General features: G+C 62.7%; 197 protein-coding genes and 3 pseudogenes (1 of these 200 cut by a window edge). 114 read left to right on the forward strand and 86 right to left on the reverse strand.

Annotated features, from left to right (window positions below; all coding sequences use genetic code 11):
• Nucleotides 1-378: pseudogene (locus ACI3K3_RS00005) on the reverse strand (DEAD/DEAH box helicase); the annotation flags it as partial.
• Between the two features lie 446 nt (nt 379-824).
• On the opposite strand from ACI3K3_RS00005, the gene ACI3K3_RS00010 reads away from it, so the two are divergent.
• Together ACI3K3_RS00010 and ACI3K3_RS00015 are read left to right on the forward strand one after the other, a co-directional pair.
• Nucleotides 825-1790: a YihY/virulence factor BrkB family protein gene (locus tag ACI3K3_RS00010; protein WP_404911321.1), complete on the forward strand. Its 966-nt coding sequence runs from the start codon at nt 825-827 to the stop codon at nt 1788-1790.
• A 211-nt stretch (nt 1791-2001) separates the two neighbouring features.
• Complete coding sequence (locus ACI3K3_RS00015; protein WP_404911322.1) at nt 2002-2253, forward strand: hypothetical protein; 252 nt, start codon at nt 2002-2004, stop codon at nt 2251-2253.
• Nucleotides 2254-2322: 69 nt separating this feature from the next.
• Here ACI3K3_RS00015 and ACI3K3_RS00020 read toward each other — a convergent pair whose 3' ends face one another.
• The 4 genes from ACI3K3_RS00020 to ACI3K3_RS00035 are packed head-to-tail and all read right to left on the reverse strand — an operon-like array spanning nt 2323 to nt 4803.
• Nucleotides 2323-3222: a glycosyltransferase family 2 protein gene (locus ACI3K3_RS00020; protein WP_404911323.1), complete on the reverse strand. Its 900-nt coding sequence runs from the start codon at nt 3220-3222 to the stop codon at nt 2323-2325.
• Nucleotides 3204-3791, reverse strand: coding sequence for an SAM-dependent methyltransferase (locus ACI3K3_RS00025; protein WP_404911324.1), 588 nt, complete (start codon nt 3789-3791; stop codon nt 3204-3206). The genes ACI3K3_RS00020 and ACI3K3_RS00025 overlap by 19 nt, the downstream gene beginning before the upstream one ends.
• Entirely contained in the window at nt 3788-4453 is a 666-nt protein-coding gene (locus tag ACI3K3_RS00030) for a PIG-L deacetylase family protein (RefSeq protein WP_404911325.1), read from the reverse strand. The genes ACI3K3_RS00025 and ACI3K3_RS00030 overlap by 4 nt, the downstream gene beginning before the upstream one ends.
• A complete protein-coding gene (locus ACI3K3_RS00035; protein WP_404911326.1) occupies nt 4450-4803 on the reverse strand; it encodes a hypothetical protein in 354 nt (117 codons plus the stop codon). Before ACI3K3_RS00035 ends, ACI3K3_RS00030 begins: the two co-directional genes overlap by 4 nt.
• A gap of 927 nt (nt 4804-5730) precedes the next feature.
• Here ACI3K3_RS00035 and ACI3K3_RS00040 point away from each other — a divergent pair.
• Complete coding sequence (locus tag ACI3K3_RS00040; RefSeq protein ID WP_404911327.1) at nt 5731-5889, forward strand: hypothetical protein; 159 nt, start codon at nt 5731-5733, stop codon at nt 5887-5889.
• A gap of 13 nt (nt 5890-5902) precedes the next feature.
• Here ACI3K3_RS00040 and ACI3K3_RS00045 read toward each other — a convergent pair whose 3' ends face one another.
• The 4 genes from ACI3K3_RS00045 to ACI3K3_RS00060 form a co-directional block, all read right to left on the reverse strand.
• Entirely contained in the window at nt 5903-6322 is a 420-nt protein-coding gene (locus ACI3K3_RS00045; protein ID WP_404911328.1) for a DoxX family protein, read from the reverse strand.
• A gap of 21 nt (nt 6323-6343) precedes the next feature.
• Nucleotides 6344-9436, reverse strand: a complete 3093-nt coding sequence (locus ACI3K3_RS00050; protein WP_404911329.1) for a family 78 glycoside hydrolase catalytic domain — start codon at nt 9434-9436, stop codon at nt 6344-6346.
• Between the two features lie 63 nt (nt 9437-9499).
• Nucleotides 9500-10819 carry a glycoside hydrolase family 1 protein gene (locus ACI3K3_RS00055; RefSeq protein WP_404911330.1) on the reverse strand — a complete coding sequence of 440 codons (1320 nt, stop codon included), beginning with the start codon at nt 10817-10819 and terminating at the stop codon, nt 9500-9502.
• Between the two features lie 10 nt (nt 10820-10829).
• A complete protein-coding gene (locus tag ACI3K3_RS00060) occupies nt 10830-13157 on the reverse strand; it encodes a TonB-dependent receptor (RefSeq protein WP_404911331.1) in 2328 nt (775 codons plus the stop codon).
• A 234-nt stretch (nt 13158-13391) separates the two neighbouring features.
• Here ACI3K3_RS00060 and ACI3K3_RS00065 point away from each other — a divergent pair, with 234 nt between their 5' ends.
• The 4 genes from ACI3K3_RS00065 to ACI3K3_RS00080 all read left to right on the forward strand — a co-directional run bounded on the left by ACI3K3_RS00065 (nt 13392) and on the right by ACI3K3_RS00080 (nt 19243).
• Nucleotides 13392-13967 carry a TetR/AcrR family transcriptional regulator gene (locus ACI3K3_RS00065; protein ID WP_404911332.1) on the forward strand — a complete coding sequence of 192 codons (576 nt, stop codon included), beginning with the start codon at nt 13392-13394 and terminating at the stop codon, nt 13965-13967.
• Between the two features lie 473 nt (nt 13968-14440).
• On the forward strand, nt 14441-14842 hold the full coding sequence (locus tag ACI3K3_RS00070; protein ID WP_404911333.1) for a hypothetical protein: 402 nt from the start codon (nt 14441-14443) through the stop codon (nt 14840-14842).
• 623 nt (nt 14843-15465) lie between these two features.
• Nucleotides 15466-17742, forward strand: coding sequence for a TonB-dependent receptor (locus ACI3K3_RS00075; protein ID WP_404911334.1), 2277 nt, complete (start codon nt 15466-15468; stop codon nt 17740-17742).
• A gap of 22 nt (nt 17743-17764) precedes the next feature.
• On the forward strand, nt 17765-19243 hold the full coding sequence (locus tag ACI3K3_RS00080; RefSeq protein WP_404911335.1) for an amidohydrolase: 1479 nt from the start codon (nt 17765-17767) through the stop codon (nt 19241-19243).
• A gap of 67 nt (nt 19244-19310) precedes the next feature.
• Here the strand turns inward: ACI3K3_RS00080 and ACI3K3_RS00085 are convergent, their stop codons facing one another.
• From ACI3K3_RS00085 to ACI3K3_RS00095, 3 genes are all read right to left on the reverse strand, one after another.
• Entirely contained in the window at nt 19311-20390 is a 1080-nt protein-coding gene (locus ACI3K3_RS00085; protein ID WP_404911336.1) for an ABC transporter substrate-binding protein, read from the reverse strand.
• A 17-nt stretch (nt 20391-20407) separates the two neighbouring features.
• Nucleotides 20408-22681 (reverse strand): TonB-dependent receptor, encoded by a 2274-nt coding sequence (locus ACI3K3_RS00090; protein ID WP_404911337.1) that lies wholly within the window; start codon nt 22679-22681, stop codon nt 20408-20410.
• A gap of 173 nt (nt 22682-22854) precedes the next feature.
• Nucleotides 22855-23883: an ABC transporter substrate-binding protein gene (locus ACI3K3_RS00095; protein ID WP_404911338.1), complete on the reverse strand. Its 1029-nt coding sequence runs from the start codon at nt 23881-23883 to the stop codon at nt 22855-22857.
• Nucleotides 23884-24153: 270 nt separating this feature from the next.
• Here ACI3K3_RS00095 and ACI3K3_RS00100 point away from each other — a divergent pair, with 270 nt between their 5' ends.
• Both ACI3K3_RS00100 and ACI3K3_RS00105 read left to right on the forward strand, forming a co-directional pair.
• Complete coding sequence (locus ACI3K3_RS00100) at nt 24154-25095, forward strand: LLM class flavin-dependent oxidoreductase (protein WP_404911339.1); 942 nt, start codon at nt 24154-24156, stop codon at nt 25093-25095.
• Between the two features lie 15 nt (nt 25096-25110).
• Nucleotides 25111-26265, forward strand: a complete 1155-nt coding sequence (locus ACI3K3_RS00105) for an LLM class flavin-dependent oxidoreductase (RefSeq protein WP_404911340.1) — start codon at nt 25111-25113, stop codon at nt 26263-26265.
• Nucleotides 26266-26357: 92 nt separating this feature from the next.
• Here ACI3K3_RS00105 and ACI3K3_RS00110 read toward each other — a convergent pair whose 3' ends face one another.
• From ACI3K3_RS00110 to ACI3K3_RS00125, 4 genes are read right to left on the reverse strand one after another with little or no spacing between them, the layout of a single operon-like run.
• Nucleotides 26358-27428: an ABC transporter substrate-binding protein gene (locus ACI3K3_RS00110; protein ID WP_404911341.1), complete on the reverse strand. Its 1071-nt coding sequence runs from the start codon at nt 27426-27428 to the stop codon at nt 26358-26360.
• Between the two features lie 25 nt (nt 27429-27453).
• Nucleotides 27454-28305, reverse strand: a complete 852-nt coding sequence (locus ACI3K3_RS00115) for an ABC transporter ATP-binding protein (RefSeq protein ID WP_404911342.1) — start codon at nt 28303-28305, stop codon at nt 27454-27456.
• Between the two features lie 8 nt (nt 28306-28313).
• Nucleotides 28314-29108: an ABC transporter permease gene (locus ACI3K3_RS00120; RefSeq protein ID WP_404911343.1), complete on the reverse strand. Its 795-nt coding sequence runs from the start codon at nt 29106-29108 to the stop codon at nt 28314-28316.
• The gene (locus tag ACI3K3_RS00125; protein ID WP_404911551.1) at nt 29105-29842 is read right to left on the reverse strand and encodes an ABC transporter permease; all 738 of its coding nucleotides are present in this window, start codon (nt 29840-29842) and stop codon (nt 29105-29107) included. The genes ACI3K3_RS00120 and ACI3K3_RS00125 overlap by 4 nt, the downstream gene beginning before the upstream one ends.
• Before the next feature lie 353 nt (nt 29843-30195).
• Here ACI3K3_RS00125 and ACI3K3_RS00130 point away from each other — a divergent pair, with 353 nt between their 5' ends.
• Nucleotides 30196-31497 carry a lipase family protein gene (locus ACI3K3_RS00130; protein ID WP_404911344.1) on the forward strand — a complete coding sequence of 434 codons (1302 nt, stop codon included), beginning with the start codon at nt 30196-30198 and terminating at the stop codon, nt 31495-31497.
• Nucleotides 31498-31558: 61 nt separating this feature from the next.
• Here ACI3K3_RS00130 and ACI3K3_RS00135 read toward each other — a convergent pair whose 3' ends face one another.
• Complete coding sequence (locus tag ACI3K3_RS00135) at nt 31559-31879, reverse strand: ArsR/SmtB family transcription factor (protein ID WP_404911345.1); 321 nt, start codon at nt 31877-31879, stop codon at nt 31559-31561.
• Between the two features lie 67 nt (nt 31880-31946).
• Here ACI3K3_RS00135 and ACI3K3_RS00140 point away from each other — a divergent pair, with 67 nt between their 5' ends.
• The gene (locus ACI3K3_RS00140) at nt 31947-32297 is read left to right on the forward strand and encodes a putative quinol monooxygenase (RefSeq protein ID WP_404911346.1); all 351 of its coding nucleotides are present in this window, start codon (nt 31947-31949) and stop codon (nt 32295-32297) included.
• Between the two features lie 94 nt (nt 32298-32391).
• Here ACI3K3_RS00140 and ACI3K3_RS00145 read toward each other — a convergent pair whose 3' ends face one another.
• The gene (locus tag ACI3K3_RS00145) at nt 32392-34998 is read right to left on the reverse strand and encodes a TonB-dependent receptor (RefSeq protein WP_404911347.1); all 2607 of its coding nucleotides are present in this window, start codon (nt 34996-34998) and stop codon (nt 32392-32394) included.
• Nucleotides 34999-35375: 377 nt separating this feature from the next.
• Here ACI3K3_RS00145 and ACI3K3_RS00150 point away from each other — a divergent pair, with 377 nt between their 5' ends.
• Together ACI3K3_RS00150 and ACI3K3_RS00155 are read left to right on the forward strand one after the other, a co-directional pair.
• Nucleotides 35376-36557 (forward strand): LLM class flavin-dependent oxidoreductase, encoded by a 1182-nt coding sequence (locus tag ACI3K3_RS00150; protein WP_404911348.1) that lies wholly within the window; start codon nt 35376-35378, stop codon nt 36555-36557.
• A 13-nt stretch (nt 36558-36570) separates the two neighbouring features.
• Complete coding sequence (locus tag ACI3K3_RS00155) at nt 36571-37158, forward strand: malonic semialdehyde reductase (RefSeq protein ID WP_404911349.1); 588 nt, start codon at nt 36571-36573, stop codon at nt 37156-37158.
• A gap of 65 nt (nt 37159-37223) precedes the next feature.
• On the opposite strand, the gene ACI3K3_RS00160 is transcribed toward ACI3K3_RS00155, so the two are convergent.
• Nucleotides 37224-38240, reverse strand: a complete 1017-nt coding sequence (locus ACI3K3_RS00160; protein WP_404911350.1) for an ABC transporter substrate-binding protein — start codon at nt 38238-38240, stop codon at nt 37224-37226.
• Nucleotides 38241-38265: 25 nt separating this feature from the next.
• Nucleotides 38266-39837, reverse strand: a complete 1572-nt coding sequence (locus ACI3K3_RS00165; RefSeq protein ID WP_404911351.1) for an ABC transporter substrate-binding protein — start codon at nt 39835-39837, stop codon at nt 38266-38268.
• 295 nt (nt 39838-40132) lie between these two features.
• Here ACI3K3_RS00165 and ACI3K3_RS00170 point away from each other — a divergent pair, with 295 nt between their 5' ends.
• The 9 genes from ACI3K3_RS00170 (at nt 40133) to ACI3K3_RS00210 (ending at nt 51187) form a co-directional block, all read left to right on the forward strand.
• A complete protein-coding gene (locus tag ACI3K3_RS00170) occupies nt 40133-41389 on the forward strand; it encodes an LLM class flavin-dependent oxidoreductase (protein ID WP_404911352.1) in 1257 nt (418 codons plus the stop codon).
• A 12-nt stretch (nt 41390-41401) separates the two neighbouring features.
• On the forward strand, nt 41402-42934 hold the full coding sequence (locus ACI3K3_RS00175) for an ABC transporter substrate-binding protein (protein ID WP_404911353.1): 1533 nt from the start codon (nt 41402-41404) through the stop codon (nt 42932-42934).
• Nucleotides 42935-43063: 129 nt separating this feature from the next.
• The gene (locus ACI3K3_RS00180; protein ID WP_404911354.1) at nt 43064-44122 is read left to right on the forward strand and encodes an ABC transporter substrate-binding protein; all 1059 of its coding nucleotides are present in this window, start codon (nt 43064-43066) and stop codon (nt 44120-44122) included.
• Between the two features lie 20 nt (nt 44123-44142).
• Nucleotides 44143-44892 (forward strand): class II aldolase/adducin family protein, encoded by a 750-nt coding sequence (locus ACI3K3_RS00185; RefSeq protein WP_404911355.1) that lies wholly within the window; start codon nt 44143-44145, stop codon nt 44890-44892.
• A gap of 15 nt (nt 44893-44907) precedes the next feature.
• The gene (locus ACI3K3_RS00190; protein WP_404911356.1) at nt 44908-46134 is read left to right on the forward strand and encodes an LLM class flavin-dependent oxidoreductase; all 1227 of its coding nucleotides are present in this window, start codon (nt 44908-44910) and stop codon (nt 46132-46134) included.
• 54 nt (nt 46135-46188) lie between these two features.
• Entirely contained in the window at nt 46189-47310 is a 1122-nt protein-coding gene (locus ACI3K3_RS00195) for an ABC transporter permease (RefSeq protein WP_404911357.1), read from the forward strand.
• Nucleotides 47307-48203, forward strand: coding sequence for an ABC transporter permease (locus ACI3K3_RS00200; RefSeq protein WP_404911358.1), 897 nt, complete (start codon nt 47307-47309; stop codon nt 48201-48203). Before ACI3K3_RS00195 ends, ACI3K3_RS00200 begins: the two co-directional genes overlap by 4 nt.
• Complete coding sequence (locus ACI3K3_RS00205; RefSeq protein WP_404911359.1) at nt 48200-50008, forward strand: dipeptide ABC transporter ATP-binding protein; 1809 nt, start codon at nt 48200-48202, stop codon at nt 50006-50008. The genes ACI3K3_RS00200 and ACI3K3_RS00205 overlap by 4 nt, the downstream gene beginning before the upstream one ends.
• A 141-nt stretch (nt 50009-50149) precedes the next feature.
• Nucleotides 50150-51187: a sigma-54 interaction domain-containing protein gene (locus tag ACI3K3_RS00210; RefSeq protein WP_404911360.1), complete on the forward strand. Its 1038-nt coding sequence runs from the start codon at nt 50150-50152 to the stop codon at nt 51185-51187.
• A gap of 52 nt (nt 51188-51239) precedes the next feature.
• Here the strand turns inward: ACI3K3_RS00210 and ACI3K3_RS00215 are convergent, their stop codons facing one another.
• The 7 genes from ACI3K3_RS00215 to ACI3K3_RS00245 all read right to left on the reverse strand — a co-directional run bounded on the left by ACI3K3_RS00215 (nt 51240) and on the right by ACI3K3_RS00245 (nt 62568).
• Complete coding sequence (locus ACI3K3_RS00215) at nt 51240-52292, reverse strand: ABC transporter substrate-binding protein (protein WP_404911361.1); 1053 nt, start codon at nt 52290-52292, stop codon at nt 51240-51242.
• A gap of 26 nt (nt 52293-52318) precedes the next feature.
• Entirely contained in the window at nt 52319-54874 is a 2556-nt protein-coding gene (locus tag ACI3K3_RS00220; RefSeq protein WP_404911362.1) for a TonB-dependent receptor plug domain-containing protein, read from the reverse strand.
• A gap of 331 nt (nt 54875-55205) precedes the next feature.
• Entirely contained in the window at nt 55206-57092 is a 1887-nt protein-coding gene (locus ACI3K3_RS00225) for an ABC transporter ATP-binding protein (protein ID WP_404911363.1), read from the reverse strand.
• A complete protein-coding gene (locus tag ACI3K3_RS00230) occupies nt 57079-58899 on the reverse strand; it encodes an ABC transporter ATP-binding protein (protein WP_404911364.1) in 1821 nt (606 codons plus the stop codon). Before ACI3K3_RS00230 ends, ACI3K3_RS00225 begins: the two co-directional genes overlap by 14 nt.
• A gap of 28 nt (nt 58900-58927) precedes the next feature.
• Nucleotides 58928-60193: an acyl-CoA dehydrogenase family protein gene (locus ACI3K3_RS00235; RefSeq protein ID WP_404911365.1), complete on the reverse strand. Its 1266-nt coding sequence runs from the start codon at nt 60191-60193 to the stop codon at nt 58928-58930.
• Nucleotides 60190-61452, reverse strand: a complete 1263-nt coding sequence (locus ACI3K3_RS00240; RefSeq protein ID WP_404911366.1) for an acyl-CoA dehydrogenase family protein — start codon at nt 61450-61452, stop codon at nt 60190-60192. The genes ACI3K3_RS00235 and ACI3K3_RS00240 overlap by 4 nt, the downstream gene beginning before the upstream one ends.
• Before the next feature lie 12 nt (nt 61453-61464).
• On the reverse strand, nt 61465-62568 hold the full coding sequence (locus ACI3K3_RS00245) for an LLM class flavin-dependent oxidoreductase (RefSeq protein WP_404911367.1): 1104 nt from the start codon (nt 62566-62568) through the stop codon (nt 61465-61467).
• A gap of 879 nt (nt 62569-63447) precedes the next feature.
• Between ACI3K3_RS00245 and ACI3K3_RS00250 the strand changes: the two genes are divergently transcribed.
• Nucleotides 63448-63723 carry an HU family DNA-binding protein gene (locus ACI3K3_RS00250; protein WP_404911552.1) on the forward strand — a complete coding sequence of 92 codons (276 nt, stop codon included), beginning with the start codon at nt 63448-63450 and terminating at the stop codon, nt 63721-63723.
• A gap of 308 nt (nt 63724-64031) precedes the next feature.
• Here ACI3K3_RS00250 and ACI3K3_RS00255 read toward each other — a convergent pair whose 3' ends face one another.
• From ACI3K3_RS00255 to ACI3K3_RS00265, 3 genes are all read right to left on the reverse strand, one after another.
• On the reverse strand, nt 64032-64718 hold the full coding sequence (locus ACI3K3_RS00255; protein ID WP_404911368.1) for a glutathione binding-like protein: 687 nt from the start codon (nt 64716-64718) through the stop codon (nt 64032-64034).
• Between the two features lie 37 nt (nt 64719-64755).
• A complete protein-coding gene (locus ACI3K3_RS00260; RefSeq protein ID WP_404911369.1) occupies nt 64756-65409 on the reverse strand; it encodes a peroxiredoxin in 654 nt (217 codons plus the stop codon).
• A gap of 450 nt (nt 65410-65859) precedes the next feature.
• A complete protein-coding gene (locus ACI3K3_RS00265; RefSeq protein WP_404911370.1) occupies nt 65860-66567 on the reverse strand; it encodes an SDR family oxidoreductase in 708 nt (235 codons plus the stop codon).
• Nucleotides 66568-66642: 75 nt separating this feature from the next.
• Between ACI3K3_RS00265 and ACI3K3_RS00270 the strand changes: the two genes are divergently transcribed.
• Complete coding sequence (locus tag ACI3K3_RS00270; protein ID WP_404911371.1) at nt 66643-67572, forward strand: LysR family transcriptional regulator; 930 nt, start codon at nt 66643-66645, stop codon at nt 67570-67572.
• Nucleotides 67573-68094: 522 nt separating this feature from the next.
• Here the strand turns inward: ACI3K3_RS00270 and ACI3K3_RS00275 are convergent.
• Genes ACI3K3_RS00275 through ACI3K3_RS00295 form a run of 5 tightly spaced genes read right to left on the reverse strand, consistent with a single transcriptional unit; the run spans nt 68095 to nt 73408 of the window.
• Complete coding sequence (locus tag ACI3K3_RS00275) at nt 68095-68814, reverse strand: alpha/beta fold hydrolase (RefSeq protein ID WP_404911372.1); 720 nt, start codon at nt 68812-68814, stop codon at nt 68095-68097.
• Complete coding sequence (locus tag ACI3K3_RS00280) at nt 68811-69557, reverse strand: SDR family NAD(P)-dependent oxidoreductase (RefSeq protein WP_404911373.1); 747 nt, start codon at nt 69555-69557, stop codon at nt 68811-68813. The genes ACI3K3_RS00275 and ACI3K3_RS00280 overlap by 4 nt, the downstream gene beginning before the upstream one ends.
• A gap of 19 nt (nt 69558-69576) precedes the next feature.
• Entirely contained in the window at nt 69577-70533 is a 957-nt protein-coding gene (locus tag ACI3K3_RS00285) for a LysR family transcriptional regulator (RefSeq protein WP_404911374.1), read from the reverse strand.
• Between the two features lie 8 nt (nt 70534-70541).
• Nucleotides 70542-72020, reverse strand: a complete 1479-nt coding sequence (locus tag ACI3K3_RS00290) for an acyl-CoA reductase (RefSeq protein ID WP_404911375.1) — start codon at nt 72018-72020, stop codon at nt 70542-70544.
• On the reverse strand, nt 72020-73408 hold the full coding sequence (locus ACI3K3_RS00295; protein ID WP_404911376.1) for a hypothetical protein: 1389 nt from the start codon (nt 73406-73408) through the stop codon (nt 72020-72022). Before ACI3K3_RS00295 ends, ACI3K3_RS00290 begins: the two co-directional genes overlap by 1 nt.
• Before the next feature lie 528 nt (nt 73409-73936).
• Between ACI3K3_RS00295 and ACI3K3_RS00300 the strand changes: the two genes are divergently transcribed.
• The 7 genes from ACI3K3_RS00300 (at nt 73937) to ACI3K3_RS00330 (ending at nt 84607) form a co-directional block, all read left to right on the forward strand.
• The gene (locus tag ACI3K3_RS00300; protein WP_404911377.1) at nt 73937-76468 is read left to right on the forward strand and encodes a TonB-dependent receptor; all 2532 of its coding nucleotides are present in this window, start codon (nt 73937-73939) and stop codon (nt 76466-76468) included.
• A gap of 90 nt (nt 76469-76558) precedes the next feature.
• Nucleotides 76559-77839: an MFS transporter gene (locus ACI3K3_RS00305; protein ID WP_404911378.1), complete on the forward strand. Its 1281-nt coding sequence runs from the start codon at nt 76559-76561 to the stop codon at nt 77837-77839.
• Between the two features lie 1029 nt (nt 77840-78868).
• The gene (locus tag ACI3K3_RS00310) at nt 78869-79789 is read left to right on the forward strand and encodes a glycosyltransferase family 2 protein (RefSeq protein ID WP_404911379.1); all 921 of its coding nucleotides are present in this window, start codon (nt 78869-78871) and stop codon (nt 79787-79789) included.
• A 236-nt stretch (nt 79790-80025) separates the two neighbouring features.
• A complete protein-coding gene (locus tag ACI3K3_RS00315) occupies nt 80026-81249 on the forward strand; it encodes a Coenzyme F420 hydrogenase/dehydrogenase, beta subunit C-terminal domain (protein WP_404911553.1) in 1224 nt (407 codons plus the stop codon).
• Nucleotides 81246-82721: a lipopolysaccharide biosynthesis protein gene (locus tag ACI3K3_RS00320; RefSeq protein WP_404911380.1), complete on the forward strand. Its 1476-nt coding sequence runs from the start codon at nt 81246-81248 to the stop codon at nt 82719-82721. The genes ACI3K3_RS00315 and ACI3K3_RS00320 overlap by 4 nt, the downstream gene beginning before the upstream one ends.
• Before the next feature lie 39 nt (nt 82722-82760).
• Nucleotides 82761-83882, forward strand: coding sequence for a polysaccharide pyruvyl transferase family protein (locus ACI3K3_RS00325; protein ID WP_404911381.1), 1122 nt, complete (start codon nt 82761-82763; stop codon nt 83880-83882).
• Nucleotides 83882-84607 (forward strand): heparin lyase I family protein, encoded by a 726-nt coding sequence (locus tag ACI3K3_RS00330; protein WP_404911382.1) that lies wholly within the window; start codon nt 83882-83884, stop codon nt 84605-84607. Before ACI3K3_RS00325 ends, ACI3K3_RS00330 begins: the two co-directional genes overlap by 1 nt.
• Nucleotides 84608-84628: 21 nt before the next feature.
• Here the strand turns inward: ACI3K3_RS00330 and ACI3K3_RS00335 are convergent, their stop codons facing one another.
• The 15 genes from ACI3K3_RS00335 to ACI3K3_RS00405 form a co-directional block, all read right to left on the reverse strand.
• Nucleotides 84629-85162, reverse strand: a complete 534-nt coding sequence (locus ACI3K3_RS00335; protein ID WP_404911383.1) for a response regulator transcription factor — start codon at nt 85160-85162, stop codon at nt 84629-84631.
• Between the two features lie 49 nt (nt 85163-85211).
• Nucleotides 85212-86303 carry a UDP-glucose 4-epimerase GalE gene (galE, locus tag ACI3K3_RS00340; RefSeq protein WP_404911384.1) on the reverse strand — a complete coding sequence of 364 codons (1092 nt, stop codon included), beginning with the start codon at nt 86301-86303 and terminating at the stop codon, nt 85212-85214.
• A gap of 68 nt (nt 86304-86371) precedes the next feature.
• A complete protein-coding gene (locus ACI3K3_RS00345) occupies nt 86372-86884 on the reverse strand; it encodes a helix-turn-helix domain-containing protein (RefSeq protein WP_404911385.1) in 513 nt (170 codons plus the stop codon).
• Nucleotides 86881-87942 (reverse strand): mannose-1-phosphate guanylyltransferase, encoded by a 1062-nt coding sequence (locus ACI3K3_RS00350; RefSeq protein WP_404911386.1) that lies wholly within the window; start codon nt 87940-87942, stop codon nt 86881-86883. Before ACI3K3_RS00350 ends, ACI3K3_RS00345 begins: the two co-directional genes overlap by 4 nt.
• Nucleotides 87943-88044: 102 nt before the next feature.
• Nucleotides 88045-89820 (reverse strand): heparinase II/III family protein, encoded by a 1776-nt coding sequence (locus tag ACI3K3_RS00355; RefSeq protein WP_404911387.1) that lies wholly within the window; start codon nt 89818-89820, stop codon nt 88045-88047.
• Nucleotides 89817-91238 carry an O-antigen ligase family protein gene (locus ACI3K3_RS00360; RefSeq protein WP_404911388.1) on the reverse strand — a complete coding sequence of 474 codons (1422 nt, stop codon included), beginning with the start codon at nt 91236-91238 and terminating at the stop codon, nt 89817-89819. The genes ACI3K3_RS00355 and ACI3K3_RS00360 overlap by 4 nt, the downstream gene beginning before the upstream one ends.
• Nucleotides 91235-92404 carry a hypothetical protein gene (locus ACI3K3_RS00365; protein WP_404911389.1) on the reverse strand — a complete coding sequence of 390 codons (1170 nt, stop codon included), beginning with the start codon at nt 92402-92404 and terminating at the stop codon, nt 91235-91237. The genes ACI3K3_RS00360 and ACI3K3_RS00365 overlap by 4 nt, the downstream gene beginning before the upstream one ends.
• Nucleotides 92401-94611: a GumC family protein gene (locus ACI3K3_RS00370; RefSeq protein WP_404911390.1), complete on the reverse strand. Its 2211-nt coding sequence runs from the start codon at nt 94609-94611 to the stop codon at nt 92401-92403. The genes ACI3K3_RS00365 and ACI3K3_RS00370 overlap by 4 nt, the downstream gene beginning before the upstream one ends.
• 43 nt (nt 94612-94654) lie before the next feature.
• The gene (locus ACI3K3_RS00375; protein ID WP_404911391.1) at nt 94655-95326 is read right to left on the reverse strand and encodes a polysaccharide biosynthesis/export family protein; all 672 of its coding nucleotides are present in this window, start codon (nt 95324-95326) and stop codon (nt 94655-94657) included.
• 38 nt (nt 95327-95364) lie between these two features.
• Nucleotides 95365-96675, reverse strand: coding sequence for a hypothetical protein (locus ACI3K3_RS00380; protein ID WP_404911392.1), 1311 nt, complete (start codon nt 96673-96675; stop codon nt 95365-95367).
• Between the two features lie 151 nt (nt 96676-96826).
• Nucleotides 96827-98179, reverse strand: a complete 1353-nt coding sequence (locus tag ACI3K3_RS00385; protein WP_404911393.1) for a glycosyltransferase family 4 protein — start codon at nt 98177-98179, stop codon at nt 96827-96829.
• Between the two features lie 2 nt (nt 98180-98181).
• On the reverse strand, nt 98182-99480 hold the full coding sequence (locus tag ACI3K3_RS00390; RefSeq protein ID WP_404911394.1) for a nucleotide sugar dehydrogenase: 1299 nt from the start codon (nt 99478-99480) through the stop codon (nt 98182-98184).
• A 28-nt stretch (nt 99481-99508) separates the two neighbouring features.
• On the reverse strand, nt 99509-100822 hold the full coding sequence (locus ACI3K3_RS00395) for a sugar transferase (protein WP_404911395.1): 1314 nt from the start codon (nt 100820-100822) through the stop codon (nt 99509-99511).
• Between the two features lie 217 nt (nt 100823-101039).
• Entirely contained in the window at nt 101040-101546 is a 507-nt protein-coding gene (locus tag ACI3K3_RS00400) for a hypothetical protein (RefSeq protein WP_404911396.1), read from the reverse strand.
• A gap of 97 nt (nt 101547-101643) precedes the next feature.
• Nucleotides 101644-102846, reverse strand: a complete 1203-nt coding sequence (locus tag ACI3K3_RS00405; RefSeq protein ID WP_404911397.1) for an EAL domain-containing protein — start codon at nt 102844-102846, stop codon at nt 101644-101646.
• A 249-nt stretch (nt 102847-103095) separates the two neighbouring features.
• Between ACI3K3_RS00405 and ACI3K3_RS00410 the strand changes: the two genes are divergently transcribed.
• On the forward strand, nt 103096-104136 hold the full coding sequence (locus tag ACI3K3_RS00410; RefSeq protein ID WP_404911398.1) for a tyrosine-type recombinase/integrase: 1041 nt from the start codon (nt 103096-103098) through the stop codon (nt 104134-104136).
• 488 nt (nt 104137-104624) lie between these two features.
• On the opposite strand, the gene ACI3K3_RS00415 is transcribed toward ACI3K3_RS00410, so the two are convergent.
• Nucleotides 104625-104936 carry a LysR substrate-binding domain-containing protein gene (locus tag ACI3K3_RS00415; RefSeq protein WP_404911399.1) on the reverse strand — a complete coding sequence of 104 codons (312 nt, stop codon included), beginning with the start codon at nt 104934-104936 and terminating at the stop codon, nt 104625-104627.
• Nucleotides 104937-105009: 73 nt separating this feature from the next.
• Nucleotides 105010-105138, reverse strand: a pseudogene (locus ACI3K3_RS00420) (LysR family transcriptional regulator); the annotation flags it as partial.
• Between the two features lie 126 nt (nt 105139-105264).
• Between ACI3K3_RS00420 and ACI3K3_RS00425 the strand changes: the two are divergent.
• From ACI3K3_RS00425 to ACI3K3_RS00440, 4 genes and pseudogenes are all read left to right on the forward strand, one after another.
• Nucleotides 105265-105453, forward strand: coding sequence for a hypothetical protein (locus tag ACI3K3_RS00425; protein ID WP_404911400.1), 189 nt, complete (start codon nt 105265-105267; stop codon nt 105451-105453).
• Nucleotides 105454-105508: 55 nt separating this feature from the next.
• Nucleotides 105509-105709 (forward strand): annotated as a pseudogene (locus ACI3K3_RS00430) (Tn3 family transposase); the annotation flags it as partial.
• A 311-nt stretch (nt 105710-106020) separates the two neighbouring features.
• Nucleotides 106021-106695 carry a response regulator transcription factor gene (locus ACI3K3_RS00435; RefSeq protein WP_404911401.1) on the forward strand — a complete coding sequence of 225 codons (675 nt, stop codon included), beginning with the start codon at nt 106021-106023 and terminating at the stop codon, nt 106693-106695.
• Nucleotides 106688-108049 (forward strand): ATP-binding protein, encoded by a 1362-nt coding sequence (locus ACI3K3_RS00440; protein ID WP_404911402.1) that lies wholly within the window; start codon nt 106688-106690, stop codon nt 108047-108049. Before ACI3K3_RS00435 ends, ACI3K3_RS00440 begins: the two co-directional genes overlap by 8 nt.
• Before the next feature lie 14 nt (nt 108050-108063).
• Here ACI3K3_RS00440 and ACI3K3_RS00445 read toward each other — a convergent pair whose 3' ends face one another.
• The 3 genes from ACI3K3_RS00445 to ACI3K3_RS00455 form a co-directional block, all read right to left on the reverse strand.
• Nucleotides 108064-108843, reverse strand: a complete 780-nt coding sequence (locus tag ACI3K3_RS00445; protein ID WP_404911403.1) for a response regulator transcription factor — start codon at nt 108841-108843, stop codon at nt 108064-108066.
• Nucleotides 108844-108847: 4 nt separating this feature from the next.
• Nucleotides 108848-109558, reverse strand: a complete 711-nt coding sequence (locus tag ACI3K3_RS00450) for a hypothetical protein (RefSeq protein WP_404911404.1) — start codon at nt 109556-109558, stop codon at nt 108848-108850.
• Between the two features lie 225 nt (nt 109559-109783).
• Nucleotides 109784-111115: a metallophosphoesterase gene (locus tag ACI3K3_RS00455; protein ID WP_404911405.1), complete on the reverse strand. Its 1332-nt coding sequence runs from the start codon at nt 111113-111115 to the stop codon at nt 109784-109786.
• A 352-nt stretch (nt 111116-111467) separates the two neighbouring features.
• Between ACI3K3_RS00455 and ACI3K3_RS00460 the strand changes: the two genes are divergently transcribed.
• The 7 genes from ACI3K3_RS00460 (at nt 111468) to ACI3K3_RS00490 (ending at nt 121281) form a co-directional block, all read left to right on the forward strand.
• Nucleotides 111468-112565 carry a cation diffusion facilitator family transporter gene (locus ACI3K3_RS00460; RefSeq protein ID WP_404911406.1) on the forward strand — a complete coding sequence of 366 codons (1098 nt, stop codon included), beginning with the start codon at nt 111468-111470 and terminating at the stop codon, nt 112563-112565.
• Between the two features lie 645 nt (nt 112566-113210).
• The gene (locus tag ACI3K3_RS00465; protein ID WP_404911407.1) at nt 113211-114764 is read left to right on the forward strand and encodes a hypothetical protein; all 1554 of its coding nucleotides are present in this window, start codon (nt 113211-113213) and stop codon (nt 114762-114764) included.
• Between the two features lie 50 nt (nt 114765-114814).
• Nucleotides 114815-115513: a response regulator transcription factor gene (locus ACI3K3_RS00470; protein ID WP_404911408.1), complete on the forward strand. Its 699-nt coding sequence runs from the start codon at nt 114815-114817 to the stop codon at nt 115511-115513.
• Nucleotides 115510-116769 (forward strand): ATP-binding protein, encoded by a 1260-nt coding sequence (locus ACI3K3_RS00475; protein WP_404911409.1) that lies wholly within the window; start codon nt 115510-115512, stop codon nt 116767-116769. Before ACI3K3_RS00470 ends, ACI3K3_RS00475 begins: the two co-directional genes overlap by 4 nt.
• A 292-nt stretch (nt 116770-117061) precedes the next feature.
• On the forward strand, nt 117062-119494 hold the full coding sequence (locus ACI3K3_RS00480; protein ID WP_404911410.1) for a TonB-dependent receptor: 2433 nt from the start codon (nt 117062-117064) through the stop codon (nt 119492-119494).
• Between the two features lie 145 nt (nt 119495-119639).
• Complete coding sequence (locus tag ACI3K3_RS00485; protein ID WP_404911411.1) at nt 119640-120197, forward strand: hypothetical protein; 558 nt, start codon at nt 119640-119642, stop codon at nt 120195-120197.
• Nucleotides 120181-121281: a hypothetical protein gene (locus tag ACI3K3_RS00490; protein WP_404911412.1), complete on the forward strand. Its 1101-nt coding sequence runs from the start codon at nt 120181-120183 to the stop codon at nt 121279-121281. The genes ACI3K3_RS00485 and ACI3K3_RS00490 overlap by 17 nt, the downstream gene beginning before the upstream one ends.
• Before the next feature lie 316 nt (nt 121282-121597).
• On the opposite strand, the gene ACI3K3_RS00495 is transcribed toward ACI3K3_RS00490, so the two are convergent.
• On the reverse strand, nt 121598-123682 hold the full coding sequence (locus ACI3K3_RS00495; RefSeq protein ID WP_404911554.1) for a TonB-dependent receptor domain-containing protein: 2085 nt from the start codon (nt 123680-123682) through the stop codon (nt 121598-121600).
• Nucleotides 123683-124221: 539 nt separating this feature from the next.
• Here ACI3K3_RS00495 and ACI3K3_RS00500 point away from each other — a divergent pair.
• The 5 genes from ACI3K3_RS00500 to ACI3K3_RS00520 all read left to right on the forward strand — a co-directional run bounded on the left by ACI3K3_RS00500 (nt 124222) and on the right by ACI3K3_RS00520 (nt 127974).
• Nucleotides 124222-124509 (forward strand): hypothetical protein, encoded by a 288-nt coding sequence (locus tag ACI3K3_RS00500; protein ID WP_404911413.1) that lies wholly within the window; start codon nt 124222-124224, stop codon nt 124507-124509.
• A 317-nt stretch (nt 124510-124826) separates the two neighbouring features.
• Nucleotides 124827-125840 (forward strand): alpha/beta hydrolase, encoded by a 1014-nt coding sequence (locus ACI3K3_RS00505; RefSeq protein ID WP_404911414.1) that lies wholly within the window; start codon nt 124827-124829, stop codon nt 125838-125840.
• A 105-nt stretch (nt 125841-125945) separates the two neighbouring features.
• Nucleotides 125946-126971 carry an alpha/beta hydrolase gene (locus ACI3K3_RS00510; protein WP_404911415.1) on the forward strand — a complete coding sequence of 342 codons (1026 nt, stop codon included), beginning with the start codon at nt 125946-125948 and terminating at the stop codon, nt 126969-126971.
• A gap of 65 nt (nt 126972-127036) precedes the next feature.
• Complete coding sequence (locus tag ACI3K3_RS00515) at nt 127037-127465, forward strand: carboxymuconolactone decarboxylase family protein (protein ID WP_404911416.1); 429 nt, start codon at nt 127037-127039, stop codon at nt 127463-127465.
• Nucleotides 127465-127974, forward strand: coding sequence for a cupin domain-containing protein (locus ACI3K3_RS00520; RefSeq protein ID WP_404911417.1), 510 nt, complete (start codon nt 127465-127467; stop codon nt 127972-127974). The genes ACI3K3_RS00515 and ACI3K3_RS00520 overlap by 1 nt, the downstream gene beginning before the upstream one ends.
• Here ACI3K3_RS00520 and ACI3K3_RS00525 read toward each other — a convergent pair.
• A complete protein-coding gene (locus ACI3K3_RS00525; protein WP_404911418.1) occupies nt 127962-128855 on the reverse strand; it encodes a LysR substrate-binding domain-containing protein in 894 nt (297 codons plus the stop codon). The two genes, ACI3K3_RS00520 and ACI3K3_RS00525, sit on opposite strands and share 13 nt — an antisense overlap.
• Before the next feature lie 206 nt (nt 128856-129061).
• Between ACI3K3_RS00525 and ACI3K3_RS00530 the strand changes: the two genes are divergently transcribed.
• The 8 genes from ACI3K3_RS00530 (at nt 129062) to ACI3K3_RS00565 (ending at nt 135992) form a co-directional block, all read left to right on the forward strand.
• A complete protein-coding gene (locus tag ACI3K3_RS00530) occupies nt 129062-130447 on the forward strand; it encodes an MFS transporter (protein WP_404911419.1) in 1386 nt (461 codons plus the stop codon).
• A gap of 15 nt (nt 130448-130462) precedes the next feature.
• Nucleotides 130463-131446: an aldo/keto reductase gene (locus ACI3K3_RS00535; protein WP_404911420.1), complete on the forward strand. Its 984-nt coding sequence runs from the start codon at nt 130463-130465 to the stop codon at nt 131444-131446.
• 20 nt (nt 131447-131466) lie between these two features.
• A complete protein-coding gene (locus tag ACI3K3_RS00540) occupies nt 131467-132324 on the forward strand; it encodes an aldo/keto reductase (protein WP_404911421.1) in 858 nt (285 codons plus the stop codon).
• Between the two features lie 127 nt (nt 132325-132451).
• Nucleotides 132452-132781 carry an aldo/keto reductase gene (locus tag ACI3K3_RS00545; RefSeq protein ID WP_404911422.1) on the forward strand — a complete coding sequence of 110 codons (330 nt, stop codon included), beginning with the start codon at nt 132452-132454 and terminating at the stop codon, nt 132779-132781.
• Nucleotides 132782-132882: 101 nt separating this feature from the next.
• Nucleotides 132883-133374, forward strand: a complete 492-nt coding sequence (locus ACI3K3_RS00550; RefSeq protein WP_404911555.1) for a flavodoxin — start codon at nt 132883-132885, stop codon at nt 133372-133374.
• On the forward strand, nt 133371-133844 hold the full coding sequence (locus tag ACI3K3_RS00555; protein WP_404911423.1) for a nuclear transport factor 2 family protein: 474 nt from the start codon (nt 133371-133373) through the stop codon (nt 133842-133844). The genes ACI3K3_RS00550 and ACI3K3_RS00555 overlap by 4 nt, the downstream gene beginning before the upstream one ends.
• A 289-nt stretch (nt 133845-134133) precedes the next feature.
• Nucleotides 134134-135183 (forward strand): proline iminopeptidase-family hydrolase, encoded by a 1050-nt coding sequence (locus ACI3K3_RS00560; RefSeq protein WP_404911424.1) that lies wholly within the window; start codon nt 134134-134136, stop codon nt 135181-135183.
• Nucleotides 135184-135389: 206 nt separating this feature from the next.
• The gene (locus tag ACI3K3_RS00565) at nt 135390-135992 is read left to right on the forward strand and encodes a transcriptional regulator (protein WP_404911425.1); all 603 of its coding nucleotides are present in this window, start codon (nt 135390-135392) and stop codon (nt 135990-135992) included.
• Here the strand turns inward: ACI3K3_RS00565 and ACI3K3_RS00570 are convergent.
• Together ACI3K3_RS00570 and ACI3K3_RS00575 are read right to left on the reverse strand one after the other, a co-directional pair.
• Complete coding sequence (locus ACI3K3_RS00570; protein ID WP_404911426.1) at nt 135927-136541, reverse strand: response regulator; 615 nt, start codon at nt 136539-136541, stop codon at nt 135927-135929. The genes ACI3K3_RS00565 and ACI3K3_RS00570 overlap by 66 nt on opposite strands.
• Complete coding sequence (locus ACI3K3_RS00575; protein ID WP_404911427.1) at nt 136538-139624, reverse strand: triple tyrosine motif-containing protein; 3087 nt, start codon at nt 139622-139624, stop codon at nt 136538-136540. The genes ACI3K3_RS00570 and ACI3K3_RS00575 overlap by 4 nt, the downstream gene beginning before the upstream one ends.
• A gap of 265 nt (nt 139625-139889) precedes the next feature.
• Between ACI3K3_RS00575 and ACI3K3_RS00580 the strand changes: the two genes are divergently transcribed.
• Genes ACI3K3_RS00580 through ACI3K3_RS00595 form a run of 4 tightly spaced genes read left to right on the forward strand, consistent with a single transcriptional unit; the run spans nt 139890 to nt 143217 of the window.
• Complete coding sequence (locus ACI3K3_RS00580) at nt 139890-140864, forward strand: alpha/beta fold hydrolase (RefSeq protein ID WP_404911428.1); 975 nt, start codon at nt 139890-139892, stop codon at nt 140862-140864.
• A 52-nt stretch (nt 140865-140916) separates the two neighbouring features.
• Entirely contained in the window at nt 140917-141609 is a 693-nt protein-coding gene (locus ACI3K3_RS00585; RefSeq protein WP_404911429.1) for an alpha/beta fold hydrolase, read from the forward strand.
• 1 nt (nt 141610) lies between these two features.
• The gene (locus tag ACI3K3_RS00590) at nt 141611-142534 is read left to right on the forward strand and encodes an alpha/beta fold hydrolase (protein ID WP_404911430.1); all 924 of its coding nucleotides are present in this window, start codon (nt 141611-141613) and stop codon (nt 142532-142534) included.
• 2 nt (nt 142535-142536) lie between these two features.
• Nucleotides 142537-143217, forward strand: a complete 681-nt coding sequence (locus ACI3K3_RS00595) for an isochorismatase family protein (RefSeq protein ID WP_404911431.1) — start codon at nt 142537-142539, stop codon at nt 143215-143217.
• A 184-nt stretch (nt 143218-143401) separates the two neighbouring features.
• Here the strand turns inward: ACI3K3_RS00595 and ACI3K3_RS00600 are convergent, their stop codons facing one another.
• From ACI3K3_RS00600 to ACI3K3_RS00630, 7 genes are all read right to left on the reverse strand, one after another.
• A complete protein-coding gene (locus ACI3K3_RS00600) occupies nt 143402-143770 on the reverse strand; it encodes a hypothetical protein (protein WP_404911432.1) in 369 nt (122 codons plus the stop codon).
• 208 nt (nt 143771-143978) lie between these two features.
• The gene (locus tag ACI3K3_RS00605; protein ID WP_404911433.1) at nt 143979-145400 is read right to left on the reverse strand and encodes a hypothetical protein; all 1422 of its coding nucleotides are present in this window, start codon (nt 145398-145400) and stop codon (nt 143979-143981) included.
• 225 nt (nt 145401-145625) lie between these two features.
• Nucleotides 145626-146204, reverse strand: coding sequence for a TetR/AcrR family transcriptional regulator (locus ACI3K3_RS00610; RefSeq protein WP_404911434.1), 579 nt, complete (start codon nt 146202-146204; stop codon nt 145626-145628).
• The gene (locus ACI3K3_RS00615; RefSeq protein WP_404911435.1) at nt 146201-146665 is read right to left on the reverse strand and encodes a DUF1348 family protein; all 465 of its coding nucleotides are present in this window, start codon (nt 146663-146665) and stop codon (nt 146201-146203) included. Before ACI3K3_RS00615 ends, ACI3K3_RS00610 begins: the two co-directional genes overlap by 4 nt.
• Before the next feature lie 766 nt (nt 146666-147431).
• A complete protein-coding gene (locus tag ACI3K3_RS00620; RefSeq protein ID WP_404911436.1) occupies nt 147432-148721 on the reverse strand; it encodes an MFS transporter in 1290 nt (429 codons plus the stop codon).
• A gap of 34 nt (nt 148722-148755) precedes the next feature.
• Nucleotides 148756-151041: a TonB-dependent receptor gene (locus ACI3K3_RS00625; RefSeq protein ID WP_404911437.1), complete on the reverse strand. Its 2286-nt coding sequence runs from the start codon at nt 151039-151041 to the stop codon at nt 148756-148758.
• Between the two features lie 209 nt (nt 151042-151250).
• Nucleotides 151251-151919, reverse strand: coding sequence for a TetR/AcrR family transcriptional regulator (locus ACI3K3_RS00630; protein WP_404911438.1), 669 nt, complete (start codon nt 151917-151919; stop codon nt 151251-151253).
• Between the two features lie 336 nt (nt 151920-152255).
• Between ACI3K3_RS00630 and ACI3K3_RS00635 the strand changes: the two genes are divergently transcribed.
• From ACI3K3_RS00635 to ACI3K3_RS00645, 3 genes are all read left to right on the forward strand, one after another.
• A complete protein-coding gene (locus ACI3K3_RS00635; RefSeq protein WP_404911439.1) occupies nt 152256-153164 on the forward strand; it encodes an alpha/beta hydrolase in 909 nt (302 codons plus the stop codon).
• A 215-nt stretch (nt 153165-153379) separates the two neighbouring features.
• Entirely contained in the window at nt 153380-154414 is a 1035-nt protein-coding gene (locus ACI3K3_RS00640) for an aldo/keto reductase (RefSeq protein ID WP_404911440.1), read from the forward strand.
• Between the two features lie 13 nt (nt 154415-154427).
• A complete protein-coding gene (locus tag ACI3K3_RS00645; RefSeq protein WP_404911441.1) occupies nt 154428-155618 on the forward strand; it encodes an MFS transporter in 1191 nt (396 codons plus the stop codon).
• 72 nt (nt 155619-155690) lie between these two features.
• On the opposite strand, the gene ACI3K3_RS00650 is transcribed toward ACI3K3_RS00645, so the two are convergent.
• On the reverse strand, nt 155691-156422 hold the full coding sequence (locus ACI3K3_RS00650; RefSeq protein WP_404911442.1) for an SDR family oxidoreductase: 732 nt from the start codon (nt 156420-156422) through the stop codon (nt 155691-155693).
• Between the two features lie 188 nt (nt 156423-156610).
• On the opposite strand from ACI3K3_RS00650, the gene ACI3K3_RS00655 reads away from it, so the two are divergent.
• Nucleotides 156611-157507, forward strand: coding sequence for an AraC family transcriptional regulator N-terminal domain-containing protein (locus tag ACI3K3_RS00655; RefSeq protein WP_404911443.1), 897 nt, complete (start codon nt 156611-156613; stop codon nt 157505-157507).
• Between the two features lie 117 nt (nt 157508-157624).
• Here ACI3K3_RS00655 and ACI3K3_RS00660 read toward each other — a convergent pair whose 3' ends face one another.
• On the reverse strand, nt 157625-158554 hold the full coding sequence (locus tag ACI3K3_RS00660) for a LysR substrate-binding domain-containing protein (RefSeq protein ID WP_404911444.1): 930 nt from the start codon (nt 158552-158554) through the stop codon (nt 157625-157627).
• 93 nt (nt 158555-158647) lie between these two features.
• Here ACI3K3_RS00660 and ACI3K3_RS00665 point away from each other — a divergent pair, with 93 nt between their 5' ends.
• Nucleotides 158648-160072 (forward strand): aldehyde dehydrogenase family protein, encoded by a 1425-nt coding sequence (locus ACI3K3_RS00665; RefSeq protein ID WP_404911445.1) that lies wholly within the window; start codon nt 158648-158650, stop codon nt 160070-160072.
• 84 nt (nt 160073-160156) lie between these two features.
• Here ACI3K3_RS00665 and ACI3K3_RS00670 read toward each other — a convergent pair whose 3' ends face one another.
• Genes ACI3K3_RS00670 through ACI3K3_RS00680 form a run of 3 tightly spaced genes read right to left on the reverse strand, consistent with a single transcriptional unit; the run spans nt 160157 to nt 162657 of the window.
• Nucleotides 160157-160954, reverse strand: a complete 798-nt coding sequence (locus ACI3K3_RS00670; RefSeq protein ID WP_404911446.1) for an alpha/beta fold hydrolase — start codon at nt 160952-160954, stop codon at nt 160157-160159.
• Between the two features lie 12 nt (nt 160955-160966).
• Complete coding sequence (locus ACI3K3_RS00675; protein WP_404911447.1) at nt 160967-161380, reverse strand: organic hydroperoxide resistance protein; 414 nt, start codon at nt 161378-161380, stop codon at nt 160967-160969.
• A gap of 23 nt (nt 161381-161403) precedes the next feature.
• Nucleotides 161404-162657 carry an epoxide hydrolase family protein gene (locus ACI3K3_RS00680; protein WP_404911556.1) on the reverse strand — a complete coding sequence of 418 codons (1254 nt, stop codon included), beginning with the start codon at nt 162655-162657 and terminating at the stop codon, nt 161404-161406.
• Nucleotides 162658-162881: 224 nt separating this feature from the next.
• Here ACI3K3_RS00680 and ACI3K3_RS00685 point away from each other — a divergent pair, with 224 nt between their 5' ends.
• The gene (locus ACI3K3_RS00685; protein ID WP_404911448.1) at nt 162882-163967 is read left to right on the forward strand and encodes a redoxin domain-containing protein; all 1086 of its coding nucleotides are present in this window, start codon (nt 162882-162884) and stop codon (nt 163965-163967) included.
• On the opposite strand, the gene ACI3K3_RS00690 is transcribed toward ACI3K3_RS00685, so the two are convergent.
• Nucleotides 163964-164113 (reverse strand): hypothetical protein, encoded by a 150-nt coding sequence (locus tag ACI3K3_RS00690; protein WP_404911449.1) that lies wholly within the window; start codon nt 164111-164113, stop codon nt 163964-163966. The genes ACI3K3_RS00685 and ACI3K3_RS00690 overlap by 4 nt on opposite strands.
• A 14-nt stretch (nt 164114-164127) precedes the next feature.
• Nucleotides 164128-164895 carry a creatininase family protein gene (locus tag ACI3K3_RS00695; RefSeq protein ID WP_404911450.1) on the reverse strand — a complete coding sequence of 256 codons (768 nt, stop codon included), beginning with the start codon at nt 164893-164895 and terminating at the stop codon, nt 164128-164130.
• A 194-nt stretch (nt 164896-165089) separates the two neighbouring features.
• Between ACI3K3_RS00695 and ACI3K3_RS00700 the strand changes: the two genes are divergently transcribed.
• From ACI3K3_RS00700 to ACI3K3_RS00720, 5 genes are all read left to right on the forward strand, one after another.
• Entirely contained in the window at nt 165090-165674 is a 585-nt protein-coding gene (locus ACI3K3_RS00700; RefSeq protein WP_404911451.1) for a TetR/AcrR family transcriptional regulator, read from the forward strand.
• A gap of 90 nt (nt 165675-165764) precedes the next feature.
• A complete protein-coding gene (locus ACI3K3_RS00705; RefSeq protein WP_404911452.1) occupies nt 165765-166496 on the forward strand; it encodes an SDR family NAD(P)-dependent oxidoreductase in 732 nt (243 codons plus the stop codon).
• A gap of 57 nt (nt 166497-166553) precedes the next feature.
• Complete coding sequence (locus tag ACI3K3_RS00710; RefSeq protein ID WP_404911453.1) at nt 166554-167516, forward strand: quinone oxidoreductase family protein; 963 nt, start codon at nt 166554-166556, stop codon at nt 167514-167516.
• A 562-nt stretch (nt 167517-168078) separates the two neighbouring features.
• On the forward strand, nt 168079-169281 hold the full coding sequence (locus ACI3K3_RS00715) for an MFS transporter (protein WP_404911557.1): 1203 nt from the start codon (nt 168079-168081) through the stop codon (nt 169279-169281).
• A 10-nt stretch (nt 169282-169291) separates the two neighbouring features.
• Nucleotides 169292-170125, forward strand: a complete 834-nt coding sequence (locus ACI3K3_RS00720; protein WP_404911454.1) for an SDR family oxidoreductase — start codon at nt 169292-169294, stop codon at nt 170123-170125.
• Here the strand turns inward: ACI3K3_RS00720 and ACI3K3_RS00725 are convergent, their stop codons facing one another.
• The gene (locus ACI3K3_RS00725) at nt 170126-170866 is read right to left on the reverse strand and encodes a FadR/GntR family transcriptional regulator (protein WP_404911455.1); all 741 of its coding nucleotides are present in this window, start codon (nt 170864-170866) and stop codon (nt 170126-170128) included.
• Between the two features lie 178 nt (nt 170867-171044).
• Here ACI3K3_RS00725 and ACI3K3_RS00730 point away from each other — a divergent pair, with 178 nt between their 5' ends.
• From ACI3K3_RS00730 to ACI3K3_RS00810, 17 genes are all read left to right on the forward strand, one after another.
• Nucleotides 171045-171863 carry an SDR family NAD(P)-dependent oxidoreductase gene (locus ACI3K3_RS00730; protein ID WP_404911456.1) on the forward strand — a complete coding sequence of 273 codons (819 nt, stop codon included), beginning with the start codon at nt 171045-171047 and terminating at the stop codon, nt 171861-171863.
• Complete coding sequence (locus ACI3K3_RS00735) at nt 171860-173149, forward strand: sulfotransferase family protein (RefSeq protein ID WP_404911457.1); 1290 nt, start codon at nt 171860-171862, stop codon at nt 173147-173149. Before ACI3K3_RS00730 ends, ACI3K3_RS00735 begins: the two co-directional genes overlap by 4 nt.
• On the forward strand, nt 173146-174429 hold the full coding sequence (locus ACI3K3_RS00740) for an MBL fold metallo-hydrolase (protein WP_404911458.1): 1284 nt from the start codon (nt 173146-173148) through the stop codon (nt 174427-174429). The genes ACI3K3_RS00735 and ACI3K3_RS00740 overlap by 4 nt, the downstream gene beginning before the upstream one ends.
• Complete coding sequence (locus ACI3K3_RS00745) at nt 174426-175217, forward strand: sugar phosphate isomerase/epimerase family protein (RefSeq protein WP_404911459.1); 792 nt, start codon at nt 174426-174428, stop codon at nt 175215-175217. Before ACI3K3_RS00740 ends, ACI3K3_RS00745 begins: the two co-directional genes overlap by 4 nt.
• Nucleotides 175218-175261: 44 nt before the next feature.
• Entirely contained in the window at nt 175262-176119 is an 858-nt protein-coding gene (locus ACI3K3_RS00750) for an SDR family NAD(P)-dependent oxidoreductase (RefSeq protein ID WP_404911460.1), read from the forward strand.
• A gap of 17 nt (nt 176120-176136) precedes the next feature.
• Entirely contained in the window at nt 176137-176922 is a 786-nt protein-coding gene (locus ACI3K3_RS00755; RefSeq protein WP_404911461.1) for a carboxymuconolactone decarboxylase family protein, read from the forward strand.
• A gap of 146 nt (nt 176923-177068) precedes the next feature.
• Nucleotides 177069-178055, forward strand: a complete 987-nt coding sequence (locus ACI3K3_RS00760; RefSeq protein ID WP_404911462.1) for an AraC family transcriptional regulator — start codon at nt 177069-177071, stop codon at nt 178053-178055.
• 325 nt (nt 178056-178380) lie between these two features.
• Complete coding sequence (locus ACI3K3_RS00765) at nt 178381-181152, forward strand: TonB-dependent receptor domain-containing protein (RefSeq protein ID WP_404911463.1); 2772 nt, start codon at nt 178381-178383, stop codon at nt 181150-181152.
• Between the two features lie 328 nt (nt 181153-181480).
• Nucleotides 181481-181984: a sigma-70 family RNA polymerase sigma factor gene (locus ACI3K3_RS00770; RefSeq protein WP_404911464.1), complete on the forward strand. Its 504-nt coding sequence runs from the start codon at nt 181481-181483 to the stop codon at nt 181982-181984.
• A gap of 124 nt (nt 181985-182108) precedes the next feature.
• Nucleotides 182109-183128, forward strand: coding sequence for a FecR family protein (locus ACI3K3_RS00775; protein WP_404911465.1), 1020 nt, complete (start codon nt 182109-182111; stop codon nt 183126-183128).
• A gap of 198 nt (nt 183129-183326) precedes the next feature.
• Nucleotides 183327-185825 (forward strand): TonB-dependent siderophore receptor, encoded by a 2499-nt coding sequence (locus ACI3K3_RS00780; protein WP_404911466.1) that lies wholly within the window; start codon nt 183327-183329, stop codon nt 185823-185825.
• A 50-nt stretch (nt 185826-185875) separates the two neighbouring features.
• Nucleotides 185876-186610 carry a TonB family protein gene (locus tag ACI3K3_RS00785; RefSeq protein ID WP_404911467.1) on the forward strand — a complete coding sequence of 245 codons (735 nt, stop codon included), beginning with the start codon at nt 185876-185878 and terminating at the stop codon, nt 186608-186610.
• A gap of 10 nt (nt 186611-186620) precedes the next feature.
• Nucleotides 186621-186977, forward strand: a complete 357-nt coding sequence (locus tag ACI3K3_RS00790; RefSeq protein WP_404911468.1) for a hypothetical protein — start codon at nt 186621-186623, stop codon at nt 186975-186977.
• A gap of 279 nt (nt 186978-187256) precedes the next feature.
• Nucleotides 187257-187799: a nitroreductase family protein gene (locus ACI3K3_RS00795; protein WP_404911469.1), complete on the forward strand. Its 543-nt coding sequence runs from the start codon at nt 187257-187259 to the stop codon at nt 187797-187799.
• A 209-nt stretch (nt 187800-188008) separates the two neighbouring features.
• Nucleotides 188009-190396, forward strand: coding sequence for a TonB-dependent receptor (locus ACI3K3_RS00800; RefSeq protein ID WP_404911470.1), 2388 nt, complete (start codon nt 188009-188011; stop codon nt 190394-190396).
• Nucleotides 190396-191529: an esterase-like activity of phytase family protein gene (locus ACI3K3_RS00805; RefSeq protein ID WP_404911471.1), complete on the forward strand. Its 1134-nt coding sequence runs from the start codon at nt 190396-190398 to the stop codon at nt 191527-191529. Before ACI3K3_RS00800 ends, ACI3K3_RS00805 begins: the two co-directional genes overlap by 1 nt.
• 80 nt (nt 191530-191609) lie before the next feature.
• A complete protein-coding gene (locus ACI3K3_RS00810; protein ID WP_404911472.1) occupies nt 191610-192614 on the forward strand; it encodes a LacI family DNA-binding transcriptional regulator in 1005 nt (334 codons plus the stop codon).
• A gap of 113 nt (nt 192615-192727) precedes the next feature.
• On the opposite strand, the gene ACI3K3_RS00815 is transcribed toward ACI3K3_RS00810, so the two are convergent.
• Entirely contained in the window at nt 192728-193474 is a 747-nt protein-coding gene (locus ACI3K3_RS00815) for an SDR family oxidoreductase (RefSeq protein ID WP_404911473.1), read from the reverse strand.
• A gap of 53 nt (nt 193475-193527) precedes the next feature.
• Nucleotides 193528-193962: a MarR family winged helix-turn-helix transcriptional regulator gene (locus ACI3K3_RS00820; RefSeq protein ID WP_404911474.1), complete on the reverse strand. Its 435-nt coding sequence runs from the start codon at nt 193960-193962 to the stop codon at nt 193528-193530.
• A 438-nt stretch (nt 193963-194400) separates the two neighbouring features.
• Here ACI3K3_RS00820 and ACI3K3_RS00825 point away from each other — a divergent pair, with 438 nt between their 5' ends.
• Nucleotides 194401-195843 (forward strand): NAD(P)/FAD-dependent oxidoreductase, encoded by a 1443-nt coding sequence (locus ACI3K3_RS00825; protein WP_404911475.1) that lies wholly within the window; start codon nt 194401-194403, stop codon nt 195841-195843.
• Between the two features lie 72 nt (nt 195844-195915).
• Here the strand turns inward: ACI3K3_RS00825 and ACI3K3_RS00830 are convergent, their stop codons facing one another.
• Nucleotides 195916-196596 carry a GntR family transcriptional regulator gene (locus tag ACI3K3_RS00830; protein ID WP_404911476.1) on the reverse strand — a complete coding sequence of 227 codons (681 nt, stop codon included), beginning with the start codon at nt 196594-196596 and terminating at the stop codon, nt 195916-195918.
• 145 nt (nt 196597-196741) lie between these two features.
• Between ACI3K3_RS00830 and ACI3K3_RS00835 the strand changes: the two genes are divergently transcribed.
• From ACI3K3_RS00835 to ACI3K3_RS00870, 8 genes are all read left to right on the forward strand, one after another.
• A complete protein-coding gene (locus ACI3K3_RS00835; protein ID WP_404911477.1) occupies nt 196742-197698 on the forward strand; it encodes a DMT family transporter in 957 nt (318 codons plus the stop codon).
• Nucleotides 197699-197728: 30 nt separating this feature from the next.
• A complete protein-coding gene (locus ACI3K3_RS00840; protein ID WP_404911478.1) occupies nt 197729-198622 on the forward strand; it encodes an EamA family transporter in 894 nt (297 codons plus the stop codon).
• Between the two features lie 198 nt (nt 198623-198820).
• Complete coding sequence (locus ACI3K3_RS00845) at nt 198821-200293, forward strand: NAD(P)/FAD-dependent oxidoreductase (protein ID WP_404911479.1); 1473 nt, start codon at nt 198821-198823, stop codon at nt 200291-200293.
• 61 nt (nt 200294-200354) lie between these two features.
• Entirely contained in the window at nt 200355-201695 is a 1341-nt protein-coding gene (locus ACI3K3_RS00850) for an MFS transporter (protein WP_404911480.1), read from the forward strand.
• A 25-nt stretch (nt 201696-201720) separates the two neighbouring features.
• Nucleotides 201721-202632, forward strand: a complete 912-nt coding sequence (locus ACI3K3_RS00855; protein WP_404911481.1) for a dihydrodipicolinate synthase family protein — start codon at nt 201721-201723, stop codon at nt 202630-202632.
• A complete protein-coding gene (locus ACI3K3_RS00860; protein ID WP_404911482.1) occupies nt 202625-204118 on the forward strand; it encodes an aldehyde dehydrogenase in 1494 nt (497 codons plus the stop codon). Before ACI3K3_RS00855 ends, ACI3K3_RS00860 begins: the two co-directional genes overlap by 8 nt.
• A gap of 121 nt (nt 204119-204239) precedes the next feature.
• A complete protein-coding gene (locus ACI3K3_RS00865) occupies nt 204240-205595 on the forward strand; it encodes a hypothetical protein (protein WP_404911483.1) in 1356 nt (451 codons plus the stop codon).
• Between the two features lie 19 nt (nt 205596-205614).
• Entirely contained in the window at nt 205615-206097 is a 483-nt protein-coding gene (locus ACI3K3_RS00870) for a prolyl-tRNA synthetase associated domain-containing protein (RefSeq protein WP_404911484.1), read from the forward strand.
• A 97-nt stretch (nt 206098-206194) separates the two neighbouring features.
• Here ACI3K3_RS00870 and ACI3K3_RS00875 read toward each other — a convergent pair whose 3' ends face one another.
• Nucleotides 206195-206320 carry a hypothetical protein gene (locus ACI3K3_RS00875; protein WP_404911485.1) on the reverse strand — a complete coding sequence of 42 codons (126 nt, stop codon included), beginning with the start codon at nt 206318-206320 and terminating at the stop codon, nt 206195-206197.
• Nucleotides 206317-206763: a MarR family winged helix-turn-helix transcriptional regulator gene (locus ACI3K3_RS00880; RefSeq protein ID WP_404911486.1), complete on the reverse strand. Its 447-nt coding sequence runs from the start codon at nt 206761-206763 to the stop codon at nt 206317-206319. Before ACI3K3_RS00880 ends, ACI3K3_RS00875 begins: the two co-directional genes overlap by 4 nt.
• A gap of 283 nt (nt 206764-207046) precedes the next feature.
• Between ACI3K3_RS00880 and ectA the strand changes: the two genes are divergently transcribed.
• The 10 genes from ectA to ACI3K3_RS00930 all read left to right on the forward strand — a co-directional run bounded on the left by ectA (nt 207047) and on the right by ACI3K3_RS00930 (nt 218618).
• Entirely contained in the window at nt 207047-207538 is a 492-nt protein-coding gene (ectA, locus tag ACI3K3_RS00885) for a diaminobutyrate acetyltransferase (protein ID WP_404911558.1), read from the forward strand.
• 16 nt (nt 207539-207554) lie between these two features.
• Nucleotides 207555-208871, forward strand: coding sequence for a diaminobutyrate--2-oxoglutarate transaminase (gene ectB, locus ACI3K3_RS00890; RefSeq protein WP_404911487.1), 1317 nt, complete (start codon nt 207555-207557; stop codon nt 208869-208871).
• 29 nt (nt 208872-208900) lie between these two features.
• Nucleotides 208901-209287, forward strand: coding sequence for an ectoine synthase (locus tag ACI3K3_RS00895; RefSeq protein WP_404911488.1), 387 nt, complete (start codon nt 208901-208903; stop codon nt 209285-209287).
• 18 nt (nt 209288-209305) lie between these two features.
• Entirely contained in the window at nt 209306-210232 is a 927-nt protein-coding gene (thpD, locus tag ACI3K3_RS00900; RefSeq protein ID WP_404911489.1) for an ectoine hydroxylase, read from the forward strand.
• Nucleotides 210229-211668: an aspartate kinase gene (locus ACI3K3_RS00905; RefSeq protein ID WP_404911490.1), complete on the forward strand. Its 1440-nt coding sequence runs from the start codon at nt 210229-210231 to the stop codon at nt 211666-211668. The genes thpD and ACI3K3_RS00905 overlap by 4 nt, the downstream gene beginning before the upstream one ends.
• A gap of 47 nt (nt 211669-211715) precedes the next feature.
• The gene (locus ACI3K3_RS00910; RefSeq protein WP_404911491.1) at nt 211716-212975 is read left to right on the forward strand and encodes an MFS transporter; all 1260 of its coding nucleotides are present in this window, start codon (nt 211716-211718) and stop codon (nt 212973-212975) included.
• Entirely contained in the window at nt 212972-214291 is a 1320-nt protein-coding gene (locus ACI3K3_RS00915; protein WP_404911492.1) for an MFS transporter, read from the forward strand. The genes ACI3K3_RS00910 and ACI3K3_RS00915 overlap by 4 nt, the downstream gene beginning before the upstream one ends.
• A 105-nt stretch (nt 214292-214396) precedes the next feature.
• Nucleotides 214397-215635, forward strand: a complete 1239-nt coding sequence (locus ACI3K3_RS00920; protein ID WP_404911559.1) for a mechanosensitive ion channel family protein — start codon at nt 214397-214399, stop codon at nt 215633-215635.
• 99 nt (nt 215636-215734) lie between these two features.
• Nucleotides 215735-216475, forward strand: a complete 741-nt coding sequence (locus ACI3K3_RS00925; RefSeq protein WP_404911493.1) for a hypothetical protein — start codon at nt 215735-215737, stop codon at nt 216473-216475.
• A 142-nt stretch (nt 216476-216617) separates the two neighbouring features.
• Entirely contained in the window at nt 216618-218618 is a 2001-nt protein-coding gene (locus tag ACI3K3_RS00930; protein WP_404911494.1) for a BCCT family transporter, read from the forward strand.
• 63 nt (nt 218619-218681) lie between these two features.
• Here ACI3K3_RS00930 and ACI3K3_RS00935 read toward each other — a convergent pair whose 3' ends face one another.
• Nucleotides 218682-219797, reverse strand: coding sequence for an MFS transporter (locus tag ACI3K3_RS00935; protein ID WP_404911495.1), 1116 nt, complete (start codon nt 219795-219797; stop codon nt 218682-218684).
• 362 nt (nt 219798-220159) lie between these two features.
• Here ACI3K3_RS00935 and ACI3K3_RS00940 point away from each other — a divergent pair, with 362 nt between their 5' ends.
• The 4 genes from ACI3K3_RS00940 to ACI3K3_RS00955 all read left to right on the forward strand — a co-directional run bounded on the left by ACI3K3_RS00940 (nt 220160) and on the right by ACI3K3_RS00955 (nt 221813).
• Nucleotides 220160-220327, forward strand: a complete 168-nt coding sequence (locus ACI3K3_RS00940) for a DUF1328 domain-containing protein (RefSeq protein ID WP_404911496.1) — start codon at nt 220160-220162, stop codon at nt 220325-220327.
• Nucleotides 220328-220480: 153 nt separating this feature from the next.
• The gene (locus tag ACI3K3_RS00945) at nt 220481-220723 is read left to right on the forward strand and encodes a hypothetical protein (protein ID WP_404911497.1); all 243 of its coding nucleotides are present in this window, start codon (nt 220481-220483) and stop codon (nt 220721-220723) included.
• Between the two features lie 156 nt (nt 220724-220879).
• The gene (locus tag ACI3K3_RS00950; protein ID WP_404911498.1) at nt 220880-221509 is read left to right on the forward strand and encodes an outer membrane protein; all 630 of its coding nucleotides are present in this window, start codon (nt 220880-220882) and stop codon (nt 221507-221509) included.
• A 136-nt stretch (nt 221510-221645) separates the two neighbouring features.
• On the forward strand, nt 221646-221813 hold the full coding sequence (locus tag ACI3K3_RS00955; RefSeq protein ID WP_404911499.1) for a hypothetical protein: 168 nt from the start codon (nt 221646-221648) through the stop codon (nt 221811-221813).
• A 245-nt stretch (nt 221814-222058) separates the two neighbouring features.
• Here the strand turns inward: ACI3K3_RS00955 and ACI3K3_RS00960 are convergent, their stop codons facing one another.
• The gene (locus tag ACI3K3_RS00960) at nt 222059-222514 is read right to left on the reverse strand and encodes a carboxymuconolactone decarboxylase family protein (protein ID WP_404911500.1); all 456 of its coding nucleotides are present in this window, start codon (nt 222512-222514) and stop codon (nt 222059-222061) included.
• A 167-nt stretch (nt 222515-222681) separates the two neighbouring features.
• Here ACI3K3_RS00960 and ACI3K3_RS00965 point away from each other — a divergent pair, with 167 nt between their 5' ends.
• From ACI3K3_RS00965 to ACI3K3_RS00975, 3 genes are read left to right on the forward strand one after another with little or no spacing between them, the layout of a single operon-like run.
• Nucleotides 222682-223443, forward strand: a complete 762-nt coding sequence (locus ACI3K3_RS00965; protein WP_404911501.1) for an SDR family oxidoreductase — start codon at nt 222682-222684, stop codon at nt 223441-223443.
• Nucleotides 223440-223880 carry a hypothetical protein gene (locus tag ACI3K3_RS00970; RefSeq protein ID WP_404911502.1) on the forward strand — a complete coding sequence of 147 codons (441 nt, stop codon included), beginning with the start codon at nt 223440-223442 and terminating at the stop codon, nt 223878-223880. The genes ACI3K3_RS00965 and ACI3K3_RS00970 overlap by 4 nt, the downstream gene beginning before the upstream one ends.
• Nucleotides 223867-224796: a sigma-70 family RNA polymerase sigma factor gene (locus tag ACI3K3_RS00975; RefSeq protein WP_404911503.1), complete on the forward strand. Its 930-nt coding sequence runs from the start codon at nt 223867-223869 to the stop codon at nt 224794-224796. Before ACI3K3_RS00970 ends, ACI3K3_RS00975 begins: the two co-directional genes overlap by 14 nt.
• 17 nt (nt 224797-224813) lie before the next feature.
• On the opposite strand, the gene ACI3K3_RS00980 is transcribed toward ACI3K3_RS00975, so the two are convergent.
• The 5 genes from ACI3K3_RS00980 to ACI3K3_RS01000 form a co-directional block, all read right to left on the reverse strand.
• On the reverse strand, nt 224814-225626 hold the full coding sequence (locus ACI3K3_RS00980; protein WP_404911504.1) for a hypothetical protein: 813 nt from the start codon (nt 225624-225626) through the stop codon (nt 224814-224816).
• Between the two features lie 56 nt (nt 225627-225682).
• On the reverse strand, nt 225683-227968 hold the full coding sequence (locus tag ACI3K3_RS00985; protein ID WP_404911505.1) for a TonB-dependent receptor: 2286 nt from the start codon (nt 227966-227968) through the stop codon (nt 225683-225685).
• A gap of 108 nt (nt 227969-228076) precedes the next feature.
• Nucleotides 228077-229375 (reverse strand): TetR family transcriptional regulator, encoded by a 1299-nt coding sequence (locus ACI3K3_RS00990; protein WP_404911506.1) that lies wholly within the window; start codon nt 229373-229375, stop codon nt 228077-228079.
• A 6-nt stretch (nt 229376-229381) separates the two neighbouring features.
• Nucleotides 229382-230401, reverse strand: a complete 1020-nt coding sequence (locus tag ACI3K3_RS00995) for a FecR family protein (RefSeq protein ID WP_404911507.1) — start codon at nt 230399-230401, stop codon at nt 229382-229384.
• Nucleotides 230394-230686 carry the 3' portion of a sigma-70 family RNA polymerase sigma factor gene (locus ACI3K3_RS01000; RefSeq protein WP_313438383.1) on the reverse strand. Its footprint extends 235 nt past the window's final position, so only the last 293 of its 528 coding nucleotides appear in the window; its start codon lies beyond the right edge, outside the window; the stop codon is at nt 230394-230396. The genes ACI3K3_RS00995 and ACI3K3_RS01000 overlap by 8 nt, the downstream gene beginning before the upstream one ends.

Consider the following 230686-nt stretch of genomic DNA (forward strand, 5'->3'; position numbering starts at 1 on the left):
TTCCAGTTGTACCGCGAAAGTCTGGGTGTCGGCCTCGTCGCCGGGACGCAGGGTGGGCGGTGCGCTGTCGAACGCATCAGGGCCCGGGTAGCACCGCGCGGCAGCTTCCCCGCTCAGGATGCAGGCGGCGTGGGTGCCCTGGGCCAGCCGAAGCATCCGCAGCGCGGACGCGCGGCGTCCCGCGTTCGCCGGGCTCGCGGGAGCCGCTTCTCCCGGAAGCGCATCGCTGGAGGGCACGTGCACGACCATCGCCTGCGGCGACAGCGCTTTGACGGCGTCGGCCAAAGCCTCGGCCTGCTGCTCGTCGTCCGCGAGGAATGCGATGGACTGGTCGGCAAGGGTCTTTGTGATGCGGACCGCGGTGAAGGCCAGGTTCATGGGGTCACTGGACCGCTGACTTGCCAATGGTTCGCTGCCGGAACCGTTGTCCGTTCACCGGGCTCGCCCCGCCAGGTCATGTTGGTCAGAACGTATTCCTCTCCGTTGGAAGCAAACTACCTGCGCGCTGCGGCGGCCATCGTCACGTCACAACGCACGGAGAGGGCGAAAGGAAAGGCAGCCTGCCAGCTATATTTGATTGATCTATGTTGATGGCCGCACTGCTACGCCGCCGTGCATCGTATCGGAGGTTAGGCAAGGCCGTGAAAAGCAGGTGCCCTTGCTTGGCAGCGGATCGATAATAGCTTGGCCGAACTTTGCCCAGATTGCCGCGAGACGGTTCGTTGCCGCCGGATTTGAAGTCGGATCGGAAAAGCGGATATTCGTCAGGCACTCTGAAACTCTGCTCAATCTTCACTTGTTAGCAACGGCAACAGGAGGATGTGTTGGCTGATCAAAAGACAGATGACCGACGAGGATTGCAGGCGACGAAGCCGACGGCAATCTCGGCGCCGGGCTGGAAGCAAGTTCTGGTCCGCGCTTGGCGTGAGGCAAGCCAGGACAACCTCGGGCTCATCGCTTCAGGCGTTGCTTTCTGCGCGGTTCTGGCGCTCGTGCCTGCACTGGGCGCCATCGTGATGACCTATGGCCTGGTTGCCACGCCCGAGACGGTAGCTTCCAACGTGGCCTCGCTGACTGCGATGATGCCGGACGACGCAGCCCGCCTCATCGGGGAGCAGCTCTCTAATGTCGTTCATACCTCGGACGGCAAGAAGGGTATCGGCCTGTTTGTCGCGCTTGCAATTGCGCTCTACGGGGTAATGAAGGGAGCATCGGCTCTCATTGTCGCTCTCAACATCGCTTACGACGAAGAGGAAGGCCGCGGCTTCTTTCGCCTCAACTTCCTTGCGTTCAGGATCGCGGCTGGCAGCGTCACTGTGGCGATAATCGCCATGGTCGGCATCGCCGGGTTGCCGGCGTTGACCCGAACGTCGAATCCGGCACAAGGGTTCGTTGCTGTTTTGGTCACCATCTTATCGTACACGCTGATCGGTCTGGTCGGCGCGGCGCTTGCTGCCACGATCTACCGCTACGGGCCGGACCGTGCTCACGCCAAATGGCGGTGGCTTACGCCGGGATCGATATTCGCTTCGGTATCATGGATGGTCATGACTTTTGGCTTCGGGCTCTACGTCGCGAATTTCGGCAATTACGACGCCACTTACGGCTCGCTCGGAGCGGCAATGGTATTGCTTACCTGGCTATACCTTTCCGCTTATGTGCCGCTGCTTGGCGCCGAGATTAACTGCGAACTTGAACGACAGACTTCGCGAGACACGACCACTGGCGCCGAGGTGCCGCTTGGGCGGCGGGGTGCTTACGCCGCCGATACGGTCGCAAGTGCGCCGTAAGGCATGACAGTGTTTGATGCCGCACTGATCAGAGCGGGGGCGAGGGCTTGGCTGGACTCTCCCGGGCTCCCCCGGAATGTAGCTTGATCTCCGGTATTGCAGACGCCGCCGGTTACGCTCTGACTTCCAAGACGACGTTCCAGCCGACGTGAGTGTCGGAAACGGAACCAATCACGTCGTGCACCTTTGATACCTGACAAGGAGACGAGACATGATTGGTAAGATTTTTGGAGCGATTGTAGGGAATAAGGCTGCCAAGCATGTGAAGGGCGTTAGTGGCACGAGCGGTACCCTGCTGGGCATTGCTGCGCCTGTGGTGGTGCGGCGTCTCGGTCCCCTTGGAGTGATCGCCGCCGCAGCCGGAGCCTATGCCTACAAGAAGTACAGCGACCGGCGCGAAGTCGAGAAGACGAGAGGCGGCCGTTCTTCCGGTCTTGCCGAGCCTACGCGTACACAGGCCTGACACTCACGATCGAAGATGACGTCGGAGCATGGCCGAATGGCTGGCACCGGCGTCACATGCTTTTTAGCGTCAAGCCGGTGGCCGATGACCCCTCTTGGCCGGCACGGCGAAAGGAACATGCGACAGGCGGGCACTCTCTATCTGCGCTGCATCCGGCTCGCGCAGAACGGTGATCCCGCTTTCACTCCAGGCGATCAGGCCGGCCCGCTCGAAGGCGGCCAGCCAGCCGGGCATCGGCCATTGCTCCCATTTTTGGTGAAATATGCCGGCGTTGCGCAGGATGTCGCGGAAATGCTGGAACGGTGGGTCGAAGGTGTCATGGAACTGATGGAACACTCCAGGACCGCCCATGAACAGCAACGGCAGTTGCGCATCCTTTGCTCGGAAGCCGAAATCGGTATCTTCGGCGCCGTAGCCGGTGAAGGCTTCGTCGAAACCGCCGAGCCTGAAAAATGTATCGCGACGAATGGCGAATACCAGCGACCAGAACAGTCCGGGATTATCTTCCACGCGAAGCCCGGTAGCGGGAAAATCGCGAACCGGATGGCCGGACGAGCGCGAGAACAGATCGGCTTCCTCCCAATCGCCCCGCGCATCCTCGGGGCCGAGGTAACGGACCGGTGCACCGATGAGCGCATCGCGGCCCACGCATGCTCTGCCGATCGCGGCGATCAGACCGCGCATGGGAATGCAATCGACATCCAGAAAAAGAAGGAGTTCCCCTCTGGCAGCGCGCGCGGCGGCGTTCCGTGCCGCGGCGAGGGGAAGACCTGAGGTTTCGGGCCGCACGATTCTTGTGGGAAATGGCGTTTCCATTGCCGCCACCGGAGGATCGCTCGCCATGTCGACGATTATCAGCTCCATCGGAGCGACCTCGCTGCGGCGAAGGCCCTCGATCGTTTGAGCGAGATGCCCGGGGCGGTTTCTTACGAGAGTGAGAACGCTGATATTCATGGCTGCCGTCGCCATAGATCGAGGCGATATTTCGCCATGCGTTCGGCCCTTGTCACTTCGATGCGATCTCCCAGCAATGCCCTCAGCTTGAGCACGGCTTCATCGCCGCTCTGAGGATAGTCGGTTTTCCCGGTCCAGTGGACCAGCAGGAGATCGCCTCCGGAAACGAGATGCGAGAGCAGCCAATCTGCGGCCGCGCCCAGGTCCTGATCGGACCAGTAGTAGGCGACTTCGGAAAGCACCACGAGATCAAATGAATTTGCGGGCGCCAGGCCGGGGAAGGCCATGTTGGCGAAAGAAACATGATCGCTCGCTTCGCAGCGCGTGCGCGCGGCCCGTAGCGCGGTTCCGCTGACGTCTACTGCCAGCAGGCTGCGGCAACTTGGTGCGAGCAGACCGGTGAGAACGCCTTTCGCACATCCGACTTCAAAACCGCTGTCGTACCGGCGATTTTCCAGAGCGCGGATGCTGTGGGCGTACTTCGCTTGCTCATAAGCGCTCGTTTCCAGATCCCACGGATCATCGGCGGACTGGAACATTCTCTCGAAATATTCCGGCGGGAGGCTTGCGGACGGGCGCGTCATCGGGGTTTCCCAAGATACAGAATGTCGGTGGCCGGCATGCGCTGACGGTCGGCGGGCAAACGGAAGCCCGGCCCTCGGGCGGCCGTAAGTTGACTGCGATGAGCCTGCAATGCCCGCCGCCGTTGCCCTACGGGCATTGGCAGCGTTTCGACGGAGCGATAGCCGCGTCCAAACCGCGCCTGTGCCCAGACCTGGTACTCGGCGACCAGCAAACGGCGCCTCGCTACCCTGCGCGCGGCATAGGCGATCCGGGCGGCGGCGCTATGGTCGCAATGAGGCTCGTGCAGGGCGGTCACGGCAATGACATCGACCCGCAGCCGCCGGCACAGGGCGCCCAGCCAGAGCGCGGTTCGGATGAAAGGCAGTGTTTCCGGGGTGGCGGGAGCTGCGTCCTTCCAGCCGAGGTGAACAGGCGCCCGATCGCGGCTGCCGGTAAGACGGAACAGCGCGGTTGCGGCTTCACGGCGGCGCTGCGCGACAAGTCCCGTGGAGACCTGGTGCGAACCCGATCCGTCGGTGAGATAGACGATCCCCGCGAAATGGCCCGTTCGGGCGGTCTGGCGGATGAGCGCGCCGGCGCCCAGTGTCTCGTCGTCGGGATGAGGCGCCAGGACCAGCCATCGCTTGTCGCGCCACGGTCTTTGGGCAAGCGAGAAGTTCACCACAGCGCATCTCCATCGCCCCAGACGTCGCGATCGAGCCAGGCCCGCGCCGCTTCGTCGCGCGCGTGGTCCGGACCCGCCTGGCGCAGGTAAAGAGCCAGGTCGCGGCTGATCTTGTCGATGCGCTCACCATCCATGGCGCTGCGGGTGCCGACGATGCGAGCGCAAAGTTCAAGGACGTCGAATGCCGCGCGCTCGACGACGCCGCGTGCCATACGGACGAATGCGGGAGCGTCCATGTTCCCACTTTCGTCGCCGCTCTCGTCACACCGTGCCGCGCGCCGGGCGCTTTCGCGAACCCAGAGATAGGCCGTGCGGGCGGGGTGATCTGCGCGGGGGAACCGTACCATTCGAAGAGGGCGAGGGCATTCACATGACCTTCGTAGAGACGCCCAAGGCTCAGGTCCGCGCGGCCAAGGATGCGAAGGACGTCCATCAACGCGCGGTATCGGGAAAATGTATCGAGAAAGCTGGTGCCTCCCGCAGCGACGGGGGCAAATTCGCTGTGCAGTCCGGCCGAGGCGAGACAGCGCATGCTTTCGGCGGGAAAGACCGGCGCGGCATCGTATCGTGCGCCAAGATCAGCAAGCCGGGTGGCGATAGCCGCGGCTCTGGCGGCCGGCCCCTGCGATGTGGAGGCGCCCCCGTGCGGCTGCGTCATCCGGCATGCTCCAGTTCGGACGGCAGGCTCTCGGCCATTCGTGCGAGCCATTCTCCTGCCCTGATCGCGCCATCCGGGTGGTGGAGCGCATTTTGGGCGTGCGACGGGAGGTGCTGGACCTCTTCTAGCAGAGCAGGCCAGGACGTTGCCTCAGGCCATTCGGGCAGGGTAAGCGCGGCCTTCGTTGCCGCGAGGCCTGCGGCAGTCGCTCGCTGCTCACCGAAAGGCCGATGCTCGGGAATGCAGATGAAAGGGCGGCTCGCTGCCAGGACGGCCGCGACGAGGCCGTCGCCTGCCGCTCCGACGACGATCTTGGCTCTAGCGATCTCGCGTTCATCGCAAGCTCGAACACTTCGTCCGGGATGCCATCGTACAGGATGTTCGTGGCCATGGACTAGAAATAGTGGGTCGTCGTTGCCGTTTCCGGGGTACCTGGGGCACATCGTCGTCGCCCAGCGCGGCCGCAGCCAGGAGCTGTTCGAAGCGCGATTGCGGGAAATGGGACTGTCCCGTCGGATTCAGCTGCAGTCGCCCCACTTCATGAGCGTCCCGCTGCTGGTCGCCGGGCCCGACCGTCAGTACGGTCCCGGCAGCCGTCGGCGGCATTTTCGCGACTATGGCGCATCTCAAGGTGATCGCGCCGCCATTGCCGTCGCCGATCATCAGCATCCAGCAGTTCTGGCACCGCCGCGCGCAGGACGTTCCTTCGGTGCTGGCGTTGCGCAGATTGATCGCCGAGCTGTTTCTGGGCCGCGACCCGTCTCCGACAGGCTAACCACGCCCGCCGGTTAACTCTTGTCCGCGCTCCGGAGCCCGCCGAGGCTCCACGGCCCGCCGCCAGTGAAGGCGAAGTAGAGGAACACGAAGCAATAGAGCATTGCCGCTTCGCCGCCGTTGGTGGCGGGAAAGAAGCCCTGGGGCGCATGGAACAGGAAGTAGGCCACCGCCATCTCGCCACTGAGGACGAAGGCGACCGGCCGCGTAAACGCGCCGAATAGCAGCAGCGCCCCGCCGAGAAGCTCAAGCAGTCCACCTGCAATGACGAACGGTGGAAGCGGTCCCGGAAAAGGGAGCGCCGGGAAGCCGAAGAACTTGGCGGTGCCGTGCTGGAGGAAGCCAAGGGCCGCGACGATCCGCAGGACGCTCAGCAATCGCGCCGACCATACCGTGCCGGTGCCAGGAAAAACTGCGGAAGCCTTGCTGCTCATCTCATCGGCCCTCTTGAGGAACTACACCGTAAATCTGTGAAAGCCCGAGGAGGCTTCGACCGGCCCGGTGGGAAGGCTCACCACTGCGCGGGAATTGCCGGGTACGGTAATTTCCAGCACACGACTCTGCCCGGTTCTAACCCAGCGCGTTTCGATACGACCGCGCACGGTTTCCAGACGTGCAACGGCCGATGCGATGCGATCGTCCAGGACGGGCGATACCGCAAAGCGGGCGAACCCCGGCTCGATAGGCGCGATACCTGCAACCCGGCGATAGAGGAAACCACAGACCGCACCGAGCGCGTAATGGTTGAACGAATTCATGGCGATGTCGCCGGTATCGCCATTCCAGCGTTCCCAGATCGTCGTCGCCCCATGGTCTGCCATATAGCCCCAGGAAGGGAAGTCGCGGCGCAGCAGGAGATCCCAGACCAGCTTGTCCTCGCCGATGTCCGCCAGGGCGTCGAGCGCCAGAGGCGTGCCGAGAAAGCCGGTCGAAAGGAGGGTTCCGCGCCGGCGGATATCGGCGGCGAGGCGCTGCCCGGCCACGGGCCGCTGCGCGGCGGGAAGCAGGTCCAGGCCCAGCGCAAGGATGAAACCGCACTGGCTGCCGTTGCCGACCTGGCCATCGGCGCCGACGAAGGCCTGCTGAAACGCGCGTCGGGTCCGTTCGAGCTGAGCGTGCCAGCGCCGCGCCTCCCCGGTTCGGCCCGTCCACTGCGCCATCCGGGCGACCTGACCGATCGACCTGGCAAGCATGGCGGTGCCGATCAGGGCCTTTGGCGTGGTTTCGTCCATCGGGCTCTTCGCGTCGAGGGCCAACCAGTCTCCAAGGTCGGCGCCGCGATCCTTCGCCCAGAGACCGTCCGGGTTCGTGGCAAGAATGCCCTCCAGATAACCCGTCATCGCCTGCCAGTTCTCATCGACGATGGTGGCATCGCCGCTGTGCAGATAGCTGACGTAAGGCAGCATCACACCCGCATCGGCCCAACCCGGCGTGGCGCTGGGCGTGCCCCAGCCCAGCCCGGTCGGGTTCGGCGCCCAAAGCGGGAAGGCGCCGTTCCTGCCCTGCGCATCGCGCATGGCCCGGCAGAAGGATCGGGAGAAGGCACCGGTGTTCATGTTGAAGCTGGCGGTATCCCAGAACACCTGGGCATCCCCGGTCCATCCCAGTCGTTCGTCGCGCTGCGGACAATCGGTTGGTATGCCCATGAAGTTCGAGCGTTGGCTCCAGAGGGTATTGAGCCACAGCTTCTGAACGTGCGGCTGGTCGATCCGAAACGTCCCGGTTTCGCCAAGGTCGCTGGAGAGGACAAGGCCGGTGATCATGCTCTTGTCGAGAGCGTCCAGGCCCTCGATCCGAGCATAGCGGAAGCCCTGACAAGTCAGCTGGGGCGAAAGCTCGTGGTTGCCACCACTCAGGACGTAGCGGTCCTGGGCCCGCGCCGCCCGCAAGTTGCGACGATCGAGATCGCCGTCGCGGCCCAGCACTTCGGCATGGCTTACCGTCAACACGGCTCCCGCCCGGCCCCGAACGCGAAGCCGGACGCGCCCGGCAAAGTTCTGTCCGAAATCGACGATGAAGCGTCCTTCGCCCAGCTTCGTTATCGTTTCGGGGGCACGCTCCAGGACGATCCGTATCGGTTCGGAGATGGCAGGCGACAACGGCAAGCGCGGGTCGGGAGCATCCCAGACCCTGTCCCAGCCGGAGTCGTCATACGCGGCCGTGTTCCACCCTTGCGGCCATAGTCTCAGGTCCTGGTCTTCCCCGGCATAGTTTTCCGACATCGTGACATGCGATGCCTGGTGCCGCCAGTCGCCGTCGCTGACGATACGCTGGATTGCGCCGTCCGAACCGGTGATGTCCAGCACGGCCTGAATACGGCGCGGTGCCGGCAGATAGGCGTAACGACCGTCCGGCGCTTGATAGCTCGCGAAGTTGCCATCCCCGACGAGTGCGGCCAGAACGTTGTCATCCTGCCGGATCAGGCGGGTCACGTCATAGGTCTGGACCGGGACGCGCCTGGTGTAGTCGGCAGGTTCGGCTTGCAGGTCGTCATCGCCGACGCGCGTGCCGTTCAGCCAGAAACGATAGCCGCCAAGCGCGGCAACGTGCAGGCGTGCCCGCACGACCTGACCCTTTCTGGGAAACCGCCGGCGCAGGAACCGGGCAGGCTTGGGCGGCCAGGGGAAGTTGGGTTGTGTTTCCGCTTTCGCAGCCTCGGTCCAGTCGTTCTCCGGACGCAGGCGCGTCAGCCAGCCACGCGCGATCCGGGTGGTCGTCCCGTCCCTGGCGGTTACGCGCAGGAGAGCGGCGAGCATGACGGTGGGTTTTACGAAGAAGCCGGGAACCGGTGCGATCCGGGCTTCGAGAACGTGCTTTCCTTCGGCAAGCTCGACTTCGATCTCGGAGGCGGGGGCTCCCCCGAATGCATTGGCGTCGCGCGGCGGCAAGGCCAGCGGCTTGCCGTCGATCGTCAAATCTGACAGCACGCCGTCCGCGACGATCGTGATCGATGCGGCGCCCCGTCCGCTTTCGAACGCCAGGCGGAAGTCGCGGGGCTGGCTTACCGCCGGCGCAGTGCCCACCACCCATTCGGGCCGTGCCGATCGATCGTCGCGTTCATCCGAACCTTCGACCGCAAGCCACCGTCCGGTCCAGTCCGAAGCCGCAAGAAGCCCCATCTCCCAGCTTGCGGGTGCGCTCCAGGCCTGCTGCCCCGCGGGGGTCCAGACGCATACCCGCCAGTGGCAAAGCCTGCCGCTGGCGAGGTCCGCGCCGTCATACCGAATTCCGGTCGAGGCGGTGCCTTCCACGCGGCCGCTGTCCCACAGATCGCCCTGTCCGCGCGCTAGTTTTTCAAGCGACGACGAGACGAGAACCCGCCAAGCCGTCTGCTCGGACCCCGGCGGGGCTTCCATCCGCCAGGAAAAGGCAGGACGGTGGTCGCCGATACCGACCGGGTTTATGCGCCCCGCGACCGTGAGCCCGGTCACCTGCAGGACCCGTGTCGAGAGCGGCGCTCCCAGCGCGGCGCGCGGTCGTGAAACCGCGGCCGCCGTAGCGGCGAGCGCTCCGCTTCCGACAAGCGTGCGGCGATCCATCCTGGGCATCGGTTCCCCCTTCATATGGTCGGTCGGACGGCCACACTGGAGAGCCGCCCGACCGTAGCGCGATCAGATCCTGTTGGTCCTGGCATAAGTGCCAAGATGCGACCCGCTGGGCTTGATCGTGCGTGCAAACGTGTTCCGGTCGACGCTGACGAGGCCGAACCGGGCAGTGTAGGCCCGGTTCCATTCGAAGTTGTCGAGCAAGGACCAGTGTATGTAGCCGCGAACGTCCACTCCGGCGTCGACGGCTCGGCCGAGCCCGGCAAGTGCGCGGTCGATGAAGGCGATGCGCCGGCTGTCATCGCCCGTCGCGACGCCGTTCTCGGTGACGATGATGGGCCGACCGGTCGCCTTTGCGGCCCATTTGACGGTCGCTTCCAGGGCTTCCGGATAGAACTCCATGCCGGTTTGTGTAAGCTCGACGCCGCCAAGAGGAGGCAGGTCCCCGTCCGGGCCGACAACCGCGCGGCCGTATGTCTGCACCCCCACGAAGTCGTCCTTCGCCACGGCTTCGAACCAGGGCGCGTAAACCTCGGCGATCTTGCGCTGCAAGGCACTCTTGCCGGGTCCGGCCTGCTCGTCGGCCATGGACAGGCTCAAGCCCAGTTGCAGGTCGGGCCGGACGGACTTGATGGCTTCCACGGCACGCTGGTGCGCGACGATCTGATGGGGGACGGCGCGCGCCTGGTCTGCCGTCAGGGTCGAGGAGAACCTGTCCGATCCCACTTGCCGGGCAGCCGCGGCGTTGCCCATCGCGAACATCGGCATGGCCTGCCGGAACTCGGGCTGCCACGAAAGCTGCGCCGCCAGATTGGGTTCGTTGAATGTCAGTGCATGACTGTACCCATCGCCCAGTGCGCGCGCTGCCTTCTCGCAGAAGCGGACGAACAGGTCGACATTGCTCGGCTCCTCCCATCCCCCGGCAGCGGCGAACCAGCGCGGGACGGTGAAGTGGGAATAGGTGACCAGCGCGCGCAGGCCGAGCTGCGCGCAATAGTCCAGCATCTGCCGGTAATGCGCGAGCGCGGCCAGCGACCATTCGCCGCGCTCGGGTTCGATCCGCGACCATTCGATGCCGAAACGGTAGGTGTTGAGACCGAGACGCTTGACGATATCGATGTCCTCGCGCCAACGGTTCCAGCTGTCGCAGGCATCGCCGGACGGCTCCGCGAAGGCACTGGGTTTCAGGTGCTCGGAGACCCAGCTGTCGGAATTGACGTTACCCCCTTCGACCTGATGCCCCGCCGTGGCCGCTCCCCACAGGAAATCCGAGCGCAGAACGCGCGGCTTGCGGGTGGCGGCGGCGAAGAGGGGCGTTGCGCCCGCCATCATCGCTGCCGCTCCAGCGACTTGCATCAACCTGCGGCGGGACATGATGTCGACCACGATAATTTCCTCAGAAACGGAACTGGAGGGACGCGCCGATCGTGCGCACGGAGTCGAAGCCGAACTGCTGCTGATAAGTCGCAATGCCCGCAACGGAATCTCCGGCATCGAGGCCGATGAAGTTAGGATTGTAGTCGCTCGTGCAGTTCTTGCAGAACACCGAAATCCGCATGCCGTTGTCCAGCCGGACACCCGCGCTGGCGCCGATGGCGTCGAGCGTGGGAACGCCGGCGCCCGGGGCGCGGTTGATCAGATAGTTGATCGCGGATCGGTGATACCAGTTCGCCTCGATGAACGGATGTACCGAGCCGGACGTCTGGATTTCGTAGATGCCCTGGAGCGACGAGGTGAACTTCGGCGCCGTCGGCGTGCGATAGCCCTTGGCGTTGAACGATCCGGTAAGCGAGCAACTCGCATCGGCCTGGCCGGGATAGCATTCCGCACCCGCGAAGTCCCCGAACTTGGAACTGAGCAGCGTCGCCGCGGCATTGATCGTCAGTCCCGGCAGCGGCGCGGCATTGATCGTCGCCTCGATCCCCTTGCTGGTCACCGAAGCCGCGTTCTGGACCACGAAGGCCTGGAGCGCGGTGTCGAGCGACTGTACCTGGTAGTTCTTGAACTTGGTATGGAAGGCCGAGACGTTGAACACCAGCTTGCGCTGGAACCAGCTTGTCTTGAAGCCGATTTCAGCCGTGTCGGAGGTTTCGCCGCGAACCAGGAGGTCGGCGTCGGGAGTAGCGGCCGTATCGTTGAAGCCCGGCCCCTTGTAGCCTCGCCCATAGGACGCATAGAACATTGCATCCGGCGTTATCTCGAACTGGCCGCCGGCACGCCAGCTGAAGTTCGTGTGGCCGTAATCCTGGGCGAAGGCGCCGGGAACACCGAGCGGAACGAAATAGGCATCCTCGATCTGGACGAGGTCGATCGAAATCTCGTCGCGGGTCACGCGGCCGCCGGCAAATACCTTAAGGGCGTCCGTGACGGAATAGGTCAGCTGTCCGAAAGCCGCGTAGCTGTCGGTCTTCATCCGATAGCGGTTATCGCGCCCGAGAAAGAAGTCGTTGCTGGCGGCACACCCCGTCGCCGCGCTGCCGCCCACGCAGAAGGGAACGTTCGGCAGCAGGAAATCGGGGAGGTAGTTGTTGCCGGCGATCTGGCCTTGCTGGTCGATGGTCGAGTGGAAGTAATAAAGACCCGCCTGCCCGGAGAGCCGGCTTTCAGAGGGCAAGGCGATGCGCAGCTCGTTGGAAAACTGGTCGTAGTCTGCATTCGACCAGTTGCGGCTCGCGCCGTTGCTGTTGGTGAAATCCGTGTCGAGCTGGGCGTCGAAGTCGTAGAACTTCCAGGCCGCGATATTGCTGACCACGATCCCGCCCGGGCTGGTCCATGCCAGCGAGGCCTGCGCGCCGCCCAGTTTCAGGTCCCGCCAGAAGCCGCCGTCGCCCGCGAATGTGAAATTGTCGTCGCCCGGCACGATGCCCGATGCCGCCAGCGGATCGGTATTTACGCTGCCGGCTCCCAGGGATCGATAGGTGCGATCGTAGATCCCGGCGACCCCATGCGCCTCCGCGTATTCCCCGATCACGTAGAGTTCGAGCGATGGCGTGATCTCCTGAAGATACTTCGCGCGGACGCCATATTGCTCGCGATTGAGGTCGTTGCGGACATTGCGCAGGCCGACGAACGTGGTTCCCGGCTCTTCGTAGGAATAGGTGCCGTTGATGCGCAACGCACCGTTCTGGCCGACCGGCACGTTGATCGTCTGACGCGCAATGGCCGACCAGGAGTCCGCGTCGCCGCCCGGCGTTTCCCGGTTGGCAAGCTCGAGATTGGTTTCGCTTTCGAGCAGCCCCAGCTTGGGACGGGTCGAGACGACATTGAGCAGCCCCGCCGAGGCATTTTTGCCGAAGAGAAGGCCTTGCGGGCCATTCAGCACCTCGACGCGCTCCACGTCGTTGAACAGGCCCTGGGCCAGGAAAGGACGGCCGAGATTGACCTCGTCAAGTGAGGTGGCGACGCTGGAATCGATGGTCGTGGCGAAGGCCTGGGTGCCCACGCCGCGCACGGCGAAGGTGTTGTCGTTTCCGACCTGGAGACTGGGGGCAGCCAAGGCGACCTGGGTCAGGTCGTTCACATTGCGCGACTTCAGCGTTTCCGCGCTCAGCGCGGTTACGCTTACCGGCACGTCCTGCAGACGCTCGGTGCGGCGCTGCGCACTGACGACGATTTCGGCGAGACCGCCCACTTCCTGCGTCGAGGCATCGCCCTTGGTCTGAGCCCATGCCGGACTGGCCGTGACGATCAGGCTCGCGCCCATGAATAATGCTGCCCTGCGCATCGAAATCCCTCCCATTTATGTGCCGCTTGCTGGCCCTCGTCTGTTCGGATAAGGATCAACGATACAAACGGTCAAGCATGAATGTTTTTGATGCGCATCTATCGAAATTGTCGCTTGATGCGGACGCCAGGAATGGCCTTGATAGTTGGAGCGGCGGATGAAGGATGGAAGATGGCGGATTTACCGCGACCACGGCGTACGCAAGAAGAAAGAACGGCGCAGACGCGACTGGCCTTGGTTCAAGCCACGATCGCGGTAGTCCACGAGCACGGCTATGCCGGCACGAATACGCAAACCATCGCAAGGCGCGCCGGCGTCAGCCGCGGCGCCATGCTTCACCACTTCGGCACGCGCGCGGCCCTGATGGCCGAGGTCGTGCGCCACGTCTTCGATGGAGAAATGGCGGAGTACGAGGCGACGCGTCTCGCGACCGGGCTTGGCAATCGCCTCGAAGACTGGCCGAAGATCCTTTGGTCGGTTCTGGGCCGTCCTTCGGGCATGGCGGTGCTGGAAATCCTTCAGGCGACGCGCAGCGATGCCGAACTCGCCCAATCGGTTATACCGATGCAGGAAGAGGTCGAGCGTTCGGCGCTGGCGGTCATGCGCAGCGCCTTCGGCGGCGACGAGACGCTGGCCCGAACGGTCATGCGCCTGATGGTGTGGTCGGTGCGAGGCCTGTCGATCGCGGAGCGCTACCTGCCGCATCGCGAGGAGAATGACGCGGCGATCGCGCTCCTGTCGGGTTTGCTGGGATTGGCTGCGCCAGACGGAAAGATGGCGTCGCTCGCCCGGATCGCGAACACGCCGTGAGGGCCATCCCCGTCTCGAAAGGGGCAGCGCGGTATATATTTTTGAGCCTGCGTGCTATCCTATGCGCGGAATGAAGCGTCATCGAAGCCCAACTGCAGTTGGGGAACTCGCAACCCAGGCGCGCTCCTACGGCATAGAGCTGGGAGAAGTCCGGCTGCGCGGATATCTCGATGAACTCAAAAGCATTCAGGATGCTCTCGATCATAAAAGCCATAGGGCCGCCGCCTGATCGATTCTCATCCCTGCTGCGGTGAGCAGCAGCCGGTAATCCAAAAGGCTTTGGTCTGGTTTGTTCGACACAGAACAAGCCGCGAAGGATGATTCTCTCGGTTTGCTCCCGTGCTATTGGAACTGGCTGAAGCTCGTCGGTAGATGTCCACTGTCCACCAATCGCAGTCGGGGCGGCCGTAGTTTCGCGGCCTGATACCGGTCTGGCTGCTTTGCGATAGCGCTCATGCCATTGACCGCTTGGAATGGCTACCTGGGGTGGATTTCAGACTGGCGGTTTTGACACCGGAAAGCATGAAAGCTGCCGCTGTAACGAGCAGTGGCCCGTGGCTATCGACAAAATTACGCTGTTCGAAACCACGAAGGCCCTTTGGCCAGAAACTGTGAATGTGTCTGACAATCCAAGTGCCGCTTACGAGATATACAGAGCCAAAGAGCAGGCGTTCCCGCAAGACGACGAGTGGCGGCAACGCGGCCTTTGGGCCTTTCATCAGGCACTACAAGATCATGAACGGCGCGCGATGGCGAAGGGCTTGCCACTTCGGCCCGGCGAGATCGCCTTTGCTGAGTTCGATACGTGGAGGCGGACAAACCTGAATGGCGATGACTGCTGGTTGGACGAGCAGGCGGAATATGAACGTAGCTGATCCTGCCATTGCATTGCTGCTTCGCTGAACAATTGTCCGCAATCGGGAAGTGTGGTGACAACCGGGAACGGCGAGGATGGGCGCGACCTGCCGGCAAAGCGAAACGTCCACAACTGGGAACGGAAAGCATGGCGCCGAACAGCCGCAAATGGGTCGCCTGCTGCCGGAACAGCTGCCTGTCCGCACCTCGAGACCGAAAATCGGCTCCTGAACGACAGAAAGGAGTCGACCGCCGACGTCCATGCTCACAGCACGCAAGAACAATCTCGGTCAACGGATGTTCGGAAATTGCTCGGACCGGCTCGACGACGTATATTTGCTTTGCTCATAGGCAGTCCACAAGCGCATTGTGTTGGTCTAACGGTCGATCCCAACAATACTCGTATCGATGACGACAACCCCTACGCGACAAATGAACTTCGGCTGCCAAGGCAGCGAGGGCCTTTAAACGCGATCGCCAGACCATCGGGCGACTGCCCAGATAACAGCACCTTCCGATCGGGAATGGATATCGGTGGTTGGGATTGAGCATTCCCGAGTAGGAGGACCGCCGATTTCTACGCGAAATGCGGTCTGGCACGTTTCTTGTTTGGCAGGGCCCCGCACAACCTCGTGGGGGCCCTATGAACAAGTTTCTGAATACCACTGCCACTCTAATGCTAGGCAGCATTCTCAATCCGGCTTTCGCATCTTCCGCTTTCGCGGCCGATGCGGCTGACAGCGCGGCGGCTGAAAGTGGCCCGGCTTCCGAAATCGTCGTCACTTCGCTCAAGCGCGAGATCAGATTGCAGGATGCGCCGGCCAGCATCACCTCGATTTCAAATGATACCCTGCGTTCGGCCAACATCGATTCCGTGAATGACCTCGTCCGCGTTGTCCCAAGTCTCACAATCACCGACGCCGGACCGGGCCAGCGCCGCATTACCCTGCGCGGCATCCGGAGTGCCGGCGATGCCCAAGTCGGTATCTACTACGATGAGACGCCGGTCGCCGGGCCGCCCGGCACCACCAGCGATCCTGGCGGCAGCCAGTCCGATTTCAAGCTTTACGACCTCGAACGCGTGGAGGTGCTTCGCGGTCCGCAAGGCACGCTTTACGGTGCAGGCGCGGTGGGCGGGACGATCCGCCTCGTCACGCGCAAGCCGGATTTCGAGTTCGGCGGCAACATCGACGTCTCGGGCACGACGACTGAGGGGGGTGGGCCGGGCTATCAGCTAAACGCCGCGCTGAACCTGCCGATCGTCAAGGATGTGCTGGCGGTACGCGGCGCCTATTTCCGCCGCGACAACGATGGCTGGGTCGACAATCCGGGACTGGGTCTCAAGGGCATCAACTCGGAGCGCAGTGATGGTGGCCGCGTGCTGGTGCGCTTCATTCCCGCGCCATGGCTGACCATCGACGGCGCGGCGCACTTCCTGTTCACCGAAGGTGGTGCCAGCACCTGGTCGCCGAGCGCGGGCAAGTACAATGCCGTCAACGCCTCGCAGGTACCCTATACCGACAAGCAGCGGCTCTACAGCCTGTCCGCGCGTGCCGAACTCGGTTTCGCGGACCTTGTGGCGACCACGAGCTACCAGGACCGCGATACGCTGGTGACGCGCGATCCGACGCCGCTGTTCCGCAGCTTCAAGACCCGGGCGACCTGCGCCACGCACTTTACCTCGGCGGTCTGCGCCACCAATGCCGGGTTTGCCGCCTACAACGCCTATGTCGACGGCCTGCTGCCGGTCATCTACTACCAGCCGCAGTCCGTGACCGACTGGACCAGCGAACTGCGTCTGCAATCGACCGGGACGTCCTGGTTCCAATGGACTCTTGGCGGCTTCTACGAGGATCGTGACGCCAAGGTGCTTTCCGAGGCGCGCCGCACCAACGCTTCGGACGGATCGCAGATCGCGGGGGCCACGCCGCTGCTCCAGCGCCACGTGGTGGATTATCTCAAGCAAAAGGCGGCCTTTGGTGAGGTGGCCGTCACGCCTCTCCCCGGCCTGACGCTGACTGGGGGCCTGCGCTATTACAGCTATGACAAGACCGTGGGCGGCGACACCACGATCGGGCTGGACATCCTGCGCACCGCAGTCACGCCCTGGGCGCTCTACAAAACGAAAAACAGCGGCTGGCTCTACAAGGGCAACGTGAGCTGGAAGGCGGCGGACAACGTGCTCGTCTACGGCCAAGTCGCTACCGGCTACCGACCGGGGGGCGTCAACCAGGTTCTGGGTCTTGCGCAGGCACTCTCCTACGCGCCGGATAAGCTGACCACCTACGAGGGCGGCATCAAGACTTCTTTCGGCGGCGATGCGCTTATCCTCAACTTCGGCGGCTACATCACCGACTGGTCGGATATGCAGGTGAGCATCAACAGCGGCAGCTTCCTCTATCTCGGGAATGCGGGCGCAGCGCGGATCAAGGGCGTGGAAGCCGAGGCAACCCTCAATCCCACGCGCGGGCTGACCTTCAACATCAACGCCGCCTTCACCGATGCCAAGCTGACCCAGGATCAGGTTCCTGACGGCGTCACTCCGCTGGCTTCGACGGCGCGGCGCGGCGACAAGATCCCGTTCATCGCCCCTCAGACCGTGAGCTTCGCCGGGCAGTACGACTGGGCGCTGGGCTCGGGCGGCTGGAGCGGTCTGCTGCGCGGCGATCTCAGCTATACGGGAGCCTCGCGCGCAGATTTCCGTCCCACTTCGGCCAGCTACCGCAAGGTAGGCGACTATATCCTGGCCAACGCCCGGATCGGCGTCCGTAACGAGCGCTATGGCGTGTTCTTCTACGTCAACAACCTGACGAACACGGTCGCGCGCACGTCCGCCGGCAATACCTTGGGCGGCACCACCGAGACGGTCACCACCCTTCCGCCGCGCACTTACGGCATCAATCTCACCGGCTCGTTCTGACCCGAAGCGAAAGAGCATTTTCATGAAGCACGCTTATCTTGCCCGCGCCGCTTTCGGCGCGCTTGCACTCGCATCGGCGCCCTCGGCCCATGCCGATACCCTGTCGGACAAGGACACAGCCGCCATTCTCGCCGGGATCGACGCCCGCAAACCCCAGCTCGCGGCGAATGCCCGCAAGATCTGGGAACTGGCGGAGATCGGCTTTCACGAGGAGCAGAGTTCGGCGCTGCTCCAGCAGCAGCTCAAAGGCGCCGGCTTCCGGGTCGAGACGGGAACGGACGGTATCCCGACCGCCTTCACCGCCACATACGGAAACGGGGGGCCAGTGATCGCGCTGCTGGCGGAGTACGATGCGCTGCCGGGTCTCTCGCAGACCGATCAGCCGGCGGAACAGTCGCGCGGCGGCGTGGCGGGCCATGCCTGCGGACACAATTTGCTCGGCACCGCCTCGGTCGAGGCGGCGATCGCGCTGGCCAAATGGCTCAAGGCAAGCGGCACGCCCGGCACCGTACGGCTTTACGGGACGCCGGCCGAAGAGGGTGGTTTCGCCAAGGTCTACCTTGTGCGCGACGGCTTCTTCAAGGACGTGGACGCGGTGCTGAGCTGGCACCCCAGCAGTTCCAACGGCGCGTCGCAAGGCCAGCTCCTGTCGATGGTGACGGCCAAATTCCGCTTCACCGGCGTCGCCTCCCACGCCGCTGCCGCACCGGAGCGGGGGCGTTCCGCGCTTGACGGCGTGGAAATCCAGAACGTCGCGGTGAACTACCTGCGCGAGCATGTCCCCTCGGACGCCCGCATTCACTACACGATCACCGACGGCGGCGATCAGCCGAACATCGTGCCTGCCCACGCCGAAAGCTTCTACTATGTGCGGCACTACGATCCGGAAGTCGTGCGGGACGTCTTCGAGCGTGTCGTGAAGGCCGGGGAGGGCGCGGCGCTCGCCACGGGCACGAAGTTCGAATACGAGATCATCGGCGGCAGCTTCAGCACCTTGCCGAACGATGCGCTTGGCCGGGTTGTCGATGCCAGCCTGCGGCAGGTCGGCGGCTACAGCTACACGCCGGACCAGCAAAGCTATGCCGATGCCATTGCCAAGACGCTGCCCAAGGGCGCGGCGAAGGGCGGTCCTTCCGAGATCGGCGCCTACGATTTCGGGCGCAAGGGTTCCGCTTCGTCGGATGTGGGCGATATCAGCTGGGTGGTACCCACCGCCAGCCTCGGCACCGCGACCTGGGTGCCCGGAACTGCACCGCACAGCTGGCAGGCCGCCTCGGCCAGCGGCACCTCGATCGGCGTGGAAGGCGCGGAAGTGGCGGCCAAGACGCTGGCGATCTCCGGCGCGCAGCTGTTCCTGAACCCGGCAAAGCTTCAGGAGGCCAAGGCGGAACTCCAGCGCAGCCAGGGGCCGGACTTCAAGTATGCGCCGCTGCTGGGAAGCCGGAAGCCGCCGCTGGACTATGCTCGCAGCGCGCTGCCGCAGGGGCGCTCGGGGAAGTAGACGCTATTCGGACAGGAAAAAGCCCGCCGCGATCCCAGGATCGCGGCGGGCTTTCCCTTGCGCTTGCTCAGCGGTTGCGTTCGAGCCGCTCGTAAGCGGCCTCCAGCGGGCGAGGATCGACCCAGTCCGCAAGGGCGAAATCGCGTTCAAGAAAGCCGAACAGGCCCAGCGCCTTCTTCTGCTGGTCGAAGAGCGCCAGCCGCTCGGCATCCAGCGTGGGATGCAGGGTCTTGTGGAAGTCCGCCCCATAGGCCTGCGTGACCGCCTCCACGCTGCCGCGCGTCTCGGACTGAAGAATTTCGTGCACCTGGGCGACATTCTGCGCCGCCCAGTCCGCCGCACGCAGCGTGCTTTCCAGGAACCGGACCAGATAGTCGAAGTGATCGTCGATCAGGCTCTGGTGAACTGTGATCGGGCGGGGCGTGCCGTTGTTCACGCGCGAGCTGCGGTTCGGCAGGTCATCGAGATCGATGCCCACGACCACACCTGCCTCGCGCGCGCCATCGAGTGCGGAAGCGCCCTTGACGTAGACCGCATCGACCTCGCCGTCGGCCAGGGCGTCGATCGCCCAGAGCTTGTTGAGGCTTCCCCGTCCCTGCTGGCTGTCTCGGCCCGCCCCACCGATGTTGCGGATGGTGCCGTCTACCTCGATCAGTTCCACATCGTCGAAGGTCAACCCCGCGGTGTGCAGCGCGCCCTTGTAGCCCAGCAGCGACATGCCCCGGCCGATACTGGTGCCGCGAATGTGGCTGGGGATCTCGTGATCGGTCCAGCCGGGCAGGGCTAGCCGCTTGCCCTTGAGATGCGCCGGTTGGGTAATGCCGGAATCGGGACGCACGAGGATGACCTGGCTCTCTTCGATCCAGGTCAGGCCAACCAGTTTGGTCGGCTCGCCTTGCGCGCGCGCCGCGAAGGCGAGGATATTGCCGCCCTCCCGGATCAGCGTGGGCAAGCGATGATCATAGTGCCTTAGGGCGATCTCGGGCGTCGATTCCTGCAAGGTGCGCACGGGAATGCCTTCGGCGGCGAATTCCTCGGTCAGCCAGCCCAGTTTGTAGGCCAGGCCGGTTGCAGTAGGCACGGGGCAGCGGGTGAACCAGATTTCATCCGGTGCCGAAGAAGCGGAAGGGGCAGGTTGGGTAGCCATGCAGGTTATCCTTTCTCTCAGAAATTCACGGAAACGGCACCGCCCCACACGCGGGGCTCGATGATGTACTTGATGTATCCGAAGTTCGCGGAAGGGATGATCGTCGAGGCCGCGTGGCTGTTGGTCACGTTGCGTGCGAAGATCGAGAACTTGATGTCGTTGGGCAGTTTCCAGCTGAGCGCTGCATTGCCCAGCCATTTCGGGCCCTGTTCCAGTGGCGCCGTCTGGGTGCCGGCATTGAAGTAAAGGTGTGAGCGGTAGGACCAGTTGGTTTCCGCGACGATGCGGTGGCCGTTGCCCAGCTCGAACGTGTAGTCTCCGGCCACGCTGGCGGTAACGTGCGGCGCGCGCACGAACTGGTTGCCAGAGCAGTCCACGCCCGCCTTGCAGTTGGGGAATTCGGTATATTTGGTATCGAGCAGGCCTAGCGTGCCGGTCAGGTGAAGGGCATCCACCGGTCGCGCGGTGAGAACGCCTTCGATGCCCTTGGACCAGCCTTTGCCCGCGTTGGATAGCTGGCTGAGCGGCAACTGGATAACCGTCACCTGGATATCGCTGTAGTCGTTGTAGAAGGCGGCGAAGTTCGCGCTCAGGCGGCCGCCGAACCACTCGGACTTGAGGCCGATCTCGTAGCTTTTCACGTACTCCGGATCGACCGTGGCAACCTGGGTCTGGACGGTTGCGCCGGTGTTGAAGCCGCCCGAGCGGAAGCCCTTCGCATAGCGGGCATAGACATTGAGGTCGCGGGTGAAATTGTACTTGGCCGTCGCGTCGTAGGTGAACGCGCGCCAGTTGCGCTTGGTGTCCTGCGCCGAGCGCGTGGCAATGCCGGTGCCGGTCACCGAATTGCGCGACCAGAAAGCCACCGTGTCCAGGTAAGTCAGCGTTCCGGTGCCACCGGTAGCGGTTCCGATGGTGTCGAGGTCAATTGCCTTGTCTTCCCAGGTATAGCGGCCACCAACGATGATTTCCAGGTTGTCCAACGGCTCGTACGTGACATTGGCGAAGAGGCCGTAGCTGTTGTTGGTCTGGGTGAACTGTGTGTTGGTCCAACTGGTGCGCAGGCCGACCGTGTTGGGCAGGACGGCGGTGGCGGCTTCGGAATCCAGCTTTTCGTAATAGTAATGCGCGCCAATGATCCATTTCAGGCGCCCCGCGTCCGGCGAGGCGAGCCGCAGTTCCTGGCTGAAGACATTGGCGTCCAGACTGCTGTACGTGTGGGTGCCTTCGTGGTTGACCTGGGTGCCGAGTTCAGATCGGTGCTTGAACTCATTGTAGCCGCTGATCGAGGTGAGGTGCAGGTCACCCACGTCCCAGTCGAGATTGAGCTGCACCCCGCGCTGGCGCAGATCCTGGCCGCTGTTGCCGAACGAGGAATTGTTCCGGTAACCCTGCGGCACCGCAAATCCAGCGCTGTCCGTTGCATTGACGCCCTGGTAGATGATGTCGCCGACGTTCTTGTAATCGCGGTACTGTACGCGCAGCAGGGCTTCGAAGGTGTCGGTTGGCTTGGCGAGGACCGAGAAGCGGGCTGCCGCCTCGCGGTTCTTGCCCATCGGCGTACCGTCGTGCTGGTTGGTGGCGAACCCGTCGTCATCGCGGAAATGGCCGGCGAACCGCACCGCCACCTTGTCGCTCAACGGCCCGCCCCAGGCACCTTCCAGCAAGGTCGAGCCATAGCTGCCATACTCGGCGCGGGCATAGCCGCTGGCGTCGAACGCCGGCTTGCGCGAGATGAAGTTGACAGCGCCGGCCGTGGTGTTCTTGCCCCAGAGCGTGCCCTGCGGGCCGCTGAGTACTTCGACGCGCTCGAGGTCGTAGATCGGGAAGCCCTGCGCCACCGGGATGCCCAGGTAGACTTCGTCCTGGTAGATGCCGACCGGGCTGGTCTGGCCGTTGCCGGGAACCGAGTTGCCGATGCCGCGCAAGTACCAGCGGGGCGTCAGGTTGCCCACGGACGTGTCGGCGCTGAAGCTCGGCACGAAGCGGGAGATGTCGCTGGCGCGCGTGATGAGGCGATCGCGCAAGGCGTCTCCGCCCAGCGCCACGACCGAGGCGGGCACATCCTGCACGCTCTGGGTTCGTTTTTGCGCGGTGACGAGGATCGCGCTGCCGCCCGCATCGTCGGCGGCATCGGTGGAACCGGCGTCGTCAGCCAGGTTTTCGGCACCGGCTCCGTCGGCTGTGGCTTCCGCATGGGCCGGGGCGCAAAGCGCTAGTGCAAGCGCGAAGACGCTTGTCCCGCCGATGCGGTGCGCGAGAAGAAATGGGGAGGGCTCCCTGAATGCCATGACGTGCCTGATTCCTCGATTGCGAACGTGTTCGCGATCGCAGGAGCAAGGCGCGTGCCACTTGGGAAAACCGTACCAAACCGGCCGGCTGGTTCGTAACTTCGGGGTTTATTGCGCAGAATGAAGCAGCCGGTGTGCGGATATGAACCGTTTTGCAGGCGGCGCGGGAAAGTTCAGGCAGCGCAGTCCTCTGCGCGCAGCGCGAGGGCAGCGGCGAGGGGGCGAGAGTCGACCCAGCCATCGATATCCACTGCGCTTTCCAGGAAGCCATGGAGCCGAAGGAACTGTTCCTGGGCGCGCAGCATGTCTATCCGTTCGGGTGACAGATCTGGATGCAGCGTGCGGTGGAAACCGTCTCGATAGGCTGCGTCCACACCTGCGGGGCCTGAGAACGTCTCGCGCTCGAGAATGTGGCGGAGCTGCGCAGGATGGCGCGCGGCCCAATCTGCCGCACGCAGGCTGCACAGCAGGAAGCGCACAACCACGTCGAAATGCTCCTCGATCATATGGCGATGCGTGACAATCGGGCGCGGGGTGCCATTGTTCACTCGCGTCATCCGGCTGGGATAGGCATCCAGATCGATGCCGACTACCAGTCCCAACTTCTGGGCCGCCCCGGCAGCGGCGGCGCCCTTGACGTAGACCGCATCGACCCGTCCGTCCGCCAGTGCCTGAAGGCCCGACCACATGCGCTGCATCATCTGCGGTTCGGAGAAATCGACTTGCGGTGTCGGAACATCCACGAACTGCACGTCTTCCAGCGTGAGGTCAGCCAGGCGCAGGGCGTTCTTTATCCCGTGTAGCGACATGCCGCGCACGACGGAGGCGCCACGGGTGGAGACATAGCCCGGCAGGGCGAACCGCAGGCCGCGCAATTGTCGCGGGTCGAATATCTCCTCTCCGGGACGGACCATGATCGCCTGACGCTCGTCGATCCAGGTGAGCCCGATGACGCGGGTTTCCGAACCCAGCGCGCGTGCGGCGAGAGCGGGAATATTACCGCCCTCACGAAAGAGGCTACGGACCATCGCGTGATGGTTCTGTTCGGCTAAGCGCATCCTGTCTTCGCGGATCCATTCCACGGCGATGCCGTTGGGCGCAAACTCCTCGTCGAGCCAACCGAGCGACCAGGCGATGGACGAGGCGGCCGGTATAGGCGAACGCACCAGCCAGATCCGATCCAGTTTACCTGCGTCGCCCATTATCATCGAGCACCATCTCCATCCGCCGGTCTTCAAGCCAGGCCGGTAGCTTCTGGCAAGGCCGGTGTAGCAAGGCCTGTGCCAGCGCGGTATCGTGAAAACGCGGCGGTCAGGACGATGCGTGCTGCGCGAAATCCCCCTGTCTGTTGCGCAGAATTGCGCAGCCGGCGAACCTGTCCAACAGGCTAGAGCGGTTTCAAGCCGGATGGTGTTGCATGGCATGATCCATGCTTTCCCTTCTTCGAACGGAATCTTTCGAAGGAGAGCAAAATGGCGCTGAGTTTCTATTGGCATCTGTCAACGGATGCGCCGGCCGATCGTGGGCGCGGCGAGTGGGCCGATGGGGGGCGGCCCTGGGCTCCGACGCGTGACGGTGCCAGTCGCCGCCTCCAGATCAATCACTACGATTATCTGACGCAAGTCGCACGTGCCGCCGAGTTGACCGGCTTTGACGGCATCGTCGTCCCCGATGAGCCACTGGGTGAAGAGCCCTGGATCGTGACCGGCGTGTTGCTGCGCGAAACCCGCCGCGTCGAGATCGCCACAACAGTCGCCTCCGGATCGGCCTCCGGGGTCTATCAGGGGAAGATGGCTGCAAGCGTCCAGCGTTTCTCCGGCGACCGGCAGAGCTGGTTGATCGACAGCGGCGAAGGGCCGGCCGCCGGGGATACCCTTCCGGTGGAAGATCGGGCGGAGCGCACCAGCGAGTTGCTGACCCTGCTGGACGGTATCTGGAGCGATGGGCCCTTCGATCAGGAGGGACGTCATTTCGTGGTCGAGAAAGGCGGGTTCGCGGGGTTGGTGAAGGGACGGAAGCGGCCGCCGATCTGGCTGCGCTGGTCAGATGAGCCCGGCCCCGAACTGATGCGCCATGCAGACGTGCTCCTGATCGATACGGATGTGCCGCTGCGTTCGTTGACCGAGGTTATCGCACCGCTGCGGCAGAGCCATCCCGCGCTCAAGATCGCCGCGCAGCTGCCGCTGTTGGCCCGTGCCGAGGCAGAGGACGTTGCCCTGGAGCATCAACGCCGCAACCTCTCACCTTCTGCCTTGGTGGGTACTTTTGACGAATTGGCCGCGAAACTCGGCGAGTTGGAACAGGCCGGGCTCGATATCGCGGTGCTGTCCGCGCCCGACCAGATACAGGAAGTCCACATCGCGGGCGAGCAGGTCATCGGCCGCTTCCGCGCCTCGGCTGCGCTTGCGGCCTGACGGAGAACCAGACACATGAGCATCGATTTCTACTGGCGCATTCCCACGCACGGATGCAGCAGCTCGCTGCGCGAACGCAGCACCAATCGTGGCGACTGGACGCCGCTGGCACCCGGAAACCAGGCGCCGGGCTGGGTGAACGGAGAACCGGACGGCACCAGCTATCTGGATCACATGGCCGAGATCGCCCGCGCTGCTGAAATTTCCGGGTTCGTCGGCGGATTGCTGCCGTCTTTCCCGATGACCGACGATCCCTGGGTGATTTCCGCCGCGCTGGCGCGGGCGACCAAGGCGTTCCGGTTCATGATCGCGTTCCAGCCCGGATTTCTCAATCCGGTCCGTGCGGCGCGCATGTCGGCAAGCCTCCAGCGCGCGACGAATGGACGGGTAGTCTACAACATCATAACCGGCGGCGGTGGACCCGCCCAGCGCTGGTGGGGCGATCCTTTCGACCATGACGACCGCTATGGCCGGACTACCGAGTTCCTCGACGTTATGAAGGGCGTGTGGAAGAACGGCCCGTTCACGCACAAGGGCCGCTTCTACGAAGTGGAGGATGCCGCGCTGGCGCCGGCGCTCTCGCGTGAGGATCTGCCGACGATCTACTTCTCCGGCTCGTCCGAAGCGGCGCTGCAATCGGCGGCACGTCACGCCGACTATTACCTGTCCTGGCTCGAACCGTTCCAGCAGCTTGCCCAGAAGTTCGATCAGGTGAAATCGCGCACTGCCGAGATCGGCCGGGGGATCAAATGCGCCATCCGCGTCGAAGTCGTGGCCCGCAAGACCGAGGAGGAAGCCTGGCGCGAGATCGAACTCGGCTTCGCCAACGTCAAGGCAGAGAGCCGGGAGGCATTCGGCGAGCGTCGCGGCGATTCCGTGGGCGTCAGCCGCCTTGCGGGGCTGGGCGTGGCCGATGCGCGCGACTACCGCGATCTCATCGTCTCGCCCAATGTCTGGGGCGGCTTCAGCCTGCTGCGTCCCGGCCCGGCACTCGGCATCGTCGGCAGCTACGAGAACGTCGCGGCGCGGCTGGACGAGCTGATCGGCCTTGGCGCGGACTCGTTCATCCTTGCGGCCACCCCGCACCTTGAAGAAGCCTACCGCGTGGGTGAGGAAGTCCTGCCACTACTGGGGCATCAGGCCGTGCAGCGGCTCGAAGCGGCGGAGTAACGCCGAACGATGATACAAAAAGGCCCGGCGCGACCGTCCGTCGCGCCGGGCCTTTTTTGTGTTACCCGCTCTAAGCTTATGGTTTGCGCGCATTAGCGCGCGGTGGGATCGCTCCACCAGCCCTCAAGCTTCAGGTCCTTGATCGCCTGGTCGACATAACGCCGGTCGATCAGGTTGGAGACGTCCACCTTGCTGCGCGTCAGCCCGGTGCGTGAAGCATAGTCCGCCACGAAGTCGAAGTGCTCCTGGATGGCGGGCCCGGGGAGGGGCGAGTAGCGTTGGCGCCAGGGCAACGGGTTGTTGTCGGTATCCTTGATCACGGCGGCCAATGGCGTGCCGCCCAGAGTTCCCCACGACAGCACGGTGTCCCTGTTCTTCTCGTCGCTGGACCACTGCGCCTGCCGTACGAAGGCGGTCACGACGGTCTGCACGATATCGGGATGGGCATCGAGGAAGTCCTTGCGGGCGAAAGTGCCGGCGGTCATCTTCCAGCTTTCCGGGGCATTGCTGGTGGACCAGAGGATGCGCGCCAGCCCCTTGTCCTGGAGCACGTAGGCCTCGGCCTGGATGAGGACGATGCCGTCCACCTTGCCGCTGGTCAGCGCGGCCTGACCCGCCACGGCATTGACGTTGATGATCTTGAAATCGTCGAGCGTCATGCCCTGCGACTGGACGTAACGGGCAAAGCCCGCCTCCCAGGGGCGCCCCCGGTGCAGGGCGATCCGCTTGCCCTTGAGGTCGCGAAGAGTGCGGGCGGTGGAATCCCTGCCAACCGCCAGATAGATGTTCGTGCTGGCGCGGCTGGGCACGACGAGGCGCAGGTCGACGCCGCCGGCCATGGCGATCACCGAGGGCAGGTCGCCGTAAGCGGCAAGGTCGATGGTCTTCGCCGCGAAGCCTTCGTTGACCACCGGGCCGCCGACCGAGGCCGGCACCGGCACCCAGCGCGCCTTCCAGCCCTTCTTGGCGAGTTCGGCATCAAGCCAGCCATCCTCCTGGATGCGGGCGAGACCGCCGATGAATTCGTTCTTGCCGTCCTTGGGCGAGACGATGCCGGCGATGTCGACGATTTTCTCCTCCGCTTCGCCGCCCTTGGGAGAGCAGGCACCGACAAAGGCGAATAGCGGAAGCAGCAGAGCCAGAACGGCACGGCCTTTGATCATGGTGGAACTCCGAAAGTAAAGGCGTTCAGCCGCGCGGGCGGGCCGGGAAAGTGACCAGCGTGCCGTCATCCTCACGCGGTTCGTGGGTAAGTTCGGCAAGGATTTCGTCCTTCAGGCGATGCAGCAGCGACGAGGCGCGGTCACGCGGATGCGGCAGGTCCACATCGACGATCCGCGCGATCCGGCCGGGACGGGACGACATGACGACCACCCGGTCGCCCAGGAAAAGCGCCTCGTCCACGTCGTGCGTAACCATGATCATGGTCGTGCCGGCTTCCATCCAGATGCGCTGGAGTTCCGCCTGTACCTTGACGCGGGTGAGCGCATCGAGAGCGCCGAGGGGTTCGTCGAGAGCGAGTACCTTGGGCTCGTTGACGAGGGCACGGGCGATCGCTGCGCGCTGGGCCATGCCGCCGGAAAGCTGGTGCGGATAGGCGTCACCGAAGTCCGACAGGCCGACGAGCGCGAGGTGCTCCGCGATCAGCCGGTCTCGCCGCTCGCGCGGAAGTTTCTGGTTGAGCAGGGCGACCTCGACGTTTTTCGCCACGGTCATCCACGGGAACAGGCGGTGGTCCTGGAACACCAGCCCGCGCTCCAGCCCGGTTCCGGCGACCCGCGTATTATCCAGCCGTATTTCGCCCTCGTAATCGTTGTCGAGCCCCACGATCAGGCGGAGCAGGGTGGACTTGCCGCAGCCGGATGGCCCGACGATGCTGACGAACTCGCCCGGCCGGATCGCGAGGTCGATGCCGTCGAGTACGGTCATCGCCTTGCCGCCCATCGCATAGTGCTTGGACAGGCCGGAAATCCGGACGGCCCCGGTTCCGTCCTGCGCGGGCCTGGGTGCGGGATCGCGAAGCGTTCGGTGGTCGGTCATGGCCTGTCCTATCTTGCGGCGGCGCCCTGCCAGCGCAGCAGACGCGCGCGCAGGAGAGCGAAAAGCTGGTTGAGGGTGAAACCCATCACGCCGACGCAGGCGACGCAGACGAGCACGACGTCGGTGCGGGCAGCGACCTGGGCGGCCATCATCTCGGTGCCGAGGCCGGCCGTGGCGCTGAACAGCAATTCCACGCCGATGGTGGCGATCCAGGAGAAGGCGAGCGCCTGGGAGATGCCGGTGAAGATCAGGGGCAGGGCACTGGGCCAGGCGATCAGGCGCAAGGCCTGCATCCGCGTGAAACCATAGAGCCGCCCGACTTCGGCATAGCGCTTCTCTATCGCCTGCATGCCCTTCTGGGTGTTCAGTACCGTAGGGTAGAAGGCGGAAAGCGAGACGAGCAGCAGCTTTGCGCCGTCGCCATTGCCGAACCAGAGCGCCACCAGCGGTAGCCACCCGAGGATCGGCACCTGACGCATCGTGGTGATGAGTGGCGAGGCGGTACGGTCCAGCAGGCGGGAGAGCCCGGTCGCGATGCCGGTCGCCACGCCGATCGAACCGCCGATCAGCAGGGCGGTGAGCGCGCGTTGCAGGCTGGCTCCGGCGTGCAACAACAGCGAGCCGTCGGCGAGCATCTCCGCGAAGCTGCGACCGATCTGTTCCAGCGGGGCGAAGGCGTAGGCATGGCCGGCGCTCTGGCGCGATTCCCATTCCCACCAGCCGAGCACCAGCGCGGGGAACAACAGCGCGAGCGCCAGGGAGCGCAGGCGCGAGGTGAAGGGTTGAGAAACCTGCACTGTCATGCCGCCCTCCAGCGGGTCAGGCGGCGTTCGAGGCGGACCATCGAACCGTCGAGCAGAAAGCCGACCAGCCCGGCCACGAAGACTCCCGAGAGCACCACGTCGATCTGGAACAGTTGGCGCCCCATCTCCATCATCTGCCCGAGCCCGCTGTCGGCGGCGAGCAGTTCCGCGGCCACCAGCGAAAGCCAGCCGCGCGTGAGGCCCAGACGCAGTCCGGTCAGCACTTGCGGAACCGTGGCGGGCAGGATCAGCCGGCGCAGGAATGGCAGCAGCGGCATGCGGTAGAGGCGAGCGACTTCGCGGTGGCTCTCCGGGATGTCGCGTACGGCATCGTGCGTGGCGAGCGCCGAAGGAAAGAAGCTCGCCATGGCGACGATCACGATCTTGAAGCTGTCTTCCACATCGAAGAACAGGATCAGCAGCGGAATGAAGGCGATTACCGGCACCTGCCGCACGCATGTGAACGTCGGCCAGAGCAGCCGATGGACGCCGCGCGAGAGGGCCATGGCGGTGCCGATGGTGATACCGAGGATGCTGCCGGCAACAAACCCGTTCGCCAGCCGGTAAAGACTTGCCAGGAGGTGACGTTCCAGTTCGCCGCTGGTGGCAAGCGCCAGCAGAGTGGCGCCGACCTGCTCGAGCGGCACCAGCACTTGCCGGGGCCAGATGCCGCTGAGGGCCGCGATCTCCCACAGTGCAAGCAGCGCGGCGAGGGGGGCGATCCGAAGCAGCACCGCCAAGGGGGCCGATGCCGATCTTCGGGGACTTGTGGCTTGCACTGCGGAGCGACTCCCTGCGCCGATGCGGACTGCGTCGATTTCAGCAAGGTCCGTGCCAGTCGCTCTAAATGGCGGTTTGGAGAGCGGGGGACGGATTTTCAGGGAGTGGACTGTCGAAAATTGCGCAGCGCGTGTTCCGATACGACCAGATCGCCGATTGGCTGTGGAATGCTGGCCCTGCGCTGCGCATATCGGCGCAGCCACGCGGGTTTTCCAAGTGCAGTGCTGCGTCCGGCGGACTGTTTTGGCCGAACGGCACGCATGTTGCTTCTCAAGCGGGACTAACACGCCGAGAAAGGTCCGCGCTCATGTCGATCTCCGATACTTCATTTCCCAAGGCCGGACGCCGTTATGGCGCACGATGCATCGCGCTGCTGCTCATGGCCGCGTCATTGGCACCGCCGCTCGCGATCGCGCAGAGCGCACCGCGCGCCGACCCGGAGCAGGGCGACGGCCGGGTCTCATCGTTCTACGAATGGAGACAGGGGATACCCGAAACGCCGGGCAAACTGCTGCGCAGCGAGCCGCTGCCGGAAACCATCGGCCTGTCCAGCGCGGGGCGGCAACTTCGCATCCTTTATACATCGACCAGCGGGTTCGACAGCAAGACGCCCATCGTCGTATCCGACGCCCTGTTCCTGCCCAAGGGCAAGGCCCCCGCGGGCGGTTGGCCCGTCATTGCCTGGGCGCACGGCACCGTGGGTCTTGCGGATATCTGCGCACCGTCCTGGGCTGGCCGGTCCTATCGCGACACGGCTTATCTCAATCGCTGGCTGGAGCAGGGCTACGCCATCGTCGCCACCGATTACGAAGGGCTCGGCGTGCCGGGGCCGCATCCGCTCATCAATATCCCCGCGGTCTCCTACGGCGTGCTCGATAGTATCCGCGCGGCGGTGAACGGCGTGCCGGAGATCGCCAATAACGCCGTGATCGTCGGCCAGTCGCAGGGCGGCGCCGCCGCTTTCGGGGCGGCGTCCTACGCCCCGACTTACGCGCCCGACATTCACCTCAAAGGCGCCGTCGGCACCGGCGTGATCTACAATCGTTCGCCTAACTTGCCGCCGCTCCCGCCGCCGCCCGTCAAGCCCAACCCCAACGTCTTCGATGGAGCCATCGTCTACAGCCTGTTCGGCTTCGTGGTTTCGCAGCAGTTCGATCCAGCGCTGCAGTTCTCCGATGTGTTCACCGAGAAGGGCACGGCCCTCGCGGAAAAGGCGCGGACGAGTTGCCTTGCGGCGGTTGACGCCGATGCCGAGTTCGGCGGCTTTACCCGCGCCGAGACCTTTCTGGCCACCCCCGGCGAGCGCTACCGCCGCTTCCTTGCGTCTGCCGACGAACGCGCTGCGCGCTACAGTCGTTACCCCACCCTGAAGCTGCAAGTTCCGGTCTTCATCGGCACGGGAGCCTCGGACCTGACGCCGTCCGCGCTCAATCAACTGGCCCTGATGAAGGACGCCTGTGCTGCCGGCTCCGTGGTGGAAGGGCACGTCTATGCGGGGCTGGGACACAGCGCGACGGTCAACGCTTCCTTGCGCGATTCCATACCATTCGTGAAGAAGCTCTTTGCCGGCGAGCGGATCGAGTCGATCTGCGAACCGCACTTGCAATGACGGGAACGGGAGCGCTTCGTCGCGAAGCGCGCCCGCTGGAGCTTGCGATGTCCGATCAGGGCTATTCGTCTGGCTCTTCCGCCATGACGATCGACAACAGGCCCGGGAAGCGGAGGTCAAGGTCATCCCTCCGCAAGGTTGCGGCACGGCTGTTGCCGCGATCGACCTGGCGGATCAGCCCCGCGTGCCGCAGAACCTTGAAATGATGGGTCAGCGAGGCCTTGCTCACCGGAAAGCCGAACGAGGCGCATGTCCGCTCGCTGCCATCCGGCAACCGCGCCAGAGTGGCGACCACATGGCGGCGCAGCGGGTCGGCAATGGCCGAGAGGACGGCACCCAGTTCGATCTCGTGACGATCCGGGTGTCCTTCTTCGTCGCTCATGACAAGGTAAGCCTTTCGTATTACCTAAAGTGCAGGTATGGCCATCTTCATACCAATGGAGGCGAAAATGTCCAAGAATGCACCCGATCTTCCTCAGCCGCAGGCCGGAGAGGTGGGTCCTTACGCTCTCGTGGGAACGGCGCGCGCGCTACCCGGTCGCGCCGATGCACTGGAAGAGCGATTGCTTTCGATGGTGGCGCCCACCCGTCTTGAGGAAGGCGCGCTGGCCTATCACGTTCACCGGAATCGGGACGATCCCTTGCTCTTCGTATTCTACGAGGCATGGCGTTCGCGAGCGGATCTCGAACTGCATCTCGAAATGCCCTACGTCGCCTCGTTTCTTGCGGAGCGCGGCGACTATCTCGACGGAGATCTCGAGATCACCTGGCTGCGCATGGCGAGCCCTTACGCGGACTGACCGTGGGATCTGATGATCAATCTCCTGGGAATCGTCGGCCCCCGATCCGAACGAGCGCGCAGGCCTTGCCCTTGCGCGCTCTTCGTGATCGGTCTCAAAAATTGACGCCGAACTGCGCGACGATCGAGCGGCCACGGGTCGGTTGCAGGAAGGCGTTCGTCGAGCCGGCCAGTCCGCTTACGAAGTTGAGCTGGTCGGTCAGGTTGAGCACCTGGATCGCGGCGTTCCAGCGCGGCTGGCGATAGAACACGCCAAGGTCAAGGTTGTAGCTCGTGGGTATCCGCACCGTCTTGCTCAGGTTGAGATACCAGGGGCTCGTCAGCCAGCCGGAAAGCTCGGCGCCGAAGCCGGAGGGATGACGCCAGTCGATATAGCCGCTGAGGTTGTACTTGGGGATCTGCACGGCATCGTAGCGGCCGGACGGAAGCTGGTTCAGCACATTGCTGTCGCTGAACACGGTGCCGTTGTCGGGCACGAAGCCGCGCGGCGCGAAGCCGGCCTGCGAGGTATATTCGTTATAGGCCGACAGATAGTTGAAATTGACACCTGTGCGCCAGGCCTCGCTCGGCTGGTAGCGCAAGGTGGTTTCGATCCCCTTGACCTTGAGACGTGCGATGTTGTTGAATTGATCGGGGCTCTGGTCGCGCGCTTGCCAGAAACCGGCAAGCGTGAAGAACAGCTGGCCGGCTAGCGGCTCCGCCTTCAAACCGACCTCGTAGAGTTCGCTCAGGCTTTTGAACTGGAGCGGGTTCAGCAGGTTGGCGGCAGCACCGCTGCCCCAGCTTAAACCGTTCGCGAAGCCGCCGGTATTGATGGCGATCGAGCGGTCGTAAGTGAAATAGATCGTCGAATTCGCGGTGGGCTTCACATAAGGGCTGACCTGGACCGAATAGAGCTTGTAAAGCCCGCTGTCGGCGCGGTCGCTGCCGCCGGGAAGTACGAAGGGGTTCTTGATGGAAGCATCGACCCAGCTATGGCTTGCGCCCGCGTTGAGCCCGGCAAACGTGCCGAACTTGAGGTTGTGCTGGGTGAAGATCGTGGTCGTGCTCCACTTGGATTGCGACGTGTAGGACGCCACCGATTCCGCGTAGAGGCCGTTCCCCGCATAATACATCGGCGGCAGGCTCAGCCAGCCTAGCGAACTGGAATATTGCGGTACGCCGGCCGTTCCGATCCATGCGGCGTTTCCGCCATTGGGGTTCGATCCCGTCAGCCCCAGCAGATCACCGGGGTTCTTGGTCGAAGGATCGAGCGTCAGGTCGTAGGCGTAGATGTTGAAGAAGCTGTTGTTCGCGGCGATGGAGCGGTTTGTCTCGCGGCGGTAGATCGCACCGGTATTGCTGTCATCGTCAATATCCAGCCCGAACAGATTTTGGAAACGATGGCGCAGTTCGAGGCGGTTGTCGAAGATGCGGTCGCGCGATTGCACCTGGAACGATCCCACCGCGTCGGTCATGTCGTTGGAGCGCTGATAGAACGTGCTGTTCACCAGGCTGGTGTTCTCGTCGAACTCGTAGTTCAAGCGGAGCTGCGCGGTCAGCCGGCTGGCGGTGTTTTTGTCCTCCGCGCGCTGCGAGCGCTGGCGTGAGAGCTTGACCTGTTCGTTTCCTTGCAGCGAAGGGTCGTAGACCCAGCCGCGAACGGTGCCGGGGCTGGTCTGGGTATTGGGCGAGCCGGCCTGGAACGATCCCGGGACGACTACGTACTGACCATCCGAATTGCGTGCGCGCCTGACCCAGCCCAGCGTCGCGGAATCGGCAGCGCCCGAGGCGAAGACGGGAGACCAGTAGGTCGAGCCGTTCTGAATCACCGGGGTCGCGCGGCCGGCATCGTAGAGGCCGTGGTCGACCAGATCCTGGGTGGCGCGATTCCAGCCGTGTGTGACGTTCCAGTCGTAGTAATTGTCGTAGGACAGGTTCAGGTCGGCGCGGAACTGACTGTCGGGTTTCCAGGCCAGCGCGCCGTAGAAGGCGTAGTAGTTGTTCTTGACGTTATCGTAGTAATCGTCCTGCTTCTGCACCGTCACGCTGGTGCGGTAGGCCAGTGTGTCGCTGATCGGGCCGGTATCGTCGCCGGTGACGGTGAAGGCCAGTTTGCTGTCACCGTCGGGGATCAGCGTTCCGATGCGGGCACTGACGCTGGAGCGGCGCTGCCCGAAGTCGGGCTTCTTCGAGATATAGTTGATATACCCGCCGCTGCCGGTCACCGATCCGAAGATCACCGAGGAAGGCCCGGCCACGATATCCGCGCCTTCATAGGCGTTGAAGTTGGCGGGATGGCGCACGGCATAGCCGCGCTGGCCATCCTGGAACACCTCGGAAGCCTGTCCGCGCAATTGCGGCGCGATCCCCGCGTTCTGACCGCCGCCACGGGTGATGCCCGGTGCATATTTGGCCAGATCGTCGGAACTGGTGATGATGTCCTTGGTAAGCTGCTCTGCATTGATCTCCGTTACCGAGCGCGGGATGTTGAGAATGGGCTCGGCCGTGCCGTAGATCGAGCTGGGTGCGCGTGTCGGCAGAACCGAGGTTTCCCTGTTGATGCGCTCGCCGTTGACGGTGATCGAACCGTTCGCGTTCTCGGCATTATCCTCCGCGTAGGCAGCGGCTTCCTTATCGGCGGCATGTGCTTCCGCATGGGCGCCCCCCGACCAGACGAGCCCGATGATGCTTATGCCGTGAAGGTACTTGGTGACGCGCATGAACTGCTCCTGCTTCGAGCCGATGATTTCGGTGTTTCCCCGGGGGCGGAGCCGAACGCCTTGCTGCGGGCCCCTTATGGATCGCGCCGCCCTTGCAAGCCTTTAAGCAAAGGGCGTGCCAGAGAAGGTATTCGGAGCGGCTTTCATTATGTGGATCGGTAATCGTGGTGATTTGCCAGCAGAGTTGCTGGTCCTTGATCAGTAATCGGCTCGGTTCCGGCACTCCGTGTCGCCGCTTTGACGACGATGACCGCCGATCCCGCAGAATGGCCCGGCTCTTGCTTCGCCTGTGTAATGGCGAGCCTGAGAGCGAAGCGCGGCCTTCATGCCGCTCTCGCGGAGGCCTCGCTTCTGCACGAGCAAGAAGTGGAACGGACATGGCAGTGAAGATCTTGTGGTACCTCACCGCGCCCGATGGCGTTGTGCCCTGGGAGGAAAAGGGCCGCTGGGATACGGGGTTCGATCATCTTCAGCAGCTTGCGGCAACGATCGACAAGCTGGGATACTACGGCGCGCTGCTCGCAACCGGCTATGGCGGCAACGACGTGCTGACCGTGGCAGCGGCAACGCTGTCGGTGACGCGGCGCATGACATTCCTCGGCGCCATTCATCCCGGCCTGCTTTCACCGGCGAAGCTGGCGCAGATCGCGCTGACCATCAACACGTTCTCGGACGGGCGCCTGGCGCTCAACGCGGTGAACGGTAACGACGCCACCCAGCAGGCTTATGGCATGCACCTTGCGCACGACGAGCGCTACGATTTCAGCCTGGAATACTGGCGTGCGTTCAAGCACGCCTATTCGGGATCGCCCGAAGGTTTTCATGGCAAGTACGTGCAACTGGCGCCACCACCGCCCGGAGGTTATCGTCCCGCGCATGCCGGGGCGGAGCGGCCGTCCGTGCCGCTTTGGGGCGCCGGAGCCTCGGCGCCGGGGGTGGCCCATTCGGTGCAGCTTCTCGATACCTATCTGAGCTTTGCGGATACCCCGCAGCGGCTGGGCGACAAGTTCCGCCGGGTCGGCGCGGAAGCGGCGAAGCTGGGGCGGACGCTCGAATTCGGCACCCGTTTCCAGATCATCGTGCGGGAAACCGAGGAAGAAGCCTGGGACTACGCGCAGTGGCTGGTCGACCAGACGTCCCTGGACTACGCGCATCAGTCGCTGCGGCGGCAATTGCCGCCTGGCGAGACGCTCGAAACCTACCGCAGTCCGAACGAACAGATAAACCGCAATCTCGACGCGATCCGCGCCGGACGATTGCCCCGTGCGCGCGACTACGAGATCTATCCGAACATCTGGACCGGCCCGGCACTGCACGGTTTCGGTCTGCTAGGGCCGGGGGCCGGCACCACGCTCGTCGGCAGTGCGGAAAACGTGGCGGCGCGCATCCGCGAGTTCGAGGCGCAAGGGACGCGGGCCTTCATTCTCTCCGGCTGGCCATTGATCGAGGAAGCGCACCGTGTGGCGCATTTGCTGTTCCCGCTGCTCGACCTCGATCATGGCTTCGAAGTGCCGCTGCTCAATGCGAAGCGGGCGCGTCCGCTCGTATCCGCAACGTGAAGGACGGACATTCATGACCGCCATTCTCGCCGCCGAAGCGCTTGACCAGATATTCGGCGCTGCCCGCAGCAACCATCGTTTCCTCGACCGAGCGATCGACGATGCGACCATCCGCAGGCTCTACGAACTGACCAAGCTGGCACCCACCGGCTTCAATTCCCAGCCCGGCCGCTATGTCTTCGTTCGCAGCGAGGAGGGCAAGACAAGGCTGGCTCCAGCCTTGTCTGGCAGCAATCGCGAAAAGACGCTTGCCGCACCGCTCAACGTCGTCGTGGCCCGGGACAGCCGCTTCTTCGAACATCTGCCCGCGCTTCTGCCCGGCCGCGACGTCAGCGCGTTTTTCGTCGAGGAGGAGCGCATCCGATCGGCAGGCGTCTTGAACGCGGCCTTGCAGGCTGCATTCCTGATCGTGGCGGCCCGCGCCGAGGGGCTGGATGCTGGCCCGATGACCGGGTTCGATGCGGCTGCCCTGGACCGGGAGTTCTTTCCGGACGGTCGGCTCCGGTCCCTGCTCGTCCTCAACCTGGGCTATGGCGACCGCCGGGACATCCGGGAACGAGGGCCGAGGCTCGCATTCGAGGAGGCGGCACAGATTCTTTAAGTCCCCGGAAAGGGCCGCGCACCAGTGGCGGCGGCGGCCCGCTCCCAGGGGCCGGTCGCTTCGGGCTACTCGGCTGCCACAGCAGCTTCGGCGGCAACCAGCGCGATGGCTTCTTCCAGTGGGCCGTGGTCGATCCAGTCGCGCACGTCGAAGTCGGCTTCCAGGAAGCCCCAGTCGCGCAGGAAGTCCTTTTGTGCCGAAAGCCCGGCGATGTACGTTTCGGTCAGTTTCGGGTGCAGGCTGGTGGCGTAGCGAGGGAATGTCGCGGCGATGGTGCGACGGTCGGAGCGGCCGTCCTCGCGTGTGAGGGCGTCGAGCGCCTCGCCGGGGTTGGCCTCTGCCCAATCGGCTGCGCGGAGCAGCGCGGCGATGTAGCGTACCACCAGGCCACGGTGCTCGGCGAGAAACCGCCGATGCACGGTCAAAGGGCGGGGCGTGCCGTTGTTGATCCGGCGAAGCGGATCGGGCTGTTCGGTCAGGCGTACCAGTTCGCGCAGGCGCTCGGCATGTTGGTTGAACAGCCGCAGGCCGGAGGATTGGCGGAGGAACACCGCATCCACGCGGCCGTCGAACAGGGCCTGGAGTTCCGCCGAACCCGAGCCGCGTCCGGCGCCGCGATCGGCCGGTACGTCGATGAAAGTCACGTCCGCCGCTCCAAGACCGGCGATCGCGAGGCCATTGGCCAGGCCATGGAAATTGGCGCCGCGCTGGAAGTCGATGGAGATGCCTGCGTAGAGCGGGACTGCCAGCCGTTTCCCGCGCAGTTCGGCCAGCGAGCGTATGCCGCTATCGGCCCGCGCGACGATGGACTGGAATTCATCGACCCAGCTGATCGCCAGCACGGCTGTGTCTGCGCCCCTGGATCGCGCCCATATCGGGGGTATGTTGCCGCCTTCGCGCAGCATCGCCGGGTTCGAGTGGTCGAAATGGCTTTCGCGCAGGCTGGGGTCGCTCGATTCCTGAAGCGAGCGCAGCACCGCGCTGCCGTCCGCGAACTCGTCCTGCAAAAAATTCTGCTGGATCGCGATGGTGGAGGCGGTGGCCCCGCCGCAGCGGGTGAACCAGATTTCGGTATCGCTCATCTGATGGCTCCTTGGTTCAAAAGGTTCAGGTACGGCGCCACAGCGCATCGGTGCGCCAGGCGGAAAAGGCGGTTCGGTCCGGGGTCACGCCGCCAATCAGGCTGGAGGCGGCGTCCTGGTTGTTGGCGAAGCCCCAGATAAGCATTCCGCCGCGCTCGTGCTGGATGCGCTGTGCCTCGCCGACCAGTGCCTTCCGTTTCTCGACATCAGGCTGGGCTGCGGCGGCCGTTACCAGCCGGGAGAATTCGGGGTCGCTGAAATGAGTACGGTTTCCTGCCGAGCGCGGCCCGTCGTGCTGTTGCAGCGTCAGCAGGAACGGGCGCGAAACGCCGACCACGGTGCTGAAGGTCCAGTTGTTCTTGTCCGGACCGTTGAAGATGGAATCGTCTACGAGCTTGATCTTCACGTCCACGCCGGCTTCTCGCGCCTGCTGGGCAAAGACGATCGCTGCGTTCCCGCCCGCACCCGCCGTGGTGACGAGTTCGACGGCAAGGCCGCCACCGTGCCCGGCCGAACGCAAAAGGCTGCGTGCCTCTGCAATGTCGCGTCCGCGTTGGGGGATGTCGTGGTTGAAGGTAGGATCGCTGGGCGCATAGAGATCGTTGGCGACGCGGCCCTGCCCATGCAGCACGCGTTTCACCAGTTCCGGCCGGTCAGCGATCAGGCGGAAAGCCTTCGCCACCCGCGGATCGTCGAATGGCGCTTTCGAAAGGTTCATGGCGAAGCCATGCCACGCATCGGTCTCGGAGGAGACGACCTGGAATTGGGAGGAGTTCCTGAAGAAGGCGAGCTGCTCGAAGCCGATCGACGGTGCAATGTCGACCTGCCCGGTCTGCATCGCCTGAAGCCGGGCAATCGGATCCTTGAAGTCGATGATCTCCACTTCATCGAGATAGGGCTGGCCCTGCTTGTAGTAGTTTTCGAAACGGCTGAACACGGAACGCTGTCCGGGTGTGAAGCTCTTGAGGCGATAGGGACCGGCGCCGACCGGGTTGTTCACCGGGTCATAATCGGTCGGGACGATGCCGCCCCAGCTCATCCACAGCTCCGGCAGCGCGGCGAGGCCGTGGCCCTGCTCGAATGGAATACGGACCGTCAGCGGATCGAGCGCCTTGACGCCATCACGCTGCAACGAGGGCAGGTAGGAGCCGTAGGGCGAAGCAAGCGCGGGATCGGTGAGACGCAGGATCGAGAACACCACATCCTGCGCGGTGATCGACTTGCCATGGTGGAACTCCAGCCCTTTCCTGAGGCGAATGGTCCATTCGGTAGCGTCATCGTTGACTTCGGCAAACTCGGCGAGCGCCAGTCCGGGATTGGCGTCGCGCTTCCATTCCCACAGCTTGCTGTAAAGAGCCCAACCCCGGAACGAGCCGGTGCCGAGCGGCTTGTGGGCGTCGAGGTTGCCGGTCTGCGCGCCGGCGATGATGGCAAGCCGGGCCTTGCCGCCTTGGCTCGGGGCGCTACCGGAAGGAGCCTTGCCCGGCTTGTCCTCGCTGCATCCGGCCAGCAGGCCGGCACCCAACAGGGCCCCGCTGGAAATGGCAGCCCCGCGGGCGAGGAAGGCGCGGCGGGAGTGAGGGGTGGTCCCGGTCATCGCGGTGCATTGCCATGCGTGCCGCGCGCGCGGTCGCCGGTTTGGGGCAGGGTTGGGGACACGGTGCTCTCCTCGGGTAATGTTGCGAGGGGGGAGGAGCAAGGGCCATGCCAACCGTGCGATGGCGAAGGTCCCGTCCGCGCAGGCAGGGATTGCTGCGCCGGGTTGAGCAGCCGGACCGCGAGAGTTGCTGCTTTCTGCGCAAACGGGGAGGAGGGCTGCGGCAAATGGGTGCGGATCGGCGGACTGGCACGGATACTGCTTTGCATGGCTTCACATCTTGTGGAGTGCCGTCATGACCATCGAGTTCTTCGCACGCTTGCCCCTGCACGGCGAGACGCAGTTCATTCCGGGGGACAACCGCAATCGCGGGGATTGGAACCGCCAGCCTCACGCCAGCACCGGCGCGGTTTCCTCCTTCGAGGTGGGCGACGATTTCGCCTATATCGACTATCTCTCGCAAGTCGCCCGAGCGGCCGAGATCAACGGCTTCTCCGGCGCGCTGCTTGTCAATGCGCCGTTTGGTGACGAGCCCTGGATCGTCTCGACAGCCCTGGCGCGTGAAACGAAACGGCTGCGTTTCGTGGATGCCTTTCATCCCGGCCATTTCAGCCCCTGGCAAGCCACGCAGATGGCTGCCAGCTTCCAGCGGATCAGCGGGGGTCGTCTCGTCTGGAACGTGATCCAGGGCGGCTCCGACGGCCTGCTGCGGGCCAACGGTGAACCGTTGCCGCATGATGAGCGCTATGCGCGCGCCATCGAGTTCCTCGATCTCGTGAAGGGCTTCTGGAGCAGCGAGAACTTTCACTACAAGGGCCGCTACTACGAAGCGGATGGCGGCGGCCTGCGCGGCCCGCTGGCGCGCGCCCCGATACCCACGATCTGCTCTGCCGGCACCAGCGAGGGCGCCAAGGAACTCGCGGCCAGGCACGCCGATTACTACCTCCTCCTCGCCGAATCTCCGGAGCATGTCGCGCGCAATATCGCCGATGTGAGGGAGCGGGCGGCGAAGTACGGCCGCGCCGACAAGATCCGTTTCGGCCTCTCGGTCGATGCCATCGCGCGCGAAACCGACGAGCTTGCCTATGTCGAAGCCAAACGCTTCTTCGACGAAGGCGTGCGCGCAGGCACCGTCAAGGCAGCGGCGGAGCGCTCTACCCAGATGTCGGACACCAATCGCGCGCGCTTCGAGCGTTACAACGGGCGCGAGGTGAACGATTTCGACGATCTCTTCGTCGAGCCGCATCTATGGGGCGGGTTCGGCTATATCGGCATCCCGCCGGGTTTCGCCTTCGTCGGCAGCTATGAAAACGTCGCGGCCAAGATCAGGCAATTCGCCGACCTGGGGCTCTCTTGGTTCTTTCTCAACGGCTATCCTCATCTGGAGGAAATCTACCGGCTCGGCGAGCATGTGCTGCCGCGCTTCCGCGCGCCGCGCCTGAGGCTGGCAGGTCAAGGGGCCGGTCAGGGAGCTGAGCAGGCGGTTCCGCTGGTGTCCGGCGGGGGGCTGGCCGCGCGCAGCGATGTGTTGGCCGCAAGCGACGATCGCTGAGGAGCGCGGACGATGGACGGACTTACCAGACGCGGCCTTATCGGTGGAGCCGCAGGCGCAGCGCTGCTGCTGTCCGGATGCGGCCGCCGCAGTGAAAACACGAGCGAAGCACCTGCCGCGCCGCGCCGAGGCGGCAAGCTGCGGCTGGGCATCCTGGACGGCGAACGCTCCGGGAACCTCGATGCGCACAAGCCGCTGGGGCTTGGCAGCACCATTCGCGGTTTCGCCATGTACGCCAAGCTGTGGGAATGGGACGGGGATATGCAGCCCCGCCTCGCCCTTGCGGAATCGGTCGAGCCCAATCGCAACGCCAGCGCCTGGGACATCCGGCTGAAACCGGGGCTGGAGTTTCACAACGGCAAGACGATCACCGCACAGGACGTGCTGTTCTCGATCCGGCGGATCACCGATCCTGGGTTGGCCTCTCCTTACGGTGCGCTCGTCTCGCCGGTCGATAGGGACGGGGTGAAAGTGCTCGACGAGCGCACCGTTCGCATTCCCATCCGGGAGGGGCGCGGCTTCGTGGCCTTGCCGGAAACCTGGACCAACTTCGGCGGCATCGTGCCTGCCGACTACCATTCCGTCACCAATCCCGTCGGGGCGGGGCCTTACCGGATCGACAGGTTCGAGCCCGGTCAGCGCGCCACCTTCAAGCGCTTCGACAACTATTTCAAACCCGGCCGACCCTATCCGGATGAACTCGAAATCATCGAGTTTAAGGACCAGACGGCACGCATTGGCGCGCTTTTGGCAGGACAGATCGACCTTGCGAATGCGATCCTGCCGGAACAGGCCGGGTTGATCCGCCGCGATAGCCGCGCCCGAATTCTCGTGTCACCGACGAACGGTTGGCAGTCTTTCGACATGAACACGAGAGAAGGCCCCTTCGCCGACGTGCGCGTGCGGCAGGCATTTCGCCTTTTGGTGGATCGCGATGAACTGGTGCGCCGCGCGCTGCAAGGGGAGGGGCGGATCGCCAACGACCTCTACGCACCGCAGGATCCAACGTTCGATCAGGCCATCGTCCAGCGGCAGCAAGACCTCGCTCAGGCCCGCAGTCTGCTGCGCCAGGCGGGGCAGGAGGGCCTGCGCACCGAGCTGGTGGTAGGCCCAGCCCATGTCGCATCTGCGCTGGTCTTGGCCGAACAGGCGAAGAAGGCAGGCATCGATCTGCGCCTGCGTCAGGTGGACGCCGCGACTTTCGCGGGGCCTGCGAAGACAAGCTGGGCGATCAGCACGGGCGGAACGCTGGGCGTCCCCTGGCTCTCCACGGCTCTGCACATCGATGCGCCCACATCGGTGTCCAACAAGACCAACTTCCATGACCCGGCGTTTACCCGGTTGTTCGATCAGGCCCTTGCGCAGCCAGATATCCCGGCCCGGTCCCAACTGGTCCACCAGATGCAGCGGATCCAGCATGAACAAGGCGGTCTGTTGATCTGGGGCTTTGCCAATACGCTCGACGGCGTCGGCCCGCGCGTGGGTGGGATTAAAGCGGAACGCTCCCATTTCCCGACCTGGCGTTTCGACCAGATGTGGGTGTGAGCATAACCGCGCAGCAGGAGCGACGCGGGCTGCTCAAATCTGCGCATTGGTTCCGAAACAGCAGGCCAGAGTGGCGGATAAACGCTTCTGGCACGGTGTTTGCTCTGATCCGGAAATGACGGAGTTCTCATGACCGACAATGTTCACAGCTTTGGCGAAGCGGCCGTAGCAGGCCGGCTGGATCGCATCCTCTTCACTCGTTGCCCGGTGCCGACGGCATCGGGTATCGCGCACTCGCTCGGCTGGCTGAGCGAGGAATTCGCGCAGGACGGGCTTCGCGTCGAAGCCTTGCAGGACAAGCCGCGTGCCATGCGCGCCCACCACAACGAACATGACCTTGCCGGCCTGTTCCGCGAAGGCGGCAACATTCCCGCGCTCGCCACCAAGGCCAAGGGCACGCCCACGCGGCTGATCGGCCTGACCTGGATCGACGAATGGCAGGCGATCCTCGTTCGCCGCGAGACCGGCCCGATCGCGCCCGCACAGCTCAAGGGGCTGCGTATCGCGCTCCCCGCGTGGAGCGTCACGCGCGGCAGCAGCATCGCCAGAGGCATGTCGTTGGCGGGCATCAGGGGCGCCCTCGGCATTGCGGGGCTGACGCTTGAGGACGTGACGTTCGTGGATGTGCCGCTGGCGCCGCCTTCGGAAGATTCCTCGCTCAACCTGGCCCGGATGTGGTCGGGCATCGAGGCCCTGGAGGTCGGCACCGTTGATGCCGTCTACGTGAAGGGCGCCTCCGCCGTGGACGCGGCCAAGCGCGCGGGCGTCGTCGTGGGCATCGATCTGGACGGCTATCCAAGCCGCCACACCCGCGTCAACAACGGCACCCCGCGCCCGATCACCGTCAGCCGCGACTTGCTCGACAATCATTTCGATCTGGTCGTGCGGTTCCTCGAACAAACGCTGCGCGCGGCCGACTGGGCAGCGCATAATCTGCCTGCCCTGCGCGGAATCCTTCAGAAGGAAACCTACGCCGGGGCTGCGGGCGTCGAGGCCGCGTATCGCAACAACTTCCATCGCTCGCTGCATCCGGATCTGTCGGAAGAGCGCGTGGAACTGCTCAAGAAGCAGGCCAATTTCCTGTGGCTTCACGGTTTCCTCGAACACGACGTGGACGTCGATGCGTGGATCGACCGCAGGCCGCTCGAAGCCGCTCTCGAACGCCGCGCGGGAAGCCGCGCCGCCTGAATTTACCGAGGAGACCCATAATGGCTACCGCAGTCCAGACCCCCGAAGAAACCAATACGCCTCCCCTGAACTCGACCGTGCTCGACTTTGCGAACGACGTCGTCGTGCAGGCGGCCGAAATCTTCCGGGCCTACCGCGAAACCGGCACGATCACCGCCAACGGCACCGTGGGCTTCATCGAGCGCGTGCCCGGTGAGGACAAGATCGTCAGCGTAAATCTGCCGCACCCGTTCGATCGCAGCACCCACAGCGTGAAGCCGCTTTCGTTCACGGTCACCGGCCTTGACGGAACGGCCTTCAAGGGGCGTGCCAATGGCCGCTACCTGAAGGTGTTCAACCAGAACCCGACGATCACTTCGCTCAGCCACGTGCATTCGCCCAATCTCGGGGCCTGGGCCCAGAGCCACCGGACGCTGCCGATCAGCTATGTGCCGGTCCAGCGCTTCCACCTCGCCCGCGAACTGCCGGTCTACATCGATCGCCGCCAGGACGAGCAGGACTTCATCAACGAAAAGCTGATCGAAAACCCCTTCACCCCTGCGATCCTCGAAGCCAACGGCGGTGCGACGGTCTGGGGATGGAAGGGTCTTCGCGACCTCGCCGAGTTCATTCTCCTGCTTGAGGAAGGCGCGGACATCCAGATCAAGGCCCAGGCGCTCGGCGGATCGCGGACTTACGGCCCCGGCGTGCTGCGTCAGCAATGGAAGATGAGCAAGCGCTACGATGAAGCGCGCGGCCTTGGCCTGCTGCCCGTGACCGACCTCGACTGATCCCGGAGCAGACTCATGACCCGTCCCGTAAAGCTGCTCTGGTATCTGACCGCGCCCGACGGCCCTTATCCCTGGGTGGAGGAAGGGCGCTGGCAGACTGGCTTCGATCATCTCGAACAGCTTGCCAAGACGATCGACAAGCTGGGCTTCTACGGGGCGCTCTTGGGATCGAGCACTTACGAAAGCCTTGCCGTGGCCGCCGCGATGATTCCGGCGACCGAGCGGATGAAATTTCTCGTTGCACAGCATCCCGGCGAGCTGTCGCCGGCGGTGCTGGCGAAGTATGCGCAGACGTTCGACCACTTCTCGAAGGGGCGGCTGCTCTTCAATGTGGTCAATGGCAACGACGCCGGACTGGCAGCGCTGGGCGTGCATTACCCGCACGACGAGCGCTACGATTTCAGTTTCGAATACTGGGATGCCTTCCGGAAGGTCTATGCCGGTGACCGCAGCGGATACGACGGGAACTTCGTGAAACTGGCACCGCGCGCTGAAGGCGGCTCGCCGATGGGAGTCTGGGCGGGGCCTTATCAGCCGGCCGGGGTTCCGCTCTGGGGTGCGGGCACGTCGGCCCCGGGCGTCGCCCATTCGGTGAAACTGCTCGATACTTATCTCAGCTTCGCCAATACGCCGCCGCTGCTGGGCGAGAAGTTCCGGCGCGTCGGCGCGGAAGCCGAGAAGATCGGGCGTACGCTCGAATACGGCACGCGTCTGCAGATCGTGGTGCGCGAAACCGAGGAAGAGGCCTGGGACTACGCTGAGTGGTTGCTCCAGCGCTCCTCGGTGGACCATGCATTGCGCTCGATCCGCATGCGGCTGCCGCCCGGCGAAACGATCGAGACCTATCGCAGTCCCGATCCGCAGGTCCAGCGCAACATCGACATCGTCAAATCGGGCCGCCTGCCGAGTGCCCGCGACCTTGAAGTCTACCCGAACGTCTGGGTCGGACCGGCGTGGTTCGGCTTCGACATCATGGGACCGGCTGCCGGCACAACGCTGGTGGGCAGCGCGCAGAACGTCGCGGCACGCATTCGCGAATATGCGGAGCAGGGGACCAATGCGTTCATCCTCTCGGGCTTCCCCCTGATCTCCGAGGCGCACCGGGTGGCAGAGCTGCTGTTCCCGCTGCTCGATCTCGACCACGGTTTCGAGGTGCCCTCGCTTCGGGTGCCCTCGCTTCGGGTAGTCGAGCCTCGGCCGATCGCTCCCGTGGAAAAGGCGCTGGAGCAGGCGCCGGGCTGACGGGAACCATGCCGAGCAAGCGAAGCGGCGGATACATAACGGCAAGGGCATCGCATGGCGACGATCTACTCCCCCCAACCACCGCAAGCCCATGACGGGGGCGAACCGAAGGACGGCGCAATCGCCCGGACGCCGGAGCGTTCGAACGGCGGCATTTCGTTTCCGGCCTGGCTTCCCTGGCTGGGCGGCCGCGTCCTGTCCGGTCTGGCAACCGCCATCGTCATTTCCCTGCTCGTCTTCGCGGCAACCCAGGCACTGCCGTCCGACCCGGCGCGCGTGATCCTGGGGCCTGATGCCAGCGAGGAGAGCATCCGCGTTCTCCAGCACCAGCTCGGGCTCGATCGGCCGATCCCCGTTCAATATGCGAGGTGGGCGGTGCGCGCCGCATCGGGCGACTTCGGCGTTTCGCTCGATTCCAGCGTTGCGGCCGGCAAGATCGTGACCGACCGGCTCGGCAACTCGGCCGTGCTTATGGCAATCGTGCTTGTTCTTGCGATACCGATAGCCTTCGTAAGCGGAATCGCGCTCGCGATCCGGCGAGACGGCAGGCTCGATCGCTGGACGATGAATACAGTCATCCTGTTCAAGGCTCTTCCTGCCTTCGTCATGGCCATCGGCCTCATTCTCCTCCTCTCGACGACGGTCCTCCCGATTCTTCCGGCTGTTTCCCTGCTCGATCCGGCCATTTCCCCGTGGTTGCAGCCTTCCTATCTGGTGCTGCCGGCCCTGACGCTGATCCTGACGGTTGCACCGTTCCTGCTGCGGCTGGTGCGCTCGGCGATGATCGAGACGCTGGAGGCGGAATATGTGTCCGCCGCCCGGTTGCGCGGCATTCCGGAATGGCGGATCGTCTGGACCCACGCCGTGCCCAATGCCCTGGTTCCAGTGATACAAGGGATTGCCCTGACAAGCCGCCTGCTGCTCGGCGGCGGGCTGATCGTGGAAGTCGTGTTCAGTTATCCCGGCATCGGCAATGCCCTCAACAGCGCCATCGAGATGCGGGACGTCCCGGTGATCCAGGCGATCACGCTGACGATGGCGATCGGCGTGGTGGTCATCAACCTGCTGGCCGATATCGCGACCGTCCTGGTGACCCCAAAATTGCGCACCTCGTCACGGCCGCGCCTGAGGGCGGGCACGCGCGCAAAACTCAAGCTGAAGGCGGGCGGAGTATGAGTAAAGGCCTTTCGAACCTGCACCGGGATCCGCAGTCCCGGCTGGGGCTGGTTCTTGCCGCCACCGTTCTGGTATTCGCGCTGCTGGGGCCTTACGCCGCGCCGCAGTCGCCGCTCGCGCTGGTCGGTCCCACATATGGCCTGCCGGGCGAGGGTTCACCGCTGGGGTACGATTATCTCGGCCGAGACGTCTGGTCGCGGTTGCTAGCGGGCGGTCGGTCCGTGTTGTGGATGAGCTTCGCGGCTTCCGTCATCGCGCTGGCGGCAGGTGCGGTCATCGGCATCGCGGCGGGGCTGTCCCGCCGCAGGATCGATCATGCCGTGGTCTGGGCGACCGACGTCCTGCTCGCGTTTCCGGACCTGATCCTCGTCCTCCTCGTCGTTTCCATGCTGGGCAGGGCGCCCTGGCTTATCGTCCTTACTGTGGCGATATCCTTCGTTCCGGGGGTTATCCGCCTGGCGCGCGGCGTCACGCTGGGTGTGGCGTCCCAGGAGTACGTCGAGGCGGCAAGGCTGATGGGCTATCCTTGGTGGCGCGTGGTGCTGCTGGAAATCCTGCCGAACATTTCCACCCCGCTGCTGGTACACCTGGGGATCATGCTCACCTGGGCGATCGGAATGCTCTCGGGCCTCAGTTTCCTGGGTTACGGCGTGGCGCCGCCGGCAGCGGATTGGGGATTGATGATCAACGAGAACCGCGCCGGGCTGATGATCCAGCCATGGGCGGTGCTCGCGCCGGTGGCTTTGATCGGCCTGTTCGCACTGGGCAGCAATCTCCTGGCCGAGGGCATCGCCAGGACAGGCGCGCGCATCCCCCGGCGGCGCGGGCCGAAATCGCGCGCCCGCACCCTCATGCGCGGGATCAAGCGCCGTGAACGGGAGGAGCGGGCATGAGCGTCGTTCCCTTCGTCAAGAGCCTGCTGCAGGTACGCGATCTGGTGGTATCGCTCGATGACGGCACCGCGGTCGTGGAAGACATCGCCTTTTCCGTCGCACCGGGCGAGATCATCGGCGTCGTCGGCGAAAGCGGCTCGGGAAAGAGCAGCATTGCAAGCGCACTGCTGGGAGATGCGCGCGCTGGGGCGGTGATCTCCGGTGGATCGGTTTTCGTGGAAGGGCGCGATCTGCTCTCGCTCGACGAGCCTGAACGGCGGCAGATGCGCGGACCGGTCATTTCGCACGTCGCGCAGGACCCCGCGCTCGCCCTCAACCCCATGCGCCGCATCGGCTCGCTGCTCGAAGAAGTGCTGCGAGTTCACCAGCCCGGGCTTTCGCGAGGGGAGTGGCGCCAGCGGATCGCGGAGGCAGCAGCCGACGTCGGCCTTCCGGCGGACGCGGAGTTCCTTCGCCGCTTCCCGCACCAGCTTTCGGGAGGGCAGCAGCAGCGAGTCCTGCTGGCGCTGGCGGTCGTGCTTCGCCCGCGCCTGATCGTGCTGGATGAACCGACGACGGCGCTGGACGTGAGCACCCAGGCGAAAGTTCTGGCAACCGTGCGGGAGCTTTGCCGAACGCGAGAGATCGGCGCCGTCTACGTCTCGCACGACCTGGCAGTCGTTCGCGAACTGGTCGACCGGGTGGTCGTACTTTACGCGGGACGGATCGTCGAAAGCGGATCTCGGGACCAGGTCTTCGGGGCACCGACCCATCCCTACACGCGTGGGCTTCTTGACGCGGTGCCGGACATCTCCGGAAGGCACGTGTTGCGCGCCATTTCCGGTCATGCTCCGGCACTGCACGATCGGGGCGAAGGATGTGCCTTCGGGTCTCGCTGCGATCTTCGCAGCGCAAGCTGCAAGGCGCGGCCGCCCTTGCGCGACTTCGGCGAACGGCGCCTCGCCGCTTGCCATCATCCCGTCCGCGGCAATCGCGAGGATGTGACCGCAAACGTGCGGACGCCGGCCGCATTGTCCGAAAGCGGCGCGGAAAGGCCGGAGCGGCGCATGCTTGCCGTTCTCGAAGAGGTTACGGCCAGCTATGGTGCCAATCAGGTGCTGGCCGATGTAAACCTGTCGCTGCGCGAAGGCTATTGCACTGCCCTTGTCGGGGAAAGCGGTTCGGGCAAAACCACGTTTGCCCGGTCGCTGGTCGGCGCCGTGGAGGACGTGGACGGCGTGTTCTTCTATGATGGCCGACCGCTCGATCTGGCTGGAGACCGCGACAAGGACTTGCGCCGACGAATTCAGTACATCTTCCAGAATCCGTTTCGTGCCTTGAATCCCCGTCAGACAGTCGGGCAGATCTTGCGGACAGCCGCTCTGCACTTCTTCCCGATCAGGTCTGCCGATGCCGACAAGGAGGTCGCTGAAGTCTTGCGCCGGGTGGCATTGGCACCGGAACTGGCGCAGCGTCATCCGCGCGATCTCTCCGGTGGCGAGCGACAGCGCGTGGCGATCGCCCGTGCGCTGATCTGCAAGCCGCAACTCCTGATCTGCGATGAAATCACATCTGCGCTCGACGTTTCGGTGCAGGCGGCGATCATCGATCTGCTGCGCTCGCTGCAACGGGAATCGGGATTGACCATCCTGTTCGTCACGCATGACCTGGGCGTCGTGCGCGCTGTCTCGGACTATGTGGCCGTGCTCAGGCAGGGCCGCATCGTGGAGCAGGGGCTGACCGCCCATGTCTTGGATGAGCCGCAACATGATTATACGCGCGGACTGGTCGCCGATTCCCCGCGCCTTCGCGATACCGCAGCCTAGAGCGACTAAAGCCCAGCTTTGTGTCAATCAAGATTTCTCAACTGTTTTGGTAGACAAATGGTGGTAGCCTCGTTCTCGGCAAGTGGAAGCGGACCACCGCACTGGCTTGAGAGCTAGGAGCGACAACTACGGGGCTTCGACATGCGCGATACGATCCTGAAATTCGAGGTTTCCGCCCTGGCCATCCGGGCGCGGACATTCATCTTCTCCGACCCTCGATCGAAAGCGCTTTTGCCTTTGATCGAGAGGACGGCGCCCAGCGACGCAACGATCATGATCACCGGCGAAACCGGGACCGGAAAGGAACTCGTCGCGCGGCACGTGCATCAGCTCAGCGGGCGTGCGGACCGGCCTTTCGTTGCGGTCAACTGCGGGGCCTTTTCCGAAACGCTGGTGGAAAGCGAGCTGTTCGGCCACGAGCGCGGGGCTTTTACCGGTGCTCACAATGCGCGCGAAGGCTGGTTCGAGGCGGCTAACGGTGGAACCCTGTTTCTGGACGAAGTGGGTGATCTGCCGCAGCCGCTTCAGGTCAAGCTGCTGCGCGTACTTCAGGAACGCGAAGTCGTCCGCCTGGGCGCTCGGCGGCCGGTCAGCCTCGACGTGCGGCTTATTGCCGCAACCAATGTTGATCTGCGCGCCGCCGTAGAAGCAGGAAGATTCCGGGAAGATCTCTACTATCGGCTGGGGGTAGTGACCCTGCCGCTGCTGCCGCTGCGCGAACGTCCTGCCGACATCCTGCCGCTCGCGCGTCATTTCCTGGGGGTCTACGGAGAGAAGGCGGGTTCGGCTGCGATCGAACTGAGTCCGGACGCCGAGGATGTAGCTTTCCGATACGCTTGGCCCGGAAACATCCGCGAACTCGAAAACGTGATCCAGCGCGCGACGCTGGTCGCACCGGGCAAGCTGATCGAGCCCGAACACCTTGGCCTGTCGAATGATCGTTACGCGACCGTAACGGAGGCGCGGGGGGATCTGCAGGGGCTGGAACATGTCCGCTCGACGCTCTCCCAGCTGATCGCAGCGGGAGAGCCGGAACTGCTCGATCGGCTGATCGATCTCGCCGTTCGGGAAGCCTACGCGCAGTCGAACGAAAACCAGGTTCGCACGGCGCAGGCATTGGGCGTCACGCGCAATGTGATCCGGACCTATTTGAAAAACGCCGGCCTCATCGGCGACTAGTTTACGCCCTAGGGAGCGGCGGGCAACTCGCCCGCCGCTCCCTTCGCTGCCTTTATACCACTTCCGCCGCAACTTCGCGCAGCCGCTGGCGAGCGGCTTCCAGCGGCGCCGCATCCACCCAGTCCGAAATCGCGAAATCGCGGTCGAGCAGGTTGTGGACGTACATGAACGTCTTCTGTTGTTCGAACAGGGCGAGCCGCTCTTCGGAGAGATCGGGGTGCAGATTGGCCAGCGTCTCGTCGCTGTAGGCGCGGGCGACGCCTTCGGCACCGGCGCGGGTCTCTCCCTCCAGGAGCTCGCGTACTTTCTGCTGGTTGGATCCGGCCCAATCGGCCGCCGCCAGGGTGCGTTCGAGGAAGCGGACGACCAGATCGAAATGATTGTCGAGCAGGGCCTGATGCACCGTGATCGGTCGCGGGGTGCCGTTGTTCACGCGCCAGCGGCGCTCGGGGAGCTTGTCGAGGTCGATGCCGACTTCCAGCCCCAGGCGCTTGGCCGCGTCGATGGCAGAGGCGCCCTTGGCGTAGACCGCATCGACCTGCCCATCGACAAGATCGCCGAGCCCACTCCATAGCGACTGGAGCTGGACTTGAGGATCGCTCTGAGATGCGGCACGCGCCGCCACTTCCACGAAATGAACGTCGTCGAACGTCAGCCCGGCATAGGCCAGCGCGCCCTTGATGCCGTGCAGGCTCATGCCCCGCGCGATGCTGGAACCGCGGACGTGCGCGGCATCCGGTTTCTCCGTCCAACCCGGCAGCGCGATGCGCTTGCCCTTGAGGTCTTCCGGACGGGTGATCCCGGAATCCGGACGGACGAGGATCACTTGTGCCTCGTCGATCCAGGTGAGGCCGATCAGCCGGCTTGGCGCGCCTTGCGCACGCGCCGCAATGGCCAGCAGATTGCCCCCCTCGCGGATGAGCGAGGGAAGCTGGTGGTCATAGTGATGGCGGGCAAGGTCCGATCCGCGATTGTCCTGCAAGGTAGAAACCGCGATCCCGTCAGGCGCGAATTCCGCATCCAGCCAGCCCAGCTTGTAGGCAAGGCCGGTGGCAGTGGGGACGGGGCAGCGGGTGAACCAGATCGTGTCGATGGCTTGCGTCATGATGGCCTCCTTCGGGCGTGTTGAATTTACCAGCGATAGCTGAGGGTGGCGGAATAGAAGCCGCCGAGCGGGTTGACGGGGCTGTCTTGAACGTAGGCGATCGAGGAGAACGGCCAGCGAGAGGTGGCATTCCTCGGCAGCTGCGCCGGCTTGGCATCGAACAGGTTGTTGACGTTGAGGCGCAGGCCAAGCCGGTCGGTGAAATCGTAGCCGGCCTCGAGATCGGTGACGAAGATGTTGCCGACGTTCACGAGTTCGATGGTATTCGGGCCGGTCGTTTGCGTCAGCGTGTAGGAGCGGTTGATCTTGCCGTAGTAGGTGCCGCGCAGCCCAAGCGAGAAGGGGCCGGACTTCCAGTTCACCGAGCCGATCGCCTTGAGGCGGGGCGCCCGGTAGAGGATCTGCGCCTGCGTGGTGGTCGAGATCAGCACGATGTTGAACTGCTGAAGAACATCCGGCGTTTGGGCGACGTCCAGCAGTTTCGTCTTGTTGTAGTTGCCCGCAAGGCTCCAGTGGATCGCGCCGGGACCGGCGTCAAACTCGCCGTCGAGCACCACGTCGACACCGCGCGTGCGCGTGGTGCCTGCATTGATGAGGTAGGAGATGCTGTCGTCCGGCCCGAAAGTGGGCGAGGCAGCCTGGACCAGCACGCCCGAGCCCGGATGGGTGGATTCGCGGAAGGCGCCGATCTGGGAGATACGGTCTTTCACGCGTACCTGATAGAGATCGACGGTCAGGTTCACGTCGCGGACCGGCTGTGCCACGAGCCCGAAACTGAAGTTGGTCGATCGTTCGGGCTTGAGCGGCCTTGCGCCGAGCACCTGTGCCTCGGGTGAAGTGACGGAAAGGATGTGGTTGGTCTGGTTCACCGTCACGTTGGTCTGGCGGAAGGTCAGCGCCGCCAGGGCGGGGGCCTGGAAGCCGGTGCTGGCGGTGCCGCGAAGGGCAAGGCCGGGGACGATCTCGTAACGTCCCGACACCCGGCCCGTCAGCACGTCTCCGGCGCGCTGATAGCGCTCGTAGCGCGCTGCAAGATCGAGCGTGGCCTGTTCGCTTGGACGCAGCGACAGTCCGGCATAGACGGCATAGGAATTGCGGTTGTCCCGCGCTGCATCCTCGGGCCGGACGCCGGTATCCGCCTGGGAGCCTGAATCCGAAAGTGAAATCGGCTTGCCTGCGTTGGGCCCGTCAAGGATGGGTTGGCCGCCATAGCCCCAGGACTGTTCCTCGCCGGCGGTGCGGCGGTAAGTCTCGCGGCGGAACTCGGCGCCGAACGACCAGTCCGTACCGAAGCCGAACAGCCCGTCCTCAGTGCTCTTGCGGATATCGAGGTTCGAGTTCCAAGCCGTATAGCGGTAATTGCCGAGGAAGAAGTCGGTCTCGCTCTGAAGTCCGTAACTGGGGCTGACGGAATCGTAGACGTAGGTGTCGATATCGTCCTGTCCGTAGCCGCTGCTGAGATCCCAGTTCCAGCCGTCGCCAATCTCCCCGCGCAGACCGAGCAGAACGGAGAAGTCGTTTTCGACCACGCCGCTGTAAGGGGTGAAGCCGTCCGGATAGATGGCGCGCACATTCTGGTCGCGCGAGGGGAAGCGGTAGTGCTGCGGAGACCTGCCCTTGCGCCAGGAATAGTCACCGAAGCCGTAGAGTTCGAGGCTGTCTCCAAGCGGAAGCCCAAGGTCGGCGGTGAACGAGGCGAGTTGCGCCCGTGGCACGCCGCCCGCCGCGCCGAAGATCTTGCGGCGATCGACCGACGCTTCGCGCGGGTCGGGTGTGGCACCGGCGGGCAGCGTGGGCGCGGTGGAGGCATTGCCCGCCGGGAGCACGGGATTGCCTGCGGCATTGCGCGGGAAGTAGAACAGGATGTTGTCTGGCACGTCGCCATCGGCGAACAACTGTTTCTGGTCGACATATTGGCCCGACAGATAGAGGTGTCCGCTTTCGCCGAGGCGAACGCCTGCCCCCGCATCGTACTGCTGCAACCAGCCGCCGCCCTGGTAGTATTGCCCGGCGCGGGCGCTGACTTCGCCGCCCTCGGCCGATTTACGGGTGATGATGTTGATGACGCCCGCGATCGCATCCGATCCGTAAAGCGCCGAAGCGCCGTCGCGCAGGACTTCGACCCGGTCGATCGTGTTCAGCGGGATGAGGCCGAGATCGACCGCCGCCACGCCAACATCATTGACTCCGAGCCGCGCGGTAACGTGGCGGCGCTTGCCGTTGATGAGAACCAGGGTGTGACCGCTGCTCAGTCCACGCAACTGGCCCGCGCGGATGAAGGTGTTGATGCCGTAGCCGGGCATATTGGGCACGTTGAATGAGGGCAGGGTATCATTCAGGGTTTGCAGCAGGCTGGCCTGGTTCGCCTGCCGTAGGGTTTCGGCGGGTAGCACGTCGATGGGGGTAGGGCTGTTCTCTACCGTGCGTCCCGCGCTCCGCGCTCCTGTGACGACGATATTGCCGGGCGCCTCCGCGCTTTCCACTTCGGCAATTGCCGTTTCGGCTGCCGCCTGTGCCGTGGTGGAAGAGATCAAGCCGGAAATAGCCGACCCAAGCAGAAAGTACCGTTTTCCAGAATTCATGCCAATCGCTCCAAACCGCAGTTTTCCATCAGTTTCTTGCGGTTTGCGCAGCGATTGAACTCATCTGTCTACTGCGCGGTCCCCCGCAGACTGGAACTCTGCAAGGAGCGGGCCAAATTGGATTGAGGCATTCAAGTATATGATTTAAAGTAATTTCATTTATAATTTTTGTAAAATTCCGATGTTTAGCTGCGCTATTGTAAGCAGTTGCTCTGCGTGGATGTAGCGATATCAGCAGTATAATTTACTGGATATTCCGGGGGGAAGCTGGCTGCCGTGCGTACTATCCACTAGTTGGCAATAGTTCAGCAATAAATTTGCTGAAAATCTCTTATGCCGTGGCGTCTATGGACGAACGTTCGATGATCCGCTCCTGCTCACCGTCGGTGACGATGCCGCTCTGCCGCTCGTAAGCTTCGTAGAGCCGCGCATAAGGGCCTTGCAGCAGCGTCAGCTCCGCATGACTGCCAAGTTCCACGACCTGCCCGTCACGGATCACCGCGATGCGATCGGCATCGCGGATAGTGGCGAGACGATGGGCGATGACGATGGCGGTGCGCCCTTCGCAGAGGCGGCGAAGCGCGCGCTGGATCATGCGTTCGGTGTGAACGTCGACCGCCGAGGTCGCCTCGTCGAGCACGAGCACCGCCGGGTCGGTCAGGTAGGCGCGAACGAGGCAGACGAGCTGGCGCTGACCATGGCTGAGGTTCGCCCCAAGCGGGCCGACTTGCGTCTGATAGCCGAAGGCCAGCCGTCCCAGCACTTCGTCCGCGTCGAGGGCGCGGGCAGCCTCTATCAGGTCTTCATCAGCGGCATCGGGGCGGGCCTGTCGCAGGTTGTCGAGAACGGTGCCGCTGAACAGCACGTTGTCCTGCAGCACCACGCCGACATGGCGGCGCAGGTCCGCCTGCCGCATGTGCTTCACGTCGATCCCGTCGATCAGTACTTGCCCGGTCTGCGCTTCGTAGAAGCGCGTGAGAAGCTGGACGAGCGTGCTCTTGCCGTGTCCGGTCGCGCCGACGACCGCAACGACCTCACCGGCGTGGATGTGCAACGAAAGGTCGTGCAGCACTTGTGGGAGAACGCCGGGCGAATAGGAGAAGCCGACCGAACGGAACTCCACTTCGCCGCGCATGGAGGAAACCTGCACCGGATCGTCTGCATCGAGGATGTCGGGCCGGGTGTCCAGCAGCAGGAAGATGCGCTGCGCCGAGGCGGAACCTGAGGCGTAGCGTTCGAACAGATCGTTCAGATCCTGGAGCGGGCCGAGGAACAGCATGACGTAGAACAGGCTCTGGGCAAGCTGTCCCAGCGTGATCTGGCCTTCCAGCAACCCATAGCTGCCTACCAGCAGGATCATCGCCATGCCGACCGCGTTGAGCAGTCCGCTCAGCGGCGCGAACCACCCCGAGCGCATGTTACCGCGCACCAGCGCTCCGTCGAAGTCCGACAGCAGTTCGCGGTAGCGCTGCCGGTTAGGCTCTTCGCGCACCAACTGCTGGATCATGCGAACGCCCGATACCGTCTCGATGAGATGGGAGGTGAAGCGGCTGCGGTTCTCCGCCACTACGGCCCAGCTTCGCTGCGAAACACGCTTGAACAGCCAGGTGCCTACCACGAGGAACGGCACCACACCTGCCAGCGCGAGCAGCAGCAGCGGAGACATCAGCCACAGCATCAGCGCGGCTCCGCCGAAGCGCAGCACGGCCGAGAGCATGTCGGGCGGCCCCTGCACCAGCAGGGCCTCCAACGCATCCACGTCGCGATCCGCACGCGAGAGTATGCGGCCAGCCTTGGTGCGGTCGAAGTAGCCGACGCTGAGGGCCTGGATGTGTTCGAAAATCCGGATGCGCAGGTCGTTGAGGACACGAAGCGCGGCGGAGCCGGCGAGATAGCTGGAAAGACCGGCGAACAGAAAACGCGCCAACCATGTCGTGGCTAGGCCTATGCTCAGCCATGCCAGCAGGCCTTCATCGAGGGTCCAGCCATCCGGCCCCTTGACCAGTCCGTGGTCGAGCAGTTGCCCGACGAACCAGGGGCGGACAAAGACGATGCCGACGAGCAGCGTTTCGAGCGCGAAGACCGCCGCAACTTGGCGGCGGACAGGTCCAAGCAGGGGGACCAGGCGGCGGAACATGCTACGGTCGAGCGCCTTGCGCGCGAGCATTTCCTCGATTTCGATGTCGCTAAGGACGCGCTTGTTGTCAGGCGGCGGCACGGTCTATTCCCAGAAGGTCGCGGTAGAGCGGATCGAGCAGGAGGTCTTCATGCGTACCCGCAGCGGCGATGCGGCCATTGGCCAGAACCACGGCCCGGTCGGCGAGCAGGACAGAGGACAGCTTGCTCGTGATGAGCAGGACGGTCATTGGTCCGCCATGCGCCGCGCGAAGTTGGCGGATGTTGCGCAGGACGGTGCGTTCGGTCACCGCATCGAGCGCGCTGGTGGCATCGTCGAGCACGAGGATGTCCGGCGCGGCGAGCAGGGCGCGGGCGAGGCACAGGCGCTGGCGCTGGCCGCCGGACAAAGTGACGCCGCGATCGCCGATGCGGGTGTCCAGTCCATCCGGCAGGCGCTCCAGCAGTTCGCCGGCTCCGGCCAGGCGCAGCGCTTCGATCAGGGCACTGTCATCCGCTTCGGGCGAGGCTGCGCGTAAATTGGCGGCCAGAGTGTCCGAGAAGAGGAAGATGTCCTGCGGCACGACATGGACACGGCGCCGCAGACCGGCAAGGTCGAGGTCGCGGACATCATGCCAGCCGAGTGCGTCCGAGCCGATGGAGACCGTCCCCCCATTGACGTCGGACAGGCGCGGCAGGAGTGCGGCCAGCGAACTCTTGCCCGCGCCGGTGGCTCCTACCAGGGCAACGATCCGGCCTGGTTCCAAGGTCATGCTGCAATCGTCGAGAATGGCCGTTTCCCCGCCCGGCGCCAGAAGCCGTACGGCGTCGAGGCGAAAACCCAGCGCTCCCTTTGGAAGGGCCGCAGTGCCGCCGAGGATGGCAGGACGCTGGTCGAGCAAATCCCAGATGCGCGCGGCCGAGGCGCGCGCGTCGGCGAAGATGCGCATGACCCGGCCGACCGTCTCGACCCGGAAGACTAGGGTAGTGGCGATGAGCAGTGCGGAAACCAGCTCGCCCACGCCCAGCTTGCCGGCTGCGACGAGATGCGCGCCGTAAGCCATGATCCAGACGTGACCGAGCGCCACCACCGCCTGCGGGATCGGAATGCGTGAACTGCACCAGGCCAGCGCATGGCGCGACTGGTCGAGGAAGAACCCGACATGGCCCCGAAACTTGGCGATGCGGCCCTGTTCGAGGCGGAACGACTTGATGACGCGTACGCCGCCGATACCCTCGGAGAGATCCTGGTTGACCTGATCGTAGGCGTCGCTGACGTTGCGGTCGAGCACGACGAGAGTGTCGGTCTGTCGGACGAAGATCCAGAAGCCGATCAGGGTGAGAAGAAACGGCACGAGGCCCAGTGCCGGATCGTACCAGAACAGCAGACCCATGGCGGCGGTTACTACGAGGGCCGTTTCCACGGTCTGGCGCCAGAAGGCGACCAGGGCATCGCGCAACTTGTCGGCATCGCGGGTGGTGCGGGTGATCATCTCCCCCATGCCGTGTTGCCAGTGATAGCCGAGGTGAAGCGTCTGCACCTGGACCAGAATGCGTTCGCGCAACGTGGAAAGCAGTGCCTGGCTGGCGCGGATGCTGCACATCCCGGAGATGTATTGAAGCACGCCGCGTCCCGCCGCCAGACCGACCAGAAGCGCGGTCCAGTGCCAGGCGACACTGAAGTCGATCGAGCCATCGGCCAGTCGAGTGGCTGCCTTGCCGCTGTTCACGGCGTCCAGCGCCCGGCCGACAAGCCATTGCTGGAGCGCCAAACTGAGGTGGATGACACAGAAAAGCGCGAAGGTGACGGTGAACAGCACCGGGATCGTCCGGTAGAGAGCAAGGCTGCGCAACAAGGGATAGGTGGCGAGCGGAGACGAGCCGCCGGGCTCCGCCTTTTCGGCAGCCATAGGCTTCAAGTTTGTCATCGGCGCTGCGTCAATCCGGATTCGAGTAGTTCGGGCGGCGGATGGCCGCGGCGGAATACTCATGGGGCGGAACGCCGTTCAGGTAGTAGTCGCCGATGTGATGCAGACGCCAGCGGATCGGATCGTGGGTGGTATGAACGCGAACGTCGGCCCAGAAACGGTCGAGGTTGAACTTGCGGTACGACGAACTGGCGCCGAGCAGGGAGAACATGTCGCTGGAGATCAGCAGTGCCGCCTCGTCCGTCTTGGCACGCGCGGCGGCGACGGCGAGTATCAGTTCGTCGTCCAGTTCGCTCGGGCGCCCCTTGGCGTTGTATTCGTCGTAGAACTCGGCGGCATCGCGAAGTAGCGATTCCGCGGCACGCAGCGCTACGGCGTAATCGCCGATGCGCTTGATGATGAGCGGTTCCTGGGCGGCGCGCTCCACGTCCGCATCGATCCAGACGTTGGAGTTGTTGTTGAGGTAGTGGATCGCCGCCTCGAAGGCGCCGCGCGCGATGCCCGCATCGATCGCGGCATGGTTGATCTGCGCCCAGGTCAGGCCAGTGCGTTCCGGCTTCTGCGGCGTGCCTGCGGTGGGAAGATTGACCTGCCAGTCCTCCAGCACCAGGTCCACGAAGCGTACGCCGCCGCTCACCGAGTGGCGCTGTCCGAACGAATGCCAGTCGTCGTCGAGGATGAGGCCCGGCGTGTCGCGATGGACCATGAAGCCGATCTGGCCGTCCTGGGTTTTTGCGCCCGATGAAATCCATTCTGCCAGATAGCTGCCGGTGGCGTAGAATTTCGCGCCGTTTACCACCCACTTGCCCTCGGCGTTGCGGGTGGCGGTGGTGCGGGTGTCGAACTTGTGCTTGCCGCCCACTTCGGCTGCCGCGTGGCCCAGGCGCTTGCCTGCGGCGACATCTGCTATCACCCGGCGGCGCAGCACATCGTCGGGTCGGCGCAGGACGACGCGCAGCATCATGTTGTGGATCTGTACCAGCTGGCCGACGCCGCCGTCCGCCGCCGAGATGATCCGGGTGATCTCGACGATCGTTGCTACAGATGCGCCGATGCCGCCCTCTTCGGGAGAGAGTGCCACCGTGGTGACGCCGGAACGCTCAAGGATCGCAGCCTGCTCGTGCGGGATGCGGCTGCGCTCTGCCGGGTCGGCGGAGATCGCCGAGATGAGCGCGGCGGCGTCTTGGGCGGCGGCGATCGCAGCGGCCTCGTCGGGAAATTGCGGGGTGAGGGCGTGCTCGCGGTCGAGCAGGTCGTTGGCGGGCTCTACGCTCACAGCGCGTTCTCCTTGGTGGCGCTATTGGTCGCTATGGCGATTTCCTGCTGGCGCAGCCTGGCCGCACGGCCGTACTCGTCGGGCGGCACGCCGTTCAGATAGTAATTGCCGATGTGATAGATGCGCCAGCGGATCGGATCGTGCGTGGTATGGACGCGCGCATCGGCCCAGTACCGTTGCAGGTTCCAGCGATCGAGCGTGGAGTTGGCGCCGGTCAGCGAGAACAGGTCGCTGCCGATGAAGATGGACGCTTCGTCCGACTGCGCGCGGGCAGTGGCGGTGGCGAGGATCAATTCGTCCTCCAGCGCCCGGTTGCCCGGATCGGCTTTGAACCGGTCGAACGTGCGGGCCGCGTACCGCAGGGCCGATTCCGCCGCGCGCACGGCCACGGCGTATTCGCCGATACGTTTGATCGTGTGCTGCTCGTCGGCCGCGCGCTCCAGCCCGGACTCCGGCCAGGCGCGCATGTTGTCGCGAATATAGGCGGTAGCCGCTTCCAACGCGCCGCGCGCTATCCCGGTATCGATGGCGGCGTGCAGGATCTGCGGCCAGGTCAGCCCGGTGCGCGGCATGAAGTCGGGAGAACTGCCGGCCGCTGCAGCTTTGGGGGCGAAGCGAGGATCGATCTCCACATTGTCGAAGCTGATGCTGCCGCTGACCGAATGCTGTTGGCCGTAAGCGTGCCAATCGTCCTCCAGTTTCAGTCCCGGCGCGTCGCGGTGCAACAGCACGCCGACAGGCCCCTGGTCGCTGGTGGCGGAAATGGAGATCCACTCGGCAAGATAGCAGCCGGTGGCGAACGTCTTGAGGCCGTTGAGCCGCCACACGCTGTTCTCGTCGAGCGTCAGGCGGGTGCCGCCGCCCTTGCCCTTGCCTTTGCCCTCGGCCAGCGCATTGCCGAAGCGTTTGCCGGAGAAGATGTCCTTCAGCAGCCGTGTGCGAAAGTCATCGTCGGGACGGGAGAAGACGCCGCGGATCATCACGTTGTGGATTTGCAGGACCTGCCCGACGCCGCCGTCCGCCGCCGAGACGATCCGCACCGTCTCCACCACAGTTTCGATCGAAGCGCCTAGTCCGCCGAATTCGCGCGGAACGTAGATGCTGGTGATGCCCGAGGCGGAAAGAACTTCGGCAGCCTCGTGAGGCACGCTGTCGTTCAGGGTGGCGTCGCGGGCGAGCACGGCGATCTTCGCGGCGGCTTCGTGCGCGGCGGCGATGGCGGCGCTCTCGCTCGCAAGGCGTGGCGGTGTGGTGGTCATCGTAGGCTCCGATCAGGCCGGCTGCAATGTGGAGGAAGCCGCCTTGGCTGCTGCTTCCTCGCGGCGGCGGACTTCTTCGCGCACGGCCGGGATGATCCAGCGGCCGTAGTCCACCGCATCGTAGAGCGGCTCGTAACCGCGGTTGAGGAACGTGGTGACGCCGATGTCGTAATAGTCCAGCAGCGCCTCGACGATCTGGTCCGGCGTACCGACGAGCGAGGTGGAATCGTGTGTCGCGCCGACTGCGGTGGCCGTGCCGAACCACAAGCACTTGTCATGGCGCTCACCGCGCTCGGCAGCGGCCAGAAGACGCTTGGTACCGGTACCCTGAACGCCGTGGAACAGCGGGTTGGGTGCCGCATTGCGGCGGTTGCTGGCGAGTTTCTCGGCGATTTCGTGCGCCTTTTCCCAGGCCTGCGCCTCGGTCTTGCCGATGATGAGGCGAGCCGAGAGGCTGACGCGCGGGGTAGGCTTGCCGATGGCGGCAGCGGCAGCCTTCAGCTTGCCGATCTGCTCCTGCACATCGGACAGCGGTTCGGCCCAGAGCGCGTAGAGATCGCAGTGGCGCGCGGCGACGTGGTAGGCCGCGTCGGACGATCCGCCGAAGGAGACCGGTGGATGCGGCTGTTGATAGGGTTTCAGAGGCGAGAAGACGTTCTTCAACCGGTAGTACTTGCCTTCGTGGTCGAATGGCGTGTCGGAGGTCCAGGCCTGGCGCAGAATGTCGAGGTATTCGCTGGTGCGGGCGTATCGCTCGTCCTTGTCGGTCAGAAAATCGCCGAGGCCCGGCTCGGCGGTGATGCCGGTGATGGCATGGACTCGGATGCGGCCCCTGGCGACATGGTCCAGCGCAGCCAGCGCTTTCGCGCCATGTAGCGGGGAGAGCGGGCCGGGCCGAAACGGAATCATGAAGCCAAGGCGTTCGGTTACCGAGGCGGCAAAGCCGGTGGCCACGATGGACTCGCCACCGCCCAGCATCAGTACCCTGTCGAAGCCCGCATTCTCATGCGCACGGGCGAGGTCGCGCAGGAAGTCGAGGTCCGGGTGGCCGCCGCCACCGGCGGGTCCCTGGAACTGGTTCTGGGCGGCAAGCGCTCCGACGAATTCAACTGGCATAATCACCCCTGCTCTGGCGCGCGGCGCGCATGTGCCGGATGCTAATCAAGAGCCGTGCCAGTTTGCAGTAACCCTGCAATTTGCGAGCGATGAAACGACGTGCGAGGAGCGCCGCTCAGTCGATCGCTTAAAATGCAGCAGTGAACCGATACGCGGATGATCAAAAACGAGCAGCTGTTGAGGGACTGCTTGATCGTGCAGTAGCCATATTTGCCTTACTTCGCGGCACGCCGCGACTTGCGCTCCTCAGGATATCCAGGCACCCTCCGTTATGAGGCCGGCGTTTCTACCAACCGACCCCCGGTAGTGAACGTCGGCCTTTCAGCCGGAAATTATCGCCAGGGGCAACTCCGGTGGGGTGCTGAGCGCGCAGTTCGATGGTCTCGGCAGGGCTTACTCTTTCCCGTAAAAATCTCGCCCGCACCATGAACGCGTTGCGCTGAAAAGGGTGGCGCACTCTGTTCGCCTTCAACCGCTTCCTTGGATTGTTGCCGCGTGTGACTGACAAGCTGGAACATGCCGAAATTCTGCTCAGCGTACAGGCAAACAGGAACCGTGATCGCAGAAAGAACGCTTCAATCCTTTCTGAACCTCACTACTCGGTAGACAGGAGTGATGACGTTGGCGCCCATGATTGCGGTGTTCGCCGGACCCAGGTAGCGCTCGATCTCGTCAACTTTCGGCCGAGGACATCACCCGCAGTGCCTAGCGTGCTTGTTCAAATGCCGACGCCGAGGCTGTGGACAACTGCCCGGAACGAGGTTTTTGCCGAAGTGTGCGGCTTTGAACGTTGATGGGCTTGCGCCATGTTAGCACAGCGCCATGCCGGCCTTTGACGGGCAGCGGTGCCAGAACAGACATCAGCAGGACGAAATTCTTATGAACAACAGCGATCTCGCCGACGCCATCGCTGCCGACCACGGCATCGCCAAGACCGACGCACGCAAGTTCGTCGACGCCGTGTTCGCAGCAATTGGTGATGCGGCTGCCAAGGGTGAGGAAGTCTCGCTTAGCGGTTTCGGCAAGTTCAAGGTCAAGGACAGCCCGGAGCGTGAGGGCCGCAATCCGGCGACGGGTGAAGCCATGACCATCAAGGCTTCGAAGAAGCTCACGTTCACCGTCGCCAAGGCGGTCAAGGACAAGCTTAACGGCTGATCCGGCAAGGGTGGCATCGGCTGAGCCGATGTCGCCCTGCTTACAGTTGCGACGCTGGCTGTGACCGTCGAGTGAGTGGCGGCCCAACTGAGCGCGGCAAGTAGTATGACCGGCATTGCCGGTGCCCCGGTCCGTCTCCAGCGAGATGACGATGTCACGGCAAGATCGCGGCACCACGCACCGACGGCTTCAAACGTCGCTATCGATCTGGGGATCGTCATTTGTCCGAGCGGCAGTTACAGCGGCTCGCACGGCGCTGGAAATCATGGCTGCAAGGGTCTTTTCGGCGCCGCTGCGAAGTTCCGGCTCTAGCGCCCTCCCACTGAAATCAAGGAGCGATCAGAAAGCCACGGCGCGGGATCGGCATTGATCTCGGCCACAAGGTCATACGCCTTCGCGACAGCGGGGCGCTGCGAAATCTCCTCCAGCCAGCGACGGACATTGACGAGATCTTCGAGCGTCTGGCCGAGCCGCTGCCACGGCAATACCCAGGGATAGGATGCTATGTCCGCAATCGAGAAAGTCTCGCCAGCCAGATAGCGACGGTCGGCAAGACGCTTGTCGAGCACCCGGAAAAGGCGGCTCGTTTCCCGGGTGTACCGTTCAACGGCATAAGGCAATTCTTCGGATGCCAAGTTGCGGAAATGGTGATTCTGGCCTGCCATTGGTCCCAGTCCGCCAACCTGCCAGAACAGCCATTGCAAGGCCTCACTGCGCTGGCGCGGCTCGGACGGAAGAAATTGTCCCGTCTTCTCGGCAAGGTAGAGTAAGATTGCGCCGGACTCGAAGACGGCCAAGGGATGGCCACCGTCGGCCGGCTCGTCATCGACGATGGCTGGGATACGGTTGTTGGGCGCTATAGTCAGGAAATAGGGCAGGAACTGCTCGCCCTTGCCGATGTCGACCGGCGTTACGCGATAAGGCAACCCCACCTCTTCCAGGAAGATGCTGACCTTATGACCATTAGGCGTCGTCCAGTAGTAGAGATCGATCATCCGACCTTCCTCGAAAAGACGTGGGAAATGTCGTCATTCAGGCGAGAATCGCGCCATCACCGCGCGGTTGCGACACAATGCGGAGGTAAGGTTTTACGGTTTTCCAACCGTCGGGAAAAAGCAGCCTTGCCGCCGCGTCGTCGATGGACGGGACAATGATGACGTCATCGCCCTCCCGCCAATCGGCGGGCGTGGCGACCTTGTGCTTGTCGGTCAGTTGCAGGCTATCGATTGTACGCAGGATTTCATCGAAATTCCGTCCGGTAGAGGCGGGATAGGTCAGTGTCAGACGAAGTTTTCTGGCCGGGTCGATCACCAGCACTGTGCGCACCGTCGTCGTGTCGGACGCATTGGGATGGATAAGATCCAGCAAGTTCGAGACTTTGCGATCATGGTCGGCGATCAGCGGAAAGTTGATCGCCGTACCTTGCGTTTCTGCAATGTCACGCGCCCAGCCCTGATGGCTGTCTACCGGATCGACCGAAAGCCCAATTACTTTCACGCCCCGCCTATCGAACTCTGGCTTAAGATGCGCGACAGTTCCCAGTTCGGTCGTGCAAACCGGCGTAAAATCCTTGGGATGGGAAAATATCACCACCCAGTCGGTGCCAGCCCAGGTATAGAAATCGATGAGCCCTTCGGTCGAATCCTGCGAAAAATTGGGCACCGTATCGGATAACTTCAGAGACATGTGAGTACCTTCCTCAAGTAGAAAGCAAGGTTACGGCGCCTGGGCAGGTGCCTTGATGCTTATCTCTAATTAAAGTGGAAAGGATATTTGGCGATGTCGCCTGAACATCCGTAAAACCGGGCGATGCAATGGCTGCCTGGATTAGCTAAGGCTAGACATCCACTTTTTCCAGTCAATGGCAAGATTTACTATCTGCTGGTCAAGTATCGTTTTATGGATTGTAGACGGAAACGGGAACCGCTTCGAAAGACCGCCCAGACTGCAACTTCCGCGGGTTGATGGCCGATCAGTTGAGAGCAGCACACTCTCGGCGGCAGGCGCTGTTCCCGGCACCATTATCTTGCCGTAGGACAAAGCGAAGCCAGCGAGAGACCTGCTCAAAAACTGAGCGCTCACGACCGCAGTTGTCGTGTTGCCAAATCAAACCTAACCTAACGACTGAATACGCGCTCACGCAAAGGTATAGCCGCCGTCGCAGAACAATGTGCTGCCGGTCATGTTGCCATTGTCCAGAAGGAAGAGCGCGGCATGCGCCTGTTCTTCCACATGCGCCGGTCGCTGCACGACGCAAAGCCGGCGCCAATGATCGTACGCCGTCTCACGCTGTTCATTTGGCCGGCTGCGCCAGAGTTCGCTGTCGGTCGTACCCGGAGAGAGGCAGTTGACCCTGATCGGCGCCAGCTCAATCGCCAATCCGCGGGTTAGACCTTCGACGGCGGCGTTGCAGGCCGCATAGGCCGGCGCACCGATGGGACGGGCCGAGGCCGCGCCGGACATCAGCACGATACCGGCATCTCCTCGCAAGTGACGCAAGGCTGCGAAGAGGGTCCAGTACTGGCTCCAGAACTTGGCGGCGAACAGCGCCTCGCTCGTTTCCGGATCTCCGTCTCGGAAAGCCCCCGTACGGTAGCTGGCGGCAGATATGAACAGGCCTGACAGCCCCTCGGTGCCGGCGAAGAAGCCTGCAACTGAGGCACGATCGGTGGTATCGACCGGGCGCCCTATGGCCCCGTCTCCCAACTGCCGAACCGCGGCATCGAGCCGTTCGGTCGAGCGCCCCCCGATCACGACACGATCGCCGCGTTCGACGAGCGCTGTCGCAAGGGCCAATCCGATGCCGGACGATCCGCCGATGATGGCGTAAGTTGTGTCTCTCATGGACAGAGGATATTCCGGCCGGTACTTCGGGTAAAATGAAGGATGTTCCCCTGATTCACGAACTCAGTTCCTGAAATGACGGATGCCCGCCATTTTTCCAGCGACGAAGTGCGCGTGTTCCTCGAAGTGTGCGAAGCCGGAAGTTTCGCGGCCACCGCACCTCGACTCGGGTTGACGGCATCCGCGATCGCCAAAGCCGTCGGCCGCCTTGAAGTGAGGCTCGGCGTCAGGCTCTTCCACCGTACCACCCGGCGCCTCGCGCTTACGGCGGAGGCCGAAGTCTATCGCGAGGCTTGCAGTGAGGCGCGGCACCGGATCGAGCGGGTCGAGGCGGAACTTGCCCTGCTGGCATCGGAGCCCGCGGGCCCGCTGCGGATCAGCCTGCCGCCGTTGCTAGGCACCCGGATCATCGCGCCTGCCCTTTACCGGCTTTGCGATGCCTGGCCCCGTCTGCGCCTCGATATCTCGACTTCGACAGCCATGTCTGAGCTGGCGGAGGAAGCCATCGATCTTGCCGTACGGATCGGCGAATTGCCGGAGCTTCCCGGCCTTATGGCCCGGCGTCTCGGGATGCAGCGGGTCGTGCTTTGCGGATCGGCGGAATACTTCGCCACACGCAAGATCCCGCTGATCGTGCAGGATCTGTCCGGACATAACCTGATCGCCGCTGCGCGAGGCGGACGGCCGGCACCCTGGCGCTTCCACAGTCAGACCGGCGATATCATCGCTTTCACACCCAATCCCAGGTTGATGCTGGACGGCAGCCTGCTGACCCATTCCGCGATCAGAGGAGGACAAGGGATAGGCTTGCTGCCTTATTGGCTGGCCCGCGATGAGATTGCAGACGGAAGTCTCGTCTCCGTTCTCGGAGACTTCGTCGCCGATCACCTGCCGATCCATGCCCTCTGGATCGCCTCTCCAATGATAGTTCCGCGCCTGCGGGTAACGATAGATGAGATTGTCGATGCTACCCGCCTCGCGGCGGCGGCCGGCCTGCTCGAATAAGTCTATTGGGCGTTTTCCGCAGCGACGATCGAGAGAAGACCAGGAAACCCTCCCTCGGTATCGGCTCACGAGAACTGCAGCGCGGCTATTGCTGCGATTGATCTGCCTGATCAGCGCCGGAATGGCGCAACGTTCGGCAATGGTGCGTTAACGAGGCCTTACTCCCGCTCAGATCGAAGGACGCGCAGGCTTTTTCGTTGCTGTCAGGCAAGCGTGCAAATCCGCCACACGAGCTGCCATTCGCCAAATCGGATCGAGCACGTGAAATTGGTCTCAGGTTCATCTGATGATGAAGATAACGACCGGGGTTGAGACTTTCCGGTCGTTCCCGGGCATGAGCCGCAATGTCGGGTTTCCCACCAGAACCGGACACGCGGTGGCCTTGAACGATTTTAACCTGGAACCGGCCTTTCCGGATTCGCCCGATTGTCGACGTTCACAACGCTGATTGCTTTTTCCAACTGGGCATTCCTGGTCTGCCTGAGGATTCAGGGAAGTTTTTCAGAGCAACAGAATGATACGTTAGCCGAATTTTCCGGCTTGAAGCAGGATATCGATAACCTTCTGCGGTGCCGTCAGCATCATGTCATGGCCTGTGTCGAGCGACAGTACCAACTCTGCCTGCAACCAGCGATGGCGCATGGCCTCCGGCCGGTTAGTCAGCGAAGCCGGGCAATTTACGACGGTACGCGGGATTCTAGCGAGGCGGACCGGATCGCGCAGGATCAGTTTGTCGGTGACAGTTTTCCAAGGATGCGGCGTAAGGCGTTCCAAGGCCCAATCCTTGAGTGGGCATGTCTCCAGACCGTATATCGCCTGCGCTGCGGCATCGGGCCAGAGTCCCAGCTCGACCCCATCGACGATCCGCGTTGTCCCTGCAAGAAGCAGAAGGCCCGGCGACACGTCGACCAACGCTTCGCCTCCTTCGGGAATAGCTGCGTCGAGATAAACGAGCCGCCCAACCCGATGCGCTTCACGATCTGCGGCGCCGGTGACGACCATGCCGCCGTAGCTATGGCCGACCAGGACGACATCGTGCAGGTCTTCGAACCTGAGGAGAGCTGCGATGTTGGCTACATGGGTTTCAAGACCCAGTTCCGGAGACAGCAGATGGCTGCGGTCCGCCAGCCCGGAGAGCGTTGGCGCAAAGACCTCGTGTCCCGCGTGCTGTAGGGCGCGTCGGACAGGCGCCCAGCACCAACCGCCATGGCCGCCGCCGTGCACGAGGACGAATGTCGTCATGTGCTGGCCGCGCCATTGGCAAGGATATGTGCTCCCGAAACCCAGCTTGCCTCCGGCGAAGCAAGAAAGGCCACCACCGCCGCGACTTCTCCCGCTGTACCGATACGCCCGAACGGAGAGGCTTGCTCGAAGAAGCTACGGGTTTCCTGCGGTGCTCTGTCCATCATCCCCGGAGCCGTCGCCCCGGGGATGACGGTGTTGACCGTCACGCCTCGCCGGCCAAGCTCTTTTGCCCAGCTTTCGGTGAAGCTCTTGATAGCGACTTTCGTCGCCGAATAGATACCCGCTCCCGCCATGGGGAATTCGCCTAGGCTGGACGACAGATTTATGATGCGTCCGCCATCGCGCAATCGGCTTGCCGCTTCTGCCGCGATGTAGAGCGGCCCTCGCAAGTTGACGCCCAGCATCCACTCGAGTTGCTCCTCATCGAGGTCCGCAAGACTTCCGCCGCCGCTGACACCGGCACTGTTCACGACGATGTCGAGGCGTTCGAAGTGCTGGTCGATTGCGTCGAAAAGTCGCTGGACTTCGCACCGCTTGCTAATGTCCGCGCCTATGCTGATCGCCTCGCCGCCAGCCGCAACGATCTCATCCACAGTCGCCGCGGCGCCGGCCTCGCTGCCGCTGAAATGGACGATGATGCTCGCGCCCCCGGCGGCGAGCCGAAGTGCGATCTGCTTGCCGATGCCTCGGCCTGCGCCGGTCACCAGGGCGACCTTCCCGGAGAGGGATATGCTCGTCATCAGGTCCATACCTCGCTCGTCATTCTTCGATGGCCTGGCCCAACCAGGAGCCGCTGCTCGCCATCGATGCCAGCAATTGCCGCAACAACATCTCGATCCGCACCGAAGCATGGGTGAGCACGATCGACGGGTTACGTGCGATGACCATAGTGCGCGCCAGATCATGGGCGCCGATGCGGGCCGCGCTCAACGCGCCGGAAGCCACCTTGTCGCCGATGACGGACCACGGCAGTACGCTGCACATCGCGCCGCTCTCTATCAGGGCCAGCGTGATTTCGAGGGAATCGACTTCCTGCTGCACGGGCAGATCGAGCCCGAGGTGACTGCTTTCCCGATCGAGAAGTTGCCGCAAGCCGTGCTGCACGCCCGGAAGGACCAGCGGTAAGCGGGAAAGCGCCTCGAAAGTCATGGGAGTTTCGTTGAGGTTGGCACCGGGTTGAATTCCGAAACGGGCAAGAATGTCCGGCTTGCCCACGGCAAACAGCGTTTCCCGGCACAGCCGCCGGGTCGAGAGATGCCGCATGCTCTGACTTTCGTAGAGTATCCCGAGATCGATCTTGCCCGATTCCAGCCAGCCTCGGATCGCGCCGCTATAGGCATCGACGATCCTTACGCTGGCGGCGGTCGATTGTTCTCCAAGCGCCGCGATCAGCGGTACTGCAACCAGCCGGCCTATCGACGGCGGCATTGCAAGGACGACCTGGCCGCGCAGGTCTTCGCGCAAGTGTCGCCCATCTGCAATCGCCTCTTCGGCCGCCTGAAGAATGTGGCGGGCCCGTTCCCGGAAGATGTGCCCGGCCTCGGTAAGGATCACGCCCCGTGCGGACCGATCGAACAGGCTGAAGCCCAGTTCGTCCTCAAGTCTCAGCAATTGCTGGCTGAGCGAGGGCTGGGCAATTCCCAGAGATTCCGCGGCTCGCGTGATCGAGCCGTATTCGGAAATCTTTAGGAAGGCCTTTAGGTGCGCGGTTTCCATCCGGTTGGCTACTCGGCCGCGATTTCGAGGGCGGCCCCCTGATGGGTAGGCCGCATGTCGACGACCCAGCGAACCGAGCGCCGCATTGGTTCGATGCCGTCGTGCGGCGAACCTGGCGGCATGTGATGGGAATTGGCGTAGACCGTCATGGGATCCCCTCCCGCGAGCGAGACGAGGCGCTGGATACCGGCCAGGGCAAAGGCATCGAGCAGGCGGGACCGAATGCTCTCGGGATAGATCCCCACGGTCTGGGTGGTATCGTCGCACCACTTGAGCACGTCCGTCAGATTGTCGACCGGCACGAAATTGACTACGCGGTTGTTCAGTTTGTCGAAGAATTCGACGCGGTCGTTGAACTTGGAGACGACGAAGCCGCCTTTCAGCGTATCGCCCTCGACATGGTAGAAATCGTCCTCAAGTGCGACGGCTGCCATCTCGGCCTCCAGCTCACGGTTGGGCACGGAGAACGGGACGGAGAGCAGCGGCGGCAGCAGATCGTAGGCAGCGACCATGCGGCGCCCCAGTTCGGCCACACGCTCCAGCGAGGCCTCATCGGTGTCGCTTTCGACATAGACCAGCCGCGTGTTCGCGCAGGCGGTCTGGTTATAGAAGCCGGCCAGCGTGGCAAGACCTATCGCCGCCTCGTCCATGGCCGCTTCGCTGGCGAAGGTGTCGCGGCCGATCATCGACATCGAGTACTTCGGGTTGAGCGCGGTCAGATCGATACCGGGCTGAAGGAACTTCTGGATATGGCGCACCGAACTCATGCCGCCCCATGCGGTGATCTTGTCGATCCGGCTCGTCCTTACGATCTGCGAGTCCATGAATTCGTCTCCGCCCTTCCAATAGGCGATCGCGATATGCCTCGTCACCGGATGATCGGGTGCGAGGTCGATCAGCGTGCGGGCGATGGCATTGGCCGTAAGCGGATCGTTGGAGGGCGACTTGATCAGGATGTCGGACTTGGTGAGCCCCCCGCGAGCCACGGTCATGGCTGCGACAACCGGCACGTTGCCGGCAGTGATGTGCAACTGACGGGTGCCGACCGCACGTATGCTGACATTGCCGTAAGAGCCGCTGCCGGGAACCCATCCGTCGATGTGATCAAGGCCGATCGTCTTGTCGACGAGGTCGGTCATCATATTCCGCTCGAACATATGCGGGAGGGCATCGTAAACGCCGCGCAGAATGGGTTCCGCAAGGCCGCCAGCCTTGAGAGCAAGCGCGAAGCTTTGCTGGAGCAGTTCATTGTCATCCAGTCGCAGGCGCTTGCCGAGTTCGACGAAGAGATCGATGATCTCCAGCATCGGCGTGTCGTGCAGATCGCGCAGCTTGGCCGTATCGCCCAGCACGAGATCGTGAATGTGCTTGTGCGGGTCCGCCTGGCGAAAATCCGCGCCGCCGCGCCCCTTGAACTGCACGGCGTCGTCGCCGGGCACTATGATCCGGCCACGCGCAATGATCGGTATTTCGAGGATCTGCTCCATCATGCTTCTCCCGCCACGAATTCCATGAACTCGTTGTAGGCCGCTTGCGAACCGGCGCAGGTGATCTTGTCGTCCCCGCCCTCGTTCTCGGCGAAGCGCCGGATCGACTTCGAAGCGCGCGGTCCACCCCAACCACAGGGGCAATCTTCCTCCCAATGCATCGTCACCTCATCGCCGGACGTGAACCCGCCCCAATAGGACGTCGGTATGGGATCGACGAGCACAAGCCGACCCTTCTGCACACCCTCACGCGGCAGCGCCTTCCCTTCCGCATCCATCAGCAATGGTACGGTGTAGGGCAGGAAGTGGAAGAAACCGTGGTCGCAGAGCGGGGCGTTACCGATGCATTCGGAAAAGCCGTATTGGTTGCCAAGGCGCCCTACGCCGAAGAAGGTCTTCACCTGATCCTCCCAATCGGCGGGAGCGTCCTTGTAGCCCTTCATGCCGCCACCGCCCTGGAGGATCGAGCCCGGCGCGAATTCACAGGTCATGCCCTTGTCCAGGCCCGCTCGGGCGACGCGGTAGAGATCCGCGAAGGTGCCGCCGATCTTTACCCGCTGGCCGCGATAGTCGCGAATGAGCTTGCCGAACCATGCTTCCATGTCGCCTTCGCGGCTCCGCCCTTGAGCCAGCATCTGCTGGCGCTGTTCAAGCAAGGCGGGGTCGAGGCCTAAGTTCATCACCTCCCCCTTGTCCTCTGCCGCTTGCAAGCGGCCGGAAAGGGCCATGAGATCGGCGGGAATGTGCGTGTCGTAGAGCGTGTGGTAATTCTCCTCGCCGCCCGCCATCTCGACGTTGAACAGGCTCATCATCTTGAGCATCGTCTGATAGCCGCCGCGGTAGCCCGGGAAGAAGGTCGGCAGCTTGGTGGTCCAGGGATCGACGCCGCTCGATGCGCGGTTCACGCTGAAGAAATGGTACTTCCACGGACCGAGTTCATCATAGGAGCGCGGCACGAAAGAGAGTTTCCCGGTCGTTCCGCTGGAATAGGTGACAAGCATGCCATAAGCTTCAAGCCTGCCAAGCCATTGCTCGATCGTCGTGACGCCTGTGAGGTCCACGCGGGTAAGGTCATGCGCGGTCAGCTTGTCCAGCCAACTGGTGAGCTTCGCAAAATCGCGGTTCTCGATGATCTGGATCGGATAGTTCTTGAGCACGCGGTGATCGAAGCAGACCGGCAACACGTCTTCCAGCTTGTCGATGGCCTCCACGCCCTGGCGGTCAGCCAGCTTTTTGAGGGCCGGGATACGGTTGCGCAGCTTTGCGAAATTGATTCGGACGGCTTCAAGCTGCAGCTTCTCGCGCTCTTCACGAGGGACGGCGTAGAGATCCTCGAAACGCCGATAGGTCCAGGCTGCCGGATTGTCCGGCAGAAGACTGATAGTCATGGCTGCATCCTCTCATCGATCTATTATCGGCAAGGTGGATGCATCCAACGCGTCATAGAAGACGTCATTCTTGTCTCACGGCCATAGGGAAATCCTATTGCTGGGCGGAATGCCGCCTGCGAGGCGGCTGATCTATGGATCGGACTATCGGAGGAGGGGCGCACCAAGCCTTGCATCGCTGCCACGATGTCTCCGACGCTCTCGCCATCGCAATTACGAATTCACGGCCGACTGCTGGTTCAAGAGGCGATGGCTCAGTGAAACCTGCTACCTCGTCTTGCAGCGATCATAAGTACCTGAGACAGCCACTCGTAGGCATTGGTCGCCCGGTAGCCCTTTCCGCCCTCAGACACCTTGCTTCTTCTAGACGCGGGAGCAGCGAGGAAGAGGCATTTCCTCTCGCGGCGAGAACGTATTGCTATCTTCACGCAGCAGCGGACGCCCAACACACTTGGTGCAAATCAAGCGACGCCGGAATCGGCGCACCACGACAGGCAACTCTGTCAGCATCAGGGAGAGAAAAGACCTATGGCAAACCCGGGTCTGAGTTGGAGCATTGCGCTTTCGGCAGCCGCATCATCCGTCATTGCACTCCCTGCATTCGCTCAGGCTGAGGATGCGGTTCCCGAAAGGGGACGAAGCAGCGAGGCGATCGGCGCCGGCGACATTATCGTCACCGCTCGGCGCCAGGAAGAGCGCCTCCAGGACGTTCCCATCTCGATGACCGTCTTCAATCAGGAACAGCTCGACGATCACAATGTGAACAGCGGCCTGGATCTTGCCCGGTACACGCCGTCGCTGTCCGCCAACTCTCGCTTCGGAACGGAAAACACGACGTTTTCAATCCGCGGGTTCTATCAGGAACTGAGGACAACGGCTTCGGTCGCCGTCTACTTCGCGGACGTAGTGGCGCCTCGTGGGGGCGGCTCGACAAGCGGCGGCGACGGTGCCGGCCCGGGAAGTTTCTTCGATCTGCAGAACGTCCAGGTACTCAAGGGCCCGCAAGGAACGCTGTTCGGCCGGAATACGACGGGCGGGGCGATACTGCTGGTGCCCCAGAAGCCCGAAGAGGAATTCGGAGGTTATGTCGAGGGCCGGATCGGCAATTTCGGCATGCGTCGCCTCCAGGCGGTGGTGAATACGCCTCTTGGTGAAAAGGCCCGACTTCGGGTCGGCGTGGATTGGCAGAACCGCGACGGTTATCTGCGGAACCTGGCACCCACGGGGCCCACCCGGTTCGCCGATATCGGCTACATTGCCGGCAGGGCCAGTCTGGTCGTCGATCTTACCCCGGACCTTGAGAATTACACGATCGCGTCCTTTACGCGTTCACGAACCAACGGCCTTGTTCCAAAGGTCACCAACTGCTTCCCGACCCGCAACGGCAGCCCGCTTCCAACCGGAATACTTTCCTGCGGGCAGCTGGCACGCGAGGAAGGCGAAGGGCGGTACGCCGTTGAAAATACGGTCCCGCGAGCGAAGCTAGACCTAGACCAGTGGCAGATCATCAACACGACGACTTTGATGGCCAGCGATCATCTGACCATCAAGAACATCGTCAGCTATGCGCAATTGACCTCGACAAGCCGCAACGAGGGTTTTGGCACGCGGTGGGTCGTTCCTGACAGTTTTCTCGGCCGCCCAACCGGCGACATGGCTGGCCGTGAGCTGTCCTTCGTTACCCTCGAGGCGGCGCCCGGCCTCCATAGTAACGATCAATCGACGTTCAGCGAAGAGCTTCAGTTGCAGGGTAGTGCCTTCAAGGAGCGGCTCAACTGGCAGACCGGGGCCTATTTCGAACGCAGCGCTCCACTGGGCACTTACGGCAACCAAAATCCTTCCAACTTGTCCTGTCTCGATTCAGACGACTTCGAGTGCGTCGATGCACTCGGGCGGCTGACCGGGCGCGAGGGGCTCGTCGGCAGCCTCAGCAGGCAGCTTACCCGTACGAATTTCCGCAATATCGGCCTTTATGCGCAAGGTACTTTCAAGTTCTCCGACGCGTTTTCGGTGACGGGCGGCTTTCGCTACACCTGGGACAAGACGTCGAGCGTAGCGAGCAAACAGATCGTCCGTTTCCCGGCGGAGAACGATCCGCGCTTTTATTGCCTCAACCCGGCACTTGGCCCAAATGGACCGACCCGAAACCCCAACGGTACGTTCGACTTCTCGAATTCCATTCCGGCAACTGAAGTGCCCGGTGCTTGCTGGCAAGCACTTTCCCAGAAGTCGAGCGCGCCGACCTGGACGATCGGCGCCGATTACAAGCCAGTCGCCGATGTGCTGCTCTACGCAAAGTACAGCCGCGGCTACAGGCAAGGAAGCACCAACCCGTTCGGCGCAGATGGCTTCGAGACTTTCGGTCCCGAGAAAGTCGATACTTACGAAATCGGCGCGAAAACGAGTTGGCGCGGTGCTTTGCCCGGCCGCTTCAATGTGGCGGCCTACTACAATGATTTCACGGATCAGCAGGTCCAACTGGGGCTAACCAACCTTCAAGGGGCGGTGGCCCCCAACACGGCCATCGTGAATGCCGGCAGCTCACGCATCTATGGCGTGGAAGTCGAGGCCGCCATTTCACCGTTCGCGGGTTTCGATCTGAGCGCAAGCTATGGCTACCTCAATACCAGGCTCAAGACGCTGGATCCGATAACGATCCCGCCGGGCAGTCTCTACAACTTCGTGCTGTTCACCTCTGTTGCGGGCAAGGCGCTGCCCTATTCGCCCAAACATCAGGTAGCGGCGATGGCGAGCTACACTTTGCCACTCCCGGAGGCGATCGGAAAGGTAACGCTGTCGGGAACCTACTCGTACCGGTCGCAGCTCATCACGACGTACACCTCGGCCGAGGGAACGCTGAAACCTCTGTCGCTCGTCGACCTCAATCTGAATTGGGACGGTATTGCCGGATCGCCGCTCGATCTCGGTCTCTTCGCCACCAATGTGACGAAGCGATACTATTACACCCACGTCAACGAGCAATCTTCGTCGGGCTTCATCTCGCGCTACCTTGGTGAGCCGAGGATGTACGGACTGCGCCTGCGCTACCGGTTCGACTAATCGGAGCGGCTTTTGCCTGTTTAACAGGTGCTCATGAAAGGCGGCCCAAAATCAATTGGGCGCCGCTCAAGAAAAGCAGGAGCCATGATCATGGTACAGTTTTCATCAGCTGCGGCAAGCGAATGGCGAAGTTCTTGGCCGCTGGTGCTGACGGCGATGGTCGGCTTCTCATTTCATTCCATTGCGACCTACTCTTCAGGGCTATTCATCGAACCTCTCCAGAATGAGTTCGGGTGGAGCCGGGCCGAGATAACGGGCGGGCTCGCGATCGCCGCCATCTCTACGGTTCCCCTTTCTCCGATCGTCGGTTCGATCATCGACCGTTGGGGAAGCAGAAGGATCGCCGTGCCCGGGCTTGTGCTGACAGCATGCTGCCTCGCGTCGTTTGGCACGACGGGACCATCAGTGGCTAATTGGATAGGCTTGTGGTGCCTCTACGCCGTCGTAGGATTAACGGTTAAATCAACGGTCTGGACGCATGCGGTCACCGGCGTATTCGATGCCGGTCGAGGGCTGGCCTTGGCCGTAATGCTATCGGGAACTGCCATCGCGCAGTCCCTGGTACCGCCGCTGGCCCAATGGTTGATAGCCAGTTTCGGGTGGCGAGACGCCTGGTTCTGGCTTGGCTTCGGGTGGTGCGCGCCTGCGCTCATACTCGCGCTGTTGTTCCTGCGCGGCCCACCACGGAAAGATGACCCGCAGCCGGCGCGATCGATGGAGGCTCGCGCTCGGGAAGCGATGACGATTGGTCAGGCGCTGAGAAACCCAGCACTCGTCAGACTTGCTCTGGCAACCCTTATCATGATGACGCTCGGCTTGGCCGTAATTGTCCACCAAGTGCCCATTCTGACAAATATGGGCCTCGAACGGCAGACAGCTGCCTGGCTTGCCAGCTTGTCGGGAATCGCAGGCATCTTCGGCAAGCTCATCACCGGCGCCCTGATGGACAGGTTCGATGCCGCCCGCATCGGCGCAATAACCATTGCGGCCTCTGCCGCCGGGTTTGTTCTACTAATAGCCAAACCGAACCTTGCGATGATCATGCTGGGGATCGTCATCATCGGCTATGCCGTTGGGACGAAGCTTCAGGTCACGGCTTATCTCACTAGCAGGCTGACAGGCCTCGCAAGCTTTGGAAAGATTTTTGGCCTCATGAATAGCGTGGTTGCGCTTGGCGCCGGCTTGGGGCCGCTCCTATCGGGCTTACTTTACGATCTAGCTGGAAGCTATGAACCTCTGCTCTTTGCAGGCGTTCCCGGAAGCCTGATCAGCGGGTATCTTATTCTGAGTACGAAGAATGCGAAAAGCCAGAAGGCACGCGGTTCTAATCTGCATCGGATTGACGAGAGCCTACCAGCGGAAGGCGCTTGACCCCGATCCCTTTTTGGGAGGCTAAGCCATCGCTCGGGCATCTGTGGTATGGGCCGCGTCATCAATGAAATTATCCAGTTTGCGCACTGAGGAGACATCTTCGTTTCCGATGGACCGCCGGTCGGCGGCTAAGAGATGGCATAAGCAGGTCGACGATCGGCGGGGGCTGGATTGTTGGAATGGCGGCTGTTCCAAGCCGAGTACCTGAAACCCTTTGTACAGCCTCGCCCCAGTTCCAGTTATCGGAGACTTAGGCGCGTTTGACGCAACCAGACATTTAACGCTTCGATGACTGGTTCCGGCGTGAGCTGACATTCCCATAGCCAGTTCGGAACGACCAAAGCTGGGTCGTCTGCTGCCGAGATAGCTGCCGGTCCGTGCCTAGAGATCGAAAATCGGTTCCTGAACGACAAAAAGGGGTCGTCACCGCCCCCATGTCTCACGGAGTAGATGCCACTTAGGCCGTGGTGCTTGCAAAGCGCCGCAACGATCTTACCCGTCATGGAGTGCAAGAAGCCGCAGTCGCATGCCCTCCCCCAAAGTGCTTGAAGCCGCGCGGGCGTCCGCCGGCGGGCACGCAAAGCGCCCCCGCGACCTGGCGCCAGACTTCCGGTTGTATCGAAGCAAGCTGGCCTGCTCGTTGAAACCTTTCAAAGCCCAGCTCTGTGCGGCGTCGGCAGGAGGGCATGGGTGATATGTCTGATTGGGCGTTGTTATGGAGATTGATGTGGAATCCCGACGCGCTGAGGCGAATAATTGAAACTGTTAGTTTACTTTAACAATAAATATTCAATATCAAACAACGATTGTCTTGCGGTTGTAATCGCTACAGGTTAAGCGCTTTTCGTCTCAGCTGAAGAAACTGTGGCTTTTAGCGGATTTTTCTTCAGCAGCGTCCGGCTGCTGGAGAGCTTAGTTCTGAGGCTGACCTGAGGCTGACCTGTGGCCGCTGCACGCAATTCACGGCAAAGAGCAGATCCGGTGTGGTAATCGGAATTGCGATTGAGCATCCCGTCGAGAGAAAAGTCGATGAAAGTAAGTATAGTAACGCCGACCTTGGTCGTGGATGAGGCGTTGATGGATGCTCGGGTTTCAGTCGCACGGCAATTGCGCGACGTTGAAATTGAGCATCTCATCGTCATCGATGACCGTGCTGCGGTTCTGCCGCTGGGCGTCCGTAACGGAAACGTCGAGACATATTTTCTGCATAATGCCAATGAGAAAGGACCGGGAGGGGCGAGGAACACCGCTCTCGATCGTGTGTCCGGCGACTTTGTCTTCTTTCTGGACGCGGACGATATCTGGCGCGACGATTACCTCGATGGCGTGCTCAGAGTTTTTGCAGAGCAGCCGAATGTTCATTGCGTTTCGGTTGCAGGTCTCAGTTTTGGGGAGCAAATCTCACGCCCGCGAGTGAATATTCCAGTCCTTGCCGATGGCATGATCTCAAGGCACTGCGTGGCCTGGAATCCGGTCGGGTGCCCCAGCGGGTTCAGTTATCGGCGAGACGGCAAGACCATCGATATACGTTTCAAAAACGCCGTCTACTTTCAGGATCTCATTTTCTATCTCGAGTTGATGAGCCTCGGAGCAAGCTTCTGGCGGCACCGGGACATGTTTTTCTGGTACAGGAAATCGCAGGGTCAGCTGACGTCGATCGTCTCTCCCGAGAAAGTTCTCGCTTCCGAGGCCACGGTTCATGAGTGCCTGGACGAGTGGCGAACAAGCGGGCTTTCGGCCCGCGAGGCCTTCGTGGCATCGGTCCAGATCAGGAGGTTGAGTGCGGCAAGGCTTCGGCGTCGGGATCATATCGGGACGCTTCTGCTTTGCATGCTGGCGCCGGCGTGGGTGCTCGGCCAGGCCAGGCGAATGGTGGAGAACATCCGCATCGGCCGGCAGGCGATCGAACGAAGCGCGGTCGCGGGCAATCCCGTTGCCATCGCTCGATAAGGCGAGCCGAGATGCGCACTTTCGAAACTCTACCTGAGCCACAGGAGGCAATGCACGGCGGCTCGCACTCCGGCGACATCCTGGAAAATGTGATCGATGCACGCATGTGCATCGGTTGCGGAGCCTGCGCCTTCGCCGCACCCGATGTCTTTTCGGTTGGGATGACACCGGAAGGGCATTTCCGGGCCTCCAAGGCGCCGGGGGCCGGAAAGGCGATAGATCCCGCGATCTGCCCCATGTCGGGTGCCGGAGCGGACGAGACGGTGTTGGCGGATCAGCTCTATCCGGACCTACCGGTCGACAATGTCCTAGGGCGGCACTTGTCCACTTTCGCGTGTCATGTCGTGGAAGGGGACTATCGCCAGCGGGGCGGGTCCGGTGGGCTGGTGACGTGGCTGGCGGCCGAATTGCTGAAGCAGGGGAAGGTCGATGGCGTTCTCCATGTAAAACCGCTGGATCCTTCGGAAAGCGAAGGGCTGCTGTTTGGCTATGGGTTATCGCGAAGCATCGCGGACGTGCGGGCGGGCGCCAAGTCGCGATACTATCCGGTCGAAATGTCCCAGGTGCTGGACCTGGCTAGCAAGACCGAAGGCCGCTTTGCCGTCATCGGGCTGCCCTGTTTCATCAAGGCGGTCCGTCTGCTGGAGAGAGAGGGCGTCATTCCGGCGGGACGGATAGCCTATTGCATCGGCCTGGTTTGCGGGCACCTCAAGAGCCGCCACTTCGCCAACTACCTTGCCTGGCAAAAGGGCGGAGAGCCTGATCGGATTTCGACGTTCGATTTTCGCTACAAGATTCCCGGACGTGCCGCATCGGATTACGGATTCTCATTCAGGGGTATGGATCGGGAGGATACGCCTCTGCCTCGCTTCTGGCCGATGACGGAGGTCAAGGGGAAGAACTGGGGTGAGGGCCAGTTCAAGAACGTCGCATGCGAATATTGCGAGGACGTTCTTGCCGAGTGTGCAGACATCGTGGTTGGCGATGCCTGGCTGCCGGGTCATGTCGACGACTACCAGGGTACGAACGTCGTCGTCACTCGACACCGGGAAATCGATTCCCTCGTTCGGGATGCTGTTCGCCGAGGCGCGATTCATTATGAAACGATAGGCGTATCCGACGTGATACGCAGTCAGGCTTCCGGCCTTCGCCACCGACGCGAAGGCACGGCGCATCGCCTGCAACGGCGGCGATCGGCAGGGCTGTGGTATCCCCATAAGCGCCAGTCCCCCAAGTTGGCGCCCAGCCTGATGCGGCGCCTGATTTACGATTTGCGCCTTGCCATCGCCGAAAAGTCTTCCCCGATTTTCGCCGAAACTCTGGCCGGCGATGGCCGGATCGAAACTTACGAGCGGCGGATGAAACGCTACCTCGAGCCGTATCGGCTGGCGATCAAGTACTCCAATCTTGCGAAAAAGCTGATGCGAACGGTCCTCGGTCGAGCGCGTCGGCGCGCATGATGAAGCAGAAAGTCGCGCACAGCGCCGCCATTATGGCGATCTTCCAGCTGTCGTCTCGTGTCTTCGATGTCGCGGCGCTGCTCGTTCTGGCCAGGGTGCTGGTGCCGGCCGATTTCGGTCTGGTGGCGATCGCGACCTCGGTGCTCCTGATCCTGACGGCGGTGACGGAAATGCCGGTCATCGACATATTGGTCCAGCGCGGTTCGGTGGAGCCGCGCGACGTCGATGCCGCCTTCACCACCAACCTCATGCGCGGTCTGGGCGTGGCGGCACTGATGATCGCGCTGTCTTTTCCGGTCGCGGAGATTTACGGCGACCCGCGCCTTGTCCCGATTCTCTGCGCGCTCAGTCTGGTGCCTCTCGGCAAGAACCTCGAGAGTCCGGGGCTGGTACACGCCGTCCGTGAACTGAACTATGGTCCGACCGCCCAGATCCTGCTTTTCGGCAAGCTCTGGGGAACCGTTCTGTCGATAGCGCTGGCCTTCGCCACGCATTCGTACTGGGCGCTGATCGCAGGCGTGACGGCGACCGCGATAGCTTCGGCGACGTGGTCCTATGTGCTGGCCCCCTATCGGCCGAGGATCCAGTTCACGGGCGTCTGGTCGCTGATGCACTTTGCCGGCTGGGTCACGCTTTCCCGCATTTTCTTCACGATCAACCAGCAGGGCGACCGCTTTTTCATCGGACATATGTTGGGCACCGCGCGGCTGGGCACCTACACGATGGGCGGCGATATTTCCTCAATCGCGACCAATTCGCTGGCGGCGCCGATATTGAGGCCCATGTTCGCGGCCATGGCCCGTATCCAGGAGGATACCGTAAGGCTGCGCGCGGCCTATATCCGGTGCCAGCAGGTTCTCACGATACTGATCCTGCCGCTGGGCGTCGGTATGGCCGCGGTGGCGGACGTGCTGATTCCGCTGATACTGCGCCCGCAATGGCATGATGCCCGGATCGTGATCTGGTGGATCGCGCCGGTCGTGGCGCTGCAGATGCTCTCGATGCCCGTCCAGGCCGCTTCGATGGCCAGGGGCCGCCCCGTCGCGCTGACCATCAGAGAGGGAGCGGCCCTGGTGATGCGCCTGCCGGCTACCCTGATCGCGACCTATTTCTACGGGTTCGAAGGCGCAGTGATCAGCCGGTCGGTCACGGGCTTGCTTATCATCCTTTTCAACATGAACATTGCCCGGAAGCTGGTCGGCGCGTCGGTCACAGCGCAGATCGTTGGGGTATGGCGAAGCCTCGCGAGTTCCTCGCTGATGGTAATCGCGATCCTGGCGGTCAGGCTCGTGCTTCCTCCTCCGGCCGGAACCGAACTGCAGGTCGCGGAGCTGACGATCCTCGTCCTGCTGGGCGGCGCGACATACGGCGCGGCGCACCTGCTTCTCTGGAAACTGGCCGGATTCCCCAAAGGGGCTGAGGCGTTTCTGCTGGAGATGGTGCGCACGCGAGGCAAGGCCCGTGTCGCATGATCATTCGTTCGAAAACGATCAAATCCTAAGGAAATCCACGTGGTGAAGCGCATCGGCATCCTGACCTTGCCCTTGTCCATCAATTTCGGCGGCATCATTCAGGCCGTCGCGTTGAGCCAGTTCCTTGCTGGCAAGGGGTACGAGGTCATCCTGCTGGACAAGCGACGTCCGGCGAGCCTGGCCCAGCGGCTGGCGCTTCTTGCCCTGGAGAGGATCCCCTTCCAGAACATCAAGGGCATCCGGCGAACGCACCAGACGCGCAAGCTGCACAGCGAATTCATCGACCGGCACATTCCCGACCGTTCGCCGATCATGCGCACCGAGCGAGCGCTGTCCCGCGCGGTCGAGCGTTATGGCCTCGATGCGGTCATCGTGGGCAGCGATCAGGTCTGGCGAATGGATTACCTCCAGGATGATGGATACCGCGAATTCTTCCTGAGCTTCGTGAAATCGCCGGCGGTCCGGCGCGTTGCCTATGCGGCCTCCTTCGGAACAGGCGAATGGCCCCACATAGACAGGGTGCCCGTGGTTTCGGAACTGCTTCAGCGGTTCCATGCGATATCCGTGCGCGAAGAATCCGGTGTCGCGCTTTGCAGGTCCACGTTCGGCGTCGATCATTCTGAGCATGTTCTGGATCCTACCTTGCTGATCGGCCAGGAGTTCTACAGAACGGTCGTGGCCGAGAGCAGGGAGCGCGGCGGCAGGACATTCCTGACCTATCTGCTGGACGCACCCGATCGTCGTCCGCTGGTAGAGGCGGTCGCGAGCGCGCTTCCTCCCGGCTACGAGCGTCGTTCGCTCGTACTGAACGAGGACCGTCCGCCGGATCTGCCGAACTGGCTGCGATCCTTCATGGATGCGGACTTCGTGATGACCGATTCCTATCACGGAACCATATTCTCGCTGGTATTCGAAAAGCCCTTCATAGCCATAGCCAATACCGGCCGTGGCGCGGATCGATTCGTGTCGCTGTTGAAGCAACTGGGTCTCGAGCATCGGCTTATCTCCGCCCATGAAGGGCACAGGCTCGCCGGGTTGGTTTCCGATCCGGTCGACTATGCGGCCGTAAGGCAGAAGATCGAGGTCAGGAGGCAGGCATCGGCGGCCTTCCTGGATCGCGCACTCGGCGTGGATGGCGCCCTTTCCGAGGTCACGGACTAGTGGAGAAGGGCCCGGATCAGCCCACCGTCATGGTCGGGCAGGCCGAATATGCGGTTTCGGCCCCTTCGTCCGAGAACATCCGGTTGGCGCCAGGCGGCGGATGTGCCGTGTTCACGGTGCGTCCGGGTGATGTGGCGCCCTATGATCGCATGCGCGGGCGTCCCCACGAAAGGGCGGAACTCATCGGCCTGAAGCCGTTCACCTTCGGCAAGGTGCAGGTCATCTCGTTCATGCAGTACATCGCGCCGGGAAGCGCGGCTTCGCGCGATCGGCCCGCAGTGATTGGGCAGATACACAATACCGGAGGGCAGACGAAGCTGCCTCAACCTTTCGTTGCGATGCAGATGGTGGGAAAGAGGCTGCGTATCGTAACTTTTTCGGGAGGGAAAACCCTTGCCGCTCCCAAATCCGTCGCGCGATGGGAAGTTCCGGTCGAAGTAGGGCGCTGGATTCGCTGGACCTGGGAATTCGCGCCGGACAGGACAGAGACGAAGTTGCAGGTCTGGCGGGACGGTGTGCCGCTGTTTCCCGCTGCGCTCAACCTTGGTGGTTATGAGGGGCCTCGCGGTCCCTATTGGCAGTTCGGCATCTATCGGCCCAAAGATACGACGGCAATGCGTGTGGGATATGCCGACATGACCGTGCGCGAGGGGCTTTTGAATTCGTCGGCATTGGGCCGGAGCCGCAATATCGCCCGCAAGTGCGCGGTAAAGCCCATCGGCTGAGGCCGAAGCCTCGTCGCCGGATTACGCGGCCCCGGCATCTATCGCGATCCGAATTGCCTCGGAGGTGTTCTTGGCGCCGAGCTTGAACATCAAATTGGCCCTATGCGCCTCCACGGTGCGCGGACTGATCGCAAGCTCGGCGCCGATCAGCCGATTGGACTGGCCCGTCGCGACGCGAAGCAGCACTTCGCGTTCGCGCCTGGTGAGCCGCTCGATGCGTTCGACAGCGCGAGTGACGCGGTGCTGCGCGGGTATCGCCCGGTCCACGCGCTTGCGCGCCTTTGCCAATACCGCCCTGAATTCAGCCGGCGTCGCAGGGACAAGAAGATAGTCCACGGCTCCCCGCGAGATCACATTCACGATCTTCCTGATATCGACCTGCTCCGCGTAGACGATGAGCGAAACTCCGGGATCGCTGGCGACGAGGGGGAGCAGGTCGTCCAGAATCCGGTCTTCATCTTCGGCAATCAGGATGAGCGAACACCCAGGATCCAACGTGCCTCGATAATCGGCGAATTCCATCCGGATGCCCGTCTCTTCAAGAAGCATCGCCATCGAGGAATGCCGTTCGGGAATGCCATCTATCAGCATGACGGTGAGAGGGTCAGGCATGGCGGAATTCCCCTTGTCCTTCTTCCTCGTTCGAGTTGAACGTCGGACTTTCAGACCGTTCCGAAAGGCGGTGCTCCCATGCGAGGGCGTGTCGTACGATCGTATCGAGGTCGTCGTATCGCGGCTTCCAGGGGAGCAATGCCCTGATGTTCCCGGTCTGCGCGACGAGCATGGCAGGATCGCCTGCTCGTCTGCCCTCGAGCTTCCGCTGGATCGGAAGGTTCGTCACCCGATCGACGGCATCGAGCACTTCGAGGACCGAGAATCCGCGCCCGTAACCGCAGTTCAGGACGTGGCTTTGCGTTGGGGCGGAAATCAGCCGTTCCAGCGCCAGAACGTGCGCAAGGGCAAGATCCGAGACATGGATGTAGTCGCGTATGCCGGTTCCGTCGTGCGTATCGAAATCGGTCCCGAATACCGCGACTTCATCGCGCTTGCCGAGCGCGGCTTCCACGGCCACCTTGATCAGGTGGGTGGCCCCGAGGGTGGCCTGTCCGGCGCGACATGCGGGATCGGCCCCGGCCACGTTGAAATAACGCAGCGCGCAATAGTTCATGGCATGCGCTGCCGCGACGTCGCGGAGCATCATTTCGGTCATCAGCTTGGACATGCCGTAGGGATTGATCGGCTCGAGCGCGGAGGCCTCGCAGATCAGCGGCGTTTGCGGGCTGCCGTAGACCGCTGCGGTCGACGAAAAGATGAAATGCGCGACATTGGCGGCCAGCGCGGCTTCGATCAGGGAGCGGCTCTGCACGGTGTTGTTCGCGTAATACTTGAGAGGATTCTGAACGGATTCGGGGACAATGATCGAACCTGCAAAATGCATCACGGCGATCGCCTGGTGATCGCGGATCGTCCTGACGACGAGGGGCACGTCGCCCACGTCGCCTTCCACGAAAGGCACGTCTTCGGGAACGGCCCACCTGAAGCCCGTCGTCAGATTGTCTATCACCACGACGCGCCATCCGGCGTCCCGCAGTGCGAGAACGGCGTGACTGCCGATATAGCCGGCACCCCCCGTGACCAGCACCGTGCGTGTCTTCGCCGTTCCACCCATTGCTGCTTCGGTATTCTGAATCGTCATGCTCGTTTGTCCTGCGTATCCGTGAGGGGAACACCGCGTTTGGTCAGGTCAGGGGAACCTGACTTCGCTCAGCCCACCAGCTTCATGATCCTCTCGGCGTCGTCGCTCTGGATGTAGTAGCCTTTTCCGCGCCGGCATTTGACGACGCCGATGAGGCCGACGCGGGACAGGGCCGCCCGCAGGTCATGTATGTATACGCGCAAGGCCTGAACGCTCGGCTTGCGCACGCACACGAGGTCCGCCAGTTCTTCGTCCTTGCGCGGAAGGTCGGGGGTCGCCAGCAATTCCACGAGGAGCCGGGCGCTTCTGCGGAAGCGCATATCCAGATTGACGTAGACGCTATCCGCCTCGAGGGTGTCGGTGCGGCACTCGTCCTGGCCGAGCCTTTTCAGCAGTTCGATCGCAATCGATCGGATGATCCGCGCGTTTTTCAGGTTTTCCTCTGCAATGGCCAGGAGATGATCGACAGCCGAGCGATCGCTTGAAAAGAGCGCGGGTTCGAGATCCAGCGGCGGAACGTGTATCTCCCCGATCTTGCCCAGGAAAACCGTGCTCGGGTGGTTTGAGGTTCCCAGCATCATGTCCGCTGCATTTCCGCGCTTAGTTCGCGGACTTCCTGGGAGCGCCCCCGTGCCATGACGAGAATGTCGGTGCCGGTCGCAACCACGATGAGGTCTTCGACACCGAGCAGGGCGACGCGAGGGCCTTCGCTATGGACGAGGCAGCCGCGACTGTCGTGGCGCACCGAGGGGCCCTGCACGCAATTGTCGTCATCGTCCCGCTCGCGCGCATCGTAGAGGGCATCCCAATTGCCGATATCCGACCAGCCCATTGAAACGGGTACGACGGCGATCTTGTCGTGGTGCTCGAGGACGCCGTGATCGATGGAAATGGCAGTAGCGACCGCAAAAGCCTTCGCGTCAGGCAGGATCGTGCCGTCGAGCCGCACGTTGGCCGCAGCCATGGCTTCGGCGGCGGCGGTGGCCACTGCCGGTTGATGGAGGGCGAGGGCCGCCAAGAAGGCGTCGGCCCGCAAAAGGAATATGCCCGCGTTCCACAGGTGGCCGCCGGCATCGAGCATGTCTTGTGCCCGTCCCGCGTTTGGCTTCTCTATGAAGCTGGCGATGCCGTGGACGCCGGGCGCAAGGGCATCGCCCATGCGGATATAGCCGTATCCGGTGTTCGGCGTCTCCGGTTCGATTCCGAACGTGCAGAGCCATCCCTCGCGGGCGAGGGGGGCGGCAAGGTCGATGGCGTGGCGAAGGGCGTCGGGGACCAGGATCGAATGATCGCTGGGAAGGATCAGCAGCAGGTCGTCCGGCCTTGCCGCGATCAATGCGGCGAGAGCGATGGCCGGCGCCGTGTTGCGTGCATGTGGCTCGAGAATGACGCGGAAACCGCCGATTTCGGCATCGTCCATCTGACGGCGTATCTCGCCGCCGAAATCTGCCCCGCCGATGATGAGGGGTGGCGCGAACCGGCTGCGATCGGCCACGTAGAGCGCAGTCGTCTGCAGCATTGTTCGCGAGGAAAGCAACCGGTGGAACTGCTTGGGACGCTCTGGCCGGGAAAGCGGCCAAAGGCGCGTGCCGGAGCCTCCGGAGAGTATGACCGGCAAGATTTTGGGGGTCTCGATCATTGTGTCAGGCTTTCCATTGATTCGATGCGATCACGAAGGAGGAGCGGCGGCGAGCCGGACCTGACAGGTCGGCTGGCGGGGTGCGGGGTACACAAAGCCGGATCATCGCCGGTCCTCGCCGGAAGAGACGGGAATCCGATCGTCCTGCGTCGCAGGCATCGTCACGGGCGGAATGCGGACGACGCGGAGCGTCGCGTAATGGCCGGCGTCACTTCGTTCGGGGATGAGGCTCAGGACATGAGCGGGCTCCGGAGCCATGTAGCGACGGGACCACATATCCGTGCCGTCCAGAACGATCCGGCCGCAAACGGCTTCAAGGTGAGCCTCGGCCGCGCCCTTGGACAGTCGGATTCCGCCTGCCTTATCGATCTTCACGTCCCAGTCGGCGGGCACGAGAAACCGCGATACGCAGTCATCATCGAGGCCGATCCAGTTGTCGGAAACGAGAAGCGTGCCCTTGCCTGGCGAGGAGATCGATCTGCGGAGTGTGCCGTGACGGGTCGCAAGACGGCCGCCGACCGCGCGTTCGAACGGCTCGAGTTGAACGATCTCGGCTGCCGCGATCCGGCCAACCTTGAAGCATCCGAAATATTCGACCGGTTCGAGCCTGGCAAAGCAGGGTCCGTTGTGCGCCGCTGCGGATCTTTCCCATGCCCTGCGCGGGCCGGTGGAGTACTGCGAAGTCCCCGGATCGACGATGAGCCGTTCGCCGGCGACATCGACCTCGATCCCCAGGAAGTCGGCATGTCCATGGCCCGGATTCCACTCGGGGCCGATAGCGCCCGCATCCATCCAGACGTCGATCTCGCCCGATTCCAGCCTAATGTATCCGGCATCGGGGAGGATCGATTGTTCACGGCGCGGGTGCGTCTGCTCCAGGACGTCGCAGGCGCGAGGCGTTTCGCCGATCCAGCTGTCGTTGAAAAGCGCGATGTCGCCATCGCGGTGAGACATCAGCAGCCAAGCGCTTTCGGCGGCGGCCCCGCGCTCCCTGGCAAGCGCGCGCGTTGCCGGGCTCAGGAAATCCGCGGCGGCGAAAATCCTGAGCGCCATTACGCTGAAGCCCTGGTACATCGCCGATCGTTCGATCTGCATGCCATCGGGCAGGATCGTCTGCTCGATGATGGTGCGCACTTCTCGGTCCAGTTTTCTGGACTGACGCGCGCTGAACGGAACGCATGCCATGCCATAGAGGCACAGTGCGGCTAGGTTGCGCTCCGTGTGGTTGTTGCAAAGGTCATGCTCGACGTTCGCCCGCACGAAAGCGGCGTCCCGGTGAAGAAGGCGGGCAATCCTGTCCCCGAGTTCGGGCCCCAGCGTGCCGCGCGATCGTGCGAGCGCAAACCCGCTGAGCGTGGCCAGAATTCGATGGGAAGCACCGTAGGGCGACCAGATCGTGCGGAACGGGTCCGGCAGGTCGAACCCGATTGCGCGCTCGAAGCTCTCGATCAGCGCAAGAGCGGTGGATGCGTCCGCCGCGCGGCCATCGGCAAGCAGGCTGTGCACGATTTCGAGCTGGCACAGCTTCATGCGCCACAAGTTGTGATCGTGTTCGGAAGGCAGGCGATGCCGCCAGTCGATTGCGGAAACGCTGCCAAAGTCGACGGTCGTGCCCATCAGATCGAACTTGCCGTGCGCAGCCTCCTGGCAGTCGTGTAGAGACGAGCGGTAGTAGCGCGCGACGAAGTCGGCGAGATCGGCAGGAACGCAGCGGCTTTCGCTGATTTCCGGGAAGCGGTCGGCTGCGCTTTCCATTCGCCGCCGATAGGCGCCCGCCGTCAACGGCACGATAGTATCGCGGGCTTTTCGACGTACCTGATGGGCAAGAACGGTAACGGGAATGCGGCGCACCGCCGTAAGAAGCTGATAGGCGTTCATTGCGTCTTTCCGTCATCGCGCGCGTTTGGCGCTCTTTTCGCGTAGGCCTTGGAGATGCGGCGGCGGCGCTGCTTCGTTCCGAAGGAGAGGGATTCCAACCGTCCAGACCCCGCCACGCGGGTGGCAGGTGGCAGAAGAAAGCCGATCAGAATTGCGGCCATCACTGCTATCGGCAGCATACGCGCCGGATAGTCGACCAGCGAATGGAGCATGAGCAGCAACAGGCCGGTCCAGGCGGCAGCGCCGAGGCGCGACGATGAATCCGGAGCCTGCCAGAAGACCGATGCTTTCGTCAGCCACCAGCCAAACCCGGCAAGCAGGAGAACGAGCGCAGGCAGGCCTCCTTCCACCATGACCTCCAGAAACTCGTTATGGGCATGATTGACGTAGTGCTGGCCGACATGTTCAAGCGGCTCGCTGACGCGAAACACTGTCGCGAAGGTCCCGAAGCCGGTGCCGGCAGGCCAGTAGCGCGAGATGATCGTCCAGCTGTCCTGCCAGAAGGTCAAACGCCCCATATTGCCGTTCCAGAGGCGGTCGACCGCGATCTGGGTAACCTGATTGGTTGCAATCAGACTCCAGAGGCCAGCGGCGCCCACAAGGACAGTCACGAGCACGACCCGCCATTCCAGGCGTAGGCGCCCCTGGAGCAGCGGCAACAGGGCGACCGGGAACAGGAGCAGTGCCGCGCGCGATCGGGTCGCGAGCGCTCCCGCCAGAAGGCTCGCTATGACGAGGATGAGGAGGAGGGAGCGGGCAGTCGCCGTATTCCGCTTCGAAGCAAACCCGCAGGTAAGCGCCGCGCCGATCAGCAGGAGGCTGGCCTGGTGGTTGCGGTTGGCGAAAAACCCGGTCGCATACCCCAGATGGCCTTCGTGATAGAGAGTACCCCAGTGGCCCGGGGTGATCAGCTGTAAAAGACCCAGCATCAGGCTTGCAAAGGCGCAGCCGGTTGCCGTTACCGCAAGGGCGGAACGCTGGAACCGGTCCATGTGCAGCACGAGCAGGAGCATGGACATCGCAGGCAGGAGTGCGGCGAGGGCGCGTCGGGTCGCCGAAGGGGCGAGGCTGAGGGGGTGAGGCTGCGTACCCGTTCCGATCTGATCGGCGATGGCGCCGGCCAACTCGCGGCCGGGCAATGCGCGCCAGATCGAGGGTGGCAGCGGCACCAGCTGAACGAGAATGAGCAAGGCCCAAAGGCACAGCAGGATGAGCGGGAATTGCAACAGGCGCGCGGCTTTCGTCGGCAGTGGCCAGGCGAACGTCAGCGCCATGACGAGGATTGCCGTCATTTCGACCATGAGTTCAGCGATGCGGTGCGCGCTTCCCCCTCCGCCGAGGCAAAGAGAGACGACGAGCAGCACGATCGCCGCCACGAGCGGGCGCTGGTCCGCAGCGATCCTTCCAGGCGGCATCATGTCAACGGCCCTTCGTTGCCGGCGAGCGGAACGGCCTGTACCTTCTCCAACCGGGCTTCGCCGGCGGCGTGTCCGTCGGCGCGGCGCGCCTGAAGGGAAAGCAGCTGGGCGGAGCATCCCGATGGCGGTATAGCAAAGTCCGCTTGCCAGCCCGCAGATGCGGCGCTGCCCTGCGTGGAGACGGTCCTGCTGCCCGGAAGGCATCGCACCATCCATTTGAGGCCCCCTGCGGCCAGAACCGATGCAGATGGCATCTTCACGAAAAGGCGATAGCGGCCAGGGCCCAGGACCAGCGTCTGTGTCAGGACCGTACCGTGTGCCGTGCCGTCGGTAGCGATTACGAGATTGCGAGCAGAAGGTTTGTCGGCGTCTGCAGCGACCTTCAATGCAATGCCTGGCAGGCGATGTGCGGTCCACTCGAACGGGTTGGGAACCGGCGCGGATCGGCCGGGCTCGAAACGGCCGAACTGCGGATCCAGCACCGGCCCGGCCCCCGCATTCTTGTTAACAGTGATCCAAAGCTTGTGCGCCTGCGCGATCTCGCCCTCCTGCGCGAGCGCGCCGACATAGGGGGTGATTTCGTCAGGTCTTGCTGGCTTGCCGGCCTCCGCAAGCGCGATCAACAATGCCTCGTGGGCGTTCCGCGACGGGGCCGCAATGAAGTCGAACCGCGTGAAGAATTCCTTCCTCCACGGCGGTGAAGTATCCAAGCGTTCAATCAGGGCGTTTCGGCCGATCGTATCCGTCGCGGCGGCGTGAAGAGCCGGCATGAGCCTCGGCGCAAGCTCGGGTTTGCGCCGCAGCAAGGCATCGATGTGGCGCATGGCCGCGGAAGCATCTCCACGTCGCACGGCATCGTCCAGCAGCATCAGCCCGGTTGGGCTGTCACGCCATCCCAGGCGCCCGGCGAGCGAGATCAACGCCTGTGCCGGCGCGTCGTTTCCTCGCAGCGCCTCGGCGGAAGCGAGACGACGAAGGGCCACCTGATCGTAGAGCGACTGTGCCAGGCGGCCCCGCAGCGCGGCGGGCTCCGTCGTCCGTTCGTTGCGCTGTCCGGCCAGAAGGTCGGCATTGATCGTCGCCACTTGCGACATTGCCGCAAGAGCGAGAATGCCCACGACGACCGGGCGGACGAATGCCGGAACGGATGCGATCTTCGTGCTCATCGTCGCCACAACCAGCGACGCGACTGCCGCTTCTCGTTCTCGTAGCTGTAGTACTGGTCGTAGCCATAGCCCAAGGTCCTCAGCTCGACGCGGTTCAGCACGATGCCCAGCAGGCGGGCGCGGCTGAGCCGCAGACGCCGGAGTGCCGCGAGAATGGTGGCCCGCCGCGTCTGGCTGGCGTCGACTACGAAGACCGTCGCTTCCACATGCGTGGCGATGCTTGGTGCATCGGCAAGGCCGAGCATGGGTGGACCATCGATGATGACGAGGTCGTACTGATCGCCCAGCACCGAGATTATCCAGGGCATGATTTCGGTGCCCAGCAGTTCGGCTGGATTGGGAACCGAGGCTCCGGCGGGAATGAAATCTAGGTTCGCGATCGAGGTGGCGCGCACGGCGTCGTCGATCTGAATCGTACGGCCGAGGAGCTGGACCAGGCCGTTCGTATTCTCCAGCGACAGCAGCTTGTGCATCGCCGGGCGGCGCATGTCCGCATCGAGGAGCAGCACCCGCTTGCCGACGCGGGCGAAATCGCGCGCCAGTGCATAGGCGGAGGTCGTCTTGCCTTCACCCTTGCCGCAGCTGGTGATGAACAGCGACTGAGGCAACCCGTCGGCGCCGGAAAGCTCGATGGCGGAGCGAACCGTATGGAAGGCTTCGGAGACGCTCGAAGTCTGGATTTCCAGTTCTTCCGAAAGCACCGCGCTGTCTTCGATGCGAGGCACCATCCCGAGCGCCGTGATGTGCAGCTTGCGTTCGACTTCGCTCATCGACCGCACGGCATCGTCGATGTTTTCGCGCAAGTAGACGATCGCGAGGGCGACGAAGAATGCGCCGAGCAGCGACAGGCCGAGGTTGACCGGAGCATTCGGAGAGACGGGGGAGGTCGGCATCGATGCGACGTCGACGATCGAGATATTGTTCGAAGAGACGCCCGCCGCGGCGCTGATTTCCTTGAAACGCTGGAGAAGGCCGTCGTAGAGTTCGCGATTGGTGCGAACTTCTCGTCTCAGAATCGTGTATCGGATGGAACGATCCTGTTCGGACAGTGTCGCTCCGGTCAGGCGGGTGACTTCGCCCTGCATCTGCCGTTCCTGGAGTTCGGCGGTTACGAAGCGGTTATGGATCGATTCCCGGATATCCCTGGCAAGGCGCGCTATGCGTTGATCGATCGCCGCAATCTCGCTGCGCAGGCGAACCAGCGCAGGGTGGCGGTCCTGCCGGCCCTGGCTCTGTTCCGCATAAGTCGCTTCAAGCTGGGAGCGGCGGTCCATCATGGTCTGGATGGCGGAACTGGAGAGAACTTCCGGCAGGCTCATGATCGGTGCCGCCTGGGTCGATACCCAAAGCTGCTGGGCATCGATCCTGCGCGCCCGAGCCTGGGAAAGCGCTTCGTTCGCCTCTATGAGGCTCGTTGCCACCAGAGAGGGGGCCGAGCCGGTGCCGGGGCTGGCCTCCCGGATTGCGTCGGTGTCGATGATGCCGTTCGAGCGTGCGTAGGCCACCATGCTCTGTTCGGATACTTCCAGCCTTTCCTTCGCCTGCTCAAGCTGTTCGCGCAGGAACTGGCGGGCGTAGACGGACGTGTCGTAGCGGCGGTTGAGGTTGCTCGCGATCATGGCCTCCGCAAAGGCGTTGGCCACTTTCGCCGCAGTGCGCGGATCCGGGCTGTCGAAGGCCACATGTGCGACGCGCGACCCTTCCGGAAGCGTCACCGTCAGATTGTCCCGCAGGACGGCAATGACCTGCTCGCGATGGGCCTGATCGGCATCGAGCGAGCCCACGGGCCCTTGGCCTGGGCGAACATGCATCGCTTCGAGAAAGCGATCGCCGGAGAACAGTCCCAGGCTGTCCGCCACGCGGATGGCGAGGGCGCGGCTCCGCAGGATCTCGATCTGGGTCTGGAGAAACCGATCGGCGTCCTGCACGGCCTGAACTGGTTCGATATCCGGGGCATCGAGTACGCGCGACGCCTGTTGGTCTATCTGCAGGCTGGCTTCGGCGCGATAGGTCGGGACCGTGAGGAACGTCACGGTCACGCCGAGAAGGAGACCGGCCGCGCAGATCGCGGCAACGATCCACTTGTTGCGCAGCAGCGCGGCACGAAGGCCTTCAAGATCGATTTGCGAGCTGGAAAAGAGCCAGGAATCCTGGCTCGCTCCAGAAGGACTGGCGGCAGTCTGGGGAGAAATGGGAGGATTCAGCATCGGAAAGCTTTTCCAGGCAAGTCGCGGAGCACGGGACTATCGTTCATCGGTAGGCTCGGAACACGGTTATGAGGGGGGCGGTGGTGAGGATGTCGCGCCAGGTCGATTTCAGCGCGGAGAAGCCGACGACAACGGTATCTCCGCCGACAAGTTCGGGATCGGGCAGTTCACCTCGCCGGATCATGCCGATGTCGAATACGGCCCCCATCGGTTTTCCGTCGATGGTGCGCAGGATGACCACTTCCCGCAGGGCGGAGACACGGGTCGTACCCTCGGCCATCGCGATCGCACCGAGCAGGGTCGTCTTGCCCTGAAGCGGATAGATCCCGGGCTTGGCCACGGAGCCCTCCACCACGACCCTCTGCGAAACCGCGGTGGTGAGATTGACGGTCACATCGGGATTGCGCAGCATCTGTTCGCTGAGCCGGGCGGCAATGGCCCGGGCAAGGCCATCGGGCGTGAGCCCGCTTGCCTTGACCTGACCGATCAGGGGAAGCGAGATGTTGCCGCCGGTGGTAATTTGAACTTCCTTGAGGCTGAGATCCGGCTCGCTCAGAACCGTCAGGCTGATGACGTCCGCAGGACCAAGGACATAGTCGCCATCGTCGCTTTCATTGTCGGAGATCGCGGGGATCACCTCATAAGCCGAGAGGTTGCGCGGAAGGTCGGCACGGGCGCACCCCGCAAGGCAAAGGGCCGTCAAAATACAGGACATTCCGGCCCGGATACGGCGGTGTGACAATGACAGGGATTTCACGAATTCAAGTCCTGGATTGATGGAACCGATGATCGGACCCGTGTTGGGGACGACGGTGTTCTCACAGGTGGACGGTTCGGCTCGCTTTCACGCGGTTTGCGGAACCGCGGGTTCAGGGCGAGCCCGATGAGGAGCCAGAAAGGGGGATAGGCCGGGGGGAAGCTCTGCACCCAGGTCATGAACATCATTGCCAGGGCAAGCGGCGTGAATAGCAGGGCCGAGCGTGCGACCGTGCGAAACAGGAGGACCACGAACAGCAGGCCGGCCAGGCCGTACTCGAGGAACAGCACGGGAAAATAGGCGAGCGGTGAGCCGGCCAGGCTGAGCGGCACGGCAGTGGCATAATAGCCTACCAATCCGAAGACCTTGCCCAGTTCATACGTGAGGTAGATGTCGCCGCCGACCTTGAGGAACGATCCGGCACCGTAACCCAGAAGATTGGAATCGATCATTCCAAGAACGCCGACCACGTTGTGAACGATGCGATAGGAAAGGGTGGTGTTGAGCAACGCGGCCGGCGATCGCAGCGAGAGAATGACGAGATCGAGACCGCGCACGCCGGTTTCGGGTGCAGAGCCGACGGTGAGCAGCAATGCAGCGGCGAGGACCGTGCCGACCAGCACGCGCACAAGCATGGCGCCGTTCTGCCTGCCGGTCTGGGTCAGATGGTGGATCCCGGCAAGCACGAGAACGGCGAAGAAGCCGGATCCGGATTTCGACAGGACGACGTTGAACACGGCGACAGCAATAGGCCAGACCGGCGGCCGATGGCCCTCGTTCACCAGGGCCTTGCGCGTAATTACCGCTAGGAGAACCATGAAGGCCATCGTGAAACCGAAATCGGTGGCTTCCGGCGCGAGGCTGGTGGCGCCGCGCCCGCCGGCGACGCCGATTGCCGTCGGGACGAGCGGCCGCGTAATCGCGAGATAGGCGCCCTTGCTCACGAACCCGAGCAGCGCAAACGCTGTCCACAGCGGCAGACTGAGCCGCAGAACGCGCCAGAGAAGGAATGGCGAGACGTAAGGCGTCGCGAGCAGGATCGACCAGCAGATCAGGAAGCTTGCCGATTTTCTGAGGTAATAGTCGATCCCGACATCGCCGGGAGCGTAGATGTAGAGCAGGAACCAAACCGCGAAGATGAGAACGAGGATCTGGAACCCGTCGATCCGCAACGTCGTAGTGAGAAGCCGATGGAGCGCGAAGGCCCAGCACAGCAAGGCGGCCCAGGGCTGAACCTGTGACGGCGCGGCGATCGGGCCGAACGCGATATAAGGCAGGCAGCACATCGTGACCGCCGCAAACAGCAATGTTGCGCCGATCGCATCGACTGATACCGATGGCCATTGATGCCGTTCGCGTAGAGGAAAAGCGTGGGGCAATGCAGTCAAGGTACTGCTCCAGGCCCGCAATAGCGATTTTCCGGCGTCGGGCGCCGGCCGCGACACACCGATTGCAGGATCATGCCGGGACGGCCTCGGGCTCTGCTTCAGGATGACCGGAGGCTGCGGGACGCTTACGCGAAGCCGCGTCGATGGTTTCGAAGAAGGCCTGCTCCAGCTTCAGGAAATGCGATTCCCAGGTCCAGTTATCCTCGACGTATCGGCGGGCTGCTTTTCCGAGCGTGTCTCTGCGCTCGGGATTGGCAAGCAGTCCGACGACGCAATCCGCAAAGGAGGCCGCGTCGTCGGCCAAGCAAAAGGTATCGGTCGGCGCGATGATGCCTTCGTTGGCCACCGAAGTCGCGACGATGGCCTTGCCGCATGCCATGTATTCGATGAGCTTGTTCTGCATGCCGCCGGCGGCGAGCATGGGGTTTATGCAGACGCTGGCCGAGCGGATGTTCACGCCGACGTCTTCCACGGTGCCGGTTACGACGATCCCGTTGGTGCCATCGAGTTCCCTGATCTCGGCAACCGGGTCGCGCCCCTGGATGATCAGTTCGGCATCGGGTATCGCGGCGCGGACGCGGGGCCAGCACTGTTCGACGAACCACAGGGCGGCCTGGACATTGGGCTGGTAGAGCATCGATCCCGAAAAGACGACGCGACCGGGGACGATCTCTTCAGGCGTGGCGGCCTGATAGCGCGAGATATCCGTGCCGTGCGCACCATAGACCCAGTTGTCGATTTCCGGCTGGCCCTGGGCTTTGCAGACGGCCTTTACCTTGGCGACATCAGCGGGCCCGATCAGTACCGATCGGGAAAAGCGCTGCCAGACCCTCGCTTCGAAGCGCTCGCACAAGGCCGTTTCCAGCCTGTAGAACAGACGGCGAAGCGGATTGCGCTCGTTCTCGAAAATGCGCCTCGAATTGAGCGACTGCGAAAGCTGCATGGCAAGGAACGAAACCGGAGATCGCGTTTGGCCATCGCCACCGGCCTGTGCCAGGCGCGGGGGCACCGCATGAGCGCTGCGGATGTAATAGCTGTAGACGAGGTCGTACTGACCCGCGTCGATGGCGGTTGCAAGGTCGCGTTGCAGGGCGCGGTTGCGGAACATCGCCACCTGGGCGGGCTCGCCCCGGCACAGGCCGGCCGCGAGCCCTGAAAGAATCCCGCCGAACCCCTGGCGATAGATGCGCAGCGTCCGGCAGGTGCTGGCAAGCCAGTCGCGTTGCAGGGCGGTCAGTTCGCCCTGCATATCCAGCGTGTAAAGGTCGATGGAATGCCCGCGGGCCGCGAGAAAGGCCATCAGATGCGCGACGGTAAGCTGATCGCCGCGCATCATCGGAAACGGCAGCCGGCTGTAGACGAAGGCTATCCGCAGAGGCCGCCCGCTGGGCGAGCAGTCCATGACTTTTGGAAGCTGGCTCACGATCAGGGCAGCCGGTTGGTGCTGACGTGTCTGCGTGCGTTGATCTTGAGATCGGCAATCATGCCGATACTGTCGATAGCCAGGTCCCATTCCTCGCTCTCGGCGGCTTCGCGCGGCACGAAGAGGCGATTGAGTGCAGGCAACTGGCTATAGGCGTAGCCCAGATTCTGCCCGATCAGTTTCGAGGGAACGAGCGTCGGGTCGTAGACCGACAGTTCGTATCCGGCTTCGAGCAGTTTGCGGGCGAGATCGAGATTGGCGCTTTCGCGAAGATCGTCGCTGTCGGCCTTGAACGAGAGACCCGCGAGCAAAACCTTGCCGCCGGGAGCGACGTTGTCCCGCACGTACTGGAACAGGAAATACTTGTGGTTCTCGTTCGAGCGCAGGACGGCGTCGATCATCACGGTATGCGCGCCGACATCGGCTGCAATGTATTGAAGCGCTCTCACGTCCTTGGGCAGGCATGATCCGCCAAAGGCACCGCCGGGCCGCATGTAATAGGACGAGATGTTGAGCTTGGTATCGGCCACGAAGATCTCGTGGACCTTGCGCGCGCTGATCCCGAGCTTGAGCGCGGTCCGTCCGATTTCATTGGCGAAGGCGACCTTGACGGCGTGCCAGGTGTTGTCGACGAACTTGGTGAATTCCGCTTCGCGAAAGCCCGTGACGAAGGTCGGCGCTTCGATACCCTCGTAAAGGGCGGTCATGTTCGTCGAAGGATGCCCGTCGGCGGTTCCGATCACGATCTTGGGAGGATGGAAGTAATCCTCGATAGCGGTGGCTTCGCGCAGGAATTCCGGATTGTAGACAAGCTCGATCGTCTGCGGCAGCCGATTGCCAAGCTCCGCCTCGAAGATCGGCATGACCAGACTGTCGAGCGTGCCCGGACGTATCGTCGAACGGTAGACGACGGTGAGCGGGCGAGGGCGATTGCTCGTGACAGCAGCAGCGATCTGGCGGCTGACCTCGGCGATATAGTTCATGTTGTGCGCGCCGTCAGGACCGCTGGGCGTGCCGACGCAGATGATCGCCATATCGCAATCGTTGACGAGATCCCCGGCTTGCTGCGTATAGCTGAGGAGCCCGAGTTCGCGGCCCTCGCGAAGCAGGTCGTGAAGACCGGGCTCGGCGATCGGGCACCCTCCGGCGTTGAGCTCGGCGACTTTGGCTTCGTTGACTTCGACACCGCTCACCATGTGACCGGATCGTGCGAGACAGGCTGCTGCTGTTAAACCAACGTAACCCATTCCGAAAACGGCGATATGCATCTGAAAATGTTCCTGTGGGAGCAATCGGCGCATCGATCTGCGCTCGAAGAAGTGGGGAGAACTAGAAAACCGACTTGCCGGTGAGGGCCATCACGGTTCTGAAAACGATTCCGACATCGCCGGTCAGCGACCAGCGCCGGAGATATTCGAGGTCTGCGTTCAGCCGATTGGTCAGGTCCGCATCGGCGAATGTCGTGCCGCGGAAACCCCTGACCTGGGCGAGGCCGGTCAGACCGGGCTTGACCGCGTGGCGCTGCCAATAGGCCGTATCGACTTCCCAATAGAGCTTGTTACCCGCCTTGGCGCCCAGGGCATGGGGACGAGGCCCGACAATGCTCATGTCGCCGCGCAGGACGTTCACGATCTGGGGCAGTTCGTCGATACTCGTGGCGCGGATGAAACGTCCGACCCGCGTCACCCGATCGTCGTTGCGACCTTTGGTCAGCTGCGCGCCGTGCAGGTCCTGAACTTCGGTGCGCATGCTCCTGAACTTGTACATCTCGAAGAGCTTGTTGCTCCTGCCGATCCGGGGCTGACGGAACAGGACCGGGCCGGGACTGTCGAGTTTGACTGCCAGCGCCGTGGCGAGCAGGAGAGGCAGCAGGAAGATCAGGGCCATGGTGGCAATCGCGATGTCGAACAGCCGCTTGGTGAGGCGTTGGCCGTGCGTGAGCGGTTCGAACGCTACCTTGAGCGTGCTGCGGCCGACGAGGTTGCCTGCTCCGATGGGCGCGAGGTGGTTGACCTCCTCGACGAGTAGCTCGACGGGCACGTTGGCGCCCCGCAGAGCGGCGATCCATGCCGTCCGTCGTTCGATGGGACAGGCCACGACAACCCGCTCCGCATCCCGCGTAAGCGCGCCGAGGCGGGCGAGCGCCGCCGGATCATGGGCATCGGGATGAAGATCGTGAGCACGGGTATCGAAGACCAGCCCCGCGAATTTCGGCAGTGTGACGACCTGCTCGTCGAGCAGGACGATGGTTCGGGAGCGACCCCGGTCCTGCCACCAGTCCGATGACAGCAGCCGTCCCAGGGCCAGACGGGCAACCCCGAGTGTCAAGGCGCTGCAGGCTATCGCCCGGACAAGCGTCGTGCCGATGGGAGCATCCATGGATCCCAGCAGAACTGTAAGCGCCGCGATGGTGGCAATCGCCAGCAGGGCCAGCCATGCCCGCTGCGCGCTCCTTACCGCGTCGGCGGCGAGTACTGGGGCATAGCAACCTCCGTACAATGCGATGGAAACGTATGTGGCCGATAGCACCAGCATCAGGTTTCGGCGCGGCTCGAAGCTGCCTTCCGGCCAGATTGCCGACATCAGCGCATAGGCGCCGAGAAGCGCCAAACCATCGAGTGCCAGCACCTGGCATCCGCTCAACAGAAACCGCAGCGGCTTTCCGACCGATGCAGCAGGTTTGAACGGTTGATAGTTCTCGAGTGTCGGATACTGATTTTCAGTGCCTGTCGCAAAAAGCTTCGAGGAACTGGGAACTGAACTGAGCACATGCCCCCCTTTCGCCGAACCGCAAGATTCGGCTGAGCCGGTACCTATTGAATTGCCGGGGTCCGCCGCCCCGCCCGGCGGACGCCGAGGTTTACGAGGCGGGGCTTACCGGCCGGTCGTCATCGTCGGAGAGAGCCACCGCGGTAATGCCTCCTGCGGCGATCACGCCTGCAAGCGCCCACATCCAGCTGCTTTGAAGAATACTGCCGCCCGCGGCTGCGCCGGCGGCACTTCCACCCGCCGCACCCGTCTGGGCTGCTACACTCTTTACGCGCTTCGCGCGGCTTTGGCCCGGAGGGGCAGCAGCAATCAGCGAGGCTGCTGCAAAGATGGCGATGGCGTTTCGATAACGATTCAAGGACATAAGTTGCTCCATCTCGCTTTTAATTGCGATGGTCGTGGAGGTTAGGAACGTCTCTCCCAGGAACGCTCCTAACCAGGCACGGGGTGTTTCCTCGTCCTTGGGGGCGAGGCTTGGGCGGCTCACTTTCAGGCTATGGCGCCACGACGGTTTTGGAGAACTGTGATGTGTTCTCTCGACAGCCGTTTCTGGGTGACGGAAGGAGGGAATGGCATGCCCAGGATTGGAAAATCCCACCCTCTCCCTCGGCTTCTTCGGTTGCGACCCGAAGGATCATGGATCCAGGCCCCGCTTGCCGTTTCGGCTCCGAAAGCGCTGGCGTGCGACGGTTTGCTCACAACGCCGCACTCATGGAATGGGCCTCGCTTGCGGCGATGTTGCAGGAACGGGGGTGGCCTCCCGTGGCATGCCCCCACAGATAGCCTTGCTGCCAATCGACCCCGGCTTCGAGCGCAATCTGCTTCTGCTGCCGGGTTTCGACGCCTTCGGCAACGACGGTTGCGCCGGTAGAGCCGGCGAGTTGTGCAAGCCTGAGAAAGATCTCGCGATCCCGATCGGAAAGTGTAGCCCGGCGCAGGAACAGCCGATCGATCTTCACGATTTCGGGCGAGAGGGCGAAAAGCTGGCGGATGGATGCGTGCCCCGTGCCGAAATCGTCGAGAACGATACGGCATCCCAGTTTGCGCATGCCATCCACGAACCGGACGGCATCGGAGACACTGGCAAATGCGGCGGTTTCGGTGATTTCGAGGAAAAGCCGTTCCGCGATATCGCGGCGCTTGGCCAGGGTGGCCTTTACGTCATCCCACCATGGGTCGGCCCGGAGGCTGAGCGCAGACAGATTGACGGCTGCCTGGATTTCGCTCGAGCGGTCGAGTTCAGCGATCACCTGCCTGACCATATGCAGGTCGAGCAGGCGTACGAAGCCGGTCCTTTCAAGGGAAAGGACATTACTCGCGATCGAAACTGAATTTCCGCGGTCATCGGGAATACGGGCGAATGCTTCGAAGAACTGGGTCGTACCCAGGCTTACACTATGCACTTTTTGCCAGAAGGGCCGCATGACGCCCCCTGAATCCGTATCTCCGCCTGGCACGCCGACACCGATCAGTGCTCGAGAGGCATTGGCCATGTCCTTGCGGTATTGCTGAGCCCAATTCGGCTGTCTCTGATCCGGAATGGCATAGGGAAACTGCCACTCCGGAGTAGAGAAACCGTCCGGATCTCCTCCAAGGGTCCAGTACCCGGACAGCCAAAGGTGAACTTTATCCGGCCCACACTCGAACGGAACGAGCGGAACGGTTTCGCAGACGAGGCGCATCCACGCATGGCATCTTTCGGTGTCGAAATTGTCGCCCAAGGTCGGTCCAGACTTGAGCCGAACGCCCAGAACGTCGTGCCTGCACGTGCGAACGGAGCCATCGAGCCCGAGCATTCCGGAAAGACGTTCAGATGCTGCGGCTACGGCTTGCTTTGCTACCCGGTCGCCAAATGCTGCCAGTATGTAACGATAGTTTGCAACTCGGAACAGGAACATCGCTTCCTGAGTAACTGGCTGCTGGTCGATGGGCGCCGAGCCGACGGGGACATGCCCATCAGTGTGTGTCCACCCTGCTTTCGTGCCTAGATACATAGCCCGCCCTCGCTTCGGTGCGACCGGCGTTCGAGCTGCCGAGTCTGAGACTCTTTAGCCAAAAGTGTATCAATTCACGCTGGACCGCCGCAAAGGATTGCCGTTAGTGATGTTAACTTATTCAATGGGTTAGCGTCGCAAGGACATGATCAAATGCCATGGACCGTCTACAACCGTTTTGGACACAGAAAATACCTCACCAGTAAAGAGATAGACGCTTTCGTTCAGCAGGCAGGATTACGAAGTGCCGATGTAAAAACGTTCTGTAGGATGATTGCATTCACCGGATGTAGAATTTCAGAAGCCTTGTCTCTAACGCAAGAAAGTATAGATTTTGAAGCAAGGCAGGTAATTATTCGTTGTTTGAAAAAGCGTGGGCGGCGCATATTCAGGGCGGTTCCGCTTCCGTCTAGTTTCTTAAAAGATCTTCAGAACTGGTTGCGATCCCGCAAAGATAGATCCATCGCCTTGTGGCCTTGGTCGCGCATGACAGGTTATCGCAGAGTGTGTGAAGTGATGGAGAGCGCGGGCGTCAGGGGGGATTACGCCAGTCCAAAGGGTTTACGGCATGGCTTCGGTGTTCGGGCGATCCAGGCGGGGGTGCCGCTAACGTTAGTCCAGAGGTGGCTGGGACATGCCGATATCAAGACCACGGCGATTTATACGAGTGCGGTGGGGCCCGAGGAACGGGAGATCGCGTCGCGTATGTGGCGGAAGCAGGCCGCGATAGAGCCGATCCGTCCAACCCAAGCCGCCTATGAAAATGAAGGCGATTTCGTAGTCGACATCCCGCCTGCCGAGAGGCTTGAGCGGGTAGCGAAAGAAGAAGGCGATCGCGTAAGTCTTGAAAGTCGTGATAAAACTGAAGCGGATTCGTTGCTTCAGAAACCGAGCGCCGACTTTCCGGCTAACACGGAAAAACCCTCTCCGGCTTTGTCGAATTTAATCGGCTATTGCTCGTTGATACACTTTTGGCTATATTGTCGCTTATATTGTCATTCAAAAACAAAGACATATGATCCTCCTCTCACGGATTTCCCTGAACGCTGGCAATTGGCGCAGAAGGCCCTGGAAGGGCCAGCGCCGAGCTCTCGGATGCTCGAAAAGAAGGGGCGATCCGCCTCCAAACCGGGCGGTCCCATTTCCAAAACACTCGCTGCATTTCCTCTGCCGCGTCTCTTTCATTGGCGGTGACGGACGGTGCCTCTAACGGCGATCCTTCCAGCCCGGGGAAGGTAACGCCTCCTGCGACACTGGCGAGTTAACGTTTCGTATTCTTTCGCACACATGGCGCAATATTGATGCAGCGCCTGATCGCAGCCCCGTTCCCGTCGACCTGCCGTTGAGCTGCATCGTTACAGCATCGGAAGGCTATCACCGGCGCTATCTTTGGAATGCCTATCTTTCAGGATTAACTCGTTGGAGCACCCGAAGGATCTGATTTCGATGGGCTTCGCTTTGCCGATCGCCGGACCTTCCTCGATCCGACAAATTCGCGGCTTTCTTTTCGCGCGGGCGCAGCCAATCAAGCAAACTGTGGCACGGCGATACGTCTCTTTAAAAAGTCATCGCCATCGTTCGCATGTATCCAATGGCGCGTATCGGAAACGGGGCAGCTTGCGACACGGCGCGGCAGTTGAGATCGTCGCCACTGATAGACGCATTACTAGCCCGCCGGATAATTACGCCGACGTTACGTGGAGCCGCAGCGCCAACGGCTGACGCAACGTCAAATCACTTATCTCGATCGCGCTCGACAGCACGCCGATTTCGGCGAAGCCTGCGCCGATGCTTCCGGCAATATCGGCGCTCTGCCGCTCCTTCAGGTCGATGTCGATCTGCGGGTGGGTTGCCATCCAGGGCGCTAGTCGCCTGGGTAAAAACTCCGCAATGGCGGCGGTGTTCGCGAAGATGCGGACCGAAGCGCGCAGCCCTTTGGCATATTGGTCTATATCGCCGCATCTGCGCCATTTGGTGCAGTATCGTGTGGGCATGGTGTGCCAGCATTTCTCCGGTTTGCGTTGGTGCTATGCCGCGGCCCCTGCGATTGAGCAGGGTCACTTCCTCCGCTGCTTCCATGTCGCGGAGCCGTTCACTGGCCGCTGGAAGGGACAAGCCTATTTCAGCACCATGGGTGATGCTCCCGGCATCCACCACCGCGAGAAACAGGCGAAAGTCAGTCAGGTCGAAGCGCATGCTAGTCTCCTAACGTGTTTCCTGCCTTCGCTCCAGCCGTAGCCACAACTCGGTCCTTCCGCATTGTCAGGCGCAGAGCGGTCGCTACCTCTGGCGCATGTCTGACCATTCATTCCCGATATCGCCGTGATCATCACGACCTTCTTTGCCGCCGGCATCGTCAAGGACGTGACCGGCATGGGGTTGCCCACAGTTGCCATGGGCGTGCTTGGATCGCTGCTATCGCCGCTGGTGGCCGCCGCGCTGCTGCTGGTGCCATCGTTCGGGCCTCCGGTTCCGCTTCGCTCCACCTCTATCCGGATATGGAGGCGATGAGCTTTGATGCACTAATAGACCAATCGGTCCCCTCGGTGGGGGCAGATCACCCTTCTGGAGCACGGGCTATCTCGACCGCGCGGTCCGGCATTTGGGCGGCAGTGGCGTCGAGGTGCTGGACGAACTGCTCGCGCACGTCGCGCCATTGGGCTGGGAGCATATTGGACTCACAGGCGACTATCTGTGAAGTGAAATGGACAAACCCGGCGTGCGGTCCACGCCTCTCCGTCTCCATCAGAACGAATGGGATGCTTAGTGTACATTTTCGAACATCCTCTCACCGGTTCCCCAAGGGAACTGCCGTGTGAAATCGTGCTGATCTCTATAATGTGGTTTTTATTGGTTCTGTCAGATTACTCTTTAAAACTAACTTCTGTAAAATTTTGATTTCGGATTTTCTTGGCGCAGAAAGCTATTCATGAGGGGGCACCTGTCACGAAGGCATGAGATGAGCGTGGAGATGGTCCGCAAAGTTTCAGCCTTAGATTGACGGAAGCAGGGCGGATCTGAGGGGGAGAAGGGGCAGGGCGGTTGGGCGTCGCGCAGCTTTGCGCTAGAGACCTGTCGATGCGGATACTACTTATAGAAGATGATGCGGAAGTGGCTGGGTTCATAGCCGAAGGCCTCGCGGCGAACGGCCATCTAACGCAAACTGCAACGGAAGGACGCCAAGGCCTGCGTCGTGCGCAGAGCGAGAATTTCGATGCTCTGATCGTGGACCGCATGTTGCCGGATATTGAGGGGGCTGACCTCGTCTCGCAGATGCGCGCCCTGGGATTATCAGTTCCGATCCTGATCCTCACGTCTCTTGGGGCGATCGAGGATCGGGTTAAGGGGCTCGGCAGCGGCGCGGACGATTACCTGGTGAAGCCTTTCGCCATGGCGGAGCTGTCAGCGCGGATCGATGCGCTCGGCCGCAGGGGGCGGAGCGGCCTAAGCGATACCGCGGCCTGTGGGACGATCAAGATCGACCGCATTCGCCGCGAAGTATGGCGCGAAGGGCAGCGGATCGTCCTCCAGCCTCGCGAATTCGAGTTGCTGGAGCAACTGATCCGCCAGCAGGACCAGGTCGTTTCGCGTGCGATGCTGCTGGAGCAGGTCTGGCACTTCCATTTCGATCCGCAGACCAACATCGTGGAAACGCACATGAGCCGCCTGCGGCAAAAACTGAATGCCGGTTTCAGCCGCGATCCGATCCAGACCGTAAGGGGTGTCGGTTACAGGCTGAGCAGTGATGCCTGAGCTGCGATTGGGGCGCCTCGGGGCAATCACACGGATCGCCGGCTGGTTCGTGGTCTTCTATACGATAGCTACGCTGGGCCTTGGCGCGACCATATACGTCATCGGGGAAAGGGCCCTTCGCGAACAACTGGACGATCGCATCCTGACGGAGAGCGATTATCTGGTGCAGGTTTATCGCTACGGGGGCATGGATAGCCTGCGAGACACCTTGCAGCGCCGCGATGACCGCGGTGTCAATACGTTGGGCTACCTGCTGACAAACCATGCAGGCCAGCGGATCGGCGGCGAACTGACGACCGATCATCCGCCAATCGGTTGGGCGCAGATCGAATTCAGCGACCAGGACGGGACGCGCAACGTTGCCCGTTCGTTGACCGTCCGGTTGACGGACGACAGCAATCTCACAGTGGCAATGGAACTGGCGTCGGAGCGCGCCTTGCGTCGCACGACGGGACATCTTCTTCTGGCGGGCCTGGGCACGACCCTGCTGGGCGGCATCGCGGGCGGCGTGTGGCTGACGCGGGCTATCCGGGTACGGCTGAAAGCGATAAATGCCACCGCACAGGGCATCATCTCGGGCGACATGAGCCTGCGAATGCCGGTGCCGCAGCCGGATGACGAGTTCGGCCAGCTTTCGGCAACGCTCAACACCATGCTGGACCGCAACAGCGCACTGATCGAGAACCTGCGGCAGGTTTCGAGCGGCATAGCCCATGACCTGCGTACACCGCTTGCCAAGGTGCGCCAGCGACTGGAGCGTATGATCGTGCTGGCGCCGCAGGACGGCCTCCTGAGCGATGAGGTCGAACGCGCGATCGCGGAGATAGACGGCGCTCTTTCCCTGTTCAGCGCGCTTCTGCGTATCGCCGAGGTGGAAGCGGGCGCTCTTCGGCAATACTTCCGTGCTTTCGATCTGGGCGAGGTCGTGGCCAATGTCTGTGAAAGCTACATGGCAGTGGCGGAAGACAGCGCGAAGTCTTTGACATGCGAGTTGACCGCGGGCGTGGAGGTACTCGGAGACGGCGAACTTGTCTCGCAAGCCCTCGTCAATCTGCTTGAGAATGCTATACGCTATACCCCGCCGGGTTCGTCCATTCGCGTGGCCCTAAGCCATGATCGAGATCGGGCGGTGCTAAGCGTCACGGACGATGGTCCCGGCATTCCTGCCGACCAGCACGATCTACTGACACAGCGTTTCGCGCGAGGGGACCAATCGCGGGCAAGCCCCGGCTATGGCCTGGGCCTTAACCTCGCCCGGGCCGTCGCCGAAGTCCATGGAGGGCAACTTCGGCTGACTGACGCGAAGCCCGGGCTCAGGGTCGATTTCGAGATACCTGCCAGGGCAGCCGCCTAACCGACCGCCGGCTATCACTTTCGGACCGTGTATCCGGCGCCGCGAACCGTAACGATCGGATCGCTTCCGACCTGCTCCACTATGCGGCGCCTAAGCCGGCTGATCGAAGTATCCACGCGCTTGAGATTGGCGGCAGGCATGCCGACATTCTTCCAAACGGCGGTGAAGAGCCTCTGGCGCGACAGAATAGAGCCGGCATTGCATACGAGCTGCGCGAAAAGCCTGAACTCTGGAACCGAAAGCGCCAGATCGGCCCCGCGATAGCAAACCCGCAATCGTTCGGGGTCGATCTTGTAATCTCCGGCTTCGACAAAGCCGTTATGCGCCGAAGTCCATTCGCACCGGCGCATGAGGGCGTCGATCCGGACATGAAGCTCGTCGGTATCGAGTGGTTTGGCCATGTAGTCGTCGGCACCGCTCATCAAACCGTCGATCCGCTCCGCAGGATCAGCGAAAGCCGATATCATGATGACGGGTGTTCTCACACCGTTCTCGCGCAGGCCGCGCACCACGCTCAGCCCGTCCAATCCGCGCAGCATCAGGCCCAACACGATGATATCGAAGCGGCCGTCCGACACTGCGCGCATGGCTTCTTCGCCGTCTCTCAAAATCGTGACGCCGTGCCCGCTTCCGCGCAGGCGCTTGCACAGCCTTGCTGCGAAGAGGGTGTCGTCCTCAACGATGAGGACATCGTGAAGGCGCCCGCTCTCCCCCAGGTGCTCGCCTGGCGGGCGACCCGCGTCCTTGCCTGCGCGGGCAAGGTGCAGCGCACGCGATTGGGGGGATCCGCTCATACCGTCACAGCTCGCTTATGAGTCTCACGCCGGCGTGCGGCCGCCATCCCAGCTCTGCTCCGTGCGCTGCGCCAAGGCCCGCCTGCAGAGAGAGGTTGCGGCCCAGCTTGTGGTGCAACTGGGGCATGACAAGTGCTTCCCGCCCGCGCCCGGACTTGAAATTGATTTCAACGCCTACGCGGCTCGCCTCCGACAGGTCGTAGAAAGTCGAATGGTTGAGCAACAGACGTCCACCGCCGTCCCGGCCAGAACTCACGTCGCCAAGCCCAGCCATCGCCATCATGCTCCAGCGTTCGTCGAAGCGGAAGCCAAGGAGGTAGAGCGCGCTGCTTTCCCACCGCGCATTTTCGCGATTGTAGAGCCCGAGATACTGGACGCCATGCACGCCCCGGCCTTCGGCAAGCGTACCGAAGGTTCCCTGCAGCCCCACTTTGTAGTCGGTGACGCGCTTGCCCTCGAAAGGAAGCTCGAGTTCCACTGCGAACCCGTCGGCAACCGCCAGCTCGATCTCGGGCGCCCACTCGACGGTCCGGTCCGGACCGGAAAGCCGTGTCTGGGCAAGCGTATTGACCTCGAGTTCTCCGGCTTTCGCACCGAGTGGGCGGACCATGTCGAAGACCATGGGTTCGGGGACATCGGGATAGTTTCCGGCCTGCGCTGGAGCAACGGAGAGGGGCAGGACGATTATGGACAGGGCCGCGATCAGCGAGCGCATTATAAGGGTTTCTCCTGGCAAAAACCCGGATCCTGACGGTCGCAGGTTTGGGCGGTGCGCGAGGTGGCGGGAACCCGACTGCTATTGCGGCACGTGCGGTGGATTTGACAGAGCGCTGCCGGAACATTGGGAATAAGCAATGTTCCGGCAGCGACGCTTATTTCCTGCGGGCGACGCACTTGCCGCCGTCGGGACCGACGTCGCCACTGCAGGTGCGCACGGCGATCATGGGTTTGTCGATATCGATGAGATGGTTCCCGTCGGTCCTGCGCTCGAGGTCGAAGCCGTCGTAGAGTTTCCCCGAAGCAGTGAAAGTGCGGAACTGCAACCGATCACCGGCGACATCGACAACCTGATAGAGTTCGTCGCCTCGGCCGTCTTGTCTGGCTGGGTGCGGGCACGGTCGTTAAGGCTGTACATCTTGGAGCCGGTCACCGAGACGAGGTAGACGGGGCCTTGCAACTTGCCGTCCTTGCGCATCGTGGCCGAGGCTTCCCGTCCGGCCTCGGAAGTGAGGCGGCTGTAGCAATGGTCGTGCCCCTGGAGCACAAGGTCTACATTGCGGGAGTCGAATACAGGCTTCCATGCGGCCTTGACTTCTGAGGTGTCCTGCGGCCGCGCACAGGTGAAGACAGGCTGATGGAACAGGACGACGTTCCACTTGGCCTTGCTGGAGGCCAGCGTCTCGTCCAGCCACCGCGTCTGCTGTTCCATGGTACCGAGATCGATCGCCGAAGTTCCATCCAGCACGATGAAGCGCACGGCCTGATAATCGACGAAGTAGGTGGTCGCTTTCACGTCCGGTGCGCCGTTCGTCGGCAGTGCGAACTGCAGCGGCCAGTACGGCCCCAGCTTGCGGCTTTCACCACCGTCCGGCAGGGGCACATCGATATACTCGTGATTGCCGGTCGCAGGCAATTGCGGAACGATGCTCCAGTTGTAGCCGCCGGCCTGATTGAACTCTCCCCATTCGTCGTCATGGTCGAGATCGTCGCGCTGGGCAGCGAGATCTCCGGCGTGGAGCACCAGTTCGATCCCGCCATTGGCATGGAACGCCTGCCGGATGACACGGCTGGCATATGTCAGGATGCCGTTCTGGATATCGCCGAGGTAAAGGAACCGAAACGGCTTGGGCTGGGTGCTTGCGGTGCGGAACTGCATCCATTCCGTCCAACCGGCGCTGCCTTTCAGGCGATAGGCGTAGACGGTTTCGGGGGTGAGGTTTTCAAAGCGGACCTGATGATAGAGGGCCGGGCCGTTGGCGCTGCCCTTGGCGATGCCAGGCGTGCCGGTGAGGAGAACGGCGTTTTCTTCCAAAGTCGGCCCATCGACGGCGATGGCGATCTGGGCTTCGCTGGCGGATTGGGCGGTGTCGGTGCGCCACGCAACGGCCATGCCGGTGCTTGGATCCGCCGATGGTGTCAGCATGATGCGGTCAGGCAGGCTGCGTGCCGCGTAAAGTGTGCCTGGCGAGCGCGGCACGCCCTGCGCCAGAACGGACGGCGACAGGCACAGCGCCAGCGCGCCTAGAGCGAAAGTGCGGATCGGGAACGGCATGGTCGTATGGCTCCGGAAAAAACGGTGGCGTGCCTGAGGGCGCTGTCGGCTGCGGGCGTGGAATAGACTTGGTCGGGATCAGCCGAAGGCCGGGATTCATCGACCTTGCCGTACATTGCCTAACCCCTTCATATTGCCAGACCAGTTCCGCCATTCGACACGGCTAGTTGAAGCCTAACATGACGCTCGCGTTACAAATCGCCGGTGAAGAAGTGGGGAGGGGGCAACATTGGGAATAATCAATGTTTATGCGCCTGCGTGATGTCCGGGGGCTCCATCGGCCTTTGTTTTCGGGACAGTTCGGCCACGTCGATGGGGTTGGCCGCGATGCTTCGGCGCGAAAACGTTTCCGATGGTCCGTCATAACGGGCGCATCGCTTCGCATCTGCCCTGGGCATGGGTAGCGGGTGACATCTATCTACGTCATAGCGCCTTCATGTCAGTACATGCGTCCAAACGAACACTTTACGCCGCTCTTGCGGCTAACGCCGGGATCGCCATCGCCAAGTTTTGCGGGGCCGCATATACCGGCTCTTCCGCGATGGTTTCGGAAGGTATTCACAGTCTGGTGGATACCGGCAACCAGATCTTGCTGCTCTACGGGATCAAGGACGCGAGCAGGCCGGCCGATGCATCGCATCCCTTCGGCTATGGCCTTCGCCTATACTTCTGGGGTTTCGTGGTGGCGATGGCGGTTTTCGCGCTGGGATCCGGTGTCGCCATTTACGAGGGCGCCGAGAAGGTCGCGCATCCGACACGGATCGAGAGCGCATGGGTCAACATTCTGATCCTTGTCATAGCAATCGGACTGGAAGGGTCGTCTCTGGCAGTCGCGCTTCGCGAAGTGCGCGCAGAGGCCGCTCGCCGCGGCCTTGGCATGCTGAAAACCCTTCAGAACCACCGCGATCCGACTATTTTCGCGGTTGTGTACGAAGAGACCGCGGCTCTGGCGGGGCTCTTGGCGGCGCTCGTCGGCATCAGCCTGGCGGTAGTGCTGGACATGCCCGTACTCGACGGCTGGACTTCGATCGCGATCGGCATGATCCTTGCCGTGACGGCGTTGAGCCTGGCGCGCCGTTGCTATGTCCTCATGACCGGACAGTCCGCCGATCCGGCCATCGAGGAGCGCCTTCGGGAAATCCTGGAGCGAGTGAAGGTGATCGAGCAGGTCAACGAAGTTCGAACGATGCATTTCGGGCCGTCAGAGGTTCTCGTTCTCGCTTCTGCGGATTTCGTCGACGACACGCTGGCCGGTACGGTGGAGCGCATCGTCTCTGACGTGGAAGACGGCATGCGGGAAGAATTTCCGGAGGTTCGGCGCGTCTATATCGAGGCTCAATCGACCGTCCGTCACCGCGAAGCGCTGGAAGATATTGGCGAAGATGTGGACGCTCTGTACCGGGATGCGGAAGCCGAGGAAAACGAATATAATTTAGGTATTAAGAGGTAATTTCCTTGGCACGACGCGCTGCCTGATTGTTGTCATTTGCTATTGAGTTGATGAAAGAAGTTTCCAGCCCTTACAAGGAGCTTGCCGCCTGACAGAACACTGAACACCCGACTGGCAATGCCAATCGATGATGAGTAACGACAGAGCCAATGGCGAGGCCAACCCGCCTGATTCAATGCGCCTCAAAAGCGCGTCACGTTAATTAGGGACGCCGCCAGTGGATTTCCATCAAGGCCAGCGGTGGAAACGATGGCGCACAAGCAAGCCAGACACGAAAGCAACCGATCAAACGACCTCGACAACATAGGCCTTGCAAAAGGGGCGGCCACACATGAATCATTCAGTAGCTCTCTTGGGAAATTCATGAGTGATGACACGCCCTTGACCAAGAGGCGGCTCCTTGGCGGGGGGGGGGCGCCGACTATCTTACGATATTGAGGGTCGGCGCGGTCCAAGTCTGCGGCGCGTGACGATTGTAAGCAGTTTGTAAAAGTCACTGGCTGCGCGGGGTATTTAGACCCATGCTTTTCTCACACAAGCTTGATGGTTGCTTGGATCGTCGCTTTCGTCCGCGGTTAGCCTCCGGAAGCGCATAGTGAGAAAAGGGTAATTTCAATTATGGAACCGAGGGAAGCAAAGCCAAGCGTGAAGAAATCGCATCTGCTCCTTCTACCGATTGCTTGCACGATATGCGGCGCGGGGCCTGGCCCCGACGCAAGTATCCAGCTCGATCCCCGAGCTTTCCAGTTCGTTCGCGAAACTGACGAGCGTTTTCAGTCCTTCCAAATCGGCATGTCCCACCTTACGGGCGGTGAGACTTGGAAATCCTATGAACCTTCCAAAACGGAAGGAAGCGATCCGCAAGCCAAGAACTTCGACGCCGTAAGAGAAGCACGTGCGCCAACGGATCTTGCCAACGTTCGACTCCGGACGCTCGCCTCCGGCTTGGCGCCGTTCTATGTTCGTTATGGCGGAACCACGACCAACTCGGTCTATTTTCCGCAGCCTGGAGAGAAGGCCCCTGCAGCCCCGCCAACCGGCTTTCAAACGGTTCTGACGCCTGAGGCCTGGAAAGGCGCGGTGGACTTTGCTCGCGCGGTAAATGCGAAGATCGTGACGGGCTTCACCGTGAGTGCCGGTGTGCGCGATTCGAGTGGCGGCTGGACGCCGCGCGTCGCTGCGCCATGGCTGGAATATACTAAATCGATTGGCGGCGAGATCTATGCCGCGGAGCTGTTCAACGAGCCGAATGCGCCGGAACCTGGCCATATGCCGAAAGGACAAACAGCGTCTGCCTATGCGGCAGACTTTGCAGCATTTTCCAAGTTCATGAGGGAGTTTGCCCCGAGGGTAAAACTCGCCGGCCCTGGCGTGGCGACACTGGGGGTTCCCATGCCGATGCCGCAGCTGGAAGAAATCAGCGCCGAGCAGTACATGGCTGCGACGCCTCGACCGAAGATGGATATCGTCTCATACCATTTCTACGGGGCGATAGCCGAGCGCTGCGCCCCTCCCACATCGCCAGCAGGGATCACTGCGGACAAAGCGCTTTCAGAGGAATGGCTCGGGCGCCCCGATCTCCAGCTACAGCGCTTCAGGGCGCTTCGTGATCGATTTGCTCCGGGCGCGCCCCTTTGGCTTACCGAAACCGGCGCCGCTGCCTGCGGCGGTACGCGTTGGCAGCCGACTTTTCTCGACACATTCCGCTTCGTCGATTCGCAAGCGAGAATGGCGAAGCAGGGCCTGGATGTAACGGTGACCCATGCTCTGATCAGTGGCAGCAACGGCGTGATCGACGAAAAGACGCTTCAGCCCAATGCCGACTATTGGGCGGCGCTGCTGTGGACCAAACTAGTCGGCAAGAAAGTGCTCGATGCAGGCACGTCGCCAAGCGGTCTGCACCTCTATGCGCATTGTCAAAAGGGCGTGAAGGGCGGCGTGACCCTGCTCGCGATCAATCTGGAACCTGCGAGCAAGGTGGTGTCGCTTCCTAACGATGCGCAGGTCTATGAATTGACCGCTCCGGAGCTGCAAAGCCGGACCGTGCTGTTGAATGGAACGCCGCTGGCGCTCGTAAACGACCGTACCCTGCCCACTTTAAAACCGGTCAAATCGCGTGGGACGAAGCTCGCCGTCGCGCCTTCGAGCGTCAATTTCGTCGTTATGCCAAATGCCGCCAATCCTGCCTGTACTTTGTGAGGCTCCGCCTTTGACATTCGAGCCTGGTTTCCGGCATGTCTGATAACATAATGACCGCGCATGGACCCGCCAGGATTCTGATTGTCGATGATGACCGTGACTTGACGGCGATGCTGAAAGCCTATCTCGAAGGGGAAGGCTTCGTCGTCAGTGTCGTCCAATCCGGCGAGGAGGCACTGTCTGAAGTAACCGCCGACCAGTACGATGCGATCATCCTCGATGTCATGCTGCCGGGAATTTCAGGCTCAGAGGTCTTGAGGCGCATACGGCTATCGAGCAATGTTGCGGTCATTATGCTTACAGCAAATGGTGATCGGGTCTCGCGTGCCAGCGGGTTGGAAAACGGCGCCGATGACTACGTTCCCAAGCCCTATTTTCCGCGAGAGTTGGTGGCACGCTTGCGTGCTGTGCTACGCCGGCATGACGGCGCGCACTATGGAATGGGCCGGACGCGGTTCAGAATCGGCAATATGGAAGTGGATTCGGATCGACGAATAGTTACGTGCAGTTTGGAACCGCTGGATTTGACCGGCTCGGAGTTCGCTTTGATCCTGGCTTTCGTTCGCGCAGCGGGCGCAGTGATGAGCAAGGACGATCTCTCGCAACAGGTCTTGCATCGGCCCTGGCAGCCTTACGATCGCAGTATCGACATGCATGTCAGCAACCTGCGGCAAAAGCTTGCCTTGTTTGGTGGGCCTCCCATCGAGACAGTCCGCGGGGTCGGTTACCGAATGCCAGATAAGCAATGAGGATTGGTCTGTTCGGAAAAATCCTGATCGCATTCTGGATGACTCTGATAGCCCTCGGATTTGTTCTCAGCTTTCTCACTGGTTTGTCACCCTATGAGGATCGCCCATCCGCGCGCTACGCGCCGTCCTTTCTGGCAATGCTGGCGCGTACCGTCGAACGTGAGGGTTTAGATGCCGCTCAAACACAACGATCTCTTCTCGCGAAGCCGATCCGCGACCAGATCACGATCACGCCGCACCGACCAGGAGAGCACGTCGACCAAGGTCGCGACCGCCTGTTGGCTCGGGCGCCGGACAGGCAAGAGTACGTCTTGCGCCTTAGCCGTGAACACACCACCGAGCTTTCCAAGGTCCCGCGTGCCGCGCTGTGGGGCGGGGCGATATCAGGAATTGCCTTCAGCATCGTGCTGGCCTTGTACCTCAGCCGGCCGGTGATGATGCTGCGGCGCGGCTTCCAGAAGCTTTCCGAGGGCGATCTCGCCGTTCGACTAAGCTCAAGCGTCGCTCGACGTAACGATGAACTGGGCGACCTAGCCGTCGACTTTGACGTCATGGCCGAACGTCTCGGAATGTTGGTGACCGCGCGCGATCGCCTATTGAACGATGTATCTCATGAACTGCGATCACCGCTCACCCGGGCGCAGCTTGCAATTGGACTTGCTCGTCAGGGTGGTCAAGGCTGGCCGGAAGCGATCGCAAGGGTCGAAGTAGAATTACGGAAACTCGACAGTCTTGTTGATGAACTCCTTACGCTGGCCCGCGAAGAAAGCGCGACTGAACCTAAAGAGGATTTCTTCGATCCTATTTGGGTTGTCCTTAAGGTGCTGGACGATGCGCAACTCGAGGTGAAAACCAAAAACCTTAAATTGCAAACGGCTTCACCACAAATGGATGAAGAGGCCAGGCCAGTAGTAGCCGGGAGCGCCCGTCTGTTCGAGCGCGCGGTCGACAATGTCGTGCGGAACGCAATCCGGTTCTCCAGCGAGTGCGGCGAACTTGATGTGCGGATCGACGTGACACCTGTGTCACCGTTTTACCGGGTGCAGATCAAGGATCGTGGACCTGGAGTCGACCCGAAGCTCATAGACACTGTTCTCCAGCCGTTCGTCAGGATCGGTGATACTGGGACGGGGCTAGGCCTCGCCATCGCCAATCGGGTCATTCGTGCTCAGGGTGGATCCATCACGTGTCATAACAGGCGGAGTGGCGGCCTATGCGTCACAATAGAGATTCCCGCGATCTCAGCACCTATCTGATATCGCCTGGGCGGCCACGTCCTGGCGAATGTAAGCGCAGTGTAAAGACAGCTGGTTCCGAACGGATGTTTCTCCAAGCTAACTCCGAGAGGAGAATCGCCGCGAGAACACTGCGGCATCTTGGCGCGGTATTCGCGCAGCTTGGGCATCGTGCGCGCAAAAGCAGCGCCAACTGCGATTGAGCGGCTGCCTAGTGTCGCGATTCGAGCAAGAGCTGCACCAATTCGGCTCGATCCTCGGAAGGTGCACAAGCTTTTAAAATTAAAAAGCAAAACATGGAGGGGGGAGAGAAATGGAGCGCAGCTATATCTTTTTGCTGGCCACAACGAGCCTTGGTGGATTGGCGTCGCCCGCGCTGGCACAGACAGCCGAACCGGCTATCTCAAGCGATGAGAGTCACGTTATCATCGTGCAAGCCCGTCGCCGTGACGAGGATGTGCAGGATGTGCCCGCAGTCATCGACACGGTCACCTCCGAGGATGTCGCCAAGCTGAACCTTCGCGACTTCAAAGACGTTCAGGCGCTCGTACCTGGCCTTCAGTTGAGTTCGGAATCCAATGGTGTGGGCGGCAGCGCGAAGCTGCGCGGCGTCAACTTTGACGTCAATGCGAGCGGATTCAACTCGACTGTCGAATTCTACATGAACGATGCGCCGATCACCGCGGGCATCGTGCTGCAGCAAATGTTCGATGTGGGGCAGATCGAAGTGCAGCGCGGGCCGCAAGGGACGCTTCGCGGTCGCGCTTCGCCCTCCGGCGCCATCACGGTAACGACCCGCAAGCCCGATCTGTTCTCGATAGGCGGCGCTGTCGATATGACGGCCAACGACATTGGTACGATCAATACGAAGGCAGCGCTCAATCTTCCAATCATCGAGGGCATTGCGGCGATCCGCATTGCCGGTGTCTGGGATGAAAACGAAGGCGACCGGGTGCGACCGATCACAACGCAGTATGGCGGCCGCGATCCCTTCGGGCGCACCAAGGCCGGGCGGGTCAGCGGTCTTATTCAGCCGACCGACTGGCTGAAGTTCGAAGGCGTTTACCAGCGGATGGAGCGTAACGCGGTCGGGTACGATCAGGTCGCTTCCTTCAGCGAAGTCAATCCCGATGCGCCCCCCAGCCCGGTTTACATCGATACGAGTGACAGGCTTTCGACACAGGTTCAGCCCCGCAGTATTCGCCAGCTTTACAACATCTACAACTGGCGGGGGGAAGCGAGTTTAGCCGGGCAGATTCTGATTTATCAGGGGCAGCACTACACGCAGCATGTTCGTTCGCACACTACCTCCGATCAGGCCGCCATTTTCCCCGGCGCCAACGTCTTCCAGGACACCGATAGTCATGCGAAATCGACTTCGCATGAAGTGCGTTTGCAGAACGAAACCCGCCTGTTCGGCGCGCTTGATTACGTAGTCGGCTTCTTCGATCAAAAGAACGATTCGCCGACGTCGCTGATCCAGCGTACACCCGTTCGGCTTCCTAGCACCCTGGGAGGCGGGCTCGCGACGATCGCGGAGACACCCATTCTTCGTAGCGGCGGCTCGCATGAGCAGTCTTTCTTCGGCAATCTCACAGTTCATATCGGCGATGCCACCGAGATTTCGGGAGGGGTGCGCCATATATCCTATACTTCGGATAGCGATCTTTCCGTAAGTGGCCGCGCAGTATCCAATGACAGGCAGGATGCCAAGAAGTGGATCTATTCAGCTTCCGTGAAGCACAATTTCACACCGGACCTCATGATATATGCGAGTACCGGAAGCTCCTGGCGCCCTGGGATCAACGCGGTGGGCGACTTCAATATCTTCCCTTCCGCGCTGGAGGAGAGCTTCCTGAACCTGCCCGCTGAAACGTCGCGGTCGTACGAAGCGGGTATCAAATCGACGATGATGGATGGCCGTCTCCGCGCAAATCTTACGGCTTACCACCAGAAATTCAACAACTACCCGTACCGGACGCCAAACTCGGTCTATTACGTCAATACGGTGGCTGATCGTAGTGCAAGCGGGCAGATTACCGGATTTCGGCAGGAACTCGCCAGCTTCAATTTCGTCGGGGCCGTACCGGTAACTGTCAATGGCGTTGAAGGGGATCTTTCGTTCGACGTTAGCGAACGCTGGAATCTCGGGATCACGGCCAGCTACTCGCTTGGCAAGATCAAGAATGGCGTGATCCCTTGCAACGATTTGAACGGCGATGGTATCCCCGACATGACGACCAGGGCTCCTACGCTCGCCGAGCTTCAGGCTGCAGTCGGGGCGAACAATCTCAGCAGTTGTCAGGTCAGTCAACGGGCTGCATTCCAGTCTCCGTTCTCGGCGACTTTGCAGAGTGAGTACCGGGTGCCGGTTTCCGGCAAACTGGATGGATACCTTCGCGGTTTGGTCTCATTCAATGGTAAGTCACAGACCGATCCGACTAGCCCGTGGGATGATGTGAAGGCTTATGCGCTGGTCAATCTCTACGCTGGTATTCGCGATCCGCAGGAGCGATGGGAGGTCTCCCTGTTTGCGAAAAACCTGTTGGAAACCGACCGCGCGCTTACCCGGACGAACCCCTTGTTCACAAGCTACAGACAGCTTGGGTTTGGAGGTATTCAGAACGGCAGGCCGGTGCTTACCGGTCCCACTGCTGCAGTCGCGACCAGCACCTACACCGGGGTGACAATGACGCCGCCGAGGGAATTCGGCATCAACGTTCGTTATGCTTTCGGATCTCGTTGACGCGCAAGACGCGTCCCTCCACCTGGGCGGATGGCTCGTCATCCGCCCCTTTATTTTGCCCGAGCAAGCAGAATTACGCCTTTTCGGCGGGACTGGCGCCGATCGGAATTTGCGGCCTCAAATAATTAGTCGACAGGAGAGGTTGATGTTTCAGGTGAATAAACGTGGCTTCGTCATGGCAACCTGTGTCGCGCTGCTGGCCGGGAGCGCTCTGGTATCGGCAGCTCCGGTGGCACCTGTTATGCAGGTGGGACGCATCGATGTCGCTACGGTGCCTTTTGACGAGGGCCGTGCGATCCGTTCGGGCACCTTCACGCCCTCCGGCCGGATCCTGGTTTCATACGCCGATAAGCAAGATGCTGATCGCCGGTTCATCACGCTTGCGACCATGGATGACGACGGCAAAAACTTGAGGACGTTCTTCTCTCAGGCGATCCCCGCTCGAAGCAAGGACAACGGACTTCGCTTCATGGTGTTTCCGGACAATCGGCGCATTTTCCTGGGCGATTTCGTGATCGAATGTTCCTCCAGTATCGATCACTGCGATCGTCCGCAGTTGCTGCCGGTAACATATCCCTCGGAGGTGGCTGATGGAGACCTCATCTCTCATCGCTGGTCGGAGATGATCGTGGCGCCGGACAATCGGCACATCGCCTGGACTACTCTTCTCTCCAATTATTCTGCGGTTGTTTTTCACCGGTGAGCTTGAACGCGGCGAGGCTGGGTACACCATCACAAAGCCGAGGATCATCAGTACTATCGAGCCCTTCGGGCCCGATCCTAAACACCCTGACGGGGTGCTCCCGACGACGGTGCGCGGCGGTGAAGTGAAGCAATTCGTGAATGGCGGGGCTGCCATTTCGCTGGTCGGTTCGGTTCGGCGCGATGTTCCGGATTCGGTTGTCCAGCATCTTGACGGCGCTGGCCTTGATGCCGTTACGGATACACCGGGATACAATGAAACCACGATCTTTTCACCCGATCAGCGGCTTGGCATCACCATGACAACGCGCTTTTCCGAGCACACCGATCCGGGGGTGCTCGGATTGCTGCCCCGACCTTATCCGGCGAGCTTGAACATGGGCCTCAGCATGTTCGCCTATACCTATTCTGTCGTCGGTGTGCGGTCCTCGCGTCTGGGCAATGTTGGTCCCGCCCTGATCGACATCGCTTCCTCGAAAACGGTGCCTGGATACCTGGGATCCAATCTGAGCCGTGATGAGAACTGGGTCTTTCGTTCGCCGATGTCATGGCACCCGGGCGGCAAGAAGGCGCTGTGGGTCGAGGGCAAACGTGGGAGCGACAGCCGTCGTATCCGGATGGTGACGCTGCCTGACTACCGTCCGGGAAAAGCGATCGCGGCACGCACGACGCCGGACGCGATCCCCTACGCATCGACAGACCTCTCAATAATTCCGGCCTTGGCGGAAAAGTCGCGGAACATCGACGTCAAGGTTTACGGTCAGAAGACAGGATACATACAGTATCGGCGGACCCCGGCGACGATCGAGAAGGTTTATGTCGGCTATAGTGACGATGGAAAGGGCACTTACTCCGGATCTGAGATGCTCAAGGTCAATCCCCAAGGCAACTCCGTTTACCAAGGGAACGTGCGATTGGAAGGAAAGGAATCCGGAAAAATGGCGCTCAAGCTTACCTTCGGTCCACTTACCGGAAAACTGCCTGCGCAGATCGTCTTCGGATCCGACGCCAACGGTGATCCCCAAAGCTTTGGCTATTCCGAATATGCCGGCAAACGGCTTGATGTCGCCGCGTTGGTTCCCTGACGATATTCGCTGTGCCTGAATAGCCGAAAGGGAGGTGCTGGCGCTCGCTCAGCACTTCTCTTCGATGTGCAGCCCGCCATGACGCCATTCGGTTTCGCGTCAGGTTCCCCAATGCGGCGGATCAGCATCGAAGGCGGTTACACGAACGTGTTCAGTGCATCCGCCGTAAACGGGCTCATTTGCCGAATTGTGGTGCTCTATGGCAGTTATGTTGGCGGGAATCCCTTCGAGGGGCAGGTCACTCGGTCTGCCAGGCATTGCCTGCCGATCACTCGCTGCTCTGGGCACAAGCGACCGGCAGGCCATCCTGGAAAGCTTAGAAGTCGACGTTAGCCGAGATCCAGAGCCGGCGGCTTTCCTGGTTGATCGAGTAGGCTGGCGTGTATGCGGTGACCGAACCGTTCGCATAGGGGACATAGACTGCGTAGTCGGTGTCCAGGATGTTGTAGACGGTTGCGGCGAGGCGGAAGGCGGGGGTGAACTGGTAAGACCCGCCGACGTGGAACACCTCGTAGCTACGGAAATCGCCCAGAGCCTCCTGCTGTGCGTTGTTGCCGCGCCAGCGGCTTGAACGGACTTCGGCGCGGGCCCACAGGTTCGCTGCGTCGGTCACGTTCCAGCGCAGGTTGCCGTTGAACATGTGCTTGGGCACGCCGACCAATGGCAAGCCCTCGTCCGCGCCGCTGAGCTGCTCGGAGTCGGTGTAGGTATAGTTGGCCGAAAGCGAGAGGGTGGGCGTGAAGGTGAAGCGGGTCGCCACTTCCACACCGCGCGTGCGCGCCTTGTCGATGTTGATCGACTGGCCGAACAGGTCGACCGCCGGGAAGTTGCCGACATCGAGGCAGCCCGGCCGGTTGGGATTGCCTGCGAACGAGCAGTTGGGGATGCCCGGCCCCGTCGCGATCTTGTCGTCGAAGTCGTTGTTGAACAGGGTCACGTTGCCGCTGAAGAACCCGTGGCTATCGTAGTAGACGCCCGCCTCGTAGCTGGTGCTGGTCTCGGGCGTCAGGCCCGGCGTGCCGATCAGGGGCACGCGGCCCTGACTGCCGAAGCCGATGATGCCGCTGGCAATCTGCTCGACGCGCGGGGTCTTGAAGCCCCGGCTGACGCCTCCCTTGAGGGTGAAGTCGTCGTTGACGTTCCACACCGCATAGGCGCGGGGCGACCACTTGGAGCCGAAGGTCGAGTGATCATCGTAGCGCGCGCCGCCGGTCAGATTGAACCCGTCGACCACGGTGAGCGTGGCTTCCGCAAAGCCGGCCCACTGTTCGAACTTGAAGGGGGCGGGGGCTACGCCGTCCACCATGCGGGCCCACCAGTACTGGCCACCGACGGTGAAGGCGACCGGCCCGGCCTTGCCGGCAAAGCGCGAGTCCAGGATGTCGTTGCGCGCCTCCAGATTGCGCGCGCTGCCGGGCGTGGCGCCCGGAGTGCCGTTGGGGACGAGGCGGCCGATCGTCTCGGTCTCGTTACGCGTGAACGTGGTGTCGAGCTGGCCGAAGTCACCCGCGCGCCAGGTATGTGCTGCAACGTAATTGGTGCGGTTGAACTTCTGGGTGGGCGAATAGCCGCCCGAACCCAGCGTGCCGAGCTGGCCTTCGGTATTGTCGTAGGTCTGCTCGTTGCGGTCGAATTCCAGCCACAGATCGTGGTCGGCGTGGGGCGTGAAGCTCAGGCGACCGCCGTAAGTGTAGATGTCGGAGCGGACCGGATTGCGGCCCAGCGTCAGCGCCGGGTCGCCCGGGATCTCGATGTTCGAGCCCTCGCGGTGGAACACGCTGCCGCGCAGGGTCAGGCCGACAAGGTCCTTGACCACTGGGCCCTGCGCGAAGCCGGTGACAGACTGGATGTTGCCGAAGCGCTCGTCGCCCTGGATCGTGCTCTCGGCCGAGGCGCTGCCGACCCAGCGGTTGCCGACCTTGCGGGTGATGATGTTGACGACGCCGCCCATCGCATCCGAACCGTAAAGCGTGGACATGGGCCCGCGCACCACCTCGATCTGCTGGATCGCGGCGAAGGGCGGCATGAAACTGGTGGAGGTTTCACCGAAACCGTTGGGAGTGACGCCGCCCGGCGCATTCTGACGGCGACCGTCGATCAGTACCAGCGTGTATTCGCTGGGCATGCCGCGGATCGAGATGTTGAGCCCGCCGGTCTTGCCCGCCTCGCCGCCGACATCGACGCCCTGGACGTCCTGCAATGCTTCTGCGAGGCTGACGAAGCGCTTGTCCTGAAGGTCGGTGCGATCGATCACGGTGATGCTTGCAGGCGCCTGGGTGATGTCCTGCGCATAGCCCGCCGCCGTGACGACGATCGGAGTTCCGGTCTCGTCTGCGGCTTCCTTGGCGAGTGCTGTCGGCGCTGCGAAAGCGGCCAATGCGATAAGGCTGGCACCGCCCATGCGACGGGCGTGACGATGTGTGATTCTGACCAAGCTGAATTCCCCCTTAAAGATGCGAGTGACTCGCATTTGCAGGGCAGGTGAATTCGGGTAGCGCGGCTGTCAATTGCCTGGCGGCGAGGAAACCTTTGAGAAATATGATCTTACTTTTGGAGAAAATAAAGCTCTCGAGCCGAAACAGCGGAGCAACAAAGGTCGCGCTTCAGCGGACCAAATCATATGCTAAGACATTGAATGAAGAATCGGCGTTGTCTATTTGCTCTATCAGGAACCCGAGCACGGCGGCTCAGGCGACAGAAAGCACTTACAACCCATACGGATCATCGGCCTCGATATATTCCATAACTGGACCCGTCCGGACCGTGCACCAGTGCACCGTTCGGGAGCTGGCGCAGCGTCGGGCGCTCTCGGGGCTTTAATCCATCCCAAGCTGCTACTTGGCGTCGCTGTTACGGTTCTGGCTTACATCGGTTCGTCCGGTGTGTTCACCTAACATTGCGCCACTCCTGATGTTCTTGGCCGTATCCTCGATGCCCGCAATGGCTGTGCTGACGGCAGCGCTCGGGCTACTGACCTTTGGCGCAGTGCCCCCGTTGCAAGCGCGACTGCTGTCGATCGCCGAGAGGCATCAGCTCCACGCGGTGGATGTTGCCGCGGGCCTGAACATCGCGGGCTTCAATTCCGGCATCGTGTTCAGCCCTGCTCTCGGAGGAGTTGCGATGTCCTTGCTCGGCGTGACCTATGCTGCGCTGCCGGCCGCGATAGCGGGTGGCGCGGGACTGGTATTGCTGCTCGTTCAGCAGCGTCCTTCTGGGGACAAATCCTGAAGCAGCCATTCGGGGACGCGGCACCGCCGCATTCCCGAGGAAGGTTTGCTGATTCAGGTAGAAGCGGATTTCCCGATATTTGCTTCGGCTTGAGCGCGCGCTTCATGTCTACAGTTCGTCCGGCATTCCAGACTTGACGCTTGGTGACGGCGTGTTCGGTTTAATTAGCTCAGCTTATCGTGGTATGCACATTTAGCTGCCTAATCACAAAGATTCGGTCGCGCTATCCTCCTCCTGGAAGCTGGAGGACGACCATGGCGCCATTCAAAGCATCTCTACCGATTCTGGCAGTGATCGGGGCATTCGTTGCCTCGCCTGTGAGCGGGGCCGACAGGAAAACTGAACCTCTCATCATTGCGAAGCAAGGCAGCTTTTCTGCAGGCGGAACCGTTCAGAAGACGCCTGGGACTTACGTCAACAACGCCCCGACCGCTCAGGGCCAGAGCTTCCATGGGGATCACCTCTACGCCTTCTATCAGGTTCCGGAGAAGCCACGGCGCCTGCCTATCGTCATGCTTCACGGCGCTTACCAGTCGGGGCGCAGCTGGGAAACGACCCCGGATGGGCGCGAGGGCTTCCAGACCCTGTTCCTGCGCCGGCACTTCACGACATACGTTGTCGATCAGCCCCGGCGCGGGCGCGCGGGTAACAGCGTTGTTGCCGCGATCGTGGAGCCTGCACCCAACGATCAGCTGTTCTTCGACCAGTTCCGCTTGGGCGCCTGGCCTAGGTTTTTCGATGGCGTGCAGTTCGATCGCGATCCCCGGACCCTCGATCAGTTCTTCCGCGCAGTAACGCCGAACACGGGCCCCTATGATGCCCAGGTCATATCCTCCGCGATGACCGCGCTGCTGGAAAGGACGGGGCCTGCGATCCTGTTCACACACTCGCAGGGTGGCGAGCCCGGTTGGCTGACGGCGATCCGAAGTCCCAACGTCAAGGCCGTGGTCGCCTTCGAGCCCGGCAGCGGCTTCGTTTTCCCGAAAGGTGAGGCGCCGGCCGATATGCCGAGTGCCGCCGGCACGCTCAAGGCCGTCGAGATTCCATCATCTCACTTCGCCAGGCTCACCCGTATTCCAATCGTCATCTACTATGGCGACAACATTCCAACCGAACCGACGGCCGAGCGTGGCAAGGATAATTGGCGCGTGCGCCTGGCCATGGCGAAGCTCTGGGTCGCCGCCGTTACCCGGCACGGCGGTGATGCCCGCCTGGTCCATCTCCCGGAGATCGGTATCCGCGGAAACACGCACTTCATGATGTCCGACCTGAACAACGTCGCGATTGCCGATCAAGTGTCGCGATTCCTCGCCGAGAAGAACCTCGACTGAGCAGGATTTCCCAAAATGGCTGAACTGCCTTCCCATCGCAGCAGGCGCGAGTTTCTCGGAACTTCCGCGCTGTTCCTAACAACCGCACTGATAGGAGCGCCCTCCATGAGCCAAGCCGTGACCGAGCGGACCGCGACGCCGCTGGACTACCGCGATAACCCGTTCACACTGGTTTACGACGGTGCACTCGCGAAGAACGAGCCGGGCAAGGTCAATATCCGTCCCTCCAGTTACAGGCTGCATGGGCTGGACATCGTCGCCAACGTTTACACGCCGGCGGGGTATGATCCGGGCAAGTCCTATGCTGCGATCGTGGTCGCGCATCCAAACGGCGGGGTGAAGGAGCAGACTGCTGGCCTTTATGCTCAGCATTTGGCCGAACGCGGGTTCATCACGATTGCCATGGATGCTGCTTATCAAGGTGGCAGCGGTGGCACCCCGCGCAGCGTCGACAAGCCGACTCACCGCATTGAGGACATCCATGGCGCCGCAGATTTCATCTCGGGCTTCCCCGGTGTCGATGCCGATCGCCTCGGGCTCTACGGGATCTGCGGTGGCGGCGGGTATTCGCTCGCAGCAGCCAAGACGGACAAGCGCTTCAAGGCGGTTGCGACCCTCAGCATGTTCAACTCGGGCCGCGTGCGCCGTAATGGCTTCCATGACACGCAGGTCGCGACGATCCAGGAGCGTCTCACGCAGGCATCCGCTGCCCGCGCGCAGGAAGCAAAAGGCGGTGCGGTCCTCTACTCAGGAGATGCGGACCTTACCGACGCCCAGATCGCGGCGCTGCCGTTTGATCTCTATCGCCAGGGGTATCACTATTATTGGCGCACCAACGCGCACCCCGGCTCGACCTTCAAGTACACTACCAGCAGCCTCATGGATCTGATGCGCTGGGATGCGACTGATCAGATCGAACTGATCGACGTACCGCTGCTGATGATGGCGGGCAGTGAGGCTGATACCCTCTACTTGACCGAGGACGCTTTTTCGAAGGCAACGGGCACCCAGGACAAGGAACTCTTCAAAATCCCCGGTGCGCGGCACATCGAGACCTATTGGGTGCCCGAGTATGTCGAGATCGCTCTCGGCAAACTGGTGCCGTTCTTTTCGCGTACGCTTGGCGTCTGAAAGGGAGCGCAATTCCAGCGCCCACAGGGCATCGTCGTATTCTCAAGAAACATAGGAATTTCGATATGAAGGCGATCACGCACAGACTGCTCCTTCTATCAGGCGCAATTCTCGGATCCGGGATGCCGACTTTGGTTCAGGCTCAGACAACCACTGCGGAGACCACCGGCCAGCAGTCGCGAGCACAGCAACTAATGGGCGATATCACTCCCAAGCTGGCTGAACTCACCGACGATGTCCTGCTCGGCGACGTGTGGGAACGGCCAGGACTGGCCAAGCGGGACCGCAGCCTCATCACCGTCGCCGCGCTGATCGCGCTCAACCGCCCCGAGCAGTTGCGATCGCACATGCAGCTCGCCCGTCGCAACGGGGTCACCGAAACCGAGATCGTGGAGGCCATCACCCAGCTTGCTTTCTATGCGGGCTGGCCCAATGCGATCAGCGCCGTGGGCGTCGCGCGCGAGGTCTTTCATCCCAAGAGTGAGGCTGAGTGATGCACCGTTCAAGCAAGGTCGCCATGGCCATTGGCGTTGCCTGTCTGCCCATCGCCGCTGTGGCGGGTGATGACAAGGCTTCGACACCGGGCGTTTCGGTGATCCGGGAGGGCTCCACCGAGAAGTCCACCGGTGCGGCCGCCAATTTCACCGGAAGGGCAGAGGTAGAGGGCCGTTTTCAGCGGGAAGCGCCCGCCCGCATCGGCGGTGGGACCGTCACCTTCGCTCCAGGTGCGCATACCGCATGGCACACGCATCCGCTCGGCCAGACCCTCGTCGTAACGCGCGGCCACGGGTATGTGCAGCAGTGGGGGCAGCCTGCGGAGCGGTTCGGGGCGGGGGACGTCGTCTGGATCGGCCCCGGCGTCAAGCACTGGCACGGCGCCGGCCCGGACGAAGCGATGACCCACGTCGCGCTGGCGGAGAGCAGCAATGGCCGGTCCGTGACCTGGAAGGAACTTGTCAGCGATGCCCAATACGCGGAAGCGGTCCGCAATCAGGCGCGATAGCGCAGCGTCTCGACAAGGAGCGCGAAGGCCGGAGAAGAGTGGCGGCGACTGGGATAATAGAGGTGGTAACCGGGAAAGGGTCCGCACCAGTCCTCCATCACCCGGATCAGCTGGCCCCGTTCGATGTAGGGCAGTACCTGATCCTCCGGAAGGTATGTAAGACCCAGGCCATCCAGCGCCGACTGCAGGCGCAAGCTGATATTGTTGAAAACCAGTTGTCCCTCGATCCGGACGTTGACCTCATGCCCATCCTTGTCGAGATCCCATGGGAAGATGCCCCCATAAGTGGGCAACCTAATGCCGATGCAGTTTTGCCCGGTCAGATCCTGCGGCGAGCGGGGCACCGGATAGCGGGCGAAATACTCGGGCGAGCCGACGACGGCCATGCGGAGGTCCGGACCGATCCGCACCGCGATCATGTCCTTGGCCACCTGGTCTCCCAGACGCACGCCAGCATCGAACCCCTCGGCGACGATATCGGTAAGGCCATAATCGACGACGATTTCGACCCGGATATCGGGATTGGCTGGCAGCAACTTGCGTAGTGCGGGCTGGAGCAGAGATATTGCCGAATGCTCTCCGGCATTGATGCGGATCGTACCGGACGGCTTGTCTCGCAGCTGGCTCAGCGAGGCAAGCTCCAGCGCAATCTCTTCGAAGCGCGGTGCCACGGTGCCGAAAAGACGGTGCCCAGCTTCGGTAGGTGAAACGCTGCGGGTCGTGCGGGTGAGCAATCGCAGGCCCAGTCGCTCTTCAAGCCCCCGGATCGTCTGGCTGAGTGCCGACTGCGAAACACCCAGCTTCGCCGCCGCGCGGGTAAAGCTGCGCTCGCGCGCCACCATCACGAACGCGGCCAGCTCGTTATAGTTTTCGCCTGCCATTGATTAGACTACCTTATGGCGACATGCCGATTATGGCACCTAATCGCATTCCCGCGCGCAAGCTATATCAGATCCGACAATTCCCTGTGTTGCCTGAGCGCGATCCCCGGGCAGCCTGACGAGAGCTTCGGATAGACCTCGCGATGAACCTGCGCCTGCAAACCCCCGACAAACCTCGCCCCGACAAACCTCACAAGGGCGCCATTTTGGCGATAATCCTTGTCAGCTACGTGATGATCGTCCTCGACATCTCGGTCGTGCTTACCGGCCTTCCCAAGATCCACGAGCAGCTTGGTTTCAGCGAGGCCAATCTCGCCTGGGTGCAAAGTGCCTACACGTTGACGTTCGGGGGCTTCATGCTGCTGGGCGCGCGGGCCGGAGACATCCTCGAGCGTCGGCGGATGTTCGTGACGGGCCTTGCCATCTTCACGCTGGCGTCGCTGGCGATCGGCGCGTCTCCTTCGGCCACATGGATGCTGGCGTGGCGCGCTATCCAGGGCTTCGGCGCCGCCGTACTCGCACCTTCGACCCTCGCCCTGCTGCAGACCAACTTCGCCGAAGGACATGAACGCACGCGCGCGGTCTCCTACTATGCGGCAGCAGCGGGTGCCTCGGCCACGGTCGGGCTGGTTCTTGGCGGCATCCTGGCCGAGTGGGTGTCGTGGCGCGCCGGGTTCTACGTCAACCTGCCTGTCGGTATCGGCCTGATCGCAGCGGCCTATCGCTACATCGAGGAAACGCCGAAGCATACCGGGCGCTTCGATCTGCCGGGAGCCTTGACCTCCACGCTGGGCATCGGCGGCCTGGTCTTCGGCTTCATCCGTTCCGCGCAGACCGGATGGAGCGACCCGATCACCATAGTGGCTCTGGCCGCAGCAATCGCGCTGATCGTTCTGTTCGTATCGATCGAGCGGCGGGCTGCCCAGCCGATCCTGCCGCTTGGCTTGTTTTCCAGCCGCGTGCGGTCGGGGGCCTATGCCGCGCGGGTGCTCTATCTCGGCGGCATGGTCGGGTTCTTTTTCTTCACGACCCTCTATCTGCAGAATGTGAGGGGTTACGGCCCGGCCATGAGCGGCCTCGCCTTCATTCCCGCAACCATCCTCCATGTGCCATTCGCGATTGCCGTGCCCCGGCTGGTCAAGTCGTACGGCGCCAACCGCCTGATGATCGTCGGTATCGTCATCGGAATTGCCGGGATGGGATGGCTCAGTTTCGCGAACGCCACTTCGCCCTACATCACCACCGTCGCGCTGCCGATGCTGCTGATCGGCGTGAGCCAGGGCCTGACTCTGAGCCCGCTGACGTCTGCCGGCATCGCCGGAGTGGCCCACGCGAATGCCGGCGCCGCCTCGGGAGCCGTCAACGTCGCCCACCAGATCGGAAGTTCGGTGGGTCTTAGCTTCCTTGTCGCCATTGCCGGAATGGCAAGCGCAGGACTGCAGGGACAGGCCCTCGCCGTCACGCGCATCGGCGCCGCATTCGACGCGGGCACCGTGATGCTTGCTCTCGCCCTGGTGGTGGTGCTGACCACGATCGTCGCGGCCGACCGCGCCCCGGAAATCAAACCCTTGGGCGCCACCGGCGCCGCTTGAACGAAAGGCATTCCCATGAAGACACGCGAACTCGGACGTGGCGGACTTGAGGTTTCGGAGATCGGCCTCGGCTGCATGGGCCTCAGCTTCGGCTATGGCCCGCCGATCGAACGCAGCGAGGCCGTATCTTTGATCCGGGCTGCCCACGAGAGAGGGGTGACGTTCTTCGATACTGCCGAAGCCTATGGTCCCGGCCTCAACGAGGAGGTGGTGGGCGAAGCGCTTGAGCCGGTTCGCGACCAGGTGGTCATCGCCACCAAGTTCGGTTTCGTGAACGGCGTTCCGGCGCAAGGCCTGGATAGCCGTCCGGAACGGATCCGCCAGGTGGCCGATGAAGCGCTGAGCCGCCTGCGCACCGATCGCATCGATCTGTTCTATCAGCACCGCGTCGATCCCAACGTGCCGATCGAGGATGTGGCGGGCGCCGTCAAGGACCTGATCGCGGCGGGCAAGGTCAAGCATTTCGGGATGTCGGAGGCCGGCATCGATGCCATCCGCCGTGCCCATGCCGTGCAGCCGGTCGCCGCCCTTCAAAGCGAATATTCGATGTTCTGGCGGGAGCCGGAGCACGCGGTCCTGCCTCTCCTCGATGAACTCGGTATCGGCTTCGTCCCGTTCGCACCGCTCGGCAAAGGCTTCCTGACCGGCAGGATGAGTGCGGATACCGTCTTCGCCAAGGACGACTTCCGAGGCACGGTCCCGCGCTTCCAGGCCGATGCCCTCAAGGCCAACCAAGGTCTTGTCGAACTGGTCGTCAGTCTCGCGGCCGAGAAGAATGCGACCCCCGCGCAAATTGCCCTGGCCTGGCTGCTGGGCCAGCGACCGTCGATCGTGCCGATCCCCGGCACCACCCAGCTGCACCGGCTCGAAGAAAATCTGGGTGCTGTCGCCATCGAACTGACCGAGCCCGATCTTGTTCGTATTCGCGAGGCCCTGACAGCCATCGAACTGGTAGGCGAGCGTTATCCTGCGTCTGCCCAGAGCCTCGTCAATCGCTGATCTGAAGCGAAGGAAGTCCCATGACCCAGACCGTTCCCTACGTCACGCTGAACAACGACGTGGAAATGCCCAGCCTCGGCTTCGGCGTCTTCCAGGTACCCGATCCGGCGGAATGCGAACGCAGTGTGCGTGACGCCATCGATGTCGGCTATCGCCTGCTCGATACCGCCACCTCCTATGGCAATGAAGAGGCTGTCGGACAGGCCATTCGCAATCATGGCATCGACCGAAGCGAGCTGTTCGTCACGACCAAGCTGTGGATCGAGGACGCCAGCTACGAAGGCGCCAAGGCAGCTTTCGAGCGTTCGCTGAACAAGCTGCAACTCGACTATCTCGACCTCTGGCTGATCCATCAGCCCTACGGCGACGTCTATGGTGCCTGGCGGGCCATGCAGGACCTCCATCGCGAAGGTCGGATCCGGGCCATCGGGGTGAGCAATTTCTATCCCGACCGGCTGCTCGACTTCGTGCTGCACAATGAAATTGCGCCTGCGGTAAACCAGATCGAGATCCATCCTTTCCACCAGCAGGCCGACGCTCAGACCCTGCTCGAGGAATACAAAGTGCAAGCGGAGGCCTGGGGGCCGTTTGCCGAGGGGAAGAACGGGCTGTTCAGCAACGAATTGCTCGCCTCGATCGGGCACAAGCACGGCAAGAGCATCGCTCAGGTCGTGCTGCGCTGGCTGAACCAGCGCGGCATCGTTGCGATCCCCAAGTCGGTCCGCAAGGAGCGCATGGCCGAGAATTTCGCGATCTTCGACTTTGCCCTCGATGACGAAGACATCGCGGCGATTTCCACGCTCGACCAGAAGGCCAGCAGCTTCTTCGACCATCGCGATCCGGCGATGGTGAAATGGCTCGGCACCCGCAAGCTCTGATCGGAGAAGGATCCATGTCGGATGAAACCGCATCAGGGCGAGTGAAGTCGGAGCGATGACTGCCGGCACTTCGTCTCCGAGCAAGCCGATCCCATCGGGGGGCAGGCGGAATCTCGGTTCTCTCAAAGTGTCGGCCATCGGCCTCGCCAAGGAAAACATCGACGCGAACCTCGCTCTGGTGACCTTGTTGAAAAGCTGGGCCGACCGAAAGCAGGCAACCTTGGCGCAGACCGCGTTGGGCTGGTTGTTGATCCAGCGACCTTGGATCTTCCCCATTCCCGGCACGACCCAGATGGCGCACATGATGGAGAACGCCGGCGCGGCCGCGATCCGGTTTACAATTGCAGAAGCGGCGGAACTGAAGGCTGCGGTCTCCGGGATCACAGTCAAGGGCGAGCGTCTGCCGCTCACAGTGCAGGCCTTTTCCGGTGTCGAAGCACCGCCAAAAACACCATGAGCACCGGGCCGGACCTTTCGAGGCGCATGATCATTGGCGCTCCTGCTGCATTCGCCTTCGCCAGCACTGCGGCTTGCGCCCAGGATGGAGGGAAGGCGTCCATGTCGGATAATCGGACCCTCGTCGCTTACCTCACGCGATCCGGGAACACTCGGGTCATAGCTGAGACGCTACACCGTGCTCTTTCCGCAGACCTCTTTGAGATCCGGCCTGCTCGCCCTTATCCGGAGGACTATGAGAACCATGTCGCTCAGGCGACGCGCGAGCGCGAGAGCGGCTACGAGCCACCCCTTGCCGAACGGGTCTCAAACATGGCTGCCTACGATGAGATATTTCTAGGGTTCCCCATCTGGGGCGAAGCAGCGCCGCCGCCAATCATCTCCTTCCTGAAGGCCCATGATCTGAAGGCGAAGGTCATGCGGCCATTCATCACCCATGGCGGTTTTGGCGTGGGCTCTGCGCTTGAAACTCTGAGTAAGCATGCGCCGGCGGCGCGGATCGAACCGCCCTTTGTAATGGAGGCTGATCAGGAGCGGCGCACACTCGATCAAATCAGGGCCTGGCTTGGCCGAACAGGAGAGAATGAAAGATGAGAACGCTCATCCGCTGCCTGGGTGCATTGAGTCTCGCCATTCCAGTGATGAGCTCTGCGAAAGCCGCTCCGTCGACCGAACCCGCTCCAGCTGTTGGCCAAGCTGCCGACCGTGAACTTGTCGCCCTCTCTCGGCAAAAGTGGGATTGGATGGCGCAACGCGAAATCGCGGAGCTGGATATGCTGTTCGACGATCAGGCCGTTTTCGTACACATGGGCGGCACGATGTCGAAAACGGCCGAGCTTGAAGTCATTCGAAGCGGTGCGATCCAATACAAGCATGCTGAGATCAAAGATGTCTCCACCCGTGTCATCGGCACAACCGCAATCGTGTTAAGTCACATTCGATTGATCGCCATCGTTCGGGGCCGGGAGGTTGTAAACCCATTCATGGTGACAGAGGTTTACGTGCGAACCCAGGATCAATGGAAGCTCGGGTCTCTGTCATTCACGAGGCTGCTTAAGGACTGAAGATCCAGCGACACGTTACGTCGTTTTCCGCCAAAAACCTGTCGTTCGCAGCAACGTGTGGGGACGACGGTTTCGTCCCACGACAACTTGTTCAGGTTCACTTGCTATTCGATGAAGCTAGAGCAGCTGTCAGGAAGCCGAAGTGAGATGGCCTACGACCGCTATGTCGGCGAAGAAGTGGAAAGGCTGCAACGTGATCGCAGTCAGGCGCATTTCGAATGCTTCGTATCAGTAAGACCAAAGCCAGGCGAAGGTCAATTGTGGTAAAAACAGGACCACATGCCTCCCCATGTCGGCCGTTTTCTCTGATTGCTCCAGCAACGGCAGAACCAAACTGCACATTGTGGAGCTAAAAATGAAAACCAGCACAGGTTGGACACGTCGTACAGTTTTGACATGCGGCGCACGGCTTATCGGAACGACCGCTGCAAGCAGTTCGATGGCGCGTGCGGTCAGTTTTCCTTCGTCGTCGTACTCCTCCTCCGGCTATGCCGAAGTGCCAGGCGGAAAGGTGTATTGGCGCAGGTTTGGGGCTGGCGATAAGACGCCATTGCTGATGTTGCATGGCGGCCCAGGTGCAGCACACAACTATTTATTATCCATGACAGCGCTAGCCGATGAGCGCCCCGTGATCTTCTACGATCAACTGGGCTGCGGGAACGCCGACTCTCCCGATGACGAGAGCATTTACTCCATTCAGCGCTCGATCGACGAGGTCGACGCGGTGCGGCAGGCGCTAAACCTTGATCGGGTGGTTCTTTATGGGCATTCGTGGGGGACACTTCTGGCAATTGAATATCTCTGCCAAGCTCGAGGCGCCGGTGTGGAAAAGCTCATCCTGGCAGGTGCCTTGGCGAGCGTTCCCCAGGTGGTTGGCGGGCTACAAAGATTGATCGCCGCAATGCCCGACGGTTTCGCCGCAAAGCTGCGGGCGCTGGAACTGGCAGGCAAGACCGGCACACCGGAATATGCGGGCCTTACTCAAATATTTTATGACAATTTCGTTTTGCGGACCAAGCCGTCCGCCGACGCCCTTGTCAGCTTCGAGGCGATCTCCAGATCAATCGCCTATCGCGTGTTGAACGGTCCCAACGAATTCACCATCGTGGGCAAAATCAAGGACTGGGACCGGCGCAAAGACCTGAAAGCGATAACCCAGAAGACATTGATCACTACCGGCCAGTTCGACGAGATAACGATTGATTGTCATGAAACCATTCGAGACGGCATCGCGGGAGATGCGAGCCTGGCGGTGATGGCGGGCTGCTCTCACATGACGATGGTCGAACAGCCCGAACGATATAACGCATTGATCCGCCGATTCCTCAACGAAACGTGACGGCATGAAGTTGCAGTGGCTGACGCCGTGTCCTTCCGCCCGATAAAATAGCGCAATTACCCGATCGGGTATAAGCCCGGACCCAGGTGGGGCGCGCGCTGCAGCGTTTGTTTCGCTACAAGGGGTTATCGGCTGTCGCCCGCGTTACACTGTGCGAGCCAGGTGCCGGATTGATGCCTCGCGAGGCGCAGCAGGAAGGTCAATCGATGACGATCGCCGCTGTCCGGATTTCGGGTACGCTTATGGGCGAGGGGGAGCGTTCTTCCTCCCGCTCCTTCGCTTTCGGGACGTTCGTCCTAAAGCCGGAGCGGCAGTTGCTGCTCAGCCATGGGAAGCCCGTGCGGATCGGTGGGCGGGCGCTCGACCTTCTCACTGCGTTGGTCGAACGAGCCGGTGAGTTGGTCGAGAAGGAAGCACTCGTATCCTGCGTCTGGCCAACGACCTTTGTCGACGCAGCCAATCTCAAGGTTACTATGGCCAGCCTGCGCCGCGCGCTAGGGGAAAGTCATACTACGCCGCAATACATCGCAACAGTTGTGGGCCGGGGCTACCGCTTCATCGCGCCGGTACGGCCTTCGGCCTGCCTTGCCGAGGGCGGCAACGCGGCCATGGTAGAGCGGATAGTGGGGTTGATCGATGCAGTCGAAGCGATCCGGCTGGAGCTGCAGCAGATCATGGCCGGATCGCGGCGTGTATCGGCAGAGGAGTTGGGGGGCATTTTGAGAATGCCTCTCCCCGAAGAACTAGCGTTCGATGAAACCACGCCGTGCCGCCACCGTGACCGCATGAGTGCGATCGTCTACCCCTAGCTTGGCAAACAATTGCTTCAGGTTGGCTTTGATCGTGTCCGCCGAGACGCTGAGATGCCAGGCGATCTGCTTGTTGGATTGACCTTCGGCCAACAGCGGCAGGATCGCCAACTCACGCGCGTTCAGTTGTTCATCCAGTGCGTGGACCGCCAGGGCATGGGCGATGTCCGGGCTAATCGTCCGGCGGCCCGCATGCACCGAACGGATCGCGTCGAGCAGTTCCTTTCGTATGCTGTTCTTCAGCAGATAGCCTGCCGCTCCGGCGCGTATCGCGCGGACGGCCTGGGCGTCGCCCGGATAGGTCGTGAGCATCAGGATTGCCGCATCCGCCGATACGCGTCGAATGGCCTCCACTGCGGCGATACCGTCCATTCCAGGCATCTGGACGTCCATCAGCACTATATTGGGGAGCAGCGCGGTAAAGCGCTCGACTGCCTCCTCGCCATTCGCTGCTTCGCCGACGGCGACCATATCGGATTGGCGTTCGATCAGTGCCGCAATGCCCTCGCGAACGATCGGATGGTCATCGACGATCAACACTCGGATCATGTTGTCAGGTTCCCGGACGGCCGCGTCAATGACTTCCACCAGCGCGAAAACCAATTGGGCCTCGGCGTTTTATACGCAATCCTGCCGGGTATGGCGAGTAGCACCTGGGTACCGCCTTCATCGATGCGGCGGATGACAAGATCGCCGTCTAGCTTCCGCGCGCGTTCACGCATGCCGGGCAGGCCGAAATGGCCGTCTCTGCTACCCGCTTCGATAACGTCTGGGTCGATCCCCATGCCGTTGTCGGCAAACGAGATGGCGAAGTTGAATTGATGGCGGATTTCTATAGCGATGCGGGTCGCCCGGGCGTGGCGCCGGATGTTGAATATTGCCTCCCCGGCGATGCGCGCGATTTCGTCAAGCGCCAGCGGGTCGAGGGCGCGCGGTGTTCCTACCGTCTCGATCGACAGGGCGGTCAGCGGATCGAAGCCCTGCTGTTGGACCAGATTAGCCATGATTTCCTCGATATCGTTACCGTCCCTGGGGAGCCGCAGTTCCTTGACCCTATCGCGCCCCTCGGCAATGACCTGATCCGCCCGATCGATCGCTGCTTCCAGTGCGGGGCGAGCGCGTTCCTCGATCGGAAGTTCGTCGACCACCAGTTGGAACCGCAGCGTCAACGCTTGCACCGATTGGAGCAGCGTATCGTGCAGATCGCGGGCAATCCTTTCGCGCTCCTCGACCCGCTCCGCCATGCGCATGCGGATGCGGCTGGCGACAGCGCGCAACCGCAGCGCGTAGGCCATCCAGAGGAAACCAAGCACGATCAGCCCGCAGATGAGCTTGAAAGGCCAGCTTTGCACAAAAGTTGGCGGAATTTCTATGTCGAGCGTCGTCCCATGGGCATTCCACAGGCCGTCGCTGCCCGCGGCGCTCACGATGAAGCGATACACGCCGGGACCAAGATTGGCATAGGAGGCCAGTCTTCGCGTGCCAGGCAGAACCCAGTCATCGTCAACACCTTCGAGGCGGTAGCGGAACTGGATGCGATGTGGCGCGGTCAGGCTCAGGCCCGCATAACCGATGTCCAGGGAGTGGGTGCCGGCTGGCAGCGTCAGCTTAGAGGGATCGCGATAGACCTTCCCCCCGCTTGAGAGCGAACGGATCACGACTGGCGGAGGTGACGCGTCATTCCCGAGTCTGGGAACATCGATGTAAGACACGCCGGGGCGCTCCAGCAGCACGATCCTTCCATCGCTGCCAACGCCGAGTTGCGGGCCGGGGTACGCCGCGTTCTGGGAAGGGCTGAGTCCATCGCGCAAATCGTAGTACCTGCGATCGAGCGATGCGTGCGGATCCTCGAATGCGCGGTCCAGGGCGGCAGTGGCAACCTGAGAAATGGAATGATTGCTCCGCATCCAGGTTTCGCCGCGCGATGTCTGGACAAGTCCCCTCAGCCGGGCGACCCAGGGAAAACGACGCGCATCGATCCGCGTGATGCGGTTCCCTCGAATTCGCAGAAGGGCGTTGTTACCGCTGACGAAGATGTCGCTAAGGCCAACGGCAATCTTGCTTATGGTTCCAAGGTCGTACCGCTTCAGGTCGGTCGTCGTCGCGCCGGCGCTGTTCAGCCGGACCAGGGCCCTCGACGCCACATAGGCGACGTCGCCGGACGGGGTGACGACGAGATCAGGCTCCTGCATTACCGGTCCGGACTTGCTGAGGCGGTGCCACCCGCTGGCGTCATGCCACATCGCGTCGCCCGGCATGATCCCGACCCAGAGGCGGCCGGAACGGTCCTGAGCACAGGTTCCGATCAGGGCTTGGCCTGGTGGCGGGGTCAATACCGACCGCACGCCGCTGCGCCAATGGGTGATCCTGGAGTCCAGCACGCCCCAGAACCCACCGCCATTCGCCGGGCATATGCCCAAGAGCCCACCATCAAGGACTTTTCGAGGACCTGTGGGCGTGATCTGGTAGACCGCGTGATCAGTCGACACGAAGATCTCATCTTCCGAGGCGCTCATGGCAAAACCCAAGCCAGGGTCGCCCTTCATGCGTGATTCCCGCACGGCGCTCGCCACACGAAACCGGTCGAGGCCCAGCTCGCTCCCGAACCAGATATTGCCTTCCCGATCGACGAATGGCTTGCGGACCACGTCCGACGTGAGACCGTCAGCAGCCATAAATCGCTCAAGCGGCGAAGCGGCCGTGGCATGCACTCTGCCCGCGTCTGCAACGTAGAAGATTCCGACCGAATTGGTGCTTCCCCATAGCCCGCCGGCAGGGTCGAATGCCAAGGCGGTGCGTTCGGAGTTGGGAACTGCGGGGTAGGCGATGGGTTGGGCGATGCTCTGGCCGTCGGAACCGACCGTCATTCTCGTGCCGCCCTTATCGGAAATCCACAGCCGGCCCACCCGATCGACCGAGCAGGCGGCAGTCATCTCTGTACGGACGGGGCTGTTCCGAAAGCGTGCCGCGTCTGGAGGTAAGGAAACCAGCAGGTTCTTGTGCTCCGCCTCCAGGTTGATCCACAAGGTTCCGTCTGCGGTTACGCACGGTGGGCCCGGGAAACCCGCCGGCAGCCCAAGGCGCTCATCCACCGTCTCCAACCGGCCGTGAGCCAAACGATACAGACGATTTTCACGATAGGATACGCCCGCGACAGCCCAAATCGCTTTGCCGGATGTCTGGGCGAAGCCCAGTATTCGGGAAGGCGGCTCCCCCATCGACACTGCGTGCAGCATGCCTCGGCGGTAGGTTGCGACACCGCCGTTCTGTGCGAAGCCCACCCACAATTCGCCGGCTCGCGAAACCAGGAGCGCGGACGGGGAGGCACGCTCCATCCGTGACCCGGCGGGCAGCGGCACACGTTCGAACGTGACGCCGTCGAAGCGGAACAAACCCTCGGACGCCGCGAGCCAAAGCCAACCGTCCGGGGTCTGTGCAATCGCGGTGATGCCGGTTGGGGCGCCGTCATCAACCGTCCAGCGCGTATGTTTGAACTGGGCCAGTCCGAACTGCCCATCGCGTGCAAGACATGCCGTGCCGACGAGCAGCATGGCCAAGGGCAGTAGCAAGGCGCAGAGCCACTGCCGCAGGATCGCGACGGATGTGCGGACATAGCCAAACTCCGCTTGCATGCTTACCCCCAATCAACCGTACCTGGATCAGGCCCGGAGGCGCTGCAACCGTCGGCCTGCGCATAGCGCCCCCTACGCCCGTCCAGAACTTTGCCCGCGCGCACTCGCACTAGCAACCATTACCCGTGCGCGAAGCGCGAACGACTACAACATCTTACCGCGCTTTACTCCATCGGCTGGCGACGCGGTGATACTTCGGACCCACAATGTCATGGCGAGGCGGTGACACTGTCCCGGCAAATCTGCCCCGACGGAGGAACGACGCATGAAACGACTGATCCCCATAGCACTGGCCGGCGCAATACTCGCCGTACCGGCTGCCGCGCAAACTGGTTGCCCGGCAGCCGCGCAGCAATCCGCCGCACTCCCCGTTCCGGTCATCCACTACAAGTCCAAGCAGATCGACGGGGTGAAAGTCTTCTATCGCGAAGCGGGGCCGGTCGGGGCGCCGGTTCTGCTGCTGCTGCACGGTTTTCCGACTTCGTCTCACATGTTCCGCAACCTCATTCCCCTTTTGGCCGATCGCTACCACGTCATAGCGCCGGACTATCCGGGATACGGGCAGAGCGACGCGCCAGGCCACACGCAGTTCGCCTATACTTTCGCGCATCAGGCGGACATCGTCGACAAGCTGGTGACCCAGATCGGCGCCAGCCGTTATGCGATGTACGTCATGGATTACGGAGCACCGATCGGCTATCGTCTGGCGCTGAAGCATCCCGAACGCGTCAGCGGTCTGATCGTCCAGAACGGCAATGCCTATGTGGAGGGCCTTCAGTCTCCTTTCTGGGATCCGATCAAAGTCTATTGGCGTGACCGCTCGCAGAAAAATCGCGATGCGCTGAATGGCCTGGTCACGCTGGATATCACCAAGTTTCAATATACCGATGGCATGGGCGACGTAGAGCGCATCAGCCCGGATAACTGGGTCCACGATCAGGCGCTTCTCGACCGGCCGGGCAACCGCGACGTGCAGCTCGATATGCTGGGAGACTATGGCGCTAACGTGCCGCTCTATCCGCAATTCCAGGCGTTCTTCCGCGAGCGAAAGCCGCCGACGCTGATCGTCTGGGGCAAGAACGACAAGATCTTCCCTGAAGCCGGCGCGCACCCATATCTGCGCGATCTCCCCGATGCCGAAATCCATATCCTCGATTCCGGCCATTTCGCGCTTGAGGATCGGCTGGATGAAATGGCGCCGCTGATCCGGAACTTCCTCGATCGCAAGATCTGCAAATAGCAACCGGAAAGCGCGCGGCGCTACCGCGCGCGTTCTCCCGAAAGGACCAGATATGTCCAAGAACCTATCGGTCGTGCTCGTGCACGGCGCGTTCGTCGATGGCTCCGGCTGGCAGGCGGTGTACACGCTGCTGTCGGCGGAAGGGTATGAGGTGCTGGTCGTGCAGAACCCGGCCATCACGCTGGAGGGCGACGTGGCCGCGACGGAGCGGGCAATTGCCGAGGCGCGCCACCCAGTGGTCCTTGTCGGCCACAGCTATGGCGGTGCCGTCGTCACAGAGGCGGGTGACAACCCCAAGGTCAAAGCCATCGCCTACATCGCGGCTTTCGTACCCGATGCCGGGGAATCGGTTGCGGTGTTGAACGAAGCTCCAGCAGAGGAGGGTGAGGCAAAAGCGCCGGTACTGCCGCCCGAGAATGGCTACCTCGTCGTCAATCCCGCGCACTTTCCCGAAGCGTTCGCCGCCGATGTCGATCCCGATATCACCCGTTTCATGGCGGTAGCGCAGATGCCCTGGTGGCTCGGCGCTGCCACCGCACCCGTCACCCGCGTGGGGTGGAAGGTTCGCCCGACTTTCTATCTCCTAGCCAGCGCAGACCGCATGGTCCCCCCCAGCGCCCAGCGCCGCATGGCGGAGAGGGCCGGCGCCCGCTTGTCCGAAATCGACAGTAGCCATGCCGCAATGCTCTCCCGCCCGCATGAGGTCGCGGACTTCATTTCCGCAGCCGCGCAGACAGTTGCCTGACATGGTCTCCGCATCGGCGCCTCGCCCTGGGACGCACCACCGCACAGCCACGATCGCTGGCCTTGAAATTTTCTACCGGGAAGCGGGGCCGGCTGACGCACCGGTCCTGCTCCTGCTGCACGGCTTTCCAAGCTCGTCGCACATGTACCGCAACCTCATTCCGGCGCTCGAGGATACCTACCGCGTCATCGCGCCGGATCTTCCCGGCTTCGGACTGTCAGCCGCACCGCCCCTCGGCAGCTACGAATACAGCTTTGCGGCATTTGCCGACGTGGTGGACGGCCTGCTCGCAGCGTTGGGCGTCGACCGATATGCCCTCTATGTGATGGACTATGGCGCGCCGACGGGCTTTCGGCTGGCACTTAAGCACCCGGATCGGATCACCGCTCTGATCGTCCAGAACGGCAACGCCTACGAAGAAGGCATGCAGGATTTCTGGGCGCCGACACGCGCGCTTTGGGCTGACAACAGCGAAGTCAACCGGGCCGCCATGCTTCCCTTCTTCACGCAAGAGAGCACGCGTTTTCAGTACGTGGCCGGGGTAAGGGATGAAACCCGGATCGACCCGGCAGCATGGTTGCACGATCAGCTCTTCCTCGATCGCCCGGGAAACCATGCGATCCAATTTGCAATCATCTACGACTATCGTACCAATGTTGCGCTCTATCCGGCGATCCATGCCTACTTTCGCGCTTCCCAGCCACCTACCCTGATTTTGTGGGGGCGGAACGATCCGATCTTTTCCGTTGAAGGCGCGGAGGCATTCCTTCGGGACTTGCCGCAAGCCGAACTGCATCTGCTCGACACCGGGCACTTCGCACTTGAGGACAAGGCGGACGAAATGGTGCCGCTGATCCGCGATTTTCTTGGCCGCCAGCCCGTCACCGGGGCGGCAACATCTGCCGATACGAAAGAAGGAGCATGACCATGGAGACCCCAATGCGTGCCAAGTCGAGCATTCTTCCCTCCGGCGGCGGCGCCGCGCTCATGGATCCGGCCGACACGCTGATCCTGCTGCTCGATCATCAGTCCGGGCTGTTCCAGACCGTCAAGGACATTCCTGTTGCCGACCTGCGGCGCAACGTGGAGATGATCGCCAGGCTGTCGACGTTGCTGCACATCCCGGTGATCACCACGGCGTCAGAGCCTGCGGGCAGCAACGGGCCGCTCATGCCGGAGATCCACTGCCACGCGCCGCATGCGGTCTATGTGCCTCGCAAGGGAGAAGTGAATGCCTGGGACAACGACGATTTCGTGGCAGAGGTAAAATCCACCGGCCGCAAGACTCTCGTCATGGCGGGCGTTTGGACCAGCGTCTGTGTGATGTTCCCGGCGCTCGACGCCGTCGCCGCTGGCTACGACGTTTATGCGGTCCTGGACGCTTCGGGCGATCCTAGCGAAATGGCATCGCGAACATCGCTCGCCCGGTTCGTCCAGGGCGGCGTCAAGCCGACATCGACCAACGCACTGCTTTCGGAGCTTCATCGCACCTGGGCCCGTCCGGAGGCGGCAGATTTGGTGCAGCTCTACGGCCTCGTCGCACCGAACTATGCAGCGGTGGTGGAAAGCTATGTGCGGGCGCAGAAAGCCGCCCAAACAATCGCTTGAGCGCTGGACGCCCGAACCCAAGCCCTTGCCTTCGGCGCTCCATTATGGTGCTGCTGCCATTCTGGCGCGCTGCCGATCCGAAGACCGCGCCCGTTTCAAAGCTTTGTCTTGGAGGCTTCGGGTCGATGCTATGTGATCTTCACCACAATTCGCTAAAGGTAACCAATTCTTCCCACGAGGGCAACTAACCGCCGATCTCTCGTGCCGGCAACTCGACGGGCACGCTGGCGAGGCCCGTTTTGCGCACCGCACCGCCTGGGCCGAGCAGTTCCATCACATCGGCCGCCGTCCTCGGCCGTTTCACATCACCGACAAGGTGTGCGCTCAGACCATGCAACTCACGGTAACCGAATTCCTCGCGTCGCTCGAGGTAAGAGGTCGGGTGAAAAGCCGTAGTCGGATTGCCGGCGCGCTCACTCCAGATGCGAAAAGCAATAGGTTGGGCCATACAGCCAGACGGCATGAAGCGTGCGGCGGACATGTCAAACAAGGCGGCGACTTCGGTCTCAAAGTCCTCAACCAGTGCACCAGTGCCATCGACGGCGGGCTGCACCCCGCCACGAAACCTTCGCCGGAGCCCCGTTTGTCCGGTCAGTCCGGTTTTTGACCTCGCTCAGAGGCAGGCTGAGGTTTTTCGGTTTTTCTGCGACTACTTTCGTGAAAGCCCAGAGGGGCACTCGTCAATGACGAGTGCCGGGTGACGATCAGAGAAAAGAAGCACTGTCGGCCATTTCAACAAAGTCCTGAAACGCCATTTTCTGCTATTCCGATGCAATCGCGTAGACTGCGCTTTGGTCATTTGACCATACCAGACGCAACCGGGGGACAGAAGGTCGATCGCCGGGGCCAACCCCAATCAACCAGACGTGATCGAATGCGTCATATGGAATTTGACCAACCCGTTCGGCCAGTTCGGGCTCTGGCCGGTCGCAATCGGGCAGGCGAACAAGCGAGCCGGTCCCGTAGGCAAAGTCACGTGGTATGGAGGGACTGACCGCGACGAGCTGCGCGCCGGGCATTTCAAACTGGGCATTAACGAACGCGTCGCGGCGGACGATCGCCATACTGGCAAGCGAGGTGATGCGCGATCCCGACCAGCCACGTGGGCAATCCGGCGCAACGAGGGCTACGACCCGCGATCCCTTTGGAATGTGATCCAGGGCGAGGAGATGATTTTCCTGATCGTCGCTGGCCAGGACGTAGCTGTAGGTCATTGCTGCGGTTCGCACGCAGACGAAGACAAGCGCGGCGATTGCAAGCATTGCAGCGACCCGCTTGCCCATGATCGCCCTCGGCGCCAGCGCAGCGATGCCGATCGCCAGAAGCAGGGGAGTCATGCGCATGTCGGCATAAATAAGGCCGTGAAATGCGAAAGGAATGAATAGGTAGAAGCCCGTCAACAAAGCGAAAATGGTAAGAAGCCGCGGATTCATCCTCATAGCGCCCACCAGCCCCAGGATGATCAGACCTACACAGCCGAGCGCGGACTGACCGTCCAATTGCACCCAACGATCGCGAAGGGCGCTCTCGATCCAACCCCACTTATGGGAAATGTCGAAATAAGCGCTGGTTTCACCGCCGCTATCGGTGCTGCGCCATAATACGATGAAGACAAGGGGCAGACAAAGCAGAAGGCCTTCTAATATTATGCCGCGAATTGCGAGCCAAGTCGGGCCATAGCGGTGAAATTGACGATAGAGTGAATTGCCACCAACCATCAAAGCGAAAAACACCCAGCCGAACACGTGCGCAAAATAGATGGCAAGGCTTCCCAGCAAGATAAGCAATCGCCAGGCCCGCGAACGTTCTAGTCTTTGGTATCGGAGCACAAGGCCGAAAATCAGCAGTGCCAAGCCAGAGGCCAGCCAGAAATTTACGAATCCGAACTGGAATGGATAAGCGTATGCGAGGGGTAAAGCGAATGCAGCCGTCGCCGGTATTTCACCATGCGCTTCCTTTATGACAGTAAGAAGGCCGACAGAGAATAGTATTATTAGCAAAATTATTGTCAGTTTTGTTGCCAGCTCAATTCCCAAAAGGGGTTGCAGCGCCAGAACAATGAGATCGACCCCAAGATTACCCACGGGCATCCAATGAATTGAAAATGCTTCGGCAAGCGTTGGTGCGTCCGAGACTCCAGCCTGAATGCGAAAGCGCCCCATGTGACCAGGCAAATCTTCCAAGGGGATGACTGCCGGCCAAAACAATGGGAGCAACATCAGCAAAATCAGAAATGCATTATAGTCCCTGCGAGACCACCACGGCACATGCATAACAGCCCTTTTCCTACCCGATTCCAGTGGAAGGACGCATTGCCATACGAGTTTTAACAGTCCGTTCGAGAATGCGCATGGATGAACAATTCTTCGAAGAATGAGTTGCCGAGGGCGGGAACCGTCCCGGAGGCGTCAGTCGTCGCCGATCGCATCGAGCAAGGACGACTGCAGGCGGTGAACGATCCGCTGAAAGCTCGCGTCATCGCCAAGCGCCCGCGCCAGCACGATTGCACCCTGTATTCCGGAAACAGCTTCTTCCGCGAGGTCCAGGGCCCTCGCTGGCGGAACCTTCCCCGCTTCGAGACAGTGGGCCAAGGCCGAAATCCAGCGGGCGAAGTATTCCTTCACCTTGACCGCAAAGGTTTCGCCAGAGGAATTCAGCCCGAGGCACCCGACGACACAGACCCTTCTTCCAGAGCGGAAATATGCGGTCACATCTTCGAACATGGCCGTGACAGCCGCCGCCGGATCGGAAACATTCTCCAGCGGCGAGAAAATCGCGTTGGCGAACCAACCGTCGATATTCTCAAGGACCGCCTCCATCATCTCATCCTTCCCACCGGGAAAGAAGTTGTAGAGACTGCCTTTGCCAAGGCCGGTCGCCTTTGACAGCACGGCCAGGCTCGCGCCCTCGAACCCGTGCTCGCGAAAGGCTTCGGCCAGTGCCGGGAGAGCACTTTCGCGATCGGTAAGGGCGCGCTTGGACTTCAAAGGCCGAGATCGCTTAGCGAGGCGTGGTCGTCGGGACGGCGGCCGAGAGGCCAGAAGAACAGGCGCTCCGATTCCTTGATGGGCATCTCGTTGATGCTGGCGTGGCGGTTCGACATCAGTCCGTCTTCGGCAAAGAGCCAGTTTTCGTTTCCGTAGGCGCGGAACCACTGTCCGGCGTCATCGCGATACTCGTAGGCATAGCGCACGGCAATACGGTTGCCGGTGAACGCCCACAGCTCCTTGATAAGGCGGTATTCGTGTTCCTTGTTCCACTTGCGCTCAAGGAAGGCCTGTGCCTCCTGGCGGTTGGTCGCGAACTCGACGCGGTTACGCCAGCGCGTGTCGAGCGTGTAAGCCAATGCCACCTTGGCGGCATCACGGGTGTTCCAGCCGTCTTCGGCCAGGCGAACCTTCTCGACAGCGGTCTCGTGCGTGAACGGGGGCAGCGGGGGACGGGACATTTGGTTTCCTTTCGAGATGTGATCGGTCTTGGCAATCGCGGGGGCCGCAAGGGCCGCAGCAGGAAGGGCAGCGATGAAAGAGCGGCGATTCATTTGATTTCCCTTTAAGGTTTGCCGCTGTGTACCGATTGGTACAACTGTTTACCGATCGGTACAAGTGTCTTTTTGGGGTCTTCGCGCTTCTCCGGCTTGAGCTTGAAGTTGATCGCGCTGATGATGCCGTCGTCGATGTCATAAGCCCAACCGTGCAGGCGGACAGGTCTTCGGAGAGAGCCAGGGCGACGGACGGACGAGTGCGAAGATTTGCGAGCCGGGCGATGACGTTCTCGCGCACCATGCCGGCGACCTTGCCGGACGTACGGCTATGGGGGCTCGTTGTTGATTGCCTTTGCCGTATCCGCGTGGTGCAGCCAGCTCGACACAGCCGGCAGGCTGCTGCGGTCGGCCCCATTTGGCGTTGGCCGTCATCACGCCGCAGTCGGTGTGACCGCACAGGACAATATCGGCGACAACCAGAACCGCGACGCTGTGCGGGGTTTACAGAAATACTCTAGATCTTCGGGGGGGAGGCTGAACAAAGCATCTTAGGCATGATGCAATCCGACGCTAAACGAAAGTAGTTCATCTATTATTACGCAGACAGTATTCGATTGATTGAGTGTCAAGCGATCGGGCCGCTTCGGTTTTCTTTTCAGTATCGAAGCTTGTCGGCGCGCGTCGTAGTTCCCGGAGCGGTCATGATCTTGCGACGTCCTTGCTCGAGGATTTACTGTCGCTTTGAAGTGGGCGGTACGTCCCAACTGGGCAATGGCGGCAGACAGTGGATTAGGAGCCCGCAGAGAACGCTGGCCGGTATCCCGAGTATGACGAAAGGCGTGTAGCTGCCGTATCGGTCAAAGATCCAGGCGGCAGTTACAGGGCCAAAACCCGTGCCTGCGGCGATGAGACCCCCAACGATGCCGAAGACCTTGCCGAAGTTGCGCATGCCAACGAAGCGACTGATCAAGTAGGCGGAGATTTGAAGCTTCGCGCCCGATGCGTAACCGATGACGATCATGGCGACGATGATCACCGTCGCGCTGCGGTCAGGGAGTAGCAGGAGCGCCAGCGCACCCGCCGGAGCCAGCAAAGTGATCGCGCCCACCCGGCGCGCGTCCCAGCGGTCGGACATCCATCCTGTCCCAAGCTTTCCGAAAATCCCCGCCACGCCGCTCAGGCTGGCCAGATAGGCAGCGTCTTCGCGCGCTATGCCAAGGTCGGTCAGCAGCGGAACCTGATGAACGATGAAGGCCACGCCGATGAACATCGTCACGAGCGTTGAACAGGCAATCATCAGAAAGGATCGATCCATCAGCGCTGCCGACAGCGCGAGACCCGGAAGATCGGGCCGGGCGCCTTCGTCCTTGATCCGGCGGCTGGCTCTTTCGTACCTGGCTCTCGCATCCCAGAACCAGAGTGCCACGACGATTAGGGCGATGCCGCCCCAGCCAGCGCCCAGCCAGACATAGGCCGCTCGCCATCCCTGGGTGTCGATCAGCATCCGCGTCAACGGCGGCGTGACGACCTGCGCTGCAGCAGCGCCGCACATTACCGCGCCAAGCGCGAGGCCTCGACCTGCGGTGAAGGTTCCCGTGATGGCGACAGTCCACACGGTCGACTTGATGCCCGTGGCGACGACCGCATAGAAGCTCCATAGCGCGATCCATTGGCCGAACGATCCGTTCGCCAAAGCAAAGCCGCTCACCGCGATCGCGGTCAGCGCCAGTCCCAGGATTGCCGGGACGCGCGCCCCCCAGCGATCCACTACGGCGCCGATGACCGGGCCAAGAGGAATGGAAACCATCGCCGCGATGGACAGGCCGGCGGTCGCCTGGGCGCGTGTCCATCCGAAGGCGGCGGTCAACGGCTCCAGGAACAGCCCGGCGGAATAAGTTGTGAGCGAATGGAAGGAGAAGCCTATGAAGGCTGCCAGCACCAGTCCCCAGTGCTCTCTCCACTCCTGCACGGCCGTCATCGGTGCTGGAGGGATGCCGCCTTGCGCGATGGATCTCGTCATGGCTGAGGCCTTGTCGGCCGGGCTGCTCCGCACCTCAGAAATTGAACTTGAGATTGACCCCGTAAGTGCGCGGCGGTGCCAGCACTTCGGTGACGCCGGTGGCCGTCGACAGATCCTGGACGACATATTCGGTGTCGGTCAGGTTGCTGGCCCAGAATTCGATGCCGACCTGTTCGGAGGGCCGGTATTCGATCGAGCCGTTCAGCAGGTGGAAGCTTGCCTGTCGGGCGACATTGTCCGGTTCGAAGACATACCCGCTGTTGTAATTGTAGAGCGCCGAGAGGCGAAGGCTGCCGGTCTGTCCCACGTCGAAGGTATAGCTACCGCCGAGGCTGGCGGCGAACTTGGGGGCGAGGGGGGTGTAGTTGCCGGAAACATCGCCGAAGCAGGTCGCGAGGCCGCCGGTGCGTGGACCCGGCAGCAGTACGCCGGGATCGGCGGTGCCCACCAGTGATGGCGGGCAGGTTGCCGGCCTGGGATAGGAGATCGGCGCCTGGAAGTCGGAGTTAGGTCCGCCGAACCGCTGATACTTCGACCGCAAGAGATTGGCGCCGCCGAACAGCCGGAACCCATCGACGATCAGCGCTTCGAATTCCGCCTCCAGACCGTCCACCTTGACGGTGGCGGCATTGAGCAGAATGTTGGCGCCGGGGTTGGCGGCCGCGGCCGAGCGGACCTGATAATCGTCAATGTCGTAGTGATAGGCGGAGACGTTGAGGCGCAGGCGGCGGTCGAGCAGTTCGGACTTGATGCCTGCCTCATAGGCCATGATGAACTGTGGATCCACAGGCGGGCTTGTTGGGCTTTGCAGGCTGTATGTGCCTGCCTTGAAGCCGCGATTGATGGAAGCGTAGAGGCTGACGTCTTCGGCAAGCTCTTGCCGCAGCGCCGCCCTGTAGGTGAATTCGCTGTACTTGAGACGGGACAGGACCGTGGTGGTGGGAAGGACGGCGCCGGTCAGCAGGGTCGGCGTTTGGGTGCCGTCGAAATCGCGGACGTCCTGCGTATAGCGCAGGCCGCCCGTAATCGTCGTCGTAGGCGTGATGGCATATGTCAGCTCCCCGAATGCCGCATAGGAGCGGGTGGTCAGCGAAGAGATGATGTCGATTTCGCGCAGGCTCTGCGCGGCGAAAGCGTCTCCGTTCTGATTCTGGTCGGTGCTTGCCCGGGAATAGAGGTAGAATAGGCCGGCCTGCCAGGTGAGCGGTCCGGAAGACGTGGAAGCAAGGCGAAGCTCCTGCTGGAAGGTTCTGCCTTTGGCCAGGTATTCGATGTTGACCAGATTGAGCGGTCCTCCATCCACGTCGAAACGACTGTTGTTGGACGTGCGCCGAAGCGCGGTAATGCTGGTCAGGTCCGCGAAGCCGAGATCCAGTGCTCCCGTCAGGCTTACGCCCCAAAGCCGAAGCTTGGTGAGCGCATCGTGATTGGCCGTCGTATCGTGCCCGCCCGGACCGACCGTTCCACCCGTACCGACCGTCCCATCGGCCAGGCGCCAGCCGAGACCCAGATTGTCCTCGCTGCGGAAATAATCTCCAGAAAGGGTAAGCTTGAGCGTATCGAGAGGGCGGGCGACAAGCTTGGACCTTATGCCTTGATACTGGTTGATCCCGTTCTTGGTGTCACGCGTCAGGTTCCTGCCCCAACCATCCCGCTGGTACTTGCTGGTCAAGGCGACATCGGCGCTGATCGTGTCACTTATCGGAACCGCCGCATAGACCTGCGCGTCCACCGTACTGTAGTTCGAGTATCCTATCTTGCCATCCAGCCTTGCCTCCTGGCCCGGCTCGCGCGTGATGATGTGAATGAGGCCGCCGGTGGCATTTCGGCCGAACAACGTCCCTTGCGGCCCTTTCAGAACCTCGACACGTTCTATGCTGTTGAAATTATTGATCGTCTGGCTGAGGTCGCCAAGGTAGACGCCGTCGACGTAGAAGGCGTTTGCGCCTTCCTCTCCCGCAGCGGCGTTGGTGGTGCCCACCCCGCGGATGAAGAAGAGGCCGCTCGGTCCGGATCGCGTCAACTGCACGCTGGGCACGATCTGTGGCAGGTCTCGCGAGGTGTCCACGCCCGACTGGGCCAGCATATCGGCCGTCACGGCGCTTACCGCGATCGGCACGTCCTGCAGGTTCTCCGCCCGGCGCTGTGCCGTGACGATGATCTCCGACAGTCCCGATGCAGGTTCCGCGCGGTTGACGGCAGTCGAGGGCTCTGCATTCCCGGAAGTCTGCGCACTGGCGGGCTGCGCCGAGAATAGGACAGGTACGGCGATCGCCGCTGCGGTCATCAAACGCGCACGTATCGAGACGCCTTCAAGCATGACGGTTCCCCTCTTACGCCTCAGCCATCTGCCCCCCGCAAGGCGCGGTATGCGCCCTTGAAAGGTCGTCGGCAGAGCAGAAATTCCTGGGTTGCATGGCGCGGCGGACTCAGGGAATCCGCCACCTCTCCTGGTTCTTATTTTCTATACTTCGGGTATGAGTAATCGCGACGTCAGGGTTGTCAATGGCCTGCCGTCTACGCCATCGCTCAGGCGATCTGCTCGATATAGCCCTTGAGGAACATCGTCACGCGCATGGCGATTTCGTCGTCATCGGCAGGTTCGACCGGCGCGCCGAGTGCGGCCCTGAAGCCTCGCGTGCCGACGGTTGCGTCGTAGAACATCCGGGCGGCCGTGATCGTATCGAGCGGCGGGAAAACGCCCTGTTCGACGAAGACGTCGAACAGGCGGGCGATCACGCGGAACAGGTTGTCCCGACCCTCGGTAATGACCTCGCTGACCGCTGCTTCGCGCCGAGTGGCTTCGGCCATGACGGCCCGCTCCAACGTGGTGAGGCGCTTGTCGAGCGAATGTTCGATAAGCTGGCGCGCCATCTTATGAAGGACGTCGCTCGGATCGGAATCCTCGGTGGCTATCTCGAAGCGAAAAGACGGCCCCTCGGCGCGCATCGAATTGCAAACCGCTCTGAAAAGCGCGTCCTTATCCCCGACAAGCTCGTAAATCGTCTTCTTCGTTACCCCGGCGGCCGCGCCGACCTCGGACAGGGTGACGGAAGAGAATCCCCGCTCGACGAACATCTTCGTGGCGGCTCCGAGAATTCTATCCCGGCGCAGAGAGAGCGCATCGGAAGAAAGCGGGGGACGTCCGCGAGTTCGGTGTTCGGCTAAAGCATTAGGCGCGACGATGCGTGACATCATTCCTTTAGCTATGCGTGAACCCGACCTCGTTCAAGAGACATGACGCATGGTGGTGAAGCGGCTGAATGGGCGCCTTGCATCCTGACAGCTTTAAACCGGGAACGGACGCTTCCAGTGTGAATGGGTCTTCCTAAATCAACCTTGGAATGGCCTATGTTGGTCGCGAGCTGCGGGAATACCGCACGGACCGCACATGGGTGTAAGGCACGGAGGTATAGGAAATTACTATGGGATTGCAAAATAAGCGTATTTGACGCTTTCCGTTTATAGATGTCATTTACCTTCAAAACACACGGGAGATTGTGGATGGCAACTGGCAGATCGGCATATTTTGTCATGGCAACAGCATGCGTAGCAGCAGCAGGGAGTGCTGCTGCGCAGCCCGCCGACTATCCCGCCCCCGCTCCGGCAAGCGCGCCGGTCGAGACGGGCGCCATCCCGCTCTATGGCGCCAAGACGCCCGGATCTGCCGCCAACGAGAACTGGGCCCGATACTTCGGTAAGGACTATGCGGTCCGCAATGTCACCCGGCCCACGTTGACGCCGGTTCTTCCCGATCCTGCCAAAGCGACCGGCACCGCTGTTATCGTGGCGCCCGGCGGCGCTTTCATGGCGCTTTCCATGTCGCACGAGGGCTGGGATGTCGCTCAGGCCCTTGCAGACCGCGGTATTGCCGCGTTCGTTCTGAAATATCGCCTCCTGCCAACCCCGAAGGACGAAGCCGAAGCCGGGAAATATGTCTGGGCCAAGATGATGGAGGGCATTCCCGATCCGACCAAGCAACCGGTGTTGACCAATCCGCAGGCGACTGAGGATGGTCTTGCCGCGCTGAAGATGGTGCGCGAACATGCCGCCAAATGGGGCGTAGACCCCGCCCGCGTCGGCATGATCGGCTTTTCGGCAGGCGCCATGACCTCGCTCCAGACCGTCCTTGCCGCGAAGTCGGGCGAACGACCTGCTTTCTTCGGGTACATCTATGGCCCGCAGGCAAAGATCGACGTTCCGGCAGATGCATCGCCGATGTTCGATGCAATTGCTCTCGACGATCCTCTGTTTCCCTCGATGGGCTTTCCGATCGCGCAGGCCTGGCTCGCAGCCAAGCGGCCTGTAGAAATTCATGGCTATCAGCAGGGGAGCCATGGTTTCGGGCTCGGAAAGCCAAACACCACGACAACGCTCCTGCTAGATGAATTCACCGCGTGGCTTTCCATGCAGGGATTCCTGACCGGAAAGACAGCCCCCTGACTAGTTTACGGCCTAGTAAATCGCTCGAAACCGGCAGGTCTTTTCACGGCTACCCTCTCGGTAGGATGATGGGAAAGCTGCCGGTCCGTTGCTGGGGAGCGACACTGGATCTTGTCTTTTCATCCAATGCAAAGATGTTTCGCCTTTCAACGGACTAAACTCGGGACACCTTTCATTCCATTTATGCGCCCATCACGGAATGAAAAGGGAATACGATGGAATATCGGCAATTGGGCGCATCGGGCCTGCGGGTTCCGGCGCTGAGTTTCGGCACCGGCACGTTCGGCGGTTCCGGCCCCCTGTTCGGGGCTTGGGGCAATAGCGACGCCCAGGAAGCGCGCCGTCTGGTCGATATCTGCGTCGATGCCGGCATAAATCTGTTCGACACTGCCGATGTTTATTCGGGCGGCGCGTCGGAAGAGGTGCTGGGCGCGGCGATCAAGGGGCGGCGCGATGCCGTGCTGATCTCCACCAAGCTGGGCCTGCCGACCGGGGACGGCCCGGGCGCCTGGGGCGTTTCGCGCGGTCGGTTGATCCGCGGCGTGGAAGCGGCGCTGGACCGTCTCGGCACCGACTACATCGATCTGCTGCAACTCCACGCCTTCGATGCCTCGACCCCGGTGGAGGAACTGCTGGCGACGCTGGACGATCTCGTCCGCGCGGGCAAGCTGCGCCATATCGGTGTTTCCAACTATCCCGGCTGGCAGTTGATGAAGGCGCTGGCCACGGCGGACCGTAATGGCTGGCCGCGCTTCGTGGCCCATCAGGTCTATTACTCGTTGATCGGCCGCGCCTACGAAGCGGATCTGATGCCGCTCGCCGCAGATCAGGGCGTGGGCGCTCTGGTGTGGAGCCCGCTCGGCTGGGGACGCCTCACCGGCCGGATCCGGCGCAGCAGCCCGATCCCCGAAGGCAGCCGTCTGCATCAGACCGCCGCCTTCGCGCCGCCGGTGGAGGACGAGCATCTGTACCGCGTTGTGGATGCGCTGGACGAAATCGTGGCGGAAACCGGCAGGACGGTTCCGCAGATCGCCCTCAACTGGCTGCTGCAGCGGCCGACCGTGTCATCGGTCATCATCGGGGCGCGCAACGAGGAGCAACTGCGCCAGAACCTTGGCGCAGTGGGTTGGTCGCTCACCGCAGAGCAGATCGCCCGGCTCGACGAGGCCAGCTACCAGATGCCTGCTTATCCCCATGCACCCTATCACCAACAGGACGGTTTCGCCCGCCTGAACCCGCGGCTTGTCTGACGGGAGGACCATCATGAAGATCAACCCACCACTTCTCGCGCTGGCAGCCGGAGCTTTCGGCATTGGCGTCACCGAATTCGCCCCGATGGGCCTGCTGCCCGTCATCGCCACCGACCTTGGCGTCTCGATCCCTTCGGCCGGCCTGCTGATCAGCGCCTATGCCATCGGCGTAATGCTGGGCGCGCCGCTGATGACGCTGACCACCGGGCGGCTGCCGCGCCGAACGCTGCTGATCGCCCTTGCCACGATCTTCACGGCGGGCAACCTGATCGCGGCGCTTTCCGGCAGCTATGGCATGCTGCTGTTTGCGCGGATCGTCACCTCGCTGAACCATGGCGCGTTCTTCGGCGTGGGATCGATCGTCGCGGCCAGCCTGGTCCCACCCCAGCGGCAGGCCGGCGCGGTGGCCGCCATGTTCATGGGGCTGACGATCGCCAATGTCGTCGGCGTGCCGCTTGCGACCTGGACGGGCGAAGTCATGGGATGGCGCTCGGCGTTCTGGGGCATCTCCGTGCTCGGCCTGCTGACCATCGCGGCGCTGCGCCTGACCCTGCCGGACATGCCCGCGCCGACGGGCGCTGATGCCCGCTCCGAACTGCGGGTGCTGATGCGTGGTCCGGTGCTGGCGGCACTGGGCCTCACCGTAGTTGGCGCCAGCGCGATGTTCACCGTCTTCACCTACATCACCCCGATCCTGCGCGAACAGACCCATGGCTCGATCGGCTTCGTGACGGCCATGCTGGTGGTATACGGCGTGGGGCTGACCATCGGCAACTGGCTGGGTGGACGCTTTGCCGATCGTTCGGTCGATCGAACCCTGATCGTGACGCTGGCCGCGCTCACCGCGATCCTCGTCGCCTTCGCCTTTGCCATGCCTCATGCGGCGCTGACGGCCGTGCTGATCTTCCTGTGGGGCATCGCCAGCTTCGCGCTTGTGCCGCCGCTGCAAGTTCGTGTGATGAGTGCGGCTGCGGATGCACCGAACCTGGCTTCCTCGATGAACATCGGAGCCTTCAACCTGGGCAACGCGATCGGTGCCGCCCTGGGCGGAGCGGTGATCGCGGCGGGGCTCAGCCTGCCCTTCGTCGCGCTCGCAGGAGCGGCAGCATCGGGAGTTGGGTTGCTAGCCGTGCTGATCAGCGTTCAAAAGGCTTCATCGACCCACGTCAGGCTGACTGAAGCGCTTTGCAATGAAATGAGTTGAACGGAAAAGGCGAGTAAGATTCTGGCTGCCGCTAGTGAAGGGGGGCGAAATGCGATTGCCCCCCAACACTCTTCAGATGGTTGAGCGGACCGGCCGGACGATCAGCGTGTTGACGTCCACATCCGCCGGCTGCTCCACCGCATAGGCGATAGCGCGCGCGATCGCGTCCGGGGTGAGTGCGATGGAGCGGAAATCGACCATCGCCTGCGCTGCTACCGGATCGGTGATCGTGTGGGCCAGTTCCGATTCCACCACGCCCGGCGCGATGATGGTGACGCGAATGTCGTCATGCTCCATGCGCAGCGCCTCCGAGATCGCGCGCACCGCATATTTGGTTGCACTGTAGACGCCGCAGGTTGGCCACACGGCATAGCCGCCAATCGAGGAAATGTTGACGAACTGGCCGCTGCCCTGGCCTTTGAAGCGAGGGAGGGCGGCGGCTATGCCGTGCAGGACGCCGCGGATGTTGACGTCGATCATGCGGTCCCATTCGTCTACCTTCAGGCTGTCGAAGCGCGACAGCGGCATCAGGCCCGCATTGTTGACCAGCACATCGACGCGGCCATATTCGGCCTCCGTCGCGGCGATGAACGCCTCGAAATCGGCGCGGTCGGTTACGTCGAGCGACCGGAAGTTGACGGTGCCTCCCGCTGCGTTCAGTTCTTCCGCCAGCGCGGAGAGCCGGTCAGTGCGGCGTGCGCCCAGCATCAGCTTTGCGCCGCGTGCCGCCAGCAGCCGCGCCGTGCCTTCGCCGATGCCGCTGCTGGCACCGGTAACCGCGATGACCTTGTCCTCGATAGCCATGATAGTCACTCCTGTTCGCACGGACCGAACCATCGATCCGATGCCTCTACATGACGCTATCTGGTCGGGAGGTGGTAGAATGGTCATCCGGGATGATTGCACGATATTCCAGATTTGCTGCATCGGGCTGGATCGGTCTTGGTGAGCCGTGTAGGCTGATCTTACCGACCGCTGTGGAAGAAGCGTTGATGGCGCATCAGGAACTGGCTCAGCAGATTGCCCGATACGCCGAGCGTGACGGCATTTTCGACACGCCCATCGCTCGACTTGCGTTGGTCCGCTCGGGCCAGCGCGGCGAGCCGGTGCATATGGTGCAGCGCCCGGCGCTGTGCATCATCGCGCAAGGGGGCAAGCGCGTACTGCTGGGCGATGCGGTGATCGACTATGGCCCCGCCAGCTATCTCGTCGCCTCGCTCGACCTGCCGATCACAGGCGCTGTGACTCAGGCGAGCGCGGACGCGCCTTATCTCTGCTTTTGCCTCTATCTCGACCCCGGCCTGCTTTCGGAGATCGCGCTGACCCTGCCGCCCCTGCCGGCGGGCGCGGATGAGAGCAGCGGGATGACGTTACACCCGATGACGCCTGAACTGATCGACGCGGCGACGCGGCTGACGGCACTGGTCAGCGATCTGGCGAATGCGCCGCTGCTCGCACCGCTGATCGAGCGGGAATTGCTGGTGCGGCTGATGACCGGGCCGGGTGGAGGCGTGCTACGAGCCATCGCCAGCGGTGAAAGTCGCACCGGTCAGATCGCCCAGGCGATCGCCTGGCTCAAGGCCCATTTCCGCGAGCCGTTCAGCGGTGCGCACCTTGCCGCCCTTGCCGGCATGAGCCTGTCCAGCTTCCATGACCATTTCCGCCGCGTCACTGCCATGACCCCGCTGCAATATCAAAAGCAGCTGCGGTTGCAGGAAGCGCGGGCGCTGATGCTGGCCGACCGGCTCGACGCGGCAGAGGCGGGCTTCCGCGTTGGCTATGATAGCCCCTCCCAGTTCAGCCGCGAATATCGCCGCCTCTTCGGCGCGCCTCCCGTGCGCGACATGAGCCGTCTAAGGGCGACGCCGCAGATGGCGATGGCGATTTAGGGGGGCGTGCCTTCCCTGAAAAGTTATGTTCGGGTCTATTGATTTTAGAGAACCCAACCCGGTACGAAAATATTTATCGATCTCTGATCGCATTATGAAAATCTGCGATCGGTGAATCTACCCTGGGATATTCTGTGCAAGAGTAAACGACCGTCGTTTGGCATGATGGCGTGCGAGTTCAATAAAACTCGTCAGCTTGGCCGGAACATGACGACGTCCAGAATAGTAGATGCAAAGTGGCGGTTCTTGCGGCATCCAATCCGCCAGCAGTCGGGTCAACCGCCCCGCTTGGACGTGCGGCGCCACCGTTTCTTCGGCAAGGTAGCCCAGCCCCATTCCCGCCAACGCGGCATCGAGCATGAGCCCACTGTCGTCTAGGATCAAGCGGCCGGGGACGTCCAGTTCAAGCCGTTCGCCGTCCCGCATGAATTCCCAGTGATAGATGCGCCCGCTTCCCATCCGGTAACGGATGCACTCGTGCGCAAGGAGATCGCGCGGGACGGTCGGCAGGGGACGATCCACCAGATAGCCCGGTGAACCGACGACGATCAGGCGTACCTCGGGAATGATGGGCACCGCGATCATGTCCGGTGGAACGGCGTCACGCAGTCGAACACCGGCGTCGAAGCCCTGGCCGATGACATCGACCAGCGCTGCTTCGCTGACCACTTCCACCTGCATTCGCGGATAGCGTTCCAGATAGTCGCGGATCAACGGCTCCATGATGAACCGGGCCGAGCCTGCTGCCATGTTGAGACGCAACAGTCCCGAGGGCTCTCCCAGGCCTTCTCCCACGTTCGCGATTGCCCCGTCGATTGCCGCGAGCGCAGGCAGAATCTCCTCGAGAAACTGCGCCCCTGCTGCCGTAAGGGCAACGCTGCGCGTGGTCCGGTTGAACAGGCGCACGTTCATGCGCTCTTCCAATGCCGCGATGGCATGGCTCAATCCGGAGGAAGATGCCCCCAGTTCACGCGCAGCGACACGAAAGCCTCCTCGGCGCGCAACCGTCGCAAAAGCTTCCAGTTCGGCGAGGCTTGCTCTGGCCATTGCGCGATTTTCCTTATCAGCCTGTCCTTCATTGTCCTTCTAATCGGAACAGATCGCAGACGCCATATCCCTGAGGCAGAATGGAGAAGTACAATGCGGACTATCGACAAGATCTATATCGACGGCGCTTTCGTGACCCCGCACGGCAGCGAGCGCTTCGACCTTTTCAACCCCGCCACGGAGGAACGCATCGGCTCCGTCCGGCTGGGCGATGCCGAAGACTTGCGTCTGGCCGTAGCGGCCGCCAAGCGCGCATTTCCGGCCATGGCCCGAACCACGAAGGCGGAGCGGATCGGCATGCTCCACCGTCTTCGGGACGCGGTGAAGGCCAGGACCGACGATCTGATCGCGGCGATGACGGAAGAGTATGGCGCACCGGCCTATTTCACCGGCTTTTCGGTGCGGAACACCGCCTCGGTCTTCGAGGTCATGGCCGCTTCGCTAGAGGCCTACGCCTTCGAGCGGACCGCCGGGACCAGTTCGGTGACGATGCTGCCGCTCGGGGTAGTCGGGGCGATAACGCCGTGGAACAGCAACTTCGGCTTCATCGCGACCAAGCTGGCCCATGCCATCGGTTCTGGTTCGACGATCGTCATCAAGCCCGCGGAGCAGAGTGCGATCCAGACGCAGGTGCTGATCGAGTGCCTGCATGAAGCGGGGCTGCCAAAGGGCGTGCTCAATGTCGTCAACGGCGCCGGGCCGGAAGTTGGCGCGGCGTTGACGGCACACCCCGACGTGGCGCTGATCACGTTCACCGGCTCGACCCCGGCAGCGAGGATCATCCAGCGTTCGGCGCTTGAAACGATGAAGCGGCTGGTGCTGGAACTTGGCGGCAAAAGCCCGACGATCATCCTCGACGATGCCGATCTCGATGCCGCGATCCCCGTCGCGCTGATGAGCGGCTTTGCCAACAGTGGCCAGGCCTGCGTTGCCGGATCGCGCATTCTGGTGCCGCGCTCACGCCGGGAAGAAATCGTCGCGCGCCTGAAGCGGGAGGCGGAAAGCCTCAAGGTAGGCGTCCCTGCCGATCCGGAAGTGCGGATCGGCCCACTTGCCAATGCCGCGCACTGGGAACGCGTGCAGGGCTGGATCCGGCTCGGCCTGCAAGAAGGCGCGAGTCTTCTGACCGGCGGTGAAGGGCGGCCCGAAGGACTGGAGCGGGGCTGGTTCGCAAGGCCGACGATCTTCACCGATGTCACGAACGACATGCGTATCGCCCGCGAAGAGATCTTCGGCCCGGTCCTGAGCGTCATCACTTATGAAGACGAGGCCGAGGCCGTCGCGATCGCCAACGATTCCGATTTTGGACTTCAGGCCTATGTTCTCTCTTCCGACGAAAACCGCGCCCTGCGCGTTGCGCGGCAGTTGATCGCAGGACGCGTCGTGATCAACGGCGCGCCGCACGATCCCTGCGCGCCCTTCGGAGGGTTCCGCCAATCCGGCCTCGGCCGCGAAATCGGCGCTTATGGCCTTGATGCCTTCCTGGAACCGCGCGCGATCCTCAGGCCCGCCGCCTGATCCCAGCAGGAGAAACCTGACAACAGCTCAGGCCCGGCAATGCCAAAAGCGTTGCCGGGCCTGAGTGTGCGGGGTGCCGGAAGGTTATGGAGCCTTGGCGGCGTTTTCGATCAGGCCCGCTACTTCCATCGCATGGGAGACCATCACCACATGCGATGCCCCTTTCACCACCACCGTCCGGCGCGACTTCGCGCGCTCGGCCATGAAGGCCATCGCAGCGGGAGGGATGTTGCGGTCGGCATCGCCGTAGATGAACCAGGAAGGCGTATGCTTCCACGCCGGGGCGGTTTCGGTTTCATTCAACGCAGCCTCTGCGATGGGGCGCTGGCCTGCCGCCATCAACCGCGCGGCAGCCAAGGGTACGTCGGCAGCGAATTGGGCGGGGAACCGTTCTTGCTGGATATAGAGGTCGTTTCCGCCGCCGGTCAGCTTTACCGGCGGGGCCAGCGTCGGACCAAGCGTGCTGCCGGGGAACTTGCCGGTGAGCCCCAGGGCCGTCTCACCCGCTTCGGGCGCGAAGGCGGCGACATAGACCAGCGCCTTGACGTTCTCGGCACCCTCCGCCGCCTCGGTGATGACGGAGCCGCCATAGGAATGGCCGACCAGCACGACGGGGCCCGCGACGCTTTTCACCACGTCGGCGACGACATCGGCATCGGCACGGACGCCGCGCAGATTGTTGGGCGCGGCAATGACATGATAGCCGTCATGCTCCAGAACGGTGATGACGCCGTTCCAGCTTGCGCTATCGGCAAAGGCGCCATGCACCAGAACCACGGTGAGTTTGGCGGAGACAGGCCCGGCAACGGCAACCGGGGCGGCCGAAGCCATCAAGGCGGCGGCGAGCATCAGGCCACCGCCTATCGTCATTTTCTTCTTCATGGTCTTTCCTCCTCAGGCCAGCGTGACGATGGCGTCGATGTTGCCCTTGATCGCCTTGGAATAGGGGCAGGTCCGGTGGGCAGCTTCGATGATCTGACGGGCCAGATCCTCCGACAGGCCGGGGACGTGAACCGTGAGGCGCGCGGCCAGTGAGAAGCCGTCGTCGCCGTGGCGCAGTTCGACCTCGGCATCGATGGCAAGCGTCTCCGGTAGGGCCACGCCCTTTGCCCTGGCTGCAATGGCCATCGCACCCTCGAAACAGGCTGACCAGCCCGCCGCGAAAAGCTGCTCCGGGTTGGTGCCCGCGCCGGGTCCGCCGGGGGTGGAGAGCCTTACGTCGAGGCGGCCGTCGCTGCTCCTGGCCTGGCCTTCACGGCCGCCGACGACGTGGACTTTCGCGGCATAGAGCGTCTTGATATCGGACATGATGTTTCTCCTGGTAATCGGGGTCAACGCAAGGGGCGGAAGGCGGCGCGCACTTCCTGAGCGAACAGCGCGGGCTGTTCCCAGGCGGCGAAATGGCCGCCATCGGTGGCTTCGTTGAAGTAGTAGAGGTTGCTGTAGCAGCGCTCGGCCCAGCTTCTGGGGGCGCGAAATATCTCGCCCGGGAACACGCTGACGGCCACGGGCATGTCGATCACGCCGCGCGCGTTGAAGTTGTTGGAATGGTCTTCCCAATAGATCCGCGCCGCAGAGGCCCCGGTCCCGGTCAGCCAGTAAAGCGAGATGTCATCCAGGATCGCATCGCGGCCCAGCACCTTCTCGGGCTGGCCGCCGCTATATGTCCATTGCGCGATCTTCTCGTACATCCACGCTGCCATGCCGACGGGCGAGTCAACCAGCGAATAGCCGATCGTCTGGGGGCGCGTGTTCATCATCGCGGCATATGCGGAATTGTCGCGATAGAAGGCGGCGAGCTGGTCGAACGCCCCACGTTCCTTGGCCGAAAGCGTGTCCGGCGCCGGATCGCCCGCAGCCAGGGTGCGGGCGATGTCCGCGGGCACGACGGCGGGCATGTTGAGGTGAATGCCCATGAGGCCGGGCACATGCTGCAATGCCATGCGCTGCGAGATCACCGACCCGCAATCGCCGCCCTGGCTGACGTAGCGGTCGTAGCCCAGCCGCAGCATCAGCGCCGACCAGGCCCGGCCGATGCGGTCCGAACCCCAACCCACGACCGGAGGCTTTTCGGAAAAGCCGAAACCGGGGATCGAGGGGATCACGACGTGGAAGGCATCCTCGGCCTTGCCGCCGTGAGAGGTGGGATCGGTAAGTAGGCCGATCACCTTCAGGAACTCCAGCACCGAGCCCGGCCAACCATGGGTCAGGATCAGCGGCATCGCCTTTTCATGGCGAGAGCGGACATGGATGAAGTGAATATCCAGGCCGTCGATCCGGGTCACGAACATCGGCAGGGCATTCAGGTGCGCTTCCACCTTGCGCCAGTCGTAGGCGCCAGCCCAATAGGCCATCAGCGGCTGCAAGGTCTCGCGGCGCACGCCCTGGCTGTCGTCAGCGGCGGGTTCGGGATCGGCCCAGCGAGTTTCCGCGATGCGGCGCTTCATGGCGGTGATGTCGGCCTGAGGGATCGCCACCTTGAAAGGGCGGATTTCCGTGCTGCCGGTCGCCGCATCGGCCAGCCCCGGCATGGCGCCGAGGGCCACGGCCGCCGATGCGCCTATGGCAAACTGCCGCCGTGCCATGTTGATCTCGTACCCCACTGCTCGTCTCCTCGATTGGATGACGGCCAGTATAGGCAGGCGGTGCCAAGGCGCTCGTTAGGCGCGGTGAGATGGTGTTAGCCGCAAGGAGCGGCGCTATCGGCAACTAACGGATCCATGCACCGTCAAACGGGCTAACCCGAGCGAACGGCCTAGGATGAGGGCAAGACTGCCGGATCGCCTGGCCGTTTGCCCGGAGACACATCATGACCACGCCCCGTTTACTCAGCTTTACCGTTGCGGCCTTGATCGCCGGCGGTATCGTCACGGCCGCCTGTTGCGCCGAGGCATTGGTTCCGGCGCTGGCCAGCCCGGTGCCGATCGGCGCCACGGCACGCCCGATCGAGGTGCTGGAACATGCCGGGCCTTGGCTGACGGAGGTGCCCGGCGGCGTTCAGGCATTGCGCGGCAAAGTGGTCGTCGTCAATTTCTGGACCTATTCCTGCATCAACTCCCTGCGCGCCTTGCCTTATCTGAAGGCGTGGAATGCCCGCTACAAGGACAAGGGTCTTGTGGCGGTGGGGGTACATGCCCCGGAATTCCAGTTCGAGCATGATGCCGCCAAGGCCCGGTTGGCCGCCCGCCAACTGGGCGTGACATGGCCCAATCTGCAGGACAACGGCTACTCCACCTGGCAGAAATTCGCCAACGAGGGTTGGCCCGGCCTCTATGTCATCGATGCTCAGGGCCATATTCAGGGCTATCGCATCGGCGAGGGCGGTTATGAGCAGAGCGAGGCGCTGATCCGCAAGCTGCTGACGCGGGCCGGACACGATGTATCGGGCGTGCCGACCACCGCCGTTAGCGGCAGCGGCATCGAAGCCGGGGCCGACTGGGCCCAGCTCGGCTCGCCCGAAGCCTATCTCGGCTACGATAAGGCCGAAGGATTCCGCTCCCCCGGCGGCCTTCTAAGCAACCGTGCGAAGCTTTATAATGCCGCCGCAGACCTGACGCGCGGCACCTGGGATCTGACCGGCACATGGATCATCGGGCCGGAATACATCACGTCCTCCAGCGCGGGTGCCCAATTGCAATATCGCTTCCATGCACGCGATGCCCATCTGGTGCTGGGCGGGCCAGCGGATGGTCGCCCGGTACGCTTCCGGGTCACGATCGACGGCAAGGCTCCCGGCCCGAACCACGGCACCGATGTCGACGCCGACGGCTGGGGAGAGCTGCGCGAGGATCGCCTCTACCAGCTTGTACGCCAGAGCGGCACCATAGCCGATCGCACCGTCTCGATCCGCTTCGAGCGGCCCGGTATTCGCGCCTATGTTTTCACCTTCGGCTAACGCAGCTGGCCGAGCAGCCGCGCCAGGTTCTGTCCAAGCGCGATCTGCCTGGGCGCGTATGGCTCGATGTCGTGGTGGAAGGTGGCAACCTGCGCTTCCACGCGGCATGACGCGCGCGATGCGCGCCACGCCGGCGCATTGCTCACCACGTTGCGTCAGGCTAGCCGTCCGCCGTCCTGAGATCCTCGACGATGTCGGTCAGCGCGTCGAGTACGTAGCCGGTTATCGCCTCACCCTTTGCGGCCGTCGCCAGGGATGGATCTCCGGCTACCCCGCTGCCGCACGTGCGCGTGTGCATCGAGCTATAGAGCGTGGCCCGCTCCGCCGTCAGCAGATCGCCTGCGGACCAGTCAAAGCCGTGATGATGGCAAGGAGGCGTATTCGGTTCGATCGGGCGAACCGCGCCCGGGGCGGCATGCAGCACGATCGAGGTCTCCAGGTCTCCGGCATGGGAATCGCGCGCCGCGTCGGGCCCGCGCAACCGGCGTAGTTCGGGCGCTACCAGAAGCCACCACCCCGCCAGCACGATCCGGCATTCCGGGTGAACGGAGCCGACGTTCTCCATGATGAGATTGGCGACGGCCTGGTTGCCGGCATGGCTGTTGAACAGGATCACGTTGCGGAAACCGTGCATGATCGCGGCATGGAGAATATCGGAGACATAGGCTTGAAAAGCCGCATGACTGACGGTCAGCGTCCCGGCAAAATCCATATGATGATGCGAACAACCGATGCTGACTTGGGGCAGGACCAGGATGTCATGTCCCAGTCGCCGGTTCAGGGCGTCGAGGAAATAAGCGCCTATCAGCGAGTCCGTGGCAAGCGGCAGATGAGGTCCGTGCTGCTCGACCGCCCCGATCGAAAGGAAGAGCGGTGTATTGCGATCGACTTCCGCCAGTTCGCGCGTCGTAAGATCCTGCCATCTCATCTTTTCATCTCCTGTGACTGTGCTTCGACAGGGGCTATCGCTCGGACGAGAGGAACAAGCTCGTTATGCGCTGTGAGTTGGCATTAGCAGGGGCCGGCTTTTCTGATGGAAGCGCATGATCACGACGAAAAACCGGTCCGAAACTCGCGATGGATGTTATTGACAGAATGATCCATAACATCCATCTGTAGCCCATGGCGAGACCACGTGAATTTGACCGGGATGCTGCTCTGCAGAAGGCGATTGACGTTTTCTGGGCGAAAGGCTTCGCCGCGACAACGACGGACGACCTCAAGGACGCGATGGGTATCGGGCGCCAGAGCCTCTACAATGCGTTCGGCGACAAGCGCCAACTTTATGTGGAAGCACTGCGCACCTACCAGCGCGGAACGACCAGCGGGCATTTACACCGCCTCATCGAACCGGCTTCCCCTATCGCCGGAATTGAGGAACTTCTCGTCGGGCTGATCGATGAAGATGACGACAGGCGCTTGCTTGGCTGCATGGGGGTTGGATCGGTCAGCGAGTTCGGCTCCGCCGACCCCGAACTTACCGCACTTCGAGAGAAAGTCGCGCCGGTACTGCACGAAAAACTGCTTGCGCGCATCCAGGAAGGTCAACGGACTGGTGAGATCGACAGCACGCTGGACGCGGACGAGGCGGCCAGCTTCGTCCAGATGACCATGACCGGCTTGCAGACGGCGGCTCGGGCGGGAGGGAGCCTTGATGGACTTCGCCGCCTGGCGCGTTTCAGTGTGGACAGGCTCAAAGCTAAATAGGCTCCGCATCGGAGCGTCAGTGATTGGCACTGCCGAAAAGAGCCTTTGCGGCGAATTATGGACTAAAATGTCAATAACAGGAGAAGTATCATGAGCGATGGTTTCAAGAGGGTTGCATTGGTGTTCGGTGGCTCGCGTGGCATCGGCGCCGCAACGGTCTCGCGCTTCGCCAAGGATGGCTACAAGGTGGCCTTCACTTATGCCTCGCGTGAGGACAAGGCGAATGAATTGGTGAGCGCTGTCGAAGCAGCAGGCGGTGAGGCGGTGGCTATCAAGGCCGATAGCTCCGACGCTCGTCAGATCAGCCATGCAGTCGAGCAGGTCACTCTCAAGTTCGGCAGGATCGACGTGCTCGTCGTGAATGCGGGCATCTTCACGATGGGTACGTTCGATGCGGTTCCGCTCGAACAACTCGACCAGATGCTCGACATCAATGTGCGCGGCGTGTTTCTCGCCATACAGGCCGCCGCAGCTCACCTCGTCGACGGGGGCCGCGTGATCACCGTTGGCAGCAACGTCGCGATCCGCACCGGCATGGCCGGCACCAGCGTCTACCAGTTCACCAAGGCGGCGGTCGCGGCGATGGTGAAGGGCATCGCACTCGACCTCGCTCCGCGTTCCATCACCGTGAACAACGTGCAGCCCGGACCGACCGACACCGACATCAATGCTGGCGCCATCGACTTTCTTGCCGGCAAGAGCCCGCTGAACCGCGTCGCCAAACCCTCGGAGATCGCCGGACTGATCGCCTACATCGCCAGCGCCGAGGCCGGCTACATGACCGGTTCGAGCGTCACGATCGACGGCGGCTTCACCCTCTGAGCCTGAACTGGGCCGATATCGAGCTTTGCAACGATTCAATGTGGAAGGGTTCAAACCGTGAAAGTCATTTCCATGGCGGCGACAGGTGCTGCTGAGGTGCTACGATTCCACGAGGCTGCGGATAGCCGTCCTGGCCCGGGTCAAATCCTGGTCGATGTGTCGGCGGCCGGGGTGAACTTCATGGATATCGGCACGCGAAGGGGCATGATCGCGCGGCCGTTACCGCTCGTCCCCGGCGTGGAGGGGGCCGGGCGTATCGCCGCAGTCGGTGAAGGCGTCACCGAACTTCAGGTCGGCCAGCGGGTTGCTTGGGTTTTCGCCTGGGGGAGTTACGCCAGCAAGGTCGTGATGCCTGCAACCTCCGCCGTACCACTGCCCGATGATATCGACGATAAGCTTGCCGCCTCGCTGATGATGCAGGGACTGACGGCCAGTCACTTCGCAACCGACTTCTACCCCGTGCAGAAAGGCGATGTGGCGCTCGTGCATGCCGCGGCAGGCGGCCTTGGCCAGATCCTGTCGCAGATCGTCAAGCTACGGGGCGGCACCGTGATCGGCCGCGTTTCCAGCGAGGCAAAAGTGGCAGCGGCGAAGGCAGCAGGTGCTGACCATGTCATCGTCGACGCGGATGGCGACTTTTCCGCGCATGTCCTTGCATTGACCGAAGGCGAAGGCGTGAACGTCGTATATGACGGTTCCGGCCCCGCGACCTTCGATGGCTCTCTGGCGTCGCTCCGCCGGGCCGGCACCTTGTGCTGGTATGGACCGGTTCTTGGCGGTCCTGGCGGGCTTGACATCATGAGCCTGCCTCGCAGCGTCAAGATAGGTTACGCCGTGTTCTCAGACCATATCCATACCTCCCAACTCCTGCGCGAAAGGACGCAGCGCCTGTTCGACTGGATCCGCCAGGGTAAGCTGGTCATCGCGCCAGCGACGGAGTTCCCACTCGCAGATGCTGCGGTGGCACACGAAGCCATGGAAAGCCGTGCTACCACAGGCAAACTGCTCCTTATTCCGTGATGGCCCGGCAATCGAACATAAACCGGCAATGCGGGGAAATGGCCGTCAAATCCACTCTTGGTCTAAGCAGGCATGCGAGCAGCCGGATCAGAAGCGCGGCGATCGCTCGCGAGATATTGGAACCGGAATGTCTGCAACTGAGTAGCCGAATTTAGGCTCTGAACGGCAACAAGGGGTCGATCTTCACGATCCGCTTAAATTCCCGCATCTAAGCGCTATATGCAACGCATTAAGGGTACTCTAACGTCGATCTTTCACAATTTCAAAGCCGCTTGGGGATCCTGTGTAACCGGGTGGAGAAATGATCGGCTCAGCGATAACCTTGCCATTTTCGAACGAAAACCTTTGAATTTTGGCGATCCTCAATCCGAAAATCAGAAAATTAGATGTCCCCCACTCGACTTGTGGTTCGTCAAACAGGTTCCTTTTATCTGGACTCAGATAGCATATTCATTGACGATCTAAAGTTAGACCTCGGCTCGGAAGCCGGGCGTGAATCTGCGGGAGAGCTGGATTGGGTCAGCATGAATCGGCTCGTACCGAATGGCACCGCTATTGGCCGATGGTTCTTGCGGCCTGTATCGGCTTTTCATTCATGTCCTTCATGACCGCTGCCGCCGGCGTATTCATGGATCCGCTTGCAGCAGAGTTCGATTGGGGGCGGACCGAACTCACGCTGGGCATGGCCATAGCATCTCTGCTTTCCATTCTGTGTTCGCCATTTGTGGGTAACCTGATCGACCGCTTCGGCTCGCGGCGCCTTGCCCTGCCAGGGCTGGTGTTGACGGCGATGGCAATTGCCGCGTTTGCGCTGACGGATGGATCGCTCGCCCAATGGATCGGCCTTTGGCTCGTATGGGGCGTGGTGGCCCTGCTGATCCAGTCGACCCTCTGGTCGACCGCCATCGCGAGCGTGTTCACAAGGGGGCGCGGCCTCGCGCTGGGCGTCACCATGTCGGGCACCGCGCTTGCGCAAGTCATTGCGCCGCCGCTGGCCAATTACATTATCGAGCGATCGGGGTGGCGTGCCGCCTACGCGGTCATGGGGTTAGGATGGGGCGCCCTGGCGCTCATCTTGTCGGCCTTGTTTCTGTTCGACGTCCGCGATCGTGAGCGAAAGCAAAGATTTTCCGCGTCCCCAGACAGGATCGACCTTGCGGGGCTCTCGCTATCGCAGGCATGGCGGAATTCGTCGCTCTGGAAAGTAGCGGTGGCCACATTCCTGGTCCTGACCGTTACCATCGCCATCGTGGTTCACCAGTTCCCCATTCTGGTCGAAGCAGGCATGAGCCGCAGCCAGGCGGCCTGGCTCGTCAGCCTGTCGGGCGTGGCCGGGGTCATGGGAAAGCTGGTTTCCGGAACTCTGATCGATCGCTTTCACGCGCGTGTGGTGGGCGGCGTCACGCTAGCCTCGACCGCGATAGGCTGGCCGATGCTGATGGCAGGAATTGCGACGCCGGCCACGATCATCCTCGGCATCATGATAAGCGGCTATGCAGCGGGAACGAAGATCCAGTTGTGCAGCTATCTGACCGCGCGCTACGCCGGCATGCGCAACTACGGCACGATCTTCGGGTTCATGACCAGCGTCATCGCCCTCGCTTCCGCCGTAGGGCCGCTGGCGGCGGGGCTCTCCTACGACCGCTATGGCAGCTACACGCCCCTGCTGCTGACAGGCGTCGTCATCTCGCTCGTTTCCGGTGGGCTGGTGTTCAGCTTGCGCGCATATCCCGATTGGCACGCCCCTGTGCCCGCGAAAGCATGAGGGTCCGACGATGAACTCCACGCCGATCACCCGGTCGGACCTGCCCAACGCCGTAGTGGTCGGGGCGGGCGGATTGGGCATGGCAATCGCTCGCAGGATGGCCCAGCAACACCGGGTCATCCTGGCCGATATCGACGAGACGCTGGCGATGCGTCAGGCAGCCGCGCTGGTCGACGAAGGGGGCGAGGCATTGGCCGTACAATGCGACGTGACGGACGCCGCCTCCGTCGCGACGCTGGCCGGAATCGTGGAGGAGAACGGCGGATTTCGTGCGCTGATCCATGTCGCGGGACTGTCGATCGCTGCGAATGACTTCAGAGCGATCCTGAACGTCAATCTGCGCGGCCCCGCGCTCGTCGCAGCGAGTCTGCTGCCACTGGCAAGCCCGGGATCATGCGCCGTTGTGATCTCCTCCATGGCCGCACATCTCTCGCAACCGGATGCAGTAGCTCACCAACTCCTGTCCGAACCGTTACACAACGACCTCACCGATCTCTTGGCCGAGCATCTAGGGCCCGATAGCGCGACTCCGCCCACTGCCTATGCGCTCTCCAAATCCGGCCTGCTCATGCTTGCGCGGCACAAAGCAGCGGAATGGGGGCAGCGAGGTGCACGCATCGTATCGCTTTCACCCGGCATGATTGCCACGCCGATGGGGCGCGGCGCTTATGCGGAGAGCCCCAACAAGGCGCGGATGTTCGCCAAGAGCCCGCTACAGCGCGAAGGCGCAATGCACGAGATCGCAGATGCCGTGGAATTCCTCATCTCGCCGCGCGCCGCCTTCATCAGCGGCACGGACCTGCTGGTCGATGGCGGCCTGAGCGCCGCTCTCACCAGTCCGTGATCAATCGACAGCTTCGTCTTCCTGTCTCATCTGAAAACGCGCCCTGATCCGCCGCGCCCAGACCTTGCGGCTATACTGGCTGGCGATTGCCGCCAACTCCGGATCGCCTTGCAGCAAGGCGCCGAATTCCATCAACCGGGCATTGCGCCAGCTCTGCACGAACTGGCGATGCTCTGGCGAAACGTCGTCGATCACCGGCCCTTGGTAAGTCCGGCGCGAGAACGCGACGTTGATATCGAAGATCAGCTTTATGTAGGCACTGTCGGCCAGTTTGAAGACAATGTCCTGCGTCTCCCGCTCCAGTTCACGCACCATGTCGAAGGTGGCATCGTCCGACATCGCCTGCGTGCGTTCAAGCAAGGATCCGATCGTCTCGACAACTTCGTGATGCGGCGCGCGGGCAGCCTTGCGCATCGCCTCCACCCACAATGCCGTGGCGATCACGGTGACGTCTTGCGGCGGAACATCCACTGTCGAGAGATAGGTGCTGACGACGGTCTCGATCGTCGAGGCATCCGGACGCGAGCCGAAATAGCCGCCGTTGTTGCCGCGCCGAACCAGCAGTAGCCCCTCGCGTTCGACCAGACGCGCCGCCTGGCGAACGGTGGCGCGGGCAAAGCCAAGCTCGGAAATAAGCGCCTCTTCGCGCCCGAGAGCGGCTCCCGGCTCGCGGGAGAGGACGATCTCCCTCAGTCTTTCGGCAGCGGCATCGAGGGCCGACTTGGTTTCACGCTTGGTCATCACCGTGGGTCAAAACACAAAACCCTGCCCCGCGTCCAGTCTGTTCGCAGCGGCGATGCGGGACTGGGTTCGATCGCTTGACAAGCTTATAGAGTATCCTGTTTAAATCATCTCAACGAGGGAATCGGGGTCAGAAGGGCCGCCGAAAACCCTTTCAGGATAAAAATTGGAGAGAGGCATGGCACGTCTACCTTGGGACATGAGCGGCCGCGTCGTCGTCGTTTCGGGCGGCAATGCGGGTATCGGCCTGGGCTTCGCGCGCGGCATCGCCCGCGCGGGCGGCGATGTCGTGATCTGGGGGCGCCGCAAGGGCCGGAACGAGGAAGCGGCTCGCGAACTGGCCGAATTCGACGGCCGCGTTTTCGCGCAGGAAGTGGACGTTGCGGACGAAGCGCGCGTGGTAGAAGCCTTCGCAGAAGCTGTCGAACACATGGGCCGCGTCGATGGCGCCATCGCCAATGCCGGCCTCATGAAGAACCAGGGCTGCTTCACCAATATGACGGGCGAAGCCTGGCACGAACTGCTTTCGGTGAACCAGCACGGCGCGTTCTACCTCGCACGAGAGGCGGCCCGTCACATGCGCACCCGCGCGGAAGCAGGCGATCCGGGCGGATCGATCCTGTTCTGCGCCAGCCTTTCGGCCGTCACCGGCTCGATCGGCATGCAGCACTACAACGCATCGAAAGGCGCGATGGCGGCGCTGGCACGCGGCATTGCCGTCGATCTCGGCAAGTACGGCATCCGCGCGAACACCGTCTGTCCGGGCTATACCGAGAGCGAGACCGTGAAGGATCAGGGTCCGGACTCGCCGCTCGGCAGCCAGGTGCGCGAACGCTGCCCGATCCCGCGCTTCGGCAATCCGTCGGACTTCGAAGGCATCGGCGTCTACTTCATGAGCGATGCCTCGCGCTATCACACCGGCGACCTTGTGCGCGTCGATGGCGGATGGATGGCGAACGCCGGCAAGCTCAACACCGCAGCGGAGCGCCGGGCATGAGCGCTGCTCCCACAAAGGACGCCGAGAAGGTCCAGACCAAGGTCTTCAAGGTCGAGCAGTTCCGCAATCCCGGAATTGCGCCCGATCGCCGCGCCGAGCTTGAAGCCGCCGAGGCCGAGCCACTCGACATGTCGGTGGAAGGCATCCTCGCCGATGCCAGGGCGCAGACCGGACTTTCCGATTTCGGGCCGATGGACTTCACCGAACGCTTGGGCACACTGACCGGCGAAGTCGCGGCGAACCCGAACCTGTGGCGCTTTGCCAAGGCCCAGTTCCGTGCCGCCTGCGTGAAGCAGGCGGCCAATCGCCTCAAGAACAAGGCCTTCCTCGACGCGCATCCGGAGGTTGACGATCAAGTCATCGACCGCCCGATCATCATCGTCGGCCTGCCGCGATCGGGCACGACCCACCTCGAAAACCTGATCGCCGCCGACCGCCGTTTGCGCCACCTGCCGGCCTACCTCGGCTCCGAAGCCGTGCTCGCGCCGGGCGAAGCGGCTGGAGCGGACGGGCTCGACCCGCGTTGGGTACGCTCCAGCGCCCATTGGAACCGAATGAAGCAGAATGCCATCATGGCGGCCATGCACGAACATTCCCCCGACCATGCCTGCGGCGAGAACGAGCTGCAGATGCCGGATTTCACGACCTACCAATGGGAATGGATGGCCGAAGTCCCAGGCTGGCGCGACTATCTGCTCGGCCACGACCAGACGCCGCATTATGCCTATGGCAAGCGGATGCTGAAGGCGATCGCCTATCAGTTCCCCTCGGAACGTCGCTGGATCCTCAAGGGTAACCAGCATAGCGAACAGATCCCCGCGCTGATCGCCAATTATCCCGATGCCTCCATCGTCCAGATCCACCGCGACCCGCTGGCACTGCTGCAATCGGTGCTGACCATGCGCGGGCTCTCGGTACTCGCGCACCAGAAGCAGCCCGACGTCCCGGGCCACGTTGCCTATTGGGTCGACCGGATCGAGCGGATGCTGCGCGCTTACCTGCGCGACATGGACAAGGTGGCGGAAGGCCAGCGGCTGGACATCCTGTTCGGCGACGTCATCGCCGACGATATCGGCACCGCGCAGCGCGTTCTGGAATTTGCCGGCCTTCCCGCCAGCGACGAGAGCGTGGCCGACATGCGCGACTACATGGACAGCCATCCGCGGGGGAAGGACGGGCGGGTCGTCTATGACCTTGCCGGGGATTTCAATCTCGACATCCCCGCGCTGCGCCAGCGCTTTGCCTGCTACACCGACCGCTTCAAGGTGAAGCAGGAAGTGCAGTGAACCATACCGGATACATTCGCGGAGGGGAGCCGAAGAAGATGCGCGATGCCAATCAGCCGCTCAATGCCCAGATCATCAACGACGGTGCCGGAACGCAGGACGCCGTCGATCTCGGCAACGGCATCTTCATGTCGAGAGACGTGTCAAACCTCTATCTGGTCACGACCGGCGACGGCGATGTGCTGGTCAACACCGGTATCATCTATAGCGCGGCCGAGAACAAGCGACGCTTCACGGCCGTCAGCGACAAGCCGATCCGCAAGATCGTCTTCACCCAGAGCCACGAAGACCACATCGGCGGCTGGCCGACTTTCAATGCGCCCGGCGTGGAGACCATCGGCCAGGCCAACCTGCCGTTCGTCCGGACCCAATATCGCGATCTCGGCCCGGCGATGGCGGCCCGATCGCGGCGCCTGTGGAGCCGCGACCAGAAGCGGGAACTGACCGAGCGGCCCGAGCCCGTGCTTACGACGACCTTCCACGACACGCACTCTTTCGAACTGGGCGGACGCCGTTTCGAACTGCTTTCCGTTCCCGGCGGCGAGACCGTGGACTCGCTGGTTGTCTGGCTGCCGCAGGACCGCATCGTCTTTACCGGCAACATGACGGGCCCCATCTTCGGTCATGTGCCGAACCTCTACACGGTTCGTGGCGATCGCTATCGCTACGTCCAGTGGTACATCGACAGCGTTCAGCGCGTCATCGATCTCGAGCCCGAAGTCCTGATCACCGGGCATGGCGAGCCCATTCGCGGCGCGGAAACGATCCGGGACAGTCTCACCAGGATGCGCGATGCCGCGCAGTACCTTCGCGATGCCACGTTCGAGGGCATGAACGCCGGCAAGAGCCTGTGGGAACTGATGGAGACGATTGTGCTCCCCCAAGAGCTGGCGATCCCGCAGGGCCATGGGAAAGTGCCCTGGATCGTGCGCTCGATCTGGGAAGAGCATCTGGGATGGTTCCGTTATGAATCGACGACCGAACTCTACGGCACGCCGGCCAATTCCGTATTCCCGGACCTGATAGCGTTGGCGGGCGGCGCGGAGGCGGCTCTCGACCTTGCAAACCGCTACCTCAGCGATAGTCAGCCGCTGAAGGCCCTTCACGTTGCCGAAGCGGTCGAACCCGCCTCGCCGTCCCATCGCCGCGCCCTTGGCATCCAACTGGAGGCGCAGCGCGTGATCCTGACGGCCGCCGGACGCGAGAATTTCAGTGAGGTACGCTGGCTGGAAAGCGAGATCCGGCGGATCGAGGATGCGCTGGCGGAGGCAAAACAATGACAAACGCCCGCCTTTCCGTTGACGCCATGTGCTCGTTCCAGTGGCCGTTCGAGCGGGAGCTTGCGCTCTGGAGGGACATGGGCGTGCGCCATGCCGGCCTGCTGATGAACAAGATCGCGGATGATCCGAAGACCAAGCTGGCCGCGCTGGACGGCGTCGGCATCCGCATAAGCACGCTGATCACGGCGGGTTTCCAGCTTGCCGACCGATCAAACTGGGATGCGACGCGCGCGATCCACCGAGAGATGATCGATCTTGTCGCAGCGCACGAAGGCCATTCGATCTATTTCACCACCGGCCGGACCATCCGCTGCGACTGGGACGAGGATTGCGCACTTTTTGCCGAAGCGGTCGCCCCTACGGTCGAACACGCGCGGCGGCAAGGCGTCATCGCGGCCTTCGAACCTAGCCTGCGAACGAGCGCATCATTCTGCACGACACTGTCCGACGCGATCGAGGTGGCGGAGAGGACCGGCCTCGGCATCGTTTCCGACTTCGGCAACAACTGGATGGAGCGCGGACTGCCCAAGACGCTGAAGCGGGCCATGCCGCACATCGCGCTGGTGCAGATCGGCGATATCGCGATTTCGGGTCGCGGAGGCCGTGCGCACATCGGCCAAGGAGATCTACCGCTAAAGCGCATGATGGGGGACGTCCTCGACGCGGGCTATGAAGGCGTGTTCGATCTGGAGGTCGTTCCAGCCGACTATGCCGCCGAGACCGACGAAGGCGAACTCCGCGCGGGTATTCAGGCGGCATCCGATCTGCTCGATGCCATGAACGTCTAAATCACAATCGAAATACGCCTGAAAACAGGCAGGGAGAGGAACAGATGTCGGAGACCTTCGCTGGCAAGAGCGCGCTCATCATCGGTGCCGGGCAGAACATCGGCCGCCGCATCGCGCAGGAATGGGCTCTGCGCGGCGCCCGCGTGGCGGTTGCCGACATCAGCCGGGACGGCGCCGAGGAAACGGCAGAAATTCTGCGCAAATCGGGCGCCGACGCCATCGGGCTTCATTGCAATGTACTGGACGAGGCGTCGGTAGCGGTAACGATCGATGCGGCCGAACAGGCCCTCGGGCCACTCGACATCCACATGAACAATGCCGGCATCCTGTCAGGCGGCAACCCCGAGGACATCCCGCTAGCCGAATGGCAGCGGATGTTCGACGTCAATCTCTTCGGCATGGTCCGCGCCAACAATATCGTCGTGCCGCGCATGATCGCGCGCGGTTCGGGGCATATCGTCAACACCGCCAGCTTCGCCGGTCTCTATCCTTTCGCCGCGAGCCGGATCCACTATGCTGCCTGCAAGGCGGCCGTGGTCTCGATGTCGCAAAATCTGGCGCTCTATCTCAAGCAGTTCGGCATCGGCGTCAGTTGCCTCTGTCCCGGCCCGGTAATGACCACCTCGGTCGATGGAATGAAGCATTTCAGCGAGAACTACATCATGCGAGCGCCCGGCAGCCACCTTCAGGTCATGTCCCAGCAGGGCACGGCAAATATCCTGTCGGACGCCATGGAAGCGGGCCGCATCCTTGTGCCCACGCATCAGGAGGCATGGCCTACCCTGGTCGAGGCGGCCGCCGACCCGGACGCATTTGTCGAGAAGAAGCACCAGGAGTTTCTCGCCGGAGACACCGGTCGCCCCGGCATCACGCAGGACGTGATCGATTCCCTCAACGCCTGAGCGGAGCGAGCGAAACCATGGATTTTCTTGACCCGCTAGAGCGGACGCAAGTCGGTAGCGATGTCGGTACAGTCGTGATCGCACGGGCCTTGGATGGACCGGCGACACCGATTGAAGCCAGTTGGCGAGACTATATCTTCGCTGAAATCTGGAGCCGCCCCGGCCTCGACCGACGCTCACGCTATTTCATCGCGATCGCAAGCGCGGCCAGCAGCAACGGCCCGGTCGACGTCCTGGACGACTATGTACGCGGTGCGCTGACCTGTGGCGATCTGTCGTTGATCGAACTGCGCGAGGCCGCACTCCACATTGCCGTCTATGCCGGATGGTCGCGTGGGGTCGAGCTGGATCGCTCCATATCGCGGTGCGCAGAGACCCTGGGGCTCATCCCGGCTGCATTTGCGCCAATCCGTGGCGAACCCTGGAATCCGCAGGAGCGCGTTCAGCAGGGGATCGACGAATTCAACGCCGTAATGGGCTTTCCAGGCCCACCGCCGGTCACGCCCTTCTTCGAAGCGGGGATCGACAACTTCGTCTTCGGCGAAATGTGGAAACGTTCGGCACTGGACCAACGGTCCCGACGCTGGATCACGCTCGTGGGCGTTTCCGAGAGTTGTGCGCCTACGCCGATCAAGACGCATTTCCATGCAGCAATGGCGAGCGGCAACTGCTCCGCCAAAGAATTGCAGGAATTCGTTCTGCAATATGCGGTGCATGCCGGTTGGCCCAAAGCCTCCATCATTCAGGGCGCCGTCATCGCCATGATCAGGAACTTCGAGGCGGGCTTGGGCTGGGATGCATAAAGGCGTAGAAATATGACCAGGCGTCTTGAAAACTGCTGATCGTAACGGGCGGCCACACGCCATATCGGAAGGAAGCGTTTGTCTTGCCTACAGCAAACGAAACCCAATTCGAGCGACTGGTTACTCCGTTGTTGCGGCATTTTTCGGTGCTTCTGACCGAGCTTGGAGGCGACCTTGGCGCGCTTCTGGAACAGGTCGAAATTCCCGCCGCTGACTATTCGGAATGTTCGGGCGGCCTGACGTACCGACAAGCGATCCGGCTGCTCGACACGGCGGCAAGAAATCTCGGTCGCCCGGACCTGGGGATGCGGCTTGCCATTCGCCAACGCGGAGGCGCCGTGTTCGGCCCGCTGGGCCATGTCATGCGCAATTCGAGGACCTTCGGGGATGCCGTCAGGTTTGCGAGCGAGAACAGCTCGGCGCACAGTCGAGCGGCCCGCGTCTGGTTGAGTGAGGCATCGGATCGGATGAGCACGTTTGCGGGACACGAACTGCTGCTGACTGGAACTGCCGACCGTGCCCAGGCGATCGAGCAGCTTTTGCTGATCGGACACCTCGAAGCCATGGAAATGACCGGCGGGCTGGCGCGTGCGCGCAAGATACACTTCCGTCACGAACCGGTGTCGCCGACTTGCCTCTACCGGCGCAATTTCGGATGTGAGGTGCTGTTCGGAGAACCGGCGGACGGTATCATATTCTACCCGGAAGATCTGTCCCGCCCCATCGTCAGCCAGGACGAATACGTCCATCGTGACATGACGCGTTACATTGCCCGGCACTTTCCCAAGCAACAACTTCCCGTGGACGCGGAAGTGCGTGGGCTGGTGCTTCGGTCACTCGCTGGAGGAGACAGTTCCTGCGAGGGTGTGGCCCAGGCGCTGAGTATCCATCCGCGCACACTGCGACGCCGGCTTCACGACGAGGGGCTGAGTTTTCAGGAAGTGAAAGACGGCGTCCGGCAGGAATTGACGCATTATTACCTTGAACGCACCGACCTTGAATTTCACGAAATCTCCGAAAAGCTGGGCTTCGCGGAGCAGTCGATCTTCTCTCGCAGTTGCCGCCGCTGGTTTGGAACGTCGCCCACGCGATTGAAGCGAAAACTGCGCCCAAACGCGCCCATGTCCGGATAAGTCAAGCCAAATAGGCGCCTATTGGCGCATCACCTGACAGAGAGAGCAAGTTCGTTTGGCGGCGAATCCGCGAGGTTTGCTTGTAAACGCAAGAGGGAGAAAGGGAGCAAGAGCGGACCTGAGCGCATGGCAACGATTGGTTCCCCAACGGCATCGCCGCAAGAGGCACGATCAGCCAAAAGCCAAAACCCATACCGGATCCGGGAAACGCAGGCGGAACCAACGCTTTGCGGGAAGGGACCGCTTTGCCTCGATCAGATCAAAGCTGACGAGACGGATTGGATGACGAATTCTACTGCGAGTTCGCCAAGGGGAGGAAAAAGAAATGGCAAGTATTTACAAGCGTTCATGCGCCCGATTTGCATTGGGTGCGGCGACCATCGCCCTGCTGCCCGGTACCGCCCTTGCCCAATCGGAACCGCCGCGGACCGAAAGCCTGCCACCTAGCCCGGAACAACCGGCGGCGGATCAGGTGACCAGCGAGCCGATCGTCGTGATCGGGACTCTCATTCGTGGCATCGCTCCGGCCGGCAACAATGTCATCAATGTCGATGCCGACAAGATCGCGGCCACCGGTGCGGCCTCTACCAGCCAGGTGCTTGCCACCGTCCCGCAGGTCGGAAACTTCTTCAACGCTCTGCCCGCCGGCATCTCGCCCACGCCCGGAGCGAACGGCAGCAACCCGATCAACCGGCCCAACCTGCGCAACTTGCCCGGCGCCAACACCAGCGGCGGCGCCCAGACGCTCGTCCTTTTCGATGGCCAGCGCGTCGTCGGCGCGGGCATCCAGCAGATCGCCGTCGATCCCGACATCATCGCCCCCGGCGTAATCGGCCGGGTCGAGGCGATGACCGACGGCGGTTCGGCGGTCTATGGCTCGGATGCGATCGGCGGTGTCATCAACTTCGTCACGCGCGATCGCTTCGACGGCATTCAGGCCGATGCCCGTTACGGTATCGGCGACGATTACCAATCGATCGAGGCCAGCGCGCTTGCCGGCAAGGACTGGGGAACGGGCGGTCTTTATGTCGCCTACGGCTACTCGCATCACGACAGCGTCTTTGGCTCGGATCGCGACTGGATCAAGCAGGTCGACTGGAACACGGATATCCCGACGGGCCGCAACTGCGCGGCTCCCAATGCCACGATCGGCACGACCTCATACGTTCCGGGTGGAACAGGACTGGTCGCGGGCGGCCCCAACACCTGCGACTTTTCCGATCCCGTGGCGATCTATCCGACCTCGACGTTGCACACCGTCTTCGCCCGGCTCAACCAGCATCTCAGCAGTAGCGTGCGGTTCGACATGACCGCGCTTTACGCCAATCGCAAGATCGAACAGATCGGCGGCACGCTTGGCACCGGCGCGCTTGGAACCGGGGCTGCGGGCCAGGCCACGTTGACGACGGCTTCGCCGTTCTACCTGTCGAGCGCCGACGCCAATGCCGGAAGAGCGCAAGTGGTCAGGTTCGACTACAGCCCCCTTTACGGGCTTCGCTCCGCCACGCAGGAGACCAACCTCGAAACCTGGCGCATCGCGCCCTCGATCTCGATCGAGCTTGGTTCCGATTGGGAGTTCAGCGGCCTGGCGAGCTACGGCATCGCCACGACCTCGTTCAGGAACGCACAGATCAGCGCCGCCGCGCAGTCGGTCGCGCTCGCAAACGGCACGCTTAATCCTTACGATGTCGGGGCCACCGCGCCCGGCGTTGTATCCGGCCTGCGCCGCTATGCGACCGGCAGTGGCCGCAACGAACTTTACGATTATCGCGCCATCGTCAACGGGCCGGTCTTCGCGCTTCCCGGTGGGATGCTGCGGGCGGCTGCCGGCTATGAGCATATGCAGGACAATTTCACGCGGCGCACGACGAACGCCTCCACTTACGTGCTACAGAATCCGACCAAATATACGCAGAAGGTGGACTCGGTGTTCGGGGAACTCTCGATCCCCGTCATTGGCGAAGACAACGCCCTGTCGTTCATCAACGAACTGACGTTTTCGGCATCGGGCCGATACGACAAATACAGCGACTTTGGCGACACCTTCAATCCGAAGCTCGCCGCGACGCTGCGCCCGGTCGAGTGGATTGCAATTCGCGGTAACTGGGGCAAATCCTTCACCGCTCCGTCGCCGGTCGATCAACTCGGCGTCCTCGCCTCGGCCGTAGCAACCGTTCCCGCCGCCTTCCTGCGCCCGCCGCCCGGCGTCACCGCCGCTACGGGAGAGATCGGACTGTTCGTCTCGGGTACTGCGCCGGGGGTTCAACCGCAGAAGGCCACAAACTGGTCGATCGGCGCCGAAATAGAGCCGCCCTTCGTGCCGGGACTGACGCTGAATGTCAGCTACTACAATATCGAACTGACCGGGACGATCGGCAGGCCGGTAACCGGCGCGGACCTTAGCGACTACTATGCGAATTTTCCGCAGCTCTATGCGGTTCGACCGAGCGGGCAGCAACTGGCAGAATATCTGACGCAGTTCGACCCGGCAAACTTCAACTTCACAGTAGCCAATCCGAACTCGACTTCGCAGGCGATCATCACTTCGGGCGGCACCGGTTCCCCGGTGCTCGTCACGCTCGATACGCGTTCGCGCAACCTGGGTACGGCGACGCTTGACGGGCTCGACTTCTCTGCAAACTATTTGCTCGACACCAGTATCGGCTCGTTCGACGCAAGCGTCACCGGCAACTACCGCCTGTCGCAGAAGTCGCAGGCGCTGCCATCCCTGCCGGTTTCCGACGATCTCGCGTTCAACACGCCCGTGTTCCGTATCCAGGGGACGTTGGGTACCAAGATCGGCGGCCTGCGGGCTCAGGTGATCTGGAACCATACGTCGGGATACAAGCGCGGCACGGTCGAATTCGGGCAGACACGGGTTTCAGCGTTCGATGCAATTAACCTGTTCTTCAAGTACGACGTAAAATCCAAGTCGGCCTGGGCCAGCGACCTTTCGTTTACGCTCAATGTCCAGAACCTGTTCGATGTGGCTCCGCCGGAGTTTCGCTCGGCGACCGGCCTGGGCATAGATACGACTTCGGGCAGCGCGTTCACGATCGGCCGCGTCGTCCAGTTCGGCATCAGCAAGAAATTCTGAAACTTACCCAACGACCTGGGCCAATACGCCCAGGTCGTTGGGTCTTCATTGCTTGCATTACGCGGAAAGGGCTGAGCAATCGATAGCCCAAACGGCGAATGAATACCCCCTCGTCGGGGAAGGCCCGGCGAGGATCTCTGGCGAAGAGGCCTTACCGAACGGCGACCGGGCATCGAGAACGTCATTTCGGCTCTTCGAAAGGCGCTGGTCGTTCAAAGGCAGGTTGTGCATCATTTGCAAAGCCGCGTGCTTCCCGCTATTGTTGCGACTGGCTCGCAAGATGTGGAACTGGAAGTGCCCTTACGCGCCATGGACCAAGGCGATGTAAGTGGCGATTTCCAAGTTCGACTTTGAAGAGATCTCCGATCAGCGGCGGGACATGATCCGCTATGCACGGAAGATCACACGCGATCAGGACGATGCCGAAGAGGTCGTTCAGGAGGCCTATCTCCGCCTTGGTGAAATGGCGTCCAGACAAGTGCTGGAAAGCCCCGGCGGCTATCTCACCCGGATCGTACGCAATCTGGCCCTGGATTGGATCCGGCGTGCACGGCGACATGTCGACACGCATGAGGCGGACGGGGACACCGTGCTGCTCGGCGTGGCGGCCGACCAACCGTCACCCGAACAGGCCGCTCTTGCCAGAGCCGAGGTCGATCGTCTGACGGCAGCCCTGGCGGAGCTTCCGGAGCGGATGCGGATTGCGGTGGAGATGCATCGGTTTGGTGGGGCCAAACTCAGGGAAATTGCCGAGGAGCTTGGCATTTCCGTAACGCTTGCCCATCAACTCGTCACCGAAGGCGTGGCGCATTGCCGCTCCAGGCTGCGGTAAGCCCGATGTCGCGTTCACGAAAAATCCGAAAAAGATCGATGCCAGACAGTTATTATTCTGCGGCGATTGCTCGTCGCCCATCGGCTCCGCAAAAAGCGATGGACTATCAGTCGGAGCAGCGGCGATGACGGAAGATCACGATGCCATGGCGCAACGAGCGGATACCGAGGCGCTCGACTGGATCGTCGCGCTGAGGGAAGCACCAGAGGATGACGCGGTGCGAGCGCGGTTCGAAGCCTGGCGCTCCTCCAATAGCCAAAACGCCGCCGCATGGGAGGAAACGGCACAGGCTTACGCGGGTATCGGCAGAACCGAACCGCAATATCGCGAGCGCTGGTCTCAGCCACGAAAGCGCGAGGGCTCCACGATCACTGCCGGGCGGCCATCCCGCCGACATCCTGTCCCAGGCGTTCGACACCGTCGCGGGCGTCGGTCCATAGGCATTGCCGTTTCGGCAGCAGCCGCTGCGGTTCTGGGAATCGTGGTCGCGCCGGACATGACCCTGCGTTGGCAGGCGGACGCTTTGGCAGGCACAGGTGAAGTGAGGGCACTTACGCTTGAAGATGGCACGCGCGCCTATCTTGCGCCCAAGTCCGCCATCAAGATCGCCTATTCATCGCAGGCCCGCCGTATCACCCTCCTGCGCGGTACGGCGTGGTTCGATGTGAAGCACAAGGCCGACCGCCCGTTTCAAGTGCTGGCAGGCAATGTCACCACGACCGACATCGGCACCGCCTTCGAGGTAGGCATGGTCCAGGACCGGGTCCATGTCGCCGTCGAGGATGGCATCGTGGAGGTCGAAGGCGATGTGCCGAACAAGCGCGTTTCGGAGCGTCTTACCGCAGGGCAGGCGATCTCGATCGGCTCAACGATTGCAAGACATAGCGCGTCGGCAGACCTGATGGGGTCTTGGCGCGACGGGCAACTCGCCTTCCAGGACCAACCCATGAGCGACGTCGTTGCGGCTCTGCGTCCCTGGTACAAGGGCCTGATCGTCATGCGAACGGATGGCCTTGCACAGCGCCGGGTCACAGGCATCTACGACCTCCGCCATCCAGCCGATGCCATGCAGGCCCTTACGAAAGCCTATGGCGGCCGGGTAACTCAGATAACCCCATGGATTTTGGTTCTTTCGGAGGACTGAACCCCGCAATGGCCCGGTTTTCAAGCCGCCGAGCACGCCGCCAATTTCGGTAAAAATTCGGTTTCTCAATTTTTTTCCGAAAAATCCTGAGCCTCCGCAGTCGATACAAAGCGAGGGCATATTGCATCTGCTTCGCATTTTCAGGAAATGCCTGAATGCCGCCCTCGGATTGTAACTGGATGAAGGGCGTTCTCGACAATGACGACTGGGGGTAAGGTAGGGGCGAGCAATGGGCGGGCATTGTGGATAGCAGCCCTTCTCGCAGGCTCCACACTGGCAGTGGCTTTCAGCGCGCCGGTTCAGGCGCAAACTCGCTCGGCAGGAAACCGAAGCTTCGACATTCCCGCGCAGTCGCTGCCCACGGCTCTCGCCATTTTCGGGCGCCAATCCGGCATGCAGGTCAGCGTGCCGGCGTCCCTCCCGGACGGCCGCACGTCCAGCGCCGTGTCGGGGAGCATGGGCGCGCCGGAGGCCCTAAGCCGGCTTCTGGCTGGAACCGGCCTCAGCTATCGCATCGAGGGAAACATCGTCACGCTGACGGCGGCCCCTTCCGCCCAGGGCGCCATCGAATTGGGGCCTGTGCGGGTTGAGGGACAGGGCGCGGGCGGCGGTATCCTGGCCAGCGTGACAAGCGATCCGGCGGCGACCGAAGGCACCCGCTCCTACACCACCCGTAGCATGGCGACCGCGACGAAGCTGCCGCTGTCGATCCGCGAAACGCCCCAGTCTGTCACCGTGGTCACCCGGCAGGCGATAGAGGACCAGGGAGCGCTGGCGCTCAAGGATGTCATCCAGAACGTGCCAGGGGTGTTCTATTGGACGAGCGGGCCACAGCGTCAGCGCTTCTACGCGCGCGGCCTCAGCGTCGATAACCTCCTGTTCGATGGGCTACCCGTCACGCTTTCCAGTTCGCAGCTGTCGCAGGATCTGGTCGATCCGAACATTGCCATCTACGATCGCGTGGAGATCGTGCGCGGAGCGGCGGGGCTGACGATCGGATCCGGCAATCCCGCAGCGGCGATCAACCTCGTCCGCAAACGCCCGACCCTGGATCCGCAATTCTCGATTGCCGGCAATGTCGGCAACTGGAACCGCTACGGCGTCGAGGCCGATCTTTCCGGGCCGCTCGACAAGAACGGCACGCTCAGGGCCCGCGTCGTCGGCACCTACAACGACGAGGAAAGCTTCCGCGACCGCGAGCACAGCAAGCGGAACATGCTCTACGGCATCGTCGAGAAGGACTTCGGATCGCGCACCACGCTCAGTGTTTCGGCGACACGTCAGGAAGACGATCTCGACGGCAACGGCTTCACCGGCATGCCTGTCGCGGCGGATGGCAGCCATCTCGATCTTCCGCGTTCGACATCCTATGCGAGCGACTGGGAATATTGGGACAAGGACAGCACTTCGCTGTTCGCGTCGCTGGAGCACCGGTTCGACAACGGGTGGAAGGTCAACCTCTCGGCCTACAAGGTATGGGCGAAGCTCAACATGCTGGGCCACTATATCCGGTCCAACGTCGCGAACGGATCCTATGACCTGCTGAATGCCCTCAACGAGCATGAGGAAAATCAGAGCAGCTATGGGCTCTATGCCAGCGGCCCGTTCAAACTGTTCGGACGGGAGCATGAACTGGTGCTGGGCGGTGGATATCGCCGGGTGGAGTTCGACGGCAATACCAACCAGGGCGGGCTCATGGCGCGCGACATTGACCTCTACAACTTCGATCCATCCGCAATCGCCAGGCCCGATCTCACCATCCTGCCGTGGCTGGACAGCGATATCAAGGAAACCAATGTCTATGCGACCACGCGTCTCAATCTGGCCGACGGCCTGAAGCTGATCGCCGGTGCGCGGCTGGACTGGTACGAATATTCGGATGCACAGCCGCGCTGGAACACATCGAACCACTACGAGGTCTATCATCACCTGACGAAATATGCCGGCCTGATCTACGATCTGGACCGTCATCACTCTGTCTATGTCAGCTATACCGACATCTTCAAGCCGCAAAACTACTATGATGTCGATCGCCAATTGCTCTCGCCAGTTCTCGGAAAGAATTACGAGGCCGGCATCAAGGGCTCGTATTTCGACGATACCCTGAATCTTTCACTCGCGCTGTTCCGCATGGATCAGGCCAACCGAGCCGCGCGGATCAGTGACCAGACCCAGTGCAGCACCTATCCCACTGCAACCTGTTACGAAGCGGCAGGCCTTGTCCGCGCCGAAGGCATCGACTTCGAAATAGACGGGGCGATCACGCCTGATTGGCAGATTACCGCTGGCTATTCTCATACCTTGGCCAAATATCGCAAGGACGCGGATGCCACGAAGATCGGCACTCTGTTCGATACGGACGTGCCTCGCCACCTGGTGAAGGTTCTCACGAACTATCGTCTTCCGGGAGATATGGACAAGGTTCGGATCGGCGGTTCGTTCTACTGGCAAAGCACGATCTATAATAACGGAACAACCTCAGGCATTGCTTACCACGAGGAGCAAAAGGCCTACGCGCTTGTCGGCTTGAACGCCAGCTATCAGGCAACGCCGAATTTTGACATACGCTTCAACGTCAACAATCTGTTCGACAAGAAATACTACCGCTCGCTCACCGGGCAATCCGGTCTTGCCTTTCCGACCAGCGTATACGGAGATCCGCGCAACGCCATGCTTACGGCGCGCTATCGGTTCTGATGGCGCACGTTTGCCAGGATCGTCGCAGCTACCGTGCAGTTCCAGCGGGCATGGCTGACATGCCTGCTGCGCGCGAAGCGGCAGGGCCCTCCGCGCGTTATGCCGACCAGTCCACGACGCTCGGCACGAGACTGGTCGGCCTTTGCGGCACGGGCGCGATTGCCCTTGCGATCCTTGCTGCGCTGTTCCTGACATGGCAGACTTACGCCACAATACCGCCTGTCGCGGTGCTCACTGCCTTCGACGTAGCACAACCCGCTGCCCCGCCCGAACCGGTGACCGAAGCTCCTCCCGGGCCTCGGCAAGTGGAAAGGGACAAGCCCGCCCCGCAGCCTGCCCGAACGGCGATCAAGACACCGAAGATTGCGTTTCCGGACGCAAACATCGTGGTCGCCGCTGCACCGGTTCAGCCGACGCCGCCCGATCCCGGTCCTCCCGTCAGAGAGACCACCGCGCCTGTCAGCAAGCCCGTGCCGCCGGCTCCACAAGCCTCCAGCGCGAAGCCGACCTGGCAGGGCCTCGTGCTCGGCGCGTTGGACAAAGTGAAGCGTTACCCGCGCGACGCCCACTTCGCCCGGCAGCAGGGCGTGCCCTATATCCGCTTCACGATGGACCGGCAGGGCAAAGTGCTGGCGGTATCGCTGGAACGCTCCTCCGGCATTCGCTCGCTCGACCGGGAAGCACAGGCGCTGCCGAAGCGGGCACAGCCACTGCCCAAGCCGCCCGAAGACGTGAAAGGGGAAACCATCGAACTCGTCGTCCCGGTCGAGTTCTTTATGCGTTGAGGCAGCCACGATGAGCTACAGCAACCGCTCCCTGCGCCGCGGCCCCCGCGTCGAGCGCCGCGTATTGGCGATGCTGCGAGGCGAAAATGAGCCTTCGTTGGATGATCTTCTCGTCGCGGCCTTCGCTCGCCTGCGTCATCTGGCTCGGCGCAAGGGACTGCAAATCCAGCATCCGGGTGCGCTCTATCTCGGGGATGATGAACTGACGCTGTTATCCTGGATCGCCGCTGCCCAGCGTATCGCCGCCGTGCATCTGAGGCCCGCCGATCGCTGCCTTGCCGCGATCATCACCCGCTGCGCCAGCCTGCTTGAAGAGGCGGGGCTCAGGCTCTACCCGCTGACGCTTTATCAACATCGCTTGCCGTGATCCATCTACTGAGGGTGGAATGTGGCCTTGCATTCCAAGTCTGGCGTGACCTCTCGAACCTGGATCGTAGGATGCGAACCGGACAGTCAGCAGATGGGAAATGGAATCCAGCGATCAGGCGGCAGAAATGGGTCGAGGCTGTGTAGAAACGCTACGGAAGTGATCTGCGCGGGAGATGGATTTTGGGAGCAGCGTTGCCGATTGCTTAGCTTCCGCGCGAACCCGTCAGTTCCGGATCGCTGCGATCCCATTTCCAGGACCATCACGGCAACCGTGCCGATGGACCGCATTCCATGCATCAAGGAGGCACCGACGTTGCTGCTCTGGGTCGCTGATGCCTCGCGTTCGGCGGCGATCACCCGGGCACAGGGAAGTGAGCCCGTAATATTGGAGCAACTGGATGCCTTCCTGATGGCAGCGCAGAATGCCGTACCGGCCGCTGAATCCATCGGGCTTGGCGTCGTTTTCCTGGGAGTGCTGCGCAATGCGGCACGGGAGCTGGCCGAGATCGTCGGACTTCCGCCTCATGCCTTCTTCACCTTCGGCATGACGGTGAGACGGCCCGCCCCGGATCGCGTCAGCGCGCCTCGCCCGCGATTGCCGCAATCCGTGATGCTGCACATTAACCGCTATGATGATGCGGCCAATGGTCCGGCGCTCGAAGGCTATGAGGAAGCGTACAGCCACTTTCGCGAAAGACAGGGCATGCGTCCCAAGAGCTGGCAGGATGCCGTGCATGAATCTGCCACCAACATGGACTATCTTGGCGGTCGTAAACGGCTGCATCAGATGGTGAAGGACCGCGGCTTCAAACTTCTTTGAGCGGGCCGGCCGTTCATCTCGGGATCGATGAACGGCAAATTGGTCGCCACCTGCCGGTTAGCGGACGGACTGCGTTTGGAACGCGAGATTCTGGTGCTGAGCCAAGAGATGAAATGAAACGTTTCATATTTCAGTGAAACGTTTCACTAAACCGTCATGCCATCATGTCAAAGGGCCCTCCGTCAGTTTTTCACGGGGTGTTTTCAGTCATGACCATTATCCGCCTGTTCGGCATTTCCAGGAGTTGCAGCCTGTTGGCCGGGGCCTCCCTGCTCGTCATCGCGCCCGTTGCGGCATCGGCGCGGAATGCCGAAGACGGAGATAGGGGCGGGGCCGAGGCCGAGGGCAATGCCATCGTCGTCACCGGCTACAAGATCGGGCAGGGTGAGACCCGCGCAGTCGCGGTATTGGGGCGGGACGATATCGACGAGCGGCCGTTCGGCGCCGACATTACCCAGAGCCTCAACAAGGTTCCGGGCCTGCAAGTGACCACGGGCGACGCGCGCGGGGGCAGCTTCTCGTTCGAATTCGCCATGCGCGGTCTCAACAAGGAGCAGGTAGGCTTCACGCTCGACGGCATCCCCACGGGAGATGCCCGCTTCAACGGCGGGTCGCCGCCGCAGCGCTTCATCGAATCCAGCAACGTTCAGCGCATCACCGTGTCGCAGAGCGCCGGCGACCTGGGTGCCCCTTCGCGCTTTGCGCTGGGTGGTTTCGTGGACTTCACCACGGACGATCCTTCGCTGACGCGGTCGGCAACGCTCGAGGCCGGGTATGGCTCGTACGACTTCTGGCGCAGTTACTTCCGTGTCGACAGCGGCGAGATCGCGCCTGGACTGTCGGCCTACGCCAGCTATTCGCGGCAGGAGAACGACATCTGGACCGGCCCGGACAGCCGCCATTCCCGGCGCGAACATGCCGAGTTCAAGGTGGTGAAGACCTTCGACGACGGATCGTTCATCAAGGGACGCTTCAGCTGGAACGACCAGCAGGACAATGACTTCAACATCATCTCCCTGGCCGAATTCCGCGCCGATCCCCGCTCCGACCAGGCGACCGACGCCCTGACCGGCATCCCCGCGACCGACGTCAACTACGGCGGCGCGCTGGGCGGCACGCGGCAGGACCTGATGGCCTATCTCAACATGGGCTGGCGCATCGGCGACAAGGCGCTGTTCACGCTCAACCCCTATTACCAGACGCTGCGCGGGGAATCCTATCGCTATCAGGATCGCGCCCGCCGTCTCACCGGCAGCGATCCCTATGCCGTCACCGGCTACAACGCCAATGGCGGCGCGATCCGCCCGGCGCTCGTCACCGCGCGCGACGGCAATGTCGTGGGCGGCCCGGCCGATATGCGCATCACCCCGCGCGACCGCGACCGCTACGGCGCCACGGCGGAACTGAAGCTGGAGAACCTGATCGCGGGCAATACGATCCGCGTCGGCGGCTGGTGGGAAGGCGGCACCTCCACCGAGGAACGCCGCTTCTACCGCATCATCGATCCCGCCAGCAGCATTGCCTACGACCGTTCGCAGCTGAACTACGCCGAGTACCAGCGCTGGACGCGGATCGAGACGACGATGCTCTATGCACAGGATGCCATCGAGATCGTGCCCGACCTGCTGCGCGTCGATGCCGGCTTCAACTGGCTCAACGTGAACTACAAGGCGCGCTCGCCGCTGGAATACGCGGCGCGTCTCGACTTCTCGCAGCATTCGGCCATCAACCCGAAACTGGGCTTCAAGCTGACGCCTGCCCGCCGGGTAGAGATCTACGGCGGATACGCGAAGAACTTTGCAGGCATTCCCGAGGATGCCTTCCTGGGATCGACTGCGGTCATCAACCCCAACTCGCTCGACCCGATCCAGTCCGAGAATTTCGACTTTGGCTTGCGCTACACCACCGGAAACCTCGCATTCTCGGTGCAGGCCTATTCGGTCGACCTGAAGAACAACATCGGCATCGTGCCCACGGGCACGACTTCGGTCGAACCCGACGAGATCGTGCGCGGCAACGTGGCCACGCGCGCGGTGAACATCCTGGGCCAGCGGACGCGCGGCATCGAAATGACCGGGCTGGGCCAGTTCGGTCCGGTCGACTTCTATGCGAGCTATGCCTACCAGGACGCCCGTCACGACGATCCCGCGATGGGGTCGGCGGAGCGCGCGGAACTGGCGGCTGTCGGCGTGATCGGCGGGGCCCGCGTGCGGAATATCCCTCGACACAGCGCCTACGCCGAAATCGGGGTGAGGCCGGTGGAAGGCGCACGCATCCAGGCGAACCTGCGCTACGTCGGCAACCGGGTGGGCGGCCATATCATCGCCAACGGCACTTATGCGGAAGTCGGCGTCGAAAAGATCCCGTCCTACGCAATCGCCGGCGCCTCGGCGACCTATACGCTGGCGGATGTCGGGCCGTTCCAGGGCCTGACGCTGCAGTTCAATGTCGATAACCTGTTCGACAAGGCCTACATCGGCTCGGTTTCCAGTTCCACCGCCACGCAGCCGGAGTTCGCCTTGCCCGCCATCACGCTCGACCGCTACTTCCTGGGCTCGCCGCGCACCTACACGCTGTCGCTGCGGGCGAAGCTCTGATGCGGCGGGGACGGCGGTCGGGGGCGCTGGCCTGTGCTGTCGCCATGCTGCTGCAGGGCGTGCCGGCCCATGCCGGAGCGGACGCCCCCGCCGTTCCTGCGGTTCGGCTGGACCAGCGGATCACATTGGAGCGGAGCCGGTTCGACGAGCGGTTCGGCGGCATTTCCGGGCTGGCTCATGACCGGCGCACGAACCGCTGGCTGATGCTCAGCGACGACCGTTCGGGCCACGGTCCGGCGCGTTTCTACACGGTGCGGATCGCAGAGGATCGCGAGGGGCGGCTGCGGATCGGCAAAGGCCGGCAGGTCATGCTGAGGGACGCGGCGGGCCGTACATTCCCCAAGCCGGGTACCGGCAGCGAAGCGGTAGACCCCGAGGCCATCCGCGTGTCGCCGGACGGCAAGGTGCTGCTGTGGTCCAGCGAGGGCGATGTCAGGGACGGCGTCGGGCCATCGGTTCGGCGGATCGACCGGAAGGGCAGGGAACTTGGCCGCGTCATGCTGCCGCAGAACCTTCGACTCGATCCCACGGGCGCCACCGGCATCCGTGACAATGCGACCTTCGAAGGGCTGGACTTCACGCCCGACGGCGCGCTGTGGATCGCGATGGAAGGGCCGCTGATCGAGGACGGCCTGCCCGCCGCGCCCGGCCGCACTGCGATCGTGCGGTTCTCCCGGCTGGAGGAAGGCGCGCCGACGCGCCAGTACGCCTACCGGCTCGATGCCGTGCCGGTGGCAGGCCCCGGCGCCACGGCAGACAACGGCGTGAGCGAAATCCTTGCCCTGGACGATCGCCGCATGCTGGTGATGGAGCGGTCCGGGGCCACCGATGCCGACGGGCGCTTCCAGTTCCACTGCCGCCTCTATCTTGCCGACTTCGGCGAAGCGCAGGACGTGGCGCCGGTCCCCAGCCTGTCCGGTCGGGACGTGACCACGGCCCGCAAGACATTACTAGTGGACTTCGACACGATTTCGGGCGCGCCTTTCGGCAATCTGGAAGGGATGGACTGGCTGGGTGCCGCGCGGGCCGATGGCAGCAGGCGGCTGGCGATCGTCAATGACGACGGCTTCGAGGCGGACCGGCCCACCGAACTGCTCGTGGTCGAGCTGCCCCCGATTGCGCTACCTCGATAGAGCTGTCGTGAACCTCGGCCGCATTGTACGCCCGCGCGGCCTGTGCCATGGCACGCGGCGAGGAGCCTGTCTTTCCGTCCATGCCGCGTAACCCCGCAGACAAACGCGCCACGCTTAAGGATCTGGCCCGGGAGGCCGGTGTCTCGTTGGCAAGCGCCTCCTATGCCGTCAACGGTAACGGCTCCGTGGGCGAACAGACGCGCGCGCATATTCTGGAGGTGGCGCGGCGCATCGGCTATCGCCAGAACGTGGCCGCGCGCGTGATGAAGACCGGGCGCTCGGGCAATCTGGCGCTGGTGCTGCCGGACCTGACCAATCCCTTCTTCCCCACGCTGGCGCAGGCCCTGTTCCGCAGTGCGCGGGCGCGGGGCTACGGCATGTTCCTGATCGACACCGAAGGGAACGAGAATCTGGAGCATTCCGCCCTGTCGATGGTGAGCGATATCGGCGTGGACGGGCTGGTGTGGTTTCCCATCCGCGACAAGGACACGTCGAAGGGCGTGCTGGCGCATACGCCTGTCGTGGTGCTGGATCGCACGGTGCCCGGCTTCTCCGCGATCGGCATTGATTATCTGCACGCCGGACAGTTGGCCGCGCGCCACCTGCTGGATGCGGGGCACCGGCGGATCGGCATTATCTCCGGGCCGGGCGACGTCGCCAGCATGCGCGACCGATGCGAGGGTGCGCAGGCCCTGATCGAGGCGGAGGGCGAACTGGCTTTCCGGGTGGAGAATGCCTTCTCCGTGGACCTGGAGCCGCCCGTGATCGATGCGCTGCTCCATGGCGGCGCGACGGCGATCTTCGCAGCGGCGGACGTGATCGCCATCGGCGCATTGCGCCATGCCCATACGCAGGGCCTGCGGGTGCCCGGCGACCTGTCCATCCTCGGCTTCGACGACATTCCGCTGGCCGAGCAGAACGTGCCGCCGCTCACGACCATCGAACTGCCGGTCGAGACTATCGCGGCTTCGGCCATCGATGCCCTGCTGGCGCGGGTCGAAGCCAGTAGCCCGATCGCCGCGCCCGCCACTACGCTGGTCACGACCAACCTGGTGGTACGGGCGACGGTGGGCACTTGTGACTGAACTCCGGCGTGGCCGTGTCAGGGCTGCCCGGGTCTGGTGTCAGGCTGAACGTGGCCACCTGCCCATGCCGGTCATTCAGCAGTAATCGTCAAAGCTTCTGAAGCGGTTAAACCTTACCATGGCTTCAACAGCAGCTCGCCGGAATTCGTGCACGCATAAAGTCCAGCAGTGGGGCCATAAGCATGTGTCGTCGCCAGAGCGACCGCCGGGCGGGCGCCCTGATCGGGCGAATGACCAAGGCCATTGCCAGTCATGTCCGTGGCGGTAAGGCCGGGGTCGACCGCATTGACCTTGATCCCCTCGCTCGCCAGCTCCTTGGCCAGCTTGACGGTCAGCATGTTGAGGGCCGTCTTCGATGCGCAATATCCGGCAAAGCCGACCGACCAGGTCTCGCTGCGCATGTCCAGCGCCTCGCCAAGCGAACTCAATCCGCTGCTCATCATCACGATCCGGGCCGCATCGGACTTGCGCAACAGGGGCAGAAAGGCCTGCGTCACCCGCATGACGCCGAAGACGTTCGTTTCGAACATCTGCGCCATCTCGTCGATCGACTCCTCGGCTGCCGATGGCGGCGGGGCAAACATGAGCCCCGCATTGTTCACCAGCGCATCCAGCCTGCCAGCCGCGCGCTCGACCGTCGCAGCTGCGCTGGCAACACTGACGGCGTCGGTGACATCGAGTTGCACGGCATGGGCATCGATGCCCGCCTTTCGCAGCGTATCGGAGGCAGCATCGCCTCGCTTCAGGTCACGACAACCCAGCCAGACACTGTGACCGCCTGCGCCAAGCTGGCGGGCAATGGCCAAACCAATGCCCTTGTTGGCGCCCGTCACGAGGGCAATGCGGTTCGTGCTCGACATAGTATCTCTTCCCGAGGATCAATCGGGCTCTGATACTACGATATTCGTAATATTCAAGTTTCGTGTTGTGCGATCTTGAGGGTCAGGCGCAGGAAATCGGCGCGCTCTGCCGGGTCGAGCGGCTCCAGCATGGCACTGCAGGCATCCTGATAACCCTCCATGTAGCCTGCGACCGTGTCCTTGCCTGCCTGGGTCAGGGTGAGCGCTACAGACCTGCGGTTCGTCTCGGGTCGTTGCCGCTCGATCATGTCGCGCCGCACGAGGCGGTCGGTCGAGGACGACATCGTCGTGAGCGCAACCTGCAGATGCCGCGCCACATCACCAAGTTTGCAGCCCGGATTATCGTCAATGAAGAGCAGCGCCTGCACATCGAGGGCATTCAACGAATTGCTCATCACCGCAGTCGCTTCAGCCACCTTGAAACGACGGGTGAACCGCTCGAAGGCAATTGTGAGTTGTCTCAGTTGTTCGGTGTGGGAAGCGATCATGCCCCCATGAAGCATCTTTGGTGCTGGCAGGTAAGCCCCCGTGCGTCAGGTCCATAACATCAAGCGGCAGCTTTTTTAAGGTGGCCGACCCAAAGCCAGCCTTCCGCAAACGCCGGTCTTGAGCATCCAAGCGAGTAGGCTGATCGACCGCAACCGGGAACGCGAAATCGGTGTCTGAGCGTCGATCTTCCGATGCTGCTTCGGCGGTATGTTGCCCACTCGGAATGAGATGAGAAGGCCGGCCTGGCTCTAGCCTCCGCACAGACATTGACTCAATGTCTAACAATGATAGACAAAGGAAAGTCTTGGTTATCTGGGGCGGCTGTCGTGACCGAAATGCCACGTGCGGTCCGAAGGGGTGTGTGTGCCACGCCCGTGGAATTCTAGAAAAGTGGCTTCAAAAAACGCTGCAAAGACATTGGTAGGAATCGCTTAGAGATGGAATTTTCACGAAGGAAAGTGCTGATCGGCACAAGCGCAGTCGCAGGTGCGGGGGTCATTGGCACTGCTGGAGCGAGCGCGATATTGTCGGACGGCTTGCCCAAGGTTCCCGAGAACGTTCTTCCTATCGATGCTCTTCCATCCGACGACCCCACGCCGGGCTGGTTTCACACCAGCCGCAAGCGGGAGCCGAAAGCGCCCCTGATCGGAAATGCACATGCCCGTTTCGCGGTGATCGGTGGTGGCTTCACAGGCCTTGCCGCTGCTCGCCAATTGGCGCTCAATTTCCCGAACGACACTGTATTGCTCATCGAGGGGCAGCAGGTCGGGTTCGGTACCTCTGGGCGCAACGCCGGCTTCCTGATTGACGTTCCGCATGACATCAGCGCGCCCGACTATATCGGCGACCAGACGATCGCGCGCAGCATCCTCAAGCTGAACCAGGCCGGCCAGAAGATCCTTTTCGATCTGGTGCAGGAATACAAGATCGAAGACGCGCAGCTGCGCCATGTCGGCAAATACCAGGCTGCGGTGGAGGAAGAAGGTCTCCACGTCCTCGACGCCTATCGCGGCGGTCTGGAGAAGCTGGGGCAGCACTGCGAAATCATCGAAGGCAAGGATCTGCCCGATCACATCGGGACATCCTTCTACAAGAAGGCGCTGCACACGCCGGGCACGATGCTGGTGCAGCCTTCCGCCCTGGTGAAAGGCCTTGCGGACAACCTTCCCGCGAACGTGATCCTTTATGAAGACATGCCGATCACGGCGATCGAATATGAGCCGAAGGTGGTCCTCCACCATGCGACCGGCAAGATCACCGCGGACAAGCTGGTGCTGGCGAACAACCATTTCGGGACGCATTTCGGGTTCATGCCGGGTCGTATCCTGCCGATGTTCACTTACGGCAGCCTGACGCGGCCGCTGACCGCCGAGGAGCAGGCGAGGATCGGCGGCAAGGACTTCTGGGGCGTGATCCCCGCCGACCCGTTCGGCACGACGTGCCGCCGCACGCACGACAACCGCATTCTGATCCGCAACAGCTTCACCTTCAATGCGGATGGCCGTTATAAGCCGGGCGCGACCGAGCGTTTCCGCAAGGCGCATCGTCTTTCGTTCGAACGCCGCTTCCCGGCGCTGTCCGAAGTCGGTTTCGAATACACCTGGGGAGGCGGCCTTGGGATGACCCGCAACGGCAACAGCTTCTTCGGCGAATTGCGCAAGAACGTCTACGGCGCGCTGGGCTGCAATGGCCTGGGCACCGTGCGCGGAACGGCGATGGGCACGCTGCTGGCAGACTTGCTGGCCGGCAGGCGCCACGAACTCACCGACTTCCTCCTGTCCGTCGACAAGCCGAACATGAATCCGCCCGAGCCTTTCCTTGGCATGGGCGTGAACTTCACGCTCCGTCGCGGCATGGCCAATGCCGGGCTGGAAGCCTGAGGATGCGATTTCGCTGCCCCGGACCGGGGCAGCGAAAAGCTGCGGGGTCGTCGGGACTAGCGACTCTGACGCCTAGACGGTGATTTCCAGTCCTTCGGGCGCGGCAAAGTCGGCCATGCGGCGGCGGGAGATTTCCCAGTGGGCGCGGATCAGTTCACCGGCCCTGACGGGGTCGCGGCGTTCGATGGCGTCGATGATCTCGTCATGCTGTTCCACGGCTTCCGCGAGGTTTTCCTGGGTCTCGGAAGAGGTCGGGTGATAGAAGGTCATGCCCAGTCGTGCGTGGTCTATGAGCAGGCGGCGCAAGCTAGGCATCAGGTAGGGGTTATGCGCCATCTTGCCGATTTCGAGGTGGAACTGGTCGTTGGTGTAGACGCGGGTCGCCACGTCGTCGGCGGCGATCGCGGCGCGGAAGTCCTCCTGGATTTTCCGGAGCTTGGCGATTTCCGCAGCCGTGGCATTGGTGGCGGCCAACTGCGTCGTCGCCACATAGATCAGCGGCGCGGCGAGGAAGAACGTCCTCAGCGACTGAAGATCCATCGAGGTTACGCGGGCAGGGCGGTTAGGTTCCAGTTCAAGGTATCCCTCCGCCGCCAACTGGCGCATCAGCTCACGGACGGGTGGCCGTGAAAGGCCGAATTCCTCGGCGATTTGCTGTTCATCGACGACGGCCCCAGGCGCCAGCTCCATGCTCACGATCCTGCGGCGCAGCGTTTCGCCCAAGGTGACTTTGCGATCTACGGTTCCACTCACAGCTGAATCCTAGCGAGTTTCGATCTGCAATTCAACGAGGTTGCGGCATTTCATAGTTCTGGCGAATATCAAATGTAGACATATGATAGACAATTCAGTCGATCCGCGATAGTGCCGCCGCAATCACAACGCGCAGGATTCGCGAATGTCCGGTAAGAATACAGCCACTGGCGTGATGTGCGGCGTGATCGCCGGTGCGTTGTGGGGCCTCGTATTCGTGACCCCCAGCATCGCTTCCGCGTTCGGGCCGATGCAGCTCGCTGCGGGGCGCTATGTGGCTTACGGACTGTTCGCCCTGCCGCTGGTCTGGCCGCACTGGAAGCGTTACCTTCAGGTGCTCGGCAAGCGGGAATGGATCGCGCTAGGCTACCTGAGCATTCTTGGCAACATTCTCTATTATGTGCTGCTGGCGGCAGCCGTCCAGCTCGGCAGCGTGGCCATGACGTCGCTGGTGATCGGTTTCCTGCCCGTGGCCGTGACGATCATCGGCAGCCGCGACAAGGGCGCGGTGCCGCTCGGGCGGCTGCTCCCGTCGCTGTTCCTGAGCGCCGCCGGTATCGTTTGCATCGGCTGGGAGTCGCTCGGCAAAGCCGGCGAGGGCGCTTTCGCATCGCAGGCGCTGGGCCTGCTGTGCGCTTTCGGTGCGCTGGCGTCCTGGACGACGTTCGCCGTTTCCAACAGCCGCTGGCTGGGGCGCCTCGAACATGTGTCCGCCCATGACTGGAGCCTGCTCATCGGCATCGTCACGGGGGCGCAGGCGCTCGTGCTGATCCCGCCCGCTTTGATGTTCGAGGCGACCAGCCAGAGCGGCACCCAGTGGTTGCTTTTCGGCGGTGTCTCGGCGGCGGTGGCGCTGCTGTCCTCGATCATCGGCAATGGTCTGTGGAACCGGATGTCGCGGCTGCTGCCGCTGACGATGGTGGGGCAGATGATCCTGTTCGAAACACTTTTCGCACTGCTTTACGGCTTCCTCTGGGACCAGCGTTTGCCATCGGTCCTCGAAGGCGCGGCGATCCTGTTCGTGCTGGCGTCGGTGCTGACCTGCCTGGCGGCGCATCGCCCGAAGGCAACCGATCGCGCGCTCGCCGCCGCGCACGACTGAGCGAAAACCGGCTTTCCCGAGATTGTCACGATGACGACCCTTGCCCGTTCCCGCTACCATTCCTGGCGCGCGCCGTTGGCAGGGCCGGGCATGGTCCTGGCATCGATGATTGCGCAGAATTTCGGCGCGACCATCGCCAAGCAGATGTTCGTCGCCGTCGGCGCCTTCGGAGTAACCGGTCTTCGCGTCTTCCTGGCAGCGGCCGTCCTGATGCTGCTGCGAACGCCGTGGCGCCGGCCGCTCTCTCGGGAAGTCCTGCCGAGCCTGTTTCTCTACGGCTGCATGCTCGGGCTGATGAACCTGCTGATCTACCAGGCCTTCGCGCGTCTGCCGATCGGGATCGCGATCGGCATCGAGGTGCTGGGGCCACTGTCGATCGTCCTGGCCGGATCGCGCCGGGCGCTCGATCTCGTGTGGTTCGCGGCGGCGGCGACAGGCCTGGTCCTGCTGTTGCCTCTTCGGGTGGAAAATGGCCTTGATCCTCTGGGGCTCGCTTTCGCGGCGGGGGCCGCAACCTGCTGGGCGCTCTACATCGTCTTCGGCAAGCGTGTCGCGACCACGCTCGGCGCCGACGCCGTGGCCTGGGGCATGGTGGTGGCCGCCTGCATCAACATGCCGTTGGCCGTGACGTTCGCGGGTGGAGCGCTGCTGGATCCCCTGATCCTGCTCTCGGGCCTGGGCATCGCCCTGCTGACCAGCGTCCTGCCTTGCATGCTGGAGATGGAAGCGATGCGCCGGTTGCCTTCGCACGTCTTCGGCGTCTTGCTGAGCGCAGCGCCGGCAGTGGCCGCGATCGCCGGCTTCTTCGTGCTCGGAGAAACGCTGCTTCCCGTGCAGTGGCTGGCGATCGTCGCCATCGTTTGCGCGTCCTGTGGCAGCGCCGTTTGCGCCGCGCAAAGCACATTGGCTGATCGCCGCTCCTGAAACATCCATTTCTGGCTGTGAAGGGAGAGGCGCGAGCCTCGGGCGCATGATGCTGGCCCTCAGAACGAGAAAAAACGGCGTAAAAACAGTAGGAAACGCCGATGAATCGATGGCCTCGATTTTCTGTAGACGGCCGAACTTTCATGAGACTATAAATTGTAGACAGAAAAAATACATCGATCGAGTCGGAGAGGACGCGTGGTCGTACAAACCCTGGATACCGTTGCTGGAGTAGGATCGGCGGACCTGTCCCTTGCGGACAACTCCCGCCTCGCGCCGAAACTGGAATTGGTCGAACCTTCGGGTCGCACCGAAGAAAAAGCGCAGCCGCTGCTCTCGAATGCCTTGTCGAACGGCAAGGTCACCTCGCTCCCCGCGGACGACGCGACTTGTGGCTGGTATCATCTCAGCCGCCGCCGCACGCCGCGTCCTTCCCCGATCGGAGACGTGCGCGCACCCTGGGTCATCGTCGGCGCCGGTTATGTCGGCCTTGCCGCCGCCCGCCAGCTGGCGATGAACTTCCCGAACGACGAGATCATCCTGGTCGAGGCGCAGGAAGTGGGCTTCGGCACGGCAGGGCGCAACGCCGGTTTCGCGATCGACTTGCCGCACGATATCGGCGCGGCGGACTATATCGGCGATCTCGGCACCGCCAATCTGGTGCTCAAGCTCAACAAGCTGGGCCAGACCTATCTCAAGGACATCGTCGATCTCTACGGCATCGACTGCCAGATGCGCGCCTCCGGCAAGTATCAGGCGGCGGTGGAAGATCGCGGCATTGCCGTTCTGGACGCCTATCGCGGCGGACTGGACCGGCTGGGCCAACCCTACGAAGTGATCGAGGGCAGCGACTTGCCCGATCACATCGGCACCCGCTTCTACAAGAAGGCGCTGTTCACCCCCGGCACGATGCTGGTCCAGCCCTCGGCGCTGGTGAAGGGCCTTGCCGATACGCTGCCCGCCAACGTGACGCTCTACGAGAACACGCCGATCACCGACGTCCGCTATAGCCCGCAGATCGTGCTCAGCCACGCGCATGGGCGGATCGTGGCTGACAAGCTGATCCTGGCGAACAACGGCTTCGGCATGGCCTTCGGGTTCCTGAAGAACCGGATGCTTCCGGTATTCACTTACGGCAGCCTCACGCGCCCATTGACCGACGACGAACAGGCGAAACTGGGCGGACGGGACTTCTGGGGCCTCATCCCCGCCGATCCGGCCGGCACGACCCTGCGCCGCACGCACGACAACCGCATCCTGGTGCGCAACAGCTTCAGCTATCACCCGAGCGGCGTCAGCAACCAGCGCGAGCGCGCGATTGCGGGCAAGCGCCATCGCCTCTCGTTCGAGCGTCGCTTCCCGATGCTGCCGGGCATGCCGTTCGAATATACCTGGGGCGGGGCGATCGTCATGTCGCGCAACCACGAATCCCAGTTCGGCGAGCTGGCGCCCAATGTCTACGGCGCGCTCTGCTGCAATGGCCTGGGCATCACCAGAGGCACCGCGACCGGCGTGCTGCTGGCCGACTGGCTGGCGGGGCGTCGCGGCGAAGTCATCGACTTCCTGCTGGCCTCGCCCGGCCCCAACCGCAATCCGCCGCATCCCTTCCTGGACCTCGGCGTCAATCTCAACCTCGCCTGGGCCCAGCACAAGGCCGGTCTCGAAAGCTGATCCCCCGAACGAAGAGCAAGAGCCCATTCGGGGGCGATAACCAGAAAATCCGGAGAGAAGCATGAACAGGACCACGCAAACCCTAGAGGATGTCCCTCTGAACAGATTCCACCAGATGCTGACGGTACGCTCCAGCGGCGGTTCCTTCGTGGACGGCTATGTGCTGAGTGTGGTCGGCGTCGCCATGGTGCAGGCTTCGGCGGCGCTGGGCATGACGACTTTCTGGGAAGGCATGGTGGCCGCATCGGCGCTGATCGGTATCTTCGCCGGCGGCATGGTCGGCGGCTGGCTGACCGATCTGTTCGGCCGCAAGCGCATTTTCTTCGTCGGGCCGATCCTGTTCGTCCTGTTCTCGCTCGCGCAGCTCTGGGTGGATACGCCGTTCGCCCTGTTCGCCTGCCGCTTCTTCCTGGGGGTGGCCGTGGGCATCGAATATCCGGTGGCGACGGCGCTGCTGGTCGAGTTCCTGCCCAAGGCCAATCGCGGACCCCGGCTGGCGACGTTGACGATCATGTGGTTCGCCGGGGCGGCAACGGCCTATATCCTGGGCAATGCGATCCTGACGCTGGGCGGAGAGCAGGGCTGGCGCCTCGCTTTCGCCAGCACTGCGCTGTTCGGCGCGGCGCTGTTCCTGATGCGTCTCGGCACTCCGGAATCGCCGCGCTGGCTGCTCGGCAAGAACCGCCGCGCGGAGGCAGACCAGGTCATCCGCCAGGTCTATGGCAGCGGCTATTCCACCGCCAACCTGACCGAGGAAGCGACGCACGAGAAGGTTTCGCTCTGGGGCCTGCTCAAGGCGGGCTACGGCAAGCGGCTGGCGTTCGTCAGCCTGTTCTGGACCTGCTCGGTAATCCCGGTCTTCGCGGTCTATGCCTTCGCGCCCAAGGTGCTGATGGCGCTCAACCTGCATGACAAGTGGGCGGCCTTCGGCTCGATCGCGATCACCCTGCTGTTCGTCGTCGGCTGCATCGGCGCCACCCTGCTCATCAATGCGATCGGCCGCCGTCCGATGGTGATCCACAGCTTCCTGTGGTCGGGCCTCGCGCTGCTGCTGCTGGGCGTGTTCGCCAATGGCGCCCCGGCGCTGATCCTCCTCCTGTTCGGCGGCTATGCCTTGCTGATCGGCGGCGCGCAGGTGCTCCAGCTGGTCTACCCCAACGAACTGTTCCCGACCGAGATCCGCGCCAAGGCGGTGGGCTTCGGCACCTCGTTCTCCCGCATCGGCGCGGCGGCGGGCACCTATCTGGTCCCCGTCTCGCTCGACCGGCTGGGCATTGCGGACACCATGTACATCGCCGCCGCCGTGACGTTCGTCGGCCTCGCGGTGTCCTGGTTCCTCGCCCCGGAAACCCGCTCCCTCAATCTTGCGGACGCAGCATCCCTGCGCCCCCGCCACGCCTGATCCCCCATCACGAAAGGACTTAGCCATGAATTTCGACGGTATCTTCACCCCGGCCATCACGCCGCTTGCAGCCGATGGCTCGATCGATTTCGCCGCCTTCGACGCCGTGCTTGAACACCTGATCGCCAGCGGCATCCACGGCATCATCATCGGCGGCTCGACCGGCGAATATTACGCGCATACCGCCGAGGAACGCCGCGCCCTTGCCGAGCGTGCGCAGGCCGTGATCGGCGGACGCCTGCCGCTCGTCGTCGGGACCGGCGCGACGCGTACCGAGGATGCCGTGGCCTATGCGGTCCATGCGAAGGAAATCGGCGCGGATGCCATCCTCGTCACCACGCCGCCTTACGCGCTTCCCACCGAGCAGGAGATCGCGCACCACGTCCTGACGATCGACAAGGCCGCCGACCTGCCGATCATGCTCTACAACTACCCCGCGCGCATGGGCGTGAGCATGGGCGACGAGTTCTTCCGCGCCATCAAGGGCACGAAGAACATCATGGCGATCAAGGAAAGCTCGGGCGACACCCTGCGCCTGCACGCGCTGGCCTCGCAGTATCCCGAAATTCAGCTCTCCTGCGGCTGGGACGACCAGGCGCTGGAATTCTTCGCCTGGGGCGCGCGCAGCTGGGTCTGCGCCGGCTCGAACTTCGTACCCGGAGAACACGTCGCCCTCTATGAGGCCTGCGTGCTGGAAAAGGACTTCGCCAAAGGCCGTGCGATCATGTCCGCCATGCTGCCGCTGATGGACTTCCTGGAGAACGGCAAGTTCGTCCAGTCGATCAAGGCGGGCTGCGAGATCATCGGCCTCGAAACCGGCAGCGTCCGCGCACCGCTCTTGCCGCTCGAAGCCGACGAGAAGCGCGGTCTGGCTGCCGTAATTGCCGAACTGAAGGCCAAGGTCGCCGCAGCGGTCGGGGAAACCGTCGATGCCTGATCTCCTCACCCGCGCCGAATACGCCGCCCTGGCAGAGGGGCTCACCCTGCCGACGCAGGCCTTCATCGACGGCACGTTCCGTCCGGCACTTTCCGGACGGACGTTCGAGACGACGAACCCCGCGACCGGCGCGTCCCTCACGCAGATCGCCGCCTGCGACGGCAGCGACGTGGATCTGGCGGTCGCCGCCGCCCGCGCCGCTTTCGAGGACGGCCGCTGGCGCCTGCTCTCGCCGGGCGAGCGCAAGCACACGCTGCTGCGCTTCGCGGACCTGCTGGAACAGAACGCCCGCGAACTCTCGGTCATGGAGAGCATCGACAGCGGCAAGCCGGTCGCCGAGTGCGAAACGGTCGACATCCCGGAAAGCATCCACACGATCCGCTGGCATGCCGAGCTGATCGACAAGGTCTACGACAGCACCGCCCCGGTCGGATCGGACGCGCTGACCCTGGTGGTGCGCGAGCCGATCGGCGTGGTCGGGCTGGTGCTGCCGTGGAACTTCCCGCTGCTGATGCTGGCGTGGAAGATCGGGCCTTCGCTGGCCGCAGGCTGCTCGATCGTGGTCAAGCCGGCGGCGGAAACCACCCTGACGGCGCTGCGCGTGGCGGAACTGGCCTATGAAGCCGGTATTCCGGCGGGCGTGTTCAATGTCGTGCCCGGCAGCGGCCGCGAAGTGGGCGAGCCGATCGGCCGCCACATGGACGTGGACATGGTGAGCTTCACCGGCTCCACCGCCACCGGGCGCCGCTTCCTGGCCTATGCGGGCGAGTCCAACCTCAAGCGCATCGTGCTGGAATGCGGCGGCAAGAACCCCGCCGTGGTCATGAAGGACGCCGAAGACCTCGACGCGGTGGCCCAGCATGTCGTCAACGGCGCCTTCTGGAACATGGGCGAGAACTGCTCGGCCTCCTCGCGCCTGATCGTCCAGGCCGAGGTCAAGGATGTGCTGCTGGAGCGCATCGCGCACCACTTGCAGGACTGGAAGCTCGGCGATCCGCTCGACCCGGAGAACCGCCTGGGCTCGATGGTCAGCCGTGCGCACTTCGACAAGGTCCGTTCCTATCTGGAGCATGCCGCGTCCGAGCAGATGAACGTCCTCACCGGTGGCGGCACGCAGGACGACATCTTCGTGGAAGCCACCATCGTCGACGGCGTGACGCCGGACAACCTGCTGTTCCGTGAGGAAATCTTCGGCCCCGTCCTGGCGGTCACCACCTTCGAGACGATCGAAGAGGCGATCGCGCTGGCCAACGATTCGATCTACGGCCTGGCCGCATCGGCCTATACCGGCAGCCTGAAGAGCGCCGTGCGCCTCGCCCGCGAGATCCGTGCCGGCGTGGTGACCGTGAACTGCTTCGGCGAAGGCGATGTGACGACGCCGTTCGGCGGCTACAAGCAGTCCGGCTTCGGCGGACGCGACAAGTCCCAATGGGCGCATGATCAGTACACCGAGATCAAGACCATCTGGATCGACGTTTCGAACTGATCGTCCCTCCTCACCGCCCGCCGAGCGAGCCTTATCCTCTCGGCACGATCGCCGGGCGGTGAGGTCTTTTTTTCGAACTGGCTTGAGTCCCGATCGAACGGGCGCGGCCCCGGAGGATGTCATGAATGCAATCGCCCCGGTGCGACGGGGATCGCGAGCGGTTCGTCCGCGCGGTCGCTCGTGCGTCGATGGATCGCGTCCCGTCGCGGCAACTCTGGCCCTGTTCGCGCTGGCAACCGCTTCCCCGGTACTAGCGCAGACGGCCCCGGAAAAATTGCCGCAGGAGGCCGACAGCGGTGCAGCGGTGGAAGCTCCTCCCGCACCGGAACCGACGCAGGAGGCGCGCAAGGGTGGGCTGAAGCTGGGCGGTGCCATTCGTGGACGCTATGACTTGCGCTTCAACAGCGCCGCTGCGGACGGCAGCCGCCGAACCTCCAGCAACCTGTCCTTCGACACCCTGATCCTGAAGGCCGACTACGATTCCGAGACGTTCTACGGCGCAGCGCAGTACCGGTTCTATGGCGGCAGCTTCCTATACGGAAAAGCCTCGGGCTATGACAACTATCCCGGAGAGATCAGTTTCCCGGTCTATGCCTATGCCGGCGCCCGACTGTCGAAGCATGACAAGGTTGCGGTCGGCATCCAGCCGGTTCCGTTCGATGACCAGTTCTGGGGCTCCGGCTTCCTCAACTCGATGGGCTTCGTGATCGGTTTGGAAGAAGTCTACAACGCCGGCATCACTTATGCGCATGAGGAAGACGCCTACAGGATCGAGGCCGGCTTCTTCCCCACCACCGCGCCCAACGCCTTTGGCCTCAGCGAAGACTCGGCCCGCTATTCGGTCAATATCGTCAAGGGCGAACGCTCGAACCCGGCCTCTTCCCGCAATGCCGAACGCAACATGCTGATCGGGCGCGCGCAGTATCGCCTCGCTGCTTCCGCCAGCGGTGAACTGTCCGTTTCGGGATCGGCCTGGCTTTCGACGGTTCACAACTTCGACACCGACCGGGACGGCTGGCGCCGCGCTTTCGCGGTGAGTGTGAAGGGCACGCAAGGCCCGTGGCATGCCAAGCTGCTGGCCGCGCGGCAGGACATGTCGCTGCGCAATCCGGGCAGCGAGCAGACCGTTACGGTCGGCAACTACGACGCGCCCTTCAACATCGCTGCCGACGGCACCCTGCTGTTCGGAGAAATCGGCCGCAAGATCGAGACCGGGACGTTTCCCTTCTCGCTCCAGGTCTTCGCCAACTACGCCTACTTCGCCAAGAGCGCAGACGGCTTCAAGGACACCCAGCGGCTCAATCTTGGCACCTACTGGACCGACAAGAAGACCGGGCGAATTCGGATCTGGTCCGAGTTTCTGCTGGGCCGGAACGATCCATTCGTGGGCGCGGGCCAATACGGCGCCGGCGCCGCGCAAGGCGGCGACGACCGCCTCAAGGCTTCTTTCCTCACCGTCTTCGGGTACTATTTCTGACAGGAAAAGGATTTTCGTCATGAGTGAAGATGACATCTTCGAGGAGTTCGCCCGCGACGGCGTCGTGCTCGAAAAGCTGGAACATGCGGCCGTCTACACGGTCGAGGAAAGCGCCGCCATCCATGAGGCGCTTCCGGCCGCCCATACCAAGAACCTTTTCCTCAAGGACAAGCAGGGCGGGTTCTGGCTGGTGACCCTGCCCAGCGAGCGGCGTGCCGATCTCAAGGCTTTCGCGGCGCGGCTGGGTGCCGGCAAGTTCTCCTTCGGCAAGCCCGAGGATATGGAGCGCCTGCTGCGGGTAAGCCCCGGCGCGGTGACGCCTTTGGCGGCGGCCAACGCGGCGGGCGAGGTGAACGTGGTGTTCGACGCCGCCTTCCGCGAGGCGGAGCGCATCGCCGTTCACCCGCTCCGCAACACGGCGACGATCGCGCTACCCTTCGCCGCGCTGGAATCCTGGCTGTCCGGCAAGGGCGTCGCCACCCAGGTCGTCGTTCTGCCCTGAGAAAACGGGCCTTAAGAAGCGGTCCCTGAGACCCCGATCATGATAACGCCGAACCCGGCGGCACTCGCGAGAGAGAAGCACCATGTATTCACCCCACTCACCGCTCTTGATCGTCAGCGTGATCGGGGGTGCGACGATCCCGATCGCCGCCGCGCTCGATCTTAGCGGCAACGAGCAGGGCATGGTCGCGGCCATGGAACTGCTCGGCGCGCGGATAGGTCAAGGCGAACCGGAGGGAGAGGGCGACAGCAAGGTATTCAGGCGCTCCAGGGATGCAAGCATCATGGCCTGCTCCCATGTTTCCAGGCCCGCGAAGGCCTGGCTGAACCTCATCTGCAAAGGGAAGGGCGAGGCCCTGAGCTTTTCCCGGCCCAATTCAGTAACTTGCAGCATAACCTGACGCTTGTCCGATTGGCTGCGGGTGCGCGTTACCAGGTTCGCGGAGACGAGCCTGTCGGTGATGTTCGTGATGGTGGCCTGGCTGAACTTCAAGGTTTGCGCAACCGCGCTTGGCGTGATGCTCGCGTGCTCCGCGACCTGCCTCAGCACCAGCGCCTGCGATGGGGTCAATCCCGTCGATGCGGCCATTTTCCTGTTTTCGAGTTCGGCAGCATCGAGAATTTTTCGCAAGGCTAGAAGAGCTGCCGAAGTGAGGTCGAGTTCCATCCCGAACAGCTAGCTTTCCTGCGGGTTTGCGCCAAGTCGGAAGTTGCTTAGATTATCGAACTAAATTCGACATCAAGCCTGCCTAAGTGGAACATTTTCCGGGCGGGACTGTTGCGCAACAACTGAGAATGGTTATGGTTACGGCCACGCACCGAGTTTGATGGACAAAAGCCAAGCACGTCTACGTGCTTCGGAGGGTGAAGTAATTTTTGATGACAATGTGAATGCAACGCGCTCGGGGAGTGATCCCGCGAGCCCTGTCCGCGCGGCTGCGGACCAGGGAATAGTCCTGCGCCGCCCTGATGCCGAGGACGGTCCCGCTGTCTCGGCGCTGATCGCTTCGTGTCCCCCACTCGATGGCAACTCAGCCTATTGCAACCTGCTTCAGTGCAGCGATTTCGCGGAAACCTGCGTAGTCGCGGAACGGGCGGGCCGGATGGTAGGCTGGATTTCCGGCTACCGACCGCCGTCCAACCCGGAGCGCCTGTTCGTCTGGCAAGTCGCCGTGAGCGACGCGGCGCGCGGCGAGGGCCTCGGCAGCCGCATGCTCGACGAACTCGTGGCCCGCCCTGCGGCCTGCGATGCGCGGGAACTCACCACCACGATCACGGAAACGAACGACGCATCCTGGGCGCTGTTCGAAGCTTTCGCCAGGCGCCACGGCGCCGCGCTGACCCGGTCGCCGCGCTTCGAACGCGCGGCCCACTTCGCCGGAGCGCACGATACCGAATGGCAGGCATGCATCACGCTGCGGCCGTTCGACCACTCCAACTGAACAGGGGCTTCTCCACATGACGATGTTTCCCAAGCCGAGCGCCGAGGCGCCCGACACGGCCATTTACGACCGCCGCGAATCTCAGGTTCGCACCTATTCCCGCTCCATGCCCCGCCAGTTCGACCGCGCCGAGGGCGTGTGGCTGCACGACAGCGAGGGTGGACGCTATCTCGATTTCCTGTCCGGCTGTTCGTCGCTCAACTACGGGCACAACCATCCGGTACTGAAGCGGGCGCTGATCGACTATATCGCCCGTGACGGCGTCACGCATGCGCTCGATCTCCATACCGAAGCCAAGAGCCAGTTCCTGCGCGCGTTCGAGGACGTGATCCTGGAGCCGCGCGGGCTGGACTATCGTGCGATGTTTACGGGCCCCACCGGCACCAATGCGGTGGAAGCGGCCATCAAGCTGGCGCGCAAGGTGACCGGGCGCGAGATGGTGATCGCCTTCACCAACGGCTTCCACGGCATGACGCTCGGCGCGCTGGCCTGCACCGGCAATGCCGGGAAACGCAGCGGCGCGGGCGTGCCGCTCAGCCATGTCAGCCACGAGCCCTATGACGGCTATTACGGTCCGGACGTCGATACCGCCGAACTGCTGGAGCAGCGGCTTTCCGATCCGTCGAGCGGGCTGGATGCCCCGGCCGCCTTCCTTGTCGAGACGGTGCAGGGCGAAGGCGGCCTCAATGCCGCGTCGCCCGAATGGCTGCGCCGCATCGCCGCGATCGCCAGGAAGCACGGCGCGCTGCTGATCGTCGACGATATCCAGGCGGGCTGCGGGCGTACCGGCGACTTCTTCAGTTTCGACGGCCTGGGCTTCACGCCCGATATCGTCACGCTCGCCAAGTCGCTTTCCGGCATGGGGCTGCCCTTCGCGCTGACCCTGATCCGGCCCGAACTGGACCAGTGGTCGCCGGGCGAGCACAACGGCACGTTCCGGGGCAACAATCATGCCTTCGTGACGGCCACCGCCACCCTGCGCGAGTTCTGGGCCGACCCTTCGTTCACCGACGACATCGCCCGGCGTGGCGGCCTGCTGGAGCGACGCCTCGAAGCGATGGCGGCGCGGCATGGGCTGTCGACGCGCGGGCGGGGCATGATGCGCGGGATCGACGTAGGAAGCGGAGACATCGCCGCGACCATCACCGCCGCTTGCTTCGCGCAGGGTCTGATCATCGAAACCAGCGGCGCGCATGACGAGATCGTCAAGGTGCTGGCGCCGCTCGTGATCGAAGATGCCGTGCTCGATGCAGGGCTCGATATCCTGGAAGAAGCCGTGGCCGAGGCGCTTCCCGCGCTGCCCGCGAACCGCAAGCTCGGCGTCGCCGCCTGAGCCTGATCCCAGCATAAAGGAATACAATCATGATCGTTCGTAATCTCGAAGATATCCGCAAGTCAGACCGTCACGTCGAAGGCAAGGGCTGGGTCAGCGACCGCCTGCTGCTCAAGGACGACGACATGGGCTTCTCGTTCCACGTCACCACGATGTTCGCGGGCGAGGAACTGCACATGCATTACCAGAACCATTTGGAGGCCGTGCTCGTGCTTCAGGGCAGCGGCACGATCGAGGATCTGGGCACCGGCAAGACGCACGATCTGAAGCCCGGCGTAATGTATGCCCTCAACGCCCATGATCGGCACATCGTTCGCCCGGTGGAGGATATCCTCTGCGCCTGCACCTTCAATCCGCCCGTCACCGGCCGCGAGGTCCATGACGAAAACGGCGCCTATCCGGCCCTTGCGGACTGAAGGAGGGACAGGAAAACGATGCAGGATCTCTATCCCACCCGATGCGAAAGCGAACCCAGGCTTCAGCCGCGCGACGAACCCGTTGCGCGCAAGGCCTGGCATGCCGCCGCGCCGCTGACCGCAAGCGAGGTCGAGCAATTCGACCGGGACGGTTATCTCGTCCTCGAAAACGTCTTCTCGGCACAGGAAGTGGCCGCGCTCCAGGCTGAAACCGGGCGTCTGCTGGCCGATCCCGCCGGTCTCAAGGATGAGACGGTGATCGCCGAGCCCGGCAGCCGCGAAGTGCGTTCGATCTTCGAAATTCACGCGCAGAGCGAGGTCATGGCGCGGTTGGCGGCGGACAGGCGCCTCGCGGATGTCGCGCGGTTCCTGCTGGATGACGAGGTCTATCTTCACCAGAGCCGCCTCAACTACAAGCCGGGCTTCGCGGGCAAGGAATTCTACTGGCATTCCGATTTCGAGACCTGGCACGCCGAGGACGGAATGCCGGCCATGCGGGCGCTGTCGATGTCGGTCCTCCTCGCCGAGAACACCCCGAACAACGGGCCGCTCATGGTGATTCCGGGCTCTCAGGCCACGTTCGTTTCGTGCGTGGGCGAGACGCCGGACGACCACTATCGCCAGTCGCTGCGCCGTCAGGAATATGGCGTTCCCGATGAGATGAGCCTTGCCGAGCTGGCCCATCGCCACGGCATCGTCGCGCCGGTAGGCAAGCCGGGCACGGTGGTCCTGTTCGACTGCAACGTCATGCACGGGTCGAACGGCAACATCACGCCGTTCCCGCGCGCCAATGCCTTCCTGGTCTACAATGCCGTCAGCAACCGGCTGGGGGCGCCTTACGCGGCGCCTTCGCCGCGCCCGGAATTCATCGCCTCGCGCGATTTCCAGCCCGTCGTTCCGGTTTCCGGCGCGATCGAGGGGCTGGTGGAAGGAGTGCCGGCATGACGGGAACGCACTGCGTCGAAAAGATCGGCGGCACATCCATGGCCGCGACGTCGACCGTCTTCGAGAACGTGCTGATCGCCGGGCGCGAGGGCGCGGATCTCTACAACCGGATCTTCGTCGTCTCCGCCTATGCCGGGATGACGGACCTGCTGCTGGAACGCAAGAAGGACGGGGCGCCGGGCGTCCACGGCCATTTCGTACGCAACGAGACGCCGGGGGCGTGGCGCACGGCGCTGACGGACGTGCTCGGCGCGATGTGGGCGCGCAATGCCGAAATCTTCGCGCGGCCCGAAAGCCGGGAGGAGGCGGATCGCTTCGTCGCGGGCCGGGTCGCCGCTCTCGAAGCCTGCCTCGACGATCTCGACCGGTTGCGCGGCCACGGCCACTTCTGCCTGACCGAGCAGGTGAGCACCTTGCGCGAGATGCTGGCCGGTCTGGGGGAGGCCCATGCCGCCCACTCCACCGCGCTGCTGCTGCGGGATCGCGGCGTCAATGCCGTCTTCGTGGACCTTTCGGTCTGGAACCATGACGACCTCGTGGGGCTGGACGAACGCATCCGCACGGCCTTCGCATCGATAGACCTTTCGCGCGAGATGCCGATCGTCACCGGCTATGCGGGCTGCGAAGGCGGCATGGTGCGCCGCTATGCCCGCGGCTATTCCGAGATGACGTTCTCGCGCATCGCCGTCGTCACCGGCGCGCGCGAAGCGATCATCCATAAGGAGTTCCACCTCTCAAGCGCCGATCCGCGCCTGGTGGGTGAAGACCGCGCGCGCAAGATCGGCAGCACCAACTACGACGTGGCCGATCAGCTCGCCAATCTCGGCATGGAGGCCATCCATCCCCGCGCCGGCCGGGGCCTGCGCCAATCGGGCATTCCGCTGCGCGTTCGCAACACGTTCGAGCGGCACGACGAAGGCACCCTGATCGAGGGCGACTACGTTTCGAAAGCCCCGCGCGTGGAGATCGTTACCGGCCTCGCCTCGGTCCAGGCGCTCCAGTTCTTCGAGCAGGACATGGTCGGCGAGAAGGGCTACGACGCGGCCATTCTGGAAACGCTTACCCGCCACGGCGCGTGGATCGTCAGCAAGAGCTCCAACGCCAATACCATCACCCATTACCTCAGCGGCACCGGCAACGAGCGGGCGGCGCAGATCGTCGACGACTTGCGCGGGCAATGGCCGGGTTCGGTGGTGACGGCGCAGGAATTCGCGATGGTTTCGGTGATCGGCAGCGATCTGTCCGAACCGGGGCTGGTGAGCCGCGCACTCGCGGCGCTGGCCAAGGCCGACATCGACCTCGTGGCGCTTCAGCACCAGATTCGCAACGTGGACGTGCAGTTCATCGTCGCGGCAAAGGACTTCGAGGGCGCCGTCCGCGCGCTGCACGCCGCTCTCGTCGAAACCGGCGGCGCCACGGCGCGCGCCGCCGCCTGACCGGAAAGGCCCCTTCCGCCGCCATCGGCGGGGGGAGCCACGCACTCATGCTCAAAGCCATCCTTCCCGTCCGCAGCCTGCTGGCCGCCATCTTTCTGCTGATGGCGGGCGGCGGTTTCCTGAACACGCTGGTCGCGCTGCGGCTGGAGCGGGCGGGAAGTGGCGCCTTGACCATCGGCCTGGTGGGGACCGCCTATTTCGCCGGGCTCACGCTGGGATCGATCCGCGTTCCGGCGCTGGTTGGCCGCATCGGCCATATCCGCGCCTTCGCCGCTTTCGTAACGCTTCTGAGCGCGGATACGCTGGCCTACGCGCTTTACACGCAGGCCACGTTCTGGGGCGCGCTGCGCTTCATCGACGGGTTATGCCTCGCCGGAATCTACGTCTGCGTGGAAAGCTGGCTGAACGAGCGCGCCGAACGCGAACAGCGCGGCATGGTGCTGGCCGGCTATATGATCGCGCTCTACGGCGGACAGGCGGCCGGCCAGTTCCTCGTCCGCCTTGACGCCGCCGGAGCGGCCGTGCCGCTGCTGGTCGGTTCGATCCTGGTCTCGCTGGCGGCAATCCCGGTCCTGCTGACCCGTATTGCCGCCCCGGACGCCGGCGATTTCGCGCCGCTGCCGTTTCGCGAACTCTATCGCACATCGCCTCTCGGCATGGTCGGCGCGGGGCTGACCGGCATGATGCTCGGCGCCTTCTACGCGCTGGGCGCGGTCTTCGCGCGCCGCTTCGGCATGGACCTTTCGCAGACTACCCTGTTCATGAGCGTCGTGATCCTGGGCGGGGTGGTGCTGCAATGGCCGCTCGGTTGGCTGTCGGACCGGATCGATCGCCGCAAGGTGATCGTGCTCTGTTTCGCCGGAACGCTGGCAGCCGCCCTGACGATTGCGCTCGCCGCGCGTTCCGGGCCGCTGCTGCTGGGCCTGGGGGCCGTGTTCGGGGGGCTGAGCTTCGCGCTCTATCCCTTGTGCGTGGCCCATACCAACGACCATCTCCTGCCGGAAAAACGCGTGGCGGCGAGTGGCGGCATGGTGCTCGTCTACTCGCTGGGCGCGGCGCTGGGGCCGGCGACCGGTTCGCTGGCCGTGGCGCTGGCGGGCGCTTCCGGGCTGTTCCTGTTCATCGCGGCCTGCGCCAGCGCCGCGCTTTCGTTCGCGTTGCTCCGGCAAGTGAATTCCGATCCGGTGCCGGAGCATCTCCAGGAAAGCTACGTGGGCCTGCCGCGCACGTCACCGCTGGCCGCCTCGCTCGATCCGCTCGCTGCGGAGAGTGTGGAAGAGCCCGAGAAAACAGGGAGCCATCGTTGAAACCGTTCGCCAGCAGCCCGCCTGCTCACGCTATCGACACGCCGCCGCCAGACTTGCGCAGGGCCATCGTCGCTTCCGCCATCGGCAACGCCACCGAGTGGTTCGACTACGGCATCTACGCCTATGGCGTGAGCTACATCTCGGCCGCGCTGTTCCCCGGCGAGACGGCGGAGGCGACGCTCTTCGCGCTCGCGACGTTCGCGATCTCGTTCCTGGTGCGCCCCCTGGGCGGCCTGTTCTGGGGACCGCTGGGGGACCGCTATGGCCGCAAGGCCGTGCTGGGGCTGACGATCCTGCTCATGGCCGGCGCGACCGTGGGCGTCGGGCTCATTCCCTCCTATGCCCTGATCGGCGGCTGGGCACCGGCGCTGCTGGTCGTGCTGCGCATGGTGCAGGGCTTCTCGACCGGCGGCGAATATGGCGGCGCGGCGATCTTCATGGCGGAATATGCGCCGGATGCGAAGCGTGGCTTCTACGGCAGTTTCCTCGAAGTCGGCACGCTGGCGGGATTCTGCGGCGGCGCCCTGCTGATGCTGGGTTTCTCGCTAGCGCTGGGCGATGCCGCCATGCGCGATTGGGCCTGGCGCCTGCCGTTTCTTCTGGCCGGTCCGCTGGGACTTGTCGGCATCTACCTACGCTCGCGCATGGAGGAGACGCCGCTGTTTCAGGAGGCGGAAGCGCAGCGCGACGAGGCAACCGGCAAAGCGCCGGGCCTGCGCCATCTGCTGTCCCATTATCGCCGCCCGCTTCTGGCGATGAGCGGCCTCGTCGTCGCGCTCAACGTCGTCAACTATACGCTGCTCAGCTACATGCCGACTTATCTGCAGCGCCGTATCGGGCTTGATACCGACGCGGCGCTGATGGTGCCGATCGCGGGCATGCTGTTCATGATGCTGCTGCTGCCGTTCCTCGGCGCCCTGTCCGACCGGGTCGGCCGCAAGCCCTTGTGGCGGGCCTCGCTGCTGGGCCTCGTGCTGCTGGTGATCCCCCTCTATCATCTCATGAGCCTGGGCCCGATACAGGCGGCGATCGGCTATGTCCTGCTCAGCCTGCTCTATGCGCCGCAGCTTGCCACGATTTCGGCAACGTTCCCGGCATTTTTCCCCACGCCGGTGCGGTTTGCGGGCTTTGCCCTGGCCTACAACCTGTCTACGTCGCTGTTCGGAGGAACGGCACCTGCGGTCAATGCCTGGCTCATCGACATGACCGGCAATCCGCTCGTGCCCGCCTACGTCATGATCGCGGCCTGTCTCTGCGGCCTGCTCGCTCTGGACTTCACTGCCGAGAGCGCCGGCAAGCCGCTGCCCCGGACCTGAACGTCGCCGCACAATCCCGCTTGAGGAACCGCCTTGCCTACCGAGAATACCCGATCGACACTGAGCTTCTCCGGCCTCGACCTGCCGTGGGGAAGCGAGCCCTGGATGCAGACGGGGCTTGCCCTGCTGGCGCTGGCGCTCGCCGCAAGTCTGGCCAACTGGGTCGCCAAGCGGATCGTGCTCAAGGGCGTGCTGCGCATGCTGGGCCGGACTCCTTTCGAAGCCGAGGCCCGTCATGTCGGCGCGATCGTCGCGCGCCTCTCGAACATTCTGCCCACCGTGATCGTGCAGGCGGGGATCGCGGCAGTGCCGGGGCTTCCCGCGAATTTCGTCGCCTTCGTGCACAGCCTCTGCGCGGTCATCATCATCCTGACCCTGACGCTGGCACTGACGGCGACTTTGACGCTGGGCAACGAACTATACCAGCGCCGTCCCGATGCGCGGAACCGCCCCATCAAGGGCTATGTCCAGGTCGCCAACCTGCTGGTCTATGCCGCCGCCGCGATCCTGGTGCTGGCCGCGCTGATGAACCAGTCGCCGCTGCTCCTGCTTTCCGGGCTGGGCGCCATGGCCGCCGTGCTGATGCTGGTGTTCAAGGACACGATCCTCTCGCTCGTCGCCTCGGTCCAGATCGGATCGAACGACATGGTCCGGGTGGGAGACTGGATCGAGATGCCCAAGCTCGATGCCAATGGCGATGTCATCGATATCGCCCTGCACACGGTCAAGGTCCAGAATTTCGACAAGACGATCACCACCATTCCCACCTATCGCCTGATCACCGAGAGCTTCCGCAACTGGCGGGGCATGTCGGAATCCGGCGGCCGCCGGGTCATGCGCGCGCTGATGATCGACCAGAACTCGATCGGCTTCCTCAATGAGAAGGAGCTTGCGAAGTTCGCGCGATTCAGCGTCCTGCGCGGTTATCTTCAGGAGCGGCAGGAGCAGGTCTGCACATGGAACGAGGCCCATGCGCCGGAGGAAATCCTCGACGCCCGCCGCCTGACCAATCTCGGCACGTTCCGGGCCTATGTCCTGGCCTATCTGCAATCGCGGCCCGATATCGCCGACGACAAGACGCTGCTGGTGCGCCAGCTTGCTCCCAGCGAGAACGGCATGCCGCTCGAAATCTATGCTTTCGCGAAGACGACCGTCTGGGCGCAGTACGAGAATATCCAGGCCGACATTTTCGATCATCTCCTTGCGATCATGCCGGAGTTCGGGCTGCGGGTGTTCCAGCGACCCACGGGATCGGATTTTGCCTTCCTCACCCAAGAGCGTAGATATGCTGCCGAAAGGGATTTGCGCGCGCCCGCTTCCCTGTCCTCTCAGCGGAACCTGTGATCCATGTCTGTTCGCTTATCTCACGTTCTAACGGGCCTTGCGGCGTCCATTAGCCTGGCTGTGCCTTTCCCGGCGACCGCGCAGGTGCGATCCGGTTCGGTGGATCAGTCGACGTACGTCGATACGGTGGAACTCGCGAAGAAATCCGGTCTGGTGATCCTGGCCAGGGTCATGAAAATGGAACCCGTGGACACCGCGACTTCGGGCTCGCTTTTACCGGCCCATCGGCGATATTATGCGGAGGCCAGCACGCGCGCATTGCTTTACGGGAAAAGCGGGATTGGCGGATCGCTGCGCTATCTGGTGGATCTCCCCGCGACTGGGGAACAGAGCGCGGCGGAACTGAGGGGCAAGGACGTTTTCCTGTTCGCTTCGCCCGTGCCCGGCCATCCCCGGCAGATCAAGCTGGTCGAGCCTACCGCGCAGCAGCTATGGTCGCCCGAACGCGAAAGCAGGATACGCTCCGTGCTTCGGGCGCTCGTCTCCGCCAAGACATCGGCGCCGGTCACGCGCGTCAGGGAACTCGCCTTCGTGCAGGGCAATCTTGCCGGGCAGGGGCTGACCCAGATTTTTCTCGATACGAAAAAGGGCCCGGCCACGATCGCCGTCCGCCACCAGCCGGGCCGCGCGGAGAGCTGGGGCGTGTCGTTTTCGGCAGTGGCGGCGGGCGCGTCGATGCCGCCGGGAAAGGAGACGCTGGAATGGTACAATCTTGCCTGCTTCCTTCCGCCGTCACCGCCTCAGAGCGCCTATGTCTCGGGAAGCTTTGCGGCCAAGCAGCAAGCCTATGCGGATTACCGCATGGTGATCGAAGCGCTGGGACCATGCGACCGAAGCTGAGGCGGTAGGGTCGGACGATGGCAGGCAAGGCGCTTACTGTCGCTCCCCTCTGGACCACTTCGCTCCCTAGGCTTCCCACCACTGGCTGCATCAACGTTTTGGAGCGAAAAAGCCGTCCGCGAGAGACCTATCTCCCACAAGGGTGGAACAGTACGCGGTCTGGTGCGATTGCGCAGTGTCGACAAATATAGGTCAGTACCGCGCCATGATCGAAAGCCGAATGAACAAGCGCGTTTTCTGGGGCGCCTCCGGTATTATCGCGATCATGCTCTCGACGGCGCTCCTTGCGCCGGGAGCTTCGGATCTCGTATTCAAGGCCGCGCAAAGCTGGGCGATCGATACGTTCGGTTGGCTCTACATTGCAGCCGTCGTTGTCTTTCTCGTTGTCGTTCTGGCGCTCGGCTTCGGTCCTGCAGGTAGACTGCGGCTTGGCCCTGACGATGCCGAACCCGACTTTCCTTATGTATCTTGGCTCGCGATGCTGTTTGCCGCCGGTATGGGCATCGGTCTCATGTATTTTGCGGTCGCAGAGCCCATTCAGCATTACAGCGCCCCGCCTGAAGCGATGCCCGGCACCATCGATGCAGCCCGGGAAGCGATGGCCATCACTTTCCATCACTACGGCGTGCATGCCTGGGCGATCTACGCGCTCGTCGGCCTGAGCCTGGCATATTTCACGTATCGCAAGGGGCTTCCGCTGACGCTGCGTTCAGGGCTCTTCCCCATTCTTGGCAAGCGGATACGTGGCCCCATCGGCGACGCTATCGATATCTTCGCCGTCTGCGGAACCGTCTTCGGCGTATCCACATCCCTGGGCTTCGGCGTTTCGCAGATGACCGCAGGCCTCGCCTACAACTACGGGATCGCGGATACGGTAACGACGAAGGTCATCGTAATCGTGCTCGTCATGGGCGCGGCCACTTTGTCCATGCTGAGTGGGGCCGAGAAGGGCGTTCGTCGCCTTTCCGAGCTTAACCTCGTGCTTGCCATCCTCCTCATGCTTTTCGTACTGGCATCCGGCCCGACCCTGTTCCTGCTGCGGGCACTCGTGCAGAATTTCGGCCTGTATCTCGATCACTGCTTCGAGCGCAGCTTCAAGCTATACGCGTATGAGCCGAGGGCATGGATGGCGGATTGGACGCTGTTCTATTGGGCCTGGTGGATCGCCTGGTCACCCTTCGTCGGCATGTTCATCGCCCGCATTTCCCGAGGACGCACGATCCGCGAATTCGTGATCGGCGTTCTGTTCGTACCCACCGGATTCACATTCCTCTGGATGACCGTGTTCGGCAACACCGCGATCTACCTCGATCTGGGACCGGCGGGCGGCGCGATCGCGGATGCCGTGCAAGCCAACCTCTCGACAGCCCTGTTCAAGTTTCTGGAGTACCTGCCCGGCGCGGCTTTCACCTCGACTCTCGCAGTGGTGCTGGTGGCGGTGTTCTTCATCACCTCAGCCGATTCCGGTGCCCTGGTCATCGACACGCTGGCCTCGGGCGGTGAAGAAGATACGCCGCGCTGGCAGCGGGTATATTGGTGCGTGCTGCTGGGACTTACGGCAACGCTGCTTCTGATGGCGGGCGGTCTTGGCGCGCTTCAGACCGCTACGCTGCTGGCTGCCCTGCCGTTTTGCTTTGTAATGCTCATGCTGGCGTTCGGACTTGTCCGGCAAACAAGGGCCGATCTGGAAGGCATCACTATCTCCGAAGAACCCGTGAACATCAGCGAGCGCCTGAAGCGCCTGTTCGTACCGGCAAGCAAATCGCAGATTGCCCAACAGCTCGCCGAAAAGGGCGTTCCCGCCCTGCGCCGGGTCTGCGACGCCATGTTGGCGGAAGGCTGGGCGGATAGTCATCTCGACACGCGAGACAGCGGCGCCACGCTGACGATCAACTTCGGTTCCGGCAGCATATTCGCTTACGAACTGGCTGCCAAACCGCGGCCTTTGCCTGCCTACACCGCTCTGGAAGCCTCGGAACGTCGCCGAAGCCTAACCTGGAAACTGGCTGGCAACGTGCGGGGCGAGAGGCAGCGCGATCTGACCGACCTCTCCGAGGACCAGATCGCCAACGATGTCCTCACCCAACTGGAGAGATGGCGTCCGGCCCCAATGCAAACGCCAATGGAAAAACCCCATGTGTGAAGGGCAGGAGCGGTCACTGACGGGGCGTCGGCTATCAATTCCAACCTCGGTCGCTATCCGTGGTCAGCGCCGCCGCATCAGCGGGCGGTTCACGCCCACCACGAGGATGATCAGCGACACGCCGAGGATTCCCGCGCTCGCGACAGGGAACGATCCTGCTCCGGAGCGATCCAGCAGGAAGCCCCCTGCGACCCCGCCCAGCGCCACGGCGCTGTTCCATGCCGTGGTGCACATCGACTGGGCGACGTCCATGGAATCAGGTGCCAGCCGTGCGATCGCAGTCTGGGTGACCGCGCCGAAGCCGCCGAACGAGATGCCCCATATGATGGCGGACAGATAGATCGGGAGCGTCGCCGTAGCGCCGAGCATCCACATTGCGAGCGCTGCCATGAAGAAGCCGAGCTGCACCGGCCCCATCACGGTCAGGTGTCGATCCACAAGCCCGCCGACCAGGGCGAGGCCACCGATCGATCCGATGCCGAAGAGGAGCAGCATCAGGTCGAGGCTTCCGACCTGGCCTATCGAGCGCAGGAACGGCTCCACGAAGATGTAGATGATGTTGTGGCCGATAATGTAGGTGAGGATTACCGCCGTGGTCGCGGCGACGCCGGGCCGGAGCAGGACCGCAAGCAGCTTTTCCCGCTCGCCGCCCTGCTCGCCAGGGAAGTCCGGGATGATCCGCTGGACCCAGAGCATCAGTACGAATGCCATCGCCGACACCATCCCGAACGCGCCTTGCCAATCAAGCACGCGGCCTAAAGCCGAACCCAGAGGCACGCCGACGACAAGCGCGGCTGTCGCACCCGCGCCAGAGATTGCGATAGCCCTGCCGCCCATGCCCGGCGGAGCCATGCGCACGGCGTAGCCGGCCAACATCGACCAGACCGCGCCGCCGAAGAGGCCAGCCACGAAGCGCGCTGCAAGGGTGAGATAGATGTTGCCAGACAGCGCCGTGACCAGATTGACCGCAGCGAACCCACCGAGAAGGAAAAGCAGGAGGGGCTTGCGCCGAAGGCTGCGGGTCATCGCGGTAACCGGGATCGCCGAGAGGAGCGCTCCGACCGCGAACGCCGTGATGAACTGCCCCGCCACGCTCTCCGAGACCGCCATGCCCGTCGAGATAGCGGAGAGCAGACCGGCCGGCATGATCTCGGTCAGCAGGGTGACGAAGGCAGCCATTGCCAATGCGAGCAGGCCGGCCAGCGGAAGGCGCCCGGCTTTCTCGCGGTTGGGAGGGACCGTATCCCACCCGACTTGCTCCCGACCACGTCGAACCACACCACTCACTTACGTCACCATCAATCACTTCAAAGGTCAGGCGATCGTTAGGCGGCGGGGGAGGGGATGGCCACCCCGCGCGCCTTTGGGACGAGCGAGATTTTCTATCGCGGCATGCGAGGGCTTGAATGCGGCCGGTCAGATCGGCTTTGTTGAATCGCTCGGCCTGCCGACGGTTCGTGGAACATTGGGATTGGCCGAAAGTTCTGAGAACCAAGCTGCTTCGACAATGTCGGCGCGGCCTCTGTATAAGGAGAGCACTCATGTTTCGCTGGGCAATTATTTTTGCGGTCGTCGCACTGATCGCTGCACTTCTGGGATTTGGCGGCGTTGCGGGCCTTTCCGCTGGCCTGGCAAAGATCTTCTTGCTGGTGGCGGTCGTAATCCTGGTTCTCGGCTTCTTCTTTGGCCGGGGCAGAAGGGTACCCTGAAACCTGGCGTCTCAACGCGACCTGCGTTGATATGTTCTTCAGGTCTAGATCGAGCCCTACGGCAGAAGCGTACTGGCGCTCCTGCCGTAGGCTTATCCGGTATCGCCGGGAAACCTGATGCTTTTCTAGAGTGCAGCATTCAGAGGAACAGAGTTGACCATGCTCGGAGTTACTGCCGCAGACCGGGAAGCGGCGAAGATGCTGCGTAGGGCGCTGGCCGAGGTATCCGACTTCTGGCACTGCCCTGGTGACGAGGGAGTGCTTTGCCAAATTCTTGCCGGGCATCGTATCGAGGCTGAGCACCGGCTTTACGAAAAGCTCGCCGGTTCTCTGGCTCTTCCAATGTCGGAACAGAATTCGAAACCGGCACCCGAGAAGATCGCTGCACTGTCGTAACGGAAGGGAATGGCCAGCTCAGAGGCGAAGCAGTGGCGCGCTGCGGCCAGGAGATTATGTTGCATAAATGCCACTACGACCAGTCGTTATTGATTCCGCGCAACACTCAATGAAACTCTTCGTCGGAGTGACAGTTTGACCTGCATCGGTAAGCCGATGAATGACAAGCAGGAATTTACGATGAAGAAGTTTATTGCCATCTCCGCTCTCGCCCTGGCCGCTTCGGCAGCTGCGCCCGCCATGGCACAGGACGCAAATGTACCGTTCGATGGCCCGTACGTTGCGGCAATGGCTGGTTGGGACAAGGTCCGCATCGACACGCCGATCGGTGGCGGTAGCGACGATGGCATTCTGTTCGGCGGCGTCGTCGGCTTCGACAAGAACATCAAGGGCGTCGTTCTGGGCGTCGAAGGTGAATATGCGGACTCGAACGTCAAGGAGAGCGCTGACGACGTGTTCGTCGTCGGCGATCGCGCATCGCTCAAGACTGGCCGCGATCTGTACGCTGGCGTTCGTCTCGGCGGCGAACTGGTCCCCGGCCTGCTCGTCTATGCGAAGGGCGGCTACACCAATGCCAAGGTCAAGGCGAGCTACGACGATGGCGATGTGATCGTCAGCGGCAGCGATAAGCTGGACGGTTATCGTCTGGGCGCCGGTGTCGAAACCAACGTCTCGGGCTTCCTTGCTCGCGTCGAATACCGCTACTCCGACTATGGTCACTATGAAGGCACCGGTCTCCAGCCCGATCGCCATCAAGTTGCGGCCATGCTCGGCTACCGCTTCTAAGCGATACCCTGCAACGAAGAAGGCGCCCCGGGCAAAAGCTCGGGGCGCCTTTTCTTTGCGTATACCGCGATCGGTCAAATCAGCGACAAACGCGAACCCTGCGGTGATGACGCCATTCGGTCCAGCAACGGCGGTCGTGTCCGCGATAGCGCCGGTCGCTCCAATGGCGGTGCCTGTCGTATCGGCGGTGGTCGCGCCATTCTCGATGATGATCACGGTGCTCGTAGCGATGCCGGTCACCAGGGTGAGCGTCCGCCGTTACCGCTGCACCGAGACTACCCGCCAGCATGGCAATCGTAAGTGATATCTTGAGCAAATTCATAGTCGCCTCCGTCTAGAAAGCGACCAGGTGGTTTGCAGCATGAATTCCGGATGTACGCGGCGACGAGCTGCATCGAGCGCCGGATAGACATCAGGATTCTCCGCGAGATCGTTCTGGCACAAACGTTTGCGCGGACGATCGCGCCTTTTCATGCCGTTGGCGAGAATGGCTGGGCGTGTCTCGACCGGGAGACGGGGGAGGGCAGGATTACGCCCCGCTCATTGCGTTCATAGCTTCGCTGCAACGGGCAGGCGGAATGGAGCGCCTAGGCGATTGAATGCGTTCATCGCCGCGATCGCAAGCGTCAGATCGACCAGATCCTTGGCAGCAAAGGCACCGGCGGCGGCCGCATAGGCATCGTCCGAAGCGTGGGTCGTGCTGACGTTGGTGACTTCCTCTGCCCAGGCCAGCGCCGCGCGATACTGATCGGAGAACAGGTGCGGCACCTCGGCCCAGACGGGGACCAGCGCGATCCTGTCGATAGACATCGTCTTGAGAAGATCGCGCGTGTGCATGTCGATGCAATGGGCACAGCCGTTGATCTGCGAAACACGCAGGAAGGTCAGGTGGATCAGCTCTTCGGGAAGGTCCGTGCCCTTCATCAGATAATGGTGGATCCCGAACAGAGCCTTGGCGCCTTCCGGCGCGATTTGGGACCAATTCAGTCGCTTCATTTCGGTCATGATGCTTTCCTTGTCGGCGGCACCGATCATCGGCGCTCACCGGCTTGACGAGGCAAGCCTGAGCGTCGTGACATCGGGACGCATATTTTTCGGTCCCGCTCATGTTTCATGTCACACTGGCGGCGGCCACCTCGTCATCCAGGCAGAGTTCGCACGGGAGACATGAAATGAAGATCGTTATCATCGGCGGTACAGGGTTGATCGGCCGCCCTCTCGCGGAGATTCTCAGGGCCAAGGGCCATGACATCGTCGTAGCCTCGCCGAGCACGGGAATCGACGCGCTTACCGGGACGGGCCTGGCGGAAGCGCTGTGTGACGCCGCGGTCGTAGTTGACGTGAGCAATGCCCCTTCGTTCGAGGATGCGGCCGCTCTGGCCTTCTTCCGCGGTACGACCGCCAACCTGCTGGCGGCGGCGCACGGCGCCGGGGTGCGCCACTTCATCGCGCTTTCGGTGGCGGGCACCGACCGCCTTCAGGAGTCGGGCTATTTTCGCGCCAAGCTGGCGCAGGAGCAACTGATCGCCGACGGCGGCGTACCCTATACGGTCCTGCGCGCCACCCAGTTCTTCGAATTCCTGGCCACCATTGCCGACGGCTATACGCGGGACGATGGCGTATACCTGCCAAGCATCGCGCTCCAGCCGGTCGCCGCAGCCGATGTCTCGGCCCTGCTTGCAGAGATAGCCACGGCTGCCCCGGCCGGAGGCATCATCGAAGTGGCAGGACCGGAGCGCGCACCGCTGGCCGAATTCACCGCCAGCTGGCTCGGCGCTCGCGACGATCCGCGCCGGATCAGCGTTACCGACGAACGCGACTATTTCGGTGCGCCCGCCGACGACCGCACGCTGGTCCCGGGCGAAAGTGCGCGGATCGCGCCCACCCGCTTCGACGTCTGGCTCGCGGCGCAGTCGCAGGAGAGCGCATCATGACCCGGAGCCTTCCGCTCGCGCTGGCCACGATGCTGGGTCTCGGGTCTGCCGCCAACAGCCTATTCATGCTGATCTCACCCGCGAACTGGTACTTCGCGGTGCCGGGTGTCACCACCACCGGCCCGTTCAACCAGCATTTCGTGCGCGACATAGGGCTGATCTTCCTGCTTGTAGCAATCGCGCTGCTCACGGGTGTCGCCCGGCCCGCGTCGCGCATCCCGCTGTGGTCCGCCGCCGCGCTCTGGCTTGCCGGCCATGCGCTGTTCCATTTCTGGGAAGTGGCCGTCGGCATCTGCGGGACAGGCGCGTTGGTCCAGGATTTCCCTGCGGTGACGCTGCCTGCTATATTGACCACCGCTCTTGCCCTCTGGGCATGGCGCGATGCGGCGCGCAGTCGCCAGGCATATTCGATGAGGGAAACTCTTGTCGCACGGTGATCAACGGCTCTCCGATTTCGAAGCTGCGCGGCCCCGGTTGCTGCGCTTGGGGTATCGTATGCTTGGCTCAATCAGCGAGGCGGAAGATATTCTTCAGGATGCGTGGCTGCGTTGGGCGGCAACGGCGGAGAGCGTCGATACGCCTGCAGCCTATCTGACCCGGATCGTCACCCGCCTATGCCTCGATCAGCTCAAGTCCGCCCGCGTCCGTCGGGAGACCTATGTCGGTGCCTGGCTGCCTGAACCGCTAATGGGCACGACCGAGGCAGAGGAGACCATCGCGGACGACGTGACTCTCACGCTGATGCTCGCAATGGAGCGCCTCTCGCCGCTGGAGCGTGCCGCTTTCTTGCTCCACGACGTGTTCGACATGGCGCTGACCGATGTCGCGGCGACGTTGGGGCGCGACCCTGCTGCCGTCCGACAGCTAGCCTCCCGCGCACGCAAGCACGTGCAGCATGCGCGACCGCGTTTCACCGTGGAGGCGGCCGAGGCCGATCGGATTGCGCGCGCATTCTTCACGGCCGCGCGCGATGGCGACACGGTTGCATTGTCAGCGCTGCTGGCGCGCGATGTCGAGATTCATTCCGATGGCGGGGGTAAGGTCATCGCTTTCCGCAATATCGTGCGGGGGATCGACCGGGCGCTTCGCCTGTTCGCCGGGTTACGGCGCAAGCACAAGTCGGCACCGACGCTGCTGCGCACCGCGACGATCAATGGCTTGCCGGGGTATGTCAGTATCGATCGTGGCGACGTGCTCCAGACAACGGCGCTCGATGTGCGTGACGGTCGCATCGCGGCGATCTACATAGTTCGCAATCCCGACAAGCTGCGCCATCTGGCGGCAGCTTTCGGAACGGAGGGTCATCCACTGCACGGTTCCCGCGAAGCGCGCCCGGAAAGCGGACGCTCCTAGCGGATTGGTGGGCAAAGTTACTCGGTTGTGCCGAGTTCGGCGATGACGCGGTTGCGCGTCATGGACAGCTGCGCGACGAGGTCGGTCAGCAGATAGGCATCGCGGCGGCGCGTCCATGGCTGGGCGGACTGGGGGTCGTACTGCACCGGCAGCGGCACCTCGCGCGCGACCGACGCGCTCATGCCATTGTCGCGGGAGACGATCACGCAGCGCTTCACGTGGTCGCGGTGACCTACGACGGCGACTTTGCCGAGAGCCTGCGCGGAACCGGCATGGGCCACAACCGCCTTGGCTACGCCATCGGTGCTGAGGTAGATCGTCTTGCCGTCCGGCCCCTTGGTGGGATGGATCGACACGACGTCCTTCATTCCATGCTTCTCCGTCAGGACCTGTGCGATCTCCCACTGTGCGTAGACGCGCACGGCCCGGGCGCGCACGATGGCATGGACGGCATCGGCCAGCAGCGCATTGACCGGCCCCGGCTCGGGCATCTCCGCGCCATCGGAGAGCCCTGTGGTGGGATCGACCTTGCCGGTCGGCGAACGATACCCAAAGCTGTAGGCGACGACGCTGTCGGCTTCTCGCAGCGGGAAGGTGGGATATTCCCAGCGGAACCCCGCTTCCGTAATATGCGCGGCCAGTTGCCGCGCGACGGCCTGATCGCCCAGCTCGCCATCCAGCGTCCTTACCATCAGCCGCTCAAGCGCCTCTATGTCGCTGCCCGCATGGGCACTGCCCAAGGCGGCCCCAAGGGCGGAAGGAGCGAAGGCGGCCTGAACTGCGAGCAGGCCGGTCGGCGCCCCGGCGAGTAACGCACGGCGTGTGGTCATGAAAGTCTCCGGTAAAGGGTGGGGCCGGATCGGTAACCCGACCCGGCCAGCTGGTTTCAGAAGCTGACGTTGACGAAGCCGCCCACCGTGCGCCGCGCATTGGGCGAGGTGTAGTGCAGCAGGCCAAGCACGCCGTACTGCTGCCATCCGGTCGAGAAGTACTTGTCGAACAGGTTGCGCGCGTAGACGCCGATCTCGATCGGGCGGTTGGGCAGCGTGACGCTGAGGCGTCCGTTCACCAGACCGTAGCCGGGGACATGCGAGTAGGCGGGCTGGCCCACGACGGTCCAGTACTCGCTGCGATAGGCATAGTCCGCATGGGCCTTGAAGCCGAGGCCCGAGCCGAATTCGTGATCGTAGTCGATTGCTGCCGTACCCGACCACTCGGGCGCATTCGTCAGGCGCGAACCGGTGTAGTTGGTCGTGGCGTTGTAGACGTAATCGGTGAACTTGGCGTCGGTGTAAGTCACCGCTCCGGACAGTTGCAGGCCGCGCATGGGCTGAACCACCAGGCTGCCTTCGATACCCTGGGTGCGCAGGCCGCCGGCGTTTCCGATCACTGTGGCGTTGATCGTTCCGCCTGCACCATCGGGAATCTGCGTCAGGATCGTCGCCTGGAAGTCCTTGAAATCCGAACGGAAGGCATCGAGGTTGAAACGCAGGCGGCGTCCGAACCATTCGGACTTGATGCCGGCCTCCCATGCCTTCACCGTTTCGTCCTCGTAAGGCGCGTACTTGTTGCCGACGAAGGCGATGCCCGCAGGCTTATAGCCGGTGGAATAGCTGGCGTAGAGCATGACGTTGTCCGTCACCTGATACGTCGGCGCGATGCGGAACGAGAAGTTGTCGCCCTTCACGCGGCCAAAATCGTAAGCGGGCGCCGCGCTGGATGCCGTAAAGGCGGGAGTATATCCGGCGATCGGCTCGGCATTGATCGTGACGTAGTCGATGCTCTGCGAATTGTTGTCGTGCGTATAGCGGCCGCCCAGAGTGAGGGCGAGGCGCGGGGTGATGTTGAACTTGAGCTGGCCGAAGGCGGCCATCGTCTCGTTCACCGAATCGAACAGCGAGGCATTGCCGTCTTCACCGATGGCGCCCGTCAGCGCAATCAGCGTGGGCAGGGGCGTCCCTGCACTGTCGTAGAGCGGCTGCCCGCCGGTGGACCACTGCAGCTGCGTCTGGCGCGCGTGCAGGCGGTTGTAGAAGGCGCCGACCAGATACTCCACGAAGCCACCGGTAGGCGATGCCAGATGAATTTCCTGGCTGAACTTGTCCGTATCAAGCTCGCCCAGGTTGAAGGGGATGTAGGCATAGCGATCGTAAGGCGTCAGGCTTGCCGGCGTCGAGTTGTCGTAGCGGGTGGCCCGGTAGGCGGTTATCGAGGTCAGGTCATGATCGCCCAGCTTGGCATTGGCCCGCAGGGAGGTGCCCCATTCCTCGGTAGTGATCTGGCCGAAGGAGGAATCCGCCGTATCTGCACTCTGCGGCCCCGGATAGACGCCCAGTTCGTTGAGGATCGCGGTGACTTCGGCGGACTGGCCCGAAACGGGCGTGCGCACGCTGCTATCCCAGTGATAGGCATAATCGCCCGAAAGCGTCAGGTTGAAGCCGTCCGAAGGTTCCAGATAAAGCCGCGCGCGACCGCCATATTCATGCTGCGAACCGACCTTGCGGTTCAACGTCACATTGCGACCGAAGCCGTCGAAGGCCTGGTCGAAACCCGACACGCGCAAGGCCGCGATCGGGCCGAGCGGCACGTTGGCGGTGGCGTTGAGGATACGCTCGTCATGCTCGCCGAAGCTGGCGCTGGCACGCAGGGACCACTCGTCCAGCTTGGGCTTCGTGGTGCTCACCGCGATGACGCCCGACGTGGCATTCTTGCCGAACAGCGTTCCCTGCGGGCCCATCAGGACATCGACGCGGTCGATATCGACGAGGCCCGTCAGGCCGTTGGCGCGCTGGCCGTCCATCACCACGTCATCGACGACGACGCTGACCGACTTGGCGTTCGAGAAGTCGAACGAAGTACTGCCGACGCCGCGGATCTGGAAGGCGGCGCCCTGGGTGGGATCATACTGCACGCCCGGCATCGTGTACTGCAGATCGGTGACAGAGGTGTAGCCGGTCTTGGCCAAAGTCTCGCCGTCGATCGACTGGATCGCGAGGGGAACCTTCTGGCTGCTCTCGGCACGGCGCTCCGCAGTTACGGTGATTTCGGGGAGCGCGTCATCAGCGACAGGCGCGTCCTCGGCCTGCGCGGGGAATGCCCAGCACGAGGCAGCCGCGCCGGCCAAGATCGTCGAGAGAAGATGAATCGAACGCGTGCGATGAATAGCAGACATGGAGGGCTCCGTCCTGTTGACCGGTGGTCTTCAGGACGCGCCTCTAAAACGCGTGAATGACTCTTTCGAGACAATCGTATGGTATTTTTTAGCCCATAACGTGGATTATCAGTACGACCGTACGGCTCCGGTCAAAGTAGCTATCAGCGCCTGCATGTCAGGGAATTCCGCTCCCTCGGCCAAGGTCCGGAGGCCGTTCCCGATCGCGACCATGACCATGGCCTGTACGCGCGCACGGTCGGAATTCTCTTCGATGCCGAGCCACTGGGCATAAAGAGCGTGTACGTTTTCCGCACGGCGACGGCGCATGTCGATGGCGAACGGTCGAAATGCCGGGTTGGTCAGGGCCGACAGCGCGCATTCGTGCGTGAGGCGGATGATATCGCCACTGCCGAGCCGGGCGTCGGTGGCCCGGATCTGGCTACGCATTCGGCGGTACAGAGCTTCCACGCCTGCAAAGAGGACATCGCGATGCGTCGGGAAGTGATGTGCGACGCTGGACGTCGCCACGCCTGCCGCCTGGGCGACAATGCGATGGGATAAGGCCCCAACGCCCTGCTCGACGATGATATCGGCAATCCTGTCGGCTATGACGCCCTTGGATCCCTGCGGAATGGGAGAGGCTTCATCGAAGGCCGCAGCCGCCGGAATCGCCAGGCGCTCGACCAGCGCCATGTGCCATTCGCTCGCCGCCGGGTCGGGAGCCACGGAGCCATCTCGCAACAGGCCGCGGATGGTCGAATGACGCAGCAGCCGATAGTCCGGCTCGTCCGTCAGAAGAATGGAAAAGACCTGTTCGTCCAGGCAGTAGCGGGCGATGAGGCGCGCCAGCCTGTCTCCCCGCGCCGAACGGGACAGCAGATCACGCCAGAGCGCTTCTCCCGCCTCGAACAATGCTGCAATAGCAGGGAGCGATCGCGGTTCACGCCCGGCCATCAGAGCCAGTTCGCATTGGACGATTGCGGAGGTACGCCGTGCGCCCGCACCCTCGTCCAGCCATTCGGTAATGAGGTCCAGCAGGATGCCGCTCGCCACCGGATCTCTATCACCGACCCGGTCCCGCCATTCCATGCGCGCTGCGGCGGCCAGTTCGATCTCGCGATCGAGCACGGCGGCGATCAATGCCGCACGATCACCGATGCGATAGCTGATCGAACCGACCGAAGTGGCAGCGGCTTCCGCAACATTGCGCAAGCTCATTCCTGCGATGCCCCCCGCCGCGATCACGCTACGGGCGGCGTCGACAACGCGCTGCACTTCCAGCTGCTTTGCGAGTGACTTGGGTATGTTTTCAAGCGCCATACCGGATGGCATATCGCCATCTGCACCGTAGTCCACGGCCTTTCGAACCAAAATTTGAAAGCCGCAGTGAGTGGCCCGCTTCGCGTTCTTCGTGCGGCGGGCCATTTCGACTTATGCCATGACGAGGTAGATCCCGTCCGCCCGCTTGCTGGGCCGCAAGCCGAACAGCGCGCCGATCAGCGCCAGCGATTGCTCGGGCTGGTCGAGGCGGAAGCGACCGCTGAAGGTGCGGCTCGCCAGGGACGGTTCCTGAAGCCGGATGGGATCGGCGCTGTAGCGGCCGAGGCGCTCGATCGCAAAGCCGAGCCGCATGGATTCCGCGTCGAGCCAGTCGTTCTGCCAGTCGGCGTGGGCGGCAGGATCGAAGCTGCCTTCATCGATGGCTCGCCCATCGAACAGTGCCCATTGCCGCGCGGGCACCACCAGTGGCTGTTGCCCGTGCGCCGCCATCGCGACGCGGCCCGAGAAGACGCGCAGCTCGGCAGCGTCCAAGAGCCGGTCGACGCTGAAGCTGGTGCCGAGCGCGGTCATGGCCGCGCCGGGGGTACGTACCTCGAAGGGACGCGCCGCATCGTGGCGTACGTCGAAGCGCGCGGCACCCCGGTCCAGCTCGATGCCGCGCCGCTCGGACGTGAAATGAACCCTGACCGACGATGCGGCGTCGAGCAGCATGTTCGACCCGTCGGGCAGCACGACGTGACGCCGCTGCCCGACGTCGCTGGCGAAGTGCAGCGGATCGGGCGCGGAAGCAGGCTGCCTGCGCGTCAACAGATAGCCCCCCAGCGGCGCGGCGACGAGGGCGGCAAGCCCTGCCGCCAGTGCCTGCCGGCGCCCGAGCCGGGTGGGCCGGGCGTCGTCAAGACGTGGGAAACGCGTGCGAGGCAGAGGCCGCGATCTCGGCAGTTCCGCCAATGAGTCCACCATCCGCGCATCGCGGAAAGGCGCGGTATCGACGGCCTCCAGCAGCGCGGCATCGCTGAGCACCTGGCGGATCCGGGCAAAGGCGCGGGCATTTTCGGGGCGCTCGGAAAGCCACTGCGCCAGTTCGCGCCGCTCGGCCTCGCCCAGTTCGTCATAGCGGTCTGCCCAGTCGGCGGCGGTCTCGATCGTTTCGAGCTGTCGTTCATCCATGGCCCGTCGTTCCCATCCGATCGGTTTTCCAGTCACTGGCCCAATCTCCGCCCAGCGACAGGGTCAGGTCGGCCATCGCGCGCACGAGGTGCTTCTTCACTGCCTCCACACTGAGGTCCAGTTCCGCTGCGATCTCCTGCCGCGACTTGCCATCGATATGGCGGAGGCGAAAGGCCGCGCGCCGCTGCGGTGTCAGGCGCTCCAGCGCCGCCTCGAAGCGGGCGAGGCGCTGGCGATAATCCAGCACTTCATCGGCCAGCGGCAACTCGCAAGCGAAATCCAGGC

The sequence above is a fragment of the Novosphingobium sp. ZW T3_23 genome (assembly GCF_044987305.1).
In the GTDB taxonomy this organism is placed as follows: domain Bacteria; phylum Pseudomonadota; class Alphaproteobacteria; order Sphingomonadales; family Sphingomonadaceae; genus Novosphingobium.

Coding starts and splice junctions, on each gene's coding strand:
- ACI3K3_RS00480 (WP_404911410.1), top strand. CDS start 117,062: ATGGAGCGCAGCTATATCTTTTTGCTGGCCACAACGAGCCTTGGTGGA.
- ACI3K3_RS00350 (WP_404911386.1), bottom strand. CDS start 87,942: ATGATCGAGACCCCCAAAATCTTGCCGGTCATACTCTCCGGAGGCTCC.
- ACI3K3_RS00825 (WP_404911475.1), top strand. CDS start 194,401: ATGGAATTTTCACGAAGGAAAGTGCTGATCGGCACAAGCGCAGTCGCA.
- ACI3K3_RS00135 (WP_404911345.1), bottom strand. CDS start 31,879: ATGAGCGACGAAGAAGGACACCCGGATCGTCACGAGATCGAACTGGGT.
- ACI3K3_RS00245 (WP_404911367.1), bottom strand. CDS start 62,568: ATGCCAGTTGAATTCGTCGGAGCGCTTGCCGCCCAGAACCAGTTCCAG.
- ACI3K3_RS00790 (WP_404911468.1), top strand. CDS start 186,621: ATGAGCTACAGCAACCGCTCCCTGCGCCGCGGCCCCCGCGTCGAGCGC.
- ACI3K3_RS00880 (WP_404911486.1), bottom strand. CDS start 206,763: ATGGAACTCGACCTCACTTCGGCAGCTCTTCTAGCCTTGCGAAAAATT.
- ACI3K3_RS00745 (WP_404911459.1), top strand. CDS start 174,426: ATGACAAACGCCCGCCTTTCCGTTGACGCCATGTGCTCGTTCCAGTGG.
- ACI3K3_RS00515 (WP_404911416.1), top strand. CDS start 127,037: ATGAAGGCGATCACGCACAGACTGCTCCTTCTATCAGGCGCAATTCTC.
- ACI3K3_RS00750 (WP_404911460.1), top strand. CDS start 175,262: ATGTCGGAGACCTTCGCTGGCAAGAGCGCGCTCATCATCGGTGCCGGG.
- ACI3K3_RS00700 (WP_404911451.1), top strand. CDS start 165,090: ATGGCGAGACCACGTGAATTTGACCGGGATGCTGCTCTGCAGAAGGCG.
- ACI3K3_RS00080 (WP_404911335.1), top strand. CDS start 17,765: ATGAAGCACGCTTATCTTGCCCGCGCCGCTTTCGGCGCGCTTGCACTC.
- ACI3K3_RS00780 (WP_404911466.1), top strand. CDS start 183,327: ATGACGACTGGGGGTAAGGTAGGGGCGAGCAATGGGCGGGCATTGTGG.
- ACI3K3_RS00100 (WP_404911339.1), top strand. CDS start 24,154: ATGGCGCTGAGTTTCTATTGGCATCTGTCAACGGATGCGCCGGCCGAT.
- ACI3K3_RS00070 (WP_404911333.1), top strand. CDS start 14,441: ATGGCTACCTGGGGTGGATTTCAGACTGGCGGTTTTGACACCGGAAAG.
- ACI3K3_RS00660 (WP_404911444.1), bottom strand. CDS start 158,554: ATGGCCAGAGCAAGCCTCGCCGAACTGGAAGCTTTTGCGACGGTTGCG.
- ACI3K3_RS00720 (WP_404911454.1), top strand. CDS start 169,292: ATGAACTCCACGCCGATCACCCGGTCGGACCTGCCCAACGCCGTAGTG.
- ACI3K3_RS00990 (WP_404911506.1), bottom strand. CDS start 229,375: ATGGCCCGCCGCACGAAGAACGCGAAGCGGGCCACTCACTGCGGCTTT.
- ACI3K3_RS00560 (WP_404911424.1), top strand. CDS start 134,134: ATGTCGGCCGTTTTCTCTGATTGCTCCAGCAACGGCAGAACCAAACTG.
- ACI3K3_RS00985 (WP_404911505.1), bottom strand. CDS start 227,968: ATGTCTGCTATTCATCGCACGCGTTCGATTCATCTTCTCTCGACGATC.
- ACI3K3_RS00865 (WP_404911483.1), top strand. CDS start 204,240: ATGAATGCAATCGCCCCGGTGCGACGGGGATCGCGAGCGGTTCGTCCG.
- ACI3K3_RS00775 (WP_404911465.1), top strand. CDS start 182,109: ATGACGGAAGATCACGATGCCATGGCGCAACGAGCGGATACCGAGGCG.
- ACI3K3_RS00175 (WP_404911353.1), top strand. CDS start 41,402: ATGGACGGACTTACCAGACGCGGCCTTATCGGTGGAGCCGCAGGCGCA.
- ACI3K3_RS00640 (WP_404911440.1), top strand. CDS start 153,380: ATGGAATATCGGCAATTGGGCGCATCGGGCCTGCGGGTTCCGGCGCTG.
- ACI3K3_RS00270 (WP_404911371.1), top strand. CDS start 66,643: ATGACGGATGCCCGCCATTTTTCCAGCGACGAAGTGCGCGTGTTCCTC.
- ACI3K3_RS00860 (WP_404911482.1), top strand. CDS start 202,625: ATGCCTGATCTCCTCACCCGCGCCGAATACGCCGCCCTGGCAGAGGGG.
- ACI3K3_RS00495 (WP_404911554.1), bottom strand. CDS start 123,682: ATGGGCGGTGCCAGCCTTATCGCATTGGCCGCTTTCGCAGCGCCGACA.
- ACI3K3_RS00905 (WP_404911490.1), top strand. CDS start 210,229: ATGACGGGAACGCACTGCGTCGAAAAGATCGGCGGCACATCCATGGCC.
- ACI3K3_RS00455 (WP_404911405.1), bottom strand. CDS start 111,115: ATGCCGTTCCCGATCCGCACTTTCGCTCTAGGCGCGCTGGCGCTGTGC.
- ACI3K3_RS00840 (WP_404911478.1), top strand. CDS start 197,729: ATGACGACCCTTGCCCGTTCCCGCTACCATTCCTGGCGCGCGCCGTTG.
- ACI3K3_RS00300 (WP_404911377.1), top strand. CDS start 73,937: ATGGCAAACCCGGGTCTGAGTTGGAGCATTGCGCTTTCGGCAGCCGCA.
- ACI3K3_RS00090 (WP_404911337.1), bottom strand. CDS start 22,681: ATGGCATTCAGGGAGCCCTCCCCATTTCTTCTCGCGCACCGCATCGGC.
- ACI3K3_RS00040 (WP_404911327.1), top strand. CDS start 5,731: ATGGCGCATCTCAAGGTGATCGCGCCGCCATTGCCGTCGCCGATCATC.
- ACI3K3_RS00075 (WP_404911334.1), top strand. CDS start 15,466: ATGAACAAGTTTCTGAATACCACTGCCACTCTAATGCTAGGCAGCATT.
- ACI3K3_RS00595 (WP_404911431.1), top strand. CDS start 142,537: ATGGAGACCCCAATGCGTGCCAAGTCGAGCATTCTTCCCTCCGGCGGC.
- galE (WP_404911384.1), bottom strand. CDS start 86,303: ATGACGATTCAGAATACCGAAGCAGCAATGGGTGGAACGGCGAAGACA.
- ACI3K3_RS00170 (WP_404911352.1), top strand. CDS start 40,133: ATGACCATCGAGTTCTTCGCACGCTTGCCCCTGCACGGCGAGACGCAG.
- ACI3K3_RS00390 (WP_404911394.1), bottom strand. CDS start 99,480: ATGCGCCGATTGCTCCCACAGGAACATTTTCAGATGCATATCGCCGTT.
- ACI3K3_RS00520 (WP_404911417.1), top strand. CDS start 127,465: ATGCACCGTTCAAGCAAGGTCGCCATGGCCATTGGCGTTGCCTGTCTG.
- ACI3K3_RS00185 (WP_404911355.1), top strand. CDS start 44,143: ATGGCTACCGCAGTCCAGACCCCCGAAGAAACCAATACGCCTCCCCTG.
- ACI3K3_RS00020 (WP_404911323.1), bottom strand. CDS start 3,222: ATGGCGACGGCAGCCATGAATATCAGCGTTCTCACTCTCGTAAGAAAC.
- ACI3K3_RS00895 (WP_404911488.1), top strand. CDS start 208,901: ATGATCGTTCGTAATCTCGAAGATATCCGCAAGTCAGACCGTCACGTC.
- ACI3K3_RS00105 (WP_404911340.1), top strand. CDS start 25,111: ATGAGCATCGATTTCTACTGGCGCATTCCCACGCACGGATGCAGCAGC.
- ACI3K3_RS00800 (WP_404911470.1), top strand. CDS start 188,009: ATGACCATTATCCGCCTGTTCGGCATTTCCAGGAGTTGCAGCCTGTTG.
- ACI3K3_RS00210 (WP_404911360.1), top strand. CDS start 50,150: ATGCGCGATACGATCCTGAAATTCGAGGTTTCCGCCCTGGCCATCCGG.
- ACI3K3_RS00280 (WP_404911373.1), bottom strand. CDS start 69,557: ATGACGAGCATATCCCTCTCCGGGAAGGTCGCCCTGGTGACCGGCGCA.
- ACI3K3_RS00180 (WP_404911354.1), top strand. CDS start 43,064: ATGACCGACAATGTTCACAGCTTTGGCGAAGCGGCCGTAGCAGGCCGG.
- ACI3K3_RS00140 (WP_404911346.1), top strand. CDS start 31,947: ATGTCCAAGAATGCACCCGATCTTCCTCAGCCGCAGGCCGGAGAGGTG.
- ACI3K3_RS00795 (WP_404911469.1), top strand. CDS start 187,257: ATGGACCGCATTCCATGCATCAAGGAGGCACCGACGTTGCTGCTCTGG.
- ACI3K3_RS00220 (WP_404911362.1), bottom strand. CDS start 54,874: ATGAATTCTGGAAAACGGTACTTTCTGCTTGGGTCGGCTATTTCCGGC.
- ACI3K3_RS00655 (WP_404911443.1), top strand. CDS start 156,611: ATGGCGCATCAGGAACTGGCTCAGCAGATTGCCCGATACGCCGAGCGT.
- ACI3K3_RS00045 (WP_404911328.1), bottom strand. CDS start 6,322: ATGAGCAGCAAGGCTTCCGCAGTTTTTCCTGGCACCGGCACGGTATGG.
- ACI3K3_RS00820 (WP_404911474.1), bottom strand. CDS start 193,962: ATGATCGCTTCCCACACCGAACAACTGAGACAACTCACAATTGCCTTC.
- ACI3K3_RS00285 (WP_404911374.1), bottom strand. CDS start 70,533: ATGGAAACCGCGCACCTAAAGGCCTTCCTAAAGATTTCCGAATACGGC.
- ACI3K3_RS00500 (WP_404911413.1), top strand. CDS start 124,222: ATGGCTGTGCTGACGGCAGCGCTCGGGCTACTGACCTTTGGCGCAGTG.
- ACI3K3_RS00405 (WP_404911397.1), bottom strand. CDS start 102,846: ATGTTCCTGTTCCGAGTTGCAAACTATCGTTACATACTGGCAGCATTT.
- ACI3K3_RS00580 (WP_404911428.1), top strand. CDS start 139,890: ATGAAACGACTGATCCCCATAGCACTGGCCGGCGCAATACTCGCCGTA.
- ACI3K3_RS00470 (WP_404911408.1), top strand. CDS start 114,815: ATGACCGCGCATGGACCCGCCAGGATTCTGATTGTCGATGATGACCGT.
- ACI3K3_RS00920 (WP_404911559.1), top strand. CDS start 214,397: ATGCAGACGGGGCTTGCCCTGCTGGCGCTGGCGCTCGCCGCAAGTCTG.
- ACI3K3_RS00255 (WP_404911368.1), bottom strand. CDS start 64,718: ATGATCGATCTCTACTACTGGACGACGCCTAATGGTCATAAGGTCAGC.
- ACI3K3_RS00305 (WP_404911378.1), top strand. CDS start 76,559: ATGGTACAGTTTTCATCAGCTGCGGCAAGCGAATGGCGAAGTTCTTGG.
- ACI3K3_RS00205 (WP_404911359.1), top strand. CDS start 48,200: ATGAGCGTCGTTCCCTTCGTCAAGAGCCTGCTGCAGGTACGCGATCTG.
- ACI3K3_RS00570 (WP_404911426.1), bottom strand. CDS start 136,541: ATGATCCGAGTGTTGATCGTCGATGACCATCCGATCGTTCGCGAGGGC.
- ACI3K3_RS00805 (WP_404911471.1), top strand. CDS start 190,396: ATGCGGCGGGGACGGCGGTCGGGGGCGCTGGCCTGTGCTGTCGCCATG.
- ACI3K3_RS00150 (WP_404911348.1), top strand. CDS start 35,376: ATGGCAGTGAAGATCTTGTGGTACCTCACCGCGCCCGATGGCGTTGTG.
- ACI3K3_RS00635 (WP_404911439.1), top strand. CDS start 152,256: ATGGCAACAGCATGCGTAGCAGCAGCAGGGAGTGCTGCTGCGCAGCCC.
- ACI3K3_RS00935 (WP_404911495.1), bottom strand. CDS start 219,797: ATGGCTGCCTTCGTCACCCTGCTGACCGAGATCATGCCGGCCGGTCTG.
- ACI3K3_RS00240 (WP_404911366.1), bottom strand. CDS start 61,452: ATGACCACCACACCGCCACGCCTTGCGAGCGAGAGCGCCGCCATCGCC.
- ACI3K3_RS00315 (WP_404911553.1), top strand. CDS start 80,026: ATGTCGGGTGCCGGAGCGGACGAGACGGTGTTGGCGGATCAGCTCTAT.
- ACI3K3_RS00755 (WP_404911461.1), top strand. CDS start 176,137: ATGGATTTTCTTGACCCGCTAGAGCGGACGCAAGTCGGTAGCGATGTC.
- ACI3K3_RS00475 (WP_404911409.1), top strand. CDS start 115,510: ATGAGGATTGGTCTGTTCGGAAAAATCCTGATCGCATTCTGGATGACT.
- ACI3K3_RS00460 (WP_404911406.1), top strand. CDS start 111,468: ATGGTCCGTCATAACGGGCGCATCGCTTCGCATCTGCCCTGGGCATGG.
- ACI3K3_RS00980 (WP_404911504.1), bottom strand. CDS start 225,626: ATGACCACACGCCGTGCGTTACTCGCCGGGGCGCCGACCGGCCTGCTC.
- ACI3K3_RS00160 (WP_404911350.1), bottom strand. CDS start 38,240: ATGAGCGATACCGAAATCTGGTTCACCCGCTGCGGCGGGGCCACCGCC.
- ACI3K3_RS00355 (WP_404911387.1), bottom strand. CDS start 89,820: ATGAACGCCTATCAGCTTCTTACGGCGGTGCGCCGCATTCCCGTTACC.
- ACI3K3_RS00910 (WP_404911491.1), top strand. CDS start 211,716: ATGCTCAAAGCCATCCTTCCCGTCCGCAGCCTGCTGGCCGCCATCTTT.
- ACI3K3_RS00810 (WP_404911472.1), top strand. CDS start 191,610: ATGCCGCGTAACCCCGCAGACAAACGCGCCACGCTTAAGGATCTGGCC.
- ACI3K3_RS00940 (WP_404911496.1), top strand. CDS start 220,160: ATGTTTCGCTGGGCAATTATTTTTGCGGTCGTCGCACTGATCGCTGCA.
- ACI3K3_RS00555 (WP_404911423.1), top strand. CDS start 133,371: ATGAGAACGCTCATCCGCTGCCTGGGTGCATTGAGTCTCGCCATTCCA.
- ACI3K3_RS00060 (WP_404911331.1), bottom strand. CDS start 13,157: ATGCGCAGGGCAGCATTATTCATGGGCGCGAGCCTGATCGTCACGGCC.
- ACI3K3_RS00995 (WP_404911507.1), bottom strand. CDS start 230,401: ATGGATGAACGACAGCTCGAAACGATCGAGACCGCCGCCGACTGGGCA.
- ACI3K3_RS00705 (WP_404911452.1), top strand. CDS start 165,765: ATGAGCGATGGTTTCAAGAGGGTTGCATTGGTGTTCGGTGGCTCGCGT.
- ACI3K3_RS00615 (WP_404911435.1), bottom strand. CDS start 146,665: ATGTCCCGTCCCCCGCTGCCCCCGTTCACGCACGAGACCGCTGTCGAG.
- ACI3K3_RS00050 (WP_404911329.1), bottom strand. CDS start 9,436: ATGCCCAGGATGGATCGCCGCACGCTTGTCGGAAGCGGAGCGCTCGCC.
- ACI3K3_RS00265 (WP_404911370.1), bottom strand. CDS start 66,567: ATGAGAGACACAACTTACGCCATCATCGGCGGATCGTCCGGCATCGGA.
- ACI3K3_RS00540 (WP_404911421.1), top strand. CDS start 131,467: ATGACCCAGACCGTTCCCTACGTCACGCTGAACAACGACGTGGAAATG.
- ACI3K3_RS00510 (WP_404911415.1), top strand. CDS start 125,946: ATGAGCCAAGCCGTGACCGAGCGGACCGCGACGCCGCTGGACTACCGC.
- ACI3K3_RS00025 (WP_404911324.1), bottom strand. CDS start 3,791: ATGACGCGCCCGTCCGCAAGCCTCCCGCCGGAATATTTCGAGAGAATG.
- ACI3K3_RS00230 (WP_404911364.1), bottom strand. CDS start 58,899: ATGGCTGCCGAAAAGGCGGAGCCCGGCGGCTCGTCTCCGCTCGCCACC.
- ACI3K3_RS00960 (WP_404911500.1), bottom strand. CDS start 222,514: ATGACCGAAATGAAGCGACTGAATTGGTCCCAAATCGCGCCGGAAGGC.
- ACI3K3_RS00665 (WP_404911445.1), top strand. CDS start 158,648: ATGCGGACTATCGACAAGATCTATATCGACGGCGCTTTCGTGACCCCG.
- ACI3K3_RS00120 (WP_404911343.1), bottom strand. CDS start 29,108: ATGACAGTGCAGGTTTCTCAACCCTTCACCTCGCGCCTGCGCTCCCTG.
- ACI3K3_RS00165 (WP_404911351.1), bottom strand. CDS start 39,837: ATGACCGGGACCACCCCTCACTCCCGCCGCGCCTTCCTCGCCCGCGGG.
- ACI3K3_RS00015 (WP_404911322.1), top strand. CDS start 2,002: ATGATTGGTAAGATTTTTGGAGCGATTGTAGGGAATAAGGCTGCCAAG.
- ACI3K3_RS00735 (WP_404911457.1), top strand. CDS start 171,860: ATGAGCGCTGCTCCCACAAAGGACGCCGAGAAGGTCCAGACCAAGGTC.
- ACI3K3_RS00645 (WP_404911441.1), top strand. CDS start 154,428: ATGAAGATCAACCCACCACTTCTCGCGCTGGCAGCCGGAGCTTTCGGC.
- ACI3K3_RS00200 (WP_404911358.1), top strand. CDS start 47,307: ATGAGTAAAGGCCTTTCGAACCTGCACCGGGATCCGCAGTCCCGGCTG.
- ACI3K3_RS00250 (WP_404911552.1), top strand. CDS start 63,448: ATGAACAACAGCGATCTCGCCGACGCCATCGCTGCCGACCACGGCATC.
- ACI3K3_RS00535 (WP_404911420.1), top strand. CDS start 130,463: ATGAAGACACGCGAACTCGGACGTGGCGGACTTGAGGTTTCGGAGATC.
- ACI3K3_RS00525 (WP_404911418.1), bottom strand. CDS start 128,855: ATGGCAGGCGAAAACTATAACGAGCTGGCCGCGTTCGTGATGGTGGCG.
- ACI3K3_RS00730 (WP_404911456.1), top strand. CDS start 171,045: ATGGCACGTCTACCTTGGGACATGAGCGGCCGCGTCGTCGTCGTTTCG.
- ACI3K3_RS00260 (WP_404911369.1), bottom strand. CDS start 65,409: ATGTCTCTGAAGTTATCCGATACGGTGCCCAATTTTTCGCAGGATTCG.
- ACI3K3_RS00725 (WP_404911455.1), bottom strand. CDS start 170,866: ATGACCAAGCGTGAAACCAAGTCGGCCCTCGATGCCGCTGCCGAAAGA.
- ACI3K3_RS00310 (WP_404911379.1), top strand. CDS start 78,869: ATGAAAGTAAGTATAGTAACGCCGACCTTGGTCGTGGATGAGGCGTTG.
- ACI3K3_RS00950 (WP_404911498.1), top strand. CDS start 220,880: ATGAATGACAAGCAGGAATTTACGATGAAGAAGTTTATTGCCATCTCC.
- ACI3K3_RS00870 (WP_404911484.1), top strand. CDS start 205,615: ATGAGTGAAGATGACATCTTCGAGGAGTTCGCCCGCGACGGCGTCGTG.
- ectB (WP_404911487.1), top strand. CDS start 207,555: ATGACGATGTTTCCCAAGCCGAGCGCCGAGGCGCCCGACACGGCCATT.
- ACI3K3_RS00650 (WP_404911442.1), bottom strand. CDS start 156,422: ATGGCTATCGAGGACAAGGTCATCGCGGTTACCGGTGCCAGCAGCGGC.
- ACI3K3_RS00335 (WP_404911383.1), bottom strand. CDS start 85,162: ATGGCGATGCTTCTTGAAGAGACGGGCATCCGGATGGAATTCGCCGAT.
- ACI3K3_RS00290 (WP_404911375.1), bottom strand. CDS start 72,020: ATGGAGCAGATCCTCGAAATACCGATCATTGCGCGTGGCCGGATCATA.
- ACI3K3_RS00685 (WP_404911448.1), top strand. CDS start 162,882: ATGACCACGCCCCGTTTACTCAGCTTTACCGTTGCGGCCTTGATCGCC.
- ACI3K3_RS00970 (WP_404911502.1), top strand. CDS start 223,440: ATGACCCGGAGCCTTCCGCTCGCGCTGGCCACGATGCTGGGTCTCGGG.
- ACI3K3_RS00345 (WP_404911385.1), bottom strand. CDS start 86,884: ATGATGCTGGGAACCTCAAACCACCCGAGCACGGTTTTCCTGGGCAAG.
- ACI3K3_RS00445 (WP_404911403.1), bottom strand. CDS start 108,843: ATGAGCGGATCCCCCCAATCGCGTGCGCTGCACCTTGCCCGCGCAGGC.
- ACI3K3_RS00375 (WP_404911391.1), bottom strand. CDS start 95,326: ATGTCCTGTATTTTGACGGCCCTTTGCCTTGCGGGGTGCGCCCGTGCC.
- ACI3K3_RS00145 (WP_404911347.1), bottom strand. CDS start 34,998: ATGCGCGTCACCAAGTACCTTCACGGCATAAGCATCATCGGGCTCGTC.
- ACI3K3_RS00450 (WP_404911404.1), bottom strand. CDS start 109,558: ATGCGCTCGCTGATCGCGGCCCTGTCCATAATCGTCCTGCCCCTCTCC.
- ACI3K3_RS00680 (WP_404911556.1), bottom strand. CDS start 162,657: ATGGCACGGCGGCAGTTTGCCATAGGCGCATCGGCGGCCGTGGCCCTC.
- ACI3K3_RS00435 (WP_404911401.1), top strand. CDS start 106,021: ATGCGGATACTACTTATAGAAGATGATGCGGAAGTGGCTGGGTTCATA.
- ACI3K3_RS00085 (WP_404911336.1), bottom strand. CDS start 20,390: ATGGCTACCCAACCTGCCCCTTCCGCTTCTTCGGCACCGGATGAAATC.
- ACI3K3_RS00360 (WP_404911388.1), bottom strand. CDS start 91,238: ATGATGCCGCCTGGAAGGATCGCTGCGGACCAGCGCCCGCTCGTGGCG.
- ACI3K3_RS00715 (WP_404911557.1), top strand. CDS start 168,079: ATGGTTCTTGCGGCCTGTATCGGCTTTTCATTCATGTCCTTCATGACC.
- ACI3K3_RS00835 (WP_404911477.1), top strand. CDS start 196,742: ATGTCCGGTAAGAATACAGCCACTGGCGTGATGTGCGGCGTGATCGCC.
- ACI3K3_RS00215 (WP_404911361.1), bottom strand. CDS start 52,292: ATGACGCAAGCCATCGACACGATCTGGTTCACCCGCTGCCCCGTCCCC.
- ACI3K3_RS00965 (WP_404911501.1), top strand. CDS start 222,682: ATGAAGATCGTTATCATCGGCGGTACAGGGTTGATCGGCCGCCCTCTC.
- ACI3K3_RS00590 (WP_404911430.1), top strand. CDS start 141,611: ATGGTCTCCGCATCGGCGCCTCGCCCTGGGACGCACCACCGCACAGCC.
- ACI3K3_RS00295 (WP_404911376.1), bottom strand. CDS start 73,408: ATGACTATCAGTCTTCTGCCGGACAATCCGGCAGCCTGGACCTATCGG.
- ACI3K3_RS00585 (WP_404911429.1), top strand. CDS start 140,917: ATGTCCAAGAACCTATCGGTCGTGCTCGTGCACGGCGCGTTCGTCGAT.
- ACI3K3_RS00415 (WP_404911399.1), bottom strand. CDS start 104,936: ATGCCCACACGATACTGCACCAAATGGCGCAGATGCGGCGATATAGAC.
- ACI3K3_RS00410 (WP_404911398.1), top strand. CDS start 103,096: ATGCCATGGACCGTCTACAACCGTTTTGGACACAGAAAATACCTCACC.
- ACI3K3_RS00195 (WP_404911357.1), top strand. CDS start 46,189: ATGGCGACGATCTACTCCCCCCAACCACCGCAAGCCCATGACGGGGGC.
- ACI3K3_RS00670 (WP_404911446.1), bottom strand. CDS start 160,954: ATGAAGAAGAAAATGACGATAGGCGGTGGCCTGATGCTCGCCGCCGCC.
- thpD (WP_404911489.1), top strand. CDS start 209,306: ATGCAGGATCTCTATCCCACCCGATGCGAAAGCGAACCCAGGCTTCAG.
- ACI3K3_RS00620 (WP_404911436.1), bottom strand. CDS start 148,721: ATGACGAGATCCATCGCGCAAGGCGGCATCCCTCCAGCACCGATGACG.
- ACI3K3_RS00095 (WP_404911338.1), bottom strand. CDS start 23,883: ATGGGCGACGCAGGTAAACTGGATCGGATCTGGCTGGTGCGTTCGCCT.
- ACI3K3_RS00110 (WP_404911341.1), bottom strand. CDS start 27,428: ATGATCAAAGGCCGTGCCGTTCTGGCTCTGCTGCTTCCGCTATTCGCC.
- ACI3K3_RS00550 (WP_404911555.1), top strand. CDS start 132,883: ATGTCGGATAATCGGACCCTCGTCGCTTACCTCACGCGATCCGGGAAC.
- ACI3K3_RS00440 (WP_404911402.1), top strand. CDS start 106,688: ATGCCTGAGCTGCGATTGGGGCGCCTCGGGGCAATCACACGGATCGCC.
- ACI3K3_RS00850 (WP_404911480.1), top strand. CDS start 200,355: ATGAACAGGACCACGCAAACCCTAGAGGATGTCCCTCTGAACAGATTC.
- ACI3K3_RS00855 (WP_404911481.1), top strand. CDS start 201,721: ATGAATTTCGACGGTATCTTCACCCCGGCCATCACGCCGCTTGCAGCC.
- ACI3K3_RS00625 (WP_404911437.1), bottom strand. CDS start 151,041: ATGCTTGAAGGCGTCTCGATACGTGCGCGTTTGATGACCGCAGCGGCG.
- ACI3K3_RS00575 (WP_404911427.1), bottom strand. CDS start 139,624: ATGCAAGCGGAGTTTGGCTATGTCCGCACATCCGTCGCGATCCTGCGG.
- ACI3K3_RS00565 (WP_404911425.1), top strand. CDS start 135,390: ATGACGATCGCCGCTGTCCGGATTTCGGGTACGCTTATGGGCGAGGGG.
- ACI3K3_RS00115 (WP_404911342.1), bottom strand. CDS start 28,305: ATGACCGACCACCGAACGCTTCGCGATCCCGCACCCAGGCCCGCGCAG.
- ACI3K3_RS00765 (WP_404911463.1), top strand. CDS start 178,381: ATGGCAAGTATTTACAAGCGTTCATGCGCCCGATTTGCATTGGGTGCG.
- ACI3K3_RS00275 (WP_404911372.1), bottom strand. CDS start 68,814: ATGACGACATTCGTCCTCGTGCACGGCGGCGGCCATGGCGGTTGGTGC.
- ACI3K3_RS00035 (WP_404911326.1), bottom strand. CDS start 4,803: ATGGTACGGTTCCCCCGCGCAGATCACCCCGCCCGCACGGCCTATCTC.
- ACI3K3_RS00155 (WP_404911349.1), top strand. CDS start 36,571: ATGACCGCCATTCTCGCCGCCGAAGCGCTTGACCAGATATTCGGCGCT.
- ACI3K3_RS00365 (WP_404911389.1), bottom strand. CDS start 92,404: ATGAGCACGAAGATCGCATCCGTTCCGGCATTCGTCCGCCCGGTCGTC.
- ACI3K3_RS00815 (WP_404911473.1), bottom strand. CDS start 193,474: ATGTCGAGCACGAACCGCATTGCCCTCGTGACGGGCGCCAACAAGGGC.
- ACI3K3_RS00190 (WP_404911356.1), top strand. CDS start 44,908: ATGACCCGTCCCGTAAAGCTGCTCTGGTATCTGACCGCGCCCGACGGC.
- ACI3K3_RS00675 (WP_404911447.1), bottom strand. CDS start 161,380: ATGTCCGATATCAAGACGCTCTATGCCGCGAAAGTCCACGTCGTCGGC.
- ACI3K3_RS00785 (WP_404911467.1), top strand. CDS start 185,876: ATGGCTGACATGCCTGCTGCGCGCGAAGCGGCAGGGCCCTCCGCGCGT.
- ACI3K3_RS00695 (WP_404911450.1), bottom strand. CDS start 164,895: ATGAGATGGCAGGATCTTACGACGCGCGAACTGGCGGAAGTCGATCGC.
- ACI3K3_RS00370 (WP_404911390.1), bottom strand. CDS start 94,611: ATGCTGAATCCTCCCATTTCTCCCCAGACTGCCGCCAGTCCTTCTGGA.
- ACI3K3_RS00485 (WP_404911411.1), top strand. CDS start 119,640: ATGTTTCAGGTGAATAAACGTGGCTTCGTCATGGCAACCTGTGTCGCG.
- ACI3K3_RS00130 (WP_404911344.1), top strand. CDS start 30,196: ATGTCGATCTCCGATACTTCATTTCCCAAGGCCGGACGCCGTTATGGC.
- ACI3K3_RS00320 (WP_404911380.1), top strand. CDS start 81,246: ATGATGAAGCAGAAAGTCGCGCACAGCGCCGCCATTATGGCGATCTTC.
- ACI3K3_RS00630 (WP_404911438.1), bottom strand. CDS start 151,919: ATGATGTCACGCATCGTCGCGCCTAATGCTTTAGCCGAACACCGAACT.